The 230686-nt window shown below is 61.2% G+C and carries 202 protein-coding genes, 2 tRNA genes, 6 pseudogenes and 2 riboswitches (2 of these 212 only partly in view); of the genes and pseudogenes, 104 read left to right on the forward strand and 106 right to left on the reverse strand.

The features are described from left to right. The 4 genes from mdoH to CS390_RS02030 all read left to right on the forward strand — a co-directional run. Positions 1 to 1523 carry the 3' portion of a glucans biosynthesis glucosyltransferase MdoH gene (gene mdoH, locus CS390_RS02015; RefSeq protein ID WP_099773362.1) on the forward strand. 1051 nt of this gene lie to the left of the window's left edge, so only the last 1523 of its 2574 coding nucleotides appear in the window; the start codon falls outside the window, past its left edge; the stop codon is at positions 1521 to 1523. Between the two features lie 229 nt (positions 1524 to 1752). Next, positions 1753 to 2550: a transporter substrate-binding domain-containing protein gene (locus CS390_RS02020; protein WP_176717448.1), complete on the forward strand. Its 798-nt coding sequence runs from the start codon at positions 1753 to 1755 to the stop codon at positions 2548 to 2550. A gap of 74 nt (positions 2551 to 2624) precedes the next feature. Further along, positions 2625 to 3587, forward strand: coding sequence for an amino acid ABC transporter permease (locus tag CS390_RS02025; protein ID WP_065760651.1), 963 nt, complete (start codon positions 2625 to 2627; stop codon positions 3585 to 3587). Then, a complete protein-coding gene (locus tag CS390_RS02030; RefSeq protein ID WP_065760652.1) occupies positions 3580 to 4314 on the forward strand; it encodes an amino acid ABC transporter ATP-binding protein in 735 nt (244 codons plus the stop codon). The genes CS390_RS02025 and CS390_RS02030 overlap by 8 nt, the downstream gene beginning before the upstream one ends. Positions 4315 to 4497: 183 nt before the next feature. Here CS390_RS02030 and CS390_RS25565 read toward each other — a convergent pair. From CS390_RS25565 to ubiE, 13 genes and pseudogenes are all read right to left on the reverse strand, one after another. Next, positions 4498 to 5248 (reverse strand): annotated as a pseudogene (locus CS390_RS25565) (methyl-accepting chemotaxis protein); the annotation flags it as partial. After that, a pseudogene (locus CS390_RS25570) lies at positions 5231 to 6331 on the reverse strand (methyl-accepting chemotaxis protein); the annotation flags it as partial. The pseudogenes CS390_RS25570 and CS390_RS25565, both read right to left, overlap by 18 nt. Positions 6332 to 6567: 236 nt before the next feature. After that, positions 6568 to 7440, reverse strand: a complete 873-nt coding sequence (locus tag CS390_RS25575) for a methyl-accepting chemotaxis protein (protein ID WP_371917220.1) — start codon at positions 7438 to 7440, stop codon at positions 6568 to 6570. Next, positions 7423 to 8484, reverse strand: a pseudogene (locus CS390_RS25580) (methyl-accepting chemotaxis protein); the annotation flags it as partial. The pseudogene CS390_RS25580 and the gene CS390_RS25575, both read right to left, overlap by 18 nt. Positions 8485 to 8562: 78 nt before the next feature. Then, positions 8563 to 9270, reverse strand: a complete 708-nt coding sequence (locus CS390_RS02045) for a 16S rRNA (uracil(1498)-N(3))-methyltransferase (protein ID WP_065761272.1) — start codon at positions 9268 to 9270, stop codon at positions 8563 to 8565. Continuing rightward, positions 9267 to 10058 carry a twin-arginine translocase subunit TatC gene (gene tatC / locus CS390_RS02050; protein WP_065761271.1) on the reverse strand — a complete coding sequence of 264 codons (792 nt, stop codon included), beginning with the start codon at positions 10056 to 10058 and terminating at the stop codon, positions 9267 to 9269. Before tatC ends, CS390_RS02045 begins: the two co-directional genes overlap by 4 nt. Then, positions 10055 to 10441: a Sec-independent protein translocase protein TatB gene (tatB, locus tag CS390_RS02055; RefSeq protein WP_099773364.1), complete on the reverse strand. Its 387-nt coding sequence runs from the start codon at positions 10439 to 10441 to the stop codon at positions 10055 to 10057. The genes tatC and tatB overlap by 4 nt, the downstream gene beginning before the upstream one ends. A 3-nt stretch (positions 10442 to 10444) precedes the next feature. Further along, positions 10445 to 10702, reverse strand: coding sequence for a twin-arginine translocase TatA/TatE family subunit (locus tag CS390_RS02060; protein WP_065761269.1), 258 nt, complete (start codon positions 10700 to 10702; stop codon positions 10445 to 10447). A gap of 17 nt (positions 10703 to 10719) precedes the next feature. Continuing rightward, positions 10720 to 11061, reverse strand: coding sequence for a phosphoribosyl-ATP diphosphatase (locus CS390_RS02065; RefSeq protein ID WP_065761268.1), 342 nt, complete (start codon positions 11059 to 11061; stop codon positions 10720 to 10722). 1 nt (position 11062) lies between these two features. Next, on the reverse strand, positions 11063 to 11455 hold the full coding sequence (hisI, locus tag CS390_RS02070; RefSeq protein ID WP_065761267.1) for a phosphoribosyl-AMP cyclohydrolase: 393 nt from the start codon (positions 11453 to 11455) through the stop codon (positions 11063 to 11065). 72 nt (positions 11456 to 11527) lie between these two features. After that, positions 11528 to 13135: a ubiquinone biosynthesis regulatory protein kinase UbiB gene (gene ubiB / locus CS390_RS02075; protein ID WP_099773365.1), complete on the reverse strand. Its 1608-nt coding sequence runs from the start codon at positions 13133 to 13135 to the stop codon at positions 11528 to 11530. Beyond that, positions 13132 to 13755, reverse strand: a complete 624-nt coding sequence (locus CS390_RS02080; protein ID WP_065761265.1) for an SCP2 domain-containing protein — start codon at positions 13753 to 13755, stop codon at positions 13132 to 13134. Before CS390_RS02080 ends, ubiB begins: the two co-directional genes overlap by 4 nt. Continuing rightward, positions 13755 to 14525, reverse strand: a complete 771-nt coding sequence (gene ubiE / locus CS390_RS02085) for a bifunctional demethylmenaquinone methyltransferase/2-methoxy-6-polyprenyl-1,4-benzoquinol methylase UbiE (protein WP_065761274.1) — start codon at positions 14523 to 14525, stop codon at positions 13755 to 13757. The genes CS390_RS02080 and ubiE overlap by 1 nt, the downstream gene beginning before the upstream one ends. 130 nt (positions 14526 to 14655) lie before the next feature. Here ubiE and CS390_RS02090 point away from each other — a divergent pair, with 130 nt between their 5' ends. The 3 genes from CS390_RS02090 (at position 14656) to CS390_RS02100 (ending at position 16307) form a co-directional block, all read left to right on the forward strand. Then, positions 14656 to 14931 (forward strand): polyhydroxyalkanoic acid system family protein, encoded by a 276-nt coding sequence (locus CS390_RS02090; RefSeq protein WP_065761264.1) that lies wholly within the window; start codon positions 14656 to 14658, stop codon positions 14929 to 14931. A 187-nt stretch (positions 14932 to 15118) separates the two neighbouring features. Further along, positions 15119 to 15541 (forward strand): phasin family protein, encoded by a 423-nt coding sequence (locus tag CS390_RS02095; protein ID WP_065761263.1) that lies wholly within the window; start codon positions 15119 to 15121, stop codon positions 15539 to 15541. Between the two features lie 10 nt (positions 15542 to 15551). Continuing rightward, a complete protein-coding gene (locus CS390_RS02100) occupies positions 15552 to 16307 on the forward strand; it encodes a phasin family protein (protein ID WP_099773366.1) in 756 nt (251 codons plus the stop codon). Positions 16308 to 16374: 67 nt separating this feature from the next. Here the strand turns inward: CS390_RS02100 and CS390_RS02105 are convergent, their stop codons facing one another. The 16 genes and pseudogenes from CS390_RS02105 to gshB form a co-directional block, all read right to left on the reverse strand. Then, the gene (locus tag CS390_RS02105) at positions 16375 to 16989 is read right to left on the reverse strand and encodes a TetR/AcrR family transcriptional regulator (RefSeq protein ID WP_065761261.1); all 615 of its coding nucleotides are present in this window, start codon (positions 16987 to 16989) and stop codon (positions 16375 to 16377) included. 13 nt (positions 16990 to 17002) lie between these two features. Further along, complete coding sequence (gene phaC, locus CS390_RS02110) at positions 17003 to 18685, reverse strand: class II poly(R)-hydroxyalkanoic acid synthase (protein ID WP_099773367.1); 1683 nt, start codon at positions 18683 to 18685, stop codon at positions 17003 to 17005. Positions 18686 to 18807: 122 nt separating this feature from the next. Continuing rightward, a complete protein-coding gene (phaZ, locus tag CS390_RS02115; RefSeq protein ID WP_065761259.1) occupies positions 18808 to 19659 on the reverse strand; it encodes a poly(3-hydroxyalkanoate) depolymerase in 852 nt (283 codons plus the stop codon). Between the two features lie 61 nt (positions 19660 to 19720). Continuing rightward, positions 19721 to 21070, reverse strand: a pseudogene (phaC, locus tag CS390_RS02120) (class II poly(R)-hydroxyalkanoic acid synthase); the annotation flags it as partial. A gap of 150 nt (positions 21071 to 21220) precedes the next feature. After that, positions 21221 to 22650 (reverse strand): annotated as a pseudogene (locus tag CS390_RS02125) (IS1182 family transposase). Positions 22651 to 22718: 68 nt separating this feature from the next. Beyond that, positions 22719 to 23060: pseudogene (locus CS390_RS02130) on the reverse strand (class II poly(R)-hydroxyalkanoic acid synthase); the annotation flags it as partial. Positions 23061 to 23409: 349 nt separating this feature from the next. After that, the gene (locus tag CS390_RS02135; protein WP_065761257.1) at positions 23410 to 23787 is read right to left on the reverse strand and encodes a gamma-butyrobetaine hydroxylase-like domain-containing protein; all 378 of its coding nucleotides are present in this window, start codon (positions 23785 to 23787) and stop codon (positions 23410 to 23412) included. Positions 23788 to 23832: 45 nt separating this feature from the next. After that, positions 23833 to 25170, reverse strand: coding sequence for an ATP-dependent protease ATPase subunit HslU (hslU, locus tag CS390_RS02140; RefSeq protein WP_099773368.1), 1338 nt, complete (start codon positions 25168 to 25170; stop codon positions 23833 to 23835). 77 nt (positions 25171 to 25247) lie between these two features. Beyond that, positions 25248 to 25778 carry an ATP-dependent protease subunit HslV gene (gene hslV, locus CS390_RS02145; protein ID WP_065761255.1) on the reverse strand — a complete coding sequence of 177 codons (531 nt, stop codon included), beginning with the start codon at positions 25776 to 25778 and terminating at the stop codon, positions 25248 to 25250. 237 nt (positions 25779 to 26015) lie between these two features. Further along, positions 26016 to 27287, reverse strand: a complete 1272-nt coding sequence (locus tag CS390_RS02150) for a dihydroorotase (RefSeq protein WP_065761895.1) — start codon at positions 27285 to 27287, stop codon at positions 26016 to 26018. After that, positions 27284 to 28288: an aspartate carbamoyltransferase catalytic subunit gene (locus CS390_RS02155; protein ID WP_065761896.1), complete on the reverse strand. Its 1005-nt coding sequence runs from the start codon at positions 28286 to 28288 to the stop codon at positions 27284 to 27286. Before CS390_RS02155 ends, CS390_RS02150 begins: the two co-directional genes overlap by 4 nt. Before the next feature lie 12 nt (positions 28289 to 28300). After that, a complete protein-coding gene (pyrR, locus tag CS390_RS02160) occupies positions 28301 to 28822 on the reverse strand; it encodes a bifunctional pyr operon transcriptional regulator/uracil phosphoribosyltransferase PyrR (RefSeq protein ID WP_065761897.1) in 522 nt (173 codons plus the stop codon). A 51-nt stretch (positions 28823 to 28873) separates the two neighbouring features. Continuing rightward, complete coding sequence (gene ruvX / locus CS390_RS02165; protein ID WP_065761898.1) at positions 28874 to 29314, reverse strand: Holliday junction resolvase RuvX; 441 nt, start codon at positions 29312 to 29314, stop codon at positions 28874 to 28876. Then, the gene (locus tag CS390_RS02170) at positions 29314 to 29883 is read right to left on the reverse strand and encodes a YqgE/AlgH family protein (protein WP_065761899.1); all 570 of its coding nucleotides are present in this window, start codon (positions 29881 to 29883) and stop codon (positions 29314 to 29316) included. Before CS390_RS02170 ends, ruvX begins: the two co-directional genes overlap by 1 nt. 52 nt (positions 29884 to 29935) lie before the next feature. Continuing rightward, positions 29936 to 30841 (reverse strand): energy transducer TonB, encoded by a 906-nt coding sequence (locus tag CS390_RS02175; RefSeq protein WP_099773369.1) that lies wholly within the window; start codon positions 30839 to 30841, stop codon positions 29936 to 29938. A 101-nt stretch (positions 30842 to 30942) separates the two neighbouring features. Beyond that, the gene (gene gshB, locus CS390_RS02180) at positions 30943 to 31896 is read right to left on the reverse strand and encodes a glutathione synthase (protein ID WP_065761333.1); all 954 of its coding nucleotides are present in this window, start codon (positions 31894 to 31896) and stop codon (positions 30943 to 30945) included. Positions 31897 to 32097: 201 nt separating this feature from the next. Here gshB and pilG point away from each other — a divergent pair, with 201 nt between their 5' ends. From pilG to CS390_RS02220, 7 genes are read left to right on the forward strand one after another with little or no spacing between them, the layout of a single operon-like run. Next, positions 32098 to 32508 (forward strand): twitching motility response regulator PilG, encoded by a 411-nt coding sequence (gene pilG, locus CS390_RS02190; RefSeq protein WP_065761331.1) that lies wholly within the window; start codon positions 32098 to 32100, stop codon positions 32506 to 32508. Between the two features lie 45 nt (positions 32509 to 32553). Then, positions 32554 to 32919 carry a twitching motility response regulator PilH gene (pilH, locus tag CS390_RS02195; protein ID WP_065761330.1) on the forward strand — a complete coding sequence of 122 codons (366 nt, stop codon included), beginning with the start codon at positions 32554 to 32556 and terminating at the stop codon, positions 32917 to 32919. After that, positions 32916 to 33470 carry a chemotaxis protein CheW gene (locus CS390_RS02200; protein WP_099773370.1) on the forward strand — a complete coding sequence of 185 codons (555 nt, stop codon included), beginning with the start codon at positions 32916 to 32918 and terminating at the stop codon, positions 33468 to 33470. Before pilH ends, CS390_RS02200 begins: the two co-directional genes overlap by 4 nt. A gap of 15 nt (positions 33471 to 33485) precedes the next feature. After that, positions 33486 to 35519, forward strand: a complete 2034-nt coding sequence (locus CS390_RS02205; RefSeq protein ID WP_065761328.1) for a methyl-accepting chemotaxis protein — start codon at positions 33486 to 33488, stop codon at positions 35517 to 35519. Between the two features lie 20 nt (positions 35520 to 35539). Continuing rightward, a complete protein-coding gene (locus tag CS390_RS02210; protein ID WP_099773371.1) occupies positions 35540 to 40852 on the forward strand; it encodes an Hpt domain-containing protein in 5313 nt (1770 codons plus the stop codon). Continuing rightward, positions 40845 to 41312 carry a chemotaxis protein CheW gene (locus CS390_RS02215; protein ID WP_065761326.1) on the forward strand — a complete coding sequence of 156 codons (468 nt, stop codon included), beginning with the start codon at positions 40845 to 40847 and terminating at the stop codon, positions 41310 to 41312. Before CS390_RS02210 ends, CS390_RS02215 begins: the two co-directional genes overlap by 8 nt. 54 nt (positions 41313 to 41366) lie before the next feature. Continuing rightward, complete coding sequence (locus CS390_RS02220; protein WP_065761334.1) at positions 41367 to 41984, forward strand: hemolysin III family protein; 618 nt, start codon at positions 41367 to 41369, stop codon at positions 41982 to 41984. Here the strand turns inward: CS390_RS02220 and CS390_RS02225 are convergent. Continuing rightward, a complete protein-coding gene (locus CS390_RS02225) occupies positions 41981 to 42700 on the reverse strand; it encodes a 16S rRNA (uracil(1498)-N(3))-methyltransferase (RefSeq protein ID WP_099773372.1) in 720 nt (239 codons plus the stop codon). The genes CS390_RS02220 and CS390_RS02225 overlap by 4 nt on opposite strands. A 79-nt stretch (positions 42701 to 42779) precedes the next feature. Then, positions 42780 to 44186: an adenosylmethionine--8-amino-7-oxononanoate transaminase gene (locus tag CS390_RS02230; RefSeq protein WP_099773373.1), complete on the reverse strand. Its 1407-nt coding sequence runs from the start codon at positions 44184 to 44186 to the stop codon at positions 42780 to 42782. 190 nt (positions 44187 to 44376) lie between these two features. Between CS390_RS02230 and CS390_RS02235 the strand changes: the two genes are divergently transcribed. The 3 genes from CS390_RS02235 (at position 44377) to CS390_RS02245 (ending at position 47554) form a co-directional block, all read left to right on the forward strand. Continuing rightward, on the forward strand, positions 44377 to 46143 hold the full coding sequence (locus CS390_RS02235) for a flavin monoamine oxidase family protein (RefSeq protein ID WP_065761323.1): 1767 nt from the start codon (positions 44377 to 44379) through the stop codon (positions 46141 to 46143). A gap of 246 nt (positions 46144 to 46389) precedes the next feature. Next, positions 46390 to 46941: a cytochrome b gene (locus tag CS390_RS02240; RefSeq protein ID WP_099773374.1), complete on the forward strand. Its 552-nt coding sequence runs from the start codon at positions 46390 to 46392 to the stop codon at positions 46939 to 46941. Between the two features lie 34 nt (positions 46942 to 46975). Further along, the gene (locus CS390_RS02245) at positions 46976 to 47554 is read left to right on the forward strand and encodes a YceI family protein (RefSeq protein WP_099773375.1); all 579 of its coding nucleotides are present in this window, start codon (positions 46976 to 46978) and stop codon (positions 47552 to 47554) included. 61 nt (positions 47555 to 47615) lie between these two features. On the opposite strand, the gene CS390_RS02250 is transcribed toward CS390_RS02245, so the two are convergent. The 5 genes from CS390_RS02250 to ahcY form a co-directional block, all read right to left on the reverse strand. After that, complete coding sequence (locus tag CS390_RS02250; protein ID WP_099773376.1) at positions 47616 to 49511, reverse strand: DEAD/DEAH box helicase; 1896 nt, start codon at positions 49509 to 49511, stop codon at positions 47616 to 47618. 222 nt (positions 49512 to 49733) lie between these two features. Continuing rightward, on the reverse strand, positions 49734 to 50519 hold the full coding sequence (locus CS390_RS02255) for an ABC transporter substrate-binding protein (RefSeq protein WP_099773377.1): 786 nt from the start codon (positions 50517 to 50519) through the stop codon (positions 49734 to 49736). A gap of 54 nt (positions 50520 to 50573) precedes the next feature. Further along, positions 50574 to 51650, reverse strand: a complete 1077-nt coding sequence (locus tag CS390_RS02260) for a hypothetical protein (RefSeq protein WP_099773378.1) — start codon at positions 51648 to 51650, stop codon at positions 50574 to 50576. 130 nt (positions 51651 to 51780) lie between these two features. Further along, complete coding sequence (metF, locus tag CS390_RS02265) at positions 51781 to 52626, reverse strand: methylenetetrahydrofolate reductase [NAD(P)H] (RefSeq protein WP_099773379.1); 846 nt, start codon at positions 52624 to 52626, stop codon at positions 51781 to 51783. Positions 52627 to 52721: 95 nt separating this feature from the next. Further along, complete coding sequence (ahcY, locus tag CS390_RS02270; RefSeq protein ID WP_065761754.1) at positions 52722 to 54131, reverse strand: adenosylhomocysteinase; 1410 nt, start codon at positions 54129 to 54131, stop codon at positions 52722 to 52724. Positions 54132 to 54152: 21 nt separating this feature from the next. Further along, a riboswitch (S-adenosyl-L-homocysteine riboswitch) is annotated at positions 54153 to 54258 on the reverse strand. Between the two features lie 183 nt (positions 54259 to 54441). On the opposite strand from ahcY, the gene CS390_RS02275 reads away from it, so the two are divergent. Continuing rightward, positions 54442 to 54840 (forward strand): acyl-CoA thioesterase, encoded by a 399-nt coding sequence (locus tag CS390_RS02275; protein ID WP_065761755.1) that lies wholly within the window; start codon positions 54442 to 54444, stop codon positions 54838 to 54840. A gap of 31 nt (positions 54841 to 54871) precedes the next feature. On the opposite strand, the gene CS390_RS02280 is transcribed toward CS390_RS02275, so the two are convergent. After that, complete coding sequence (locus tag CS390_RS02280) at positions 54872 to 55180, reverse strand: DUF3077 domain-containing protein (protein ID WP_099773380.1); 309 nt, start codon at positions 55178 to 55180, stop codon at positions 54872 to 54874. A gap of 889 nt (positions 55181 to 56069) precedes the next feature. On the opposite strand from CS390_RS02280, the gene CS390_RS02285 reads away from it, so the two are divergent. Together CS390_RS02285 and CS390_RS02290 are read left to right on the forward strand one after the other, a co-directional pair. Then, positions 56070 to 56903 carry an EamA family transporter gene (locus CS390_RS02285; protein ID WP_099773381.1) on the forward strand — a complete coding sequence of 278 codons (834 nt, stop codon included), beginning with the start codon at positions 56070 to 56072 and terminating at the stop codon, positions 56901 to 56903. A 28-nt stretch (positions 56904 to 56931) separates the two neighbouring features. Beyond that, positions 56932 to 57318: an MAPEG family protein gene (locus tag CS390_RS02290; protein WP_065760274.1), complete on the forward strand. Its 387-nt coding sequence runs from the start codon at positions 56932 to 56934 to the stop codon at positions 57316 to 57318. Between the two features lie 7 nt (positions 57319 to 57325). Here CS390_RS02290 and CS390_RS02295 read toward each other — a convergent pair whose 3' ends face one another. Continuing rightward, on the reverse strand, positions 57326 to 58474 hold the full coding sequence (locus CS390_RS02295) for a murein transglycosylase A (protein WP_065760275.1): 1149 nt from the start codon (positions 58472 to 58474) through the stop codon (positions 57326 to 57328). A 125-nt stretch (positions 58475 to 58599) separates the two neighbouring features. Here CS390_RS02295 and CS390_RS02300 point away from each other — a divergent pair, with 125 nt between their 5' ends. Continuing rightward, entirely contained in the window at positions 58600 to 59049 is a 450-nt protein-coding gene (locus CS390_RS02300) for a cytochrome c (RefSeq protein ID WP_065760276.1), read from the forward strand. A gap of 67 nt (positions 59050 to 59116) precedes the next feature. On the opposite strand, the gene CS390_RS02305 is transcribed toward CS390_RS02300, so the two are convergent. The 4 genes from CS390_RS02305 to CS390_RS02320 all read right to left on the reverse strand — a co-directional run bounded on the left by CS390_RS02305 (position 59117) and on the right by CS390_RS02320 (position 63604). Next, entirely contained in the window at positions 59117 to 59512 is a 396-nt protein-coding gene (locus CS390_RS02305; RefSeq protein WP_099773382.1) for a DUF1090 domain-containing protein, read from the reverse strand. Positions 59513 to 59570: 58 nt separating this feature from the next. Next, positions 59571 to 61256, reverse strand: coding sequence for an NAD-dependent DNA ligase LigB (ligB, locus tag CS390_RS02310; protein ID WP_371918231.1), 1686 nt, complete (start codon positions 61254 to 61256; stop codon positions 59571 to 59573). Positions 61257 to 61397: 141 nt separating this feature from the next. Beyond that, positions 61398 to 62588: a methionine adenosyltransferase gene (gene metK, locus CS390_RS02315; protein ID WP_065760279.1), complete on the reverse strand. Its 1191-nt coding sequence runs from the start codon at positions 62586 to 62588 to the stop codon at positions 61398 to 61400. A 20-nt stretch (positions 62589 to 62608) separates the two neighbouring features. Beyond that, positions 62609 to 63604: a metalloregulator ArsR/SmtB family transcription factor gene (locus CS390_RS02320; protein WP_065760280.1), complete on the reverse strand. Its 996-nt coding sequence runs from the start codon at positions 63602 to 63604 to the stop codon at positions 62609 to 62611. A 259-nt stretch (positions 63605 to 63863) separates the two neighbouring features. Between CS390_RS02320 and tkt the strand changes: the two genes are divergently transcribed. The 9 genes from tkt to CS390_RS02365 all read left to right on the forward strand — a co-directional run bounded on the left by tkt (position 63864) and on the right by CS390_RS02365 (position 73240). Then, on the forward strand, positions 63864 to 65861 hold the full coding sequence (gene tkt, locus CS390_RS02325; RefSeq protein ID WP_099773384.1) for a transketolase: 1998 nt from the start codon (positions 63864 to 63866) through the stop codon (positions 65859 to 65861). Between the two features lie 154 nt (positions 65862 to 66015). Continuing rightward, on the forward strand, positions 66016 to 67083 hold the full coding sequence (gene epd / locus CS390_RS02330; RefSeq protein ID WP_065760282.1) for an erythrose-4-phosphate dehydrogenase: 1068 nt from the start codon (positions 66016 to 66018) through the stop codon (positions 67081 to 67083). A 12-nt stretch (positions 67084 to 67095) separates the two neighbouring features. Further along, the gene (locus CS390_RS02335; protein WP_099773385.1) at positions 67096 to 68259 is read left to right on the forward strand and encodes a phosphoglycerate kinase; all 1164 of its coding nucleotides are present in this window, start codon (positions 67096 to 67098) and stop codon (positions 68257 to 68259) included. Positions 68260 to 68291: 32 nt separating this feature from the next. Next, positions 68292 to 68510: a hypothetical protein gene (locus CS390_RS02340; protein WP_065760284.1), complete on the forward strand. Its 219-nt coding sequence runs from the start codon at positions 68292 to 68294 to the stop codon at positions 68508 to 68510. Positions 68511 to 68567: 57 nt separating this feature from the next. Next, complete coding sequence (locus tag CS390_RS02345; protein ID WP_099773386.1) at positions 68568 to 68888, forward strand: MliC family protein; 321 nt, start codon at positions 68568 to 68570, stop codon at positions 68886 to 68888. Between the two features lie 100 nt (positions 68889 to 68988). Then, positions 68989 to 70053, forward strand: coding sequence for a class II fructose-bisphosphate aldolase (gene fba / locus CS390_RS02350; protein ID WP_065760286.1), 1065 nt, complete (start codon positions 68989 to 68991; stop codon positions 70051 to 70053). 214 nt (positions 70054 to 70267) lie between these two features. Continuing rightward, positions 70268 to 72388, forward strand: a complete 2121-nt coding sequence (locus CS390_RS02355; protein ID WP_099773387.1) for a bifunctional diguanylate cyclase/phosphodiesterase — start codon at positions 70268 to 70270, stop codon at positions 72386 to 72388. A 37-nt stretch (positions 72389 to 72425) separates the two neighbouring features. Continuing rightward, on the forward strand, positions 72426 to 72926 hold the full coding sequence (locus tag CS390_RS02360; RefSeq protein WP_099773388.1) for a YgjP-like metallopeptidase domain-containing protein: 501 nt from the start codon (positions 72426 to 72428) through the stop codon (positions 72924 to 72926). 17 nt (positions 72927 to 72943) lie between these two features. Then, the gene (locus CS390_RS02365; RefSeq protein ID WP_099773389.1) at positions 72944 to 73240 is read left to right on the forward strand and encodes a helix-turn-helix domain-containing protein; all 297 of its coding nucleotides are present in this window, start codon (positions 72944 to 72946) and stop codon (positions 73238 to 73240) included. Positions 73241 to 73285: 45 nt separating this feature from the next. On the opposite strand, the gene CS390_RS02370 is transcribed toward CS390_RS02365, so the two are convergent. Then, complete coding sequence (locus CS390_RS02370) at positions 73286 to 73735, reverse strand: GNAT family N-acetyltransferase (protein WP_099773390.1); 450 nt, start codon at positions 73733 to 73735, stop codon at positions 73286 to 73288. 247 nt (positions 73736 to 73982) lie between these two features. Between CS390_RS02370 and CS390_RS02375 the strand changes: the two genes are divergently transcribed. After that, positions 73983 to 74723 carry an ABC transporter substrate-binding protein gene (locus tag CS390_RS02375; protein ID WP_099773391.1) on the forward strand — a complete coding sequence of 247 codons (741 nt, stop codon included), beginning with the start codon at positions 73983 to 73985 and terminating at the stop codon, positions 74721 to 74723. Here the strand turns inward: CS390_RS02375 and yccS are convergent, their stop codons facing one another. The 6 genes from yccS to CS390_RS02405 all read right to left on the reverse strand — a co-directional run bounded on the left by yccS (position 74724) and on the right by CS390_RS02405 (position 83992). Then, positions 74724 to 76904: a YccS family putative transporter gene (yccS, locus tag CS390_RS02380; RefSeq protein WP_099773392.1), complete on the reverse strand. Its 2181-nt coding sequence runs from the start codon at positions 76902 to 76904 to the stop codon at positions 74724 to 74726. A gap of 118 nt (positions 76905 to 77022) precedes the next feature. Then, a complete protein-coding gene (locus CS390_RS02385; RefSeq protein ID WP_065760293.1) occupies positions 77023 to 78201 on the reverse strand; it encodes an NAD(P)/FAD-dependent oxidoreductase in 1179 nt (392 codons plus the stop codon). Positions 78202 to 78297: 96 nt separating this feature from the next. Further along, positions 78298 to 79635: an ATP-dependent RNA helicase DbpA gene (gene dbpA, locus CS390_RS02390; RefSeq protein WP_256587614.1), complete on the reverse strand. Its 1338-nt coding sequence runs from the start codon at positions 79633 to 79635 to the stop codon at positions 78298 to 78300. A 105-nt stretch (positions 79636 to 79740) separates the two neighbouring features. Beyond that, positions 79741 to 81168, reverse strand: a complete 1428-nt coding sequence (mdtD, locus tag CS390_RS02395) for a multidrug transporter subunit MdtD (RefSeq protein WP_099773393.1) — start codon at positions 81166 to 81168, stop codon at positions 79741 to 79743. 56 nt (positions 81169 to 81224) lie between these two features. After that, positions 81225 to 82550, reverse strand: a complete 1326-nt coding sequence (locus CS390_RS02400) for a TldD/PmbA family protein (protein WP_371918233.1) — start codon at positions 82548 to 82550, stop codon at positions 81225 to 81227. Continuing rightward, positions 82550 to 83992, reverse strand: a complete 1443-nt coding sequence (locus CS390_RS02405) for a TldD/PmbA family protein (protein WP_099773394.1) — start codon at positions 83990 to 83992, stop codon at positions 82550 to 82552. The genes CS390_RS02400 and CS390_RS02405 overlap by 1 nt, the downstream gene beginning before the upstream one ends. Before the next feature lie 312 nt (positions 83993 to 84304). Here CS390_RS02405 and CS390_RS02410 point away from each other — a divergent pair, with 312 nt between their 5' ends. Beyond that, complete coding sequence (locus CS390_RS02410; protein WP_065760297.1) at positions 84305 to 84748, forward strand: hypothetical protein; 444 nt, start codon at positions 84305 to 84307, stop codon at positions 84746 to 84748. A gap of 149 nt (positions 84749 to 84897) precedes the next feature. Here the strand turns inward: CS390_RS02410 and putA are convergent, their stop codons facing one another. Further along, positions 84898 to 88851: a trifunctional transcriptional regulator/proline dehydrogenase/L-glutamate gamma-semialdehyde dehydrogenase gene (putA, locus tag CS390_RS02415; RefSeq protein ID WP_099773395.1), complete on the reverse strand. Its 3954-nt coding sequence runs from the start codon at positions 88849 to 88851 to the stop codon at positions 84898 to 84900. Between the two features lie 479 nt (positions 88852 to 89330). Between putA and putP the strand changes: the two genes are divergently transcribed. The 8 genes from putP (at position 89331) to CS390_RS02455 (ending at position 99496) form a co-directional block, all read left to right on the forward strand. After that, positions 89331 to 90815: a sodium/proline symporter PutP gene (gene putP, locus CS390_RS02420; protein WP_099773396.1), complete on the forward strand. Its 1485-nt coding sequence runs from the start codon at positions 89331 to 89333 to the stop codon at positions 90813 to 90815. A 115-nt stretch (positions 90816 to 90930) separates the two neighbouring features. Next, a complete protein-coding gene (locus CS390_RS02425; RefSeq protein WP_065758711.1) occupies positions 90931 to 91767 on the forward strand; it encodes a 23S rRNA (adenine(2030)-N(6))-methyltransferase RlmJ in 837 nt (278 codons plus the stop codon). 111 nt (positions 91768 to 91878) lie between these two features. Continuing rightward, the gene (locus CS390_RS02430) at positions 91879 to 93636 is read left to right on the forward strand and encodes a carbamoyltransferase (protein WP_065758712.1); all 1758 of its coding nucleotides are present in this window, start codon (positions 91879 to 91881) and stop codon (positions 93634 to 93636) included. Further along, positions 93620 to 94750 carry a glycosyltransferase gene (locus tag CS390_RS02435; RefSeq protein WP_065758713.1) on the forward strand — a complete coding sequence of 377 codons (1131 nt, stop codon included), beginning with the start codon at positions 93620 to 93622 and terminating at the stop codon, positions 94748 to 94750. The genes CS390_RS02430 and CS390_RS02435 overlap by 17 nt, the downstream gene beginning before the upstream one ends. Next, positions 94750 to 95646 carry an antimicrobial resistance protein Mig-14 gene (locus CS390_RS02440; RefSeq protein WP_099773397.1) on the forward strand — a complete coding sequence of 299 codons (897 nt, stop codon included), beginning with the start codon at positions 94750 to 94752 and terminating at the stop codon, positions 95644 to 95646. Before CS390_RS02435 ends, CS390_RS02440 begins: the two co-directional genes overlap by 1 nt. Further along, positions 95643 to 97052, forward strand: coding sequence for a PIG-L deacetylase family protein (locus CS390_RS02445; protein ID WP_099773398.1), 1410 nt, complete (start codon positions 95643 to 95645; stop codon positions 97050 to 97052). The genes CS390_RS02440 and CS390_RS02445 overlap by 4 nt, the downstream gene beginning before the upstream one ends. Before the next feature lie 48 nt (positions 97053 to 97100). Then, positions 97101 to 98057: a glycosyltransferase gene (locus tag CS390_RS02450; RefSeq protein WP_099773399.1), complete on the forward strand. Its 957-nt coding sequence runs from the start codon at positions 97101 to 97103 to the stop codon at positions 98055 to 98057. Positions 98058 to 98380: 323 nt separating this feature from the next. After that, on the forward strand, positions 98381 to 99496 hold the full coding sequence (locus CS390_RS02455) for a glycosyltransferase (RefSeq protein ID WP_099773400.1): 1116 nt from the start codon (positions 98381 to 98383) through the stop codon (positions 99494 to 99496). Here the strand turns inward: CS390_RS02455 and CS390_RS02460 are convergent. Beyond that, positions 99482 to 100087: a lipopolysaccharide kinase InaA family protein gene (locus tag CS390_RS02460; protein WP_065758718.1), complete on the reverse strand. Its 606-nt coding sequence runs from the start codon at positions 100085 to 100087 to the stop codon at positions 99482 to 99484. The genes CS390_RS02455 and CS390_RS02460 overlap by 15 nt on opposite strands. Here CS390_RS02460 and CS390_RS02465 point away from each other — a divergent pair. The 3 genes from CS390_RS02465 (at position 100086) to hldE (ending at position 103664) form a co-directional block, all read left to right on the forward strand. After that, positions 100086 to 100292, forward strand: a complete 207-nt coding sequence (locus CS390_RS02465) for a hypothetical protein (protein WP_065758719.1) — start codon at positions 100086 to 100088, stop codon at positions 100290 to 100292. The two genes, CS390_RS02460 and CS390_RS02465, sit on opposite strands and share 2 nt — an antisense overlap. A gap of 8 nt (positions 100293 to 100300) precedes the next feature. After that, positions 100301 to 102109: a lipid A export permease/ATP-binding protein MsbA gene (msbA, locus tag CS390_RS02470; protein ID WP_065758720.1), complete on the forward strand. Its 1809-nt coding sequence runs from the start codon at positions 100301 to 100303 to the stop codon at positions 102107 to 102109. Between the two features lie 133 nt (positions 102110 to 102242). After that, entirely contained in the window at positions 102243 to 103664 is a 1422-nt protein-coding gene (hldE, locus tag CS390_RS02475) for a bifunctional D-glycero-beta-D-manno-heptose-7-phosphate kinase/D-glycero-beta-D-manno-heptose 1-phosphate adenylyltransferase HldE (protein WP_065758721.1), read from the forward strand. 15 nt (positions 103665 to 103679) lie between these two features. Here hldE and CS390_RS02480 read toward each other — a convergent pair whose 3' ends face one another. The 4 genes from CS390_RS02480 to CS390_RS02495 form a co-directional block, all read right to left on the reverse strand. Further along, complete coding sequence (locus tag CS390_RS02480; RefSeq protein ID WP_065758722.1) at positions 103680 to 104642, reverse strand: metal ABC transporter ATPase; 963 nt, start codon at positions 104640 to 104642, stop codon at positions 103680 to 103682. Positions 104643 to 104682: 40 nt separating this feature from the next. Further along, a complete protein-coding gene (locus tag CS390_RS02485) occupies positions 104683 to 105495 on the reverse strand; it encodes an aldo/keto reductase (RefSeq protein ID WP_065758723.1) in 813 nt (270 codons plus the stop codon). Continuing rightward, positions 105492 to 106667: an FAD-binding oxidoreductase gene (locus CS390_RS02490; protein ID WP_065758724.1), complete on the reverse strand. Its 1176-nt coding sequence runs from the start codon at positions 106665 to 106667 to the stop codon at positions 105492 to 105494. The genes CS390_RS02485 and CS390_RS02490 overlap by 4 nt, the downstream gene beginning before the upstream one ends. A gap of 68 nt (positions 106668 to 106735) precedes the next feature. Further along, positions 106736 to 107068, reverse strand: coding sequence for a multidrug efflux SMR transporter (locus CS390_RS02495; protein WP_065758725.1), 333 nt, complete (start codon positions 107066 to 107068; stop codon positions 106736 to 106738). A gap of 88 nt (positions 107069 to 107156) precedes the next feature. On the opposite strand from CS390_RS02495, the gene CS390_RS02500 reads away from it, so the two are divergent. Together CS390_RS02500 and waaA are read left to right on the forward strand one after the other, a co-directional pair. Then, positions 107157 to 108047 carry a LysR family transcriptional regulator gene (locus CS390_RS02500; protein ID WP_065758726.1) on the forward strand — a complete coding sequence of 297 codons (891 nt, stop codon included), beginning with the start codon at positions 107157 to 107159 and terminating at the stop codon, positions 108045 to 108047. 14 nt (positions 108048 to 108061) lie between these two features. Further along, positions 108062 to 109330, forward strand: coding sequence for a lipid IV(A) 3-deoxy-D-manno-octulosonic acid transferase (gene waaA, locus CS390_RS02505; RefSeq protein ID WP_065758727.1), 1269 nt, complete (start codon positions 108062 to 108064; stop codon positions 109328 to 109330). A gap of 62 nt (positions 109331 to 109392) precedes the next feature. Here the strand turns inward: waaA and CS390_RS02510 are convergent, their stop codons facing one another. Further along, positions 109393 to 110823, reverse strand: coding sequence for a TolC family outer membrane protein (locus CS390_RS02510; RefSeq protein WP_099773401.1), 1431 nt, complete (start codon positions 110821 to 110823; stop codon positions 109393 to 109395). 153 nt (positions 110824 to 110976) lie between these two features. After that, a riboswitch (TPP riboswitch) is annotated at positions 110977 to 111082 on the forward strand. 154 nt (positions 111083 to 111236) lie between these two features. Here CS390_RS02510 and thiC point away from each other — a divergent pair. After that, positions 111237 to 113123, forward strand: coding sequence for a phosphomethylpyrimidine synthase ThiC (gene thiC, locus CS390_RS02515; protein WP_099773402.1), 1887 nt, complete (start codon positions 111237 to 111239; stop codon positions 113121 to 113123). 100 nt (positions 113124 to 113223) lie between these two features. After that, on the forward strand, positions 113224 to 114561 hold the full coding sequence (gene cytX / locus CS390_RS02520; RefSeq protein WP_371918253.1) for a putative hydroxymethylpyrimidine transporter CytX: 1338 nt from the start codon (positions 113224 to 113226) through the stop codon (positions 114559 to 114561). Here cytX and CS390_RS02525 read toward each other — a convergent pair. Continuing rightward, positions 114530 to 115276: an RsiV family protein gene (locus CS390_RS02525; protein ID WP_065758730.1), complete on the reverse strand. Its 747-nt coding sequence runs from the start codon at positions 115274 to 115276 to the stop codon at positions 114530 to 114532. The genes cytX and CS390_RS02525 overlap by 32 nt on opposite strands. A gap of 187 nt (positions 115277 to 115463) precedes the next feature. On the opposite strand from CS390_RS02525, the gene CS390_RS02530 reads away from it, so the two are divergent. From CS390_RS02530 to CS390_RS02570, 9 genes are all read left to right on the forward strand, one after another. Then, positions 115464 to 116081 (forward strand): NUDIX domain-containing protein, encoded by a 618-nt coding sequence (locus tag CS390_RS02530; RefSeq protein WP_065758731.1) that lies wholly within the window; start codon positions 115464 to 115466, stop codon positions 116079 to 116081. Next, on the forward strand, positions 116072 to 116524 hold the full coding sequence (locus CS390_RS02535; protein WP_065758732.1) for a DUF1249 domain-containing protein: 453 nt from the start codon (positions 116072 to 116074) through the stop codon (positions 116522 to 116524). Before CS390_RS02530 ends, CS390_RS02535 begins: the two co-directional genes overlap by 10 nt. A gap of 84 nt (positions 116525 to 116608) precedes the next feature. Then, positions 116609 to 117424, forward strand: coding sequence for a 3',5'-cyclic-AMP phosphodiesterase (gene cpdA / locus CS390_RS02540; RefSeq protein WP_099773403.1), 816 nt, complete (start codon positions 116609 to 116611; stop codon positions 117422 to 117424). 107 nt (positions 117425 to 117531) lie between these two features. Further along, positions 117532 to 118140: a YqiA/YcfP family alpha/beta fold hydrolase gene (locus CS390_RS02545; protein WP_065758734.1), complete on the forward strand. Its 609-nt coding sequence runs from the start codon at positions 117532 to 117534 to the stop codon at positions 118138 to 118140. 36 nt (positions 118141 to 118176) lie between these two features. After that, a complete protein-coding gene (gene parE / locus CS390_RS02550; protein WP_065758735.1) occupies positions 118177 to 120081 on the forward strand; it encodes a DNA topoisomerase IV subunit B in 1905 nt (634 codons plus the stop codon). After that, positions 120078 to 121064 (forward strand): esterase-like activity of phytase family protein, encoded by a 987-nt coding sequence (locus tag CS390_RS02555; RefSeq protein WP_177442389.1) that lies wholly within the window; start codon positions 120078 to 120080, stop codon positions 121062 to 121064. Before parE ends, CS390_RS02555 begins: the two co-directional genes overlap by 4 nt. After that, positions 121061 to 121579, forward strand: coding sequence for a TIGR02281 family clan AA aspartic protease (locus tag CS390_RS02560; protein ID WP_065758737.1), 519 nt, complete (start codon positions 121061 to 121063; stop codon positions 121577 to 121579). Before CS390_RS02555 ends, CS390_RS02560 begins: the two co-directional genes overlap by 4 nt. 10 nt (positions 121580 to 121589) lie before the next feature. Then, positions 121590 to 123848, forward strand: coding sequence for a DNA topoisomerase IV subunit A (gene parC / locus CS390_RS02565; protein ID WP_099773404.1), 2259 nt, complete (start codon positions 121590 to 121592; stop codon positions 123846 to 123848). Positions 123849 to 124022: 174 nt separating this feature from the next. Further along, positions 124023 to 124733 (forward strand): membrane integrity-associated transporter subunit PqiC, encoded by a 711-nt coding sequence (locus CS390_RS02570; protein ID WP_065758739.1) that lies wholly within the window; start codon positions 124023 to 124025, stop codon positions 124731 to 124733. Between the two features lie 213 nt (positions 124734 to 124946). Here CS390_RS02570 and CS390_RS02575 read toward each other — a convergent pair whose 3' ends face one another. After that, positions 124947 to 126443: a HAMP domain-containing protein gene (locus CS390_RS02575; protein WP_099773405.1), complete on the reverse strand. Its 1497-nt coding sequence runs from the start codon at positions 126441 to 126443 to the stop codon at positions 124947 to 124949. A gap of 135 nt (positions 126444 to 126578) precedes the next feature. Between CS390_RS02575 and serB the strand changes: the two genes are divergently transcribed. Next, a complete protein-coding gene (serB, locus tag CS390_RS02580; protein WP_065758741.1) occupies positions 126579 to 127793 on the forward strand; it encodes a phosphoserine phosphatase SerB in 1215 nt (404 codons plus the stop codon). Between the two features lie 66 nt (positions 127794 to 127859). On the opposite strand, the gene asd is transcribed toward serB, so the two are convergent. Genes asd through CS390_RS02595 form a run of 3 tightly spaced genes read right to left on the reverse strand, consistent with a single transcriptional unit; the run spans position 127860 to position 131130 of the window. After that, entirely contained in the window at positions 127860 to 128723 is an 864-nt protein-coding gene (asd, locus tag CS390_RS25135; RefSeq protein WP_065758742.1) for an archaetidylserine decarboxylase, read from the reverse strand. 9 nt (positions 128724 to 128732) lie between these two features. Further along, positions 128733 to 129548: a rhodanese-like domain-containing protein gene (locus tag CS390_RS25140; RefSeq protein WP_065758743.1), complete on the reverse strand. Its 816-nt coding sequence runs from the start codon at positions 129546 to 129548 to the stop codon at positions 128733 to 128735. 46 nt (positions 129549 to 129594) lie between these two features. Then, positions 129595 to 131130, reverse strand: coding sequence for an HDOD domain-containing protein (locus tag CS390_RS02595; RefSeq protein ID WP_099773406.1), 1536 nt, complete (start codon positions 131128 to 131130; stop codon positions 129595 to 129597). A 131-nt stretch (positions 131131 to 131261) separates the two neighbouring features. Here CS390_RS02595 and motA point away from each other — a divergent pair, with 131 nt between their 5' ends. Together motA and motB are read left to right on the forward strand one after the other, a co-directional pair. Continuing rightward, positions 131262 to 132113 carry a flagellar motor stator protein MotA gene (motA, locus tag CS390_RS02600; RefSeq protein WP_065758745.1) on the forward strand — a complete coding sequence of 284 codons (852 nt, stop codon included), beginning with the start codon at positions 131262 to 131264 and terminating at the stop codon, positions 132111 to 132113. Positions 132114 to 132116: 3 nt separating this feature from the next. Beyond that, on the forward strand, positions 132117 to 133136 hold the full coding sequence (gene motB / locus CS390_RS02605) for a flagellar motor protein MotB (RefSeq protein WP_099773407.1): 1020 nt from the start codon (positions 132117 to 132119) through the stop codon (positions 133134 to 133136). Positions 133137 to 133211: 75 nt separating this feature from the next. Here the strand turns inward: motB and rsgA are convergent, their stop codons facing one another. Beyond that, on the reverse strand, positions 133212 to 134243 hold the full coding sequence (gene rsgA, locus CS390_RS02610; RefSeq protein ID WP_065758747.1) for a small ribosomal subunit biogenesis GTPase RsgA: 1032 nt from the start codon (positions 134241 to 134243) through the stop codon (positions 133212 to 133214). A gap of 93 nt (positions 134244 to 134336) precedes the next feature. Between rsgA and orn the strand changes: the two genes are divergently transcribed. Further along, a complete protein-coding gene (gene orn, locus CS390_RS02615; protein ID WP_065758748.1) occupies positions 134337 to 134879 on the forward strand; it encodes an oligoribonuclease in 543 nt (180 codons plus the stop codon). A 101-nt stretch (positions 134880 to 134980) separates the two neighbouring features. After that, positions 134981 to 135592 (forward strand): trimeric intracellular cation channel family protein, encoded by a 612-nt coding sequence (locus CS390_RS02620; RefSeq protein ID WP_065758749.1) that lies wholly within the window; start codon positions 134981 to 134983, stop codon positions 135590 to 135592. Here the strand turns inward: CS390_RS02620 and queG are convergent, their stop codons facing one another. Then, a complete protein-coding gene (gene queG / locus CS390_RS02625; RefSeq protein WP_065758750.1) occupies positions 135593 to 136675 on the reverse strand; it encodes a tRNA epoxyqueuosine(34) reductase QueG in 1083 nt (360 codons plus the stop codon). It abuts the gene before it with no gap. A gap of 63 nt (positions 136676 to 136738) precedes the next feature. On the opposite strand from queG, the gene CS390_RS02630 reads away from it, so the two are divergent. The 12 genes from CS390_RS02630 (at position 136739) to CS390_RS02685 (ending at position 151055) form a co-directional block, all read left to right on the forward strand. After that, positions 136739 to 137599, forward strand: coding sequence for an NAD(P)H-hydrate dehydratase (locus tag CS390_RS02630; RefSeq protein ID WP_099773408.1), 861 nt, complete (start codon positions 136739 to 136741; stop codon positions 137597 to 137599). Then, the gene (tsaE, locus tag CS390_RS02635) at positions 137587 to 138057 is read left to right on the forward strand and encodes a tRNA (adenosine(37)-N6)-threonylcarbamoyltransferase complex ATPase subunit type 1 TsaE (protein ID WP_099773409.1); all 471 of its coding nucleotides are present in this window, start codon (positions 137587 to 137589) and stop codon (positions 138055 to 138057) included. Before CS390_RS02630 ends, tsaE begins: the two co-directional genes overlap by 13 nt. 3 nt (positions 138058 to 138060) lie before the next feature. After that, positions 138061 to 139491, forward strand: a complete 1431-nt coding sequence (locus CS390_RS02640; protein WP_176717405.1) for an N-acetylmuramoyl-L-alanine amidase — start codon at positions 138061 to 138063, stop codon at positions 139489 to 139491. After that, a complete protein-coding gene (mutL, locus tag CS390_RS02645; RefSeq protein WP_099773410.1) occupies positions 139488 to 141383 on the forward strand; it encodes a DNA mismatch repair endonuclease MutL in 1896 nt (631 codons plus the stop codon). The genes CS390_RS02640 and mutL overlap by 4 nt, the downstream gene beginning before the upstream one ends. 1 nt (position 141384) lies before the next feature. Next, entirely contained in the window at positions 141385 to 142359 is a 975-nt protein-coding gene (gene miaA / locus CS390_RS02650) for a tRNA (adenosine(37)-N6)-dimethylallyltransferase MiaA (protein ID WP_099773411.1), read from the forward strand. A 95-nt stretch (positions 142360 to 142454) separates the two neighbouring features. Beyond that, complete coding sequence (gene hfq, locus CS390_RS02655) at positions 142455 to 142715, forward strand: RNA chaperone Hfq (protein ID WP_065758756.1); 261 nt, start codon at positions 142455 to 142457, stop codon at positions 142713 to 142715. Positions 142716 to 142727: 12 nt separating this feature from the next. Then, positions 142728 to 144029 (forward strand): ribosome rescue GTPase HflX, encoded by a 1302-nt coding sequence (gene hflX, locus CS390_RS02660; RefSeq protein ID WP_065758757.1) that lies wholly within the window; start codon positions 142728 to 142730, stop codon positions 144027 to 144029. Between the two features lie 96 nt (positions 144030 to 144125). Beyond that, positions 144126 to 145286: an FtsH protease activity modulator HflK gene (hflK, locus tag CS390_RS02665; RefSeq protein ID WP_099773412.1), complete on the forward strand. Its 1161-nt coding sequence runs from the start codon at positions 144126 to 144128 to the stop codon at positions 145284 to 145286. Continuing rightward, the gene (gene hflC, locus CS390_RS02670) at positions 145286 to 146155 is read left to right on the forward strand and encodes a protease modulator HflC (RefSeq protein WP_065758759.1); all 870 of its coding nucleotides are present in this window, start codon (positions 145286 to 145288) and stop codon (positions 146153 to 146155) included. Before hflK ends, hflC begins: the two co-directional genes overlap by 1 nt. 242 nt (positions 146156 to 146397) lie before the next feature. After that, a complete protein-coding gene (locus CS390_RS02675) occupies positions 146398 to 147585 on the forward strand; it encodes an ATP phosphoribosyltransferase regulatory subunit (protein ID WP_099773413.1) in 1188 nt (395 codons plus the stop codon). A gap of 54 nt (positions 147586 to 147639) precedes the next feature. Further along, positions 147640 to 148932, forward strand: coding sequence for an adenylosuccinate synthase (locus CS390_RS02680; RefSeq protein WP_065758761.1), 1293 nt, complete (start codon positions 147640 to 147642; stop codon positions 148930 to 148932). 188 nt (positions 148933 to 149120) lie between these two features. Beyond that, a complete protein-coding gene (locus tag CS390_RS02685; RefSeq protein ID WP_099773414.1) occupies positions 149121 to 151055 on the forward strand; it encodes a methyl-accepting chemotaxis protein in 1935 nt (644 codons plus the stop codon). 45 nt (positions 151056 to 151100) lie between these two features. Here the strand turns inward: CS390_RS02685 and CS390_RS02690 are convergent, their stop codons facing one another. The 4 genes from CS390_RS02690 to CS390_RS02705 form a co-directional block, all read right to left on the reverse strand. Beyond that, the gene (locus CS390_RS02690) at positions 151101 to 152666 is read right to left on the reverse strand and encodes an iron ABC transporter permease (protein WP_065758763.1); all 1566 of its coding nucleotides are present in this window, start codon (positions 152664 to 152666) and stop codon (positions 151101 to 151103) included. Further along, a complete protein-coding gene (locus tag CS390_RS02695; RefSeq protein ID WP_065758764.1) occupies positions 152666 to 153679 on the reverse strand; it encodes an extracellular solute-binding protein in 1014 nt (337 codons plus the stop codon). Before CS390_RS02695 ends, CS390_RS02690 begins: the two co-directional genes overlap by 1 nt. 205 nt (positions 153680 to 153884) lie before the next feature. Beyond that, positions 153885 to 153971: transfer RNA gene (locus CS390_RS02700), tRNA-Leu, on the reverse strand. 81 nt (positions 153972 to 154052) lie between these two features. Beyond that, positions 154053 to 154139 (reverse strand) — tRNA-Leu (locus CS390_RS02705). 266 nt (positions 154140 to 154405) lie between these two features. On the opposite strand from CS390_RS02705, the gene rnr reads away from it, so the two are divergent. The 10 genes from rnr to CS390_RS02755 all read left to right on the forward strand — a co-directional run bounded on the left by rnr (position 154406) and on the right by CS390_RS02755 (position 167471). Continuing rightward, positions 154406 to 156976: a ribonuclease R gene (gene rnr / locus CS390_RS02710; RefSeq protein ID WP_099773415.1), complete on the forward strand. Its 2571-nt coding sequence runs from the start codon at positions 154406 to 154408 to the stop codon at positions 156974 to 156976. Continuing rightward, positions 156973 to 157713, forward strand: a complete 741-nt coding sequence (gene rlmB, locus CS390_RS02715; RefSeq protein ID WP_065758766.1) for a 23S rRNA (guanosine(2251)-2'-O)-methyltransferase RlmB — start codon at positions 156973 to 156975, stop codon at positions 157711 to 157713. The genes rnr and rlmB overlap by 4 nt, the downstream gene beginning before the upstream one ends. Before the next feature lie 262 nt (positions 157714 to 157975). Then, positions 157976 to 158401 (forward strand): 30S ribosomal protein S6, encoded by a 426-nt coding sequence (rpsF, locus tag CS390_RS02720; RefSeq protein ID WP_065757891.1) that lies wholly within the window; start codon positions 157976 to 157978, stop codon positions 158399 to 158401. Positions 158402 to 158429: 28 nt separating this feature from the next. Then, positions 158430 to 158660 (forward strand): 30S ribosomal protein S18, encoded by a 231-nt coding sequence (gene rpsR, locus CS390_RS02725; RefSeq protein ID WP_065757892.1) that lies wholly within the window; start codon positions 158430 to 158432, stop codon positions 158658 to 158660. 36 nt (positions 158661 to 158696) lie between these two features. Further along, a complete protein-coding gene (locus CS390_RS02730; RefSeq protein WP_065757893.1) occupies positions 158697 to 159596 on the forward strand; it encodes a hypothetical protein in 900 nt (299 codons plus the stop codon). Positions 159597 to 159617: 21 nt separating this feature from the next. After that, entirely contained in the window at positions 159618 to 160064 is a 447-nt protein-coding gene (gene rplI / locus CS390_RS02735) for a 50S ribosomal protein L9 (protein ID WP_065757894.1), read from the forward strand. Between the two features lie 110 nt (positions 160065 to 160174). Continuing rightward, positions 160175 to 161572 (forward strand): replicative DNA helicase, encoded by a 1398-nt coding sequence (dnaB, locus tag CS390_RS02740; protein ID WP_065757973.1) that lies wholly within the window; start codon positions 160175 to 160177, stop codon positions 161570 to 161572. Between the two features lie 101 nt (positions 161573 to 161673). After that, entirely contained in the window at positions 161674 to 163971 is a 2298-nt protein-coding gene (locus tag CS390_RS02745; RefSeq protein ID WP_065757895.1) for a YgiQ family radical SAM protein, read from the forward strand. Between the two features lie 156 nt (positions 163972 to 164127). Further along, positions 164128 to 166581, forward strand: a complete 2454-nt coding sequence (locus tag CS390_RS02750; RefSeq protein ID WP_099773416.1) for a circularly permuted type 2 ATP-grasp protein — start codon at positions 164128 to 164130, stop codon at positions 166579 to 166581. Beyond that, complete coding sequence (locus CS390_RS02755) at positions 166581 to 167471, forward strand: transglutaminase family protein (protein ID WP_065757897.1); 891 nt, start codon at positions 166581 to 166583, stop codon at positions 167469 to 167471. Before CS390_RS02750 ends, CS390_RS02755 begins: the two co-directional genes overlap by 1 nt. A gap of 2 nt (positions 167472 to 167473) precedes the next feature. On the opposite strand, the gene CS390_RS02760 is transcribed toward CS390_RS02755, so the two are convergent. Next, positions 167474 to 168061 (reverse strand): TIGR00730 family Rossman fold protein, encoded by a 588-nt coding sequence (locus CS390_RS02760; RefSeq protein ID WP_065757974.1) that lies wholly within the window; start codon positions 168059 to 168061, stop codon positions 167474 to 167476. 349 nt (positions 168062 to 168410) lie between these two features. Here CS390_RS02760 and azu point away from each other — a divergent pair, with 349 nt between their 5' ends. Then, a complete protein-coding gene (azu, locus tag CS390_RS02765; RefSeq protein ID WP_099773417.1) occupies positions 168411 to 168857 on the forward strand; it encodes an azurin in 447 nt (148 codons plus the stop codon). Positions 168858 to 168944: 87 nt separating this feature from the next. Here the strand turns inward: azu and nadE are convergent, their stop codons facing one another. Both nadE and pncB read right to left on the reverse strand, forming a co-directional pair. After that, positions 168945 to 169772, reverse strand: coding sequence for an ammonia-dependent NAD(+) synthetase (gene nadE, locus CS390_RS02770; RefSeq protein WP_065757899.1), 828 nt, complete (start codon positions 169770 to 169772; stop codon positions 168945 to 168947). Between the two features lie 3 nt (positions 169773 to 169775). Further along, a complete protein-coding gene (gene pncB, locus CS390_RS02775) occupies positions 169776 to 170981 on the reverse strand; it encodes a nicotinate phosphoribosyltransferase (RefSeq protein ID WP_099773418.1) in 1206 nt (401 codons plus the stop codon). Positions 170982 to 171412: 431 nt separating this feature from the next. Here pncB and CS390_RS02780 point away from each other — a divergent pair, with 431 nt between their 5' ends. The 6 genes from CS390_RS02780 (at position 171413) to CS390_RS02805 (ending at position 177962) form a co-directional block, all read left to right on the forward strand. Beyond that, complete coding sequence (locus CS390_RS02780; protein WP_065757901.1) at positions 171413 to 172549, forward strand: branched-chain amino acid ABC transporter substrate-binding protein; 1137 nt, start codon at positions 171413 to 171415, stop codon at positions 172547 to 172549. Positions 172550 to 172715: 166 nt separating this feature from the next. Next, positions 172716 to 173630 (forward strand): branched-chain amino acid ABC transporter permease LivH, encoded by a 915-nt coding sequence (locus tag CS390_RS02785; protein WP_065757902.1) that lies wholly within the window; start codon positions 172716 to 172718, stop codon positions 173628 to 173630. 2 nt (positions 173631 to 173632) lie between these two features. Beyond that, entirely contained in the window at positions 173633 to 174916 is a 1284-nt protein-coding gene (livM, locus tag CS390_RS02790; protein ID WP_065757903.1) for a high-affinity branched-chain amino acid ABC transporter permease LivM, read from the forward strand. Continuing rightward, positions 174913 to 175788 (forward strand): ATP-binding cassette domain-containing protein, encoded by an 876-nt coding sequence (locus CS390_RS02795; protein ID WP_065757904.1) that lies wholly within the window; start codon positions 174913 to 174915, stop codon positions 175786 to 175788. The genes livM and CS390_RS02795 overlap by 4 nt, the downstream gene beginning before the upstream one ends. Further along, complete coding sequence (locus tag CS390_RS02800) at positions 175785 to 176501, forward strand: ABC transporter ATP-binding protein (RefSeq protein ID WP_065757905.1); 717 nt, start codon at positions 175785 to 175787, stop codon at positions 176499 to 176501. Before CS390_RS02795 ends, CS390_RS02800 begins: the two co-directional genes overlap by 4 nt. 693 nt (positions 176502 to 177194) lie before the next feature. Then, entirely contained in the window at positions 177195 to 177962 is a 768-nt protein-coding gene (locus CS390_RS02805; RefSeq protein WP_065757906.1) for an SDR family oxidoreductase, read from the forward strand. A 70-nt stretch (positions 177963 to 178032) separates the two neighbouring features. Here CS390_RS02805 and CS390_RS02810 read toward each other — a convergent pair whose 3' ends face one another. The 3 genes from CS390_RS02810 to CS390_RS02820 all read right to left on the reverse strand — a co-directional run bounded on the left by CS390_RS02810 (position 178033) and on the right by CS390_RS02820 (position 180338). Continuing rightward, on the reverse strand, positions 178033 to 179142 hold the full coding sequence (locus CS390_RS02810) for an AGE family epimerase/isomerase (RefSeq protein ID WP_083199730.1): 1110 nt from the start codon (positions 179140 to 179142) through the stop codon (positions 178033 to 178035). Positions 179143 to 179213: 71 nt separating this feature from the next. Beyond that, on the reverse strand, positions 179214 to 179846 hold the full coding sequence (locus CS390_RS02815) for a TetR family transcriptional regulator (RefSeq protein ID WP_099773419.1): 633 nt from the start codon (positions 179844 to 179846) through the stop codon (positions 179214 to 179216). A gap of 135 nt (positions 179847 to 179981) precedes the next feature. Further along, a complete protein-coding gene (locus tag CS390_RS02820) occupies positions 179982 to 180338 on the reverse strand; it encodes a hypothetical protein (protein WP_099773420.1) in 357 nt (118 codons plus the stop codon). A gap of 339 nt (positions 180339 to 180677) precedes the next feature. On the opposite strand from CS390_RS02820, the gene CS390_RS02825 reads away from it, so the two are divergent. The 4 genes from CS390_RS02825 (at position 180678) to CS390_RS02840 (ending at position 185232) form a co-directional block, all read left to right on the forward strand. Further along, positions 180678 to 182738, forward strand: a complete 2061-nt coding sequence (locus CS390_RS02825; protein ID WP_099773421.1) for an AsmA family protein — start codon at positions 180678 to 180680, stop codon at positions 182736 to 182738. Between the two features lie 72 nt (positions 182739 to 182810). Beyond that, complete coding sequence (locus tag CS390_RS02830) at positions 182811 to 183701, forward strand: triacylglycerol lipase (RefSeq protein ID WP_065757910.1); 891 nt, start codon at positions 182811 to 182813, stop codon at positions 183699 to 183701. A gap of 92 nt (positions 183702 to 183793) precedes the next feature. Beyond that, positions 183794 to 184084: a PsiF family protein gene (locus tag CS390_RS02835; RefSeq protein WP_099773422.1), complete on the forward strand. Its 291-nt coding sequence runs from the start codon at positions 183794 to 183796 to the stop codon at positions 184082 to 184084. Positions 184085 to 184224: 140 nt separating this feature from the next. Beyond that, positions 184225 to 185232 (forward strand): AI-2E family transporter, encoded by a 1008-nt coding sequence (locus CS390_RS02840; protein WP_065757912.1) that lies wholly within the window; start codon positions 184225 to 184227, stop codon positions 185230 to 185232. A gap of 30 nt (positions 185233 to 185262) precedes the next feature. Here CS390_RS02840 and CS390_RS02845 read toward each other — a convergent pair whose 3' ends face one another. Both CS390_RS02845 and CS390_RS02850 read right to left on the reverse strand, forming a co-directional pair. Then, on the reverse strand, positions 185263 to 186204 hold the full coding sequence (locus tag CS390_RS02845) for a hypothetical protein (RefSeq protein ID WP_065757913.1): 942 nt from the start codon (positions 186202 to 186204) through the stop codon (positions 185263 to 185265). A 54-nt stretch (positions 186205 to 186258) separates the two neighbouring features. After that, positions 186259 to 187524 carry an Hsp70 family protein gene (locus tag CS390_RS02850; protein WP_065757914.1) on the reverse strand — a complete coding sequence of 422 codons (1266 nt, stop codon included), beginning with the start codon at positions 187522 to 187524 and terminating at the stop codon, positions 186259 to 186261. A gap of 167 nt (positions 187525 to 187691) precedes the next feature. On the opposite strand from CS390_RS02850, the gene cbpA reads away from it, so the two are divergent. Further along, positions 187692 to 188657: a curved DNA-binding protein gene (gene cbpA / locus CS390_RS02855; protein ID WP_065757915.1), complete on the forward strand. Its 966-nt coding sequence runs from the start codon at positions 187692 to 187694 to the stop codon at positions 188655 to 188657. Next, entirely contained in the window at positions 188657 to 188962 is a 306-nt protein-coding gene (locus CS390_RS02860) for a chaperone modulator CbpM (protein WP_065757916.1), read from the forward strand. Before cbpA ends, CS390_RS02860 begins: the two co-directional genes overlap by 1 nt. 58 nt (positions 188963 to 189020) lie before the next feature. Here CS390_RS02860 and CS390_RS02865 read toward each other — a convergent pair whose 3' ends face one another. The 15 genes from CS390_RS02865 to CS390_RS02935 all read right to left on the reverse strand — a co-directional run bounded on the left by CS390_RS02865 (position 189021) and on the right by CS390_RS02935 (position 203839). Further along, positions 189021 to 189542, reverse strand: a complete 522-nt coding sequence (locus tag CS390_RS02865; protein ID WP_065757917.1) for an N-acetyltransferase — start codon at positions 189540 to 189542, stop codon at positions 189021 to 189023. Positions 189543 to 189548: 6 nt separating this feature from the next. Beyond that, complete coding sequence (locus CS390_RS02870; protein ID WP_099773423.1) at positions 189549 to 190070, reverse strand: GNAT family N-acetyltransferase; 522 nt, start codon at positions 190068 to 190070, stop codon at positions 189549 to 189551. A 34-nt stretch (positions 190071 to 190104) separates the two neighbouring features. After that, positions 190105 to 190803 carry an urea ABC transporter ATP-binding subunit UrtE gene (urtE, locus tag CS390_RS02875; protein ID WP_065757919.1) on the reverse strand — a complete coding sequence of 233 codons (699 nt, stop codon included), beginning with the start codon at positions 190801 to 190803 and terminating at the stop codon, positions 190105 to 190107. A 9-nt stretch (positions 190804 to 190812) separates the two neighbouring features. After that, positions 190813 to 191673, reverse strand: coding sequence for an urea ABC transporter ATP-binding protein UrtD (gene urtD / locus CS390_RS02880; protein WP_065757920.1), 861 nt, complete (start codon positions 191671 to 191673; stop codon positions 190813 to 190815). Continuing rightward, the gene (urtC, locus tag CS390_RS02885) at positions 191670 to 192749 is read right to left on the reverse strand and encodes an urea ABC transporter permease subunit UrtC (protein ID WP_065757921.1); all 1080 of its coding nucleotides are present in this window, start codon (positions 192747 to 192749) and stop codon (positions 191670 to 191672) included. Before urtC ends, urtD begins: the two co-directional genes overlap by 4 nt. Continuing rightward, on the reverse strand, positions 192749 to 194248 hold the full coding sequence (urtB, locus tag CS390_RS02890) for an urea ABC transporter permease subunit UrtB (protein WP_099773424.1): 1500 nt from the start codon (positions 194246 to 194248) through the stop codon (positions 192749 to 192751). Before urtB ends, urtC begins: the two co-directional genes overlap by 1 nt. Before the next feature lie 64 nt (positions 194249 to 194312). Next, positions 194313 to 195578: an urea ABC transporter substrate-binding protein gene (gene urtA / locus CS390_RS02895; RefSeq protein ID WP_065757923.1), complete on the reverse strand. Its 1266-nt coding sequence runs from the start codon at positions 195576 to 195578 to the stop codon at positions 194313 to 194315. A 233-nt stretch (positions 195579 to 195811) separates the two neighbouring features. After that, positions 195812 to 197176: a PepSY domain-containing protein gene (locus tag CS390_RS02900; RefSeq protein ID WP_099773425.1), complete on the reverse strand. Its 1365-nt coding sequence runs from the start codon at positions 197174 to 197176 to the stop codon at positions 195812 to 195814. A 49-nt stretch (positions 197177 to 197225) separates the two neighbouring features. After that, the gene (locus CS390_RS02905) at positions 197226 to 199301 is read right to left on the reverse strand and encodes a TonB-dependent copper receptor (RefSeq protein WP_065757925.1); all 2076 of its coding nucleotides are present in this window, start codon (positions 199299 to 199301) and stop codon (positions 197226 to 197228) included. An 80-nt stretch (positions 199302 to 199381) separates the two neighbouring features. Continuing rightward, complete coding sequence (locus CS390_RS02910; protein ID WP_065757926.1) at positions 199382 to 199786, reverse strand: DUF2946 domain-containing protein; 405 nt, start codon at positions 199784 to 199786, stop codon at positions 199382 to 199384. 19 nt (positions 199787 to 199805) lie between these two features. After that, positions 199806 to 200276, reverse strand: coding sequence for a copper chaperone PCu(A)C (locus tag CS390_RS02915; RefSeq protein WP_065757927.1), 471 nt, complete (start codon positions 200274 to 200276; stop codon positions 199806 to 199808). Positions 200277 to 200322: 46 nt separating this feature from the next. After that, the gene (locus CS390_RS02920) at positions 200323 to 200709 is read right to left on the reverse strand and encodes a DUF2946 domain-containing protein (RefSeq protein WP_099773426.1); all 387 of its coding nucleotides are present in this window, start codon (positions 200707 to 200709) and stop codon (positions 200323 to 200325) included. A gap of 118 nt (positions 200710 to 200827) precedes the next feature. Then, complete coding sequence (locus CS390_RS02925; RefSeq protein WP_099773427.1) at positions 200828 to 201544, reverse strand: cobalt-precorrin-6A reductase; 717 nt, start codon at positions 201542 to 201544, stop codon at positions 200828 to 200830. Continuing rightward, positions 201541 to 202635 (reverse strand): cobalt-precorrin-5B (C(1))-methyltransferase, encoded by a 1095-nt coding sequence (locus CS390_RS02930; protein WP_065757930.1) that lies wholly within the window; start codon positions 202633 to 202635, stop codon positions 201541 to 201543. The genes CS390_RS02925 and CS390_RS02930 overlap by 4 nt, the downstream gene beginning before the upstream one ends. Next, on the reverse strand, positions 202628 to 203839 hold the full coding sequence (locus CS390_RS02935; RefSeq protein WP_065757931.1) for a bifunctional cobalt-precorrin-7 (C(5))-methyltransferase/cobalt-precorrin-6B (C(15))-methyltransferase: 1212 nt from the start codon (positions 203837 to 203839) through the stop codon (positions 202628 to 202630). The genes CS390_RS02930 and CS390_RS02935 overlap by 8 nt, the downstream gene beginning before the upstream one ends. 116 nt (positions 203840 to 203955) lie before the next feature. On the opposite strand from CS390_RS02935, the gene cobG reads away from it, so the two are divergent. The 7 genes from cobG to CS390_RS02970 all read left to right on the forward strand — a co-directional run bounded on the left by cobG (position 203956) and on the right by CS390_RS02970 (position 210565). After that, the gene (cobG, locus tag CS390_RS02940; RefSeq protein WP_099773428.1) at positions 203956 to 205284 is read left to right on the forward strand and encodes a precorrin-3B synthase; all 1329 of its coding nucleotides are present in this window, start codon (positions 203956 to 203958) and stop codon (positions 205282 to 205284) included. Beyond that, positions 205277 to 205903, forward strand: a complete 627-nt coding sequence (locus CS390_RS02945) for a precorrin-8X methylmutase (protein WP_065757933.1) — start codon at positions 205277 to 205279, stop codon at positions 205901 to 205903. Before cobG ends, CS390_RS02945 begins: the two co-directional genes overlap by 8 nt. After that, entirely contained in the window at positions 205903 to 206634 is a 732-nt protein-coding gene (locus CS390_RS02950) for a precorrin-2 C(20)-methyltransferase (protein ID WP_065757934.1), read from the forward strand. The genes CS390_RS02945 and CS390_RS02950 overlap by 1 nt, the downstream gene beginning before the upstream one ends. Beyond that, positions 206634 to 208340: a precorrin-3B C(17)-methyltransferase gene (gene cobJ / locus CS390_RS02955; RefSeq protein WP_099773429.1), complete on the forward strand. Its 1707-nt coding sequence runs from the start codon at positions 206634 to 206636 to the stop codon at positions 208338 to 208340. Before CS390_RS02950 ends, cobJ begins: the two co-directional genes overlap by 1 nt. Positions 208341 to 208452: 112 nt before the next feature. Then, positions 208453 to 209154: a hypothetical protein gene (locus CS390_RS02960; RefSeq protein WP_099773430.1), complete on the forward strand. Its 702-nt coding sequence runs from the start codon at positions 208453 to 208455 to the stop codon at positions 209152 to 209154. A 59-nt stretch (positions 209155 to 209213) separates the two neighbouring features. Beyond that, complete coding sequence (locus CS390_RS02965; RefSeq protein ID WP_099773431.1) at positions 209214 to 209864, forward strand: hypothetical protein; 651 nt, start codon at positions 209214 to 209216, stop codon at positions 209862 to 209864. A gap of 23 nt (positions 209865 to 209887) precedes the next feature. After that, complete coding sequence (locus CS390_RS02970) at positions 209888 to 210565, forward strand: hypothetical protein (RefSeq protein ID WP_099773432.1); 678 nt, start codon at positions 209888 to 209890, stop codon at positions 210563 to 210565. Here CS390_RS02970 and CS390_RS02975 read toward each other — a convergent pair. The 13 genes from CS390_RS02975 to CS390_RS03040 form a co-directional block, all read right to left on the reverse strand. Continuing rightward, positions 210547 to 211146 carry a MarC family protein gene (locus CS390_RS02975; protein WP_099773433.1) on the reverse strand — a complete coding sequence of 200 codons (600 nt, stop codon included), beginning with the start codon at positions 211144 to 211146 and terminating at the stop codon, positions 210547 to 210549. The two genes, CS390_RS02970 and CS390_RS02975, sit on opposite strands and share 19 nt — an antisense overlap. 24 nt (positions 211147 to 211170) lie before the next feature. Beyond that, positions 211171 to 213954 (reverse strand): hybrid sensor histidine kinase/response regulator, encoded by a 2784-nt coding sequence (locus tag CS390_RS02980; RefSeq protein ID WP_099773434.1) that lies wholly within the window; start codon positions 213952 to 213954, stop codon positions 211171 to 211173. Between the two features lie 124 nt (positions 213955 to 214078). Beyond that, complete coding sequence (purD, locus tag CS390_RS02985; protein WP_065757940.1) at positions 214079 to 215374, reverse strand: phosphoribosylamine--glycine ligase; 1296 nt, start codon at positions 215372 to 215374, stop codon at positions 214079 to 214081. 121 nt (positions 215375 to 215495) lie between these two features. After that, entirely contained in the window at positions 215496 to 217097 is a 1602-nt protein-coding gene (purH, locus tag CS390_RS02990; protein WP_065757941.1) for a bifunctional phosphoribosylaminoimidazolecarboxamide formyltransferase/IMP cyclohydrolase, read from the reverse strand. A gap of 82 nt (positions 217098 to 217179) precedes the next feature. Next, positions 217180 to 217500 (reverse strand): DNA-binding transcriptional regulator Fis, encoded by a 321-nt coding sequence (gene fis, locus CS390_RS02995; protein WP_003186237.1) that lies wholly within the window; start codon positions 217498 to 217500, stop codon positions 217180 to 217182. Then, on the reverse strand, positions 217497 to 218510 hold the full coding sequence (gene dusB, locus CS390_RS03000; RefSeq protein ID WP_065757942.1) for a tRNA dihydrouridine synthase DusB: 1014 nt from the start codon (positions 218508 to 218510) through the stop codon (positions 217497 to 217499). The genes fis and dusB overlap by 4 nt, the downstream gene beginning before the upstream one ends. Positions 218511 to 218684: 174 nt before the next feature. Beyond that, complete coding sequence (locus CS390_RS03010) at positions 218685 to 219944, reverse strand: DUF3426 domain-containing protein (protein ID WP_099773436.1); 1260 nt, start codon at positions 219942 to 219944, stop codon at positions 218685 to 218687. 40 nt (positions 219945 to 219984) lie between these two features. Beyond that, on the reverse strand, positions 219985 to 220863 hold the full coding sequence (prmA, locus tag CS390_RS03015) for a 50S ribosomal protein L11 methyltransferase (RefSeq protein ID WP_099773437.1): 879 nt from the start codon (positions 220861 to 220863) through the stop codon (positions 219985 to 219987). Between the two features lie 151 nt (positions 220864 to 221014). Next, entirely contained in the window at positions 221015 to 222079 is a 1065-nt protein-coding gene (locus CS390_RS03020) for a 2,3-butanediol dehydrogenase (RefSeq protein WP_245704297.1), read from the reverse strand. A 31-nt stretch (positions 222080 to 222110) separates the two neighbouring features. After that, positions 222111 to 223232, reverse strand: a complete 1122-nt coding sequence (locus CS390_RS03025) for an acetoin dehydrogenase dihydrolipoyllysine-residue acetyltransferase subunit (protein ID WP_099773438.1) — start codon at positions 223230 to 223232, stop codon at positions 222111 to 222113. Continuing rightward, entirely contained in the window at positions 223229 to 224248 is a 1020-nt protein-coding gene (locus CS390_RS03030) for an alpha-ketoacid dehydrogenase subunit beta (RefSeq protein ID WP_065757947.1), read from the reverse strand. Before CS390_RS03030 ends, CS390_RS03025 begins: the two co-directional genes overlap by 4 nt. A 35-nt stretch (positions 224249 to 224283) precedes the next feature. Then, on the reverse strand, positions 224284 to 225261 hold the full coding sequence (locus CS390_RS03035) for a thiamine pyrophosphate-dependent dehydrogenase E1 component subunit alpha (RefSeq protein ID WP_065757977.1): 978 nt from the start codon (positions 225259 to 225261) through the stop codon (positions 224284 to 224286). Between the two features lie 22 nt (positions 225262 to 225283). Beyond that, complete coding sequence (locus CS390_RS03040) at positions 225284 to 226342, reverse strand: ATP-NAD kinase family protein (protein WP_099773439.1); 1059 nt, start codon at positions 226340 to 226342, stop codon at positions 225284 to 225286. A 280-nt stretch (positions 226343 to 226622) separates the two neighbouring features. On the opposite strand from CS390_RS03040, the gene CS390_RS03045 reads away from it, so the two are divergent. Beyond that, a complete protein-coding gene (locus tag CS390_RS03045) occupies positions 226623 to 228503 on the forward strand; it encodes a sigma-54-dependent Fis family transcriptional regulator (RefSeq protein WP_099773440.1) in 1881 nt (626 codons plus the stop codon). Positions 228504 to 228566: 63 nt separating this feature from the next. Here the strand turns inward: CS390_RS03045 and accC are convergent, their stop codons facing one another. The 3 genes from accC to aroQ all read right to left on the reverse strand — a co-directional run. Continuing rightward, positions 228567 to 229928 (reverse strand): acetyl-CoA carboxylase biotin carboxylase subunit, encoded by a 1362-nt coding sequence (gene accC / locus CS390_RS03050; protein WP_065757950.1) that lies wholly within the window; start codon positions 229926 to 229928, stop codon positions 228567 to 228569. A gap of 17 nt (positions 229929 to 229945) precedes the next feature. After that, the gene (gene accB, locus CS390_RS03055) at positions 229946 to 230404 is read right to left on the reverse strand and encodes an acetyl-CoA carboxylase biotin carboxyl carrier protein (RefSeq protein ID WP_065757951.1); all 459 of its coding nucleotides are present in this window, start codon (positions 230402 to 230404) and stop codon (positions 229946 to 229948) included. A 90-nt stretch (positions 230405 to 230494) separates the two neighbouring features. Further along, positions 230495 to 230686, reverse strand: partial view of a type II 3-dehydroquinate dehydratase gene (gene aroQ / locus CS390_RS03060; protein ID WP_065757952.1) — the final stretch only. Its footprint extends 261 nt past the window's final position; 192 of the gene's 453 nt are visible here — the last part of the coding sequence; its start codon lies off the right edge, out of view; it ends in the stop codon at positions 230495 to 230497.

Genomic DNA, 230686 nt, shown 5'->3' on the forward strand with positions numbered 1-230686 from the left:
GCGTAATGAGTGGCGAATGCTTGACCAGCCTGGTGCGGTTGATGGAAGCCAATCCGGACGCCGGTATCATCCAGACCGCGCCAAAAGCCTCGGGCATGGACACGCTGTATGCACGCATGCAGCAGTTCGCCACCCGCGTCTACGGCCCGCTGTTCACTGCCGGCCTGCACTTCTGGCAGCTCGGCGAGTCGCACTACTGGGGGCACAACGCAATTATCCGGATGAAGCCATTCATCGAGCACTGCGCCTTGGCGCCGTTGCCGGGTAAGGGTGCCTTCGCCGGTGCGATCCTCTCCCACGACTTCGTCGAGGCCGCACTGATGCGGCGTGCGGGGTGGGGCGTGTGGATTGCCTACGATCTTCCGGGCAGCTACGAAGAACTGCCGCCGAACCTGCTCGACGAGCTCAAGCGTGACCGGCGCTGGTGCCACGGCAACCTGATGAACTTCCGTCTGTTCCTGGTCAAGGGCATGCACCCGGTACACCGTGCGGTGTTCCTCACAGGTGTGATGTCCTACCTGTCGGCGCCGCTGTGGTTCTTCTTCCTGGTGCTGTCGACGGCGCTGCTGGCAACCAACACCTTGATGGAGCCGCAGTACTTCCTCGAGCCACGTCAGCTCTACCCGCTCTGGCCTCAATGGCACCCGGAAAAAGCCATTGCGCTGTTTTCGACGACCATTGTGCTGTTGTTCCTGCCCAAGTTGCTCAGCATCATTCTGATCTGGGCCAAGGGCGCCAAGGAATTTGGCGGTCGCTTCAAGGTGACGCTGTCGATGCTGCTGGAGATGCTGTTCTCCATGCTGCTGGCACCTGTGCGGATGATTTTCCACACCCGTTTCGTGCTGGCCGCGTTCCTGGGCTGGGCGGCAACCTGGAACTCGCCACAGCGTGACGACGACTCCACGCCATGGAGCGAGGCAGTTCGCCGGCATGGCCCGCAAACCCTGCTGGGCGTTGCCTGGGCACTGTTGGTGGCATGGCTGAACCCGAGCTTCCTCTGGTGGCTGGTACCGATTGTAGGTTCGCTGATGCTGTCGATTCCGGTTTCGGTGATCTCCAGCCGGGTCAACCTGGGCCTGCGCGCCAAGGATGAACGCCTGTTCCTGATCCCTGAGGAATACGCGACACCGCATGAGTTGCTGGCGACTGATCAGTACACCCATGAAAACCGTTGGCATGCACTGAATGACGGTTTTGTCCGGGCAGTGGTCGATCCACAGCAGAATGCCCTGGCCTGTGCCCTGGCGACGGCGCGTCATGGTGTTGCCGCACCGATCGAGGCCCTGCGTGCCGAGCGTATCGCCAAGGCGTTGGAGGTTGGCCCTGGCGCACTCGACGGCAGTACCCGATTGGCACTGCTCAGTGACCCGGTAGCGTTGTCACGCTTGCATGAGCGTGTCTGGGCCGAGCAGAGTGCCGCCTGGCTGGACGTCTGGCGGCAATCGATTGCCAGCAACCCGCATTCGCCGTTGTTGCCGTTACACCCGCAGTCGCAGGAGTTGCCATCGCTGGCTAATGCCTGATCGTTGAACTGCGCTGCAACCATCGCCGACAAACCGGAGTGCCCTACATGGGGCTTGGGCTTGCCGGCGATGTCGTTTCTGCCGACAACACATAACAAAGTGCCTATCGCCTATATGTGCCTTGCGGCGCATGGGGTAGCATCGCGCACTTCGATACAGTGCGTCGTCCATCAGGGCGATCTGCGATCACAATAAAATTCGAGCTTTCCTGTTGGGGGATCTGGTGATGATGAAAAAGTACCTGTCGATGCTGCTGGCCGGCGTCGCGGCACTGGCTACAGTGGCAACGGCCCAGGCCGGGGCAATTGACGACGCAGTCAAGCGCGGCACCCTGCGCGTGGGTATGGACCCTACCTACATGCCGTTCGAGATGACCAACAAGCGTGGCGAAATCATCGGCTTCGAAGTCGACCTGCTCAAGGCCATGACCAAGGCCATGGGCGTCAAGCTGGAGCTGGTGTCCACCAGCTATGACGGTATCATCCCGGCGCTTCTGACCGACAAGTTCGACATGATCGGCAGCGGCATGACCCTGACCCAGGAACGCAACCTGCGTCTGAACTTCAGCGAACCCTTCATCGTGGTCGGCCAGACCCTGCTGATCCGCAAGGAGCTCGCAGACAAGGTCAAGTCGTACAAAGACCTGAACACCGACGAGTACCGTATCACCTCCAAGGTGGGGACTACCGGTGAACTGGTCGCCAAGAAGCTGATCGGCAAAGCCAAGTATCACGGCTACGACAACGAGCAGGAAGCCGTGATGGACGTGGTCAACGGCAAAGCCGATGCGTTCATTTACGATGCCCCCTACAACGTGGTTGCGGTGAACAAGGCCGGTGCTGGCAAGCTGCTGTTCCTGGACGAGCCGTTCACCTATGAGCCGCTGGCCTTCGGCCTGAAGAAAGGCGACTACGACAGCATCAACTGGATCAACAACTACCTGCACCAGATCCACAACGACGGCACTTACAAACGTATCCATGACAAGTGGTTCAAAGACACCGCTTGGCTCAAGGACATGGAATAAGGCCGTCGTTCGACTGGCTTGAAACCTGACGCGCAGGCTAGCCCTGCGCGTTCGCTTTTACGGAACTACCTTTCGTGATTAAACACAAGAAAGCTCAGTGGCCTTGGCACGGGCTGACCGCATTGGTGTTGGTCGGCCTGGCCGTCAGCCTGTATTACGCGACCTCGGTGATTTCCTACGAGTGGCGCTGGAGTCGGGTGCCACAGTATTTCGCTTACCAGGCTGAAGAAGCGCAGCGCGCGGCCGGCTACGGCAAGGTCGAAGCCATTGTGCAGCAGGGCAGCATGGCCAAGGTCACCCTGCGCGACGAAGACGGCGGCGAACAGGTGCTGGACGTCGAGCAGAACAGCCTGCAGCTGTCCAAGGGCGACGATGTTGCTGAAGGCGATCTGGTGGGTGTCACTCGGCACTGGACCGCAGGGCCGCTGGCCTGGGGCCTGTGGACCACCGTATGGATTTCGCTGGCCTCCGGTGTGCTGGGCCTGCTGGTCGGCCTGGTGGCCGGTTTGTGTCGGCTCTCGAACAACCCGACCCTGCGCGACCTGTCGACGGTGTACGTCGAGTTGGTGCGTGGTACGCCGTTGCTGGTGCAGATCTTCATTTTCTATTTCTTCATCGGCACGGTGCTCAACCTGTCTCGAGAGTTCGCCGGGGTAGCAGCCTTGGCGCTGTTTACCGGTGCCTACGTGGCCGAGATCGTGCGTGCGGGGGTTCAGTCGATTGCCCGTGGCCAGAGTGAAGCCGCCCGCTCGCTGGGGCTGAGTGCGAGCCAGTCGATGCGCCATGTGGTGCTGCCACAGGCATTCAAACGTGTCCTGCCGCCGCTGGCAGGGCAATTCATCAGCCTGGTCAAAGACACGTCGCTGGTCTCGGTCATTGCAATCACCGAATTGACCAAAAGTGGCCGTGAGGCAATTACTACCTCGTTCTCGACCTTCGAGATCTGGTTCTGCGTTGCCGGCCTGTACCTGCTGATCAACCTGCCGCTGTCGCATTTCGCCAGCCGGCTTGAGCGGAGGCTCGCGCAAAGTGATTGAAGTTCGCGATCTGGTAAAAGTCTTCGATACCCGTGGTCAGGTGGTACGAGCTGTCGACCACGTCAGCACCGACGTAGCCAAGGGCGAAGTATTGGTAGTGCTCGGTCCTTCGGGGTCGGGCAAGTCGACCTTCCTGCGCTGCCTCAATGGCCTGGAAAGTTTTGATGAGGGCTCGGTGGCCATTGACGGCTTGCAGTTGAACGACCCGAAGACCGACATCAACGCCTATCGCCGTGAAGTCGGCATGGTGTTCCAGCACTTCAACCTGTTCCCGCACATGACCGTGCTGGAGAACCTGTGCCTGGCACAGAAGGTGGTGCGCAAGCGCAGCAAGCAGGAGCGCGAGGCCAAGGCGCGGGCATTGCTGGAGAAGGTCGGTATCGGTCAGAAGGCCAACGAGTACCCCTCCAGGCTCTCGGGTGGCCAACAGCAGCGCGTGGCGATTGCCCGGGCACTGTCGATGGACCCGAAGGTGATGTTGTTTGACGAGCCGACCTCGGCACTCGACCCGGAAATGGTCGGTGAAGTGCTGGACGTCATGAAGACCCTGGCTGTGGAAGGCATGACCATGGTCTGCGTCACCCACGAGATGGGCTTTGCCCGCGAAGTCGCGGACCGGGTGCTGTTCTTCGATCACGGCAAGCTGCTGGAGGACTCGCCACCCGAGGCGTTCTTTACCTCGCCAAAGGACCTGCGTGCCCAGGCGTTCCTGCGCCAGGTGCTGTAGCGCTTGTGTCATGGGTGCTGGTTCGCCAGCCCCCATGCTCGGGTCATTCCTTGCGCAAGGCTCAGATGCCGAATCGGCCGACCATCGTCGTCAATTGATTGCCCAGTTTCTGTAGCTCCACACTCGATCGGGTGATCTGTGTGCTGGCCGATGCGGTTTCCTCGGCAACATCGCGCACATTGATCACGTTGCGGTTGATCTCCTCGGCGACTGCGCTTTGCTCTTCGCTGGCTGTCGCGATCTGCTGGTTCATGCCTTGGATGTTCGAGACGCTGTGAGCGATCTGGGCCAGGGCCGCGCCAGCTTTTCTGCTGAGGGCAACGCTGTCCTGGGTCAGGTTCCTGCTGCTGTCGAGCAGTTCAACGACCTGAGCGGTACCGTTGTGAAGGTTGGCGATCAGTTCCTCGATTTCCTCGGTGGACTGCTGGGTGCGTTGTGCCAACCCTCGTACCTCATCGGCAACTACGGCGAAGCCTCGTCCAGCCTCACCTGCCCGGGCAGCCTCAATGGCGGCATTGAGTGCCAGCAGGTTGGTCTGCTCCGAGACCGACTTGATCACATCCAGAATGCTGCCAATGCGCTCGCTTTCCTGCGCCAACTTGCCCATTGCCTGGATTGAACGGTTGACTTGATCCGCCAGCTGTTCGATTTGTGCGACGGCTTCCGCGACGACCTGATCGCCCAGTTGGGCCTGATGGTCGGCATCACAGGCTGCAGCCGAAGCCTGTTCGGCATTGCGAGCCACCTCCTGTACCGTTGCGGCCATCTGGTTCATGGCGGTCGCCACCTGATCGGTTTCTTCCTTCTGGCTGCTGACACCGCCGTGCGTCTGAGCGGCTACGGCCGAAAGCGTCTGTACGGCGTCCGACAGCTGGGAAGTGCTATGACCAATACCGCCGATCAACTCGCGCAGGCTTAAGGTCATGCGGTGCATGCTGCGTTGCAACTGGCCCATTTCATCCCGGCGCGTCACCTCGCTATCGCCGCTCAGGTCGCCCTGAGCAATCCGTGCGGCCAGCTCAAGGGTGTGTCGCAGGGGCGTGGTGATCTGCAGGGTGATAATCCACGCAGCCAGAATGCCGACCAGCAGTGCCAGCGCGGAGACGCTGCTGAGGGCGGCTTGCGCGGTGTTTGCCTCTTGCTCTTGAACACTGAGTTGATGGTCTGTCAGGCGTTGGCCGACTTCACGCATCTGCTTGCCAAGGGTTTCCAGATCATTCTGTACATTTTCGACTGCAATGGCAGCATTACGGTACTGATCCAGCGCCTGGCCATAGCGGCTCAGCGCTGAGCCGCTCGCCTGCAGTGCCGAGGTGTCCGTCAGCTGGAGTTGAGCCAGTGCCGTACCCAACTGACCGAGTGCCGACTCGGCAGCGGTCATTGCCTGCTTGCCGACATTGGCAAAGGCGCTGGTAGGGTTGGACATGTAGGCTGGCACCTGACGTTGCTGGCTGACATTGTCGATCTGCCGGCCCAGGTTCTCCAGCAACCTCAGCGCCTTGGAGCGAGCCGTCTGGTTATGCTCCATATCCTGCAGGAGCAGGAGCTGCTTCTCGATGGCATCAATCGTGTCGAGAACTTGCTGCTCCTGAACCTCCAGCGCTTGAAAGTGCGTCATGCGCAACGTGACGGCTTTTTGCAGGGTGTCGAAGTCGCGCTGGTAGGTGTGCACGAGCTGTTGCTCGTCGTTCAGCAATTTCAGTTCTACGGGGTCGTCGAACTGCGGCAGCATGAGTTCCAGCATGTGCTGCATGTCGTTCAAGGCCTTGAGTACCTGGCCCTTGCTCTCATCGTCAGCCAACACCCGGAAGGTGATGCGCTCGGCGCGCAGATCCTTGTTGAGCTCACTGAGTCGGGCAATGCTGGACAGTCGCTTTGAGCTCTCAATGGCATCACCCAGCGCGGTCCAACCGAACAGGGTTATGGCCAGTGTCAGCGACAGAACCATGGCAAAACCGGCGGCGAGTTTGAGCTTGACGCTCAGGTTGCTAAGCAGGCGGGACAAGGGTCCGAACATGGCGGTTCTCCTGAATGATGAAGGGCTTCGCACCTGAAGGGGGAGGCGCGGCCATTGTGCTCATCGGCCGGAGAACGAGGACCTGAACCTGTGAGTGATGTAGGAAATTTCGCCTAAGTTTGCGTGAAATTGGAGTTTTTTACGTTATTTGTAGGGCTTTTCTTTCATTCATACATGCGCGCGCCGCCCGAGGCCAGAAAGCCAGGGGCGGCGCGCGTTTACAGGGTGTTTAATGACTACAGGCGAAACTTGCCGACAAGCGTCTGCAGGTGAGTGCCCAGGCGCGCCAGCTCGACGCTGGAGGCTGCGGTCTCCTCACTGGCAGCGGAGGTCTGGTCAGAGACGTCACGCACATTCATCACGCTGCGGTTGATCTCTTCTGCCACGGCGCTCTGTTGTTCTGCCGCGGCTGCGATCTGCTGGTTCATCGATTGGATGGACGACACGGTACGGGTGATCGTCTCCAGCGAGGTGCCGGCACGACGGGTCAGTTCGACGCTGCTTTCGGTCAGGCCGCGGCTGCTGTCCATCACGCTGGCCGCTTGCTGGGTGCCGTGTTGCAGGCTGGCGATCAACGCTTCGATCTCCTCGGTCGAGTGCTGTGTGCGTTGTGCCAGGCTGCGCACTTCGTCGGCCACTACGGCAAAACCACGCCCGGCTTCACCTGCTCTGGCAGCCTCGATGGCTGCGTTGAGGGCTAGCAGGTTGGTTTGCTGGGCCACGGCCTTGATCACGTCGAGGACACTACCGATCTTGTCGCTTTCGGTCTTGAGCTGGCTCATGGCTTCGCTGGAGTGTTCCACTTCGGTCGCCAGGCGCTCAATCTGGGCGATGGCCTCGCCCACCACCCGATCTCCTTCGCGGGCCTGCTGGTCGGCCATTACCGCCGCTTCGGAGGCTTCCTCGGCGTTGCGTGCCACTTCCTGCACGGTTGCGGCCATCTCGTTCATGGCCGTTGCGACCTGATCGGTTTCAACCTTCTGGTTGTTGACCCCAGCGCTGGTCTGCTCAGTGACAGCCGACAGCTGTTCGGCTGCGCTGGCAATCTGCGTAACCCCATCGCCGATACCACCGATCAGTTCGCGCAGGTTGTGGGTCATGCGTTGCATGCTGCGTTGCAACTGGCCCAGTTCGTCGCTGCGCTCGACGTTGAGGTGTTGGCTCAGGTCGCCGTCGGCAACACGGTCGACCACGGCCAGCGTATGGCGCAAGGGTACGATGATTTGTCGCGTGATGACCCAGGCGGCGATAACACCCAGCAGCAGTGCCAGGCCTGTGGCGAGTGTGAGCATCAGCTTGGCGTGCTGCGACTCGTCATCGCGCTGCTGGGTTTGCGACAGCGTCAGCTCGCGACTCAGGTCGAGCAACACCTGGCCCTGCTGTGCCATGCGCTGCAGGGCGTGTTCGCTGGCCAATTGGGCGTCACGGTAGAGGCCAACGGCTGCTCGGTAGCCGGCTAGCGCCTGGCCGGCGTTGGTCAGTGACTCAGTGTGCTCGGTCGGCAATTTGTCGATCAGGGCGTTGAGCTGGGCTGCGGCCTGATCGATGGCGGCGGTGGCGGTTTGTTCAAACTCTGGCTTGCCGCTGTAGGTGTAGCCGCGCACTTGAAAGCGCGCATTCTGCAGCAACTTGTCAACGGTCATTGCGCTGTTGAACTGGCTCAAGCTTTCACTTTTGAGCAATTGCTGCTCAATCTGCTCGAGCAGGCCGGCAGCGCGGTCAGCGCTCGTACCCAGTTGCCCACGGCTATGCTCGCGATCTTGTGCCGCCTGTTTGAGGTCGGTAAAGGCTCGCTGGTACTCGGCTACGGCATCGATCTGGCGACCGAGGCGGTCTTTGTCCTGGCTGTCGTTGATGCGCTTGCGCACCTGCTGCAGGTTGTCATCCAGGGCCGCCAAGGCTTTTTCTACATTGGCTGCTGCCTCTGCCGTGCGCTCTTTTTCATAGTTCAGGCGCTGATTGCGTAGCTCCTGGGTCTGCTGGCTCACGCGGGAGATTGCTGCAAGCTTGTCGCCGCGGTCGATAACCCCCTGCAAGCCCTGCCAGCCGGTGAAGGTGATGATCAGGGTTAACAGCAGCACCACGCCAAAGCCAATCCCGAGTTTCAGGTTAACGCTGAGATTGCCGAGTTGATGGGAGAACCAACGGTACATGGTGCGACTCCTTGCCAGCGGTCGAGGCGATTCATTGTTCTAATGCCAATGCATCGGCCTCGATCATTGAACCTGAAGTCAGAAAAGTCTGGCGAGCAATGCGGTTACTGCCGTTTCCACGCGTAGGATTCGGTCACCGAGCTGTACCGGCGTCAGGCCGGCCTTGTTCAGTAGATCGATTTCATAGGGGATCCAGCCACCCTCCGGGCCAATGGCCAGGGTTACCGGCTCGTTCAGGCCGCGTGGGCAGTGGGGGTGATTACCGGGATGACCGACCAGCCCGAGGGTGCCGGCACTGATGGCTGGTAGGCGATCTTCGACAAACGGCTTGAAGCGCTTCTCGATGATCACTTCGGGCAGCATGGTGTCGCGTGCCTGTTCAAGGCCGAGAATCAACTGCTCGCGAATGGCGTTGGGCTCAAGGAACGGCGTTTGCCAGAAACTCTTCTCGACCCGGTAGCTGTTGACCAGTATCAGTTTCGGTACGCCCATGGTTGCAATGGTCTGGAACACCCGGCGTAGCATCTTGGGACGAGGCAGTGCCAGCACCAGGGTGAGCGGCAGCTTGGCCGGTGGCGGCTGGTCGAAGGTGACCTGCAACTCTGCCTCATGCCCTTCCAGTCGCAATACCTGAGCCTGGCCCATTTGCCCGCCAAGGCGGCCAACCCGCAGGTTGTCACCGACCGCTACCCGGTGAATTTCCTGCATGTGGGTAAAGCGGCGGTCGCCCAGCACCACCCGGTCAGCCGCAACGAAGTCGGCTTCCTCAAGTAACAGCAGGTTCACGCTTGGGTCGCTGGCGGCTGGTCGTTGTGGTCTTGCTCCGGTGCCTCAGGGTGTTCGCTGCGCTTGCGGATCAGGCCGCCGAACAGTACGCCAATCTCGAACAGCAGCCACATGGGCACTGCCAGCAGCGTCTGCGAGAAGATGTCTGGCGGGGTCAGGATCATGCCGACGACGAAGCAGCCGATGATCACGTAAGGGCGTATCTTCTTCAGGTACTTGACGTCGACCACGCCGATCCAGACTAGCAGCACCACCGCCACCGGAATTTCAAAGGCAACGCCGAAGGCGAAGAACAGGGTCATGACGAAGTCCAGATAACTGGCGATGTCCGTCATCATCGAGACGCCTTCCGGTGTCGCACTGGCAAAGAAGCCGAAAATCAGTGGGAACACCAAAAAGTAGGCGAAGGCCATGCCGGCATAGAACAGCAGGATGCTCGATACCAGCAGGGGTACGGCGATACGCTTTTCGTGGCGATACAGGCCGGGCGCGATAAACCCCCAGATCTGATGCAGGATCAGCGGGATCGCCAGAAACAGCGAGACGATCATGGTCAGCTTGAACGGCGTCAGGAACGGCGAGGCCACATCGGTGGCGATCATCGTTGCGTTGGCCGGAAGGTGTGCGCGTAACGGCGCCGACACCAAGGTGTAGATCTGCTGCGCGAAGGAGAACAGCCCGGCGAAGATCAGGAAGATGGCCGCAACACAACGCAACAGGCGTGTGCGCAGTTCAGTGAGGTGTGAAACCAGCGGCATTGGCTGGTCGTTTTCCGGGATATCGCTCATGGGGCTCGCGGCGGTTGTGGCGAATCGTTGAGAGGCGCAGGCGCAGCCGGTGCGTCCGTGGCAGCTGGCGTCAGGCTCGGCGCTGGCTGTGCGGGGCTGCTTTCAGCCGGTGGCTGGAAAGGCTGGGGCGCTACGCTCTGCGGATTGAGGATCTTGCGTGCTTCTTGCTCCATCGAGAGGATGTGCTCGTTGTGCAACTGGCGACGAATTTCGTCGGCGCCGATCTCACGCTCCACTTCCTGCTTGATTGAATTGAAGCTGCGCTTGAGCCGCCCGATCCATAGGCCCGCAGTGCGCGCCGCGCCGGGCAGGCGTTCTGGGCCAAGTACCAGCAAGGCAACCAGGCCGACGAGCAGCAGCTCGGAGAAGCTGATCCCGAACATGGGTTAGTCCTTCCGGACCGGTTCTTGCCGGACGGGTTCTTCGACCTTGTGTGCCTGGCCGTCGATGGTTTGCGATGAGTGTGCCTGGGTAGGTTGGGCAGGCGCTGCGTCGGCGGGCTTGTCTTCCTCGTTCATGGCCTTGCGAAAGCCCTTGATCGATTCGCCCAGGTCGCTGCCGAAGTTCTTCAGCTTCTTGGTGCCGAACACCAGCACCACGACGACCAACAGTACGATCCAGTGTTTCCAGTCAAAAATACCCATGGTGCACTCCTTCGAATTTATTCAGTCAGATCTGGCTTGCGCGCAGCTTTTTCGGCATGCCCGGACAGGCCAAAGCGACGGTCCAGTTCGTCCAGTACCGCTTGGGGGTGCTGTCCCAACGAGGCCAGCATTACCAGGCTATGGAACCACAGGTCTGCGGTTTCGTAGATGACATCGCTGTAGTCGCCACTGGCAGCAGCATCCTTGGCAGCAATGATAGTCTCGATCGATTCTTCGCCGACCTTTTCCAGGATTTTGTTCAGGCCCTTGTGGTACAGGCTGGCGACGTAGGAGCTGTCGGGTGCTGCGCCTTTGCGCGCCTCCAGCACTTCGGCCAGACGGGTCAGGGTGTCGCTCATGTCAGTGTCCTGCGCTGTAGATGGCTTGTGGATCCTTCAGAACCGGGTCGACGGTTTTCCATTCGCCGTTCTCGAAGACACGATAGAAGCAGCTTTCACGGCCGGTATGGCAGGCGATATGGCCCAACTGCTCGACCATCAGGATGATCACGTCGGCGTCGCAGTCCAGGCGCATTTCGTGCAGTTTTTGCACGTGCCCCGACTCCTCACCCTTACGCCACAGTTTGCCACGCGAACGCGACCAGTAGATGGCACGCTGCTCAGCGGCAGTCAGGGTCAGTGCTTCGCGGTTCATCCAGGCCATCATCAGTACGCGCCCGGTCTTGTGGTCCTGGGCGATCGCCGGTACCAAACCGTCGCTGTTCCAGTTGATCTCGTCCAGCCAGTCTTTCATGAAAAACTCCAAAACCACACTCGATCTTATGTCGAATGTTTTCGCTAGTTTGCCAGCCAGGTGCCTGGCTGGCTATCGACGCACGATCAGGTAGAGCCCGGCGGCGAGCATCAGCCAGGCCGGCCAGGCCGCGGGAGCACTGAGGCTGATGGCACCCGCGGCGAGGGTTGCGCCACCGGCGAGCAGGCCGGCGCCCAACAGGCGCAGCGCCCAGCTGTCGGTGTTCTGGCGCCGGGCCGGTGATTGCTCGCTGGCATGCGGTTGCGACAGGCGTTCGAGCAGGTCGCGGGCCATACCGGCCAGATGGGGTACCTGTTCAACCTGGTTGTGCAGGTTCTGCAGCAACGATTTCGGGCTGACGCGATCACGCATCCAGCGCTCCAGGAACGGCTGTGCGGTGCTCCACAGGTCTAGCTCGGGGTAGAGCTGACGGCCCAGGCCCTCGATGTTCAGCAGGGTTTTCTGCAGCAGTACCAGCTGAGGCTGGACTTCCATGTTGAAACGCCGGGCCGTCTGGAACAAGCGCATCAGTACCTGGCCGAAGGAGATGTCCTTCAGCGGTTTCTCGAAGATCGGTTCGCACACGGTGCGGATCGCCGCCTCGAACTCGTTCAGTTTGGTGTGCGCAGGCACCCAGCCCGAATCGATATGCAATTGCGCGACGCGGCGGTAGTCACGCTTGAAGAACGCGAACAGGTTGCGCGCCAGGTAGTCCTGGTCCTCGGGGGTCAGGCTGCCGACGATGCCGCAGTCGATGGCGATGTACTTCGGGCTCCACGGCTTCACGGTACTGACGAAGATGTTGCCGGGGTGCATGTCGGCATGGAAGAAACTGTCGCGAAATACCTGGGTAAAGAAGATCTCGACGCCGCGCTCGGCGAGCATCTTCATGTCGGTGCGCTGATCGGCCAGGGTCGCCAGGTCTGTAACCTGAATGCCGTAGATGCGCTCCATGACCAGCACTTTCGGCCGGCACCAGTCCCAGTACACCTGCGGAACGTACATCATTTCCGAACCTTCGAAATTGCGCTTGAGCTGGCTGGCGTTGGCTGCCTCGCGCAACAGGTCGAGTTCGTCGTAGATGGTCTTTTCGTAGTCGCTGACCACTTCCACGGGGTGCAGCAGGCGAGCGTCGGATGAGAGCCGCTCGGCGGCACGGGCAATCAGGAACAGCCAGGCCAGGTCTTGGGCAATGATGGGTTTGAGGCCCGGGCGTACGACCTTGACCACCACTTCTTCGCCACTTTTCAGCTGCGCCGCATGTACCTGGGCCACAGAGGCCGAAGCCAAGGGCTCGACGTCGAAGCGCCTGAACACTTCGCTGATTTTCGCCCCGAGTTGTTCCTCGATCATGGCGATGGCTTTTTGCGGATCGAACGGCGGTACGCGGTCCTGCAGCAACATCAGCTCATCGGCAATGTCTTCGGGCAGCAGGTCGCGGCGGGTCGACAATAACTGACCGAACTTGATGAAGATCGGCCCCAGATCCTGCAACGCCAGGCGCAGGCGTGCGCCACGGCTCAACGCCACGGGCTTGCGTGGCAGCCAGCGCCACGGCATGACGAAACGCAGCGCCATCAGCCACCAGGGCAACGGCAGGGCGAACAGCAGGTCATCGAGACGGTAGCGGATTACGACGCGCTGGATGCGCAACAGACGGCGGACGGCAAGCAGCTTCATGCGTTATCGCTGGATTCAAGGGATCGGGCAAGGCGCTCAATACGCGCCTCGAGACGTTCTATATCGACTTTGAGTGTGTCGAGCTCGCTGAAGCGCACCTCTGCTTCGCGCTGCCCAACCAGTGTCCGGGCCTCTTCGGCCAGGTACTCGGCGATGTTCTGGTTGAGGCTGGAGAGGCCTTGGCGGGTCCACTGGGCGCGGCTGCGCAGGTGACCGCTGATCAGTTGCGTGGCCACCGGCCCGAGCCAGCGGGAGACTTCATACTCCCAGTCCAGTTCAAGGTCTTGTAGCACTGCGACTAGGTCCAGCAGTGCTCCACTGTCACCGTCGAGTTCGACCTCCGGGCTGTGCAGCACGGCGGTCTTGTCCTTGCTCATGGCCAGGCGCATCAGGCTTGAAGCCGGTGCACGCAGGGTGCAGTCGGCGTCGTTTGCCCAATGCGCGGCGAACAGCAGGCCTTCATCGCTGGGCAGGATGAACAACTGCAGCGCTGGCTGGCGGCAGTCGATGGCAATTACCTTGCCCTCGAGCCGTGCCAGGCGTGGTAGTGCCGTGCTGTCCAGGCGCAAAACACGGTTGACCCCGTGTTCGACACTGGCGAGAAGGCCGCTCAGCAACATCAGGGTTTGATGCCGCGGTGCAGGGCAACGATGCCGCTGGTCATGTTGTGATAGGTCACGCGGTCAAAACCGGCTTCAACCATCATCGCCTTGAGGGTTTCCTGATCCGGGTGCATGCGGATCGATTCGGCCAGGTAGCGGTAGCTCTCGGCGTCGTTGGTGATCAGCTTGCCCATCAGCGGCATGAAGGCGAACGAATAGGCATCGTAAACCTTGGACATCACCTTGTTGGTCGGCTTGGAGAACTCCAGCACCAGCAGACGGCCACCGGGCTTGAGCACTCGCAGCATGGAGCGCAGGGCGTCTTCCTTGTGGGTGACGTTGCGCAGGCCGAAGGCGATGGTGACGCAGTCGAAATGGTTGTCCGGGAAGGGCAGCTTTTCGGCATCGGCCTGGACGAACTCGACGTTGCCAGCCACACCCAGGTCGAGCAGCCGATCACGCCCGACCTTGAGCATCGAGGCGTTGATGTCGGCCAGTACGACCTGACCGGTCGGGCCGACCAGGTGGGAGAACTTGCGGGTCAAATCGCCGGTACCGCCGGCGATGTCGAGGACGCGGTTACCGCTGCGAACGCCCGACAGTTCAATGGTGAAGCGCTTCCACAGGCGGTGCATGCCGCCGGAAAGCACATCGTTCATCAAGTCATACTTACCCGCCACCGAGTGGAAAACCTCAGCGACCTTTTCCGCCTTCTGGCTTTCCGGCACGCTCTGGTAGCCGAAGTGAGTGGTGGTTTCGGCGTTTTCGCCTTTGCGCTGATCGTTCATATCGCTGTCACCGGAAAAAATTACCGCCATTCTAGGGCGTGCGGCGTGATTTGTCTTGGCGGGCTGTGTCGCAGGAGGGGGGCGGGCTAATATAGGCCGCCAGTATGCCTTCTTAGCCAGGATTGATTGAATGACCCAGATCAGCGTTGAACGTAGACACAGCCTAGGCCGCGAGGCGGCCCGGCAGAAGGCCGAAGCCCTGGTGGAGCGCCTGGCCCGGGAGTATGACCTCAAGGCACAGTGGGAAGGCGACACTGTCCAGGTCAAGCGCAGTGGCGCCAATGGCAGCATTCAGATCGGTGACGACAGCATTCGTGTCGAATTGAAACTGGGGATGATGCTGTCGATGATGGGCGGGACCATCAAGGCTGAAATCGAACGGGCGCTGGACAAGGCCCTGGCCTGACATCTCGGTGCTCTTCGCCTGCAACGCCGGTACCTGTCATTGTCACAGGCGCTGGCTTTGCCGCGAAAGGCGTAGTGCGGTTATCTCGCCTTAGGGTGAGCATTCTAATTTTTCCCCCTACCTTGTGCACAAGCCCCGACCTCGTGGGCAGTTTCTCCATTTCCGCGATCAACGTGAGGTGCAGAGCATGGCCAAGGTTTCCCTGAAGCAAAAAGAGCATGCCCAGAGCGGCACGCTGGGTGAGGTGCGCGGCTACGCGCGCAAGATCTGGCTGGCAGGCCTGGGAGCCTATGCCCGGGTCGGGCAGGAAGGTGCCGACTATTTGAAAGAGTTGGTCAAGGCGGGCGAAGGTATCGAAAAACGCGGCAAAAAGCGTATCGACCATGAGCTCGATGCGGCCAACAGCCAGATCGATTCGGTCAAGGATGAGATCAGTGGCGTCAAAGGCAAGGTCGAAGTGCAGCTCGATAAAATCGAGAAGGCATTCGACACGCGCGTCGCCAGCGCCTTGAATCGTATCGGCATTCCGTCTAAACATGACGTGGAGACACTTTCTGCCAAGCTCGATGAGCTGACAGCATTGCTCGAACACGTTGCACGTAAACACTAAGGAGAGCGGGATGGCTGGCAAGAAGAAAGTAGAAAAAGAAGGCAGCTCCTGGGTCGGCGAGGTCGAAAAGTACTCCCGTCAGATCTGGCTGGCAGGCTTGGGCGCTTACTCAAAGATCAGCAACGATGGCAGTAAGTTGTTCGAAACCCTGGTCAAGGATGGCGAGAAAGCCGAGAAGCAGGCCAAGACCCGGGTCGACGAGCAGGTAGATGCTGCAAAGAGTTCGGCAAAGTCCGCGAAATCACGGGTTGGCGATGTGAAGGAGCGGGCGCTGGGCAAGTGGAGCGAGCTCGAAGAAGCCTTCGACAAGCGCCTGAATAGTGCGATTTCGCGTCTGGGGGTGCCTAGCCGCAATGAGGTCAAGGCACTGCATCAGCAGGTCGATACCCTGACCAAGCAGATCGAGAAGCTCACCGGCGCCTCGGTCAAGTCGGTTTCGGCCAAACCTGCTGCGGCCAAACCTGCCACTGCCGCCAAGCCACTGGCCAAGGCCGCGCCGAAAGCCGCTGCCAAATCTACAGCCAAACCCGTAGCCAAGGCTGCAGCGGCTAAACCGGCTGCCAAGCCTGCAGCTGCAAAAGCCGCGGCCAAGCCTGCTGCTGCCAAGCCGCCCGTGGCAAGAAAACCGGCCGTGAAAAAGGCACCGGCGACCAAGCCTGCTGAAACCGTGAACGCCGCACTGGCCGCCACGCCAGCAGCAAGCGCGGCGCCAGCCCCGGTCAGCGGTACGCCGTCGGCGACCCCGGCATCTACCAGCCAGGCCTGATCGAGGCGGCTGTCGACAAGCGCCCGGCCTGTGTGCCGGGCGTTTTCAGTTCTGGCCGGTGAGGCTGTCAATCGTCCAGATAACGCAGCGCGAGCTGTTCGGCCGCATGCCGTGGCGCAGGCTCAAGGTGCGGTGCGACCAGCATCATCACCTGATAGACGACGATGCCGACCTGGCTGTCGCGAGCCAGGATGCGCTGGTAATCCATCGAGAACAGCAGGGTCAGGGTGATCTGCTCGACCAATTGGCCGAGGGTGCGCGTGTCGCCCTTGATCTGGCCTTGCGCCTTGAGGCTGGACAGCAGGGCGGCGAGGGTGCGCTTGAGCGCGTTGAGCAGGTTGCGGATGCCGCGTGCCAGGCGTGGCAGGCGTCCGGCCAGGTTCGACAGGTCCTGGAACAGGAAGCGGTACTGGGCCATGCGTTCGACGATCAGGTGCAGAAACAGCCAGTAGTCCTCGGCATCCAGGCGCAGGTCGACCGGTGGATCGAGCAGCGGCGTCAGTTCTTCCTCGAAACGCTCGAACAGCCCGAGTACCAGGGGCTCCTTGCCATGGAAGTGGTAATACAGGTTGCCCGGGCTGATGCCCATTTCATTGGCGATCTCCAGAGTCGAGACGTTGGGTTCACCCTGTTGGTTGAACAGTTGCAGGGCACACTCAAGGATACGGTCGCGGGTTTTCATCCGTTCTTCTTGTTCAGCGCACCTGCACGTAGGTGCCGGGTGCGGGGTCCATGGGGGGAAAGTTTGGGTTGCCGAGTACATTCAGGGTTTCGCGTTGCGTCCCGGAGCGTTTCTGTATCCATTCCAGCCACGTCGGCCACCAGCTGCCATCGACCTGCTTGGCGTCATAGAACCAGGCGCGTGGGTCACTGCTCAGTTTCGGGTTTTCCATGAACCAGGCCTTGGGATTGCCCGGCGGGTTGATGATGCTCTGGATATGCCCGCTGTTGGCCAGCAGGAAGCGCCGTTCACCGCCGAGCAGCAGGGTCGAGCGATAGACCGCATCCCATGGGGTGATGTGGTCGTTGTCGCCGGCCACGGTGAAGCTGTCGAGCGTAACCTTCTGCAAGTCGATGGGGGTGCCGCACACTTCCAGGCCAGCGGCGTGGGCTAGCGGGTTGTGCTTGTAGAAGTCCAACAGGTCGCCGTGCAGCGCGGCGGGCAGGCGGGTGCTGTCGTTGTTCCAGTAGAGGATATCGAACGCCGGTGGCGACTTGCCCAGCAGGTAATTGTTGATCCAGTAATTCCAGACCAGATCGTTGGGGCGCATCCAGGCGAACACGCGGGCCATTTCGCGCCCGTCGAGCACACCGTGCTGGTAGGAGCGTCGTTTGGCGGCTTCCAGGGTCTGTTCGTCGATGAAGAGGCTGGCCGGGCTGTCGAATTGGCTGTCGAGCAGGCTCACCAGGTAGGTGGCGCTGTGTACCCGACGCAACTGGCGCTTGGCTTGCAAATGGCCCTGTAGCGCGGCCATGGTCAAACCACCTGCGCAGGCCCCCATGAGGTTCACGTCTCGGCTGCCGCTGATGGCTCGGCAGGCGTTGGTGGCTTCTTCCAGGGCCTGCACATAGCTGGACAGGCCCCACTCACGGTGGCGCGGGTCAGGGTTGCGCCAGCTGATCATGAACACCTGCAGGCCATTCTTGAGCATGTACTGGACGAAGCTGTTGTGCGGGCTGAGGTCGAAGATATAGAACTTGTTGACCTGAGGGGGCACCACCAGCAAGGGCCGGGCGTACTGTTTCTCGCTTATCGGCTTGTACTGGATCAGCTCCAGCAGTTCGTTGCGAAACACCACGGCGCCGGGTGTGGTGGCCAGTGTCTTGCCGACCTCAAAGGCCTCCCGGTTGACCTGCCGGGGCATCCCGTCATTGTGCCGCAGGTCATCAAGCAGATGGTTCAGGCCACGCAGCAGGCTCAGGCCGCCGGTGTTAAACAGCTCCTTCACCGCAAGCGGGTTGAGCAGTGAGTTGCTCGGGGCCAGGGCATCGTTGATCAGTGAAAACAGGAAGTGCGCACGGGCGCGGTCGTCATGGCTCAGTTGGCTGCCGTCGATCCACTGGCTTGTCTGCTTCTGCCAGCTCAGGTAGGCCTGCAGGCCACGCCGATAAAAAGGGTTTTGGCGCCAGGTCGGATCGTTGAAGCGCTCGTCGCGAGGGCCGGGTTGATGAGGCGTATCGCCCAGCAGCACCCGACCCAACTGTCCGCCCAGAGCCAGCATGTGTTTGGCTGTGTACAGCGGGTGGCGCAAACCATGGCGACTGACACTGCGCAAGGTCGAGATCAAGTCGCGGCCGCGCAATCCGGTGATCGCGTTCTGCGCGTTGATATAGGTGGCGGGGGCCGGTGGTACGCCCTTCGCGGGTCTGTCTTTCATCAGGCAACACTCCGTCGTCAAGCCATCAACACACTCATCCATGCAAGTGCGGCACCAATTGCGCTTCGCGGTTCTGGCGGAGCCTTTCTGCCACGCACGCAAGCGACAGGCCAGGGCACCGCTCAACCGCCAGGTGCAGGCCGAGGATGCATCACGGCCCGCTGGCGCTCCTGCTGGAGGAAATTCATGATGATCGGTGCGACGGCCTCGGCCCGGGTGACAAGGAACAGATGGCCGTCGTCGATTATGTGTAGCTGGGCATTGGGAATTCGCCAGGCCAGCAGGCGCATATTGATCAGCGGGATCAAGGGGTCGTCGTCACCGGCCAGCACCAGGGTTGGCTGCTGGATCTTGTGCAGCCAGTGGATGCTGGTCCAACCAAGGCCGGCGAACAGTTGCCAGTAATAGCCCAGCTTGCCCGAAGAGCGCACCTTGGCCGCGTGTGACAAGGCCAGGTCCGGGTCGCGGCGAAATGCGCCGCCATAAATGTCCGGGGCAATGCGGATGACATGGGAGGGCTGTATGTAGCGCCTCGGGCTGGCCATCAACCACAGCACCTTGGGCTTGCCAGGGACCATGACCGCACCGGCAGCGGTCGCCGCCAGTACCAGTTTCTTGCAGCGTTCCGGGTAGTCATGGGCGAACTGTTGCGCCAGGGCGCCACCCCAGGAAACCCCGATGACATTGACCTGGCCATAGTCCAGGTAGTCGAGCATGCGTGCGGTGAGTTTGGCCAGGCCAGGAAAGCGGTACGGGCGGCGCGGGGTGGAGGAGCCGCCGACACCGGGCACGTCAAAGGCGATCACTTCCAGGTCCGGGTCCAGCGCCTGGATGAATGGAAACACCAGTTCCAGGTTGGCCCCAATGCCGTTGAAGATCAGCAAGGGCGTCAAGTGCGATTTGCCGGGGCGAACTGCCGTTCGGATGGATTGGCCATCCAGATCGACAGTTCTGAAAACGTACGGTTGCGGCATGCGCGAGCCCCTGTGATGGATAAAGCGCCGTGCCCCTCGGCAGGCCACGGCGGCGGGTGTATCAACGCTCGTGAACGTAGGTGCCCGGTGCGGCTTCGCCTGCGCTATAGGCCTTGCTGCCAAGGCGGGTCGGTGCTTTTTTCAGCTCTCCCGAGCGCTCTGTCAGCCAGTTTTGCCAGTGCAGCCACCAGGAGTCTGGGTGCTTGATGGCGTTTTCCTGCCATTCGCTGGCCTGTGGCAACAGCTCACCTCCCGTCAGGTAGCGTGCCTTGGGGTTGCCTGGCGGGTTGAGGATGCTCTGGATATGGCCGCTATTGGACAGCACGAACTCCACGTTGCCGCCGAACAGCTGTGCGGATCTGTAGCAGGACTGCCATGGTGTGATGTGGTCGGCAGTACCGGCTACGTTGTAGATGTCGCTGGTGACCTTCTTCAGGTCGATAGGGGTTCCGCACACTTCCAGTGCATCGGCGCGGGTCAATGGGTTGTTCTTGAACATTTCGATCAGGTCGCCGTGAAAGGCAGCCGGCAGGCGCGTGGTGTCGTTGTTCCAGAACAGAATGTCGAACACGGGAGGTTCATTGCCCAGCAGGTAGTTGTTGACCCAGTAGTTCCAGATCAGGTCGTTGGGCCGCATCCAGGCGAATACCTTGGCCATGTCGCGGCCTTCCAGTACGCCGGCCTGGTAGGAATGTCGCTTGGCGGCTTCCAGGGTCTGCTCGTCGACGAACAGTGCGACCTGATTGTCGAGGGTGGTGTCGAGTACGCTGACCAGCAGGGTCAGGGCATTGACCTTGTTCTCGCCCAGCGCCGCATAATGGCCGAGCAGCGCGGTGCACGTGATCCCACCGGAGCAGGCGCCGAGCATGTTCAGGTCTTTGCAGCCGGTAATCGCCAGCACGGCGTCGACGGCTTCTTTCAGTGCATCAATGTAGGTCGACAGGCCCCATTCGCGCTGAGCCTTGGTCGGGTTTCGCCAACTGACGATAAAGGTCTGCACGTTGGAGCGCAGGCAGAAGCGTGCCAGGCTTTTCTCCGGGCTCAGGTCAAAGACGTAGAACTTGTTGATCTGCGGCGGTACCACCAGCAGCGGGCGTTCAAGCACTTGCTCGGTCGTTGGCTGGTACTGGATCAGTTCCAGTACTTCGTTGCGGAACACCACGGCGCCTTCAGTGGTGCCCAGGTTCTTGCCAACCTCGAAGGCGTCCATGTTGACCTGGCTGGGCATGCCGCCGTTGTTCACCAGATCCTTGGCCAGGTGGGACAAACCATCCAGCAGGCTCTTGCCGCCCGTTTCGAAAAAGCGCTTCACCGCAGCCGGGTTGGCAGCCGTATTGGTCGGGGCCATGGCTTCGGTCATCAGGTTGATGACGAAGTGGCCACGGCTGATGTCTTGTTCCGACACAGAGTGTGTAAAAACACTTTCGCATCTTGGGTGCCTCAGCCCAGTGTTCCTGGGCGAGGCGGTTTCCCAAGCAAATAGCCGCGATCAGCGCCAATAGCGCGTCAGAGCGTTTATGAAGCGCTTTGGCACCTCTTGGAGCAGCAAAAGCTGGGGCTTTTACGCCGTCATCGCCTTCAACAGGCCTTCGGTGCCGATGATTTTCATCACCCGTTTCAAGTTGTAGGCGAGCACATTCAAGCTCATCTCCGCACTCACCCCGTTCAGCTTTCGGGTCAGGAAGTGCGTTGCGCCCATCCATTGCTTGAGCGTACCGAAGGGATGCTCAACAGTCCGTTTTCGAACCCGCATCATCTCTGGTGCTTGGTTCAACCGGCGCTGCATTTCCTCCAGCACTGCTTCATGCTCCCAGCGCCTTACTCGACGATTTGTGCTTGGTGTGCACTGGGTTTTCAGCGCACAACTCTGGCACTTAGAACTCCAGTAACAGTGCATATTCATGCCTTTCTCAACGCTGGAGAATCGCCAGATCAGTGCCTCTCCCGCCGGGCAGGTGTATTCGTTTTTCGTCGGGTCATACACGAAGGCATCTTTATTGAATCGGCCATCAGCCTTGGCGCTTGAAGTCATTGGCTTAGGCACGTAGGCCGTGATGTTTGCGTCGTGACAGGCAAGGATCTCTTCACCCTTGAAGTAGCCTCGGTCAGCCACCACGGACAGCGTTTCTGCGCCGATGGCTTCACGAGCCTGCTTCGCCATTGAACTGAGTTGGTCGCGGTCTGAACCGCTGTTGGTGACCTCGTGAGCAACGATCAGGTGGTGCTGCGTATCGACAGCCGTCTGCACGTTGTAGCCGACGATACCGCTGCCGCGCGTCATCATCGAACGGGCATCCGGGTCGGTCAGCGAAACCTGTTTATCAGGGGAATCGTTGAGCTGAGTTTCGATCCCTTGAAGCTCTTTCATATGCGCTTTAGCTTGGCAATCTTATCTTCCAGGCTGGCAGTGTCTGGCGCGGAGGCGCTAGGAATCTGTCGATCAGCCGCATCGAGCACAGCCAAATAACGGCTGATGCTCGCCTCGATTTCTTCCATACGCCGCTTCAGTTTGGCGCTGGTGAAATTGCGGTCACGGTTGTTCACTGCCTTGAATTTGCTGCCGTCGATGGCAACCAAGTTTTCGCCAAACAACCCCAACTGCTGGCAGAGCAAAACGAACTGGCGGCAGACGCCGCGAATGGCCTTGCTGTTATCTTTTCGGAAGTTGGCGATGGTCTTGAAATCGGGCATCAATCGCCCGGTTAACCACATGAGTTCGACGTTGCGCTGAGCTTCTCGCTCAAGACGCCGGCTCGATTGAATGCGGTTTAGATAGCCGTAGATATAGATCTTCAGCAGGATCGAAGGGTGGTAAGCCGGTCTTCCGGTTTCGGCTGGAATGACGCCATCAAAACCTAGCGTGGCTAGGTCGAGTTCATCGACGAAAACGTCAACCACCCGAACCGGATTGGTATCGCTGACGTAGTCGTCGAGGCTTTCGGGAAGTAAGGTGCTTTGACCTCGGTGTTCACCCTGGATAAACCGTTTCATGGGCGTCCCATACGCTGAGATTCTCGGAAATCATAGCAAGGGTTTACCGGTGCGTTTTTACACACTCTGGACAGATTGCTGTCGCCGATCCAGTCGTGCAATTCCTTGCGCCAGGCCAGGTAGGTCTGCAGGTAGCGGCGATACAGCGGGTTCTGGCTCCAGGCCGGGTCGTTGAAGCGACGATCATCGCTCTCCGGTTGCAAGCTGGACTTCCCGAAGAGGACATCCTTGAGTTCCATGCCGAAGTGCGCGACATGCTTGGCACTGTGCAGCGGCTGGCGGATGGCCTGGCGCAGCACCATACGGGCAGAAGTCAGCAAATCCTTACGGCGCAAGCCCACTACAGGGTTTAAGCCCAGGGTGTTTTCCGAGGCTTGGCGCTGCAGGTCATCGTTGTTCTTGTTGCTCATCTACGACGCTCCGTTGTCCTGAGACGAGTACCGGTTTTGGCTGTGGCGGTGGCACAGGAGAGGCCGGTACTACTGCTCGGGTGACCAGTGATAACGAACTGCGTACAGCGTGTCTGGATGAAAACGAAGGCGCGTCGTGCGGGTGGTCTTTGCGTGAGAAGACAGCCTGCGCTCGCTCGCGACTTCGGCATCTCGACTAGAGCCTGCAAAAAAACCGATGCAGGGAACTTGCCAGATCCATTGGTAACCCGACGTTAAGGTGTTGCGCACGCCAGCCATCCATTGGCTGTGCAGAGGCATTCAAGCAGATCAAATTAGAAAATGCGCTCTAAAACGCAAGAGTGCCTGATTAGAGCATCAGTTTGATGACAGACTCGGAAGGGTCGCGGGATTTGCCGGCTTTGGCCAGTTCCTCCAGGTACTCGGCCCAGAGCTGTTCCTGGCGCAGGCACAGTTGCTCCAGGTATTCCCAGGTGAACAGACCGCTGTCGTGGCCGTCATCGAAGGTCAGTTTCAGTGCGTACTGGCCGGCCGGTTCGATCGCGCTCAGGCCGACCCCGAGCTTGCCGAATTGCAGGATGGGGGTGCCGTGGCCCTGGACCTCGGCGGAGGGGGAGTGCACGCGCAGGAACTCGGCGGGCAGGTGGTAGACCTCGTTGGGCCCATAGCTGAGGCTCAGGGTCTTGGAGGCTTTGTGCAGATTGATTGCGGTGGGGAGTCGAGTCATAAGCGATCAGGGCCGCGAACGGCCCTGCCTGTAAGAGGGTGAGGCTTACAGAATATAACGAGACAGGTCTTCGTTCTGCGCCAATTCGCCCAGATGGCTGTTGACGTAGTCGGCGTCGATCTGGATCGGTGTTTCGCTGTGGGCACTGGCCAGGTCGCCAGCGCTGAACGACACCTCTTCCAGCAGACGCTCCAGCAGCGTGTGCAGGCGACGGGCACCGATGTTCTCGGTCTTCTCGTTGACCTGCCAGGCAATCTCGGCAAGGCGCTTGATGCCTTCCGGGGTGAACTCGATGTTCAGGCCTTCGGTCTTCAGCAGTTCGCGGTACTGTTCGGTCAGCGACGCATGTGGCTCACTGAGAATGCGCTCGAAGTCTTGCGGGCTCAGGGCCTTGAGTTCGACACGAATCGGCAGGCGGCCTTGCAGTTCGGGAACCAGGTCGCTTGGCTTGCTCAGGTGGAACGCACCCGAGGCGATGAACAGGATGTGGTCGGTCTTGACCATGCCCAGTTTGGTGTTCACCGTGCAGCCTTCAATCAGCGGCAGCAGGTCGCGTTGCACGCCCTCACGGGATACATCGGCACCGCCGACGTTGCCACGCTTGGCGACTTTGTCGATTTCGTCGATGAACACGATGCCGTGCTGCTCGACGGCTTCCAGGGCCTTGGCCTTGAGTTCTTCTTCGTTGACCAGGCGCCCGGCTTCTTCGTCGCGCACCAGCTTCAGGGCTTCCTTGACCTTGAGCTTGCGGCTCTTGCGCTTGCCCTTGCCCATGTTGGCGAACAGGTTCTGCAACTGGTTGGTCATCTCTTCCATGCCCGGCGGCGCAGAAATGTCGACGCCCATCGCCTCGGCGACTTCGATCTCGATTTCCTTGTCGTCCAGTTGGCCTTCACGCAGGCGCTTACGGAACAGCTGACGGGTGTTGGAGTCCTGGCTCGGGGCGGCGTCTTCGTTGAAACCTGTGCGGGCCGGTGGCAGCAGGGCGTCGAGGATACGCTCTTCGGCGGCGTCCTCTGCGCGATGGCGTACGCGCACCATTTCCTGTTCGCGCAGCAGCTTGATGGCGGCATCGGCCAGGTCGCGGATGATCGACTCGACGTCTCGGCCCACATAGCCGACTTCAGTGAACTTGGTCGCTTCGACCTTGATGAACGGTGCGTTGGCCAGCTTGGCCAGGCGCCGGGCGATTTCGGTTTTACCGACGCCGGTCGGGCCGATCATCAGGATGTTCTTCGGGGTCACTTCGACGCGCAGCTCAGCAGGCAGCTGCATCCGGCGCCAGCGGTTGCGCAAGGCAATGGCGACGGCGCGCTTGGCATCGTCCTGGCCGATGATATGGCGGTTAAGTTCGTGGACGATTTCGCGGGGGGTCATGGACATGGTGATAGGTGGTCCTTTAACGATGAGTTCAGCGTGGAAAAGCCCAGCGATGAAATGCTGGGCGCCAGAACAGCTGGTTACTCCGCCAGGTCCTCTTCCTCGATGGTCAGGTTGTGGTTGGTGAACACGCAGATATCGCCGGCGATACCCAGGGCCGTCTCGGTGATTTCGCGGGCCGACAGGTCGGTCTTCATCAGCAGCGCGCGTGCGGCGGCCTGGGCAAAGTTGCCGCCGGAGCCCATGGCAATCAGGCCATCTTCCGGCTCAACCACGTCACCGTTGCCGGTGATGATCAGCGAGGCATCTTTGTTAGCGACCGCGAGCATGGCTTCCAGGCGGCTCAGGGAGCGGTCGGTACGCCACTCCTTGGCCAGTTCGACGGCCGCGCGGATCAAGTGGCCCTGGTGCTTTTCCAGCTGGCCTTCAAAACGCTCGAACAGGGTGAACGCATCGGCGGTGGCGCCAGCGAAGCCAGCGAGCACCTGGCCGTGGTACAGGCGACGAACTTTCTTCGCGTTGCCTTTCATCACGGTGTTGCCGAGAGAAACCTGGCCGTCGCCGCCCATGACGACTTTGCCGTGGCGACGTACTGAAACGATGGTGGTCAAGGGGAGAGTCTCCACGCAGCGGGGCGAAAATGCCGATGCAGACTCATATGGGGGTGATGACGGGTATTTCAACTGCTACGGATGAGCGGTTGTTTTGCTGGCGGGTCTTGCCGGCTTCCCATGTGCCGTCTCAGGCGAGTCGGTCAGGGGGCGCTACGGTCTTACGCTGTCGTTGGCTTAAAAAAGAACCCCCGCTAAAAAGCGGGGGTTCTTCAGCAGCCTGAGGTGTCAGCAGGCTCAGGCTTCGTGGCTGATATGCCCGTCGACCAGGGTGTAACGTACGGCGCCTGGCAGGCAGTGGCCGATGAACGGGCAGTTTTCACCCTTGGAGCGCCATTGTTCGCCCGCGACAGTCGAGGCCTTCGGATCGAACAGCACCAGGTCGGCTGCTGCCCCCACCTTCAGTTCACCAACCGGCAGGCGCAAGGCGTGCGCCGGGCCGCTGGACAGGCGCTGGAGCAGGGTTGGCAGGTCCAGCAGGCCGTCTTCGACCAGCGTCAGGGCCAGCGGCAGCAGCAGTTCGACACTGCTGATACCTGGCTCGGTGGCGCCGAACGGTGCCAGCTTGGCGTCACGTTCGTGAGGCTGGTGATGGCTGGAAATGGCCTGGATTACACCGGCTTTCACGGCCTCGCGCAGGCCTTCGCGGTCGGCCCGGGTGCGCAGCGGTGGCTGGACGTGGTAAAGGCTGGAGAAGTCCACCAGCGCTTCATCGGTGAGGATCAACTGGTACAGGGCGACATCGGCGGTCACGGGCAGGCCCCGGGCCTGGGCCTGGGCAATCAGCTCGACGCCGCGGGCACTGGTCAGTTGGCTGAAGTGTGCGCGCACGCCGGTTTGTTCAACCAGCAGCAGGTCACGCGCCAGCGCCACGGTCTCGGCGGTTTCGGGAATACCCGGCAGGCCGAGGAAGCTGGCCATTGCGCCTTCATGGGCGAGGCCGCCCTGGGCCAGGTCGCGGTCCTGGGAGTGGAAGATCACCGTCAGGTCGAAGGTGGCGGCGTATTCCAGCGCGCGGCACAGGGTGCGAGTGTTGGCAAAGCCGCTCAGGCCATTGCCGAAGGCCACGCAGCCCGCATCTCGCAGGGCTATCAGTTCAGCCAGTTGCTCGCCTTCCAGGCCTTTGCTCAAGGCGCCGATCGGGAACACTTTGGCATGTCCGGCTTCACGGGCGCGGTCGAGAATCAGCTCGGCGACTGCCGAGGTATCCAGTATTGGCTTGGTCCGTGGCGGGCAGCACAGGCTGGTGACGCCACCGGCTGCAGCAGCACGGGTTTCACTGGCAATGGTGCCTTTGCGGCTGTAACCCGGCTCACGCAGGGCGACGCTGAGGTCGACGAGGCCCGGCGCAGCCACCAGGCCTTGGGCATCCAGGCTGCGCGCAGCGTTGAAGCCGGCCGGGGCGGCGCCGATTGCAACGATCTTGCCCGCGTCGATGTGCAGGTCGTTGACCTGGTCCAGGCCGCTGACCGGGTCGATGATCCGGGCGCCGAGAATGCTGAGGGTCACTGGGCGTTCTCCTGCTCGAATTGACGTTGTGCGGTCTGGCCGCTCATGGCCATGGACAGTACGGCCATGCGCACGGCAATGCCGTAGGTGACCTGATTGAGGATGACCGAGTGGGCACCATCGGCCACGGCCGATTCGATCTCGACCCCACGGTTGATCGGCCCCGGGTGCATGACGATGGCGTCCGGTTTGGCGCCGGCCAGGCGTGCGGTGGTCAGGCCGAACAGGCGGTAGAACTCGCCCTCGCTCGGCAGCAGGCCACCCTGCATGCGCTCACGTTGCAGGCGCAGCATGATCACCACGTCGACGTCTTTCAGGCCTTGCTCCAGGTCGGTGTAGACCTTCACGCCGTACTGCTCGATGCCCACTGGCAGGAGGGTTTTCGGGCCGATCACGCGGATGTCCGGGCAGCCCAGGGTTTTCAGCGCGAGCATGTTCGAGCGGGCGACCCGCGAGTGCAGGATGTCGCCAACGATAGCCACCGAGAGGTTCTCGAAGCTGCCCTTGTGCCGACGGATGGTCAGCATGTCGAGCATGCCCTGGGTCGGGTGTGCGTGGCGGCCGTCGCCACCGTTGATGATCGCCACGTCCGGGCACACGTGCTCGGCAATGAAGTGTGCAGCACCGGAGTCGGCATGACGGACCACGAACATGTCGGCCGCCATGGCCTCGAGGTTGCGCAGCGTGTCGAACAGCGTCTCGCCCTTGCTGGTCGAGGAGGTCGACACGTTCAGGGTGATCACGTCCGCCGAGAGTCGCTGGGCAGCCAGCTCGAAGGTGGTACGGGTACGGGTGGAGTTCTCGAAGAACACGTTGCACACGGTTTTACCGCGCAGCAATGGGACCTTTTTCACGGCCCGGGCACCGACTTCCAGGAAGGAGTCGGCGGTATCGAGGATTTCGGTCAGCAGTTCGCGGGGCAAACCGTCGAGCGAGAGAAAGTGGCGCAGCTGGCCCTGATCATTGAGCTGCAGCGGGCGCTTGGCGTCGATTGGCGTCATCGCGGGGGACTCTTAAAGTGCGGAAACGGTGGCGAGGTCCTGGCGCTCTAGGGCGAGCGGGGCGGGGCCGAGCAATTTTACCCGTTCATGGGCAGCCAGGGACAGGGTTGCACCGACCACATTCGGACGGATCGGCAGTTCGCCAGCGTCCAGGTCGAGCAGGCAGACCAGGGTGACACTGGCTGGACGGCCGTAATCGAACAGTTCGTTGAGGGCGGCGCGGATGGTACGACCGCTCATCAACACGTCATCCACCAACACCAGGTGCTGGCCTTCGATCTCGAAGGGCAGCTCTGACGGACGCACTTGCGGGTGCAGGCCGTTCTGGCTGAAGTCGTCGCGGTAGAACGATACGTCCAGTGTGCCGAGCGCGGCGTCCTGTTGGCCAAGGGCTTCAAGCAGGGCCTGGGCAACCCATACACCGCCCGTGCGGATGCCAATGTAGCGCGGCTCGGTGATGTTACGGCGGGCCAGATGCGCCTGCAGGTCGCTGGCCATCTGCCGGATCAGTTCGGCGGGATTGGGTAGGCTCATGCTTGCTCCTCAAGAGGCCGGGCGCTAGTACGGTCCGGCTTGAATCCGTGATCAGGGTTGCATCAGCCCGGCATTGGCTTCCAGCCACCCTTGCAGCAGCAGGGCGGCGGCAATGGCGTCGACCGGGTTGTCGCGGTAGCTGCCGCGCTGACCGCCACGGGCCATGCGCTCGCCCTTGGCTTCAAAGGTGGTCAGGCGTTCATCGTGGGTGTGCACAGGCAGGTTGAAGCGGCCATTCAGGCGGCGGGCGAATTTCTCGGCGCGGGCGCTCATTTCGCTGGGCGTGCCGTCCATGTTCAACGGCAGGCCGACGACAATTGCGTCGGGCTGCCATTCCTTGATCAGTTTTTCCACCTGGGTCCAGTCCGGCACGCCGTTCTGCGCTTTCAGCGTGCACAGTTCGCGGGCTTGCCCGGTGATCATCTGGCCAACGGCCACGCCAATCTGTTTGCTGCCATAGTCAAAACCCAGCAGTAGTCTTGGTGCACTCATCAGGCGTGCCCCGCCTGGCTGGTCAGCAGGCTGAGGTTGATCCCCAGGCTGGCTGCGGCCGCTTCAAGGCGCAGGTCGCTGGTCAGGCCGAAGATGATCTCGGGATCGAATGGGCAATTGAGCCAGGCATTGTCCGCGAGCTCTGCCTCCAGCTGCCCGGCTTCCCAGCCGGCATAACCCAGGGTGATAAGGCTGTTTTCCGGGCCTGTACCGTCGGCAATGGCGAACAGGACGTCCTGCGAGGTGGACAGCGACAAGCCTTCGAGCTCGATGGTTGCCTGGTAGGTCGGGCCGCGGCTGTGGAGCACGAAACCGCGGTCGGTCTGTACCGGGCCACCCATGTAGATGGGTATCTGCAGGCAGCGCGTCGGCGTTTCGGTGTCCGGTCGCAGTTGCTCGAGGATATCGGCCAGGTTCAACTCCTGTGGCCGGTTGACCACCAGGCCCATGGCGCCGCTCTCGTTGTGTTCAACGATGTAGGTCAGGGTCTGGGCAAAGTTCGGATCGGCCATGTGCGGCATGGCAATCAGAAACTGGTGCTTGAGGTAGGTCGGGGCGATGTTCTTCATGACCCTTAGTGTGGCGTTGAGGCGCCCTACTGACAAGCCTGAGGCACGCCCTTTAATTGCTCGAAAGGCGGTCGCCGCGGGCGAAGCGCCAGGTACGGATGATCTCCAGCCGGTCGATGTCGGCAAGATCCCCGGTGAAGGGCGCAAATGGCGCCGCCAGGCGCACGATACGCTGTGCTGCCTGATCGAGCAGCGGTTGCCCGGACGACTCCAGTACCAGTACCTCATAGAGCGAGCCGTCGCGGTTGATCGAGACCATCAGGCGCAGGCTGCCGTAGATCTGCTGGCGGCGTGCTTCGTCGGGGTAATTGAGGTTGCCGATGCGCTCGACCTTCTTGCGCCATTCCTCTTTGTACCAAGCGCCTTTGTCGCGCATGGTCGAGGCGGCATTGAGCCGATGGATGCGTGGGCGCTTGGCGTAGGCTTGCTGTTCATGGGCCAGTTCGGCCTCCAGGCTGGCGATCTGGCTGGACAGTTCCGAGCTGTCGAATTCCGGTACCGCCACCTTGGGTTTTGGTTGCGGTTTGACTTCCTTGGGCCGGGTTTCGACTTTCTGCGGTTTGGCGGCCTGGGTGGTGACCACAGCCTTGGGTGGTGTCGGCTGCGGCAGCACTTCCTGCCGTGCGGCAGGCGGTGGCGTTACCTTGTTGATCGTGCTGTCCTGGAAGGGCGCCAGTTCAGTGGTCTTGGGCACCGCTTTCTTGTCCAGGGTGCCGCTGCCTTTCTGGTTGTCCTGAGCCAGGAAGTCCGCTTTCTTTGGTGGCGCTTCACTCTTGAACGTGGCCAGGGTGATTTCCAGGGTCCGCCGAATTTCTTCGGGTTTGGCAAAGGTAAAGCTCAGGCCCAGGATCAGCGCCAAGTGCAGCAGCGCCGCCAGAAAAAGGGTAAAGCCGAGCCGGTCCGCCGGGCGAACGCGGGGCGGGGCAAAATCGGCGGGGATGTCGGCGGGGAGCGTCATGGGTTATCCAGCAGCCGGGGTGAAACCGGCAAAGCGGGCGGCCAGGTCGAAAAAAGGACCGGCATCATAACCCACTCTGCGCAGTTTCCCTGCCTCGACTGTCAGCGTGCCTTGAGCTTGCGATCAATGGCGTCCATCAACTGCACGCCAATCCGGGTACCGAAGGCGTTATCGATTTCGCGGATGCAGGTCGGGCTGGTGACGTTGATTTCGGTCAGGTGCTCGCCAATCACGTCCAGGCCGACAAACAGCAGGCCTTTCTCGCGCAGGGTTGGGCCGACCTGTGCGGCGATCCAGCGGTCGCGCTCGGTCAACTCGCGGGCTTCGCCACGTCCGCCGGCAGCCAGATTGCCGCGTGTTTCACCGCTGGCCGGAATCCGTGCCAGGCAGTAGGGCACTGGCTCGCCGTCGATCATCAGGATGCGCTTGTCGCCATCCTTGATGGCCGGCAGGTAGGCTTGCGCCATGATCTGCTGGGTGCCATGGGCCGTCAGTGTTTCAAGGATCACCGACAGGTTGGGGTCACCCACGCGGTGGCGGAAAATCGACGCACCGCCCATGCCGTCCAGCGGCTTGAGGATGACGTCACCGTGCTCGGTGGCAAAGTCGCGCAGGATATCCGGGCGGCGGCTGACCACGGTCGCCGGCGTGCAGTGCGGGAACAGGGTGGCGAACAGCTTTTCGTTGCAGTCACGCAGGCTCTGTGGGCGGTTGACCACCAGCACGCCCGCGGCCTCGGCCTGCTCCAGCAGGTAGGTGCTGTAGACGAACTCCATGTCGAAGGGCGGATCCTTGCGCATCAGGATGACGTCCAGGTCGCTCAGGGCGCCGTCGGTTTCCGCTTCCAGGTCGAACCAATGCTCGGGGTCGGCAAACACGCGCAGTGGGCGCATCCGTGCCCGGGCCTGGCCCTCGCGTTGGTAAAGATCCTGCTGCTCCATGTAGAACAGCGACCAGCCGCGTTCCTGGGCGGCCAGCAGCATGGCCAGCGAGCTGTCCTTCTTGTAGGAGATGCGCGCAATGGGGTCCATGACAATCCCGAGGCGAACGCTCATGGGGTATATCCTCTCGGCGGCAGCAGGCCGCAGTGGCTCAAATGAAAAGTGGCGTCAGGGTGGCGCCGGCGACGCTGGCGGTCAAGCGGAAAACGCATCGTGGGCGACCCCGGCGCAGGCCGATGGAATGCACCTTGAGAGTGTGCTAAAAAGGCCTGGCATGTGGCCTGCACGGCCCTTCCAGGCGATGGTAGAGCAATTATGGGACAGCCCGAAGCGGCATTGAAGGTGATGGTCATCGACGACTCGAAGACGATTCGTCGTACCGCGCAGATGTTGCTCGGCGAAGCCGGTTGCACCGTCATTACCGCCACTGACGGTTTTGACGCCCTGGCCAAGATTGTCGACCACCATCCCGATATCATTTTCGTCGATGTGTTGATGCCGCGCCTGGACGGTTACCAGACCTGCGCAGTGATCAAACACAACAGTATGTTCAAGGATACGCCGGTGGTCATGCTGTCATCCCGTGATGGGCTGTTCGACAAGGCCCGCGGCCGGGTTGTCGGCTCTGATCAGTTTTTGACCAAGCCTTTCAGCAAGGAAGAACTGCTGGACGCGATCAAGGCGCATGTGCCGGGTTTCGCCGCAGAAGCACAACACGCACCCTGATGCTGCGCACCTGGCGCGGCATCCTTTCCTTCGATGGGGAATAGCATGGCCCGAGTTCTGATCGTCGATGATTCGCCGACTGAAATGTACAAACTGACCGGAATGCTCGAAAAACACGGGCATCAGGTGCTCAAGGCTGAAAATGGCGCCGACGGTGTGGCGCTGGCGCGCCAGGAAAAACCCGACGCGGTACTGATGGACATCGTCATGCCAGGCATGAACGGCTTCCAGGCGACCCGCCAACTGAGCAAGGACCCTGAGACCAGTGGTATCCCGGTGATTATCGTGACCACCAAGGACCAGGAAACCGACAAGGTCTGGGGCACGCGTCAGGGCGCCCGCGACTACCTGACCAAACCGGTGGATGAGCAGACCCTGATCAAGACCCTCGACGGCGTACTCAAGGGTTGACCACCCGGCCCAAGGGCGAGTCGCTGACGGCATTTGAACTGCTGTTGGACATCGACCGCCGCTGCCGCCTGTTGGCGGCCGACCTGCCGTTACAGGAGACCCGCCTGCAGAGTTGGAGCGGGATCGGCTTTCGTATTGCTGAACAGTGGTTTGTCGCGCCGATGCAGGAAGTTGCCGAAGTGCTGCAGGAGCCTCGCCTCAGCCGTATCCCCGGGGTCAAGCCCTGGGTGCTTGGCGTCGCTAACCTGCGTGGGCGGTTGTTGCCGGTGATGGACCTGTGTGGGTATTTCGGCCTGGCCCAGAGCGGTTTGCGCAAGCAGCGCCGCGTACTGGTGCTGGATCATCAGGAGGTGTTTGCCGGGCTGCTGGTCGACGAAGTTGCCGGTCTGCAGCACTTTCCGCTGCGCAGCCTGGACCTCTCCGTGCCGTCGCCGCTGTTGGCCGGGGCAGGGCCCTTTGTCCAGGGCCACTTTCAACGTGAGCGTAGCTGGGGAATCTTCAGTCCATTTGCCCTGTCGCAGGCAACGGGCTTTCTCGATGTGGCGCTGTAAAGGAATGTCGAACCCGTGACCAAGACCTTTCCCTCGGTACAAGGCTCTCGCAGCAGCGCGCAGATTGCCGTGCTGTTTATCGTGCTGATCCTGTCGATCATCCTGTTGTTCGCCAATTTCGCCTACCTCAATACCCAGGCCAATTACGACAAGCAGTACATCGGGCATGCCGGCGAGTTGCGCGTGTTGTCCCAGCGTATTGCCAAGAACGCCACTGAAGCGGCTGCGGGCAAGGCGCGGGCCTTCAAGTTGTTGAGTGATGCACGCAATGACTTTGAGCAGCGTTGGGGCTATTTGAAGAAGGGCGATCACGCCACCGGCCTGCCCTCCGCTCCGCCTGCCGTGCGTAGCGAAATGGAGGCCGTGCTGAGTGACTGGGAAAACCTGCGCAAATACACCGATACGATCCTGGCCAGTGAGCAGACCGTATTGTCGCTGCACCAGGTGGCGGCAACCCTGTCCGAGACGGTTCCGCAGTTGCAGGTCGAATACGAGAAGGTCGTGGAGATCCTCCTCAAGAACGGCGCCCCGGCCAGCCAGGTTGCGGTAGCCCAGCGCCAGGCGCTGTTGGCCGAACGCATTCTCGGCTCGGTCAATACAGTGCTGGCCGGCGATGACACCTCCGTTCAGGCCGCGGATGCCTTTGGGCGCGATGCGACGCGCTTTGGTCAGGTCCTTGAGGGCATGCTGGCGGGCAACCCGTCGATTCAACTGACCCGTGTTCAAGACCCCGATGCCCGTGCTCGCCTGACTGAAATCGCTGAACTGTTCCAGTTCGTCGCGGGCTCCGTGGACGAAATTCTCGAGACGTCCCCCGAGTTGTTCCGGGTGCGTGAAGCGGCCAGCAACATTTTCAACCTGTCGCAGACCTTGCTCGATGAGGCCTCGCGTCTGGCCAATGGCTTCGAGAACCTGGCCGCAGGGCGCACGCTGGACACCGTTGGCGGCTACGCGCTGGGTTTGCTGGCACTGGCCTCGATCATTCTGATCGGCCTGGTGATGGTGCGTGAAACCCATCGCCAACTGCATGAGACGGCAGAAAAAAATGAGCGCAACCAGCAGGCAATCATGCGCCTGTTGGATGAAATCGAAGACCTGGCCGACGGCGACCTGACCGTCACTGCCTCGGTCACCGAGGACTTTACCGGAGCTATTGCCGACTCGATCAATTACTCGATCGACCAGCTTCGCGACCTGGTGGCGACGATCAACCAAAGTGCCGAGGAAGTTGCCAGCGCGGTGCAGGATACTCAGACCACAGCCCGTCAGTTGGCTAAGGCGTCCGAGCACCAGGCTCAGCAGATCAGTGATGCGTCGATGGCCGTCGGTGACATGGCTGAGTCGATCGATCGGGTTTCGACCCACGCCTATGAGTCGGCCAAAGTGGCTGAGCGAGCGGTGGCGATTGCCAACAAGGGCAACGAGGTGGTTCACAACACCATCCACGGCATGGACAACATCCGTGAGCAGATTCAGGACACCGCCAAGCGCATCAAGCGCCTTGGCGAGTCTTCTCAGGAAATCGGCGATATCGTCAGCCTGATCGATGACATTGCCGATCAGACCAACATTCTTGCGCTCAACGCTGCGATTCAGGCGTCCATGGCCGGTGAGGCTGGACGTGGTTTCGCCGTGGTCGCTGATGAAGTGCAGCGCTTGGCTGAGCGTTCGTCTTCGGCGACACGGCAAATCGAGGCGCTGGTGCGAGCGATTCAGGCCGATACCAACGAAGCGGTGATTTCCATGGAACAGACCACCGCCGAGGTGGTCCGTGGTGCGCGCCTGGCCCAGGATGCCGGGGTGGCCCTGGCAGAAATCGAAGGGGTGTCGCAGACCTTGGCCGAGCTGATTCTGAGCATCTCCGATGCCGCCCAGTTGCAAACGTCTTCGGCTGGGCAGATCTCCCATACCATGGCGGTGATTCAGCAGATCACCTCGCAAACCTCGTCCGGCTCGACCGCGACGGCCGAGAGCATTGGCAATCTGGCCCGTATGGCCAGTGAAATGCGGCGTTCGGTGTCGGGTTTTACCTTACCGCCGGCTCGCTGACCCTGACTACTGGAGGGCTTATGGTTGATCGTCACGCTACTGTTGCCCTGGTCTGGGTCAATGCCGCCATTGCCGAGTGCCTGGGTGCTGCGCGCAAGGCGCTGGAGCATTTTGCCGCTGAACCGGGGGATATCGAGGTACTGGCCGACGTTGTCGAGCCGATACATCAGGTTGTGGGTTGTTTGCAGATGCTCGAATTGCAGGGGGCTGTGCTGCTGGCCGAGGAGGTGGAGCAACTAAGCTTGGCCTTGCAGCAACGGCGCGTGGCTGCCCGTGGTGAAGCGCTGGGCGCCTTGTTCCGGGGGCTGGATCAGTTACCCCTGTACCTGGAGCGTCTGCGTGCTGCCGGGCGTGACCTTCCGTTGGTGCTCCTGCCGCTGCTCAACCCATTGCGTACGGCTCGCGGTGCCGAGCCACTGCTGCAACCCCCGTTGAATGATGTGCCGCCGAGCGAGCCTGACGTTGCCCAGGGGCAAGGCAACCTGGAGTTGTCCCTGAGTGGGCTGCGCGACCGCTTGCAGATCGGCTCGGACCGTGATGCCTTGCGCTCGGTGGTCGCCGCTGTCTGTGAAGACTTGCGATGGGCCAAGGAGCGCCTGGACCTCTTTGTGCGCGGCGACCGTCAGCAGGTCGATGAGCTGGAGGCGCTGCTGGCGCCCTTGCGACAGACGGCCGATACCCTCGCGGTGCTTGGTTTTGGCCAGCCGCGCCGGGTCATCATCGATCAGGTTTCGGTCTTGCAGGGGCTGGCACGCGGGCAGCGCGCCCCGGACGATGCCGTATTGATGGATGTGGCGGGTGCGTTGCTGTATGTCGAGGCGACGCTGGCCGGCATGGTCGGTTCGATTGATTCGCCTGGGCAGGCCCAGCCGCCGGGTGCCGATCTGGCTGAAGTACGCCAAGTGGTCTTTGATGAATCTCATGGGGTGCTGCAGCAAGCCAAGGAACTGATCGCCGATGCCTTGGAGGGCGGTTGGGAGCGCCAGCGCCTGGAGCCATTGCCAGGGCTCTTCACGCAAGTTCGTGGTGCCCTGGCGATGCTCATGCTGCCGCGTGCGTCGCGCTTGTTGCGCTACTGTGGCGACTATGTCGAAAGCCGCTTGCTCGGCAGTGAGCAACTGCCGGATGCCAGTACCCTGGAGCCTTTCGCCGACGCCATCTGCAACCTTGAATGTTACCTGCAGTACCTGAGCGCTGATCCTCAGGCGCAGGTCGAGCGCTTCCTTGAGCAGGCTGAGCGTAGTTTCACGGTGCTGGGGTATGTGCTCGAGTCACCGCGTGTCGAGATGTCGGCACCGGTCGAGGCAGACGTCGCGACAATCGATGACGAGCTTCGCGAGGTGTTTCTCGAAGAGGCCGAGGATGTTCTTCAGCACTTGAATGAGCAGTGGGTCCAGTGGCGCAGTGATACGCGCCTGCGACCGGTGTTGGTCGAGCTGCGTCGAGGCTTTCATACCCTCAAGGGTAGCGGGCGGATGGTGCATGCAATGGTCGTGGCTGAACTGGCGTGGTCGGCAGAACATCTGCTTAACCGCATGCTCGAAGGCCGTGTGGCGCCGGGGGAGCCGGTACTGGCAAGCCTGGAACAGGCGTTGGCGCTGTTTCCAGCGTTACTGGCCGAGTACGCCGAAGGCCGGCCACTGATGAACGAGACGGTGGAGCAGTTATCACTGCACTTGCATGCCTTGGCCATGAACGATGTACCGCAGACCGACAACGCCGAGGCCATTGACCCGCAGTTGCTGGAGATCTTCCGCAATGAAGCGCAGGCCCATTTGGCCAGCCTTGATGCGTTCCTGCAGAGTGCCGATGAGCAACTGCCGCTGCCGGTCAGTGACGACCTGCAACGGGCCCTGCATACCCTCAAAGGCAGCGCGGCAATGGCGGGGGTGGTGCCGATTGCTGAGCTGGCGGCTGCCCTTGACCTGCTCGTACTTGAGTACAAGGCTCATCAATTGGGTGTTGATCTGGACGAGATCTACCTGCTGCAAACCGCTGATGCCTTGTTGCACCGGGGCCTGGAGCAGCTCGACAGCACACCGTTGGCACCGATCATGGGTGCCGAGCTGCTGATCGAACAGGTAGATCAGGCGGTGAAGACCCGTTTGCGGGCCTTGCTGGAGGCGCCTAGTGCAGGCCTGCGGGTCAAGCGTGACCCACAGTTGATTGCCAGCTTCCTGGCGCAGGGCATGGACATTCTGCTTGATGCCGAGTCGTTGCTGCTGCGTTGGCAGGAACACCCCGAGCAGCGTCAGGAGCTGAGCGCCCTGCTCGACGAATTGACCACGCTGGGGCAGAGCGCACACCTGGCGGACCTCTGGCAGGTGGATGAGCTCTGCGAGGCCTTGCTCGATCTCTACGGCGCTGTTGAGGAAAGCAGTGTTGTGGTCAGCCCGCGTTTCTTCGAGGAGGCGCAGCATGCCCATGAGGCGCTGATCGGCATGCTCGACCAGATCGCTGCGGGCCAGGAAGTTCAGGCCAGCCCTGAGCACCTGCACGCCTTGCGTGAACTGTTGGAGGAGGGGCTGGACCCTGCCGCCATGGGCCTGGTTCGTAGCGCCGGCGGGCAGTCGCAGGTGCATGAGTTGGGCGAGGCGACGGCGGCCCTGGCCGAGCAGTTACCCGACGAAACGCTGGTGCAACTGTTCCTCGAAGAGGCCGTGGATATTCTCGAGGGGGCTGATCAAACCCTGGCACGCTGGCGTGTCGAGCCTGAAAACAGCGCCGCGCTGTCATCGCTGCAACGCGATTGGCATACCCTCAACGGTGGCGCCCAGATGGCTGGCGTCAGTGCCGTAGCCGAACTGGCCCAGGCACTGGAAAGCTTCTATGAGGGCCTGGTGGATCGGCGTTTCAATGCATCGCCAGCGCTGTTTGAACTGCTGCTCGACAGTCACGCATTGTTGGCCCGGATGCTCGACCAGTTACAACAGGGCCAGATGCCGTTATCGGCGCTTGACGCGCTCACGGCATTGCGTGAGTTCCGCCAGGAGGACGCGGGGCCTGCGCCGGTTCAGCCGGTGACACAGAAGCCGGCAGAAGAGGGCGACAAGGAGCTGCTGGAGATTTTCCTGGAGGAAGGTTTCGATATCGTCGAAAGCTCTGGGGCAGCCTTGTTGCGCTGGCAGGCTGAGCCACGCAATACGCTGGAAGTGGAGAACCTGTTACGCGATCTGCACACCCTGAAAGGGGGCGCGCGGATGGTCGAGATCGCACCGATTGGCGACCTCGCCCATGAACTGGAGTTTCTGTTTGAGCAGTTGGCCGCCGGTCATCTTCAGCCCAGTGCGGCGCTGTTCAGCCTGCTGCAGAATTGCCATGACCGCCTGGCACACATGCTCGATGCCGTGCGCCTGCAGCAACCGCTGCCTGCCCCCACCGCACTGATCGACTACATCCGTAATTTCACCAGTGCTGCGGTCAGCGAAAGCCAACCACAAAGCGACAGCGTGGTAGCCGAGGCGCCTGCCCCGACGCCTGAACGACCGGCGGCCGACCAGGTGAAAGTGGCTGCTGAGCTGCTCGACGACCTGGGCAACCTCGCCGGTGAGAATTCAATCATTCGCGGGCGTATCGAGCAGCAGGTGAATGATGCGCAAACGGCCCTGGGTGAAATGGAAACCACGCTGGAGCGGATGCGTGACCTGTTGCGTCGGCTCGACAGCGAAACCCAGGGCCGCGCGCTCGGTGCGCAGCCGAGCGAAGGTGAGCCGCTGGGTTATGAAGAGTTCGACCCGCTGGAAATGGACCGTCACTCGCAATTGCAGCAGTTGTCCCGTGCGTTGTTTGAGTCGGCTTCGGACCTGCTCGACCTGAAAGAGACCTTGAGTATCCGCGCCCAAGAGGCGCAGACCCTGTTGCAGCAGCAGGCACGGGTGAATACCGACCTGCAGGAAGGTCTGATGAGCACCCGCATGGTGCCGTTCGAGCGCATGGTACCGCGCCTGCAGCGGGTGGTTCGCCAGGTCGCCAGCGAGTTGGGCAAACAGGTCGAGCTAGTGGTCGGCAATGCCGAAGGCGAGTTGGATCGCAGTGTGCTTGAGCGCATGGTCGCACCGTTGGAACACATGCTGCGCAACGCAGTCGACCATGGCCTGGAGCCCCGGGAGGTGCGCCTTGCCGCGGGCAAGCCGGAGCAAGGGCTGATTGCCTTGAACCTGCTGCATGAAGGTGCCGATATCGTCATCGAGATGTCGGACGACGGTGCCGGTGTGTCGTTGGAGGCCGTGCGCCGCAAGGCCATCAAGCGCGGGCTGCTGGACCCGGCCGCCGAGATCAGTGATCACGAGGTCATGCAGTTCATTTTGCAGCCAGGGTTCTCCACCGCTGAAAAAATCACCCAGATCTCCGGGCGAGGGCTGGGGATGGATGTGGTGCATGAGGAGGTCAAGCAACTGGGCGGGTCGATGATCATCGACTCGATCCCGGGTAAAGGTGCGCGCTTTCTGATTCGCTTGCCGTTTACCGTGTCGGTCAACCGGGCGTTGATGGTGCACAGTAGCGATGAGCAGTATGCGATCCCGCTGAACACCATCGAGGGTATCGTCCGGGTGCCTCCGGCCGAGCTCGAAGCCTGTTACCAGCTGGATCCTCCGCGTTATGAGTACGCTGGGCACCGTTATGAACTGCACTACCTGGGGGGGCTTCTGGAGGATCTGCCGCCACCTCGCTTGCTCGGCCAGACCCTGCCCCTGCCCGTGCTGTTGGTGCATTCTCAAGAACAGCAGTTTGCGGTTCAGGTCGATGCCCTGTCCGCCAGTCGCGAGATCGTGGTCAAGAGCCTGGGGCCGCAGTTCGCTTCGGTTCAAGGGCTGTCCGGGGCGACCATCCTGGGGGATGGGCGAGTGGTGCTGATTCTCGACTTGCTCGCCCAATTGCGCGCGCAGCAGTTGCGACCCGCCCAACTGCCAAGTGCCGAGCGTGGCTCACTGCATACGTTGGCCGAGCGTACCGTCATGCGCCCACCGCTGGTGTTGGTCGTGGATGACTCGGTGACTGTGCGCAAGGTCACTGGGCGCCTGCTTGAGCGCCACGGCATGAACGTCCTGACCGCCAAGGACGGCGTCGATGCCATGGCGTTGTTGCAGGAGCACCGCCCGGACGTGGTCTTGCTCGACATCGAAATGCCGCGCATGGATGGCTTCGAGGTCGCGACCCGGGTTCGTCAGGACCCGCGGCTCAAGGACCTGCCGATCATCATGATCACGTCGCGTACCGGGCAAAAGCACCGTGACCGGGCGATGGCCATTGGCGTGAATGAATACATGGGCAAGCCGTATCAAGAGTCGGTGCTGCTGCAGAGTATTGCCCAGTGGAGTGCGCACAATGCTTGAACAACCCGTCCGCAACGGGGGGCGTAGCAGCCTGACCGGTCTGCTATTGCCGCTGAGTGATCGCAGCCTGGTGTTGCCGAACGTCGCGGTGGCCGAGCTGATTGGCTATCGTCCTGGCATGCAGGTGTTGGAGGGTTTCGACTGGCACCTGGGGTGGATCGACTGGCGCAATCAGCGCTTGCCTCTGATCAGTTTCGAGGCCGCGTGTGGCGGCTCTACACAGGTGGGCGAGCGGGCACGGATCGTCGTGCTCAACTCGCTGGGCGACAGCCGCCTGCGTTTCATGGCGTTACTGGTGCAGGGCATCCCGCGCTCCTGCAAGTTGGACAGCCAGCTCAACTACGTTGATGTGCCGTTGGCCCCGCTGGAGTTGGCGGCCGTGCAGGTCGGTGAGTTGGTGGCGCGAGTGCCGGATCTGGTCGCCTTGGAGCGTCTACTACTAGAGGCGGGGGTGGTTTGAGGCGAATGCCTGTGTAGCATGAGCCTGCAAGAGGACCTTGGAGGGCAGCGCCACATGTACCATGGTGAACGCTTCAATGCATGGACCCACCTCGTCGGCGCGCTACTGGCCGCTGTCGGCGCGACATGGCTGATAGGGATTGCGGTACTGCAAGGCGACCCCTGGAAAATTGTCAGCCTGACGATCTACGGCTTCACCTTGCTGTTGCTGTACAGCATCTCCACGCTTTATCACAGCGTACGCGGCAAGGCCAAAACGGTCATGCGCAAGCTTGATCATCTGTCGATCTACCTGCTCATTGCGGGCAGTTACACGCCATTCTGCCTGGTCAGTTTGCGTGGCCCCTGGGGCTGGAGCCTGTTTGGCACCGTCTGGGGGCTGGCAGTGATCGGTATGCTGCAGGAAATCAAACCGCGCTCCGAGGCGCGGGTGATGTCGATCGTCATCTACGCGGTGATGGGATGGATCGTGCTGGTCGCGGTCAAGCCGCTACTGGCCAGCCTGGGCACTGCGGGGTTTGCCTGGCTGGCCGGTGGTGGGGCGTTCTACACCATCGGGATCATCTTCTTTGCCTATGACAGCCGCTTTCGCCATTGGCACGGCATTTGGCATCTGTTCGTGATCGCCGGCAGCCTGATGCATTTTGTCGCGGTGTTTTTCTACGTGCTTTAGAAATCACCCCACAGTTGTTGGGCAACGGCCAGTGCTACCACGGGTGCGGTTTCCGTGCGCAGTACCCGTGGGCCCAGGCGGGCGGCGTGAAATCCGGTGCTCTTGGCCTGTTCGACTTCCGCCTCCGAGAGGCCGCCTTCGGGGCCAATCAAAAAGGCCAGGTGCTCGGGTCTGGCGTGGCTGATCATTGGCTCGGCGACTGGGTGCAGGACCAGCTTCAGCGCTTCGTCGCGTTGCTTGAGCCAGTCGGCCAGCAGCATAGGGGCATGAATGACCGGCAGGCGTGAGCGACCGCACTGTTCACAGGCGCTGATCGCTACCTGGCGCCAGTGGGCCAGGCGCTTGTCGGCGCGCTCGTCCTTGAGGCGGACTTCACAGCGCTCGCTGACAATCGGGGTGATTTCGTTGGCACCCAACTCGGTGGCCTTCTGGATTGCCCAGTCCATCCGCTCGCCGCGTGACAGGCCTTGGCCCAGATGGACGTGCAGCATCGACTCGGCTTGGCCCGGCAGGGTTTCGCTGAGCACCACGCGTACGTTTTTCTTGCCGACTTCCAGCAGCTCGCCGAGGTATTCCTGGCCGCTGCCGTCAAACAGCTGTACAGCGTCGCCAGTGGCCATGCGCAGTACGCGGCCGATGTAATGGGCCTGGGCTTCAGGCAGGTCATGCTCGCCAAGGCTCAGCGGGGCATCAATGAAAAAACGGGACAGTCTCATGTCGGTCTCTGAATCAAAACGGGCGATTGGCGCATTGCTCACCCCCGAAGGCCGGTAGGGCCGGCCCCCAGGGTGTGCACTAGCCCGGATCGCGGAAGTCTGGGTGGAAGTTACTGGGCACGGCAACGCTCAGGCTGTCACGCGTGGCGATGTCGATGCCTTCACTGGCGACCTCGGCAAGGAAATCGATTTGTTCCGGGGTGATGACATACGGCGGCAGGAAGTACACCACGCTGCCCAGTGGGCGCAGCAGTGCGCCGCGGCTCAGCGCGTGCTCGAAGACTTTCAGGCCGCGCCGCTCCTGCCACGGGTAAGGCGTCTTGCTGGCCTTGTCCTGAACCATCTCGATGGCCAGGGTCATGCCCGTCTGGCGCACTTCGGCCACATGCGGATGATCGGCCAGGTGTGCCGTGGCGCTGGCCATGCGCTGGGCCAGGGCCTTGTTGTTCTCGATGACGTTGTCTTGCTCGAAGATATCCAGGGTCGCCAGGGCCGCCGCGCAGGCCAGCGGGTTGCCGGTATAGCTGTGCGAATGAAGGAACGCGCGCAGGGTCGGGTAATCGTCGTAGAACGCGTTGTACACCTGGTCGGTGGTCAGGCAGGCGGCCAGCGGCAGATAGCCGCCGGTCAGGGCCTTGGACAAGCAGAGGAAATCTGGCCGGATGCCGGCCTGCTCGCACGCGAACATCGTTCCGGTACGGCCGAAGCCTACGGCGATCTCGTCGTGGATCAGGTGAACCCCGTAGCGGTCACAGGCTTCGCGCAACAGCTTGAGGTACACCGGATGGTACATGCGCATGCCACCGGCACCCTGAATCAAGGGCTCGACAATGACTGCCGCGATGGTCGCATGGTGTTCGGCCAGGGTCTGCTCCATGGCCGCGAACATCGTGCGAGAATGCGCCTCCCAACTGACCCCTTCTGGGCGCAAATAGCAGTCTGGGCTTGGTACTTTGATCGTATCGAGCAACAGCGCCTTGTAGGTTTCGGTGAACAGCGGGACGTCACCGACCGACATGGCCGCGATGGTTTCGCCGTGGTAGCTGTTGCTCAGGGTGACGAAGCGCTTTTTCTCCGGCTGGCCTTGGTTCAGCCAGTAGTGAAAGCTCATTTTCAGTGCGACTTCGATGCAGGAAGACCCATTATCGGCGTAAAAACACCGATTGAGTCCGTCAGGCGTGAGCTTGACCAGGCGCTCTGAAAGTTCGATGACCGGTTGATGACTGAAACCGGCCAGAATCACGTGCTCAAGTTGATCGACCTGATCCTTGATGCGCTGGTTGATGCGTGGGTTGGCATGGCCAAACACATTCACCCACCAGGAACTGACCGCATCCAGGTAGCGTTTGCCTTCAAAATCTTCGAGCCAGACGCCTTCGCCGCGCTTGATCGGGATCAGCGGCAGTTGCTCGTGGTCTTTCATCTGGGTGCAGGGGTGCCACAGGACCTTGAGGTCACGTTGCATCCACTGTTGATTCAGGCCCATCGGCTCTCTCCTGGCGATGCGTATTCGGGTATGCGCGCAAGCCTATGCAAAGCGTTGGAGGAGAACAACCCATAGTGCGTGATCCTGCCCTGGCTCGCTGGCGAGGCCGACCATGCTGGCGTATCCTTCACGCAGCTTTCTTGGGGTGCTCACCCCCACTTTTATCTGCCTTTGATCCGGAGTTCGCCAAATGTCTGCTGGTTGGCTGCGCGCGTGCGCGTTAGTAATGATTGGGCTGTTCAGTACGGGGGCATTGGCGGCCGCCAAGCAGCCGACGGCGATTGTCGTCGGCGGTGGCCTGGCGGGCCTGACCGCTGCCTATGAATTGCAAAGCAAGGGCTGGCAGGTGACCTTGCTGGAAGCCAAACCCAGCATGGGTGGGCGTTCAGGCCTGGCCACCAGCGAGTGGATTGGCAACAGCAAGGCACAGCCGATCCTCAACAAGTACCTGGACACCTTCAAGCTCAGCACCCTGCCGGCGCCTGAGTTCGTTCGTACGCCGGGCTACCTGATCGATGGCGAATACTTCAGCGCCGCTGACCTGGCAACCAAGCAGCCGGCCACCGCCGAGGCCATCAAGCGTTATGAGAAAACCCTCGACGACCTGGCCCGTTCGATCAACGATCCGGAAAACCCGGCGGGCAATAGCACCCTGTTCGCCCTGGATCAGATGAACGTCGCCACCTGGCTGGACAAACTGCAACTGCCGACTACCGCGCGGCAGTTGATCAACCAGCAGATCCGTACCCGCTATGACGAACCATCGCGCCTGTCGCTGTTGTATTTCGCCCAGCAGAATCGAGTCTACCGTGGCGTCAACGACCGTGACCTGCGTGCCGCCCGCCTGCCTGGCGGCAGCCCGGTATTGGCCCAGGCGTTCGTCAAACAGCTGAAAACCATCAAGACCAGTTCGCCGGTCACGGCGATCAGCCAAGACAAAGACGGTGTTACCGTCAAGGTTGGCAGCGTCGGTTACCAGGCGGATTACGTGGTCCTGGCCGTGCCATTGCGGGCGTTGGCCAAGATCCAAATGACGCCGGGCCTGGACAACCTGCACCTGGCGGCGATCAAGGGCACCAACTACGGCTGGCGCGATCAGCTGATGCTGAAGTTCAAGACGCCAGTCTGGGAAAGCCGTGCGCGGATGTCCGGTGAAATCTACAGCAACACCGGCCTTGGCATGCTCTGGATCGAACCTGCGCTGAAGGGCGGTGCCAACGTAGTGATCAACCTGTCGGGTGACAACGCTCGCCTGCTTCAGGCGTTCGGCGACAAACAGATGGTCGATCAGGTGTTGATCCGCCTGCACGCGTTTTATCCACAGGCGCGAGGAGCGTTTACCGGCTATGAGGTGCGTCGTTACAGCACCGACGCGGGTACTGGCGGCTCCTACCTGGCGTTTGGTCCGGGGCAGATCAGCAAGTACTGGCGCCTGTGGGAGCGCCCTATGCAGCGCATCGCCTTCGCGGGTGAGCACACCGATGCGCTGTACCCCGGCACGCTCGAAGGTGCTCTGCGCAGCGGTCAGCGCGCGGCCAACCAGGTACAGGACCTGGCGGCGGGTAAAACCGTCGACCCGCTTAAAGCCGCAGCCGTTGGCGCTGCAGCTGCAACGGCAGGCGCCGTCGCGGCCAAGGAGAGCAAGCCAGGCTTCTTCTCGCGCCTGTTCGGTGGCGCTGACAAACCGGCAGCACCACCTGCGGTGAAGGCTGTGCAGGCTGCTCCAGCGCCGGCTCCAGTGGCTGCACCTGCCCCAGTGGCGCCGCCTGTGGCTCCTGTAGCAAAAGAGGAACCGGCCAAGGTTGCGCCCGCCAAGGCTGCCCCTGCCAAGGCTACGCCGTCGAAGAAGCCGGTAGCCAAGAAGACAGCAGCCAAGCCGGCACCGGTGAAAAAAACCGCTGCCAAGGCTGAGCCCGTGAAGAAAAAGACCACCAACACTCAGGCCAGCGCTCAGTAGCCTGATACCGGTGTAGCGGCCGGCTCGTTCAAGAGCCGGCCTTGCTGGCAATCCCCATGCCGGCCTCGTTCTGATGCCTCTCCACACCCGTTGCCATTAGCGCTAGTGCCTAGCGTTAATCTTTCCTTAATGCCAGCGTTCCACGCTAACAATCGTTTTTCTCGATATTTCAAAGCGAAATTTTCCGCTTTAATTCGATAGATAACTCGTTAGTCTTGGCAACAGTTCTTACAGGGAAATTCGGCAATGCAGTTGCGAAACTCATCTTCTCGCTATGGCTTGGTCAGTGTTGTCATGCACTGGGGCGTGGCATTGGCAGTGTTCGGCCTGTTCGGCCTGGGCCTATGGATGGTCGGCCTTGATTACTACAGCGCCTGGCGTCACATCGCGCCCGATCTGCACAAGAGTATCGGCTTGACTGTGTTGGCGATCATGTTGCTAAGGGTCATTTGGCGCTTTGTCAGCCCACCACCGCCGACGTTGGCCAGTTACAGCACATTTACCCGGGTTTCTGCCAAGGCTGGCCACAGTCTCCTCTATCTGGGCCTGTTCGCTGTTCTGATCAGTGGCTACCTGATCTCCACCGCGGATGGCGTGGGCATTCCGGTATTCGGCCTGTTTGAGGTGCCGGCATTGCTCAGCAATCTGCCTGATCAGGCGGACCTTGCCGGCGAAATCCACTTCTACGTGGCATGGGGCGTGGTGATCTTTGCCGGTTTGCATGCCCTGGCGGCGTTTAAACACCACTTTATAGACCGTGACGCGACCCTTGTCCGCATGCTGGGCCGCAAAGCTTGATGTTCAACCTAACCTGCAAAAAGGATACAGACGCATGTTGAAAAAGACTTTTGCCGCACTGGCGCTTGGTACTGCACTGCTGTCGGCTGGTCAGGCCATGGCTGCTGATTACAAAATCGACAAAGAAGGCCAGCACGCTTTCGTCGACTGGAAAATCAGCCACCTTGGCTACAGTTTCATCCATGGCACCTTCAAGGATTTTGACGGTACCTTCAGCTGGGACAGCGCCAAGCCAGAAGCCAGCAAAATTGCCGTTGACCTGAAAACCGCCAGCCTCGACAGCAACCATGCCGAGCGTGACAAGCACATCCGCAGCAAGGACTTCCTCGACGTCAGCAAATTCCCTGATGCCAAGTTCGTCTCTACCAGCGTCAAGTCGACCGGTGAAAAAACTGCTGATGTCGCGGGTGACCTGACCCTGCACGGCGTGACCAAGCCGGTAGTGTTCAAGGCAACCTTCAACGGCGAAGGCAAAGACCCATGGGGCGGCGAGCGTGCTGGCTTCAATGCCACCACTACGCTGAACCTGAACGATTTCGGCATCAAGGGCCCGGGCCCAGCTTCGCAGACCCTGGACCTGGACATCTCGCTGGAAGGCGTGAAGCAGAAGTAATCGGGTTACTGCACCAACAAAAACGCCGCCCCATGGGGCGGCGTTTTTGTTGGCGTCTGAATCAGCGGTTACGCGTCAGCAGCGCCGGTTTTTCGCCACGTGGACGGCTTGGCAGTTGTTCCAGCTGCTCGGCGGTCGGGAAGCGATCCACTTTGGATTCCTTGTGGATGATCTTCGGTTGCGGCTGACCTTCACGAGGGTTGCGTACGGCCGGTTCCTGGCGCGAAGACTCTTCGCGGGCAGGGCGACGGTTGCGGTTGGCACCGTCACGGCGTGGCTGGCCGTCACGGCCACCCGAGCCCGCACCGTTACGTGCACCGCCACGCTTCTCGCCGTTGGCGCCTGCATTGGCTGCACCACCGCTACGAGGGTTGTTGCTTCGGCCCTGGCCACCGCGTGGCTGGGCAGCCCCGCCGTTGCTGCTGGCCGGAGCGCCTGGGCGACGGTTACGGCCCTGGCCACCCTTGTTCTGGTAAGGGCTGACGTAGTCGGCACGGTTGCCAAAATTATCGACTTCGTCGTCCAGGAATTCTTCCGGATCGCGGTTGGCGGGCACTGGAGGAATAGCCGATTGGCCAGCGGCTTGAGCCGGGCGCGGTTTCTTGTCGCGTGGCTTGCGTTCCTGGCGTCCACCAGCGGCCTTTTCAGCGGACTTCTCGCCGGCCTTGTCCTTTTCCTTGCCTTTATCCTTACCCTTGTCCTTGCGGCCACCGCTGCCGGTGTTGGTGCCATCGGCACGCTGGCCACGGCCAGTGCGAGGGGTGTTTTGTGGACGCTCGCGGGTTTCGGGTTTCTCGGCCTCAATGGCCGAAGCATCAAAGCCCATCAGGTCGCCGTCGGCGATTTTCTGGCGGGTAACGCGCTCGATGCTCTTGAGCAGTTTCTCTTCGTCGGGTGCGACCAGCGAGATGGCCTCGCCCGAGCGACCGGCACGACCGGTACGGCCGATGCGGTGTACGTAGTCCTCTTCAACGTTCGGCAACTCGAAGTTGACTACGTGAGGCAGTTGATCGATGTCCAGGCCGCGCGCGGCGATGTCGGTGGCAACCATGACCCGTACAGTGCCGGCCTTGAAGTCGGCCAAGGCTTTGGTGCGGGCATTCTGGCTCTTGTTGCCATGGATGGCGGCGGCGGTCAGGCCGTGCTTCTCCAGGTACTCGGCCAGGCGGTTGGCGCCATGCTTGGTGCGGGTGAAGACCAGTACCTGTTCCCAGGCGCCGACGGTGATCAAGTGGGCCAGCAGCGCACGCTTGTGGCCGGCCGGCAGGCGATAGACCCGCTGCTCGATCCGCTCGACGGTAGTGTTCGGCGGGGTGACCTCGATACGCTCCGGGTTGTGCAGGAGCTTGTCGGCGAGGTCGGTGATGTCTTTGGAGAAGGTGGCCGAGAACAGCAGGTTCTGGCGCTTGGCCGGCAAGCGGGCCAGGACCTTCTTCACATCGTGGATGAAGCCCATGTCGAGCATGCGGTCGGCTTCGTCCAGCACCAAGGTTTCGACGTGCGACAGGTCGACGCTGCCTTGACCGGCGAGGTCCAGCAGGCGGCCAGGGCAGGCCACCAGTACATCGACACCGCGGGCCATGGCTTGCACCTGCGGGTTCATGCCAACACCACCGAAGATGCACGCGCTGATGAAATTCAGGTCACGGGCATAGGTTTTGAAGCTGTCGTGTACCTGTGCGGCCAGTTCACGGGTTGGCGTCAGCACCAGAACACGTGGTTGGCGCGGGCCGTGACGCTGGGATTTGTCGGGGTGGCCGCCGGGAAACAGGCGTTCAAGGATTGGCAGCGCGAAACCGCCGGTTTTGCCAGTACCTGTCTGCGCCGCCACCATCAGGTCGCGACCTTGCAACACGGCGGGAATCGCCCGCTGTTGCACCGGAGTGGGCTGGGTATAGCCCGCAGCCTCGATAGCGCGGACTAGAGCCTCGGAGAGACCGAGGGAAGCAAAGGACATGAGAAATCCTGTTCTAGTGGGGGCTGAGCCCATTGGGATGATCTTGCCTGGCGCGACGGGCATCTGCAGATGCTATCGCGTCCGGTCCTGCTTGGCCTTCAATGTGCATCCGGGAGCGGCGAACGGGTGTCTAAACGCGCCGTTCTACCGGTCAGGATGGCTGTTTCAAGGTCGAGCGTCCGGGCGTAAGCCTGGCGGGAATGCCCGAGTATAACAGAGCATTCAGTGAGTGCTGCGTTCCTGCTGCTCAACGGCGGGCTGATTTTTTATTGCGGCACTGTCATAACGAGCTGACAGCGCGGCATAGGCAGGCTCCTTCTTGAAGCGCCGTAGCTCAGCCGCGAAGCGTTGCGCCAGCAGGTCCATGCCGACATTTCGACGTACGGCGAGGTACTGATGCTGTTGGCTGACGACCAAGGGCAGCTCACCGACCTCCTGCTCCAGGCCCAGGGTGGCAATCAGGTAGCGGCCGACCCGACGATCAGTGATCAGCAGGTCAATACGGCCAAGTTGCAGTTTGCCGAAGTTGGCCTCGTGGCTGGGGGCGGGCTCGCGGTTGAACGCGGTTGACTCCGTGAAGGTCGGGTCGTAGGTGTAGCCGGGCGAAGTGCCGACAGTAAGCCCCTTGAGGTCGTCCAGGCTGTTCACCACGTGCGGGCGGGCCTTGGCATAGAACAGCGCGAACTCGACGGTCGACAGCGGTTCGCTGGGGTAAAACAGCAGGCTGTCACGCTGACGGGTCTGGAAAATATCCAGCACGCCGTCTGCCTGCCCCTGTTCCAGCATGTTCAGGCAGCGCTTCCAGGGCAGGAACTGCCACTCCACCTCGACACCCAGGCGCCTGAAGACTTCGGCCGTCACCTCGTAGTCGATCCCCTTGATCTGCTCTCCTTCCTGGTAGGCATAGGGTGGCCAAGGGTCGGTAACAATACGCAGCTTTTCGCCCAGGGCGAAAGTGCTCAGGCAAGCTAGAAACAGCGCTGTCAGTAGACGGGCGAAATCGAACATGTCGGCAGAGTACGACGACCGGTTCAGGATGACCAGTGGTGACTGCGTCTGGATTCAGTCCTGCAGCTTCAGCAGCAGGTGCTGTTGAACGCTTGGGTGCTGTTTGCCCAGTGCCAGACGCAGCGCCGGTTGCTGCAGCCAGCTCATCAACTGTTCGCGGGTCAATGTTCGGCCAAGGCGCGCCTGGACGTTCTCCAGGGCCTTGTCCCACCAGGCTGAACCGCAGGCGCGGTCGAACTCGTTGGGGTAGGCATAGCAGCCATACAGCAGTTCACGGAGGAACTGGCGTTGTTGTTCGGGCAGTGCGAGGCTCACGGTCTTGTACAGCATGCGTTGCAGTGCGGGCGGCCGTGGCAGCTTTGCGTTGACATGTGGTATGTCGGCCATGGCTTCAGGGCTGAGTGGTGCGTCGCCGTGTTTGCGCAGCCATGCCTGGATCTTGGCCCTGAACAGTTGCTTGCGGCTCCAATAGTGATGGATCAGGTCAGGGCATTCGTTGACCTTCATTGAGCGGTAAGCCGCCACTGCCAGGCAGAACTCTTCCAGCGTATAGGCGCCTTTGGCCTGCAGGTAGAACTCATCCATGTAGGCGATCGAGCGATCAAGCAGTGCTGCGTCGCTACAGTGCAAGCCCATCACCCCTGAGTTCAGCAGCGGCATCTGGTCGTCTGCCAGATCGCGGCTGCGCAGTACCGTGGCGAGTGCCTCATACAGTGGCGCTTTGGGGTCATCGCCGTAGTGGCCGCCTATGGCATTACACAGCAAGGTACCCGGTGCTATGCGTCGAAACAGTTCAATCGGAGAGCGATGGAAGAACGTATCGGTGTCGATCAGCAGCGCCAGTTCATGCTGCTCCAGCACCTGACGCAGCACGACATGTTTGCTGCGGAAATGATAACCATGGGGCTGGTTCCACTGCGTGCGGGTTTCTGCATCCAGTGTGTGGACCGTAACGGGCAGGTGACGGTATGGCTCAGGGTCATCACTGAAAACCTGTATATCAATAGCTTCGCCAGGTGTCTTGCGCAGATTGGTCAAGGCGCTGGCAATACTGAACTGGGCTTCCTGGTGGTATGTGGGGGCACCGAACACCAGGTAAACCAGTTGCGGTCGTTGAGAAGCTAGAGACATAGGCAGGGTGACAGTCCAATAGTCCAATAGAGAAAAGCACAAAGGTGCCCTAGCCTAGGCTAGAGCACCTTCAAGTTCAAATAATCGCGAGCGTGCAGTGCACTGGAAAGCGGCGCGAACGCCGCTTCGGTCAGCGTGGCAGCTTGAGGTTGTTCCAGATTGCCAGGCTTGGTTCGGCCTGGTTCAGGGTGTAGAAGTGCAGGCCCGGTGCGCCGCCTTGCAGCAGTTGCTCGCACATGCGGGTAATCACTTCTTCGCCGAAGGCCTGGATGCTCTTCGCGTCGTCGCCATAGGCTTCCAGCTGCTTGCGGATCCAGCGTGGAATCTCGGCGCCGCAGGCGTCGGAGAAGCGTGCCAGCTTGCTGTAGTTGGTGATGGGCATGATGCCCGGCACTACAGGGATATCGACGCCCAGTTGCTGCACGCGCTCGACGAAGTAGAAGTAGCTGTCGGCGTTGAAGAAGTACTGGGTGATGGCGCTGTCCGCACCCGCCTGGACCTTGCGTGCAAAGTTGGCGAGGTCGTCCTCGAAGTTGCGCGCTTGCGGGTGCATTTCAGGGTAAGCAGCGACTTCGATGTGGAAGTGATCGCCACTTTCCTTGCGAATGAACTCAACCAGGTCATTGGCGTGACGCAACTCGCCGCTGGCCATGCCCATGCCGGACGGCAGGTCGCCGCGCAGGGCAACGATGCGCTTGATGCCCGCAGCCTTGTACTGGGCGAGCAGGGTGCGCAGGTCGTTTGTGCTGTCGCCAACGCACGACAAGTGCGGGGCGGCAGGGACTTTTACTTCGCTCTCCAGCTGCAGCACGGTGTTGAGCGTGCGGTCGCGGGTCGAGCCACCGGCACCGTAGGTGCAGGAGAAAAAGTCGGGGTTGTAGGTAGCCAGCTGACGGGCAGTGGCGAGCAGTTTTTCATGTCCAGCATCGGTCTTGGTCGGGAAGAACTCGAAGCTGTAGCGACGTTCCTGAGACATGGCGAAATCCTGGTAAACCGATCAAGCAAGCCGCCCAAACGGTGCGGCTCAAGAAAAAGCCGGTGACGCTTGAGAGCGGCACCGGCTTTGGCCCATCAGTAGCGATAGGCGTGTGGCTTGAACGGACCTTCGACGGACACGCCGATGTACTCGGCCTGCTGCTGGGTCAGTTGAGTGACCACACCGCCGAAGCCGCGGACCATTTCCAGGGCTACTTCTTCGTCGAGTTTCTTCGGCAGCACTTCAACGGTCAGGCGCTCGGCTTTCTCGGCTGGCGACAGGTTGGCGAACTGCTGTTCGAACAGGAAGATCTGGGCCAGGACCTGGTTGGCGAACGAACCGTCCATGATGCGGCTTGGGTGACCGGTGGCGTTGCCCAGGTTTACCAGGCGGCCTTCGGCCAGCAGGATCAGGTAGTCGTCGTTCTGTGGGTCGAAGTCGCCGTGGCCGGTGCGGTGTACCTTGTGCACCTGCGGCTTGACCTCTTCCCATGCCCAGTTCTTGCGCATGAACGCGGTATCGATTTCGTTATCGAAGTGGCCGATGTTGCACACCACGGCGCGCTTCTTCAGGGCCTTGAGCATGTTGGCGTCGCAGACGTTGACGTTACCGGTGGTGGTAACGATCAGGTCGATCTTGCCCAGCAGGTCGCTGTCGATGCAGGCTTCGGTGCCGGTGTTGATGCCGCCCTTGAATGGCGAAACCAGTTCGAAACCGTCCATGCAGGCTTGCATGGCGCAGATCGGGTCGACTTCGGTGACCTTGACGATCATGCCTTCCTGACGCAGGGACTGAGCCGAACCCTTGCCCACGTCACCGTAGCCGATGACCAGGGCTTGCTTGCCCGACAGCAGGTGGTCGGTGCCGCGCTTGATCGCATCGTTCAGGCTGTGACGGCAGCCGTACTTGTTGTCGTTCTTGCTCTTGGTGACCGAGTCGTTGACGTTGATGGCCGGGACTTTCAGTTCGCCCTTGGCCAGCATGTCGAGCAGGCGGTGTACGCCGGTGGTGGTTTCTTCGGTCACACCGTGGATTTTTTCCAGCATGGCCGGGTATTTCTTGTGCAGGATTTCGGTCAGGTCACCACCGTCGTCCAGCACCATGTTGGCGTCCCATGGCTGACCGTCCTTGAGGATGGTCTGCTCGATGCACCACTCGTACTCTTCTTCAGTCTCGCCTTTCCAGGCGAATACAGGGATGCCGGCAGCAGCGATGGCAGCGGCAGCCTGGTCCTGAGTGGAGAAAATGTTGCAGGACGACCAGCGTACCTCGGCACCCAGGGCAACCAGGGTTTCGATCAGCACGGCAGTCTGAATGGTCATGTGGATGCAGCCGAGAATCTTGGCACCTTTGAGCGGTTGCTCTTCCAGGTACTTGCGGCGCAGGCCCATCAGTGCAGGCATTTCCGATTCGGCGATGATTACCTCGCGGCGGCCCCAGGCGGCCAGGGAGATGTCAGCAACTTTAAAATCGGTAAAACCTGCAGGCGTGTTTACAGCGCTCATTGAGAGCCTCCATTCGTAAGGTGCGAATGGGCGCCGTTGTGCGTTTTAGTGTCTGCAGGCAAGCCTTGCAGGACAACGCCCCATCCGAGCCTGACAGGATGAACCTGCTGCAGCGCCCCTCGGATGGGTGGCGGGAACGGTATCAAGTGCAGATGACCGTTATGAAACGATGGCGATTATAGCCATGCCGAGGCTCCTACCCAAGGCTTTCTGTCGATTAATCGAGACCATAGTCGAGGTTAAATGGAGCCGGTGCGCTGGCTCTGCCATGATTAGCGGCATCGATTGGTAAGCAAGGTCAGGAGTACAGATGAATTTCCACACTCGCAAATGGGTAAAGCCTGAAGATCTCAACCCTAACGGCACCCTGTTCGGCGGCAGCCTGCTGCGCTGGATCGACGAGGAAGCGGCGATCTACGCTATCGTCCAGTTGGGCAACCAGCGTGTGGTGACCAAGTACATGTCGGAGATCAACTTCGTCAGTGCTTCGCGCCAGGGCGACATCATCGAGCTGGGTATCACCGCGACCGAGTTTGGCCGCACCTCCATTACCCTCAAGTGTGAAGTGCGCAACAAGATTACCCGCAAGAGCATCCTCACCGTCGACAAGATGGTCTTCGTCAACCTTGGTGAGGACGGCTTGCCGGCACCGCACGGGCGCACCGAAATCAAGTACATGAAGGATCAGTTCGACACCGAGGTCAAATAAGCATTCATGCTGGCGGCTCGACCGTAAGGCCTCAGGAGGGCTGCGTGTAGCGGCTTTCCAGGCTGTCGAGCAGCGAATCGATGATGCCTTTGGCCATTTCCACTGAATGCAGGGTCGATTGGGCAAAACCACGGCCCGGCTCCTTGCAATACTCAACCATGAGCGGGCCGGTCTGGCTGGCGCACTTCAGGTACAGCGAGGCATGCACCAGTGCGTCCTCGACACTGATGCCCGGCCGCACCGCAAAGAGCTGAGGGTGCCCGGCATCGCACAGGCCGAATGGTTTCTCGGTGGTTTTGAGTTCGTGGAATTCGGGTGGATCGGGAACGATTTTTTTCATTACGTAGCTCCGTGATGAATGAAGCCGCCACGTAATGGTCGCCAAACGCATAGGGTGGCAGCTGTACGCAGGTTGGCGAACCGGAACACGGAGCAACCCGGCAGGGCCTGAGCCCTCCCGCGCACAGCTGCCATAAAGATGAGGCAGAGTTGCTCCACGATGCCGGGTCGCCAAACCCGATCGCTGATGTGTCAGCGACCTACCGAGCCTAGTGGCGAGTTTCCCGGGGAGCAATCATCCCTGAAACGACAGAATTCGTAGGATATGTCCTAGGACCACCCGGCAGCCAGAGTGCCCTGTCATGGCGGCGCATTTTCGGCGCTTTCCTACAACAAAATGAACTGCAACCCTGTAGGCGCTGGCTTGCCTGCGATACAAACGCCGCGAAATCACTGGTACCGCGCCGACGCCATCGCGGGCAAGCCTGCCACACGGTTTGACCGGGGCCCGGTGGGAGCTGGCTTGCCTGCGATACAAACGCCGCGAACTCACTGGCACCGCGCCGACGTCATCGCGGGCAAGCCCGGCTCCTACACGATGAGTGGCAGCCCTGTTGGAGCTGGCTTGCCTGCGATACAAACGCCGCGAATTTGCTGGCACCGCGCCGACGCCATCGCGGGCAAGCCCGGCTCCCACACGATGAGCTACAGCCCTGTTGGAGCTGGCTTGCCTGCGATACAAACACCGCGAACTTGCTGGTACCGCGCCGACGCTATCGCGGGCAAGCCCGGCTCCTACATGATGAGCGGCAGCCCTGTTGGAGTTGGCTTGCCTGCGAAGTTATTGGAACGTGTCGTGGCTTGCACATCAGTGCCTCACCAAGAAGCGGTTAGTATGGTGGGCAGATGGCCAGTGATGGCTTTTCCAAGACCTGCCAAGGAACTGATACGTGCTGGCAACGACTCTGGTACTGCTTGCGGCGGTGCTCCATGCAACCTGGAATACCCTGATCAAGTTCAGTGGCGAGCGCCTGTTGGTGATCGCCAGTATGGATGCGGTGGCATTGCTGTTTGCGCTGGTCATGGTGGCCTTCGTGCAGGTGCCGCCGGCTGAGGTCTGGCCCTGGATGTTGGCGTCGGCACTGTTCGAGTTGCTTTACCGTTTTCTGTTGATTCAAGCCTACCGGGTGGGCGACCTCGGCCTGGTCTATCCACTGATGCGTGGTTTGTCGCCCTTGGTGGTGCTGGCGCTCACCCTGACCTTTGCAGGCGAGTCGCTGAGCACCCAGCAGATCATTGGCATTCTGCTGATCCCGTGCGGCATGGCCTGCCTGCTCTGGCAGGGTGGCGGCGGTGACCGTCTGCCGTGGTCGATGCTGCCGGTGGTTGCCTTGATCGGTCTGTGTATCGGTTGCTACACCTGGCTGGACGGTACGGCGATCAAGTTGTGGTCGCAGCCGCTGGACTATCTGGTCTGGCTGACCCTGATCAGTGCCTGGCCTTTCCCGGTGTTGGCCGCCGTGGCCCGTCGTGCGCCCTACGTCTTGTTCTGGCGAGAGCAATGGCGGCTCGGCCTGGCGGTGGGGTTCTGTGTGTTGTTCAGCTATGCCCTGGTGCTTTGGGCCATGCAATTGGGTTCGGTGGCAGAGGCGGCGGCTTTGCGAGAGGTCAGTGTGATTCTGGTGGTGCTGTTTGGCATGCGCTACCTGAAAGAACCTTTTGGCGGGCCTAGGCTCTTAGCTTGTGCGCTGGTGTTGATCGGCATGCTGATCATGAAGCTCTGACCCGAGAAACCAAAAAAAGGACCCTGCCATGACCGTAGCTTTCTGGTGTGTACTGATCGCGCTGTTCCTGCCTTATCTGTGTACCGGTGTGGCGAAGTTCGGCGGTGGTCGTTTCGGCTTGCGCGAGAATCACGACCCGCGCGCGTTTCTCGATACGCTCGAAGGGTTCGCCCGGCGCGCCCATGCCGCGCAGTTGAACAGCTTTGAGGTGACACCGGCGTTCGCCGCGGCAGTGATCATTGCCGATGTCGTCGGTAACGCAGAGCAGGTGACGCAGGACGTGCTGGCGGTGATGTTCATCACCAGCCGTCTGCTCTACATCATCTGCTACCTGGCGGACTGGGCGCTGTTGCGCTCGTTGGTCTGGGCGCTAGGCATGGGTGTGATTGCCGCGTTTTTCGTCGTATCGGCCTGATCGACCCTCAGGCCTGAGGCACGTCTGGCAATGCCGCACCCTTTGGCCAGAGCAACCAGATCTGGCCTTGTTGCTTCATGTCACCGGCCAGTTTGCCAGCTTCGCTGCCGGTACCCCAGAACAGGTCTGCACGGACCTCACCGGTGATCGCGCCGCCGGTATCCTGCGCCGCGACCGGGCGCACTACCGGCGCGCCGTCCGGGCGCGTGGTCGACAGCCACAACAGGCTGCCCAGCGGGATTACCTTGCGGTCGATGGCCACGCTATAGCCGGCAGTCAGGGGTACGTTGAGTGAGCCGCGCGGGCCTTCGTTGCTGTCCGGGCGGGCGCTGAAGAACACATAGCTTGGGTTGCTTGCGAGCAGTTCCGGTACCCGCGTCGGGTTAGCCTCGGCCCAGCTATGAATAGTGCCCATGGTCACCTCTTCTTTTTTCAACTGGCCCTGTTCGACCAGCCAGCGACCCACAGGGCGATAGGGGTGGCCGTTCTGGTCGGCGTAGCCGATGCGCAACTGGCGACCATCGTCCAGCTGAATACGGCCTGAACCCTGAATTTGGAGGAATTGCAGATCCATCGGATCGGTCAGCCATGCCAACACGGGGGCGTTCACGCCTTGGCGACGGATGGTGTCGGCGGTGTCGTAGGGTTTCAGGGTGCGACCTTCCAGGCGCCCGCGCAGGCGTTTGCCCTTGAGTTCCGGGTAGACGCTGTCGAGCGCGACGACCACCAGGTCATCGGGTACGCCGTAGACCGGTACGCCGGCGTTGTCGGTGCGTGTCAGGCTGCCGGGGTAGACCGGCTCGTAATAGCCGGTGATCAGGCCGTTGGCGCTGTTTTCGGCCGAGCGCAGGCTGAACACGTCCAGACGGGTCTGGAGAAAGGTACGAACCGCATCGGGTTCTGCCGCGATGTTTGCGGCAGCGTTGCAGGTGCCAGCCCAGGTGGCATCGCTCTTGAGCCGTTCGCAGGCGCTGCGCCAGGCGTTGAAGCCCGCCAGCAGGTCGCTGTCGCTTACCTGGGGCAGGTCTTTCCAGGTGGCACTGGTGTAGGTGGCTATTGCGTGCGTTTTGGGTTTTTCCGGGTTGCCGCCATTACAACCGGCCAGCAGGGCCAGTACGGGTAGCAGCCAGTTCAGGCGGCTGAAAGTCATCTTCATGGGTGTCGATTTCCTGAGGTTGCCGCGTGCTGGGCAGCACGTGCAGCCCCTAGTGTTGATAAGGGTATTGGTCTTTGGGGGCCGTGCGAGGATACTGGCAGCCTTTTTTGTGAGCCGAAGCGATCATGATGTTCAAACGACTCTGTGTAGTACTGCTGGCCTGCATGACCCTGACCGCCTGTGGCGGTGTCGATCCGAATTCGCCGCTGGGCCAGCGCAAGGCGATCTTCAAGCAGATGCTCAAGACCAGCGAAGACCTGGGCGGCATGTTGCGTGGGCGGCTGGCGTTCGACAGCCAGAAATTTGCCGACGGCGCGCTGAAGCTTGATGGCCTGACGCACGAACCGTGGAAGCATTTTCCACAGGTGCGCGAGGAAAAGGACTCCAGTGCACGTGAAGACGTCTGGCAGAAGCAGGCGCGCTTCCAGGAACTTGCCCGGCAGATGGAGGCCGCCACCGGTGAACTGGTCGCGGTTACCCGTCCTCAGCCGCTGACGCCTGCAGAGCTGGCGGCGCCGATGCAAAAGGTTGAGCAGGCCTGCAAGGCATGCCATACCGAGTTTCGCAATCACTGATCAGTTGAGCGCAAGCACTGCATCGCTGACCGGTCGGCGATGCAGGTGACGCCAGCATGCACGGCGGTCACTTTTCCAGTTCATCCAGCGCGTGCTGCAACTCCTTGCGCGACTCTGCCAGTTTGTCCTTGCGCTTGTTGATGCGCTCCGCGTCGCCTTTTTTCATGGCTTTTTCAAGGTCATTCTGGCGCTGGGCGACCTCGTGTCGAGCCTCCAGAACCTTTTTCTCCCGTTCCTTGCGCAGGCTGGTATCGGTGCAGTTGGCTGTCACTTCGCTCAGGGCCTTTTCCAGACCGGCCTGTTGTTCGCTGTTGCCGTGGGCGCGAGCCTGCTCGATCTGTTCGCTGATCGCCTGGCGTTTGGCTGCGCAGCCTGTCAGGCCGGGTTGCTCTTCAGCGGCCAGCAGCGGTGCAGCCATGAGGCTACAGGCCGCGAACAGGGCAAGAGGTGAAAGCAGTTTCATAGGGGCTCCATAGGGGGCGGGACAGCAGAAGCGTTGATGCTGCCCTGAACCGAGAAATTTAGAAACCCTCGATTGCATGCTGGCGCAGTTGTTCGGCCAGCATTTGCAGTTCAGGTGCTCGGAAGAATGCGCTCAGTTGGGCTGCCCGTCTCGGGCCGATACCCGCTTCCTGTTGCCAGCGCGCAGTGTCGCGTTGTGCCAGCTCCAGCCAGTTGTCACCCAGGTCGAGGTGGCTGGGCGCGGGTATGCCCAGGGCGCGGATCCAGCGGGAAAAAGGCTGTTGGCGAGCCTGTGCGAAGTTTTGTTGCAAGTGTTTGCTGCTGCGTTCGCCCAGCCCCGGTATGTGTTGCAGTTGGCTATCGGGCAGGGCCAGCCAATCAACCAGGTGGGTGACATGGCCGCTGTCGGTCAGCCGCTCCCAGGTGCCTTGGCCAACGCCGGTCAGGTTCAGCCCTTGCTTGCCGCTTAGCCAGTTCAGTCGGGACAGGAACTGCGCCCGGCAGCCCGGTGTCGGTTGCCAGCAACTGAGCGGATGGTAGGCCGCAGGGTCGGGTACTTGAAGTGGCTGGCGTTGTGGGTTGCGGTGCACCACCGCATCAAGCCTCGGTATGGTCAGGCCGGCCAGGCTGATGGCAGCCTGGTCACCGGGCCGGATGTCCAGTTGCTGCCAGCGCTGCAGGGAGCCAACGCTCACCTGACGTATCGTTCGGTCGTCCAGTTGCACCGGAGCGACCTGAATGATCGGGTTGATGCGCCCGGTACGACCGATGCCGAACTGCACGTCGCGCACCTCCGCCAGCGCCTGTGCAAGCGGGTACTTCCATGCGGCTGTCCAGTGGGGAGGGTGAGCTTGCCAGCGTTCGGGCGGCGGGTGGTTGCCTTGGCGCAGCACCACGCCATCGCTGGCGAAGGGCAGCGGGGTGCGATACCAGTGCTCGCGCCAGTGCGCGGCTTGGCTGGCGCTGCTGATTGGCTGGCTGTACTCGCCGATCAGGGGGAAACCCAGTTCGGTCAGGCGCGCCAGGCGTTTGGCTGGATCCTGTGGGCCTGCTGGCCAGCCCCAGGCGAACAGACCGATGCGCGCACCGTCCGCATTACTGAGTTGCTTGCGGGCCAGGCGCCCGGCGACATCGGCTCGGGCATTCAGGCTGCCGCTATGGGCTTGCACATGGTTGTCCAGTTGCCAGTAAAGCTCGCCCTGGAGCAGCAGGTCGACGGGCTCCGGCAGTGTTTGGTTCACAGCGCTGAGTACGGGGATGTGCCGGCTCCAGTCGTGCCCGTGGGTGCCGTCGCCGCGACTGATGAGGTGTACCAGTCGGCCTTGGCGGTAGATAAGTGTGGCTGCAACGCCATCGACTTTGGGCTGCACCCATACATCGTCCTTTGCCATAAGCCAGGTGCGCACGGCGGATTCATCGGGCAACTTGTGCAGGCCTGTGTGTGGGACCGGATGCGCGATGGGGCCGCTTGCACTGCTCAGCGGGTTGGCGGCCGGTGTGTCGAGGGCAAAGCAGCGCTGCCACTGCTGCAGTCGTGCACGGCTCTGGTCATACAGTTCGTCAGCGACCTCTGACCGGCCTTGGCCATGGTACTGCTCGTCCCAGGTGGTGAGGCGGCGTTGCAGGTGTTCTATTGCTTGGTGAGCATCGGGTTGCGACCACTCGGGGCAGGTGCTGGCCTCAAGGGTGCCGGTACTGAGCAGCATCAGCAGAAAGGAAAACAGTAGCGCAGGCATGGCGAGCATCCTTGCTCGGCGGGAGGAATACAAAGCCTAGGAAAGTTGCAGCGGCCAATGCGCTTGAAGTTGTCAGTACATATGTATCTGTGGTGCACAAAAAAGCCCCTGCCAGTTACCCGGCAGGGGCTTTGGGGTGACGCAGGGTACTTACAGACCGGCAGCGGCGCGCAGGGCGTCGGCGCGGTCAGTGCGCTCCCAGGTGAAGGTGGTGAAGGTGTCGTCACCGACTGTCTTCAGCTGCGGAGTACGGCCGAAGTGACCGTAGGCTGCAGTTTCCTGGTACATCGGGTGCAGCAGGTCGAGCATGGTGGTGATTGCGTAAGGACGCAGGTCGAAATGCTCGCGAACCAGTTGGATGATCTTGTCATCGCTGATTTTGCCGGTGCCGAAGGTGTTCAGCGAGATCGACGTCGGCTGAGCGACGCCAATCGCGTAGGAAACCTGAATTTCGCAGCGATCGGCCAGGCCTGCGGCGACGATGTTCTTGGCCACGTAGCGGCCGGCGTAGGCGGCGGAACGGTCAACCTTGGATGGGTCTTTGCCGGAGAATGCGCCACCACCGTGACGGGCCATGCCGCCGTAGGTGTCGACGATGATCTTGCGACCGGTCAGGCCGCAGTCGCCTACCGGGCCGCCGATGATGAAGCTACCGGTCGGGTTGATGTGGTACTGGGTGCCTTTGTGCAGCAGTTCGGCAGGCAGGGAGTGCTTGACGATCAGTTCCATCACAGCTTCCTGCAGGTCCTTGTGGGAGACTTCAGGGTTGTGCTGGGTGGACAGGACGACGGCGTCGATACCGACGACCTTGCCGTCTTCGTAACGGCAGGTGACCTGCGACTTGGCATCCGGACGCAGCCATGGCAGCAGGCCGGATTTGCGGGCTTCGGCCTGGCGCTGGACCAGACGGTGAGAGAAGCAGATCGGTGCTGGCATCAGCACGTCGGTTTCGTTGCTGGCGTAGCCGAACATCAGGCCCTGGTCGCCCGCGCCCTGGTCTTCCGGCTTGCTGCGGTCAACGCCCTGGGCGATGTCCACGGACTGTTTGCCGATGATGTTCATCACAGCGCAGGTGGCGCCGTCGAAGCCGACGTCGGAGCTGTTGTAGCCGATGTCGATGATGACTTTACGAACGATTTCTTCGAGGTCGACCCAGGCCGATGTGGTGACTTCGCCAGCAATGATCGCTACGCCGGTTTTCACCATGGTTTCGCAAGCGACACGGGCGTATTTGTCCTGGGCGATGATTGCGTCCAGTACGGCGTCCGAAATCTGGTCGGCGATTTTGTCCGGATGCCCTTCAGACACAGACTCGGACGTGAAAAGGGAGTATTCGCTCATCTCGACGGGTTCCTAAATATTTACCGATGGTGAGTGTCGCCAGTCGGTCGCTGAAAATGGCGGACCTGAATCTGGAAACCATTACGTAAGCCCACATAGAGGCTGTCCCCGGGAGCCAGTCCCGCAGCATTGGCCCAGCGGGCCAGGTCGTCCTGCTCAAAGCCTAGCCAGAGATCACCGCAGGCCTCTCTGGCCCAACTCTGGTCGTGGCTGCACAACTCTGTAACCAACAGGCTGCCGCCTGGTTTGACACGGGTGGCCAGTTGCCGCAGGGCATCGGCCGGAGCACTGAAGTGGTGCAAGACCATGTTCAGCACCACGCAGTCGGCGTCGACATCCGTTGCACTGAGTGCATCGGCCAACTGCAGGTTTACGTTAGCCAGACGCTCGCGCTGGCACACCTGACGCGCCAGTTCGAGCATGGTCGGGCTGTTGTCCAGGGCGGTTACCTGCTCGAAACGCTTGGCCAGTTCGGGTAGGAACTCGCCATCGCCCGGGCCGACTTCAAGCGCGCTGGCGCCGGGGGCGAAGCTTAGCTTGTCGAGCAGGCTCAGCAGGCTCTCGCGGTACTGTGCGAGGCCAGCGATCAGGTCCTGCTGGGCACGAAACTTTTCTTCTACACGCTGGAAAAAATCCTGGCTGGTGGCCGCGCGGCGTTGTTGCACGAGGGCCATCCGTGCCTGCACCTCGGCCGGCAACGACAGGCTGTCCACTTCTTCCAGCAGCGCTGCGTGCAGCTTGCCACCCAGGCGAAGGCTGTCGGGCAGGGCGCGGCGGTAGAAGATGGCATTGCCTTCACGGCGCGTGGCGACCAGTGTGGCTTGAGCCAGTACCTTCAAGTGGTGGCTCATGCCGGACTGGCCGATCGCGAAGATCTGCGCCAGTTCCAGTACCCCAAACGAATCGTTGGCCAGTGCACGCAACACATTCAGGCGCAGCGGATCGCCGCCGGCCTTGCACAGGGCCGCCAGCTCGTCGCTTTGCTCATGGCGGACTGACGGCACGCGTAGGTTCATGGGGCGGCAGTCTAGTCAGCGACCTCCGCTGTCGCAAGCGCAATATCAAAAAGTTTTGATATTGCGCGATGAGTGGGCTGTGCAAAGGCATGTCCGGCGACAAATTCGGCTGTTTGACCGGGCGATTCGCCAAAACCAACCTCAATCACAGGAAAATCACCCGACAGCGACCATCCGTCATTGCCCCCGAGCCTGTGACTGGGCGAAAATGGCCGCCTTTTTCTGTCCCGTTACTTATTCAAGCCCCAGGAGATAAGCGATGCCCAGCCGTCGTGAGCGTGCCAACGCCATTCGTGCCCTCAGCATGGATGCCGTGCAAAAGGCCAACAGCGGCCACCCAGGTGCCCCTATGGGCATGGCGGATATCGCCGAAGTTCTTTGGCGTGACTACCTGAAGCACAACCCGAGCAATCCGGCTTTTGCCGACCGCGACCGCTTCGTGCTGTCGAACGGCCACGGTTCGATGCTGATTTATTCGCTGCTGCACCTGACCGGCTACGACCTGTCGATCGACGATCTGAAGAACTTCCGTCAGTTGCACAGCCGTACCCCGGGCCACCCGGAGTATGGATACACCCCAGGTGTCGAGACCACCACCGGCCCGCTCGGTCAGGGCCTGGCCAACGCCGTGGGCTTCGCCATTGCCGAGAAGGTGCTGGGCGCCCAGTTCAACCGTGAAGGCCACAACGTCGTCGACCACCACACCTACGTTTTCCTGGGTGATGGCTGCATGATGGAAGGTATTTCCCATGAAGTCGCTTCCCTGGCCGGCACCCTGGGCCTGGGCAAGCTGATTGCCTTCTACGATGACAACGGCATCTCCATCGATGGTGAAGTCGAAGGCTGGTTCACGGATGACACGCCGAAGCGTTTCGAAGCCTACAACTGGCAGGTGATCCGCAACGTCAACGGTCACGATGCTGACGAGATCAAGACCGCCATCGAGACCGCTCGCAAGAGCGATAAGCCAACCCTGATCTGCTGCAAGACCATCATTGGTTTCGGTTCGCCGAACAAGCAGGGCAAGGAAGACTGCCACGGTGCTCCACTGGGTAACGACGAAATCGCCCTGGCGCGCAAAGAGCTGAACTGGAACCACGGTCCGTTCGAAATCCCGGCCGACATCTACGCCGAATGGGACGCCAAGGAAGCCGGCAAGGCTGTTGAGGCCGAGTGGAATGCTCGTTTTGACGCCTATGCCGCAGCCTTCCCTGAACTGGCCAGCGAACTGAAACGTCGCCTGAGCGGTGAACTGCCGGCCGATTTCTCGGAAAAAGCCGCTGCCTACATCGCCGACGTTGCGGCCAAGGGCGAAACCATCGCCAGCCGCAAGGCCAGCCAGAACGCACTGAATGCCTTCGGCCCGTTGCTGCCTGAATTCCTTGGCGGTTCGGCTGACCTGGCCGGCTCCAACCTGACCCTGTGGAAAGGCTGCAAGGGTGTCAGCGCCGAAGACGCCAGCGGCAACTACATGTTCTACGGCGTACGTGAGTTCGGCATGAGCGCCATCATGAACGGCGTGGCCCTGCACGGTGGTTTCGTGCCGTACGGCGCGACCTTCCTGATCTTCATGGAATACGCCCGCAACGCTGTGCGCATGTCGGCGCTGATGAAGAAGCGTGTGCTGTATGTGTTCACCCACGACTCCATCGGCCTGGGCGAAGACGGCCCGACCCACCAGCCAATCGAGCAACTGGCCAGCCTGCGCTGCACGCCGAACCTGGACACCTGGCGCCCGGCCGATGCGGTCGAGTCGGCGGTGGCCTGGAAGTTCGCCGTTGAGCGTAACGACGGCCCTTCGGCACTGATCTTCTCGCGTCAGAACCTGCCACACCAGCCACGCGATGCGGCTCAAGTGGCGGATATCGCGCGTGGCGGTTATGTGCTCAAGGACAGCGTTGGCGAGCCAGAGCTGATCCTGATCGCCACCGGTTCGGAAGTGGGCCTGGCCGTTCAGGCCTACGACAAACTGACCGAGCAGGGCCGTAAGGTCCGTGTGGTATCGATGCCTTGCACCACCGTGTTCGACGCCCAGGACGCTGGCTACAAGCAAGCCGTTCTGCCAGTCGAAGTTGGCGCACGTATCGCCATTGAAGCTGCTCACGCGGACTTCTGGTACAAGTACGTGGGCCTGGAAGGTCGCATCATCGGTATGACCACCTTCGGCGAGTCGGCCCCTGCGCCAGCCCTGTTCGAAGAATTCGGCTTCACCCTGGAGAACATCCTGGGCACCGCCGAAGAGCTGCTGGAAGACTGATCGCGTTGCCCTGTGGGGGCTGGTGTCGGCGTTTCGCCGGCAAACCAGCGCCCACAGGGGCATCGAGATTCCTGTGGGCGCTGGCGTGCCAGCGATTGAACGCACCGCGTTTTCCACAGGCTGCAGAATAACGCTTCTGTTCCGTGAGCATTCTATGTCCCAACCGCGCCCTTATAGAGTTGCACTCAACGGCTATGGCCGTATTGGTCGTTGTGTCTTGCGTGCTTTGTTCGAGCGCGGGTCGAAGGCCGGTTTCGAGATCGTCGCCTTGAACGATCTGGCTGATCAGGCCAGCCTCGAGTACCTCACGCGCTTTGACTCCACCCATGGACGTTTCCCCGGTGAGGTGAAGGTCGACGGCGATTGCCTGCACATCAACGGCGACTGCGTGAAAGTACTGCGCAGTGCAACCCCGGAAGGTATCGACTGGGCTGCACTGGATATCGATCTGGTGCTGGAGTGCTCCGGTGCCTATAACACCCGCGCCGATGGCCAACGGTTTCTGGATGCCGGTGCGCCACGTGTGCTGTTTTCCCAGCCGATGGCGAGCGAGGCAGATGTCGACGCCACCATCGTCTATGGCATCAACCAGGGCTGCCTGATCGGGCATGAGCGTCTGGTCTCGAACGCATCCTGTACCACCAACTGCGGTGTGCCGCTGTTACGGGTGCTGGATGAGGCCTTTGGCCTTGAGTATGTGTCGATCACGACCATTCACTCGGCGATGAACGATCAGCCCGTCATTGATGCCTATCATCACGAAGACCTGCGCCGCACGCGTTCGGCCTTCCAGTCCGTGATTCCGGTTTCCACGGGCCTGGCGCGAGGTATCGAGCGCCTGTTGCCGGAACTTGCCGGTCGAATCCAGGCCAAAGCGGTACGGGTGCCGACGGTGAACGTTTCGTGCCTGGATATCACCCTGCAGACCTCGCGCGACACTGATGCCGCGCAGGTCAATCAGGTACTCCGTGAAGCAGCCTTGAGTGGCCCGCTGCACGGCCTGCTGGCCTACACTGAATTGCCGCATGCCAGCTGCGACTTTAACCATGACCCGCATTCGGCCATTGTCGATGCCAGCCAGACCCGTGTTTCCGGCCCCCGGCTGGTGAACCTGTTGGCCTGGTTCGACAACGAATGGGGTTTCGCCAACCGTATGCTCGACGTCGCCGGTCATTACCTGCGTGTCGCCGACCCCACTTGCACCACTCGCAAACAGCCCTGAAGGACTGCATTCATGACCGTTTTGAAGATGACCGACCTCGATCTGCACGGTAAGCGCGTACTGATCCGCGAAGACCTCAACGTTCCTGTCAAGGACGGTGTGGTTGCCAGCGATGCGCGTATCCTTGCTTCGCTGCCGACCATCAAGCTGGCCTTGGAAAAGGGTGCGGCCGTGATGGTTTGCTCTCACCTGGGGCGTCCGAGCGAAGGCGAGTTTTCCGCCGAAAACAGCCTTAAGCCGGTTGCCGACTACCTCAGCAAGGCGCTGGGTCGTGATGTACCGCTGATCGCCGATTACCTCGATGGCGTTGAGGTCAAGGCTGGTGACGTTGTGCTGTTCGAGAACGTGCGCTTCAACAAAGGTGAGAAGAAGAACGCCGATGAACTGGCCCAGAAGTACGCCGCCCTGTGCGACGTCTTCGTCATGGATGCGTTCGGTACTGCTCACCGCGCCGAGGGTTCGACCCACGGCGTTGCCAAGTTCGCCAAGGTCGCGGCGGCGGGCCCTCTGCTGGCCGCTGAGCTGGAGGCGCTGGGCAAGGCGCTGGGCGCCCCGGCCAAGCCAATGGCGGCCATCGTTGCCGGCTCCAAGGTTTCCACCAAGCTGGACGTACTGAACAGCCTGAGCCAGATCTGCGATCAACTGATCGTCGGTGGTGGCATCGCCAACACCTTCCTGGCGGCAGCGGGCTACAAGGTCGGCAAGTCGCTGTACGAACCTGATCTGGTTGAAACCGCCAAAGCCATTGCGGCCAAGGTCAGCGTGCCGCTGCCGGTGGATGTGGTGGTTGCCAAGGAATTTGCCGAAAGCGCTGCTGCCACCGTCAAGGCCGTTGCTGACGTTGCCGATGACGACATGATCCTCGATATCGGGCCGAAAACCGCCGAGCACTTTGCCGAGCTGCTGAAGTCCTCCAAGACCATTCTCTGGAACGGTCCGGTTGGCGTCTTCGAGTTCGACCAGTTCGGTAATGGCACCAAGGTACTGGCGCACGCCATCGCCCAGAGCGAAGCGTTCTCCATTGCCGGTGGTGGCGACACCCTGGCCGCTATCGACAAGTATGGTGTCGGTGCTGATATCTCCTACATTTCTACTGGCGGTGGTGCCTTCCTCGAATTCGTCGAGGGCAAGGTCTTGCCGGCGGTCGACATGCTGGAACAACGGGCCAAGGCCTGAATCGTTCAGTGCCTGGCAAAGGGAGCAGCCTGATGGTCAAACTATTGCCTGTGGTGATCCTGGCGGCAGTGCTGAGTGGCTGCTCCAGCACCGCCGCGCCTGAGGCGAACCAGGCGGGTGTGTCGAAGGGCGGCTGCTACCAGTCTGAATGGCAGGCCGAAACCGCGCCGGTCATCAGTAAAAGGCTTGGCCCGGATGGCCTGGAAAAGTATGACGACGAGCATCAGCGTCAGGCGCATGGTTGCCCTTGAGTGATTCAGTGATTCAATGCAACCCGCTGACCGTGTTGTGGTCTTAGAGGACATGTGATGAAACGCGTTCTGGCCCTGATGGGCTTGGCGACATTGGCAGGCTGCGTGAGCAATCCTCAGCCGGTTGCGGGTAACTGGACACGCTGGGTGTGCGACAGTCAGGCAGAAGTGTTCTGGCGCCTTGCCGATAGCCACCAGCAGTCCATGGATGTTCGACTGGGCGGCGGCGACCGGGTCTATCGGCTCAAGCCTGAGCCGGGGGCTTCCGGAGCGCTGTACAGCGATGGTGTATTGGCCTTCCACACCCAAGGTAACGAAGGCCTGGTGTACTGGGTAGCAACCAACGATTTGATAGGACGGGGCTGCAAGGCACCGTGACTGGCCGGGCCAGCGTGCGCTGGTCCACACTACTTGAATAGCAGCCGCCGCTACGGCAGGCTTGCACGATTAACGACCCTCGTCGGGAGAGACACATAACATGGCACTCATTAGCATGCGCCAGATGCTGGACCACGCCGCTGAATTTGGCTACGGCGTTCCAGCTTTCAACGTCAACAACCTTGAGCAAATGCGCGCCATCATGGAAGCGGCCGACAAGACCGACTCCCCGGTGATCGTCCAGGCCTCGGCCGGTGCCCGTAAATACGCTGGCGCCCCATTCCTGCGTCACCTGATTCTGGCCGCAATCGAAGAATTCCCGCATATCCCGGTGTGCATGCACCAGGACCACGGCACCAGCCCGGATGTCTGCCAGCGTTCGATTCAGCTGGGTTTCAGCTCGGTCATGATGGACGGCTCGCTGGGTGAAGACGGCAAGACGCCAACCGACTACGAGTACAACGTTCGCGTTACTCAGCAGACCGTGGCCTTGGCTCACGCCTGTGGCGTTTCCGTAGAAGGTGAGCTGGGCTGCCTGGGCTCGCTGGAAACCGGTATGGCCGGCGAAGAAGACGGCATCGGTGCAGAAGGCGTGCTGGATCACAGCCAGATGCTGACCGACCCGGAAGAAGCGGCAGACTTCGTCAAGAAGACTCAGGTCGATGCCCTGGCCATTGCCATCGGCACCAGCCACGGCGCGTACAAGTTCACCAAGCCGCCAACCGGTGACATCCTGGCAATCGAGCGTATCAAGGAAATCCACAAGCGCATTCCTAACACCCACCTGGTGATGCACGGTTCTTCTTCGGTTCCGCAAGAGTGGCTGGCGATCATCAACCAGTACGGCGGTGAGATCAAAGAGACCTACGGCGTACCGGTTGAAGAAATCGTCGAAGGCATCAAGTACGGCGTGCGCAAGGTCAACATCGACACTGACTTGCGTCTGGCCTCTACCGGTGCGATGCGCCGTCACATGGCGATGAACCCAAGCGAGTTCGACCCACGCAAGTTCTTCGCCGAAACCGTCAAGGCCATGCGTGACGTCTGCATCGCCCGCTACGAAGCCTTCGGTACTGCCGGTAATGCCTCGAAGATCAAGCCGATCTCCCTGGAAGGCATGTTCCAGCGTTATGCCAAAGGTGAGCTGGCTGCCAAGGTCAACTAAGCCCGGTAACCCGGAAAACCCGCAGCGATGCGGGTTTTTTGTTTTTGCGAGCCAAGCACAGGACCGTGTTGGCTCGTTCGGACAGACCGTTAGTCGGTGAGCGCCCGTTTCATTACGTGATCACGGGATGCTGGCTTCAGATTTATGGCTGCCACGACTAGAGTTAGGTTCAGATTTCAGCCGAAGTAGAGATCGGTCTCATAAGAGAAGCAGCATGGATTGCGCGCATACTCAGCATCAAAACGGCAACTCGGTGTTGCTGGTCGTTGATGATTACCCTGAAAACCTGATCAGCATGCGGGCGCTGTTGGCCCGGCGAGACTGGCAGGTACTGACGGCAAGCTCCGGGAGAGAAGCGCTGAGCGCGCTGCTCGAGCATGAAGTGGACCTCGTACTGCTTGATGTGCAAATGCCGGAGATGGATGGATTCGAAGTGGCCCGCCTGATGCGTGGCAGCCAGCGTACACGCATGACCCCGATTATTTTCCTGACAGCCAATGAGCAGTCCCAGGCGGCTGTGCTCAAGGGCTATGCCAGCGGGGCTGTTGATTACCTGTTCAAGCCTTTTGACCCGCAAATACTCAAACCCAAGGTGCAGGCACTGCTTGAGCAGCAGCGCAATCGCCGTGAGCTGCAACGCCTGAGTCGCGATCTGGAGACGGCGCGCGCTTTCAATGCGTCGGTGCTTGAAAATGCCGCTGAAGGCATTCTGGTCGTGGCCGAGAATGGCCTCATCGAGTTTGCAAATCCGGCGATTTCACGCTTGCTTGAAATGCCCGTCGAGCGTTTGCAAGGTGTGGGTCTGCTGACCTTCCTGCAGACGCCAGAGGCTACCCTGTGGCGCGATTCAGCGTTCTACCAGGCTTACCAGAGCCGTGAAATCTACCGCCTGCATGATGCTGTGCTGCGTACCGGAACCGGCCAGTTGCTGCCGGTGGCATTGTCCTGCGCGCCACTGCCTGGCGAGCAGCAGGCGATGGTTGTGACGGTGCTGGACATGTCAGTGGTGCGCAGCCTGCATCAGCAGCTTGAACATCAGGCGGTCACTGATCCGTTGACCGGCCTGCTCAATCGCCGGGGGTTCTGTCAGGCGGCAGAGAGCGTGTTGCTGCGCAGTGAGCATTCCCAAAAGGCGCAGGCCTTGATGTACCTGGACCTGGATGGCTTCAAGCGCGTCAACGATACGCTGGGTCATGAAGCCGGCGACCGGGTGTTGCATTGGGTGGCCGAGCAGCTGAAGGATTGCCTGGGGGCGCATGCGATCCTCGGGCGCATGGGCGGTGATGAGTTTACCGCCCTGCTCGATGCGCTGGACTACCCGGAGCAGGCGGCTCGTTTCGCAGAAAGGCTGATCGAACGGATGTCGATCTGCCAATTGATCGATGGCATGGAAGTCACCTTGGGTGTCAGCATCGGCATTGCCACGTGTCCTGATTGCGACACAGGCCTTGCCGGGCTGCTGCGTGCTGCCGATGCTGCCATGTACGCGGCGAAACAGGCGGGTCGTCAGCAGTACCGCTATTACGATCAGGAGCTCAATGGGCGTGCACGTTCGCGCTTGATGCTCGAAGACAGCGTGCGTGATGCTATCGAGAACCACGATTTCAACCTGGTCTATCAGCCGCAGGTTGCATTTGCCGATGGCCGCTTGCGAGGCTTCGAGGCGCTGTTGCGCTGGCAGCACCCAAGTGTTGGCGATGTGCCGCCAGGGTTGTTCATTCCGTTGCTGGAGGAGGCGCGGCTGATTACCCGGCTGGCCAGTTGGATCTATCAGCAGGGCGCCGCGCAGCGCAAGGCCTGGGGGAATGTGCTGGGGGCTGAGGTTGTGTTGAGTATCAGCCTGAGTCGGGCCCAGTTCTCGATGCCGAACCTGGCCGAAGAGCTCGGGCGGGTCATTCAGGGCCATGGCCTGATACCAGCGCAGTTGGAGGTCGAGGTTGCTGAAACCTCGTTGAATTTCAGTAACGATATCGCGCTCAAGCAATTGCAGCGCCTGCGGCAATTGGGGGTGCGGGTGGCGCTGGACGACTTTGGCGCTGGCGACTGTTCATTGCGCATGCTGCGCGATTTGCCGATAGACACCCTTAAACTCGATCGCCATCTGGTTGGCAGGTTGCCCGAGTCGACAATGGATGCAGTACTGGTTCGCGCCGTCATTGAGTTGTGCAGGCAGTACGGCATCAGCGTGATTGCCGAGGGGGTCGAGTCACGTGCTCAGGCCGACTGGCTTCAGGCCAATGGCTGTGAGTACGTCCAGGGCTTTTTGGTGGCGCACCCATTGACGACCGAGGATGCGGGGGCTTTTCCGGCGTTTTTTGACTGGCAGTACCGGTAGTTGGTTACACTGCGCCTTTATCTATTCAGCTGTAGCCATGACCGTCCTCAAGTACCTGCAAGCCTACCCCGCCAACCTGCAAGATCAGGTGCGCCAGATGATCGCCAGCAACCGCCTGGGTGATTATCTGGCGCAGCGCTATAGCGAGCGGCATCAGGTACAGAGCGACAAGGCGTTGTACGCCTATGCCCAGGCCATCAGGCAGGAGTACCTGCGCAATGCGCCGAACCTGGACAAGGTCCTGTTCGACAACCGGCTCGACCTGACCCACCGGGCACTGGGCTTGCACACGGCGGTGTCGCGGGTGCAGGGTGGCAAACTCAAGGCGAAGAAAGAGATACGTATTGCCTCGTTGTTCAAGGAGGCGGCCCCGCAGTTTCTGCGCATGATCGTGGTGCATGAGCTGGCGCACTTCAAGGAGGCCGAGCACAACAAGGCCTTCTATCAGCTCTGTGAGTACATGCAGCCGGGCTACCATCAGCTGGAGTTTGACCTGCGTGTTTACCTGACCTGGCGGGATTTGCCTGCCCAGGCCTGACTGACAAGGATTTGCCGATGGATGTGAGCAAGACCAAGACCAGCTTCTACCGCCGCCTGTACGTTGCCTGGTTGATCGACAGCCAGACCGCCAGCAGCGTTCCCGCCCTGATGGAGGCCACCGGCATGCCACGGCGTACCGCTCAGGACACGATTGCCGCGTTGAGTGACCTGGACATCCTCTGCGAGTTCGAACAGCAGGTTGGGGCGCGCAATCATGCCGGGCATTACCGTATTCGTGACTGGGGAGCGATTGATCCTCAGTGGGTCCTCCAGCACCTGGGGCAGATCCGCGAGGTGCTGGGTTATCCCTGATACCGCTGCGCAGACGACTGCGCCATGCGCCGTGGAGGTCAGTGGCTAGCGGCGCATGCCGACATGCGCAATACCGTCCTCCAGGTAGGCCTCACCTGCGATCTTGAAACCATGACGGGCGTAGTAGTCCTGCAGATGTGCTTGTGCTGACAGGTACACCGGCACGTCGGGCCAGAGCTGCTCGGCATGCTTCAAACCTTGCTCCATCAGTTCATGCCCCAAGCCTTTTCCGCGTGCGTGCGGTGCGATCACCACCCGACCGATCACCACGTCACCGCCCTGCGATGTGGGGTCGAGCAGACGCAGATAAGCCACCAACGTGTCGTCCTGCCATGCCATCAAGTGGCAGGTGTCACTGGCCAGGTCCTCCCCGTCGATGTCCAGATAGGGGCATTTCTGTTCAACGACGAATACTTCCGAGCGTAGTTTGAGGATGGCGTAGAGCTGTTCCTTGCCAAGGTCCGAGTGGTGTTTGCAGAGCCATTCGATGGGCATGATAGGCCTCGTCCTGATGTCAATGACTCATCATGGCAGAGCACTGTGCCCACGACGAGACTGAAGTTGCGGCGGATTGTGTCTGTTGTGCGCCCGATCAACCGTGCAGGCAAATAGCTATTATTTTCGCTGCCCGAGCCCTTCATCTTTGTGTAATCTGAATGGGCCTTCTAGAGTTCTTGCACCAGGTGCATTTTCAGGCAGTTGGACATTGGCGCTGGCAGGGTGCTCGCTAAGGGATTTGAGCATGTCTGTATTGCTTCGAGTCTTGGTTTTGCTTGGATTGCTTTGCTCAACGTCCCCCCTGATCGCAGCGGACAAGCTCAAGCTTGTGGCGGATGCCTGGCCTCCGTTCACCGATGCCAGCCTGGAAGGGGGCGGGCTGGCTACGGCGATTGTTACCACAGCGCTCAAGCGTGCCGGCTATGACAGCGAATTTGAGCAGGCCCCTTGGGCGCGGGCATTGATGGGCGTAGGCGAAGGCCGTTACGACATCCTGGTCAATGCCTGGTACAACGACTCACGTACACGGATCGGGGAATTTTCGGCCGGGTACCTGACCAACCGCATACGCTTGCTCAAGCGCAAGGATGAAGCGATTACCTTCCAGGGCCTGGCGGATTTGTATCCCTATCCGATCGCGGTCGTTCGTGACTATGCATACTCCCTCGGCTTCGATGCCGATAGCCGCTTGCAGAAGATTCCGGTGCGCAGCTTTTCGGTGGCGGTGCGAATGCTGGCAGCAAGCCGGGTAAGCTTGACCCTTGAGGACGAGTACGTCGCTCGCCATTTTCTCAAGCAGGAACCTGCGCCTGTTCGCGACAGCGTTGAGTTTTTCGGCAAGCCGCTCAGTGAAAACAGCCTGCACATTCTGGTCAGCCTGAAAAACCCTCGTCATCAGCAAATCGTTGCCGCGTTCGATCAGGCTATCGTGGCGATGCGGGCCGATGGCAGCTATGCCCGCCTGCTCAAACAGTACGGTTTGTGATCAGGCCGCAGACTCTTTGATCAGATGCGCCGCCAAGGTGCGCAGCGGGCCCAGTTGGCGGCAGATCAAGGCCAGCTGGGTTTGGACCAGTCGTTGGGTCTCGTCGATTTCTTCGGGTACTTGTTCCAGTCTGCTGGCGAGGGCTTCCTCGTCATCGCTGTGAATCGCAACGGGTAGTTTGGTCGACAGGCCGACGGCGATTTCATCGAGGCTGTCTGCCAGGCGTGCCCCGGCCCCTTCGACCAGCTCGGTACGTGCCTCGGCCGCGAGGACGCTATCGCGATGGGCGCCGAGGCCTGAAAGGTAGCTGAGCAGGGTGTGCGACAACACCAGGAATCGAAAGCCGACATCCGCCTCCTTTCGGAAATGCCCGGGCTCCATCAGCATGTTGGCCAAGGTGGTCGACAGCGCCGCATCGGCGTTGTGGGCGTTGCGGCGCGCCAGGCGGTAGGCCAGGTCGTCGCGCTTGCCGTTGGCATACTGTTGGAGGATTTGGCGCAGGTAAATGCTGTTGCAACTCAGGGTATTGGCCAGCACCTTGTTCAACCGCCGCCCCTGCCAGTCTGGCAGGAACAGGAAGACTGCGAGGATGGCGATCAGGCTGCCAATCAACGTATCGAACAGGCGTGGCAAGAACAGCCCGTAGCCGTCACCGATCTGGTTGAAACAGAACAGCACCATCAGAGTGATCGCTGCCGTGGCCAGGGTGTAGCGGGTGGTTCGGTAGACGAAAAACACCACGCCGGCGACAACTGCGAACATCGACTGGATCAGCGGGTTGGGGAACAGGTCGAACAATGCCCAGCCAACGGTAAGGCCAATCCCCGTTCCAATGATCCGCTGCACCAGCTTGCGTCGCGTGGCGCCATAGTTGGGCTGGCAGACGAACAACGTGGTGAGGATGATCCAGTAGCCTTGGGTGGGGTGGATCAGGTGCACCATGCCATAACCGATCGACAGTGCCAGCGGCAGGCGCAACGCGTGACGAAACAGCAATGACGTCGGCGTCAGCTGTTGGCGTAGCCGATTCCAGACATCCGCCAGGCTGTGGGGCGAGCGGTCGAGCAGGCTGGAGTCACTATTGTCAGCCAGTTTGTCGGGGTTGCTCGCGTCGCTGAGCAGGCGGTCCAGTGTGGCCAGGTTGGCCGCCAGGGCGCGAAGCGAACGGAGCAGGCCGCGCCAGGCTGGGTTGTTTTGACTGCGCAGGTGCTCGAGTGAGGCGTGCAGGTCTTCCTGGGCCTGGGCAAAGCCTGTGTCGTAGGTGAATGGCTGACGCAGCTGGATCGATTCTGAAAGCTGTTGGCAGGCCACGCCCTGTTGGCGCAACAGGCGTTGGCAGCGAAACAGTACATCGCTGTGGAAGAACGCCTCTGCCAGTGCGTTGTACGGGTAGTGCGACGAGCTGGCGCGCTCGTGGATGTCCTGGGCGAGGAAGTACAGTTTCAGGTAGCGACTGACTTTCGAGCCGGGGCGACCATTGCCGACCCGGTGCAGAATGACTTCCTTGGCGGCATTGAGCGCGGCCACCACCCGACCGTTCTGTTGTGCCAGTTCAAGGCGTCGTGCTTCGACATCCAACTGACGAATCGGCTCGAACAACGTGGACTTGAGCTTGAGGTAGCGGCTCAGCTCGCGAAACAGCCGGGCCAGGCTTTGCTGCACGGGCTGGTTGGAGAACAGGGCCTGCCAGAGAACCGAGAGCAGGCCGTACCAGGCAGCGCCGGCCACCAGCAGCAAGGGTTCGTGCCAGAAGTCGGTGACTTCGCCGCCGCGCTGGTCGACACCGATCATGGTGTACACCGAGAGAATCAGCGTCGCCGAGGCGATCGCGCCGTAGCGTTCGCCCAGTGCGCCGAGCATGGTCAGGCCGAAGGCCGCCAATGCCATGGCGCAGACAAACACAATGGGGTAAGGGAACAGCATCTCTACCGACAGCGCGGCGACGGTAAAGCAGACCAGGGTAACGGCCAGGGCGTTGAGTCGGCCTTGCCAGCTGTCATCGGTTTCTGCCAGGGCGCTGGCAATAATACCGAGGAACAGCGGGATCAGCAGGCCCATTTCGTCCCGGTACCAACACAGCGCCATGCTTCCGGTCAGGGCGATCGATACCCGGATGCTGTAGCTGAATTTATCCAGAGCCCAGAGGCGACGCAGTGAATGGCGCAACGATGTGGATGACATGGCGGGAGTCAGGCCTGCAGGGCAGTGATCGAAATTGAGCGGGTCGCGACGGCAAGCTGCCGTCGCGGTAATGTCCCAGCAAAATTTGTTCCGTGATGCGCCGATTCTACCGCGAAGGTTAGACGAATTGTGCGGCGGCGTAGGCCGAAGCCCACGCCCACTGGAAGTTGAAGCCACCGAGGTGGCCGCTGACATCCAGCACTTCGCCAATGAAATACAGGCCAGGGCTCTTGAGTGACTCCATGGTTTTGGAGGACACCTCGCGGGTGTCGACGCCGCCCAGGGTCACTTCGGCAGTGCGGTAGCCTTCAGTACCGGCGGGAACCAGTTGCCAGGCGCCGAGTTTCTCCGCGACCTGAGCCAGTTCAGCCGGGGTGTACTGTTTCATTGGCTTGGACACGAACCACTGCTCGGCCAGCAGGTTGGCCATTTTCTTGGTGAAGAGTTCACCGAGCAGGGTTTTCAGCTCGCTGTTGGGGCGTTCGGCTTGCTGCTGTTGCAGCCAGGTCAACGCGTCGTGGTCCGGCAGCAGGTTGATTTCCAGCGTATCACCGGCTTCCCAGAATGAGGAAATCTGCAGGATCGCCGGGCCGCTGAGGCCGCGGTGAGTGAACAGCAGGTTTTCGCGGAAGCTGACGCCGTTGCAGCTGGCGATACAGTCGACCGAGGTGCCGGACAGCTCGGTGCAGAGCGCCTTGAGCTGGTCGGTGATGGTGAAGGGCACCAGGCCTGCGCGGGTCGGCAGTACGCTGTGACCGAACTGACGCGCCACCTGATAACCAAAGCCGGTCGCTCCCAACGTCGGGATCGACAAACCGCCGGTGGCGATCACCAGCGACTGGCACTGCAGCTTGCCTGCACTGGTTTCCAGCAAATAGCCGCTTTCGAGTTTTTCGATCTGATCGATGCGGGTGTTCATGTTCAATTCGGCGCCTGCGGCGTCGCACTCGGCCAGGAGCATGTCGAGGATGTCGCTGGATTTATGGTCGCAGAACAGTTGGCCGAGTTTCTTCTCGTGGTACGGCACGCCATGCTTGCTGACCATCTCGATAAAATCCCACTGGGTGTAACGTGCCAGCGCGGATTTGCAGAAATGCGGGTTCTGCGAGAGAAAATTGCTCGGTTCGGTGTACATGTTGGTGAAATTGCAGCGCCCGCCACCTGACATCAGGATTTTCTTGCCCGGTTTGTTGGCGTGGTCGAGCAATACAACCTGGCGGCCACGCTTGGCGGCGGTCAGGGCGCACATCAGGCCGGCAGCGCCTGCGCCGATGATGATGACTTCGGTGGAACGCACTGCAAAATCCTCGGGTTGAAAGCTGAAACCGTGTCGTCCTGTCGCCAGCCAAGCCCGCTCCTGCAGGGGCGGGAGCCGGCTTTTCGGGTAATGGGATCAGACGATCCGCACGCGCAACGAGCGCCCTTTGATCTTGCCGCTGTTCAGGCGCTGCAAGGCCTGCTTGGCCACCGCACGTTCCACTGCGACAAAGGCCTGGAAGTCGAAAATCGCGATCTTGCCAACCTGAGTGCCTGGCAAGCCGGCATCACCGGTCAGGGCACCCAGAATGTCGCCCGGACGCAGTTTGTCCTTGCGGCCGGCAGCGATGCACAGGGTGCTCATGACCGGCAGCAGCGGGGCGCCGCTCTGGGGCTTGAGGCTGTCGAGCTGTTCCCAGCGCAGCGGCGCCTTTTGCAGGGCTTCGATTGCTTGGGCGCGATGACCTTCGGCAGGCGCCACCAGGCTTACGGCCAGGCCTTTCTCGCCTGCGCGTCCGGTACGGCCGACACGGTGTACGTGAATCTCGGCATCACGGGCCAGTTCGACGTTGATGACCATGTCCAGGGCGTCGATGTCCAGGCCGCGGGCGGCGACGTCGGTGGCGACCAGGACCGAGCTGCTGCGGTTGGCGAACAGGGTCAGGACCTGATCGCGGTCGCGCTGTTCCAGGTCGCCGTGCAGTGCCGCGGCGACGATGCCTTTGGCCTGCAGGTGCTCCACCACTTCCTGGCACTGCTGTTTGGTAAAGCAGAACGCCACGCAGGACTGTGGGCGGAAATGCCCGAGTACGCGGGTTACGGCTTCCAGGCGCTGTTCCGGATCAATTTCGTAGAAGCGTTGTTCGATCTGGTTGTCGGCGTGCAGGGCTTCAACCTTGACCTGCTGCGGGTCACGCATGAAGGCTGCCGACAGTTGCTTGATGCCGGCCGGGTAGGTTGCCGAGAACAGCAAGGTCTGACGGCGTTTCGGCGTTTGCCCGATGATGTCGGCGATGGCGTCGTAGAACCCCATGTCGAGCATCCGGTCTGCTTCATCGAGTACCAGGGTGTTGAGCCCGTCGAGCACCAGGGTGCCTTTGCTCAGGTGCTGCTGAATTCGCCCCGGAGTACCGACGATGATGTGCGCGCCGTGTTCCAGCGAGGCGATCTGCGGGCCGAGCGAAACCCCGCCGCAGAGGGTCAGGATCTTGATGTTGTCTTCGGCACGGGCCAGCCGCCGCAGTTCCTTGGCGACCTGGTCGGCCAGCTCACGGGTTGGGCACAGCACCAGGGCCTGGCAGCCGAAGTAGCGTGGATTGATCGGGTTGAGCAGGCCGATGCCGAAAGCGGCGGTCTTGCCGCTGCCGGTCTTGGCCTGGGCGATCAGGTCCATGCCCTTGAGAATCACCGGCAGGCTCTGGGCCTGAATCGGGGTCATCTGGGCGTAGCCGAGAGCGTTCAGGTTGGCCAGCATGGCGCTGGACAGCGGCAGGGTATCGAAGGCGGTGGCAATGGTGGTCACGAGGCGGGCCTGCAAAACAAAATGTCGCGCAGTGTACCAGTCTCGTGGCCATTCGCCCTAAGGCTCGATTTCAGGTTCCAGACGACGGGCACGCCTTCCGTCCGTCTTTGAAAGCTGCATGAAGATCGCTGCGGCCAACATGGCCATCAGGCCGATGGTCAGGAAGGTCAGTTGGAACGCACCCAGTGTGCTTTCCACCCCTTCGGCACTGCCCGCTGCGGTGAACCCGCCCAGCAGCGCACCGGCACAGGCGACACCCAGGCTCAGCGACAGTTGTGCCACCACGGAAAGCAGGCTGTTGCCGCTGCTGGCGCTGGCATCGTCGAGGTCGATCAGGGTCACGGTATTCATGGCGGTGAATTGCAGCGAGTTGACGGCCCCAAGCAGTGCCAATTGGACCAGCAGTACGGCGTAGGGTGTCTGTTCATCGACCAGTCCCATGCTGGCCAGCAGCACACCCAGCAGCAGGGTGTTGCCGGTGAGGATCGTACGGTAGCCGAGGCGCTCGATCAGGGGTTGGGCCACCGACTTGGCCAGCATCGCTGCGGCCGCCAGCGGGATCATGCTCATGCCGGCTTCTGCGGGCGAATAGCCCAGCGCGACCTGCAGCAGCAGTGGCACCAGAAAAGGCAGGGCACCACTGCCCAGGCGGGCGAACAGGTTGCCAAGAATACCCACCGAAAAGGTCCGGGTGCGAAACAATCGGGGCGAGAACAGCGGGTCATCCGTACTGCCGGCGCGCAGCCAATAGGCTGCCAGGCAGGCCATGCCGGCGAACAGCAGCAACATCACCCGCAGATGCGGCAGGTGCAGCTCGCCCAAGCCCTCCATGGCAATGGTGATCAGCACCATTGCCGCGCCGAACAGCAGGAAACCCATGCCGTCGAAACGCGTGCGCTCGGATCCGCGCAAGTCGGGGATGAATTTCCACACGGCATAGCAACCCACCGCCCCGACGGGCAGGTTGAGCAGGAAGATCCAGTGCCAGCTGAGTATTTCCACGAGCCAGCCGCCCAAGGTCGGTCCCAGCAGCGGGCCGAGCAGGCCGGGAATGGTGATGAAACTCATGATCCGCACCAGCTCGGAGCGTGGATAGGCGCGCAACACCACCAGGCGCCCGACGGGCAGCATCAGTGCGCCGCCCAGGCCCTGGATCACCCGTGCGGCGACCAGCATCCCGAGGCTGTCGGCCAAGGCGCAGAGCAGCGAGCCGATACTGAACAGCAAAATCGCGCCGAAGAAGATCCGTTTGGTGCCGAAGCGGTCGGCGATCCAGCCCGACGCGGGAATCAGCAAGGCCACAGTGAGCATGTAGGCGATGATGACGGACTGCATGCGCAGGGGGTCTTCGGCCAAGTCGCGGGCCATGGCGGGCAGGGCAGTGTTGAGGATGGTGCCGTCGAGTGACTGCATGAAGAAGGCGATGGCCACCACCCAGGGGATCCAGCGGGCGGTGGTGCTGTCTAGGGGCGCGCGATCAGGCATAGGACCTCTCTCCGATCTGGGGCCTTATCGCCGGTATTGCCGGCGATAAGCGGCTATCACAGGGTCAGCGTCAGGCATTTGACCAGCGCGCCCGGCAGGTGCGTAGAGCGGGTCTGGCGTTGGTCATAGGTGCTGGTCGACAGGATCAGCTCGCGGTCGCAGGTCAGTGCTTCCAACTGCGTACCGAGCAGGCTGTAGACGCTGTCGTCAAAGCGCATGGTGCTGACCGGTGCCTGGATTTTCCCGTCCTCAACCCAGAAGGTCGCGAAGCGGGTCAGGCCGGTCATGCGCGCTGCTGGCAGGTCTGAGTAGTTCAGGTACCAGAGGTTGCTGATGTACAGGCCCGTGCCCAGTTGGGCGAGGATTGCATCCGCCGCCAGTTCGCCGGGGGCCATGCTCAGTGCGCAGGGTGACTCATCGCTGTCGGCGCCATTGGCCAGCAACTCGAACTCGGCTGCACTGCGGGCACCGACCAGTCGTTGGTGGGCCTTGCCCTGTGCGATCAGCGAGAGGTCGCTGCGCGGGTAGCCTTCCTCGGAGAACGCCGGGCTGAGCGAGCCGCTGACCTGTTCGGCGATGCCGATCAGCGGGCTCAACTGTGCATCGCTGGCGTAAAGACGTTGTAGCGGGCTGTCCTTGTTGGCGATGGCCTGGGCGGAAAAACCACCCCAGCAGAGCATGCCGATGATTTCGTCCAGCGCTGCGGGCGCCAGGTAGGCACGGTACTGGCCGGGTGCGAGGACCTTGAGTGGGCGGTCCAGGTAGTCCAGTTGCTCGCGGGCCTGATGCAGGCGCAAGGCCAATGTCGCGGCGTCCCAGCATTGGCCGGCATAGTTGGCTTTGACGGCCTGCCCGTTGGCATGGAACAGGCTCCAGTCGAAGTTGAAGCTGTTGGCCTGATGCCAGCCAAAGGCGCCAAATGAGCTGGCGAAGCCTCGGCAGATCGGGCCTGCGGCGTAGATCCCGACCAGGTCCAGCCCCGTGGCACCTGCGGCGATCTGGGCGAGTACCTCGGCGGTGTCTGGCAGAGGCGTGTTCTGCACGTTGTGGCTATGCCAGACGGCCTCGTTGAGTTTCAGGTAGGGGTCGACCGGGATCAGCGGCAAGGTCTGGCGCAGTTGTGCCAGGGCCTGCTGCAGGCGTTGGAGGTCAACGTCGCTGTCCCCGCTGAGGGTGAGTTGAAAGTCGGCCTGACGTCCGCTGTCGATCAGTTTGAGGCTGGCACTGGCTTGCGCGACGTTGCCGGCCTGGCGGACCTGGGCATGGTTGAAACGAATGAAATGCGACTGCTCGGCGCTGTAGCTCAGGGTGAAGTGTTCGGGGGCGTGCACGGCATCGCGCAGGCTGTTCACCAGGCGTTGGAAATGTTCCAGGTAGGCCATCAGGCATCTCCTCCGAATACGTCGATCTGGCTGAACACGCAGGCCGGTGAGGCATGCCCGACCCGAATCACCTGGTTGGGTTCGCCCTTGCCGCAGTTAGGTGTGCCGAGTACCTGGAAGGTGCTGGCATCGCCCACGGCGCTGAGGTTGCGCCAGAACTGTGCTGAAACGCCCCGATAATTTGGATTCTTGACCACGCCCTTGAGCTCGCCGTTTTCGATCAACTGGCCCCACTCGCAGCCGAACTGGAACTTGTTGCGCGCATCGTCGATGGACCACGAACGGTTGGTTTTCATCAGAATGCCGTGTTCGATGCCGCTGATCAGTTGCGCCAGGCTCTGTTCGCCCGGCTCGATATTGAGGTTGGCCATGCGGTCGATCGGTGCACGGTTCCAGCCACAGGCGCGGCTGTTGGCAACGCCATCGAGGCCGGAGCGGAACTGCGACAACGCACTGCCCAGGGGGCGTAGCAGCAGGCCGTCACGGATCAGGAAGGTCTTGTGTGCCGGCGTACCATCATCGTCATGGGCATAGCTGGCCAGTTGTTCCGGGATATCGGGATCGAAGGTGACATTCAGCAACGTGGAGCCGTACTGTAAATGGCCGAAGTCGCTGGCGTTGACGAAGCTGGTGCCTGCGTAGTTGCGCTCGTCACCGAGGATGCGGTCCATTTCAAGTGGATGGCCGATGGACTCGTGGATCTGCAGCATCATCTGGTCGGGCATCAACAGCAGGTCGCGCACGCCGCTGGGCGTATTGGGTGCCAGCAGCAGTTGCAGTGCCTGGTCGGCGACCAAGGCGCCGGCACCTATCAGCCCGCAACGCTCGATCACATCGAACCCGCCCTGCTGGCCGAAATTTTCCCGGCCCAGGCTGCGGCTTTGGCTGTCCTGACCGTCAAAGGCGGTGACCCCGAACCCTGGATAAACGAAGCGCTGGGCCTGGCGCAGCTGCGCGCCAGCGTTGTTCAGGTAAATCTGTTCGACCGTGGTGATGCCCAGGCTGGCCTGCCAATTCACCAGGCGCGAGTCCGCCGGTACGCTGGCTGATTCGCTGGCCAGTAGCGCATAGCAGTCGCTAAGGCTGGGAAACGGCTGCGCAAGGTTGGGGGAGCAGTAGTCGGCCTGAGCGCTGGTCACCGGCTGCAGGCTCAGGTTGAGCAGGGCGTGGCCGTTGATGCTTCGGGCCAGTGTTTCGGCCTGCTCCAGCGCGCGTTGCAGGCCCGCCTGGGACAGGTCGGCGGTTGCTGCATAGGCTTCCACGCCGTTGAGGCGTACTGTCAGCATCGCCCCTTCATCGCAACCCAGGCTGGGTGGCTCGGCGACGTTCTTGCGTACCGACAGGTGTTGTCGGGACTCCTGCACATAGCGCAGCGAGAAGAATTCGGCGGTGCTGCGCAAGGCTGCGAAGCGCTGGCGCAGCAATGCGGTGACATCGAACATGGGTGAACCTCCGTGCGCGCGGTGGCTCCCCCTCAGAACCACTCGTGATGCGCGCTCATTATGGCAGCCCGTTACTTTCCGGGTGAGGAAAAAGCGCGCTGTGCATTGAGTGCCTTTTTTGGGGTTTGGGATGCGTCCTACTTGCCGCTGGGATGCGGACTACATCAAAGGGATTGTTCGATCTGGCTTGATGGCAAACCAACACGTCTCTAGGTCGCAGCCGTGCAAATCGAAATACGCGAACTTCAACTTACGTCAGCGTGTCACGTTCGGCCGAAGCGCCAATGTGGGCAGAAGAAAGGTTTGTACTGAATGAGCGCAAAAGACAGTGGCTGCAAGTCGACGGTGTGGTTTGCATGGGGATGGTTTGATGTTCTCTACATCGCGTTGTACGTGACGACAAATCTACGGCACGACAAAGTGCCGTACCTGGCCGCGTGGGAAATGACATTGGCTTATTGGGGTGACCTGGGGCCTGCCCAAGCGCTGAAGCTCGTGCTGAATTGGGTGCTGCAGGTGTCGTTATTTGTTAGCTGTTTTTTATTCTTGGCCCAGCGAGATGCCGCGAGGTGGGTTGGCTACTTGCAGATGCCCTTGAGGATTTTTTTCATTGCGCCCTCAGTGTCGGTTTTAGTGCTGGGTGCTCAATTTTTTCCGGACCGTAGCACGGTGTTAATGGTGGTGTTGGCTATTGCGTCTGAACTAATGAAATTCTGGAGTCTTCGCACGTTTGGTGGGCGCGCTGCAGCTTGCTGATAAAGCCAACTTCCACAGTGGTTAGCGCCAGCACGCTGTGGCGGTTACTGTCTTTGGCTTGAAAAACAAACCCCCGCTAAAGAGCGGGGGTTTGTCAGCTGTCTGAGGTGCGCGAACGCGCCTCTTTTGCTTGTTTGGGTGCGAATCGCTTAGCCGATGGTCATCAGGCTCGCGTTACCACCCGCTGCAGCGGTGTTGACGCTCAGTGCACGTTCGATCACCAGGCGCTCCAGAGCAATCGTGGTTTCGCCCGAGGACAGGCCCTGGACGCCGACGATGGCACCGGCACGCTTGGCCACCTGCTCGCAAACGCTGCGCAGTTGGTCGGAGTCGCCGTGGTGCAGAACAGCGTCGAATACGACGTCGTCCTTGTTCCACTCGGCCACCAGCTTGATGCGGGCTTGTACGTCTTTTGGCAGGCGAGTGCGCAGGGTTTTGCCCAGTGCATTGTCTGGCCATACCGCCGAACTACCGACCGCCAGTACCGCCGCCAGTTGCGTCAGCAGGTCAGCTTCGCCTTCGGCCAGGCACAGTACATGCTCGCGTGGCAGGATGGTGTAGCTGTTGCGCTCGCCGGTCGGGCCGGTGAGGACGCGTGTGATCCCGCTTTGCGACTGCTCGGCAAACTGCTCGCAGAGTGCGCCCAGCTCGACCATCTGGTTGCTGCCAGCCCAGGCTTTCAGGGCCTGCAGTGGCTTGGTCAGGCTGTCGTGCATCTGGGTGTCTGGCGTGTTTTCGCCGTCGGTACGCTTGAACGATTGTTCGATGGCGTTGGCCGGACGGGTCGACAGCAGGCGGTACAGGTACAGCGGGCCACCTGCTTTCGGGCCGGTGCCCGACAGGCCTTCACCGCCGAACGGTTGTACACCGACCACGGCGCCGACGATGTTGCGGTTGACGTAGACGTTGCCGGCGTTGACGCTGCCGACGACCTTGGCAATGGTCTCGTCGATACGGGTGTGCACGCCCAGGGTCAGGCCGTAACCGGAGCCGTTGATCTGGTCGATCAGTTGGTCCATCTCCTTGCGCTTGTAGCGCACGACGTGCAGTACCGGGCCGAAGATCTCGCGTTGCAGCTCATCGAAGCTTTCCAGCTCGATCAGTGTCGGCATGACGAAGGTGCCGCGTTTGCATTCTTCGGTATCGGCGATAGCCACTTGATAGACCGAGCGGCCTTTCTCGCGCATGCCCTGGATGTGCTTCTCGATGCCGGCCTTGGCTTCGGCGTCGATCACCGGGCCAATGTCCACGGACAGACGTTCCGGGTTGCCCATGCGGTATTCCGCCATGGCGCCCTTGAGCATTTCGATCACGCGGTCAGCCGAGTCTTCCTGCAGGCACAGCACGCGCAGTGCCGAGCAACGTTGACCGGCGCTGTCGAAGGCCGACGTCACCACGTCCATGACCACTTGTTCGGTCAGTGCCGAGGAGTCGACGATCATGGCGTTCTGGCCACCGGTTTCGGCGATCAGCGGAATCGGACGGCCCTGGTTGTCGAGACGACCGGCGATGTTGCGTTGCAGCAGACGCGCGACTTCGGTGGAACCGGTGAACATGACACCTTTGACGCGCTCGTCACCAACCAGGCGGGCACCGACGCTTTCGCCGCGGCCTGGCAGCAGTTGCAGCACGCCTTCTGGAATGCCGGCTTCGAGCAGCAGGCGTACCGCTTGCGCTGCGACCAGCGGGGTTTGTTCGGCAGGCTTGGCCAGTACCGGGTTGCCTGCGGCGAGCGCAGCTGCCACCTGACCGCTGAAGATTGCCAGCGGGAAGTTCCACGGGCTGATGCAGACCACTGGGCCCAGTGGGCGGTGGGCGTCGTTGCTGAAGTCGTTGCGTGCCTGCACTGCGTAGTAGCGCAGGAAGTCTACGGCTTCACGCACTTCGGCGATGGCGTTGGCAAAGGTCTTGCCAGCTTCGCGAGCCAGCAGGCCCATCAGCGGCTGGATATCGGCTTCCATCAGGTCGGCGGCGCGCTCCAGAATGGCGGCGCGTTCTGCCGGAGGCGTGGCCTGCCAGATCGGTGCGGCATTCAATGCACACTGAATGGCGTTGTCGACGTCTTCGATGTTGGCTTCCTGAACGTGACCGACCTGATCGCGATGATCGGCGGGGTTCAGTACCGGCTGCTGAGTGCCTGCGCTGGCAGCGCAACCGAGCATCGGTGCCGCCAACCAGTTGTTGTGGGCGCTGCTGAGCAGAGCACAGGACAGCGAAGCCAGGCGGTGTTCGTTGGCCATGTCGATGCCGGCGGAGTTCGCCCGCTCGCTGCCATACAGTTCGCGCGGCAATGGAATGCGTGGGTGCGGCAAGCCAGCGCTGCCTTCCTGGGTGGCCATGCGCTCGATGGTTGCAACCGGGTCGGCCACCAGCTCTTGAATGGAGATGGAGTGGTCGGCAATACGGTTGACGAACGAGGTGTTCGCGCCGTTTTCCAACAGGCGGCGAACCAGGTAGGCCAGCAGCGTTTCGTGGGTACCGACAGGTGCATACACGCGGCATGGACGGTTCAGCTTGCCATCGGCAACCTTGCCCACGACTTGCTCGTACAGTGGTTCACCCATGCCGTGCAGGCACTGGAACTCGTACTGACCCGGGTAGTAGTTCTGCCCGGCGATCTGATAGATGGCCGACAGGGTGTGGGCGTTGTGGGTGGCGAACTGCGGGTAGATGGCTTCCGGTACCGACAGCAGCTTGCGGGCGCAGGCGATATAGGAAACGTCGGTGTACACCTTGCGGGTGTAGACCGGGTAGCCTTCCAGGCCTTCGACCTGGGCGCGCTTGATCTCGCTGTCCCAGTACGCGCCTTTCACCAGGCGGATCATCAGGCGGTGACGGCTGCGGCGTGCCAGGTCGATCACGTAGTCGATGACGTGCGGGCAGCGCTTCTGATAAGCCTGGATAACGAAACCGATACCGTTCCAGCCCGCCAGTTGTGGTTCGAAGCACAGGCGCTCGAGCAGGTCCAGCGACAGCTCCAGGCGGTCGGCTTCCTCGGCGTCGATGTTCAGGCCGATGTCGTACTGCTTGGCCAGCAGGGTCAGCGACAGCAGGCGCGGGTACAGCTCGTTCATCACGCGCTCGTACTGGGCACGGCTGTAACGAGGGTGCAGGGCCGAGAGCTTGATCGAGATGCCCGGGCCTTCATAGATGCCACGGCCGTGAGAAGCCTTGCCGATCGAGTGAATCGCCTGCTCGTAAGAGGCCAGGTATTTCTGTGCGTCATGCTCGGTCAGTGCGGCTTCGCCAAGCATGTCGTAGGAGTAGCGGAAGCCTTTGGCTTCAAAGCGAGTGGCGTTGGCCAGCGCTTCGGCAATGGTTTCGCCGGTGACGAACTGCTCGCCCATCAGGCGCATGGCCATGTCGACGCCCTTGCGGATCATCGGCTCGCCGCTCTTGCCGATGATGCGGCTGAGCGAAGCGGTGAGGCCGGATTCGTTGTGGGTCGAGACCAGTTTGCCGGTCAGCAGCAAGCCCCACGTGGCCGCGTTGACGAACAGCGACGGGCTGTTGCCCAGGTGCGGCTGCCAGTTGCCGGTGCTGATCTTGTCGCGGATCAGGGCGTCACGGGTGCCTTTGTCCGGGATGCGCAGCAGCGCTTCGGCCAGGCACATCAGTGCTACGCCTTCCTGGGACGACAGGGAGAACTCCTGCAGCAGGCCCTGAACGACACCGGCGCGACCGCTGGCGCTCTTCTGGTTACGCAGCTTCTCGGCGATACCGGCGGCCAGTTTGTTGGCGGCATCGGCCATGGCTGCCGGCAGGCGAGCCTGCTCCAGCAGCATCGGCACGACTTCCTGCTCGGGGCGGCGATAGGCCGATGTAATGGCCGAGCGCAGAACGGACTGCGGCAGGATGCTTTCGGCGAACTCGAGGAAGCACTGGTGAGCGTGATCAGGTTGCACTTCGCCGGCTTCGTCAGCGTGGTTGTGGGCCTGTCCGGCGAGTTCGGTCAGGGTGGCGCCACCCTCGAGCCTTTCCAGGTAATTGAAAATCGCCTGTTTGATCAACCAGTGCGGCGTGCGGTCAATGGACTGCGCAGCTGCTTTGAGTCGCTCACGGGTCGGGTCGTCGAGTTTGACCCCTAGGGTGGTCGTCGCCATTTCTTATCCTCATTATCGCCACGTGATGTGGCACTAGCTGGCGCAAAGATTAGCTGTGGCGGGGTCAGGGTGCAACCTGGTGCAACCCAATTTTCGTACAAAAAAAGTGCAGCTCGTCCGACAGTTTGAGGGGCTCAGCCGTTTTGGCTGTTTAGGGTGCATTTACTTCTGTAGATCGTGCTTTTTGCTCCATAAGGGAGCAAAAAGTGGTCGTCATCGGAAATATCCGACGAGGTGCAACTGGATTGCAGAAATTGGTTGCACCTTCTTTGCGTTGTTGCATAGCATTCGCGGCCTCGGTGCAACCTCGCTTGAGGTCAGGTGTACCCGTGCGGGGCTTTATCTGGAAGTCTTCGCATCACTCCATGCGCGGTTGGGCTTCAGTGCTACCCGTGACGAGCGTTCAGGGAATGAACGGCTTTGCCGGCGGCATCAGCCAACTGCGGCTACCATAAAAACAAATTCCAGGGCGCAACATCATGAGTGCAAGCAACCCAACCCTGATCACCTTCGTGATCTACATCTTGGCGATGGTGCTGATCGGCTTCATGGCCTATCGCTCCACCAACAACCTTTCCGACTACATTCTGGGCGGCCGCAGCCTGGGTAGCGTGGTAACCGCGCTCTCGGCGGGTGCCTCGGACATGAGCGGCTGGCTGCTGATGGGCCTGCCAGGCGCGATCTACATGTCGGGTCTGTCGGAGGCCTGGATCGCTATCGGCCTGATCATCGGTGCCTACCTGAACTGGCTGTTCGTTGCCGGGCGCCTGCGTGTTCAAACCGAATACAACGGTGACGCGCTGACCCTGCCGGACTACTTCACCAGCCGTTTTGAAGACAAGAGCGGCCTGCTGCGGATCATCTCCGCGGTGGTGATTCTGGTGTTCTTCACGATCTACTGTGCTTCCGGCATCGTTGCAGGTGCCCGTCTGTTCGAAAGCACCTTCGGCATGTCCTATGAAACTGCCCTGTGGGCAGGTGCAGCCGCCACGATCGCCTACACCTTTGTTGGTGGTTTCCTGGCTGTGAGCTGGACCGATACCGTCCAGGCGACCCTGATGATCTTCGCGCTGATTCTGACGCCGATCATTGTTCTGCTCGCCACCGGTGGCGTCGATACGACCTTCCTGGCCATCGAAGCGCAAGACCCGGCGAACTTCGACATGCTCAAAGGCACTACCTTTGTCGGCATCATTTCGCTGATGGGTTGGGGTCTGGGTTACTTTGGTCAGCCGCACATCCTGGCGCGCTTCATGGCGGCAGATTCGGTCAAGTCGATCGCCAAGGCTCGCCGTATCTCCATGACCTGGATGATCCTGTGCCTGGTCGGTACCTGTGCCGTCGGTTTCTTCGGTATTGCCTACTTCTCGGCGCACCCTGATCTGGCCGGCCCTGTGACCGAGAACCATGAGCGTGTGTTCATCGAGCTGGCCAAGATCCTGTTCAACCCATGGATCGCAGGCGTGCTGCTGTCGGCTATTCTGGCTGCCGTAATGAGTACCCTGAGCTGCCAACTGCTGGTGTGCTCCAGTGCGTTGACCGAAGACTTCTACAAGGCTTTCCTGCGCAAGAGTGCTTCTCAGCTTGAGCTGGTCTGGGTCGGTCGTCTAATGGTGCTGGCCGTAGCGCTGATTGCGATTGGCATCGCCGCCAACCCTGAGAACAAGGTACTGGGCCTGGTGAGCTATGCCTGGGCGGGCTTCGGCGCTGCTTTCGGTCCTGTGGTACTGATCTCCGTGTTGTGGAAAGGCATGACCCGTAATGGTGCGCTGGCCGGTATCCTGGTCGGTGCGATTACCGTGGTTGTCTGGAAGCATTTCGCCCTGCTGGGGCTGTACGAAATCATCCCGGGCTTCATCCTGGGCGCCCTGGCAATCGTGCTGGTCAGCACCCTGGGTCGTCCGTCGCAAGGTATGGTTGCCCGTTTTGAGAAGGCCGACGAGGCGTTCAAGAAGGGTCATTGATCGGTTAATGCTGGTCTGTGCCTGACAACGGCCCGATCTCTTCCAGAGGTCGGGCCGTTGTCGTTTTGCCTGGCCCCTGCGACAGGGTAAACTTGTCGGCCTTGCAGGAGTTGCCATGAACTATCGTCACGCCTTCCACGCCGGCAACCATGCCGACGTCTTCAAACACCTTGTGTTGACCCGCCTCATTGCGCTGATGTCGCGCAAGGAGCAGCCGTTCGCCTACATCGATACCCACGCCGGCCTTGGCTTGTATGACTTGCAGGGCGATCAGGCGACACGCACCGGCGAGTACCTTGAGGGTATCGGGCGCCTGTGGGGGCGTGACGACCTGCCCGAGTTGGCTGCCGATTACCTGCGCATCCTCAAGCGCATGAACCGGGATGGCGAATTGCGCTATTACCCGGGTTCGCCTGAGCTGGCGCGGCGTCTGGTGCGTGATCAGGATCGCGTGCTGCTCAACGAAAAACACCCGGAAGACGGTCGTCTGCTCAAAGAGAACATGAAAGGTGATCGACGCGTTGCAGTGCACCTTGGCGAAGGCTGGCACGTGCCGCGTGCCTTGCTGCCCGTTCAGGAGAAGCGTGCGGTGATGCTGATCGACCCGCCTTTTGAGCAACTCGATGAGCTCAAGCGATGCAGTCAGGCCATGAAAGAGGCCATCGGCCGTATGCGACAGACCGTCGCGGCGATCTGGTACCCGATCAAGGAAGAGCGTCAACTGACGCGCTTTTATCAGGACCTGACCAGTACAGGGGCGCCGAAACTGCTGCGGGTTGAATTGCTGGTGCATCCCTTGGATACCCCGCAAAGCCTGAACGGTTCCGGCCTGGCCATTGCCAATCCGCCATGGGGGCTGGAAGAGGAGTTGCGCGAGCTGCTGCCATGGCTTGCGCAAGTACTCGGTCAGACACAAGGCAGCTGGCGTATGGACTGGTTGATCGCTGAATGAGTCGGCGCGCAGTGCTGGGTTGCGCGCTGCTTTACGTTATAATCCCGCTCTTTGGCTGCCGCTTGCCACACGCGCAGGGGCACATTTTAAAAGTTTGAAGAGGCTAGACCCTTGGCATTGACGATTCTTGGCCTGTCCGGCGCCCTTAGCCATGATCCTTCCGCGGCCCTGTATATCGACGGCAAACTGATTGCTGCCGCTGAAGAAGAGCGCTTCGTGCGCGATAAACATGCAAAGAACCGCATGCCCTACGAATCGGCGAAGTTCTGCCTGGAGCAGGCCGGGATCAAACCGTCCGACGTCGATGTCGTCGCGATTCCGTTTGCCCCGATCAGCCTGTTCGGCAAGGCTCGCTGGCACTACGCCAAGCGTTACTGGTATGCCCCTGATCGTGCCCTTGACGCGATTCTGATGGGCAACCGCCGCTACAAGCGTTACCGCAAGAAAATCGTCTGGTGCCTGGAGCAACTGGGCTTTGATCCGAAGAAGATCAAGATCGAGCCGGTCGAGCACCACCTGGCTCACGCTTCCAGCGCTTACCACTGCTCTGGCTTCAAGGAGAAGACTGCGATCCTCGGGATCGACGGTAAGGGCGAGTACGCCACCACGTTCTTCGGCTATGGCGAAAACGGCAAGATTCACAAGATCAAGGAGTTCTTCGATCCGGACTCCCTCGGTGGCCTTTACGGTGCGATCACCGAGTTCCTCGGTTTCGAAATGCTCGATGGCGAGTTCAAGGTCATGGGCATGGCGCCGTATGGCGATGCCAGCAAGTATGACTTCTCGCGCCTGGCCAGCTTTGAGAATGGCGAGCTGGAAATCAACACCGAATACGCCAACGTCATCGGCCTGCGCCGCCATAAAGAGAAGGGCAAGGGCTTCTACTTCTCGCCAAAACTGATCGAGTGGCTGGGGCCGAAGCGTGAAGGCGATATCGCCGACGAGCCGTACATCCACTATGCGGCCAGCATGCAGGCGCTGTTCGAAAAACTGGCGTTGCAGATGATCGACCATTACCTGGGCGACATCCTCAAGGAAACCGGCAAGCTGGCGTTTGCCGGTGGTTGTGCGCTGAACGTCAAGCTGAACCAGAAGATCATTGCCCGTCCGGACCTGAAGGAACTGTTCGTTCAACCGGCTTCCGGTGACGCCGGTACCGCTGTCGGTGCGGCGGCCTATGTGTCGCACGCCCGTGGCGTTCCGGTCGAGAAGATGGAGCACGTCTACCTCGGCCCTGCGTACTCCAACGAGGACGTGATCGCCGCCTGTGCCCGTCATCCGAGCCAGCCAAAATGGCGCAAGATCGACGACATGCCGCAGCGCATCGCCAAGATCATGGTCGACGGCAATCCGGTGGCCTGGTTCCAGGGCCGCATGGAGTTTGGGCCACGTGCCCTGGGTGGTCGTTCGATCATCGGCTGCCCGAGCGTGCCGGGCGTGGCTAACCGGATTAACGAGCAGATCAAGTTCCGCGAGCGCTGGAGGCCATTCTGCCCGTCGATGCTCGACACGGTCGGCCCGCAGATGATCAAGGTCGATCACCCGGCGCCATTCATGACCTTCACCTTTGAAGTGGCGGAAGAGTGGAAAACCCGCGTGCCGGAAGTTGTCCATGAAGACGGCACTTCGCGGGCACAAGTACTCAAGCGTGAGTACAACCCGCGTTACTACGACATGATGAAAGCGCTGGAAGACCTGACGGGTAACGGTGTGTCGCTGAACACCTCGCTCAACCGTCGTGGCGAACCGATGATCTGCTCGCCGACCGACGCCTTGAACATGTTCTTCGGCTCCGACCTGCAATACCTGATCATGGAAGACATTCTGGTGGTCAAGGACGGTGCGGACAGTTATGACACCATCGGCTGAGCGGCATGTCCTGCAGTTCTGTCATGGTTATGACGGGCCGTTCCTGGACTGTGCCCGTCAGTATGCCAGCCTGTTTGCGGGCACGGGTTACCGGGTTACCACGGTTTTCCTGACCGGTGCTGCCGATCCACAGGTGGCTGCTGGCTGTGCGTCTGACGAAGTGCTGTTCATGGAATTCAGCTCGAAGGCCATTCGCGGCCTGAAGCTGGGGGCGATTCGCGCATTGCGCCGGATCGCTTCCAGCCGCCGTTTCAGCTTCTGCATTGCCCACCGTTTCAAGCCGATCTATGTGGCCTTGCTGGCGACGAATGTGCCGGTGATCGGAGTGCATCACGCATTCAGCGATTACAAGCGTGGCAGCCGGCAGTTATTTGCCAACCTGTTCCGTCGACGCCTGAGCCTGCTCGGCGTCTCTGATGCAGTGCGCGACGACATGCGCCACTGTTTGCCCAAGTGGCCGGAGCAGCGTATCCAGACCCTTTACAACCGTGTCGACATCGAGGCGCTGCAGGCGAGCTTGTTGCCTGCTGCCGAAGCGCGTCAGGCCCTGGGGTTGGACCCGCAGGCCTGGATCGTCGCCAACGTCGGTCGCCTGCACCCGGACAAGGACCAGGCCACGCTGCTGCGCGGCTTTGCCAAGGCGCTGCCGGGGCTGCCGGCCGGTGCTCGTCTGGCGATCATGGGCAAGGGGCGCCTGGACGAGAGCCTCAAGGCGCTGGCTGCCGAACTGGGAATCGCCGGACAGGTCGATTTCCTGGGCCAGGTAGCAGACGGTCGTCGCTATTTCCGCGCATTCGATGCTTTTGCCCTGAGCTCCGATCACGAGCCGTTCGGGATGGTTCTGCTGGAGGCCATGGTTGCTGGCTTGCCGCTGTTGGCGACAGCTTGTGGTGGGGCAAAGGAGGTCGTCGAGGGGGTCGGTATTCTGTTCCCGCTGGGTGATGCCGAGCGCCTTGCTCAAGGGCTGCAGCACCTGGCCGGCCTGGATGAGTCGCAACGCCAGGCCTGCGCCGAGCGCATGCTGCAGCGTCTGCGTGAACGTTTTTCCGATGTTGCCGTACGTGAGTCCTTCTGGCAGCTGCCAGCCGTCAGCGCATTGGCTGCGGAGGCTTGATGCTCAATCGAATCAAAGGCTGGCGCGAACGTGGCTGGCACGAAGTAGATGCTGCTGCCTATGAACAGGCCTGGCAGCGTTTTGGTGGCAGCGTTGCCACTCACCCGTTGGTGGTCGCGCAATTGGCCGACCTTGCCGAGATCCCGGTGCGCTACCTGGCCTGGGAAGCACAGGGTGAGCTGAAGGCGGTGATTCCAACCTGGGGGCGCTACCTGGCGCTGTCCAAGGACGTGCTCAAGCGTGCGGGCAAGAAAGGCTTGTTCGACTTGGGTAATGCCGAGTTGATTCTGCCTGCTGCGGCCGATGCTCAGGTGCCGCTGCGGCATGCCGGGCGTTACCTCTCCGAGTTGAATCAGGGCCGTTTCGCCAACCTCAAACCGCAAGTGGAGTCCTTGGCCATGGCCAGGACCCCGGAAGACCTGTCGAAGAAATTCCGTTACAACCAGCGCCGCGAGTTGCGTCTGCTGGAAGAGGCGGGTGGGCAGGTTCGTCCTGTGACCGACTTCAGCAGTGCGGAGCTAGCGGCCATGTACTGCGACCTGTTCCAGCGCCGCTGGACGTTCCCGGCCACGGGTGCCGAGCGTATGGCCGAAGTGCTTGAGCGCTTGCGTGAGCTGTTGATCGGTTCGGTGTTGTTTCTTGACGGTGCCCCCATCGCCATTCAATTGGTGTATCGGGTTGAAGCGCCGGAATGGATCAGCGTTGAGTACGTCAATGGCGGTGTCGATCCCGAAACCAAGGCGTTCAGCCCTGGCAGCGTATTGAGCTTCCTCAACACACAGAGCGCCTGGGAAGACGCCCGTGCGCGGAACAAGCCGTTGCGGTTTTCTTTCGGTCGTTCCGATCGCGAGTACAAGGACCGATGGTGCAACCCCGTTCCGGTGTTTCAGGTGTGAGCCGCAAGCAACAGTTGCTCAAGCGCCATCGGCGCAACAAGCGCCTGGGCTTGCTGCTCGGCCTGCTCGTGCTGCTCGGCGTGGGTGTCGGCGTTCACTGGTGGTTGCCACTGGTGCTGTTGCCGCTGCTGTGGGTGGCCCACGAAGCGTGGTTCGCCGACCACTTGTTCTATTCGCCAGCCGAGGATTACCAGTACACCTTCCCTGAAGGCTGTGAGCCGGTTGCGGTGTCACTGGCCGGCCAGGGCCTGCGCGTGACTCAGCCATTGCCAGTAACGGGTGACGAAACATTGATTCTTCAGGTCCGCCTGAAATGTACCTGGCTAGGGCGTTTCTTCGACCCTGCCGTCGAGGTGCTGGGCGGTGACGTCCCGGACCTGCAGACGTTCGAGCGCGGTGTGCGAGGCGTACGCTACCTCAACCTGACGGGCCAGGCGACGGCTGTAATGGCAGGTAATCTGCGCCTGCGTGGCCGGCATTGTCGGGTGCTGGAAGCATCGCAACTGTGGGTTGTGCGCAGCGGTGACCTGTACCCGCGGCGGGTCATGGTCATTGCGCCCCATGCCGATGATGCCGAGCTGGCCGCCTATGGCCTTTACAGCAAGGCCGCAGAATCCTGGATCGTGACACTGACGGCGGGTGAGATCGAGGCAGAGCATTACCAGCAGATGGGCCTTGAGCGTGCCGAAGCTGCACGCCTCAAGGGGCGTCTGCGTGCCTGGGACAGTATTGCGGTGCCACGCTGGGCGGGTGTACCGCAGGCGCAGTGCGTCCAGCTGGGGTACTTCTGCCTGCAGTTGCCTGCTATGCAAGCTGCACCGGATCAGCCGATGGCTTCTCGGGAAGCAGAGATGGCCGACACGCGGCTGTTCCGGCAGTTCAATAGTCTTGCCTTGCCAGGCGATCACGATGGTGCTCCGACCTGGAACAACCTGCTGGCTGACTTGCGAGCGCTGATTGTGCTGGCGCGTCCACAGGTGCTGGTGATGCCGCACCCGACACTCGACCCTCACCCCGATCACGTGTGCGCTCAGGCGGCGGTGCTTGAAGCCTTGCAAGGCCTTGAATGGCAGCCTGAAACCCTGTTGTGCTACGCCAACCACCTGCATGACAACGATCGTTGGCCGATGGGCGACAGCGGTGCAGGCGTGGCGTTGCCACCGCAAATGGAGGCTGGCCAAGGCTGGACTCCGCATAGCCTGGTGCTTGATCTGAATGCACAGCGTGACAAGGCCATGGCGCTGGGCATGATGCATGACCTGCAGCCTGCTCCCCCGTTCAAGCGGCGCCTGCGACGCCTGTTGCAGCGCTGGCTGGCAGGCCGCAAAGCGTCGCCCTACGGTGAGAATGAGTTTTTCCGTAAAGCAGTGCGTCGACATGAATTGTTCTGGCGCCGGGATCTGTAGGTCCAGGGCGTGATTGATAGCGGTAGCGCATGCGCCGTAAGGAAGACAATGAAAGTTCTATTTCTGGTGCAGAAGGAACAGCGGGCCATTCTGGATCGCTTGTACGAAGGGGTTGCTGAGCATTGCGAGTGCGACCTGCGTTGGTTGACCAGCGCCGATCAGCGCAATCTACGTGCGTACTTTCGCCGTGAAATCGACGTCAGCCAGTATGACCGGATCATTTTCTTCCTGCGCTTCAAGCAGGAGATCCGCCAGGTCGGTTTCATTCGTACGGTTCCCAACCTGGTCATCCTCGAGCACGATGCTTACCAGAATTACATTCCCTGCAAGTACACCGGTGCTTTCAGCAAGCATTATCGCAAGCTGCCTTGGGCGCGCGTGATCAGCTCCGGCTACATGGTCAGCGAGCGTCTGCGGCAGGAAGGGTTTGATGCGGTGTTCGTGCCCAAGGGGTATGACCAGCAGTTGCTGGCTGATCAGGGGCGTGAGCGGGACATCGAGTTGGCATTCGTTGGCAGCACCAACAGCGTTGCCTACAGCGGTCGCAAAGCCTTGCTCGATGAACTGGCTCAGGTCGAAAATCTGGTCGTTACCCGAACAAAATCGGGTGAAGAGTACTGCGATACGCTTAACCGGATTCGTTTTTTTGTAAGCGCTGATGTTGGCATGGGCGAGTACATGATCAAGAACTTCGAAGCCATGGCGTGTGGCTGCGTACTGCTCGCTTACGATCAGGGCGATGCCGAAAACCGTGCGCTGGGTTTGCAGGATATGCACAACGTCGTGCTGTATGGCAGCATTCCCCAGTTGCAGGAAAAGTTGAACATCCTGCGTGCAGATCCTGCGCTGGCGCAGCGTATTGCTGCCAACGGCCGTGATCTTGCGGTTTCGCGCTTCAGTTTTGCTCAGGTCGGACGCAGCATTGTCGAGCAGTTGCAACCGCCTCTTCGGCCTCGCCCGGCGTTGACCGGTTGGCAGCGCCTACGGCTAAGCCTGGGTTTCTGAGTGGCCCAGGCAATGTGCCGGTATGCCCTGGTTTCAGCAGGCATGCCGGCGTAACGTCTTCGATTACTTCAACCTGAGCCTTTTGCGCTTGTGGGGTTAGCCAGGTGCAGGCGGCGAAGGGCAGAACTGCTCCGCATCAGGCGCTCGGTTTGTGGCAATATCCTGCCTTTTTGGCGTCATGTATTCGTCGTGTTCATGCGCGCTGTTCGGATTGTGCAGTAAAGTGTGGAATGGATTTTATCAATGGAGATGACATTGGCTTTTTCAGTGGATGCGTTCGCCTGTGTCATTTTCGTATGGCGTGAAGCAGAGTGTGCTGCCTCATGAACGTGATCAACATCATGTGGGCTGGTGGCTCGCCTTTTGTTTCAGTGCACAAGGTCCATCAGCAGATTCTTTCGCTGGCGGCGCCCGGAACTTCAGTCATCAACTGGTTGCTGCAAGGCCGTGCCTTGTCCGACAGTGCTGGATCGCCAAGCCTGGAATGGAACCTGTCCTCGCGCTTGATCAAGGGGCGGCACGTCTGGAAACTGCTTGGCCCTTGGTTGCGCGCGCGTTTTCGCAAGGCCTTGCTGGAGGCTGATGCCGGTGCGGTGCTGCTCGACGGTGTGGGTGTAGCGCGCTTGTTGCTCCCGGTCCTGCGCAGCTTGCCCAGTGTCCGGGTTGCCGTCCTTTTTCATGGCGAGACACGTCTGAGTACGGCTGATGTCTCGTTGCTCAAGTCCCTCCCTACCTCTCAGCTGACGTTGGTTGCCGTTTCTCGCACGCTTGCCGATGCACTGCAAGGCACTACAGGCTTGCCGGTGACCGTGTTGCGCAGCGCGCTTGAGCCCTCGTGCTTTGAAGCCGCACTGTTCGCACGTGAACAGGCTCGGCAGACACTGGGGGTGAGTACGGACGGGGTCAGGGTAATGGGCGCTGTCGGGCGCCTGGTCGCTAGCAAGGGTTTCGATTATCTGATCGATGCCTTTGCCCAGGCATCCAGGGCGCACCCCGATCTGCGTTTGTTTATTCTTGGTGAGGGTGCTGAGCGCGTGAATCTTGAAGCGCGTGTCGAGCGACTCGGGCTGCTCGGGAAGGTCATTCTGCCGGGGCACTTTTCTGGCTGTGATCAGCTCTATCGCGCTTTCGACTGGGTGTTGATTCCCTCCTATTCGGAAGGGCTGGGCCTGGTGCTGCAGGAGGCTGTTCTGGCCGGTGTGCCGGTGCTATGCAGCGATCTGGCCGTTTTCCGCGAGCAACTGGGCGAGGATGGATGCTACGCGCCCGTGGGTGATACCCAGGCATGGGCGCAGGCCATCGAGCGCTGTGCTGCGCTACCTGCCGTCGAGGTAGCGAGTGCCCAGTACCGAGCCTTGGCACCCGTGCAGGCCTGGCAAACGTTCAGCCAGACCTCCCGCGATCTGCTGGCTCCGGTGTCTGCTTCAGCGGGCCAGTAACGCATGTTCCAGCTCAACGAGTGGAAACGCTTCGCTGAGCTGCTCGCGAGACAGGTAACGGGCAAAATGCTGCACGTTGCGTTTGATCATGCGTTCAGGCAAGGGGGCCCGGAGAAATTTCATGTCCGCTACGTCGATGAGCCCCAGGTGACTGTCGGGTGTCACGACGATATTGCCCAGGTGCAGTGAACGAAAATAGATCCCGCAGTGGTGCAGCTTGCGAATCAGCGACACCATTTCCGGCAGCGTTTTCTGCCAGCTGAAGCCGGGCTGTTGGCTGATTTGGCGCAAGGTCTTGCCGGGCAGCGGGCGGTACAGCACTGCAGTCTTGCCGGGTTCGTCGAGTCGGTAATGGGCTAGTACATGCAGTGTGGGGATGCCAAATGCTTCCAGGCGTAGGGCATTGTCGATGAAGCGACGGGAGTAGGGTCGCAGCAGCGCCGAAGAGAAAAAACGCTTGCGCCTGAAGAGTTTAAGAATATTACCGTTCTCGAGCAGGTAGACTTTCGCGCCAAAGCTATCGGCCTCCAGGATCTGGGCGCCGAGTATCAGCTGTTCGAGGTCGGCCTGAGTGAGTCGGGAGCATTGCATGGTTGAGGCCTTGTTGAAAATGGCACGCCAAATGACAGGCCATAATGCCGAAAACTTCAGGAATGCACCATGGCAGGATGCTTTGATTCATTGGCAGTGCGGGCATCATGAGCCTGTGATTGCTCTTTACGGTGAGCCGAGTTCCTGTGATGGCATGCCCATCACGTCGGCTGTGATAAAATTTTCCGTTCTACCAGAACAGTGAGCTCGAAGATGGCTGAAACACCGCGAGAGGCGGAGCAGGGCTCCAGTCTGAAAATTTACTTTCGGCTGCTGAGCTATGTGAAGCCTTACATAGGCATTTTCCTGCTGAGCATTGTTGGCTTTGTGATCTTTGCCTCGACCCAGCCGATGCTGGCGGGCATTCTCAAATACTTCGTCGACGGCTTGAGCAACCCCGAAGCGGTGTTGTTCCCCAATGTGCCGTACCTGCGCGACATGCAGTTGCTCCAGGCGGTGCCCTTGCTGATCGTGGCCATTGCCGCGTGGCAGGGGCTCGGCTCCTTCCTGGGTAACTACTTTCTGGCCAAGGTTTCCCTTGGCCTGGTGCATGACCTGCGGGTTGAGCTGTTCAACAATCTGCTGGTTCTGCCCAATCGCTACTTCGACAGCCACAACTCCGGCCATCTGATCTCGCGGATTACCTTCAACGTGACCATGGTCACGGGGGCGGCGACCGATGCGATCAAGGTGGTGATTCGCGAAGGCCTGACCGTTGTTTTCCTGTTCATCTACCTGTTGTGGATGAACTGGAAGCTGACGCTGGTCATGCTGGCGATCCTGCCGCTTATTGCAGTCATGGTCGGTACCGCCAGCAAGAAATTCCGCAAGCAGAGCAAGAAAATCCAGGTGGCCATGGGGGATGTGACCCATGTCGCTTCGGAAACCATTCAAGGCTATCGCGTGGTGCGCAGTTTTGGGGGTGAACGCTATGAGCAGGAGCGGTTTGCCAACGCCAGTCAGAGCAACACCAACAAACAGCTGCGGATGACCAAGACTGGTGCGATCTATACACCAATGCTGCAATTGGTGATCTATTCGGCCATGGCCGTGCTGATGTTCCTGGTGCTGTTCTTGCGCGGAGATGCTTCTGCCGGTGATCTGGTGGCTTACATTACTGCCGCGGGCTTGTTGCCCAAGCCGATTCGCCAGTTGTCGGAAGTCAGCTCGACCATCCAGAAGGGTGTGGCCGGGGCCGAGAGTATTTTCGAGCAGTTGGATGTTGAGCCCGAGTGTGACACTGGGACGGTGGAGCGTGAGCGCGTCAGTGGTCGCCTTGAAGTGCGCAACCTGAGCTTTACCTACCCGGGCACCGAGCGTCAGGTGCTCAATGACATCAGTTTCAGTGCCGAGCCCGGTCAGATGATCGCACTGGTGGGGCGTTCCGGCAGCGGCAAGTCGACCCTCGCCAGCCTGCTTCCGCGGTTCTACAACCACGAGCAGGGCCAGATCCTGCTGGACGGCGTGGAAATCGAGGAGTATCGCCTGCGTAACCTGCGTCGGCACATTGCCCAGGTCACCCAGCACGTCACCTTGTTCAACGATACTGTGGCCAACAACATCGCCTATGGCGACCTGGCCGGAGCACCGCGTGAGCAGATCGAAGCAGCGGCTGCCGACGCCTATGCCAAGGACTTCATCGAGCAGTTGCCGCATGGTTTCGACACCGAGGTTGGTGAGAACGGCGTGCTGTTGTCCGGTGGCCAGCGTCAGCGCCTGGCAATTGCTCGGGCATTGCTCAAGAATGCCCCGCTGTTGATTCTTGACGAGGCAACCTCGGCGCTGGATACCGAGTCGGAGCGGCACATTCAGGCTGCGCTGGATCAGGTCATGAAAGGCCGAACGACCCTGGTGATCGCCCACCGACTGTCGACCATCGAAAAGGCCAACCTGATTCTCGTGATGGATCAGGGACGTATCGTCGAGCGCGGTACACACAGCCAGTTGATCGCGGAGAACGGCTATTACGCCCGCCTGCATGCGATGGGGCTGGACGAGCCAAGCAAGGCCGACATCACTTGATGCATGAATGCCGGGGCCTGCTGTGCCCCGGCTGCCAATCGGCGTGTGAGCGCCCGCGTGTACAGCGGCAATCAAGCCTCTGTTTCGCCTGTGCTAATATTCCGCCCCTGTTCATTTTGTATATGGGTTACCCATGAAGTTGTCCATGCCGCGTTTCGATCAAGCCCCGGTATTGGTGGTCGGCGATGTCATGCTCGACCGCTACTGGCATGGCGGCACCTCACGTATTTCGCCTGAGGCCCCGGTGCCGGTGGTCAAGGTCGAACAGATCGAGGACCGCCCGGGCGGTGCAGCGAACGTTGCCTTGAACATTGCTGCGCTGGGTGCGCCGGCGTTGCTGATCGGCGTTACCGGCCAGGACGAAGCGGCCGACAGCTTGACCAATAGCCTGAAGGCGGCCGGTGTCCGTTCGATCTTCCAGCGTATTGCCCATCAGCCGACCATCGTCAAATTGCGGGTGATGAGTCGTCACCAGCAGTTGCTGCGTATCGACTTTGAAGAACCTTTTGCCACCGACCCGTTGTCGCTCGGTGCCGAAGTCGATGCCTTGCTGGACGGCGTCAAGGTGCTGGTGTTGTCGGACTACGGCAAGGGTGCCTTGAAGAACCATCAAAGCCTGATCCAGGCCGCCCGTGCCAAAGGTATTCCGGTGTTGGCTGATCCCAAGGGCAAGGATTTCTCCATCTACCGTGGTGCCAGCCTGATCACGCCTAACCTGAGCGAGTTCGAGGCCATCGTTGGACGTTGCGCTGACGAGACCGAGTTGGTCGCCAAGGGCAGTCAGTTGATGCGCGAACTTGAATTGGGTGCGTTGCTGGTGACTCGTGGCGAGCATGGCATGACCCTGCTGCGTCCAGAGCAACCGGCCTTGCACTTGCCTGCGCGTGCGCGTGAAGTCTTCGACGTCACCGGTGCTGGCGATACGGTCATTTCCACCCTGGCGGCGGCCATCGCGGCCGGAGAAGCACTTCCGCAGGCAGTGGGCCTGGCTAACCTGGCCGCCAGTATCGTGGTGGGCAAGCTCGGTACTGCAGCCATCAGTGCACCGGAGCTGCGCCGCGCCATTCAGCGCGAGGAAGGTTCCGAACGCGGCGTGTTGGGCTTGGAGCAGTTGCTGCTGGCCATCGATGATGCCCGGGCGCACAACGAGAAAATCGTGTTCACCAACGGCTGTTTCGACATTCTGCACGCGGGCCACGTGACCTACCTGGAGCAGGCGCGTGCCCAGGGTGATCGACTGATCGTGGCGGTAAACGATGATGCATCGGTCAGCCGCCTGAAAGGGCCAGGTCGCCCGATCAACAGCGTGGACCGGCGGATGGCGGTGCTGGCAGGCCTGGGTGCTGTCGACTGGGTCATCAGCTTCCCTGAAGCGACCCCGGAGAACCTGCTCAGCCAGCTCAAGCCGGACGTGCTGGTCAAAGGTGGCGACTATGGTATTGACCAGGTGGTCGGCGCCGAGATCGTCAGAGCCTATGGCGGAACCGTGAAGGTGTTGGGGCTGGTGGAAAACAGCTCGACCACAGCGATCGTCGAGAAGATCCGCAAAAACTGACCCGAACAGCCTGCGCTACTTGTGCAGGCTGCCACGGGCCATCTGCAGCAGTTGCCTGGCCTTGCCCGTCAGGCGACTCAGCCCGGACTCGCTGCGGGCCGGGCTCAGGCCTTCCTGCCTGAGCCAGTCCTTCCAGCGAATACGCTCTTCCTTGACGACCCAGCCGTCCTGCCGGGCAAAACTCTCAGCCAGATACACGCCGCGGGTGCTGGCCGGATTCAGACGATCCTTCTTCAGCGTGTAGAGCTCAGCCAGCGGTCGCCCGTCTTCGAGTGGCATCAGGTAAAGGTCGGGCCGGCTGCGATTCAGCCGAGCGACCAGTTGGTCACCTTCCAGGCGTTCGTCGACGTGGAACAGGCTCAGCGACCTCGCTTCCTTGGGTACCTGAAGGCGCAGGTCATAGACCAGTTGTAGCGACGCCGTGGGTAGATGCACATAGGCCCGTGGCCGTTCCAACAGTTGCAGGTTGGCGCAGTGTACGGGCTGTGCGGCACCTGAAAGTGGCGTCACGACAAAGGGCAGGGTGTCACGGTAGTGCAGGGCTTCAGCATAGGGCGCCGGTAACCAGGTTTCGTTGAAGCGTCCACTCAGCCACCCCTCGGGCGTCTCCAGCAGGCATTCCTCGGCCACTTCCTGTATCGCAGTGTGCAGCGGCAGGTTCAGTTCCTGAGCGGGGACATAACCGGAGATCAGCTTGAGCACGACATCGCCCCGGTCCTGGCGGCGCTGGCGCACCAGTACCCAATAGTCGCGGTTCTGCCATTGCAGCGTCAGTCGCACCGACACCCCGAGGTTGGCCAGCTCGGCCACGAAGTGTTGGTGATCGCCCAACTGGATGGGTTTGCGCCGCTGCAGGGTCTGGGCAAAATTCAGCGGTTTGCCGATGCTCTGGTAGCTCAGCCCTTCCGGGCTGGCTTCGACATGGAGCGGCAGTGTCTTGAAGTTGCTGGGGTTCTTGCGGATCAGCGTTCGCGGCATGTCGGCTCCTTCTTGCGTTGGGGTCGGCCGCGACGGCGGCTCAGCGCTTGCTTAATACCTGGGCAACGGTGGCCACGTTATGGGCCAGGTGTACGGGGTTGATGGTACCGACAATAGCACTGCTAACGCCGGGATGGGCAAACAGTAGCTCAAAGCTGGCACGCACGGGATCTTCGTCCGCGTGCAGGCAGACATGGCCGCTGGCCAGTGCCTTCTTCACCAGAATGGCTTTACCGTGCGCGGCGGCATAGTCCAGTACCGGTCGTTCGCCCTGCTCGTTGAGATTGTAGGTGACCATGGCGCAATCGCCTTGTTCCAGAGCCTTCAAACCACCGGCGACGGTTTTTCCGGAGAGGCCAAAGCCGCGAATCTTGCCTTCCTGCTTGAGCTGCGCGAGGGCTTCGTAAACGCCTTCCTGCTCAAGGATACGCAGATCGTTGCCGTCAGAGTGCACCAGTACCAGGTCGATACAGTCGGTTTCCAGGCGCGTCAGGCTGCGCTCGACCGAGAGGCGGGTATGGGCCGCGCTGAAGTTGAAGCTCGAAAGGCCGTTGTCGAACTCTTCGCCCACTTTGCTGACGATCACCCATTCATGCCGCTGGCCACGCAGCAACGGGCCAAGGCGTTCTTCGCTGCGGCCATAGGCGGGCGCGGTGTCGATCAGGTTGATGCCCAGGTCGCGGGCCTGGTCGAGCAGCTGACGGGCTTCACGGTCATCCGGGATCGTGAAGCCGTTGGGGTATTTCACGCCTTGGTCGCGGCCCAGTTTGACGGTGCCCAGGCCCAGTGGCGAGACCATCAGGCCCAGGCTGCCCAGCGGGCGGTGCAGGTCATGCAGGGTGGCTTGGTTCATGGCAGCAACTGTTCCCAGACAGGTGGAGCAATTGGCGGCTTTGGCAGTTCCGGCAGTGTGCTACAGGCCCCTGGCGTAATGCCGTCGCGCGTCAGGCTGGCCATTACGCGATCGGCGAAGTCGGGGGCCAGTGCCAGTTTGGTTGGCCAGCCGACCAGCAAGCGCTGCTGCTCGGCGAGGAAGGCGTTGTCTGGGCGTACCAGGCCTGACTGTGCCGGCTCTGCCCGATCAACCCGCAGGGTTGCCCAGCGCACCTGACTGAGATCGACCCAGGGTAGCAGGCTGGCCACTTCCTTCTTCGCTGCCGCGACCTGTGCATCCGGTTCGCGTGCAACGCCGTCTGCTTCTGCAAGGTCGCCGCCCAGGTACCACACCCACTGGCCATCGGCCGCCGGGTGGGTGGTGACGGTGACGCGTGGTTTGGGGCCGCCACCGAGGCAATGGGCATAGAGGGGTTTCAGGCTTGGCCCTTTGGCCAGCACCATGTGCAGGGGGCGTGTTTGCATGGCCGGCTGGCTAAGGCCAAGTGCCGTGAGCAGTTCGGCGTTGCCGGCGCCCGCGCTCAGCACCACGCGCTGCGCACGGATCTCGCGGCCATCGACCCGCAGGCCGACCAGTTCATCGCCTTCACGCAGCGGCTCGATCCGCTCACCGGCGAGCAGGCTGTCACCGGCCAGGGTCGCCAGGCGATCGAGCAGGCTGGGGACATCAATGACCAGTTCGGCCAGGCGATAGACTTTGCCTTTGAAGGCGCGATCCTGCAGGGCAGGTGGCAGCTGCTCGCCCTTGACCTGATCGACCCGGCCGCGCACGGCCTTGCTGGCAAAGAAACTGGTGAGATTGCCCGCCAGGGTACCCGGGGACCACAGGTAGTGCGCTTCTGACAGCAGGCGCACGCCGGACAGGTCCAGTTCGCCGCTACCGGCCAGGGCTTCGCGCCAGCGCCGAGGCATGTCGGCAATGGCTTCCGAGGCACCGGTCAGGGCGCCGTGCAGGGCGTACTTGGCGCCGCCATGGATGATCCCCTGGGATTTCAGGGTTTGCCCGCCACCGAGGCTGTCGCGCTCTACCAGAACCGTCGAATAGCCCTGACGACGCAGGCGCGCATTGAGCCAGAGGCCTGCGACCCCTGCGCCGACAATCAGGACGTCGGTAGAAATAACCGATGGCATGTACAAACCTCACAAGCTGGGACAGGAACGCAGTATACAGCCTGCGGCGGTTTGCACCCTGCCTGGCATCAATGCCCGGCGGTTTTTGAGAACACCTGAATCACCACCACGCCGCCGACAATCATCGCCATGCCCAGGATGGCGGGGGTATCGAGCTTTTGGCCATAGAGGAGCAATGCGGCGATGCTGATCAGGACGATACCCAGCCCTGACCAGATCGCATACGCGATGCCCACCGGAATGCTGCGCACGACCAGGGTCAGCATCCAGAACGCCACGGCATACCCACAGACCATCAGCAGTAGGGGCAGTGGTGTGCTCAGGCCTTTGACAGCTTTCATGGAGGCGGTGGCAATGACTTCCGCGAAGATGGCAATAGCGAGGTAGGTGTAGGCGTTCATGGTGGGTGTCCTCTGTAGTTGGTGGGCATTCTAGAGCATGGCCGAATGCGGTAAAGTCATTAGCTATCTGGATTGGAGATAGGTTGCGATGAGCGAGCAGTGGAGTCTGGAGCAGGTGCGGCTGTTCGTGCGGGTGGCGGAGTTGCGCTCGTTTTCCGCTGTTGCCCGTGAGCAGCGCAAGGCGCAGTCGGCGATCAGCAGTGGCATTGCCTTGTTGGAAGAGGACCTGGGGGTCGTCCTGTTCGAGCGCAGTAGCGGCCGCCAACCGCGCCTGACCGAAGCAGGCGCGGCGTTGCTGGAGGACGCCCGCGAACTGTTGCGCCAATGCGAGCGCCTGGATGGCCGGGCCCTGGCGCTGATGCGCGGGCAGGAGGCGCAATTGCGTGTGGCCCAGGATGAGGCCATGCCTTATCAGCCGGTGATTGACAGCCTGGATGAACTGGCCCAGCGTTTTCCGCTGCTTGAAGTGCAGTTGGCCAGCGGGGCACAGGGGGATGTGGCGCGCAAGTTGGTTGAGCGTCGGGCAGACCTCGGGTTGCTGTTCCATCATGACCATATGCCTGCCGCGCTGGAACGTCGGGCGTTGGGCAGCGTCGAGATGGTCACGGTGTGTGCGATCCATCACCCGTTGGCGCAACTGCCGTGGGTCAGTCGGCAGCAATTGGCGCAGCACCGTCAGTTGTTGATTACCCCTCAGGAGAGCGGCTACCCCGGTGGTGAGCCGATCAGCCCGCAGATCTGGCGTGCAGACAGTTTCTACGCCATCGCCGAGCTGCTGATGCGAGGTCTGGGATGGGCCTGGTTGCCCCGGCATGTGGTGCAGTACCCGACTTACCAGACGCAGATGGTCGAGTTGGCCAGCGAATGGACGCCGCCAGCATTGGTGGTGGAACTGGCATGGCGGCGGGATGAGCCCCTGGGGCCGGCCGCACAGTGGTTGGCTGAACGCTTCGCACTGCACTTGCGCGCCATTGGCTAGTACACTGCGGCGCCATGAACAGAACCCTTTATACCCTGTTGTTTCACCTGGGCCTGCCGCTGGTCGCGCTGCGCCTGTACCTGCGCTCGCGCAAGGCGCCAGCCTATGCGAAACGTATCGGCGAGCGCTTTGCCAAGGGCCTTGCACCGATGCAGACCGGCGGCATCTGGGTGCATGCCGTGTCGGTGGGCGAAAGTATTGCTGCAGCGCCGATGGTGCGGGCCTTGCTCAAACGTTATCCACAGCTGCCCATCACCATCACGTGCATGACCCCGACCGGCTCCGAGCGGGTCAGGGCTATGTTTGCCGATGAGCCGCGCGTTCAGCACTGCTACCTGCCGTACGATCTGCCCTGGGCGGCGGCACGTTTTCTGGATCACGTACAGCCGCGCCTGGCGGTGATCATGGAAACCGAGCTCTGGCCCAACCACATCAACCAGTGCGCCAAACGAGGTATACCGGTGGCTTTGGCCAATGCCCGGTTGTCTGAGCGCTCTGCGCGTGGCTACGGGCGATTTGCCAGGCTGACCCAGCCGATGTTGGCGCAGATGAGCCTGATTGCAGTTCAGACCGAGGCCGAGGCCGAGCGTTTCCGTCAGTTGGGCGCCCGTCCCGAATGTGTTGAGGTTACCGGGTCGATCAAGTTCGACCTGAGCATCGATCCTCAGCTGTTGGTCCGTGCCGGTCAGTTACGTGCCCAGTGGCAAGCGGATCGGCGCCCAGTATGGATCGCGGCGAGTACCCATGAGGGCGAAGACGCGATCATTCTGCAGGCGCACCGGCAACTGCTGGAACACCACGCCGACGCCTTGCTGATTCTCGTGCCGCGTCACCCTGAGCGATTCAACGCTGTGTTCGAACTCTGTCAGCAGCAGTGTGTGACACAGCGCCGCTCCAGTGGCGAAGCGGTCACTGAGCAAACCCAGGTACTGCTCGGTGACACCATGGGCGAGTTGCTGTTCCTGTATGCGTTGGCAGACATTGCCTTCGTCGGCGGTAGCCTGGTCGCCAATGGCGGGCATAACGTCCTGGAACCGGCGGCCTTGTCCAAGCCGGTGCTCAGTGGGCCGCACCTGTTCAACTTTCTGGAAATCGCAGCGATGTTGCGTGAAGCGGGGGCTTTGCAGGAAGTGGACGACGCGCAAGGCCTGGCTGCACAGGTGCGCCGCTTGATTGAATTGCCAATCGACGCTCGGCGCATGGGTGATGCCGGGTTGTCAGTGATGCGCGCCAACCAGGGGGCATTGCAGCGCTTGCTGGACGGGTTGGCGCGGTTGTTCTGAGGATGTCACCGGCACGCCAGCACGGTCCATTGCGGTCCCGTGTGCGGCTGCCGGTGATGCGGTCAGGGGCGGCGGTCGAAGTTCGCTTGTGCGGCCTTGGCCAGGTCGGGCGGCAGGAAGTCCTTGTCCGGGTTGTAGTCGGCTTTCAGGTAGCGCGTCAGGTCTTGCAGGTCCTGCGGGCTCAGTGTGCCAGCGGCTTGCTTGAGGCGCAGGTTGTCGAGGATGTAGTCGTAGCGGGTGTTGTTGTAGTCCCGCACCGAGGTGTACAGCTGACGTTGGGCATCGAGTACGTCGACGATGTTGCGTGTCCCGACCTGGTAGCCGATCTCGGTCGCTTCCAGTGCGCTCTGGTTGGAGATGATCGACTGCTTGCGCGCTTGCACCTGCTCCACATCGGTGTTCACTGCACGGTGCAGGTTGCGGGTGTTTTCCACCACTTGGCGGCGCAGGCTCTCGCGTTGCTGTTCAGTCTGGTTCAGGCGCTGGTAGGCCTCACGCACCTGCGAGCTGGTCAGCCCGCCACTGTAGATCGGAATGTTCAACTGCAGGCCAATGCTGCGTTGTTCGACATCGCCTCCGTATCGAACACCCGGCGTTGGGTTGCTGAACCCCAGGTTGTCGTTGTCGCCTTTCTGATAGTTGGCCACTGCATCGAGCGTCGGGGCATGCCCGGCCTTGCGTTGACGCAGGGTTTCCTCCGCGGCGCTGACCGCATAGTTGGTCGCCTGCAAGGTCAGGTTCTGCCGTGCGGCGGTGTCGACCCAGGCAGTGGCGTCGTTCGGAACCGGCACCTGCACGGGCAGGGTATGGACGATGCCCTGGATCGCGTTGTACTCACGGTTGGTCAGGGTGATCAGTGCCTGGAAGGCGTCTTCGACCTGACGTTGGGCAAGGATCCGGTTGGCCCGCGCCGTGTCATAGCTGGCCTGGGACTGCAGTACGTCGGTCTTGTCCGACAGACCCACGTCAAAGCGTTCGTTAGATTGGTCCAGCTGGCGCTTGAACGCGGCTTCCTCGGCCTTGGTCGCCGCCAGATTGTCCTGGGCACGCAGCACGCTGAAATAGCTGTCTGCACTCTGCAGAATCAGATTCTGTTCGGTAGCCGAAAGCTCCAGTGCCGCTTGTTCATTGACGGCCTGTGCCGCTTGTAACTGGAACCAGCGATCGGCACGGAAAATCGGCTGCGACAGGGTCGCTTGCCACGAGTTGCCACTGCGGTTGGCGGTGGTCGAGGGTTCATCGAACTGGGTGCGGGTGCTCTGCATCTCGGCCCCGGCCGAGAGGTTTGGCAGTAGCCCGGCACGCGCCTGGGGTACGACCTCGCGGCGAGCACCGTAGTTGGCCTGGGCCGCTGCCAGATCGGCGTTATTGTTGACTGCTTCTTGATAGACGCTGACCAGGTCGGTCTTTGCGGACAAGGGCGCTTCTGCTGCCCAGGCCATTCCGTTGGTAGCACAAGACACGGCAAGGGCCAGTGAAAGTTTGCGCAGCATAGGGCAATCCTTGAACGAGTTAGATAGTCGCTTAGTTCAGAGCGTAGTGCAGTGTAGTTGCGCTGGCATGTTGCAACAATCTGCCATATCCGCCATTGATCGTACGCAGTTTTACAGTGGTGGCTTTACGCGTCACTCCAGTCTAGACTGACCCGGTTCTTGTCGGGGTGCCTTGTGTTGAGGCTGAGATCGGATAATTCCGGATCCCGTTGAACCTGATCAGGTTAGCGCCTGCGTAGGGAACAAGATTGCTCGCCTTCCCGCGAGCCCTCTTGTGCCAGGGTCCGGGAATGTCGAGTCAGCTTCAGGCTGCCAGGCATCGCCGACTATGGCACAGCACCAGTCCAGGTGCGTCCGTGCCTTTCAGGTTCACTCCGACATTCCACCGCTGGATGCCGTCTGGAGAGCCTGTGATGAGTAAACAAGAAAAATACGCCAACCTGAGTGAATCGGCTCAGGTCGATCAGCAGTCCGTGCAACCTTTTACCCGTTCGCGAAAAATTTATGTCGAAGGCTCGCGCCCTGACATTCGTGTGCCGATGCGTGAAATCAGCCTGGACGACACGCCGACCGACTTCGGTGGCGAGCCTAACGCTCCGGTGCTGGTCTACGATACTTCGGGCCCTTACACCGACCCGAACGTGGTGATCGATGTGCGTAAAGGCCTGGGCGACGTGCGCTCGGCCTGGATCGAAGCCCGTGGCGACACCGAGCGCCTCGACGGCCTCAGCTCGCATTTCGGCCAGCAACGCCTGAGTGACCCGGAGCTGACCGCACTGCGTTTTGCCCACGTCAAAAAACCGCGTCGGGCCAAGGCCGGTGCCAACGTCAGCCAGATGCACTATGCGCGCAAGGGCATCATCACGGCCGAGATGGAGTACGTTGCCCTTCGCGAAAACATGAAGCTGCAAGAAGCCCGTGCCGCAGGCCTGCTCAACCAGCAGCACGCCGGTCACAGCTTCGGTGCCAGTATTCCGAAAGAGATCACCCCGGAGTTCGTCCGCGAGGAAATTGCCCGTGGCCGTGCGATCATTCCGGCCAACATCAACCACGTTGAACTGGAACCGATGATCATCGGGCGTAACTTCCTGGTGAAGATCAACGGCAACATTGGCAACAGTGCCCTGGGCTCGTCCATTGAAGAAGAAGTGGCCAAGCTGACCTGGGGTATTCGCTGGGGTTCGGACACTGTCATGGACCTGTCCACCGGCAAGCACATTCATGAAACCCGCGAGTGGATCATCCGCAACTCGCCGGTTCCGATCGGTACCGTGCCGATCTACCAGGCATTGGAGAAGGTCAATGGTGTCGCCGAGGACCTGACCTGGGAACTGTTCCGTGACACCTTGATCGAGCAGGCCGAGCAGGGTGTGGACTATTTCACCATCCACGCCGGTGTGCTGCTGCGTTACGTGCCACTGACCGCCAAGCGTGTGACCGGTATCGTCAGTCGTGGTGGTTCGATCATGGCCAAGTGGTGCCTGGCGCACCACAAGGAAAACTTCCTCTACACCCATTTCGACGAAATTTGCGAAATCATGAAGGCCTACGACGTTAGCTTCTCGCTGGGTGACGGCCTGCGTCCGGGTTCGATTGCCGACGCCAACGACGAAGCGCAGTTCGGTGAGCTGGAAACCCTTGGTGAACTGACCAAGATCGCCTGGAAACACGACGTTCAGTGCATGATCGAAGGCCCTGGCCACGTGCCGATGCAGTTGATCAAAGAGAACATGGACAAGCAGCTGGAGTGCTGCGACGAGGCGCCGTTCTATACCCTCGGCCCACTGACCACGGACATCGCTCCTGGCTATGACCACATCACCTCCGGTATCGGTGCGGCGATGATCGGCTGGTTTGGCTGCGCCATGCTCTGCTATGTGACGCCCAAAGAACACTTGGGCCTGCCGAACAAGGATGACGTCAAGACCGGCATCATTACCTACAAGATCGCCGCGCATGCTGCCGACCTTGCCAAGGGCCATCCGGGGGCGCAAATCCGTGACAATGCCTTGTCCAAGGCGCGCTTCGAGTTTCGTTGGGAAGACCAGTTCAACCTTGGCCTGGACCCGGACACTGCACGCAGCTTCCATGACGAAACCCTGCCGAAGGATTCGGCCAAGGTCGCGCACTTCTGCTCCATGTGCGGGCCGAAGTTCTGCTCGATGAAGATCACTCAGGAAGTGCGCGAGTACGCCGCCAACCAACGCATCGAAGCGCTGGATGTATCGGTCGAGGAAGGCATGCGTGAGCAAGCCGAGCGGTTCCGCCAGGAAGGCAGCCAGTTGTACAAAAAGGTCTAAGGACATCCTGGGGCGGCGCGCCATGCGCACCGCCTCGCAACCAGGCCAACCCCTACAGACACTGCACATGCCGGTGCTTGTGGGGGGTGGCTTGGCCGCAATGGGATTCAAACGACTACCTGACTCTCTCCCTGTCGAGACCATCGCCGTGAGCACATCCAGCCACTACTCCCCCGACCATCCTGTTCCCAGTCATCAGCGTACCTTCGGTGCACGTGACCTGTTTTCCCTGTGGTTTTCCCTTGGCATTGGCCTGATGGTGCTGCAGACCGGCGCCTTGCTTGGTCCGGGGCTGGGGCTTGCGGGTGCGTTACTGGCGATTGTCCTCGGTACGGCCGTGGGCGTGTTGTTGCTGGCGGCGGTCGGCGTCATCGGCAGTGATACCGGCCTCTCGGCCATGGCCGCTTTGCGGTTGAGCCTGGGGCGGCAGGGGGCGGCCTTGCCGGCACTGTTGAACCTGCTGCAACTGATCGGTTGGGGCGCGTTCGAGATCATTGTCATGCGCGATGCCGCCAGCTTGTTAGGGGCGCGGGCGTTCGGTGACGGGAGCCTCTGGGCCGGTCCGTTGCTTTGGACGCTGTTCTTTGGTGGCCTGGCGACCTTGCTGGCCGTCAGTGGCCCGTTGACCTTCGTACGGCGGATCCTGCGCAAGTGGGGCATCTGGTTGCTGCTGGGTGCCTGCCTGTGGCTGACCTGGAACCTGTTCGCCAAGGCAGATCTGGCCAGCCTCTGGCAACGTACGGGAGATGGTTCGCTGTCATTTGCACTGGGCTTTGATATCGCGATTGCGATGCCGTTGTCCTGGCTGCCGTTGATTGCCGACTACTCGCGTTTCGGTCAGCGTGCTTCGCGGGTGTTCGGTGGCACGGCGCTCGGCTTTTTTATCGGTAACTTCTGGCTGATGAGCCTGGGCGTAGCGTACACCCTGGCATTTGCCCCAAGCGGTGAAACCAATGCACTGCTGTTGGCCCTGGCCGGTGCTGGCCTGGGCATTCCCTTGTTATTGATTTTGCTCGACGAGTCGGAAAACGCGTTTGCCGACATTCACTCGGCCGCTGTTTCGACAGGCCTGCTGCTGCCCTTGAAAGTCGAGCATCTGGCTTTGGTCATCGGCCTGGTGTGCACACTGATCGCGTGTTTGGCGCCACTGGCGCAGTACCAGAACTTCTTGTTGCTGATTGGCTCGGTGTTTGCCCCGCTGTTTGGCGTCGTGCTGGTGGATCACTTCATCTGGCGCCGCCGCCGTGCGGACGTCAGCATACGGGCACTGCACTGGGGGGCATTGCTGGCCTGGTGCGGCGGTGTGCTGATCTACCACCTGCTGGCGAATTACTACCCTGAAGTCGGCGCAACCCTGCCCGCATTGCTTTCGGCAGGGTTGTTGTACGGGCTCTCAGCGGGCGTATTCAGCCGCGGCCAGGAAAAAGCTCCGGCTTGAGGATGCCGTTCAGGCGCGGGTAAGGGATCTTCAGCTCAGTGTGGCCCATGGAGTAGGGCGCGATGGTGTAGACCTCATATTTGAGCACCAGCGCGCCGTACGTCAGGGCAATGTGTGGGGTCTTGCGGAAGGGCCAGGTTTGCACGAACTCCGGGTCCTGATCCATCTTGACGCTCGCCAGCCAGCTCTTGTGAGCCAGTTGCGCTTGCTGCCAGAAGGCTTCCTCCTGACCAGGCAGGAGCATGTCCTGCAACGTCAGTACCTTGTCCTGTTGGCGCGAGTAGTTGATGAAGCCGCGCCCGGGCATACCGTGGGCACCGCCGGTGTCCAGGTAGCTGGACAGTTCAATGATCACCAGTCCGTCATGCTGTTCACGTACCTTGGCTTGCAGGTAGCTGCTGTTGCGGCTTTCTGCGTCACGCAAAAACTGTTCTTCGTAGGCTTTGAGCGAGGCAGGCAGTGCTGTGCGGTTGTTGTCCTGGGTCATTTGCAACAGGCGCCGCTCGACGAGTGCATCCAGCTTTGGCTGTGCCGGGAAGTGAATCGTGTCGATGTTTACCAGCGGGCAGTCGGTGTTGTTGCAGCCTGGCTTGATGTGTTCCCAGGCCTCGCGTTTGACCTCCAGTGGCGTACGCATGTTGGGCTGGAACACGCTTTGGCAAGCGCCCAGCGCCAGTGCCAGTACGGCCACGGAAGTCAGTTTCGCAAGCGTCATGATGGTCCCTGTAAGGCTAAGGTAATCGGGCTTTGACCGTCGGCGGCGCCTTCGGTTCGCCACTAAGCTGAATAGACCAGCGGGCTGCCTATCCTCGCAGCCTCGCCGGTATCTTTAAAGAGGTGAAAGCTGGCCGAGTGCGCGTTAGGATGGCGCCAAGCGGTACACCGAAGCAATGAGGATTTCCATGACAGACAAGGCTAGTGCTGTGCCCAGCGCCGTTGAGATCGTTCAACGGGACAACTGCTACAAGGGCTTTTACCGGCTCGATAAGGTGCGCCTGCGTCATGAGCTGTTCGCAGGCGGCATGGGGCGGGAGATAAGCCGTGAGCTGTTTGTGCGTCACGATGCCGTGTGTGTGCTGCCGTACGACCCGCAGCGTGATGAAGTAGTGCTGATCGAGCAGTTTCGCGTCGGTGCCATAGGCAAGGTTGAGAACCCTTGGCTGATAGAACTGGTTGCTGGTCTGATCGATAAGGACGAACAACCGGAAGAAGTTGCACACCGCGAAGCCGAGGAGGAAGCTGGCCTGAAGTTCACTGCCCTGTGGCCCATGACGCGGTATTTTCCATCGCCGGGCGGCAGTGATGAGTACGTTCATTTGTACCTTGGCCGTTGCAGCAGCGTGGGGGCGGGTGGCTTGCACGGTTTGGAGGCTGAGGGCGAAGATATTCGCGTGAAGGTCTGGGCATTCGAGGATGCCCTTCAGGCCGTGCGCGATGGGCAAATCATCAACGCGGCAAGCATCATTGCCTTGCAATGGTTGGCGTTGAACCGCGATGAAGTCAGGGGGCTATGGTCGTGAATCTGTTGCGTGAGCGCTATCGGGTCGATCTGGTGGGCTTGCAGGCTGCCTGCGAGGCCAACTATGCGCGCCTGATGCGGCTGTTGCCGGACATGCGCAACACCCAAAGCTCGCGCCGTATCGGTATGACCCAGGGCGACCAGATGCTTGGCGTTCTGGTGCTCGATGTTGTCCTTGCCTGTCCTTACACCACCACGCTCCGCGTACGTCAGGAACACAGCCTGCCCTGGTTGCCGGTGCCGCAGTTGGAGGTGCAGGTCTATCATGATGCGCGCATGGCCGAAGTGGTCAGCGCTGAGCATGCCCGACGCTTTCGCAGCATCTACCCTTATCCGAACACGCAGATGCATCAGCCGGATGAAAAGGCTCAGCTCAACCTGTTCCTCGGCGAGTGGCTGAGCCACTGCCTGGCCTGTGGGCACGAGTTGGCGGCGGTGCGTTAAAAATGTGAAGCCGGTCGTGTAACGGGTTTGCTCCGACGTTTCCTCGCCACCATAATCGTGCCGAATCCGCCCCAGGAGCGAGCCTTGCAACCTCAATCGACTTCCACCAGTGATGCCTCAGTGCTACTGGTCCAGCTTTCCGACAGCCATCTGTTTGCCGATGAAGGCAGCACGCTGCTTGGCATGAACACCGGTGACAGCCTGCAGCGGGTCATCGGGCAGGTGCTGAACGAGCAGCCACGTATCGATCTGGTGTTGGCAACGGGCGATCTGTCCCAGGACGGTACGCAGGCGTCCTACGAGCGGTTTCGCCAGATGAGCGAGCAAATTTCTGCACCGGTACGCTGGTTGGCGGGCAATCATGACGAGCCCTTGCCCATGGCGCAGGCCGCGCAAGGCTCGGATGTGCTTGAACCGGTCATGGATATCGGCGCCTGGCGGGTCATTCTGCTCAATTCGGCGGTGTCGGGTGCCGTGCCAGGCCTGCTGGCCGAGGATCAACTGCAATTGCTTGAGCAGGCGCTGGCCACGGCGCCCGAGCGCCATCATCTGGTCTGCCTGCATCATCATCCGGTCTCGATTGACTGCGCCTGGTTGGCGCCGATCGGCCTGCGTAATGGCGATGCCCTGTTCGCCGTACTTGAGCGTTATCCACAGGTCAGGGCGGTACTCTGGGGGCATGTCCATCAGGAGTGGGATGAACAGCGTGGTGACATTCGTCTGCTCGCCTCACCGTCCACCTGTATTCAGTTCGAGCCAGGCAGCGAAGACTTCACCGTAGGCGCACAGGCGCCGGGGTACCGCTGGTTGCGACTCCACGGCAACGGTCAGATCGATACCGGCGTGTCCCGTGTCAGCGATTTTGCCTTCACGGTGGACTACGGTAGCACGGGTTACTGAGTACAAAGTGTTGCGAAGTCTCCAAAGCTGATCCAACGCCCGCCGGACACGCTAAACTGCATGCTTTTGCGCCCGCAGTGCGGGCCATGTCGATGCGCGGGGGTGGTATGTCGGGTTCGATTCTTTATATCCACGGGTTCAATAGCGCGCCGTCATCGAAAAAGGCCACTCAGTTGGTGGCGGTCATGCAGCAGCTGGGCTTGGAGGAACAGCTTCGGGTTCCGGCGCTGCACCACCATCCCCGTGAGGCAATCGCGCAACTGGAAGCAGCCATCGCCGAACTCGGTGCGCCATTACTGGTCGGCAGCTCACTCGGCGGCTACTATGCGACCAGCCTGGCCGAGCGCCACGGTCTGAAGGCCCTGTTGATCAACCCGGCAGTCAATCCGCACCAGTTGTTCGACGGCTACCTGGGTAGCCAGCAGAACCTCTACACCGGTGAAACATGGGAACTGACGGTCGATCATGTGCATGCATTGGCCGAACTGGAAGTGGCCCCGCCACGCGATGCCGAGCGCTTCCAGGTCTGGTTGCAGACCGCTGATGAAACCCTTGATTATCGCCGTGCCGAAGCCTTCTACCGGGCATGCGCCTTGCGGATCCAGGCAGGGGGCGACCATAGCTTCCAGGGCTTCGCCGAACGTTTGCCGGCCTTGCTGAACTTTGCAGGAATTGCGCCGAAACAGTATCAAGCGCTCGATTTTTCTGTATTTTGATTGCTTATTTTTACCTACGAATGACGACGAGAACCCATGGCCAATCCCAGCGCTAGCGCCTATAACGCAGACGCCATCGAAGTCCTCTCCGGCCTTGACCCTGTGCGCAAGCGCCCGGGCATGTACACCGATACCAGCCGGCCGAACCACCTTGCTCAGGAAGTCATCGACAACAGTGTCGACGAGGCCTTGGCCGGGCACGCCAAGTCGGTTCAGGTAATCCTGCACGCCGACCATTCTCTGGAAGTCTCGGATGACGGTCGTGGCATGCCGGTGGACATCCACCCTGAAGAAGGGGTCAGCGGGGTCGAGCTGATCCTGACCAAACTGCACGCGGGCGGTAAGTTTTCCAATAAGAACTACCAGTTCTCCGGCGGTTTGCATGGGGTCGGTATTTCGGTGGTCAACGCCTTGTCCAGTCAGGTTCGGGTCAAGGTCAAGCGTGATGGCAACGAGTACCAGATGACCTTCGCCGACGGCTACAAGGCCAGCGAGCTGGAAGTGGTCGGTACGGTCGGCAAGCGCAACACGGGTACCAGCGTCTACTTCGCGCCCGATCCAAAGTACTTCGACTCGCCGAAGTTCTCCATCAGCCGCCTCAAGCATGTGCTCAAGGCCAAGGCGGTGTTGTGCCCGGGGTTGCTGGTCAGCTTCGAGGACAAGGCCAGTGGTGAGAAAGTCGAGTGGCACTACGAAGACGGCCTGCGTTCCTACCTGGTCGACTCGGTCAGCGACTACCTGCGTCTGCCGGACGAACCGTTCTGCGGCAGCCTGGCCGGTAACAAGGAAGCCGTGGACTGGGCCTTGCTGTGGCTGCCCGAAGGCGGCGACAGCGTTCAGGAAAGCTACGTCAACCTGATCCCGACCGCCCAGGGCGGTACCCACGTCAACGGCCTGCGTCAGGGGCTGCTCGACGCCATGCGGGAGTTCTGCGAGTTCCGCAACCTGCTGCCGCGTGGGGTCAAGCTGGCGCCTGAAGATGTCTGGGAGCGCATTACCTTTGTGCTCTCGATGAAAATGCAGGAACCGCAGTTCTCCGGGCAGACCAAGGAACGCCTGTCCTCACGCGAGGCGGCTGCGTTTGTCTCCGGCGTGGTCAAGGATGCCTTCAGCCTGTGGCTCAACGCCCACCCAGAGCTGGGCATGCAACTGGCCGAACTGGCGATCAGTAACGCCGGGCGTCGCCTCAAGGCGAGCAAGAAGGTTGAGCGCAAGCGTGTCACTCAAGGGCCGGCCCTGCCCGGCAAGCTTGCTGACTGCGCCGGGCAGGACCCGATGCGCGCTGAACTGTTCCTGGTCGAGGGTGATTCGGCAGGCGGCTCGGCCAAGCAGGCACGGGACAAGGAGTTCCAGGCGATCCTGCCGTTGCGCGGGAAGATCCTCAATACCTGGGAGGTCGATGGTGGTGAAGTCCTGGCCAGCCAGGAAGTGCACAACATTGCAGTCGCCATCGGTGTCGATCCAGGTGCCAGTGACATGAGCCAACTGCGTTACGGCAAGATCTGCATCCTGGCCGACGCCGACTCCGACGGCCTGCATATCGCCACTTTGCTGTGCGCGTTGTTCGTTCAGCACTTCCGCCCGCTGGTCGAGGCGGGCCATGTCTACGTCGCCATGCCGCCGTTGTACCGGATCGACCTGGGCAAGGAGATCTACTACGCCCTCGACGAGGCGGAGCGCGATGGCATTCTCGATCGCCTGGTCGCCGAGAAGAAGCGTGGCAAGCCTCAGGTGACGCGCTTCAAAGGTCTGGGTGAGATGAACCCGCCACAACTGCGCGAAACCACGATGGACCCAAACACCCGGCGCCTGGTTCAACTGACCCTGGATGATTTCGCGCAAACCAGCGAGATCATGGACATGCTGCTGGCCAAGAAGCGTGCGGGCGACCGCAAAAACTGGCTGGAAACCAAAGGGAATCTGGCCGAGGTCATGGCTTGATTCGTTCGCTGTTGGCGAGCGTGCTGCTGCTTTTCGCCTTGCCGACGCTGGCTGCGCCCTGGCCGGAACTGACACTCCAGGCCGAGCATCCTGTCGACGGCATGCGTGGCGGCAACCTCTCGGGCCTGGCCTTGTGTGGCAAGGACCTGTGGGCGATTTCGGATCGTGATGATGACCTGCTGTACCGCCTGGACACCTCGGCGCCCGTCTGGCAGTCCATCGCTAGCACGATGGTGTTGCCCCCTGCGCCGAACAGTGCATTGCCTTGGGGAGTGCGCATGCGTAATTGGGCTGCGTCCTGGGTACGGGGTGGCTCGATTGATTTCGAAGCCGTGAGCTGTGACGCCACTGGCAACAAGTACCTGGTCAGCGAGGCCCATGCGGCCGTACTTCAGGTGCCGGTTGATGGTGCGCCAAACTGGTTGAAAATTGACCCCGGCGTTATTCGTCAGGCCCGTGGCAGTGGCATGCTGCTGCACTTCAATGCCTTGTTTGAGGGGCTTGCCGTCAACCCGTCCGGTGACCGTATCTGGCTGGCTGCCGAGCGCGAAAGGCGCGGTCTGCTGTTGATTAAACGACAGCAGACGACCTGGGACTGCAATGGCGGTTGTGTATTGCTCAGTGAAGGCGGGGCCGAACTTCAGCCGGCGCAGATGCCCAACGCGAAAGCCTGGGAGCGTGATTTTGCCGACCTGGCGTTGTTCAATGACAAGCTGTTCACCCTGGAACGCAATGCGTTTCGAATCTGCCGCCGAGACCCGGCCACGGCTGTGGTCGAGCGCTGCTGGTCGTTTGCAGCTGAAGCCTTGACGGAGCCGCGTCGCTATTCTCAACCCTTCGGCCTGGCTGAAGCGTTGGTGATCGACGCTGAAGGTGCCTGGGTGGGGCTGGATAACAATGGTGGCAGCCGTGCCGATGGCGAAAGCCGCCCGATCGTCTGGCGCTTTGCTGCGCCCAAGGACGGTTGGAGCGCCAAGCCATGAGCCAGGCCCCGGGCAAGCGTGCCGGTCGGGTGTTCCTGATTCTGGCGTGGGCCGCCGGTCTGTTTCTGGCGACACGCTTTTTCGGGCAGTGGGAGCAGCGTCAGGAAAACCCGAACAAGGTCGTCAGTTCGGTGCGGGGCGAGGATTACATCGAGGTGCAACTGGTCGGTAATGGCCAGGGTCACTTCGTCGCCGATGGCCAGATCAATGGTCAGGCGGTGCATTTTATGCTGGATACCGGGGCGACCGATGTGGCCATCCCCGAGCGTCTGGCAACCCGGCTCGGTCTTGAGCGCGGCGCTCCGGTCACCCTGAGCACTGCCAATGGCCGTACAGAGGGTTACCGCACGCGGCTGGACGAACTGCAGTTGGGCGATATTCGCTTGCTCGATGTGCGTGCCCTGGTGGTGCCGGGGCTAGGCGGCGAGCAGGTGCTGTTGGGCATGAGTGCCCTGAAACGACTTGAATTTACCCAGCGCAGCGGCACCTTGCTGCTGCGCCAGACCTTGAAATGATGAGGCCCGCATGAGCGACTCCCTTGATCTCAGCCTCGATGGCGTAGAGCGCCGGTCACTGGCTGACTTCACCGAACAGGCCTACCTCAACTACTCCATGTACGTAATCATGGACCGTGCGCTGCCACATATCGGCGATGGCCTGAAACCGGTGCAGCGACGTATCGTCTATGCCATGAGCGAGCTGGGGCTGGACGCTGACGCCAAGCACAAGAAATCGGCACGTACCGTTGGTGATGTACTCGGCAAATTCCACCCCCATGGCGATTCGGCCTGTTATGAAGCCATGGTGTTGATGGCCCAGCCGTTCAGCTACCGCTACACACTGGTCGATGGCCAGGGTAACTGGGGGGCACCGGATGATCCGAAGTCCTTTGCCGCCATGCGTTACACCGAGGCACGCCTGTCGCGTTACTCCGAAGTACTGCTCAGTGAGCTGGGCCAGGGTACCGCCGACTGGGTGCCCAACTTTGACGGCACCCTCGACGAACCTGCCGTGCTGCCAGCACGTTTGCCGAACATTCTGCTCAACGGTACCACCGGTATCGCAGTGGGCATGGCGACTGACGTGCCGCCCCACAACCTGCGCGAAGTGGCCAGTGCCTGTGTGCGGCTGCTCGATGAGCCGAAAGCGACCGTCGAACAGCTGTGTGAGCATATCCAGGGCCCAGACTATCCGACCGAAGCGGAAATCATCACGCCACGGGCCGACCTGCTGAAAATCTACGAAACCGGTCGTGGTTCGGTGCGCATGCGCGCGGTCTACCGCATCGAGGATGGCGATGTCGTCGTTACCTCGTTGCCGCATCAGGTCTCCGGCGCCAAGGTGCTGGAGCAGATCGCTGCGCAGATGCAAGCCAAGAAGCTGCCGATGGTGGCCGATCTGCGGGACGAGTCTGACCATGAAAACCCGTGCCGGATCGTGATCATCGCCCGCTCCAACCGGGTCGACCTCGACGAGTTGATGCAGCACCTGTTTGCGACCACGGATCTGGAGTCCAGCTACCGGGTCAACATGAACATCATCGGCCTTGACGGTCGCCCTCAGCTCAAGAACCTGCGGGCGCTGCTCAGCGAGTGGCTGGAGTTCCGGGTTGGTACTGTGCGTCGTCGTCTGCAGTTCCGCCTGGACAAGGTCGAGCGGCGCCTGCACCTGTTGGAAGGTTTGCTGGTGGCGTTCCTCAACCTGGATGAAGTGATTCATATCATCCGCACCGAGGATCAGCCGAAGGCTGCGCTGATCGCCCGTTTCGGCCTGACCGAAACCCAGGCGGAGTACATTCTCGAAACCCGCCTGCGCCAACTGGCGCGGCTGGAAGAAATGAAAATTCGCAATGAGCAGGACGAGTTGGCCAAAGAGCAGGCTCGCCTGATCGCCTTGCTGGGTAGCGAATCCAAGCTGCGCAAGCTGGTGCGCACGGAACTGATCAAGGATGCCGAGACCTACGGCGATGATCGCCGCTCGCCGATCATCGAGCGTGCCGAGGCCAAGGCCCTCTCGGAAAACGAGTTGATGCCGACCGAGCCGGTTACCGTGGTGCTTTCGGAGAAGGGCTGGGTGCGTTGCGCCAAAGGTCACGACATCGATGCAACGGGGCTTTCCTACAAGGCCGGCGATGGTTTCAAGACTGCCGCTGCGGGGCGTTCCAACCAATTCGCGGTATTCATCGACTCGACGGGCCGCAGCTATTCGGTGGCGGCTCATACCCTGCCGTCGGCGCGGGGGCAGGGAGAGCCGCTGACCGGCCGACTGACACCGCCGCCAGGGGCTACTTTTGAGTGCGTGCTGCTGCCTGACGATGACGCGCTGTATGTGATCGCTTCCGATGCCGGCTATGGCTTTGTGGCCAAGGGCGAAGACCTGCAGGCCAAAAACAAGGCGGGCAAGGCGCTGCTCAGCTTGCCCAATGGTGCCAAGGTCATTGCGCCGCGCGCCTTGTCCGATCGTGAGCAGGATTGGCTGGCAGCCGTCACGACCGAAGGTCGGTTGCTGGTGTTCAAGGTCAGCGACTTGCCGCAGTTAGGCAAAGGAAAGGGCAATAAAATCATTGGTATTCCAGGTGAGCGGGTTGCTAGCCGCGAAGAGTACGTCACTGATTTGGCGGTCGTTCCTGAGGGTTCAACCCTTGTATTGCAGGCCGGCAAGCGTACTCTGTCTCTCAAGGCTGATGACCTGGAGCACTACAAGGGTGAGCGAGGGCGGCGCGGTAGCAAGCTGCCACGTGGTTTCCAGCGGGTTGACGCGTTGCTGGTCGAGAGCCTTGGCTAGTGTGCTCGTGGGCCGCATACCCGGCTTTTTTGGTCGGGTATACGGCACAAATGCTGGAGTCGCGCCGCATATTCGCGGATGATAGGCGCCTTGTGGTGCCCAGGTAGCTGGGTGCCCGAGTGAATTTATGTGTATCACTGCGGTGAGCCGAGTGGCGACCGCCTGGATGGGATGATGACTTTTCTGCGCCTTCCATTTGTTCTACTGCTGGCAGGGGTATTGGGCCTGGCTGGCTGTAGCATGCATCAACCGGTTGCGCTGTATCAGCTCGACGATGGTCAGCCTGAGCAGCCTAAACAGGCGGGCGGCATGGCCGTTGTGCTGGGGCCGGTGTCGGTTGCTGATTACTTGCAACGTGAAACCTTCCTGCAGCGTCAGGCGGATGGCAGCCTGACTGCTGCTACCGATGGTCGTTGGGCAGGCAGCCTGTCGGCTGACATCGATCAACTGCTGGTACGTCAGTTGGCCTGGCGTCTGGACAGCCATCGCGTCGTGCTGGCGCCGGCCACCTCGGGTTTCAGTCCTGACGTGCAAGTGCTGCTGTCGATCACACGTCTGGATTCGGGCGTGCATCAGCCTGCCATTCTGGATGCCCAGTGGCGTTTGATTGACCGTCGTGGCAAGGTTCGTGACAACCGTATCATCCACCTTGAGGAACGGCATCTGGGCAGTTCTGCTGATCAGGTCAAGGCTCAGGGTGTGTTGCTGCAGCGATTGTCTGAACAGTTGAGCGCTGCGCTCAAACCGCTGGCCAATCAGCCGCCTGTGGTCGAAGAAACACCACGCAAGGCTGCTCCTGTGCAGGTGCGCAAGGAGGGGCCTGAAAAGTCGAAGATCCCGCTGGCTTCGCCAATCCGCACCGAAATGGAAGTGTTCCGCTTCTGAAGAACGAGCCCGCAGCGATGCGGGTTCAGGCCGTCGACGCTGCGCACTTACGGGTACCCGTGCTGACGCCATCGCAGGCAAGCCTGCTCCTACAGGAAATTCGGTGTACTGTGCGGATCCCTGTGGGAGTTGGCTTGCCAACGATGCAGGCGCCTCGCACTCACTGACACCCGTGCTGACGTCATCGCAGGCAAGCCTGCCTCGGTGGGTGGGCTAGTTCTTGACGCGGCTTTCGTGCATGCGTGCCAGTTGGCGTTCCAGCATCGATGGATAAGGTTCCATCAGTCGTTCGACGCAGCAGGCCCCTTCAGGGCTGGCGATCGGGCGAATGCGGGCGCGCTGGCGAATCAGGGCGTCGTCGCTGATCTTGCGTTCGACCAGCAACAAATTGCGGCTGTGCTGGGACAAGGCCAGGGCATCCTGGGCCTTTTCGGTCAGCAGCAGGTCGATCTGGCTCAGGCCATGCAGGCCTTCACCCAACACCAGACCCAGCTGCAGTTGCAGGGTGATGCCGCTGTCCGCGACCTCGATCTGCAGTGCATGGCCGAGTGCGCGCAGCAGTTCGCCGCAGCAAATGGCGTTGGTCAGGTAGTCGTCACCGCTGTCCTGGCGGTGGAACAGCATCAGGGTGCTGCCGTCATTGAGCGTCTGCACTTCGCCTTCATACAGCGAGGCGGCCTGGTCGAGGCAGTCGCGGTAGCGTTCCAGCAGTTCAGTCAGGCGCGCGCGTGGTAGGCGACGCAGTTGTTCCTGCGAGCCCAGTTGTATGGCCAGAACTGCACTGGCCTGCGGTGGGCGTGCAACTGCTTGCGGGGCCGGGCGGGCGACGTCGGTGTCATCATGCAGGTCGGCGAACGCCTCGTCGTCCTCGTCCACGACAGCTCGGACGGTAGGGCGTGCAATGGCTGGGGTTTCGTCAAAGCTTGGGTCGCGCAGATTACGCACTTCAAATGTCGGTTCGTCCGCCTCGCTTTCCAGCAAGTCGTCATCCTCTGCTTCTGGCTCTACCTCACGCGGCGGCGGCGCGAAGCGGGCATGCAGTTGGCGCGCCAGGTCGCCAATCTCGTCCTGGCGCTCAGTGGCCGGGGTGAATTCATTCAGGTCACGCAGCCATACGCGCAGTTGCAGCAGCGGCGTGGAGATGAAACGCCCCAGACGAAGGCTTAAGGCCAGTGCCAGTGCCAGCAGGATACCGGCCAGAATGCCCATGCTTTGCAGGCTGATGGTCAGCGGTTGCTGGAACTGGCTCATGTCCAGGCTGATGCGCAGTTGCCCTGCCGTCACGTCCTGGAAGGTGATTTTGGTCTGGTAGAGGCCTTCCGCTTCGCCCAGCAGGCCGTTTTTCGGGCGCTGGCCAGCCTCGGCCAGAATCCGGTTATCGACGCTGTAGATGGCCGCGTGGGCCACCAGCGGGTTCTTCACCAGGTTGCCCAGCAGCACGTTGAGACTGAGGATGTCGTTGGACACCAGCAGTTCGGTAGCCGAGGTGGCCGTCTGGGTCGTCAGGCTCTGGCCCAGGGCATCAGCCTGTTCATGCATGGCTTCCTTGAACTGCAGGCCCATCACAACGGCATAGATCACCAGTGCCAAGGCGACCAGGAAGACGTTATGGCAGGCGATCCGCAGCGCCAACGGTACTCGGCGCTGGCGCAGGGCACGAAAGATCAGCAGGAAGAAGTTGTCGGTTTTTACAGGCGTAGGCCGGTTCACAGAGCGCGGCTCTTTATGTCGGTTAAGTTGCTGCGCAGTATAGCGAGCAGCTACAGGGCGGCAAAGTATCGGCGGTGCCCGATAGTCAGTGAAAGTCGGTAGAATGCGCTTTTTTTCAACGAGTCGGAGCCCGTCTTGCGCGAAATCGTCCTGATCAACATCACTGGTGAGGACCGTCCGGGTCTCACCGCCGCCATCACCGGTGTCCTGGCGAGGAGCGGTGTGAACATCCTCGATATCGGTCAGGCGGTGATTCATGACACCCTGTCCTTTGGCATTCTGGTCGAAATTCCAGAAAGCGAGCATGCCTCTTCGGTCCTCAAGGACATCCTGTTCGCTGGCTACGAGCTGGATCAGCAGGTGCGTTTTACGCCGGTTTCCGAAGCCGATTACCAGGCCTGGGTAGAGGGTCAGGGCAAGCCACGGCATATCGTTACGTTGCTGACCCGCAAGGTAACCGCTGAGCAAGTGCAGCGAGTGAGCGCGATTACCGCGCAATACGGCCTGAATATCGACCACATCGACCGTCTGTCCGGCCGCGTTGCGTTGGATACGCCGGTGGAAAAGAGCAAGGGTTGCATCGAGTTCTCGGTACGTGGCGAACCCGCCGACCCCCAAGCCCTGCGCGCCGAATTTCTCAGCGTGGCTCAGGAACTGAACGTCGACATCGCTTTCCAGCAGGACTCGCTGTTCCGCCGTAACCGTCGTCTGGCGGTATTCGACATGGACTCCACCCTGATCGAAGCCGAAGTCATTGATGAGTTGGCCAAGGCTGCGGGTGTGGGTGAGCAGGTCTCGGAGATCACCGAGCGCGCGATGCGCGGCGAGCTGGATTTTCGGGCCAGCTTCAAGGAGCGCCTGGCGTTGCTCAAAGGGCTGGATGTCAGCGTGCTGGATGAAATCGGTGCGTCGCTGCGTTTGACCGAGGGTGCCGAGACCCTGTTTGCCGAGCTCAAGCGCCTGGGCTACAAGACCGCCATCCTGTCCGGCGGCTTCACCTACTTCGCCAAGCAGTTGCAGGCCCGTCTGGGTATTGACTATGTCTATGCCAACGAGCTGGAAGTCGTCGATGGCAAGGTCACCGGTGTGGCGGTAGAGCCGATTGTCGATGCACAGCGCAAGGCTGATCTGCTGACCGAGCTGGCACGCAAGGAAGGCTTGCAGATGGAGCAAACCATTGCCGTGGGCGATGGTGCCAATGACCTGCCAATGCTGGCCATTGCAGGGCTGGGTGTTGCGTTCCGGGCCAAACCGTTGGTCAAGCAGTCGGCCAAACAGGCGATTTCGACATTGGGCCTGGATGGTGTGTTGTACCTGCTGGGCATGCGTGACCGCCACGGTCGTGGCTGATCACGCTGCTGGTTAGCCCCGCATGACATGCGCCCCCGGCCTGGGGGCGCATGTCTGTCTGTAGCGTCAGGCTTGTGCAGGCAGTGCCAGGCCTTGGCCCATCCGTACAGCAGAACCTGCTGTCAGCTCTTCAGCCCATTTCACTTGATCCTGACCGAACAGCACGATAGCGGTCGAACCCAGTTTGAAACGTCCCAGCTCCGCACCCTTCTCCAGGTGGATCGGCGCACGGGCGGCGTCGTCGTAGCGGAAGGTTTTCAGCTCGCGCTTCGGCGGTGTCACCAGGCCCGCCCAAACGGTTTCGATCGATGCCACGATCATTGCACCCACCAGCACCACGGCCATCGGGCCACGTTCGGTGTCGAACAGGCAGACCACGCGTTCGTTACGGGCAAACAGCTCCGGTACGTTTTCGGCGGTAGTCTGGTTGACTGAGAACAGGCGACCCGGTACGTAGACCATCTCGCGCAGTGTGCCGGCCAGTGGCATGTGCACGCGGTGGTAGTCCTTCGGCGACAGGTAGATTGTGGCGAACTGGCCCCCCATGAACGGCGCAGCAAGTGCTGGATCGCCGCCCAGTAGTTCCAGGGCGCTGAAGCTGTGGCCTTTGGCCTGGAAAATGCGTCCGTGCTCGATAGGGCCGAGCTGGCTTACAGCGCCGTCGGCTGGGCAGAGAATCGCCCCTGGAGTTGTGTCCAGCGAGCGTGCATCCGGTTTCAGCGCGCGGGTGAAGAAGGCGTTGAAGTGCTCGTAGGCGGTCACGTCTTCGACCAGTGCTTCACTCATGTTGACCTGGTAGCGTTTGGCGAACCATTGGGTGAACGCATTCTTGAACCAGCGCACGCGGCACTCGGCAATACAGCCTGCCAGGCGCGAAAGCAGGTGATGCGGCAGCAGGTACTGGCTGATGATGAACAAGCGGGATTTCATTGGGTTTCCTTAAACTTCTACAGGCGTGTCCGGATGGTTGCCCCATTCGCCCCATGAGCCGGCATACGCCTTGACCCGTGGGTAGCCGAGGGCCTTGGCCACCAGGTAGGTAAAGCCGGAGCGGTGATGTGTCTGGCAGTGGGTAACCACTTCCTTGTCTTTGCTGATGCCCAGTTGCTCGAGGATCTGCGGCATGTCTTTGCGGATACGCAGGGCGTTGTCGGTGTCCATGCCCTTGGTCCACTCGAAATTGACCGCGCCGGGGATATGTCCGCCCTTGGCGGCGAGGACCTTTTCACCGCTGTATTCCAGTTGGCTACGCGCATCCCAGATTGCCAGGTCGGCTGCGCCGAGGCGGCTTTGCAGGTATTCGCGGGTGGCTGTCGGTGCGTCGTTCAGGCGCAGGCTGACCGGGCCGCCTGCGCTGGCCGGCACATCGGTGGACAGGGCCAGGCCTGCCCCATGCCAGGCATGCAGGCCACCATCCAGGTAGTGGTAACGCGTGTGGCCGATTACGTCCAGCAGCCAGATGAAGCGCCCGGCCCAACCGCCACCTTCGTCGTCATACACGACATAGACGGCATTGGGGTTATGCCCGAGCTCGCCGAACAGTTTTTCCAGGTCAGCTTTGGCCGGCAGCAAGCCTGGCGCAGGAGGCTGACCCAATTGCGTGCGCTTGGGATCAACGAAGCGCGCCCCCGGGATATGTCCACTGCCGTAGCGGTTGACGCTGGTCAGGTCGACCAGAATCAGCTCCGGGGCCTCAAGGCGAGCCTGCAGGTCAGCGGGCTCGATCACCAGGGGCAAGCCAGAAAAGTCAGTCATCCAGGGTCTCCACGTCGAAAGAGAGGGGGCGATTGTAGCGCATGGGTCAAGCACTGCGATTGCTGAAGTTGTTCAGGGCGCGTTCGATGCATTGCGCGGTCTTGCCGAAGGCTTGCACGCTGATTTCCGAGAAGGGCGCGCCGCCTTGGTCGGCCACCAGCAGCATGACGACCCGGCCATGGCTCGACAGCGAGCGCAACAGCAGGTGACTGCCCTTGAACAGGCTGCGCAGGCTGGCCGGCAACAGTGCAGAAAACTGCGCGTTGTTTTCCGGGGTCAGGCGCAGTTGGGCTGACTGAGCCAGCAGGCGTTGCAGCACTTTGCTCTGATCGATCTGCAGGTTCAGGCTGGCAGCCTCTTTGGCCAGGCCGGCAATTTGATGAACGCGCAGGTGGGTCAGGTTCTTGTCGGTCATCAGTAGCATCACCCGCTGCATGCCGCAGGCGAGCAGCGCGTCCCGGGCGTGAGTCGTCAGGTGCATGGCGTTGGTGAAGGGGCTGGGTTCGGCCAGCAGTTCGGCGCAGTACTTGCGCCAGGCACCCAGTGCCTCGGTTGACGGCGGCGCCGCTGGCAACAGGCCGCGCGGGATACGGCGTGCCTCCCACGGCCAGATTAATGCTTCCGCCGGGTGGAACAGGTCGGCGTCTGCGTGGCTGCGGGCACTGCTGGCGGCGTGTTGGTGAATCTGCTGCTGTACCGCGTCGATAGGTTCTTGCAAGTACAGGCTGATCAGGTACTCCCAGCGAACGTTGTGCGGGCTGGTCCAGGCCACCTGGGCCGACAGCGCCAAACCATTGGCCAGTAGCACCGTGTTGGCCGGCTGGTTGAACCAGCGTCGCAAACCGGGATCATCGTCCAGTTGCTGTTGTTGATGCAGCGGGTCGTCATCACGCGCAATGTGGGTGACCTTGGCCAGCAGTTCGCGCTCCTCCTGCAGCAAGTGATAGCCCTGAGTGACCCAGTTTGGCAGGCGCCAATGATTGGCCAGGGCCTGGAAGATGGCGAGCAGGCGCACACCGAACAACTCGTGCTCAACGGCTGTTGATGACTCGCTTTTGTGGACAACCCGCACTTCCCATTCTTCAAGCAACTTGGGGTAAGTGATTGCCAGAGGCCAGAGCGGTGACAGAAACAGCAGGCTGCCCCAGTGGATTTCCTGCCACAGTCGCGCCAGTCGATTGGCGAACAGGCCATTGGCTTGCGTGCAGGCATGCTGGCTGACCATCTGCAACTGCCGCAGGGGTTGCGGGATCTGCGCCTGATCCAGGGTGGGCAAGCGCTCAAGCAGTTCTTCGGTGCGCTTGAGGCCCAATCTGTTCAGGGCGATTTCCAGGCTCTCGGCCGGTTCACTCATGCTCGAATGAGTGTGTTGATTAGCCTCGCGAATCACGCTCAGCACCAGCGCTGGGCTGCCCTGCATCAGCTCGGCAATGTCACGTAACGAGCTTCGGTTGTCGCTGATTGCCGCACGAACCCGTGCATGGCTGTCGCGGGGTACCGGAAGGCGAGCGCTGTCTAGAAGCCTGACCCAGGCATCGAGTGTTTTTGGGGTTTTATTTGGCACGATAGTTTCATTAGGCATGCTGTAGGGCGCCTGAACTGGCTTTTCGCCTTGACTGGCTATAGTCTGGCGCAGAAGTGCCGATAAGTAGAAGAAGAGTTTTCGAGCTTCCGCCCCCCCGACCCTGACCACGACAGTAAGTGCTTTAAACTATGGCTAAAATTATCGGCATCATCGTCGTATTCGCGAGTGTGCTTGGCGGATATGTGCTTTCTCACGGCAAAATCGCTGCGTTGATTCAGCCTTTCGAAGTGCTGATCATCGGGGGTGCTGCATTCGGTGCGTTTTTGCAGGCCAACCCTGGCCATATGACCATGCACGTGGTCAAAAAATCGTTGCAGATGTTCAGCACGCGCTTCACGCACACCTTTTATATCGAGGTGTTGGGCCTGGTCTACGAGATCCTCAACAAGAGCCGTCGTGAAGGCATGATGGCGATTGAGGCCGATATCGAAGACGCGGCGGCCAGTCCGATTTTTGCCAAGTACCCGGCTGTGCTCAAGGATGAACGCATGACCGCGTACATCTGCGACTACCTGCGCATCATGTCTACCGGCAACATGGCTCCCCACGAGCTGGAAGGCCTGTTCGACATGGAATTGCTGAGCCTTAAGGAAGAGCTTGAGCATCCGTCGCACGCGGTGACGGGTATTGCCGACGGTATGCCGGGTTTCGGTATCGTGGCTGCCGTACTGGGTATCGTGGTGACCATGGCCTCGCTGGGTGATGGCGATCAGAAATCCATCGGTCTGCACGTGGGCGCGGCGCTGGTCGGTACCTTCTTCGGTATTCTCGCGGCCTATGGTTTCTTCGGTCCACTGGCCAATACGCTGCGTCATGACGCCCGTGAAGAACTCAATGTCTACGAGGCCATCAAGGCTTCGCTGGTCGCCTCGGCGTCGGGCATGCCGCCATCGCTGGCTGTAGAGTTCGGTCGCAAGGTGCTGTTCCCGTCGCATCGTCCGAGCTTCGCTGAGCTGGAACAAGCGGTTCGCGGTCGCTAAGCCATGGAGAACAATCAGCCCATTATCGTCAAGCGCGTCAAACGCTTTGACGCTGGCCATCACGGTGGCGCCTGGAAGATTGCGTTCGCCGACTTCGCGACGGCGATGATGGCGTTCTTTCTGGTGCTCTGGCTGCTGTCGACGGCCACGCCGGAACAGAAGCTTGCCATCGCTGGCTACTTCAAGGACCCGATAGGGTTCTCTGAAAGTGGTACGCCGTACATTATCGACCTAGGCGGTTCGCCTCAGTTGGCCCCTGAAAAGACTATCAACCCTGAGGTGAAGTCCGAGCCGACGCCTGACACCAGCATTCAGCTGGATAAGGACAAGGTCGAAACCATGGCCGAACAGGTTGAGCGTGAGCGTCTGGAGTTGTTGCTGCAGGAGCTGCAAAACAAGGTCGAAGAAAACCCGCAGCTACAGAAGTTCAAGGATCAGATCCTCTTCGAGATTACCCAGGACGGCCTGCGTATCCAGATCATGGATGCGGAAAACCGGCCGATGTTCGATTTGGGCAGTGCGCGCTTGCAGCCCTATTTCGAAGATATCCTGCTGGCCATGGCCGATACCATCAAGGCTGTGCCGAACAAGATCAGCATCAGCGGTCACACGGATGCCAAGCCGTTCGCCGGTATGGGTGATTTCGGTAACTGGGAGCTCTCTGCCAACCGCGCCAACGCCGCTCGGCGTGCGCTGGTGGCGGGTGGTTACCCGGACACCCAGGTCGCTCGGGTAGTGGGCTATGCGTCGTCGTCGCTGTTTGATCGCGCTAACCCGTTCAATCCGGTTAACCGTCGTATCGACATCATCGTGCTGACCAAGAAGGCCCAGCGTGCGATGGAGGGTGAGCAGGCGCCTGCCGCGCCGGATGGCACTCAGCCAGGTGGCGCACCGGCTTCGCCGGGCGGTTCCAGCGGTGCAACTGCGCCAGAGCCCGAGCCCATGCAGCCACGCGAACTGCGCCAGAAGCTGAATATCTTCGAGGATGGTGTGCTGAAGATGGACGAGCCGGGCAAGCGTTAAGTGCAAGGCACCAAAACGCCCGCGCAGAGCGATCTGCGCGGGCGTTTTGCTGTGTGCTGACGGGCTCGTTATTGCTCAGTAGCTGTCTTGCGGCAAGCTGGCAATGATCGAGCGGTAGCTGTTCATGCGCTGCTGCTGGATGCGCCCGTCTTCCAGTGCCTTGAGCAGGGCGCAGCCGGGTTCGCGATCATGCTTGCAGTCGCGGAAGCGGCAGGTGCCGAGCAGGTCATTGAACTCGATAAAGCCCGACTCGACATCAGCGCGGCTGACATGGCCCAGGCCGAACTCACGGATACCCGGTGAGTCGATCAGTTCGCCACCCCCGGGGAAGTGGAAGAGGCGGGCGGTCGTCGTGGTATGGGTGCCTTGGCCTGACCATTCGGACAGCGCGCCAACACGGGCTTGCACCTCGGGTAGCAGGCTGTTGACCAGCGATGACTTACCCACCCCCGACTGGCCGACGAACACACTGATATGGCCGTCGAGTTGGGACTGCAACTGTTGCATGCCGTCGCCATGGTGGGCCGAAACCTCCAGCAGCGGGTAACCCAGTTGCCGGTACACCGCCAGCAGTGCATTGAGTGCTGGGGCGTTCTGTTCGTCGATCAGGTCGGCCTTGTTCAGCAGGAGCAAGGGGCGAATGCCGGCGTGTTCGGCGGCTACCAGGTAGCGGTCGATCAGGTTGGCATGCGGTTCGGGCATTGGTGCGAAGACGATCACGATCAGGTCGACGTTGGCCGCCACCGGTTTCAGCTGGCCGCGCGAGTCTGGGCGGCACAGTTCGGTGCTGCGCGGCATTTGCGCCACGATCACGCCAATGCCCTGGTTGCCTGCGCGCCAGACGACGCGGTCGCCGGTTACCAGTGCTGGCAGGTTCGCGCGAAGGTGGCAACGAAAGACCTGGCCGACCTGTTCGCCGTCCTGGGCTTCGACTTCAACTTGTACGCCAAAGTGGGCGATTACCAGGCCCAGTTGCTCGGGCCCCAAGTCGCCACCTTCGAGTACCTCCATGGCTTGTTGTTCGCGTTTGGCGGCGCGTGCAGCGCGTTCGCCCTGGATTTTTTCGATACGCCAGTTTTGGCGACGATTGAGCTGGCGTTTGGCCATGAAGGTTCCGTGCGGGAGGCAATATTAAATCGGTCTGGAGTTTAGCATGCTCCACTAGGCTAAACTGCGCAGCTACGTTGAGGAGCACACTGTATGCAGAACCCCCAGAACCTGATCTGGATCGATCTGGAAATGACCGGTCTGGACCCTGATCATGATGTCATCATCGAGATGGCCACGATTGTCACCGACAGTGACCTGAATACCCTGGCTGAAGGGCCGGTCATCGCGATCCATCACAGCGATGAGGTGCTGGCGCGCATGGACGAGTGGAACACCCGTACCCACGGCGCTTCGGGCCTGACCCAGCGTGTACGGGAGAGCAAGATCGACATGGCCGCCGCCGAAGCACAGACCCTGGCCTTCCTCGAGCAGTGGGTGCCGAAGGGCAAGTCGCCGATCTGTGGCAACAGCATCTGTCAGGACCGCCGCTTCCTCTACCGCCACATGCGTGAGCTGGAAAACTATTTCCACTACCGTAATCTCGACGTCTCAACGCTCAAGGAGCTGGCCGCACGCTGGGCGCCTGAGGTCCGCGACAGTTTCAAGAAAGGTGGAACCCATCTGGCGCTGGACGACATCCGCGAATCCATTGCCGAGCTGCGTCACTACCGCGAGCACTTCATCAAGTTCTGATGCGGTGTGCACCCCGGGTGTGCGGATTATCCTCCGTGCGCCCCCTTTTGGTGCCGCGGGCAACTGGGTAGACTGCGCGCCCCTTTGCTCGGATCTGCACCATGTTGTTGATGCTCTACTTGATTGCAATCACCGCTGAAGCCATGACGGGTGCGTTGTCGGCCGGTCGTCGCGGCATGGATTGGTTCGGCGTGGTGCTGATCGCCTGCATTACCGCACTGGGCGGTGGCTCGGTGCGGGATGTACTGCTGGGGCATTACCCGCTGACCTGGGTCAAGCACCCCGAGTACCTGGTGCTGACCAGTGTTGCGGCGCTGGTCACTATCTTCATTGCCCCCTTGATGCGCCACCTGCGTTCGCTGTTCCTGGTGCTTGATGCGCTGGGGTTGGTGGCCTTCACCCTGATTGGCTGCATGACTGCCCTGGAAATGGGCCAGAGCTTTTTGGTTGCCTCGATCAGTGGGGTCATTACCGGGGTCTTCGGCGGCATCCTGCGCGACATCTTCTGCAACGACATCCCACTGATATTCCGTCGTGAGCTCTATGCCAGCGTCTCTTTCGCTGCGGCCTGGTGCTACCTGGCCTGCGTTGCGCTGGAGCTGCCAGGCGAGCAGGCCATTCTGCTCACCTTGTTCGGCGGCTTCCTGTTGCGCCTATTGGCCATTCGCTTTCACTGGGAAATGCCCAAGTTCCATTACAACGACGAGCAATGATCAAACCGACAGGGGTGACAACCGCTCGGCATGTTGCCTTAGCGCCCACTCGACGTGCTCGCGTACCAGATCGGAAGGGTAGTCGCGACGCGCCTTGAGGGCTTCCAGCACGGGAATGCTCGAGGGCGCGTTGCCCAGGCCCACGGCAAGGTTGCGCAGCCAGCGCTCATAGCCGGCCCGGCGCAACGGCGAGCCCTCGGTGCTGGCCAGGAATTTTTCTTCATCCCAGAGAAACAGCTCGGCCAACTCGGCGTTGTCCAGGTTGTGTCGAGGCTTGAAGTCGCGCTCTTCGGTTGGGCGAGCAAAGCGGTTCCAGGGGCAGACAATCTGGCAGTCGTCGCAACCGAAGACCCGGTTGCCAATGAGGGCGCGCAGGTCTTCGGGGATGGCGTTTTTCAGCTCGATGGTCAGGTAGGAAATGCAGCGTCGGGCATCCAGTACATAGGGGCCGACGAAGGCTTTGGTCGGGCAGATATCCAGGCAGGCACTGCAGCGACCACAATGCTCGCTGGTCTGTGCCGGGTCGACGGGCAGTGGAATGTCGACGAACAGTTCGGCAAGGAAGAAGTAGCTGCCGGCCTTGCGGTTCAACAGCAGGGTGTTTTTGCCGATCCAGCCGAGCCCGGCCTGCTCGGCGATGGCTTTTTCCAGCACCGGGGCACTGTCGACAAAGGCGCGAAAGCCAAAGGGGCCAATAGCCTGCTGGACACGCTCGGCCAGTTGTTGAACACGCTTGCGGACCAGCTTGTGATAGTCGCGGCCCAGGGCGTAGCGGGAAATGTACGCTTTTTCGGGTTGCGCCAGGCGCTGTGCCATCTGGGTGTCGCCTGGTAGGTAGTCCATGCGCAGCGAAACCACCCGTAGCGTACCGGGCACCAGTTCTTCAGGGTGCGAGCGCTTGCTGCCGTGGGCGCCCATGTAGTCCATCTCGCCGTGGTAACCGGCTTCAAGCCAGCGCTCCAGGTGTTTTTCATGCTCGCCAAGTGCCACCCCGGCAATGCCGACATGGGCAAAGCCAAGCTCGCGGCCCCATTCCTTGATGGATTGGGCCAGGGCGGGAAGATCAGTGACAGGAACAGGCATGCTAAACAAGGCAATCAGGACTCAGGTGCGTATAATTCTGCCAGACATCGGAGCCCAGTACGCATGCCGCATACCAAACACATCGCAAAAGACGTGCTGACGCTTGAGGGCGACAGCCTGCCGTTGCTGGCAGCACGACCCGTTGATGCACATAAGGGCCAGTTTGGTCATGTGCTGGTAATCGGTGGGGATCGCGGCACCGGCGGTGCCGGGCTTCTGGCGGCAGAGGCTGCCCTGCGCTGTGGTGCCGGGCTGGTTTCACTGGCGACCCGTGGCGAACACCTGGCTGCAGCGCAGGCGCGGTTGCCGGAAGTGATGAGCCTGGGTGTGCAGTCGGCCAACCAGTTGATGGCGCCGTTGTCACGTGCCTCGGTGTTGGTGGTGGGGCCAGGTCTGGGGCAGGCGGCTTGGGGTCGTAGCTTGTTGTCAGCCCTTGTTGATGTGGGGTTGCCGCAGGTGTGGGATGCCGATGCGTTGAACCTGTTGGCGCGCTCGCCCTTGTCGGTGCCCGCCCATAGCATTCTGACCCCGCATCCGGGTGAGGCCGCACGTTTGCTGGGTATCGCCACCGAAGCGGTGCAGGTGGACCGGGCCGGGGCGGCACGCAAGCTGGCGCGCAAATATGCGGCGGTGTGCATTCTCAAGGGCGCCGGCAGCCTGGTTGCCGCTCCGGATGGTCATCTGGCCATGTGTCAGCATGGGCATCCGGCCATGGCGACAGCAGGCTTGGGTGATGTGCTCAGTGGTGTGCTGGGGGCACTGCTGGCGCAGGGAATGGCACCATGGCAGGCCGCCTGTCTTGGTGTTTGGTTGCATGCCCGTGCCGGAGAGCGGCAGGGTGAAAAAGGGCGTGGCCTGGCGGCCAGTGACCTGATTCCAGAGATTCGTCAGTTGTTGGAGGAGCATTCAGCGTGTCAGGTGTAACCCTGTTTATGGCCGATGAGCAGGCCATGGTCGATTTCGGCGCACGTATTGCCGAGGTGACTGAAGGTCGTGGCGTGATCTTTCTCGAGGGCGACCTCGGGGCGGGCAAGACTACCCTGTCGCGCGGCATTATCCGTGGGCTCGGGCATCGTGGCGCGGTGAAAAGCCCGACGTTTACCCTGGTGGAACCCTATGAGATAGGTGACAAGCGTGCCTTCCACTTTGACCTGTATCGTCTGGTCGATCCCGAGGAGCTCGAGTACATGGGCATTCGTGACTATTTTGATGATGACGCCCTGTGTCTGTTGGAGTGGCCCCAAAAGGGGGCGGGCATTTTGCCAAAGCCTGACCTGACCATTACCATAAGCCCACAAGCGGGCGGTCGTTCGCTGAGCCTGTTGCCGCAGGGCTCGCGCGGCGAAGCCTGGTGTGTCGCTCTGGCCTTGGAATTCAAATAGAAAATGGGGATAGGTATGCGCATTCGCGCACTGGTTGCCGTCGTAGGACTATTGCTTACGGTCGTGACCGTTGACGCTTTGGCCGTCACTCAAGTCAAAAGCGTGCGTTTGTGGCGGGCGCCGGACAACACGCGGCTGGTATTCGACCTGTCGGGGCCTGTGCAGCACAGCGTATTCACGCTGAGTGCGCCGGATCGCCTGGTGATCGACATCAACGGCGCTACCATGGCCGCGCCGCTGTCGCTTCCCACTGCCAATACCCCGATTACCAGTGTGCGCTCGGCGCAACGTACCCCGACTGACCTGCGTGTGGTGATTGACCTTAGCAAGGCAGTCAACCCCAAGAGTTTCATTCTGGCTCCGAATCAGCAGTACGGTAACCGCCTGGTGGTGGACCTGTTCGATCAGGACGCCGATACCTCGCCGTCGACGCCAGCACCGCCGCCGACCACTGCAACCGCGCCTGCCGTTCCGGTCACGCCTGCGCAGCCTGCGATCAAATTGCCGCCGGTACCGAACGGCAAGCGCGATATTGTCATCGCCATCGATGCCGGTCACGGCGGTGAAGACCCGGGCGCCTCGGGCTCGCGTGGCCAGCATGAGAAAGACATTGTCCTGGCGATCGCCAAGGAACTGCAGCGCCAGATCAATACCGAGAAGGGCTTTCGCGCCGAACTGACCCGTACCGGCGACTACTTCATCCCGCTGCGTAAACGTACCGAGATTGCCCGCAAGAAAGGCGCCGACCTGTTCATTTCGATCCACGCCGACGCGGCGCCCTCCACGGCAGCTTTCGGTGCCTCGGTGTTTGCCTTGTCCGACCGTGGTGCGACGTCGGAAACCGCGCGCTGGCTGGCGGACAGCGAGAACCGTTCCGACCTGATCGGTGGTGCCGGTAACGTCAGCCTGGACGACAAGGACCGTATGCTGGCCGGCGTACTGCTCGACCTGTCGATGACCGCCTCGCTGAGTTCCAGCCTGAACGTTGGGCAAAAGGTGCTGGGTAACATTGGCCGTATCACCCCGTTGCACAAGCGTCGGGTTGAACAGGCAGGCTTCATGGTGCTGAAGTCGCCGGATATCCCGTCGATCCTCGTGGAAACCGGGTTTATCTCTAACGCCAACGAGGCGTCCAAGCTGGCCACGCCTAGCCATCAGCAGTCGCTGGCGCGTTCTATCCACAGTGGCGTGCGGCAGTTCTTCCAGCAAAACCCGCCGCCGGGCACCTATGTGGCCTGGCTGCGTGACAGCGGCAAGATCGCCCAGGGGCCACGTGAACATGTGGTGCGTCCTGGCGAAACGCTGGCGATGATTGCCGTGCGTTATCAGGTCAGCGTGGCGACGCTGCGCAGTGCCAACAGCCTCAAGACCGATGAACTGAAGGTTGGTCAGAACCTGGACATTCCCAGTGCCACCCTGGCGGCCCAGCAATGAATACCAGCGCTCGAATCGAGCTGCTTAGCCCTAGGCTCGCCAACCAGATTGCCGCCGGTGAAGTTGTTGAGCGTCCGGCTTCGGTGATCAAGGAACTGTTGGAGAACAGTCTTGATTCCGGCGCCCGGCGTATCGATGTGGACGTGGAGCAGGGGGGGGGCAAACTGCTGCGCGTGCGTGATGACGGTAGCGGTATCTCTGCCGATGATCTGCCACTGGCGCTGGCACGCCACGCTACCAGCAAGATTCGCGACCTCGAAGACCTGGAACGGGTAATGAGCCTGGGTTTTCGCGGTGAGGCGCTGGCGTCGATCAGCTCGGTTGCACGCCTGACCCTGACCTCGCGCACCCGTGACGCCGACCAGGCCTGGCAGGTCGAAACCGAGGGGCGCGACATGGCGCCAAGGGTGCAGCCTGCGGCGCATCCGGTAGGAACGTCGGTGGAAGTCCGGGACCTGTTCTTCAATACGCCGGCCCGGCGCAAGTTCCTCAAGACTGAAAAGACCGAATTCGATCACCTTCAGGAAGTCATCAAGCGCCTTGCGCTGGCACGTTTCGATGTGGCGTTCCACTTGCGCCATAACGGCAAGACCATCCTGAGCCTGCATGAGGCCAATGACGATGTGGCTCGGGCGCGGCGCGTTGCCGCGGTTTGCGGCCCCGCGTTCCTTGAGCAGGCGTTGCCGATCGAGATCGAGCGTAACGGCTTGCACCTGTGGGGCTGGGTCGGCTTGCCGACCTTCTCCCGCAGCCAGGCAGACCAGCAGTATTTCTTCGTCAACGGTCGGGCCGTGCGCGACAAGCTGGTGGCTCATGCGGTACGCCAGGCCTACCGCGACGTGCTGTTCAACGGCCGGCATCCGACCTTTGTGCTGTTCTTCGAAGTTGACCCTACGGGTGTCGACGTCAACGTGCATCCAACCAAGCACGAAGTACGCTTCCGTGACGGCCGTATGGTGCATGACTTCCTCTACGGCACGTTGCACCGGGCGCTGGCTGATGTTCGTCCGGAAGATCAGGTGGCGGCGCCTGCGGCAGTGCCTGAAGCGATTCGGCCGAGTGGGCTGGCGGCGGGCGAGTTTGGTCCTCAGGGCGAGATGCGCCTGGCGGCCAACCTGCTCGAGCAGCCTGTGGCCGAGCCTGTGTCTCGTCCGGCCGGCAGTGGTTCGGGTGCCGGTTACGGGTATCAGTACACCCCGCGCCCTGCTTCGCCGATGCCAACGGCGGAAACCCAGAGTGTCTACCGCGAGTTCTTTGCCCCGCTGCCCGAAACTGCAGCGGTCGCCTTGCCGGAAGGCCAGGGCGACATTCCGCCGTTGGGCTATGCCCTGGCCCAGCTCAAGGGTATCTATATCCTGGCCGAAAACGCTCAGGGGCTGGTGCTGGTGGACATGCATGCGGCCCATGAGCGGATCATGTATGAGCGCCTGAAAATCGCCATGGCCAGTGAGGGGCTTAGTGGGCAGCCACTGTTGGTGCCGGAGTCGCTGGCATTGAGTCAGCGTGAGGCTGACTGTGCTGAAGAGCATGCCCAGTGGTTCCAGCGCCTGGGCTTCGAGTTGCAGCGCCTTGGCCCGGAAACCCTGGCAATCCGGCAGATTCCGGCCTTGCTCAAGCAGGCTGAAGCCAATCGCCTGGTTCAGGATGTCTTGGCCGACCTGATGGAGTACGGCACCAGTGACCGTATTCAGGCACACTTGAACGAGTTGTTGGGCACCATGGCCTGTCATGGCGCGGTGCGTGCCAATCGCCGCCTGGCGGTGGCAGAAATGAATGGCTTGCTGCGCGATATGGAAAACACCGAGCGCAGCGGTCAATGTAACCATGGTCGTCCGACCTGGACCCAATTGGGCCTGGATGACCTGGACAAACTGTTCTTGCGTGGTCGTTGATATGCCTGCTTCCAGGCCACCGGCAATTTTTCTGATGGGCCCGACTGCCGCGGGCAAGACCGATCTGGCCATCGAACTTACAAAAGTATTGCCCTGCGAACTGATCAGCGTTGACTCTGCGCTGGTCTATCGCGGTATGGATATCGGCACAGCCAAGCCGTCCAAGGATATTCTGGCGGCTCACCCGCATCGCCTGATCGACATTCTGGACCCCGCCGAGAGCTATTCGGCCGCGGACTTCCGGCGCGATGCCCTGGAAGCCATGGCTGAAATCACTGCGCGGGGCAATATCCCGCTGTTGGTGGGCGGTACCATGTTGTACTACAAGGCGCTGCTCGAAGGGTTGGCTGATATGCCGCCCGCCGATCCGCAGGTGCGGGCGGAAATCGAAGGCGAAGCCCAGCGCCTTGGATGGCAAGCCCTGCACGATCAACTGGCGGCCATCGATCCGGTATCGGCGGCGCGTATTCATCCCAATGATCCGCAGCGGCTGATGCGTGCGCTGGAGGTCTATCGGGTCAGCGGCTTGAGCATGACGGCCCATCGAGAGCGTCAATCTGCGCAAAGTAGCGTACTAGGCGCGTCGGGACAGGGGCAATTGCCCTATACTGTCGCCAGTTTGGCGATCGCACCGAAGGACCGGCAGGTTCTGCATGAGCGAATTGCACTGCGCTTTGGTCAAATGTTGGAACAGGGCTTCGTTGATGAGGTCCGATTGCTGCGTGCCAGAAGTGACTTGCATGCCGGATTGCCGTCTATACGAGCAGTCGGTTATCGCCAGGTATGGGATCATCTCGATGGCAAGTTGACTTCAGTTGAAATGCAGGAGCGCGGCATTATTGCCACTCGCCAGTTGGCGAAGCGGCAGTTTACCTGGTTGCGTAGTTGGGCTGATCTGCACTGGCTGGATAGCCTGGCTTGCGACAATCTGTCTCGCACCTTGAAATACTTGGGATCGGCCTCCATATTGAGCTGAGTCCTTGCAATTGCCGTCTATCCTTGGGGTGGGGCGGCCTGAGCCATCAGTTTTTTTGAATTTTCTTACTATTGATCCTTACAGGAGTGCGGCACATGTCAAAAGGGCATTCGCTACAAGACCCTTACTTGAATACTTTGCGAAAAGAAAAGGTCGGGGTCTCGATCTATCTGGTCAACGGCATCAAACTGCAAGGCACGATCGAATCGTTTGACCAATTCGTGATTCTGCTGAAGAACACCGTCAGCCAAATGGTTTACAAGCACGCTATCTCGACAGTGGTTCCAGTGCGTCCAATCCGTCTGCCAAGCGCAGCTGATGCCGAACACGGTGACGCTGAGCCAGGTAACGCCTGATAGGAGTCTGCTTTGTTCTTTGAGCGCCACGGTGGTGGTGAACGGGCGATCCTCGTTCACTTGGAAGGTCAGGACCCTGAGGCGCGCGAAGACCCGCAGGAGTTTCAGGAGCTGGCAGTGTCGGCAGGTGCCGATATCGTTGCGTTCGTCACGGTGACGCGACACCAGCCTTCCGCCAAATTCCTGATTGGCACTGGCAAGGTCGAGGAGTTGCGCGACCTGGTCAAAGCCGAAGAAGCGGACCTGGTGATTTTCAATCACACCCTGACGCCCAGTCAGGAACGTAACCTCGAACGCGTTTTCGAGTGTCGCGTGCTTGACCGTACCGGTTTGATTCTCGATATCTTCGCCCAGCGCGCACGTACCCACGAAGGCAAACTGCAGGTTGAGCTGGCTCAGCTAGAGCACATGAGCACGCGCCTGGTACGCGGCTGGACCCACCTCGAGCGACAGAAGGGCGGTATTGGTCTGCGAGGCCCGGGTGAAACCCAGCTGGAAACCGACCGTCGCCTGTTGCGAGTCCGTCTGCGGCAAATCAAGGCACGCCTGGAAAAGGTGCGCAGCCAGCGTGAGCAGGCGCGTCGTGGACGCAAGCGTGCAGACATCCCGTCAGTCTCGCTGGTGGGGTATACCAACGCCGGCAAGTCGACCCTCTTCAATGCCCTGACCGCCTCCGAGGTGTATGCAGCCGACCAGCTGTTCGCCACCCTCGACCCGACCTTGCGCCGCCTTGAACTCGACGATGTCGGGCCGATCGTGCTGGCCGATACCGTGGGCTTCATTCGTCATCTGCCGCACAAGCTGGTTGAAGCTTTTCGAGCTACGCTCGAAGAGTCGAGCAACTCTGATTTGCTGTTGCACGTGATCGATGCCCATGAGCCGGAGCGCATGGCACAGATAGAGCAAGTCATGGCCGTACTCAGTGAGATCGGTGCTGAAGGCTTGCCGATACTTGAGGTGTATAACAAACTCGACCTGCTTGAAGGTGTAGAGCCTCAGATTCAGCGTAACCAAGAAGGTAAACCGCAACGTGTCTGGGTGTCGGCACGTGACGGACGCGGTCTGGAGCTGGTCGGGCAGGCGATTGCCGAATTGCTGGGGGATGACCTGTTCATCGGTACCTTGCGCCTTGAGCAGCGCTATGCGCGATTGCGTGCGCAGTTCTTTGCGCTCGGTGCGGTGCAGAGCGAAGAACACGATGAAGAAGGTAACAGCCTGCTGGCGGTGCGGTTGTCGCGAATAGAGTTCAATCGACTGGTCAGTCGTGAAGGGATGAAACCGTTGGATTTCATCGAGCAACACACTTTGCAATAAATGCCAGGCCTAGCGGTCAGGCAGCCGTGACAGGCATTCTGTAGCATTGGACGGCGCGCCGTGAGCGCGTCTTTGCTTTATCAGATGGAGAGCGCTATGGCTTGGAATGAGCCGGGTGGCAACTCGAACAATCAGGACCCTTGGGGTGGCCGCCGTGGTGGCGACAAGAAAGGGCCGCCGGATCTCGACGAAGCCTTCCGCAAGCTGCAGGACAGCCTGAACGGTATGTTCGGCAGTGGCAAGAAACGTGGCGGCGACAGCGGCACCAACAAGGGCGGTGGTTTTGGCCTGCTGGGTGTCGGTCTCGCCGTGTTGGCGGCTATCTGGCTTTACAGCGCCGTCTATGTGGTTGACGAGCAGGAGCAGGCAGTCGTTCTGCGCTTCGGCAAATACTACGAAACGGTTGGCGCGGGCCTGAACATCTACTTCCCGCCGATCGATCGCAAGTACATGGAAAACGTCACCCGCGAGCGTGCCTACACCAAGCAGGGGCAAATGCTGACTGAAGACGAGAATATCGTCGAAGTGCCGTTGACCGTGCAGTACAAGATCACCAACCTGCAGGATTTCGTGCTGAACGTCGATCAGCCTGAAGTCAGCCTGCAGCACGCGACCGACAGCGCATTGCGCCACGTGGTGGGCTCCACCGCGATGGATCAGGTGCTGACCGAAGGCCGTGAACAGATGGCGGTCGAGATCAAGGAGCGCCTGCAGCGTTTCCTCGACACCTACCGTACCGGTATCACCGTCACTCAGGTGAACGTGCAGAGCGCGGCAGCCCCGCGTGAAGTGCAGGAAGCTTTCGATGACGTGATTCGCGCCCGTGAAGACGAGCAGCGTGCCCGCAACCAGGCTGAAACCTACGCCAATGGCGTGGTGCCGGAAGCCCGTGGTCAGGCGCAGCGTATCATCGAGGACGCCAACGGTTATCGCGACGAAGTGGTTTCTCGTGCCAAGGGTGAGGCGGATCGCTTTACCAAGCTGGTGGCCGAGTACCGCAAGGCGCCTGAGGTGACCCGTCAGCGTCTGTATCTGGACACCATGCAGGAAGTCTACAGCAACACCAGCAAGGTGCTGGTCTCTGGCAAAGACGGCCAGAGCAACCTGCTCTACCTGCCGCTGGACAAGATGATCGAAAACACGCGCAGTAGTGGTCCTGTGAGCAGCGTGCCGGTCTCGGTCAATGATGCAGCCAACCGTGCTGCCACTGACCTGCAACAGCAGCAACGTGAGTCGCGTTCTAGGGAGAGCCGCTGATGAGCAATAAATCGCTGATCGCCCTGATCGTTGGCGTAGTGCTGGCGATCGTGGCCTGGAACAGCTTCTACATCGTTGCCCAGACCGAACGCGCCGTGTTGCTGCAATTCGGTCGTGTGGTGAAAACTGACGTTCAGCCTGGCCTGCACGTGAAGGTGCCGTACGTTAACCAGGTGCGCAGGTTCGATGCCCGCCTGATGACCCTCGATGCTCCGACCCAGCGTTTCCTGACGCTGGAGAAGAAAGCCGTGATGGTCGATGCCTACGCCAAATGGCGGGTCAAGGACGCCGAGCGCTTCTACACCGCTACCTCGGGCCTGAAGCAGATCGCCGACGAGCGTCTGTCGCGTCGTCTGGAAAGCGGCCTGCGTGACCAGTTCGGTAAGCGTACCCTGCACGAAGTGGTGTCCGGTGAGCGTGACGCCTTGATGGCGGACATCACCGCTTCGCTGAACCGCATGGCCAGCAAGGAGCTGGGCATCGAAGTCGTCGATGTTCGGGTCAAGGCCATCGACTTGCCGAAGGAAGTGAACCGCAGCGTGTTCGAGCGCATGAGCACCGAGCGTGAGCGTGAAGCCCGTGAGCACCGTGCCAAGGGTAACGAGCTGGCTGAAGGTATCCGTGCCGATGCTGACCGTCAGCGCCGTGTGCTGCTGGCTGAAGCCTATCGCGAGTCGGAAGAGGTGCGTGGTGATGGCGATGCCCAGGCAGCGGCCATCTATGCCAAGGCCTACGGCCAGGACCAGGAGTTCTACGCGTTCTACCGTAGTCTCAAGGCCTACCGTGAGAGCTTCGCGAACAAGAGCGACGTGCTGGTACTCGACCCAAGCAGCGATTTCTTCCGCTTCATGGGCAAGACCAAGCCTTGATGATGTACCCCGCCGGGCGGCTAATACCTCTGGCGGGGTGATCCTGCGCGAAAACGGGTGTATGATGCGGCAGCCGGGAAATTCCCGGCTTTTTTGCGTCTGCATGTTTGATCGGCAGCGCAGCAAGGTTTTCGAGGGTATCGCCCCGGCTTGAAGCGCCTGTACAGGCGGCGTCAGGCGATACCTGCTTCACTCAAGGCGGGCCTGCGGACAGGCCGTCGGGACCCAAGAGGAATGGCGTAATGGCAACGGTAGACCGCTGGCTGCTGCCAGATGGCATCGAAGAAGTACTGCCACCGGAAGCGGCGCGCATCGAAATCGCGCGTCGTCAGGTGTTGGATCTGTTCCAGAGCTGGGGCTACGAGTTTGTCGTAACCCCTCATATCGAGTACCTGGAATCGCTGCTTACCGGTGCCGGCCAGGACCTGGACCTGCGTACCTTCAAGGTCGTCGACCCACAATCCGGTCGGCAGATGGGCTTCCGTGCCGACATCACGCCGCAGGTGGCGCGTATCGACGCGCACACCCTGCGTCGTGAGGGCCCAAACCGACTGTGCTATGCCGGCAGCGTGCTGCATGCGTTGCCTCGGGCGCTTTCGACCTCGCGCAGCCCGATTCAGCTGGGCGCCGAGCTGTATGGCGATGCCAGCCCGGTCAGCGACGTCGAGGTGATCAGCCTCATGCTCGCAACGCTGCAACTGGCTGACGTGGCGGACGTGCACATGGACCTCGGGCATGTCGGTATCTACCGCGGCCTGGCGCGTGCCGCCGGGTTGTCCGGTGCGGTTGAGCAGCAGTTGTTCGACGCACTGCAGCGCAAGGCCGTCGACGAAGTTGAAGCGCTCACGGCAAACCTTCCGGCAGAGCTGGGCGGCATGCTGCGCGCCCTGACCGAATTGTGCGGCGGGCGAGAAGTGCTGGAAGCGGCGCGTGTGCGCCTGGGGCGTGCACCTGCAGCGGTACTGGCTGCGCTGGATGATCTGCTGGCGATTGCCGAGCGCTTGTCCGCGCGTTATCCAGACCTGCCGCTGTATTTCGACCTGGGCGAGTTGCGTGGTTATCACTACCACACCGGCGTTGTGTTCGCCGTGTTCGTTCCGGGTGTCGGTCAGTCGATCGCCCAGGGCGGCCGCTACGATGATATCGGCGCGGATTTCGGTCGGGCGCGTCCGGCCACCGGTTTCTCTACGGATTTGAAGACCCTGGTCACACTGGGGCGAGCCGAAGTCGTGTTGCCGTCTGGCGGGATCTGGATGCCCGACAGCAGCGATGCCGCGCTTTGGCAACAGGTCTGCCAGTTGCGTAGCGAAGGTCAGCGTGTGGTTCAGGCATTGCCTGGGCAACCGTTGTCCGCCGCCCGCGAGGCAGATTGTGATCGGCAATTGATTCAGCAAAACGGGCTTTGGCAGGTTCTGCCACTGGCCATTTGAGTTTTCCCGCCGGCGATGCCCGGCGCCAAGTTTGCGCGAATGAGGACAAGTGTTATGGGTAAGAATGTCGTAGTCCTGGGCACCCAGTGGGGTGATGAGGGCAAAGGCAAGATCGTCGATCTGCTGACCGAACATGCTGCCGCCGTAGTGCGCTACCAAGGCGGTCACAACGCCGGTCACACCTTGGTGATCGACGGCGAGAAGACCGTGCTGCACCTGATTCCATCGGGCGTACTGCGCGAAGGCGTGCAGTGCCTGATCGGCAACGGCGTGGTGGTTGCACCAGACGCCCTGCTGCGTGAAATCACCAAGCTGGAAGAAAAAGGTGTACCGGTGCGTGAGCGCCTGCGCATCAGCCCATCCTGCCCGCTGATCCTGTCCTACCATGTAGCGCTGGACCAGGCCCGTGAAAAGGCCCGTGGCGAGCTGAAGATCGGCACCACCGGTCGTGGCATCGGCCCGGCCTACGAAGACAAGGTTGCCCGTCGCGGCCTGCGTATCGGTGACCTGTTCCACCGTGAGCGTTTCGCTGCCAAGCTCGGCGAGCTGCTGGACTACCACAACTTCGTGCTGGTCAATTACTACAAAGAGCCTGCGATCGACTTCCAGAAGACCCTGGACGAGTGCATGGCCTTTGCAGAAGAGCTGAAGCCGATGATGCTCGACGTCACTGCCGAGCTGCATGCTCTGCGTCGCGACGGCAAGGACATCATGTTCGAAGGTGCCCAGGGTTCGCTGCTGGACATCGACCACGGCACCTACCCGTATGTCACCAGCTCGAACACTACTGCTGGCGGTATCGCCACCGGTTCCGGTTTTGGCCCGATGTACCTGGACTACATCCTGGGTATCACCAAGGCCTACACCACTCGCGTTGGCTCCGGTCCATTCCCGACCGAACTGTTCGACGACGTTGGTGCTTTCCTGGCCAAGCGTGGCCATGAGTTCGGTGCTACCACCGGCCGTGCCCGCCGTTGTGGCTGGTTCGACGCCGTGATCCTGCGTCGCGCCATCGAGATCAACAGCATCTCCGGCCTGTGCCTGACCAAGCTGGACGTCCTCGACGGCCTGGAAACCATCCGTATCTGCGTTGGCTACAAGAACGAGAACGGTGCGGTTATCGATGCACCGACCGATGCCGACAGCTACATCGGCCTGGAGCCGGTCTACGAAGAAATGCCGGGCTGGAGCGAGTCGACCCTGGGTGCCAAGACCCTGGAAGAACTGCCGGCCAACGCCCGTGCCTACATCAAGCGTGTGGAAGAGCTGGTCGGCGCGCCGATCGACATCATCTCCACCGGCCCTGACCGCAACGAGACCATCGTGCTGCGTCATCCGTTTGCCTGATATACGTTTGCGTTAAACACAAACCCCCGCTTTTTAGCGGGGGTTTTTTTTAAGCCAAAGACTGGTGCTGATCCCACAGGAAGCGCAGTGCTCAGGCATTTTATCGGGAGTGCGGCATGGGGATTGCTAAGAGAACCGTTACAGGTGAGCCATCATTTTAATGGCGCCAGAAAGTAGAGGGTTCTTTCGTGTCAGCCGTTCTCTCACTGTTACGAAGCCGCCTGTTGCGGCCTGTCTTTGTTGCCCTTGGTATCGCTCTTTTGGTGCAAGTGCTGGTAGCGGTAGCGCTTACCCGGAGCACGGTGACCACGCTTGAAGCGGATTTGGGTAATCGTTTGGGGGTCGACAGTCAGAAATTGTCGGCTGAATTGGAGCGTGCGGAGCAGGAGGTCAGCTCCGGTCTGGACAGCCTTTCGGCCAGTACACGTCAGCGCCTGACGGGCGGGCTCTCGGCTCGCCTGGAAAGCGAGCAGGCGCAGTTACGAGCCACCCTGGAAAAGAACCTCAAGGACTCGGCCAATGATATGGCTGAGTTGCTGGCCTCTGTGGCGCCAAGAGCGATGTGGGACAACGATGTGCCTACCCTATCGGAGTTCTCGCGACGGGCCCAGCGCAATCCCAATGTGCTCTTTGTGGTCTACGACGATGCTCAGGGTCAGCACCTGACCCGTTACCTGAACCGGCAAAACCCGATCAACCAGGCCTTGCTGGAAAAGGGTGAGGGAGAGCGGGCGCTGGACAAGGTGGTCAATGCTGCGCGCAACGATCCGTCGGTGTACTTCGTCGAGGCGCCGATCAACCCTAATGGTGTCGAGATCGGCAAAGTGCTCATGGGGGTATCCACGTCGTCAGTCGAACACGAACTGCAGGCCTTGGATCAGCGCTTCGCGGCGTTGATCGCCAGCGGTGATCAATTGGTGGGTGAGAGCCTGATGGGGGCTGCGGCAGACAGCACCAAGGCCTTGCGTGCGCGTTTGGAGGCGGCGCAGGCCAGTGCTGCGGGCATGCAGGCGAATACCTCGCAGAGCGTTCAGGAAGCCGCTGCTACGTTGCGCTGGAACATTGGTCTGGGGCTGGCGTTGGTCGGTCTTGGCGTGCTTCTGGTTGTGGCGGTGGTGCTGGGCCATCGGGTCGTCAGCAAGTTGTGTTTGCTCATTGCCGCGCTTAACGACTTGGCCGCTGGCGAGGGTGATCTGACCAAACGTGTGCCGATTGATAGCCGTGACGAAATTGGTGACATGGCGACGGCGGTCAACCGCTTTGTCGACAAGTTACAGCCGATTGTTCGCGAAGCCGGTGAAGTGGCACAGCGTACGGGCATCGAAATCGGTGTCATGGCCCAGCACAATGCCGGCGCCGATGCGGCGGCCGAGTTGCAGCGTGATGAAGTGGCCGAAAGCCTGCGTGCCTTGTCGGCCATGGCTGATGAGGCGCAGAACGAAAGTCAGGTAATGCAGTCTGCCCTGCAACAGGTTGTGGACATTCGCCAGGCCACGGATGAAGGCAGCCGTACCTCGGCTCAGGTGGCCGGCCTGATCGAAGCCTTGGCCGGGCAGGTGCAGACCGGCTCGAAAGTGATCGAGCGACTGGCTGAGCAGAGCGAGCAGATTGAAGTGGTGTTGACGGTGATTCACGGTATTGCCGAGCAGACCAACCTGCTTGCGCTTAATGCGGCCATCGAGGCGGCTCGTGCGGGTGAAACAGGCCGGGGCTTTGCCGTGGTCGCGGATGAGGTGCGCGCGCTGGCCAGCAAGACTCAGAGCTCAACGGGTGATATTCAAGCGCACATCGGGGCCTTGCAGCAGGGGGCGCGGGAGGCCGTTGCGGCGATCAGCCAGGCTGGGCGTCAAGCCAGCGAGGGGTTGCTGGTGCTGCGTGACAATGCGCGGGTACAGCAGGCCGTGCAGGCCTCGGTCGAGCAGGTGCATGCGGCCATCGGTATGGCAACCCGTGCGGCTGAGGAGCAGGCCAGGGGGGCGCAGGCAGTACGTGGTCGAGTGGAAACCATTCATGAGCAAGCTGAGCGCGCTGCCAGGGTGGTTCAGCAAACGACGGCCAGCAGTAAAGTGCTGGACGATCTGGCGGCTCAGCTCAAGGCCAGCCTAGGGCAGTTCCGTGCCTGAACAACTGATCGACAGCCGCTGATCGATCAGCGGCTGTCGGCAGTGTCAGGCCCGGTTCAGGTACATGCGTGTGGTCAGCAGATACACCGGCAGGCCCGAGACAAGGATCAACAGGGCTGCATAGGGCGCTGCTGCCGCAAACTCGACGTTGGCGGTGTGTGCCCATACCTCGGTAGCCAACGTGGTCATGCCTGTCGGGCTGAGCAGCAGGGTTGCCGTGAGCTCTTTCATGGCATCCAGAAAGACCAGCGCAAAAGCTGCTGCCAGTGCCGGGAAGATGATCGGCAGGGTCACCCGGCAGAAGGCGCCAAACGACGTTGCGCCAAGGGTACGTGCTGCCTCTTCCAGTTGCGGGGAGGCCTTGTTCAGTGCTGTGCGCACCGGCGCCTGAGCCAGTGGCAGAAACAGCAGTGCATAGGCCAGCAGCAACAGCCCGGTGGTCTGGTACAGGGCGGGCACGTAGTGCAAGGCGAAGTACACCAGCGTCAGGGCAATCACCAGCCCCGGCAGGGCATGTAACAAATACGGCAGGCGCTCAGCCCAGACTGCCAGGCGTCCCTTGTAGCGCACCACCAGGAAGCTCACTGGCAGCGCCAGCAGCAGGCTTACCCCGGCACCGCCCAGCGATAGCGACAATGAGGAGACCAGTGCCCGGCTGATATCGGCGACCGGGAAGGCTGCCGAAGAGCCGACGCTGAGCCAGTATGCGAGCATGCCCAGCGGAATGCCGCTGCCCAATAACATCAGTATCAGGCAGAACAGTTGTGCGATGGGCGTCCATACACGCAGGCGCACGGGAGCCGCACGACGTGCCACGCCTTGGCCGATACGTACATGGCGTGCCTTGCCGCGCACCCTCAACTCCAGCCATAGCATCAGCAGGCACATGAACAGCAGCACGGCTGACAGCATGGCTGCATTGGCATTGCTGAACTCCAGCTCGAATTGCTGGTAAATCGCCGTGGTGAAGGTTTGTAGCCCGAGGATCGACAGGGCGCCGAACTCCACCAGCATGTGCAGGGCGATCAGCAGGCTGCCGCCGAGAATCGACGGCCAGAGCAGTGGCAGGGTGATTCTGAAGAACACTCCCCAGCGATTCTGGCCCAGGGTGCGTGCCGACTCTTCCAGGGAGGTGTCGAGGTTGCGCAGTGTTGCGGCCACCGGCAGGAACACCAAGGGGTACTTGGACAGCGCCATCACCAGAATCGCCCCGCCCAGCCCCTCGAAACGCGGGCTCAGGGATACCCAGGTAAAGCCGCTGACAAACGCGGGCACGGCAAATGGCAGGCACAGGACGACGCCCCACAGGCGCCTTCCCGGCAAGTCGCTGCGTTCCAGCAGCCAAGCCAGCGCCAGGCCGAGTATCGCGCACGCAAGCGTAACGCCGACCATCAGCAGCAGCGTGTTGCGCATCAGGCCCCATACAAAGGGTCGCCAGAGCAGGCGCAAGGCTTCGTGCAGCCCTGCCTGCCAGGCCTTGAGCCCAACATACAGCAACGGCAGCAGGCTGAGCCCGACCAGCAGCAGAACCGGCAGCATCACCCAGATCGAGGGGCGCTTTCGTCGCGGTACATAGGCGGCGGAGGCCGCCAAGGGCAGGGCGGCGCTCATCAGAGCAGGCCAACTTCGCGTTCGAGTTCCAGGGCCTCCTCGGCGTTACCCAGATCGGCCGGGGTGATTTTCGGTGGACGCAGGTCTTCGAATGGCTTCAGGCCCTGATCAGAGACCATGCCTTTGTGCAGCGGGTATTCGGCGGTGGTTTGCGTGATCACCCGTTGGCCTTCTTCACTGGCCATCCAGGCCAGCAGCGCCTGGGCTTCCTGTGGGTGCTTGCTGGCCTTGACCGCTGCCGCGCTGGAAATGGTCACCAGGCCGCCGGCATCGCCATCGGCAAGGTAGTAGAGCTTCGAATCGAGCTGGCCGCGCTCTTTTTTCAGGGCATACCAGTAGTAGTTGTTGACCAGTACCGCAGCGACTTCACCATTTTCCACGGCTTTGAGCGCGACCATGTTGTTGGTGTAAGTCTTGCCGAAGGCTTTCAGGCCGGTCAGCCATTCCTCGGCGGCTTCGCGGCCGTGGAGTTTGAGGATTGCAACGGCCTGTTCCTGGAAGGCGCCGCTGGTAGGGACGAAACCGATCTTGCCGTCCCATTCCGGGTTGGCGAAATCCATGACCGAAGGCGGCAGCGACTTTTCGTCGATCACTTTGGGGTTGAAGGCGACGACGCGCGTACGTGCGGTTACACCCATCCAGGTGCCATTGTTGGCAACGTATTCCTTGGGCAGAACCTGCAAGGTTGCATCGTCGATCTTGGCCAGCAGGCCGAGTTCACCCAGGTTGTTCAGGGGGGGCGACTCTTCGGTGTAGATGACGTCGGCGGGTGAGCGATCGCCTTCTTCGATGATCTGGCTGGCCAGCTGGTTGCTGCTGCCCTTGCGGATATTGATGTGAATGCCGGTCTTGGCCTCGTAGGCTTTGGCGATGGCTTCACCGATTTCCTTGTGTTGGCCGTTGTACAGGGTCAGCGACACGGGGTCGGCGGCCATGGCCGGAGGGGTACCCAGTGCCAGTGTGAACAGGGAAGCGGCCAGGCCGCGCAAAATCGGTTTGATGCGAATCGTCATGCGGGTACTTCCTCGCTTACGGGTACAAATCTGGAAACAATAATAAACGATATTGTTTCTCAAGTACGCCTGTGAGGAAAAATTCATGAGCAGGCTATCGTTGCCATTCGCCTTTACTGAGAGGGAGGGTTTTAGCTGAAGGCGGGGGATAAGTGCTTTTCGCGAGGCATAAAAAAACCCGCTTTCGCGGGTTTCTTTAGAAATATGGTGCCCAGAAGAAGACTCGAACTTCCACGACCGTAAGGTCACCAGCACCTGAAGCTGGCGTGTCTACCAATTTCACCATCTGGGCAAAAGTAAAGCGTTGAAGCATGAAACGGTGTAGCGTGTTGCATAAATTCCAGATGCGTTACGCTAATCTGAAATTTGAAATTGGTGCCCAGAAGAAGACTCGAACTTCCACGACCGTAAGGTCACCAGCACCTGAAGCTGGCGTGTCTACCAATTTCACCATCTGGGCATTTCGTTAAGGTCACATGATGCTTCACATCACGTTGCTTCTCAACTATAACGACGGTGTCCGTCGCTGTGGTGCGCATAATACGGATGCTCAAAACGGCTGTAAAGCCCTGTTTGGAAAAAATCTTAAAAAATTCAAGTTGTTGTCCAATGACAGCACTTATAGCCCCTCACAGGGCTCTGGCGGGGCTGTCCAAGGCCGAAATTTCCGGTTTCAATACGCCTATGCCAAACTAACCCTTATATAGACAAGGTGAACCCCTCCTAATGGCCGATTGGCAGACCCTCGATCCCGAGGCCGCTCGTGAAGCGGAAAAATACGAAAACCCCATCCCCAGCCGTGAGCTGATCCTGCAGCACCTCGCTGAACGAGGTTCGCCAGCTGCCCGTGAGCAGTTGGTGGAGGAGTTTGGCCTGACGACCGAGGACCAGATCGAAGCCCTGCGCCGCCGGTTGCGTGCCATGGAGCGTGATGGTCAGTTGATCTATACCCGGCGCGGCACTTATGCCCCGGTGGACAAGCTGGACCTTATCCTCGGCCGCATCTCCGGCCATCGCGACGGTTTCGGCTTCCTGATCCCGGATGACGGCACTGAAGACCTGTTCCTCAGCCCGGCGCAGATGCGTCTGGTGTTTGACGGTGACCGAGCCCTGGCTCGCGTTTCCGGCGTTGACCGCCGTGGTCGCCGCGAGGGTGTGCTGGTCGAAGTCATCTCCCGTGCCCATGAAAGCATCGTTGGCCGTTACTTCGAGGAAGGCGGCATTGGCTTCGTAACGCCGGATAACCCGAAAATCCAGCAGGAAGTGCTGGTGACCCCGGGGCGCAGTGGCAACGCCAAGATCGGCCAGTTCGTCGAGGTGAAAATCACCCACTGGCCGACACCCCGCTTCCAGCCTCAAGGCGACATCGTCGAAGTCATCGGCAACTACATGGCGCCGGGCATGGAGATCGACGTCGCGCTGCGTAGCTACGACATCCCGCATGTCTGGCCGGAAGCCGTCATCAAGGAAGCCCGCAAGCTCAAGCCGGACGTCGAAGAGAAGGACAAGGAAAAGCGCATTGACCTGCGCCACCTGCCGTTCGTCACCATCGACGGTGAAGACGCCCGCGACTTCGACGATGCGGTCTACTGCGAGAGCCTGGGCAAGCTGCGCCTGTTCTCCGGAGGCTGGCGCCTCTATGTCGCTATCGCCGACGTGTCCAGCTATGTTCGCCTCGGTTCGGCACTGGACGCCGAGGCGCAGGTGCGCGGCAACTCGGTGTACTTCCCCGAGCGCGTCGTGCCAATGCTGCCCGAAGAGCTGTCCAACGGGCTGTGCTCGCTGAACCCGCATGTCGACCGCTTGGCGATGGTCTGTGAAATGACCATCAACAAGTCTGGCCAGATGGTCGACTACCAGTTCTATGAAGCGGTGATCCACTCCCATGCGCGTCTGACCTACAACAAGGTCAGCAGCATGCTTGAGCATTCGCGTACGCGTGAGGGCAAAGCCCTGCGTGACGAGTACAGCAGCGTGGTGCCGCACCTCAAGCAGCTCTATGCGCTGTACAAGGTGCTGTTGACCGCTCGTCACAGCCGTGGCGCGATTGATTTCGAGACTCAGGAAACCCGGATCATCTTCGGTTCCGAGCGCAAGATCGCGGAAATTCGACCGACTGTGCGTAACGATGCTCACAAGCTGATCGAAGAGTGCATGCTGGCGGCCAACGTTGCCACTGCCGAGTTCCTCAAGAAGCATGAAATTCCGGCCTTGTACCGGGTCCATGACGGTCCGCCACCGGAGCGCCTGGAAAAGCTGCGTGCCTTCCTCGGTGAGCTGGGGCTGTCGCTGCACAAGGGCAAGGATGGTCCGTCGCCGAAGGATTACCAGGCGCTGTTGGCACAAATCGCCGACCGTCCGGACTTCCACCTGATCCAGACCGTCATGCTGCGCTCGCTGAGCCAGGCGGTGTACAGCGCCGATAACCATGGTCACTTCGGCCTGAATTACGAGGCGTATACCCACTTCACCTCGCCGATTCGCCGTTATCCCGACCTGCTGACCCATCGGGCCATCCGCAGCGTGATCCGTTCGCGTCAGGACACCCCGCACGTCAAGCGCGCCGGGGCCATGAGCATTCCGAAGGCACGGATCTACCCGTACGACGAGAACACCCTGGAGCAGCTGGGTGAACAGTGCTCGATGAGCGAGCGGCGCGCCGACGAGGCGACCCGCGACGTGGTCAACTGGCTCAAGTGCGAGTACATGAAGGACCGCGTGGGCGAGAGCTTCCCGGGCGTGATCACGGCCGTGACCGGTTTCGGCCTGTTCATCGAACTGACCGACATCTACGTGGAAGGCTTGGTGCATGTCAGTGCCTTGCCGGGCGATTACTACCACTTCGATCCGGTTCACCATCGGTTGTCTGGTGAGCGTACCGGTCGCACGTTCCGCCTGGGCGATACCGTTGAAGTGCGGGTCATGCGTGTCGATCTCGACGAGCGCAAGATCGACTTCGAGATGGCCGAGAAAACCCTCAGCGCGCCGATCGGTCGCAAGCAACGCTCGGGCTCCGAGCCTGCTGCCGAGAAGGCCGCGGCGCCAGCGCCAAGCGCCGAACCGTCGCGTCGCAGCAAGAAAAGCGAGACTGCCGAGGCTTACTTCCCGTCCCATGCGGCGGCGAAGAATGCCGAGGTGCGCAAGAGCCGCGAAATGAAAAAGGCCTTGATGGCCGACGCCAAGGGCAGTCACGCCGCTGGCAAGTCGTCGTCCGGCAAGCCTGCGGCCAAGCCAAGCAAACACCGCAAGGGGCCGCCGAAGTCTGGCGCTGCTCCGCGTAAGAAGGGCAAGTCATGAGTCAGTTGGAAAAAATCTACGGCGTGCATGCCGTAGAGGCCCTGTTGCGCCACCATCCCAAGCGGGTCAAGCAGATCTGGTTGTCTGAAGGGCGCAGCGAACCACGCATCCAGGCGTTGCTGGAGTTGGCCGGGCAGAACCGCGTAGCGGTCGGTCAGGCGGAGCGGCGTGAACTGGATGCCTGGGTCGAGGGCGTTCACCAGGGCGTGGTGGCCGAGGTCAGCCCGAGCCAGGTCTGGGGCGAGAACATGCTCGAGGAACTGCTTGAGCGTACCGAGGGCTCGCCGTTGATCCTGGTGCTCGATGGCGTAACCGACCCGCACAACCTGGGTGCCTGCCTGCGTACCGCCGATGCGGCCGGTGCAACCGCGGTGATCGTGCCCAAGGACAAGTCGGCGACCCTGACGCCTGTCGTGCGCAAGGTGGCCTGCGGTGCCGCCGAGGTTATCCCGCTGATCGCGGTGACCAACCTGGCGCGGACACTGGAAAAACTCCAGCAGCGTGGCTTGTGGGTCGTCGGCACGGCCGGCGAGGCCGAGCAGGAGTTGTATCAGCAGGACATGACCGGCCCGATCGTGCTGGTCATGGGTGCCGAAGGCAAAGGCATGCGTCGCCTGACCCGCGAGCACTGTGACTTCCTGGTGAAATTGCCCATGGCCGGCAGTGTCAGCAGCCTGAACGTCTCGGTGGCTACAGGCGTCTGCCTGTTTGAAGCGGTGCGCCAGCGCCGCGCATGACGGCCTGCCAAGGCCCGCGTCTACAGCGATGCTGCAGGCGCGGGCCTTGTCGCTAAGGGCTGTAGAGCGTCGCGCTTCTCTTGCGCAACGTTGTTCAAATAATCACCAATTACCTTGCTTGTCTGCGGGCGCTTCTCTACAATTGCGGCCCTTGTCGTGTTGGCAGGCGCGCATGTGCCTCTTTCCAAGGCAGGACATACAAGTGTCATTCACTCCTTGTCTGACCACTCTGGTGGCAGACTACAACCCGTAAGGAGCATTCATGCGTCATTACGAAATCATCTTTCTGGTCCACCCTGACCAGAGCGAGCAAGTCGGCGGCATGGTTGAGCGTTACACCAAGCTGATCGAAGAAGACGGCGGCAAAATCCACCGTCTGGAAGACTGGGGCCGTCGTCAACTGGCCTACGCAATCAACAATGTTCACAAGGCTCACTACGTGATGCTGAACGTTGAGTGCACCGGCAAGGCCCTGGCCGAGCTGGAAGACAACTTCCGTTACAACGATGCCGTGATCCGTAACCTGGTCATCCGTCGCGACGAAGCCGTTACCGGCCAGTCCGAGATGCTCAAGGCTGAAGAGAACCGCAGTGAGCGCCGTGAGCGTCGCGACCGTCCTGAGCATGCTGACAGCGCCGAAGGCGATGACAGCGACAACAGCGACAACAGCGATAACGCTGACGAGTAATCCACGGACCTTTTGAGGAGCCAATTACATGGCACGTTTCTTCCGTCGTCGTAAATTCTGCCGCTTCACTGCTGAAGAAGTGAAAGAGATCGATTACAAAGATCTCAACACCCTGAAAGCTTATGTATCCGAAACCGGCAAGATCGTTCCAAGCCGTATCACCGGTACCAAAGCTCGTTATCAGCGTCAGCTGGCTACCGCTATCAAGCGCGCCCGCTTCCTGGCCCTGCTGCCCTACACCGACAGCCACGGCCGCTGAGACCGGGTCGTCGACAAGTAGCAAGGGATAGAACGCATGCGCGCCTTGGCTGATTTCATCATGCGCGGTCGCGTGCAGGCCACTTTAGTGGTGGTTGGTTGTGCGGCAATGCCGCTGCTGTTCTGGTTGAGTGCCGCCGCCGGGAGCCTGGTGTTCCTGCGGCGCGGTTTCAGTGACGCCTCCGGTGTCCTCGCCTGGGCTTTGTTGCCCGCGTTGGCCTGGTGGTTCTTCGGTGACCCACGCATCTTGATGGTGCTGTTGGGAACGCTTGGCCTGGCTGCGTTTTTACGCGCTGGGCAGTCCTGGAACAGGGTGCTGTTGATCAGCACTGCCTTGGGGTTGGTGTACGGTGTGGTTCTTGGGTCGGTTTTCCGCGAACCGGTCGAAGCTTTGTCACAAGCGCTTGAGAAAGCCTTGCCGCAAATGCTCGACGGGCTCTACCAGCAGTTGACGGTAGAAGAGCGAGCGCACCTGGGTAGCCTTATCGCGCCAGTTCTCTACGGCCTGATCGCCGCGTTGTTGCAAGCCGTCAGTCTGTTGGCCCTGATGTTGGGTCGCTACTGGCAGGCAGTGTTGTATAACCCGGGTGGCTTCGGTCGCGAGTTTCGCGCCGTCAGACTACCGCTGGTGCCGGCGCTGGTGCTGCTGGCGTGCATGCTGATCGGGCCCAATTTCGGGGCCGGGTTGGCGATGTTGACGCCGATTTGCAGTGTACCGCTGATGTTTGCAGGGGCTGCCCTGTTGCATGGGCTGGTGGCGCAGGGCCGGCTGGCAAGGTTCTGGCTGGTTGGGTTGTACGTGACACTGCTGCTGTTCATGCAGCTGATTTATCCGTTGCTCGTGGTGTTGGCCATTGTCGACAGCCTGATTGATTTTCGCGGCCGCGGGGCACCAAAAAATGGTGCCGACAACGGTTCCGCGAACGGTGAAGGTTAAAAGTTAAGAGGTTATTACCAAATGGAACTGATCCTGCTGGAAAAAATCGCCAACCTGGGCAACCTGGGCGATAAGGTAAATGTTAAGGCTGGTTACGGCCGTAACTACCTGCTGCCGCAAGGCAAGGCCACCGTTGCCAACGCTGCCAACCTGGCTGCGTTCGAGGAGCGTCGCGCCGAGCTGGAAAAACTGGCTGCAGACAAGAAGTCTTCTGCTGAAACCCGCGCTGCCCAACTGGCCGAGCTGGAAGTGACCATCACTGCCACCGCTGGCGACGAAGGCAAGCTGTTCGGTTCGATCGGCACCCACGACATCGCTGATGCCCTGACCGCCTCCGGCGTTGAAGTGGCTAAAGCTGAAGTTCGTCTGCCGAACGGCACCATCCGTAATGTTGGCGAATACGACGTTGCCGTGCACCTGCACAGCGATGTTGAAGCCACCGTTCGCGTGGTTGTTGTCGCAGCCTAAGCTGCACCAATCGGCTGGCACCTCGCGTGTCAGCCGGTTAACATCGGGCACGATCCTGCTAGGCAGGTCGTGCCCTTTGTCTTTTTCGTCTCCCTGATTTCCGTGTGGCCATGAACGAGATATCCGCTCCCGAACAATACGATCTGCAAACCGCTGCCCTGAAGGTGCCGCCGCATTCCATCGAGGCCGAACAGGCTGTGCTCGGTGGCCTGATGCTGGACAACAACGCCTGGGAGCGCGTGCTGGATCAAGTCTCGGATGGCGACTTCTACCGGCATGACCACCGCCTGATCTTCCGTGCGATCTACAAGCTGGCCGATCAGAACACCCCGTTCGATGTGGTAACCCTGCATGAGCAGCTGGATCGGGAAGGTCTGAGCTCCCAGGTGGGTGGGCTGGGTTACCTCGGTGAGCTGGCCAAGAACACGCCATCGGTCGCCAACATCAAGGCCTATGCGCAGATCATTCGTGAGCGGGCAACCCTGCGTCAGCTGATCAGTATCAGCAGCGAGATTGCCGACAGTGCCTTCAACCCGCAGGGTCGCAACGCGGCAGAGATTCTCGACGAAGCCGAACGGCAGATCTTCCAGATCGCCGAAGCGCGTCCGAAGACCGGTGGCCCGGTTGGGGTCAACGAACTGCTGACCAAGGCCATTGACCGTATTGATACCCTGTTCAACTCCGACAGCGATATCACCGGTATTTCCACGGGTTATACCGACCTGGACGAGAAGACCAGCGGTCTGCAGCCCGCTGACCTGATCATCGTCGCCGGCCGTCCGTCGATGGGTAAGACCACCTTCGCCATGAACCTGGTGGAGAATGCGGTGCTGCGCAGTGACAAGGCGGTACTGGTGTACTCCCTCGAGATGCCAGGCGAATCGCTGATCATGCGTATGCTCTCGTCGCTCGGGCGTATCGACCAGACCAAGATCCGTTCCGGCCAGCTCGATGACGATGACTGGCCGCGCCTGACATCGGCAGTCAACCTGCTCAATGATCGCAAGCTGTTCATCGACGATACGGCCGGTATCAGCCCGTCGGAAATGCGTGCCCGTACCCGTCGTCTGGTGCGCGAGCATGGCGAGATCGGCATGATCATGATCGACTACCTGCAGTTGATGCAGATCCCGGGCTCCAGCGGTGACAACCGTACCAACGAGATCTCCGAGATCTCCCGCTCGCTCAAGGCGCTGGCCAAAGAGTTCAACTGCCCGGTCATCGCACTGTCGCAGCTTAACCGTTCCCTTGAGCAGCGGCCGAACAAGCGCCCGGTGAACTCCGACTTGCGGGAATCCGGAGCGATCGAGCAGGATGCTGACGTGATCATGTTCGTCTACCGCGATGAGGTCTACCATCCGGAAACCGAACACAAAGGCATTGCCGAAATCATTATCGGCAAGCAGCGGAACGGCCCGATCGGCTTTGTCCGGCTGGCGTTCATCGGTAAATACACGCGCTTCGAGAACCTGGCGCCGGGTAGCTACAACTTCGACGACGACGAGTAATTTTCGCAGCGCCAATTCCGAGCTGCAGCGTCGGAATTGGTCAAAATTTGTGCTATAGTCCGCGCCCGCGATTTTCCTGTACTTCAGAACCGGTCACTGACATGCAAGCAGCCAAACCACTTTTCGACTATCCCAAGTACTGGGCCGAATGCTTCGGACCAGCACCGTTCCTGCCGATGAGCAGGGAGGAGATGGATCAGCTCGGCTGGGATTCCTGCGACATCATCATTGTGACCGGTGACGCCTACGTCGATCACCCGTCGTTCGGTATGGCCATCATCGGCCGTCTGCTGGAAGCCCAAGGGTTCCGGGTGGGGATCATTGCTCAGCCGAACTGGCAGTCGAAAGACGACTTCATGAAGCTGGGTGAGCCGAACCTGTTTTTCGGTGTCGCTGCGGGCAACATGGACTCCATGATCAACCGCTACACCGCCGACAAGAAGATCCGTTCCGACGACGCCTATACGCCGGGTGGCCTGGCTGGCAAGCGTCCGGATCGCGCCAGCCTGGTCTACAGCCAGCGCTGCAAGGAAGCCTACAAGCATGTACCGATCGTGCTGGGTGGCATCGAGGCTTCGCTGCGCCGGATCGCGCATTACGACTACTGGCAGGACAAGGTGCGTCATTCGATCCTGATCGACGCCTGTGCCGACATCCTGCTTTACGGCAATGCCGAGCGGGCCATTGTCGAAGTGGCCCAGCGCCTGTCGTACGGCGAGAAAATCGAAACCATTACCGACATTCGTGGCACGGCATTTGTTCGTCGGGACACCCCTGAAGGCTGGTACGAGGTCGACTCCACACGTATCGACCGTCCGGGCAAGATCGACAAGATCATCAACCCGTACGTGAATACCCAGGACACTCAGGCCTGCGCCATCGAGCAAGAAAAAGGCCCGGTTGAAGACCCGAATGAACCGAAGGTCGTCCAGTTGCTGGCGAGCCCGCGGATGACCCGCGACAAGACCGTGATTCGCCTGCCGTCCTTCGAGAAGGTCCGTGGCGACGCGGTGCTCTACGCTCACGCCAACCGAGTCCTGCACCTGGAGACCAACCCAGGCAACGCCCGGGCGCTGGTGCAGAGACACGGTGACGTGGACGTCTGGTTCAACCCTCCGCCCATTCCGATGACCACTGAGGAAATGGACTATGTGTTCGGCATGCCCTATGCGCGCGTGCCGCACCCGGCGTATGGCAAGGAGAAAATCCCGGCCTACGACATGATCCGTTTTTCGGTCAACATCATGCGCGGCTGCTTTGGTGGCTGCACCTTCTGTTCGATCACCGAGCACGAAGGCCGGATTATCCAGAACCGCTCCGAAGAGTCGATCATTCGCGAGATCGAAGAGATTCGCGACAAGGTGCCAGGGTTTACCGGGGTCATCTCCGACCTTGGCGGCCCTACCGCGAACATGTACCGAATCGCCTGCAAGAGCCCGGAAATCGAGTCCGCGTGCCGCAAGCCGTCGTGCGTGTTCCCCGGCATTTGCCCGAACCTGAACACCGACCACTCGTCGTTGATTCAGTTGTACCGCAGTGCGCGTGCCTTGCCGGGTGTGAAGAAGATCCTGATCGCCTCGGGCCTGCGTTATGACCTGGCGGTAGAGTCGCCGGAGTACGTCAAGGAACTGGTGACCCACCACGTTGGCGGTTACCTGAAGATTGCGCCGGAGCACACCGAAGAAGGCCCGCTGAATCAGATGATGAAGCCGGGTATCGGTACCTATGACCGCTTCAAGCGTATGTTCGAGAAATTCTCGAAAGAGGCGGGCAAGGAACAGTACCTGATCCCGTACTTCATTGCGGCGCACCCGGGCACTACCGATGAAGACATGATGAACTTGGCCCTTTGGCTCAAGGGCAATGGTTTCCGTGCCGACCAGGTACAGGCGTTCTATCCGTCGCCAATGGCGTCGGCTACCGCCATGTACCACTCGGGCAAGAACCCGCTGCGCAAGGTCACCTACAAGAGTGACCCGGTCACGATCGTCAAGAGCGAAGCGCAGCGTCGCCTGCACAAGGCATTCCTGCGCTATCACGATCCGAAGGGTTGGCCGATGCTGCGTGAGGCGCTGGAGCGTATGGGCCGTAGCGACCTGATCGGCCCGGGCAAACACCAACTGATCCCGTTGCACCAGCCTGCAACCGACAGCTACCAGAGTGCGCGACGCAAGAACTCGACGCCTGCAGGCAGCCACAAGGTCGCCAAGGATCAAAAGATCCTGACCCAGCACACTGGCCTGCCGCCGCGTGGCAGCGATGGTGGCAAGCCGTGGGACAAGCGCGAAGAGGCCAAGGCGGCAGCGTTCGCCCGTAACCAGGATGCGGCCAAGGCGCGCAAAGACGCCGCCAAGGGCAAAGGCAAGAAGAAGCCGCGTCAGCCGGTACTGCCGCGCTAACCTGGCCTTGGCCCGCGCGCCGGGGTGGTGCGTTGCCCGTGCGGCAAGGCACGATTCTGGTGCGCCGATAGGCTAAGCCGTGCGCAGGCGCGGCGTAGCCGCTCATGGCACAACTCTTGCGCGGTTCAGGGCTGACCTTGGCCCTTGAGCGCTGCCATGCCTGACCAGCCTGACTCCTACCATGAACTGTTGCAGGGCGACGGAGCGGTACGCCCGCACTGGCAGGCGCTGTTCGCGCAGTTGCAGCGCAGCAGCCCCGAGCAGTTGGCGCAGCGTCAGGCGCTGTTGACCCGCCAGCTTCAGGAAAATGGTGTCACCTATAACATCTACGCCGACCCCAAGGGCGCTGATCGCCCGTGGGAGCTGGACCTGTTGCCGCACGTGTTGTCTGCCGAGGAATGGCAGCCACTGGCCGCCGGTATCGCTCAGCGCGCGCGTCTGCTCAATGCGGTACTGGCCGATACCTACGGACCGCAACAGCTGCTGGCCGACGGGCTTTTACCTCCCGAACTGATCTACGGACACAACAATTTTCTCTGGCCCTGCCAAGGTATCGAAGTGCCTGGCGGAACCTACCTGCATGTCTACGCCGCTGACCTTGCACGCGCGCCGGATGGGCGCTGGTGGATCACTGCAGACCGTACCCAGGCGCCTTCCGGTGCTGGCTATGCCCTTGAGAACCGCACAATTCTTTCGCGGGCCTGGCCGGAGCTCTACCGCAGCCTCCATGTACAGCACCTGGCGGGTTTCTTTCGAACCTTGCAGCAGACTCTCGCCGAGACGGCACCGAGTGAAGGGGAGGCGCCGCTGGTGGTGCTGCTGACCCCCGGGCGATTCAACGAGAGTTACTTCGAACACCTGTATTTGGCGCGGCAACTGGGTTACCCCTTGGTCGAGGGTAGCGACCTGACGGTGCGCGATGCCACCGTGTACCTCAAGACACTGGATGGTTTGCGTCGTGTTCACGGCATTTGGCGGCGTCTTGACGATGACTTCTGCGACCCGCTGGAGTTGCGCACGGATTCGGCATTGGGCGTTCCCGGTTTGCTCGATGCCGTGCGTCAAGGGCGCGTGCTGGTGGCCAATGCCTTGGGCTGCGGTGTGCTGGAGTCACCCGGCCTGCTTGGTTTTTTGCCCGCTATCAATGAGCACCTGTTCGGCGAGGCCTTGAGCCTGCCCTCCGTTGCCAGTTGGTGGTGCGGCGAGCCTCCGGCATTGGCACAGGCGCTGGAGAAACTGCCAGACCTGGTGTTCAAGCCAGCGTTCCCTTCGCAGCGGTTCACGCCTGTGTTGGGAGGCGCACTTGATGCTGAACAACAGCGGGCACTGGCAGCGCGTATCGGTGCGCGACCGGCTGTCTATGTTGCCCAAGAGCGGGTGCAGTTGTCCCAGGCGCCGGTCTGGCAGGTCGATCAACGTACGCTGCAATCCCGCTCGGTGGGTATGCGCGTGTACGCCGTGGCTTGTGCCGACGGCTATCGGGTGTTGCCTGGCGGGCTGGTGCGGGTGTCGGCACAGGCTGATGCCGACGTGATCTCGATGCAGCGCGGTGGTGCCAGCAAGGATGCCTGGGTGTTGGGTGAGCAGGCCTGCGCCGGTGAGCAGTGGCGGACGCGGCACAGTATTGGCGTGGCAGACCTGATTCGTCGCGACCCGTACTTGCCCTCGCGGGTGGTGGAAAACCTGTTCTGGTTCGGCCGTTACTGTGAGCGCTGTGATGTGGGGGCGCGCTTGTTGCGCATTCTGTTGACCCGTTACCTGGACGATGACAGTCCACTGGCGCTGGAGGGGGCTGTGGCGTTGGCGGACGGCTTGTCATTACTGCCAGAGGGCGCAAGCCTGCCCGAACGTTTGCGTGCTGCATTGCTGGATGCCGAATGGGGCTTCGGTTTGCGCGCCAACCTGCAGCGCTTGCAGGGCGCAGCCTCTCAGGTGCGCGGCAAGCTCTCACGGGAAAACTGGCAGGCGCTGCAGGAGTTGCAGCGGCAAGCGCGAGTGCTGGAGAACGCGGAGGCGGGCTTCGGTGAGCTGCTGGAAACCCTCGACCGTCTGGTCATGTCGTTGGCGGCGCTGTCGGGCTTCGCCCTGGACGACATGACCCGTGATGAGGGTTGGCGCTTTCTGATGATCGGGCGCCGACTGGAGCGGCTGCAAGCCTTGAGCGACAACCTGGCACTGTTCTTGAGTGGCCCGGCAGTGTTTGATCAGGCCGGGCTGGAGGCCTTGCTGGAGCTGGGCAACAGCAGCATCACTTACCGCTCGCGTTACCTGGAGGTCGCTCAGTTACTGCCGGTGCTCGACCTGCTCGTGCTTGATGAGCAGAACCCGCATGCCCTGTTGTTTCAGCTCAAGCTCACGACGGCCTCGCTCAACCGCCTGCACCGTGACCTCGGTACACCGCTCGAGCCCGAACTGGTTAGCCTGGCTGAACGGTTGCGCCGCTATGACCTGGCGACGGTGCAAGTTGCATCGACGGTCAATGTCGCGCTTGCTGAACTGGTTGGTTTGCTGGAAGGCATTTCTTCGGCATGTGCTCACGTGGCTGAGCGTTTGGCGTTGCGTCACTTTGTGCATGTCGACGATCTTAGCCAGCAGACGGTGTCGATCTGATGAGTGTCCGTTACCAGGTGGTTCATGAAACCCTCTATCGCTACACCAGCCCGGTGTCGTTGGCCCAGCAACTGGTTCATTTGTGGCCGCGCGACTGTGCCTGGCAGCACTGCACTGAGCGGGACATGCAGATCAGCCCGGCGCCGACCCGGCGCAGTGATGCGCTGGACGTCTTTGGCAACCCGTTGACCCGCCTGGCGTTTGATTGCCAGCACGACGAACTGCGCATCGAGACCCGACTGACGCTTTGTGTGTACGCCAGGGCGTTACCGGATCTGGCTCGCTCGCAACCCTGGGAGGCGGTGCGAGAGGCGCTGAGTTACAGCAGTCGACCGTTTTCCGCCGAGCGCCTGGAGGCCTGTCGCTATCGCTTCGAGTCGCCACAGGTGCGGCTCAAGCAACGGTTTGTGGCCTATGCAGATAGTTGCTTCGTGCCGGGGCGTCCATTGCTGTTGGCGGTGCAGGCGTTGATGGAAAAGATCTTCAACGAGTTCACCTTCGATGCAACGGCAACACAGGTTGCCACGCCGCTACTGGAGGTGCTGGAGCGACGTCGTGGTGTATGCCAGGACTTTGCCCACCTGATGCTCGCCTGTCTGCGCTCGCGGGGCCTGGCGGCGCGCTATGTCAGTGGTTACCTATTGACGCGACCGCCACCCGGCCAGCCGCGACTGATCGGTGCCGATGCGTCGCATGCCTGGGTTTCGGTGTTCTGTCCGGAGCAGGGCTGGGTGGATTTTGACCCGACCAACAACCTGCGGCCTGCGTTGGAGCACATCACCTTGGGCTGGGGACGCGACTTTTCCGATGTCTCGCCGCTGCGTGGGGTGATTCTTGGCGGTGGCAGCCATGACCCGGAAGTACGGGTCACGGTCACCCCCTTGGCTTGAAATCAGGCGGGCTGCTGGTCGGCCCACTTGGGTGGCACTACCGGCTTCCAGTGCTCAAGGGCATCGAGCAGGGCGTCAGGCGAGGTGTTTTTCTGTAGCAGCGTGCGGTGTTGTTCACGGACGAAGCCTTCGCTGACCATGTGGTCGAGAAAGCCGGTCAGCTTGTCGTAGAAGCCGTTTACGTCCAGCAAACCGAGTGGTTTGCCGTGGTAACCCAGTTGGCCCCAGGTCCAGACCTCGAACAGTTCTTCGAGTGTACCCAGGCCTCCGGGCAGTGCGATGAAGGCATCACTGAGTTCGGCCATGCGCGCTTTGCGTGCGTGCATACCGTCGACCACTTCCAGGCGGCTCAAGTTGGGGTGGCCGATTTCAGCACTTTTCAGGCGCTCGGGAATGATCCCGACGACCTCGCCACCGGCCGCCAGGGCCGCATCGGCGACGATCCCCATCAGGCCCACGGCACCGCCACCATAAACCAGTGTCAGGCCGCGTTGGGCAATCGCCTGGCCCAGCGCTTCGGCGGCTGCCCGGTAAGCGGGGCTGGCGCCGGTACTGGCACCACAAAACACACAAACGGAACGTAACGACATGGCGCTCTCCTGATCGTTGAGCGCGACAGGGTAAAGCGCCATTGGGTGCCTTCCAAGTGTTGTGTCATTCCGGGCGGGAGAACTCACAGGCGGCGCCGCTGGCGCCACAGGCGTAGGCGGCCAGCAGGCTGCGCATCAGACTATTGAGGGACATTACAATTACTCCTAAGTGAGCGGTTGTTTCATCGTCCAACAAAGGGGCATGATGGGCACGTTGATTGTCTTGATGAGCACCATAGAACAAATTCACTGCCCGGCTAACGATGCAGCGCTTGACCCATATCACGGGGCTTGCCATGCGTATCGGGCAGTCTGAAGACGATAAAAAACCCTGCCATGGAGATTCACGATGTTTGCCAAACTTGTTGCCGTATCCCTGCTGAGCATTGCCAGCGCCCAGGTCATGGCCGCTGAATGCAAGGTCACGGTCGACTCCACCGATCAGATGTCCTTCAATACCAAGGAAATCGCCATCGACAAGAGCTGCAAGCAGTTCACGGTTGAACTGACCCACTCCGGCAAATTGCCGAAGAACGTCATGGGCCACAACCTGGTGGTGAGCAAGGAGGCCGACATGGGGGGCATCGCTACCGACGGCATCGGCGCCGGTCTTGACAATAACTACCTGAAAGCAGGTGATACCCGGGTTATCGCGCACACCAAAGTCATCGGCGCTGGCGAGAAAGACTCGCTGACGATTGACGTTTCCAAACTGGCGGCCGGTGAGAAGTACGGTTTCTTCTGCTCGTTCCCAGGCCACATTGCGATGATGAAAGGCACTGTCGTTCTGAAGTAACGCCACTGTCCCTGCATCGAGGGCAAGTCCCGCTCCCACAGTTTTGGAGCAGGCTTGCCTGCGATGCTGTCAGCGTCTACGTACGTTTTAGGGTGCGAACGGCACCACGCGCTTGTGGTGGGTTTTCTCGAAGGTTGTCCGGATGATCTCGAAGGCTTCCTGGCTTACCGGCTCGCCATGCAGGAAGGCATCGATCTCCTGGTAGGTCACCCCGTGGGATGCTTCGTCCGGCTTGCCCGGTGCGAGGTCTTCCAGATCGGCCGTTGGTACTTTCTCGACCAGTGATTCCGGTGCACCGAAGCTGCGTGCGATTGCCCGTACCTGATTTTTCACCAGGCCGCTGAGCGGTGCCAGGTCGCAGGCGCCGTCGCCGAATTTGGTGAAGAAGCCCATCACTGCTTCAGCGGCATGGTCGGTACCGATCACCAGGCCTTGGCGTGCGCCAGCGATGGTGTACTGGGCGACCATGCGCATGCGCGCCTTGGTGTTGCCGAGGACGAAGTCGACCATGCTTGGCTTGCCCCCTTCCAGCGCCTTGACCTCGGCTGCCAGCGCCTTGACGGCCGGGCCGATGTTCACCGTATGGCACTCGTCAGGCTGAATGAAGTCAATGCAGGCCTGGGCGTCATGTTCATCGTGCTGCACCTGGTAAGGCAGACGCACCGCGATGAACCGGTACTGCTCGTCACCGGTCTTGCTGCGCAGTTCGTTGATTGCACGTTGCGCCAGCAGGGCAGCCGTCAGCGAGTCGACCCCGCCACTGATGCCCAGTACCAGGGTTTTGAGCCCGGCAGCTTGCAGACACTGCTGGATAAAGGCGATGCGTCGGGCCACTTCGGCCTTGAGCGCGGCATCGTCGGCGAACGGCGGCTGCACCTTGAGCTGCTGCGCAATCTCTAGCTGGACGGCTTGCATGGGTTACTCCTTGCTGGGAACTTTGAATACGTGGCGCAGGTAGGCGACGAAGTTCTCGTCGCGGCATTGGATTTTTGCCGCCTCGTCGGAAATCTTGGCGACAGGCTGGCCGTTGCAATCGGTCATTTTAAGCACGATGTTCATCGGCGCCACCCCGGGAATGTCACAGGTCAGGTTTGTGCCGATACCGAAGCTGACATTGATCCGTCCGCGCAGTGCGCGAAAGATCTGCAGCGACTTGGTCAGGTTCAGGCCGTCTGAAAACACCAGTGTCTTGCTCATCGGGTCGATGCCCAGTGTTCGGTAATGGGCGATGGCTTTCTCGGCCCAGAGGATGGGATCGCCCGAATCGTGGCGCAGGCCATCGAACAGCTTAGCGAAGTACAGGTCGAAATCGTTGAGAAAGGCATCCATGGTGATGCAGTCTGTCAGCGCGATCCCCAGTAGCCCGCGGTACTCGCGGACCCAGCAGTCGAGTGCGGCGATCTGGCTGTCGATCAGCCGAGGCCCTAACTGCTGGTGTGCCATGATCCATTCGTGGGCCATGGTTCCCAAGGGTTTGATATCCAGTTTCCGTGCCAGATGCACATTACTGGTGCCGACGAAACGGGCCGGAAAGTCCTCCTTCAATACGCGCACCACTTCTTCCTGAACGCGGTAGGAGAAGCGCCTGCGGGTGCCGAAATCGGCCACCTGCAACTCGGCCAGCTCGTCTGCGCTGGCATTGGCCTTGAGCCAGTCGAATTTGCGGTACAGCTGTTCGCGTGCCTGCTCCAGTTTGACCTGCGGATACCGGTGGCGATTGCGTACTTCGCTGATGATCGCCAGCAACGGGACCTCGAAAAGAATCACGTGCAGCCAGGGGCCGCGCAGGCGCAGGTAGAGCTGGTCGTTCTCTATACCCAATTGCAGGTAGCGCAGGTCGAAACGAAACAGCCCGAGAAAGCGCAGGAAGTCGGGTTTGAGAAAGCTGATCTGCTCAAGGAAGCCCAACTGCCCGTTGCCCAGGCTCAGTTCCGGCAAGCGCTCGATCTGCTCGCGGATCTCTGCCAGGTAGGGGCGTAAGTCTTCACCGTTGCGGCAGCGAAACTCCCATTCGACATCGACGTTCGGGTAGTTATGCAGGGCGGCCTGCATCATGGTCAGTTTGTAGAAGTCGGTGTCGAGCAGGTTTTGCACGATGCGATCAGCGAAGGCGCTTTCGCTCATAAAAGGCTCCAGATGGGGCGCAGGATGGGTTCATTGTGCCAGCCTTTTTTCTCTAAAGGCTGGGAAAACCGGTAGCAGGCTATGGGTAACGGTCTGTTGCGGAGCATTGAGCCTCCCTGCGATGGTGCCCGTTGTAGCAGTCGCGCACCAAGAATGTGCAGTTCGGTTACGCATGCTGTAACAGGTTGGTTGCACGTAACCCAAAACGGCGGTTGCAATGATGGCACTTGCAGGTTGCCCTTTTTCTGGGTTTCAGGTGGCGCCAAAGCGGATGTAGACGGTTGCACGGCCTGTAAAAAAAGGCCGCAAATCCGCAGCCTTTGCTTTGCACGTGAGTTTTTTCGGAATGTAAAACCGATGGCACGGCCCTTGCTCATAGCTAGTGCTGAAAGTTGTAGTGCCAACCAAAAAAACTCTAGGAGCACCACCTCATGTCGCAGACGTTTTACAAGAAAGGCTTCTTGGCCCTTGCCGTTGCTACGGCGCTGGGTGTTTCTTCGTATGTTCAGGCCGACATCAAGATCGGCGTAGCGGGCCCGATGACCGGTGCCAACGCGGCGTTTGGTGAGCAGTACATGAAAGGTGCCCAGGCGGCAGCGGACGAGATCAACGCCAAGGGTGGGGTCAACGGCGAAAAAATCGTGCTGGTGAAGGGCGATGACGCGTGTGAACCGAAACAGGCCGTGGCTGTCGCCAACCGCCTGGTCGATCAGGACAAGGTGGCGGGCGTAGTTGGGCACTTCTGCTCGTCTTCGACCATTCCTGCGTCCGAGGTGTATGACGAAGCAGGTGTGATTGCAATCACACCAGGCTCCACCAACCCGGCCGTCACCGAACGCGGCCTCGGTGCGATGTTCCGCATGTGCGGCCGTGATGACCAGCAGGGCATTGTCGCGGGTGATTACATCGTTGACGTGCTCAAGGGCAAGAAGGTTGTCGTGCTGCACGACAAGGACACCTACGGTCAGGGCCTGGCTGACGCAACCAAGGCCCAACTGGCCAAGCGTGGTGTCACCCCAGTGCTGTATGAAGGCCTGACCCGTGGCGAGAAAGACTTCAGCGCCGTGGTCACCAAGATCCGTGCTGCGGGAGCCGACGTGGTTTACTTCGGTGGCCTGCACCCAGAGGCTGGCCCACTGGTTCGGCAGATGCGTGAACAAGGTCTGAAAGACGTGAAGTTCATGTCCGATGACGGCATCGTGACCGACGAACTGGTGACCACCGCTGGCGGCCCACAGTACGTCGATGGCGTGTACATGACCTTCGGTGCCGACCCGCGCCTGCTGCCAGACAGCAAGACGGTAGTCGATGCCTTCCGCAAGGCCGGCACCGAACCTGAAGGCTACACCCTGTACGCCTATGCCTCGGTCCAGGCCCTGGCCGCCGGTTTCAACGGCGCCAAGTCGAACAAGGGTGAAGACGCCGCCAAGTGGCTGAAGGCCAACCCGGTAAAAACCGTCATGGGCGAGAAAACCTGGGACGCCAAAGGCGACCTGAAGGTCTCCGACTATGTGGTCTACCAGTGGGACAAGGACGGCAAGTACCACCAGCTGGAAAAACAAAAATAACACCGGCTTCCGGCCTGGGCCGCAGTGGCTGCCCGGGCCGTTACCCGCTTGTTTGCCGTACCTGTCTTTTCTCGTAGATCTGCACAATCCTGCGCTGCGAGGGTCGCTTCATCCAGGGCCCACCGTAGTCGGCGCTTGTGCAATCTCAAATACGTGAGATTGCGTTATGGATGGTATTTTTCTGCAGCAACTGATCAATGGACTGACCCTCGGGTCTGTCTATGGTCTGATCGCCATCGGCTACACAATGGTCTATGGCATTATCGGCATGATCAACTTCGCGCACGGCGAGGTGTATATGATCTCCGCTTACCTGGCGGCGATCAGTCTGGCATTGCTGGCGTACTTCGGTATCGAATCCTTCCCGCTGCTGATGCTCGGGACGCTGATCTTCACGGTTGTGGTCACCGGTGTTTACGGTTGGACCATCGAGCGCATTGCCTACAAACCCCTGCGTAACTCCACCCGTCTGGCGCCCTTGATCAGTGCCATCGGGATCTCGCTGATCCTGCAGAACTATGCACAGATCAGTCAGGGTGCGCGTCAGCAAGGTGTGCCAACGCTGCTCGAAGGTGCCTGGCGCCTGGAAGTGGGCAGTGGTTTCGTGCAGTTGACCTACACCAAGATCTTCATTCTGGTGGCCGCCTTCGTGGGTATGGCGCTGCTCACCTATATCATCAAGTTCACCAAGTTGGGGCGCATGTGCCGTGCGACTCAGCAGGATCGCAAGATGGCCTCGATCCTGGGGATCAACACTGACCGGGTGATCTCCTACGTGTTCATCATCGGCGCCGTCATGGCTGCACTGGCTGGCGTGCTGATTACCATGAACTACGGCACCTTCGACTTCTATGCCGGCTTCATCATTGGCATCAAGGCATTCACCGCAGCGGTACTTGGCGGCATCGGCTCGCTGCCTGGGGCCATGCTCGGCGGAATCATTCTGGGTATCTCCGAGTCGCTGTTCTCTGGCTTGATCAACTCTGACTACAAGGATGTGTTCAGTTTCTCGCTGCTGGTGATGATCCTGATCTTCCGTCCCCAAGGCCTGCTGGGTCGCCCACTCGTGGCGAAGGTGTAAGTATGTCTGCTGCCAATAACTCTGCTATCGATATCAAGCGCAGCCTGATCGACGCGATTCTCGCCGGGCTGATTTCCCTGATCGTCTTCGGGCCCATCGTCGGTGTGGTACTGGACGGTTACAGCTTCAACCTTGAGCCCACCCGTGTCGCCTGGCTGGTGGCCGGTGTCATGGCCGGGCGTTTCCTGCTCAGCCTGTTCCTGCAGACCGAGAAGGGCCTGAGCATCCTGCAAGGCTTCGAGGGCGGGGGTTCCGGTGTACATGTGCTGGCGCCGGACTACAAATCGCGGTTGCGCTGGATCATTCCAATGCTGATCGTGATTGCCATCGTCTTCCCGTTCTTTGCCAACAAGTACCTGCTGACCGTGGTCATCCTCGGCCTGATCTACGTGTTGCTCGGGCTGGGCCTGAACATCGTGGTCGGCCTGGCCGGGCTGCTCGACCTGGGTTACGTGGCGTTCTATGCCATCGGCGCCTACGGCCTTGCGCTGGGCTATCAGTACCTGGGCCTGGGCTTCTGGACAGTGCTGCCGCTGGCAGCGATTGCTGCTGCGATGGCCGGTTGCATACTGGGCTTCCCGGTGTTGCGAATGCATGGCGACTACCTGGCCATCGTGACCCTGGGTTTCGGTGAAATCATCCGTCTGGTGCTGAACAACTGGTTGTCGTTCACCGGCGGCCCGAACGGCATGCCCGTGCCATCGCCGACCTTCATGGGCCTGGAGTTCGGCCGTCGGGCCAAGGACGGTGGGGTGCCATTCCACGAATTCTTCGGCATCGATTACAACCCCAACGTGAAGTTCCTGTTTATCTACATCGTGCTGTTCATCGTTGTGATGGCCGTGCTGTACATCAAGCACCGTCTGACCCGCATGCCGGTCGGCCGTGCCTGGGAAGCGCTGCGTGAAGACGAGATCGCCTGCCGCTCGATGGGCCTCAACCATGTGCTGGTCAAGCTCTCGGCATTTACCCTGGGGGCCTCGACTGCAGGCCTTGCCGGTGTGTTCTTCGCCAGCTATCAGGGCTTCGTCAACCCTTCGTCGTTCACCTTCTTCGAGTCGGCGTTGATCCTCGCCATTGTTGTACTGGGCGGTATGGGTTCGACGGTTGGTGTGGTCATTGCAGCCTTTGTCCTGACCGTGGCACCTGAACTGTTGCGCAGCTTCTCCGAGTACCGGGTGCTGCTGTTCGGCGTGCTGATGGTGTTGATGATGATCTGGCGACCGCGTGGGCTGATCCGCATCAGCCGTACCGGTGTGACCCCGCGTAAAGGAGTGGCGCCATGAGCGACGACGTTATTCTCTCGGTCGATAACCTGATGATGCAGTTTGGCGGTATCAAGGCGCTCAGTGATGTCAGCCTGAAGGTCAAACGCAATGACATTTTCGCCCTGATCGGCCCTAACGGTGCAGGCAAGACCACGGTGTTCAACTGCCTCACCGGCTTCTACAAGGCCAGCGGCGGCAAGATTGAGCTGAACCTGCGTGGCAGCCGTACCAATGTGATCCAGCTGTTGGGTGAGCGCTTTCAGGTGGCGGACTTCTTCTCGCCCAAGCGCTTTGCCAACCGGCTGTTCTACAAGATGTTTGGCGGTACCCACCTGGTGAACCGTGCCGGCCTGGCGCGTACATTCCAGAACATTCGCCTGTTCAAGGAAATGTCGGTGGTGGAGAACCTGCTGGTTGCCCAGCATATGTGGGTAAACCGTAACCTGCTGTCTGGGGTGCTCAACACCAAGGCCTACCGCAAAGCCGAGAGTGATGCGCTGGATCATGCGTTCTACTGGTTGGAAGTGGTCGATCTGGTGGATTGCGCCAACCGTCTGGCCGGCGAATTGTCCTATGGCCAGCAACGGCGCCTCGAAATTGCCCGCGCCATGTGTACCCGACCACAGATCATTTGCCTGGATGAGCCTGCCGCGGGCCTCAACCCGCAGGAAACCGAGGCACTGAGCAAGATGATTCGGGTACTGCGCGATGAGCATGACCTGACCGTCGTGCTGATTGAGCATGACATGGGCATGGTCATGAGCATCTCCGACCATATCGTGGTGCTCGACCACGGCAACGTCATCGCTGAGGGCGCGCCTCAGGATATTCGCCACAACCCGACGGTAATTGCCGCCTACCTGGGTGCTGATGAAGAGGAGCTGGTATGAGCGCACCCATTCTCGAACTGAAAGAACTCGATGTGTTCTACGGGCCGATCCAGGCGCTGAAGAAAGTCTCGATGCACATCAATGAGGGGGAGACCGTCAGCCTGATCGGCTCTAACGGGGCCGGTAAATCGACCCTGCTGATGTCGATCTTTGGCCAGCCACGGGCGGCCAGCGGGCAGATCATCTACCGCGGTACCGACATCACCCACAAGTCGTCCCACTACATTGCGTCCAACGGCATTGCGCAGTCGCCGGAAGGGCGTCGGGTGTTCCCCGACATGTCGGTGGAAGAGAACCTGATGATGGGTACCATCCCCATTGGCGACAAGTACGCCAGTGAAGACATGGAGCGCATGTTCGAGCTGTTTCCCCGGCTGAAAGAACGGCGTAACCAGCGTGCCATGACCATGTCCGGTGGTGAGCAGCAGATGCTTGCTATTGCCCGTGCCTTGATGAGCCGACCGAAGCTGCTGTTGCTTGATGAGCCGTCGTTGGGGCTGGCGCCGATTGTGGTCAAGCAGATCTTTGCCACCCTGCGTGAGCTGGCCAACACCGGCATGACCATCTTCCTGGTCGAGCAGAACGCTAACCATGCGTTGAAGCTCTCGGACCGGGCTTATGTGATGGTGAACGGGCAGATTCGCATGACCGGTACGGGTCAGGAGCTGCTGGTCAACGAGGATGTGCGAAACGCCTATCTCGGCGGGCATTGATTGCCGCTTGGCAAAACGCCCCGGTATCCCCGGGGCGTTTTGCTGTCTGCTGATAATGTGGACAAGTCATTGGCGGTTGTGCACAGCACGTGACATCGGGTCGCTGCAGTTGGCCGCAGTTCAAGATGGATGAGTTGTCCACGTTTCGTGTGGAAGCGGCTGTGGGTAACTTGGTAGCAGGTGTCTACACCCCACGTATTACAAGGCGTTTAGAGCTTTGGTCGTTTTTTGATCAGCCTTTTTAAAGTGTTACTCAATAGCATTTGTCAAGGATTTTGTCCTACTGAAATTGCGCCTGAAAAGAGCTGGAAAGCCTGTGGATAACTCTGTGAGTAAGCACTGGAAAGACTGACGCGACCGGCAGAACTACAGGCTTGGCGCCATCGCCGTGCTTTTCGCGGATTGTCTCGCGGGTCAACTCGCAGGCGGGGCGTCAAGGAAAATACTTTCTGTTGAGCCTTTGCACGTTGTTCACAGCTGTTCAGCGATGCTGAAAGTTGCCCCCAGAGTGTGTGGAAGGGGCTGTGGATAAGGTGCGTAAAACACGCGCCAGGCCCTCTGGGACGGTACTTTTGCGTGATTGCTCGTTTTTTGTACAGGCGTAGAATCGACTTGCTGCCCTGAGGCTGGGCGGGCATGCTGCAAACCCTGCCGCCCGCCTGCCTGTGGGCAAGTCAACTCAAGGAGAATCGCATGACTTCCACCGTTTTCATCACTGGCGCTACGTCGGGGTTTGGCGAAGCCTGTGCGCGCCGCTTTGCCGAAGCGGGTTGGTCGCTGGTGCTGACCGGTCGCCGCCAGGAGCGTCTCGATGCCCTGTGCGCTGAGCTGTCGAAACAGACCGAGGTGTTGGGCCTGGTGCTGGACGTTCGTGATCGTAAGGCCATGGAACAGGCCATTGCCAACCTGCCGCCGTCGTTCGCCACGCTGCGTGGGCTGATCAACAATGCGGGCCTGGCGCTGGGCGCCGACCCGGCGCCGACGTGCGATCTGGATGACTGGGACACCATGGTCGACACCAACATCAAGGGGCTGATGTACAGCACCCGTTTGTTGCTGCCGCGACTGATCGCCCATGGTCGTGGTGCGACCATCCTCAACGTCGGTTCCGTGGCGGGTAACTACCCTTATCCCGGTAGCCACGTGTATGGCGGCACCAAGGCGTTTGTTGGGCAGTTCTCCCTGAGCCTGCGCTGTGACCTGCAAGGCACAGGCGTGCGGGTTACCAACATCGAGCCGGGGTTGTGTGAGAGTGAGTTCTCGCTGGTGCGTTTCGGTGGCGATCAGGCGCGTTATGACGCCACTTATGCAGGGGCGGAGCCGATCCAGCCTCAGGACATCGCCGAGACCATTTTCTGGATCATGAATCAACCGGCCCACATCAACATCAACAGCCTGGAGCTGATGCCGGTGAGCCAGGCATGGGCAGGGTTCTCGATCGATCGTTCCGGCAAGGCCTGAAGGGCCTGATCGCGGGCAAGCCCACTCCCACAGGTGTCAGTAGAGCATGCCTGTGGGTGCCGCGATCGCGTCAGATCTGACGCTGGAGTCCTTCCAGGCAGGTCGCCAGATGATAAGGCGTGGTCGAAGGCATATCGTTGCGGCTGACCTCGCCGCTGGCATCTCGGCACTCGTACCAGCCGCCCGCATGCAGGAAGTGCGCTTGCAGCGCTTTCAGCTGCGCCAGCACCTTGGCCTCGGCCCCTGGCCGCAAGGCAAGCGCCCGCAGGTATTCCGCCTGGGCCCAGATACGCTGGGTAGCGTCGCGCACCTCGCCTTGGGGGCTGAGCATCGCCAGCACCGCCCCGGCCGTCACGCCATACTGCTCGGCATAGTCGAACGCCCGCTCCAGTGAGTGGTGCAGCGCGCTGCCACGCAGCAAAGGCGATGACGCCAGCAGGTAGTACCACTCGAACTGATGGCCTGGCTCGAACCAGTTATCCACAGCTGCGCGCGGTTTTTCCAGCATGACCCCGTGTTCAGGGTCGATGAAGTGGGCCTGCATTGCCTCGGCCAAGGCTTCCAGCGCCTGCTGTACGGCTGTGTCCTTGCGGATGCTCAGGGTCGCCAGAAACGCCTCGGCCAGATGCATCAGCGGGTTTTGCAGTGGGCCGCTGTCCAGGCTCGACCAGTCTTCGGCCAGGCTGGCTTCGTACAGGCCGTCATCGCGGCTGAAGTGTTCACTGACCACGCTCAGGGCCGCGTTGAGGGTCGACTCCACCAGCGGTTCGCGGACTTTGCCCCAGTAGTGGGCGCAGGCGAAGATGATGAAGGCGTGGGTATACAGGTCCTTGCGACGGTCGAGCGGCGCGCCCTGGGCGTCGATGCTGTAGAACCAGCCACCATGCTCGGCATCGTGGAAATGCCGTTGCAACGAGCGAAACAGCGCGGCGGCGTGTTCACGGGCGCCTGGCTGCTCGATACGGCTGGCGAACAGGTACAGCTGCCGGGCGCAGGCCATGGCGCGGTAGCGTTGCACGGGCAGTGGTTGGTGCTCTGGGCTCAAGGCCTCGAAGGGCAAGGCCATCTGTGCGTTCCAGCCCGGACCTTGCCAGAGTGGCACGATGCGCTGGGCGAAGTGCTGCTGGAGGTCAGTCAGCAGGGCGGGCAGTTCGGGCTGGGCATTGCGCAGGTCGGGCATGGGTCTAAATCGTCGCGGCAGGTGCGTTTGCGCGCATGGTAGCAGGAAACCGTGGCCGGCTTCTGCTGTGCTCACTCTGGCGTGCCAAGCCCTTGCCAATGCTTGGCGCCAATGAAGATGAAGCGCAGTTGCTGGATGATCTTGGCCTCGGGGGTCAGGTGGTGTTCCAGCGGTTCGGCGGGAGGGTCGATCAGTTCCGGCAGGGTGGCGAACACGGTCTTGACCACCAGGTCGGCAAGGACAGCCAGTGCGGCGGCATCCAGATGGTGCCAGCGCGGCATCAGCGCCAGGTCGGCCGCGAGGTCCGAACTGATGCCTTCGCGCAAGGTGGCAATGGCCTGGCGAACCGTTTTCGAGCCGCCGTACTGCTCACGGGCAAGGAAGAGAAATTGCGCACGATTGGCGGCCACGATATCCAGGAAAATGCGCACCGACGCATCGGTGATGCCACCGAGTTCGAATTCATTCTGTCGGACCAGACGAATGCTCTGGCGGAAGGTTTCATCCACCTCGCAGACCAATGCCAGGCCCAGTTCATCCATATCGCTGAAGTGCCGGTAGAAACCGGTCGGGACAATGCCGGCGCTTTTGGCGACTTCACGCAGGCTGAGGCTGCCAAAGCCGCGTCCGCTCTCCATCAGTTGGCGAGCCGCATCAAGGAGGGCATGGCGAGTCAGTTGCTTTTGTTCGGCGCGCGGCAGCATGGGACGTGTCGATCCGCAAATTAAACGGCCCTGCACTGTATTGCCTTGGCCCGGAAAAACAAAGCCCGGTTCAAATGACCGGGCCAGGAGGGGAGGTGTTCGCGCGTTTGGTGATCTTGTTGTTCGGCATAGGCATCAGCTCACGCGCTGGTTTCTTTCGATGAGGCGATCAGCACCCCCCTCGGCGACGCGCTCACGCTGCTGCAGGCGGTCGGCGCCGCCTTCGGCAACACGGTTGCGTTCGATCAGGCGGTCGGCGCCGCCCTCGGCAACACGGTTGCGTTCGATCAGGCGGTCGGCGCCGCCCTCGGCAACGCGGTTACGTTCGAGCAGACGGTCCGCGCCACCTTCGGCAAGGGTATCCAGAGGTTGGCTGATCACGGCGCTGCTGGAGCGTGCTTCGGCGGACGGGGCTTGTTCAACTGCCGGCAGTGCAAACGCGTTGGCAGCCAGAAGGGATAAAGACAGGCTAAGCAGCAATGGGTGTTTCATGGGATGGCGCTCCTTGAAAGGATTGGAAAGTGAGTACGGCGCCAATGCTACTCCCGGAAATCAGATGGAAAAGTGCATAAAGCTAATGGTAACAATCAACAGGATTGATAGTTCTCCGCGCCCCCTCTAGCCCGTGCGTTTCCAGCCATGCTGCAACGGCAGAGTGGCCTGCTGCGTCGCGTTGCAAACGGACGTACGGCGTGAAGTTGGCAGCCGGGTCAGAAAAAAACGCCGTTATCATGCACGCCGGATTAAACCCCTGCGTATTTCGTCGGTCCCAATCCAAGAGTGCTATCAAAGCGCCCGCTTTTTGCCATGCAGTGACTGGAGAATTGTGCAATGACGCGCCCTGCCAAACTATTTACCTGGGTCTTCGCCAGCCTGTTTCTGGTGTTGACCGCGTTGGCCGTGTTCATCGCCACGTTCGACTGGAACCGAATCAAACCGATGCTCAGTGCCAGGGTTTCCGAAGCCCTGAATCGACCGTTTGCAATCAATGGCAATCTGGCCGTTCGCTGGCAGCGTGATGTCGATCAGGAGGGCTGGCATGCCTGGGTGCCCACCCCTCATGTCCTTGCCGAAGACCTGAGCCTGGGCAATCCGGACTGGTTGGCGGGCACTCAAATGGTCGGCCTCAAGCGTGTCGAATTTCGCCTGTCGTTGTTGCCACTGCTGGTTCGCCAGGTGGTCATCCCGCGTATTGACCTGAAGCAGCCGACCGCCAGCCTCAAGCGCTTGGCCAACGGGCGCGCGAACTGGACCTTTGAGCGGGCCAACACGGTCGAGCAGGACGAGCCTTCTGCGTGGACGCTGGAGATCGGGACCATTGGCTTCGACAAGGGGCAGGTACGCCTGGACGATCAGACCCTCAAGACTCAACTGAACCTGGTGATCGACCCACTGGGTAAGCCTATCCCTTTCAGTGACATCGTCGGTCAGGCGTCAGCGCAGAAGACCGCCACGCAGGACTATGCATTCGGGTTCAAGGTCGAGGGCCTTTATCACGGCCAGCCATTGACCGGGCATGGCAAAGTCGGGGGGCTGCTGGCTCTTCAAGACGTGCGCCAGCCGTTTCCGCTGCAGGCGGATCTGCGTAGCGGCGACACCCATGTCACCCTTGCTGGCACATTGACGGATCCGCGTAACCTTGGCGCGCTTGACGTGCGTTTGCGTCTTGCCGGGGCGAGTCTGGCCAACCTGTACCCGTTGACCGGGGTGACCTTGCCCGATTCCCCCGGCTATTCAACCGACGGCCATTTGACCGCCAAGTTGCGTGAGCCGGGTGGTGCAGTGTTCCGTTATGAGGGCTTCAACGGCACGATCGGTGAGAGCGACATTCACGGTGATCTGACCTTTGTTGCCCGTCAGCCACGGCCCAAGCTCAGTGGTGCGCTGGTGTCCAATCAGGTGCTGTTCAAGGACCTGGCACCGCTGATCGGTGCCGATTCCAATAGCGCGCAGAAGGCCCGCGGCGGCGCCAGTGCGCAACCCGCCGGTAAGGTACTGCCAGTGGAGGCATTCCGTACCGAGCGCTGGCGGGCAATGGATGCCGACGTGAGCTTTAGCGGCAAGCGCATTGAACACGGTGCGAGGCTCCCTTTCAGCGACCTGTCGACCCACGTCCTGCTCGACGATGGCGTGTTGAGCCTTGAACCGCTGCGCTTTGGCGTGGCCGGTGGCTCCCTGCGGCTCAAGGTGCATCTCGATGGCCGCACGGAGCCCATGCAAGGCAGCGCTCAGCTCAGTGCCCGCAACCTCCAGCTGAAAGCGTTGTTCCCGGGCTTCGAACCCCTGCAGACCAGTTTTGGTGAACTGAACGGGGATGCTGACCTGAGCGGGCGCGGCAACTCGGTGGCGGCCCTGCTGGGCACTGCCAATGGTGAACTGAAGATGCTCATCAACGATGGTGCGATCAGCCGTGACTTGATGGAAATCGCCGGCCTCAACGTTGGCAACTATGTGATCGGCAAGTTGTTTGGCGACAAGGAAGTGAAGATCAACTGCGCTGCCGCCGATGTCGGGATCAAGGAGGGGCTGGCCACAAGCCGGTTGTTTGTCTTCGACACCGAGACTGCGATCATCAATATCGAGGGGACGGCCAACCTGGCCGAGGAGCAATTGGACCTGGACATCGACCCTCAGTCCAAGGGCGTGAGGTTGTTGTCGTTGCGCTCGCCGCTGTATGTGCGCGGGCCGTTCGCCAAGCCGAGTGCCGGGGTGCAGGCCGTGCCGTTGATGCTGCGCGGTGCCGGTCTGGTCGCGCTGGGGGTGGCGGTTGCCCCGGCAGCGGGCTTGCTGGCGTTGGTCGCTCCCAGTGGTGATCAGCCCAACCAATGCACGCCTCTGCTGGCGCAGATGCAAGCGGGCAAGACTGACGAGATCACGTTTTCGGCCCCTTAGGGGACTCGATTGCGGTTGTCGTTGCCGGGGTTGTAATGTGGAGGCCTGTGCACAGATCAGGAGCCTGATGCGATGTCGCAACCGCTTGCCACACGTTATCCACTGGTGCTGGTGCCGGGCATGTTTGGTTTTGTGCGCCTGCTGCTCTACCCCTACTGGTTTGGCATTGTTCCAGCGCTGCGCCAGGGGGGCGCCACCGTATTTGCAGTGCCCGTCTCGCCCCTGCACGCCAGTGAGGTCCAGGGTGAGCAACTGTTACAGCACATCGACGCGATTCGGCGCCAGACGGGCGCGGAAAAGGTCAACTTGCTGGGCCATAGCCAGGGTGCGCTGAGTGCGCGTTATGTGGCGGCCAAACGCCCGGAATGGGTGGCCTCGGTGACATCGATTGCCGGGCCCAATCACGGCTCGGAACTGGCCGATCACCTGCACGCGCGCTATCCCGTCGGCTCCGTCAGGGCGCGGCTGCTCAAGGTTACCCTGCACGTCTGCGGGGTGTTGATCGTATGGCTGGAAACCGGTTGGCGCGGTCCTCGGCTACCGATTGATGTACACGCCGCGCACCATTCACTGACCACGGCTGGCGTTGCACTGTTCAATCAGCAGTATCCCCAAGGGTTGCCGGACACCTGGGGCGGGCACGGGCCGTCCTCGGTAAATGGCGTGCGCTACTACTCCTGGTCCGGCACGCTGCAGCCAGGGTTCACCGATCAAGGCTTGAACCGCTTCGATGGCAGTAACCGTTTCTGCCGTCTGTTCGCCCGAGCCTTTGTGCGCGAGGCGGGGCAGTGTGACGGTATGGTCGGGCGCTACAGCTCGCACCTGGGCGAAGTCATTCGTGACGATTACCCGTTCGACCACCTGGACATCGTCAATCAGTCGCTCGGCGCAGTCGGCAAGGGTGCTGAACCCGTGCGGTTGTTCAGTGAGCATGCGGCGCGCCTGAAAGCAGCAGGGATGTAACTTCGGCCCTTGGCTGGACGCAAGCGTGTAAAAACCTTGTCTACACTCTCGGCGAGGCCGTGCGCAGGGTGCGGCGACAAGGAGACGACTCCATGAAAATGCTGCACGTGCCGTTGCTGGTGGTGGGTTTGCTGCTGTGTTCGCAAGGCTTTGCGGCCACGCCGCAACAGGAAAAAATGACGACTTGCAACGCCGAGGCGACTGCCAAGAGCCTCAAGGGCGATGAGCGCAAGGCGTTCATGAGCACCTGCCTCAAGGCGGCACCTGCTGCGCCCATGAGCCAGCAGGACAAAATGACGATGTGCAACAAAGTTGCCGGTGAAAAAGCGTTGAAAGGGGACGAGCGCAAGGCCTTCATGAGCGATTGCCTGAAGAAGAAATAACACTGGCTTCATCGGTTGATCCGCTACGCGCAGCCCCTTGAGGGCAAGGGTTTCAGGTGAGGTCCTGTGACAGGTCACTATGCCTGCCCGTCGAAGGCTGGCAGACTGCCGTCTTTGTGACCGTACCCGGACGAGGTTGTATGACGTTCACCCAGCGCCAAGTCACCCTGGCCAGTTGGATCATCGTGTTTTCCGGCCTGTTGCTGGTGTTGCCGCTCAAGCTGCTTCCCAGTCTTCTGGCCGGCTTGCTGGTGTTTGAGCTGGTCAACATGCTGACTCCGAAACTGCAGCACCTGATCGCGGGACAGCGAGCACGTTGGCTCGCTGTCGCCTTGTTGGGAACCCTGGTGGTCAGCACCCTGACCCTGTTGTTTGCCGGGGCAATCAGTTTCCTCCTGCATGAGGCCGAGAACCCTGGCGCCTCGCTGGACAAGTTCATGCTGCTGGTGGACCAGGCGCGTGGGCAGCTACCGCCCTTTATCGATGCCTACCTGCCGGCCAGCGCCGCCGAATTCAAGGTGGCCATCGGCGAGTGGCTCAAAACCCACCTTGGCGAGCTGCAACTGGTGGGCAAGGGGGCGGCGCATATGTTCGTCACCCTGCTGATCGGGATGATCCTGGGGGCTATCGTGGCCTTGCAGAAAATTCCCGACATCTCCAAGCGCAAGCCGTTGGCCGCCGCGTTGTTCAACCGGCTGGCGCTGCTGGTGCAGGCGTTTCGCAACATCGTCTTCGCCCAGATCAAGATCTCCCTGCTCAATACCTTCTTCACCGGGATCTTCCTGGCCCTGGTGTTGCCGATGTTCGGTGTGCACCTGCCGCTGACCAAGACCTTGATCGTGCTGACCTTCCTGTTGGGGCTGTTGCCGGTCATTGGCAACTTGATATCCAACACCCTGATCACCATCGTGGGGCTGTCGCTGTCGATCTGGGTGGCGATGGCCGCGCTGGGTTACCTGATCGTCATTCACAAGGTCGAGTACTTCCTCAACGCCCGGATCGTCGGCGGGCAGATCAGTGCCAAGTCGTGGGAACTGCTGCTGGCTATGCTGGTGTTCGAGGCCGCGTTCGGCCTGCCCGGTGTGGTGGCTGGGCCGATTTACTACGCGTACCTGAAGAGTGAGCTGCGCCGGGCCGAACTGGTCTGATCGTCGTCATGGCAGGCATGTTGCCCGCGCCTACGGGGTGGTGACTCGCTCAAGCCGGTCGATCCCCTTACCGGCAAACAGCGAGAAGGGGCGACCGATGAAGGCGATGATGTTTTCGCAGTCTTCGCTCAGCCTGTACATCCGCCAATCTGGGCGCTGGTCCAGCCATAGCCGATGCCTGCCGAGCCTGGCGTACTCCAGTGACAAGGTGAAACCGGCCGCTGGGTTTGCGTCCAGTATGACGGTTTCCTGCCAGGGCCTGACTTCGCCGCGCTCGATCTTTTGCCGCAAGGAGGCGTCCTTGAACAGGAAATGTGCGGGAATTTCTGCAGGCGGGTAGCCCGTGTTCCGTGAGTAGCGCAGCAGTGCACGTTCCGGTGGGCTGCCGGGCAGTTGGGTGATCCCCAGCAATTTGAACGGCGCGGGGCCCGAGACATCCGCAGAGAAATGGCAGTCCATTTCGGTTTCCACTTCAGTGCCGTTCAGGCGGGCTTGTCGACGTTCCGCCGCTGAGGCGCTGGCGTACATTTTCAGTTGCGGATCGAGTTTCAGCGTCAGGCTGATCGGTTGCGTGAAGTGGTTCAGCCGTTGCCGCTCCTGCGTACTCAAGCCAGCAGCTTCCTTGGCATCCGGCTCCAGCACCATGTCGACCTCCCAGGAGGTGGCTGCGCGTGCCTTTGGAATTTCCTCGAACAACGCTTGCAGGGTCGCACGTTGTTCGGCGCCCAGCGAGTCGCTCACCTTCAGATGAATGACCCTGTTGTCGTTTTCGTCCAGCTCCAGTTCGACCTGTTCAGGATCAATGCCACGGGCATTGATCGCGGTATAGAGCGAATTGAGATAGGTGTCATTGACCGCTTTGTAGAGGTCGTGGCTGTGTACCGGCGTTTGAAAATGCAGGGTCAGGAGTGTGTCCTTGCAGCCGGTCAGAGCTAGCGTGAAGACAAGGGTCAGTACGCGCATGTTCATCATTTCCGTTCCTTGTGAAGATCCCGTCCTTGGGCATTGATGTGCGTGTGGCGGCTGTTAGCCGTAGCGCTTGCGTGCCTCGATCGCCAGGCCGCTGCCGATACTGCCGAAGATGTTGCCTTCGACATGGCGAGCATTGGGCAGCATCGCTGCCACGCTTTGGCGCAGCGCCGGGATGCCGCTGGAACCGCCGGTGAAGAACACCGTATCGACCTGTTCGACACTGACACCGGCCTTGCCCAGCAGCTCATCGACACTGCCACGCACGCGCTCCAGCAGGTTTTCGATAGAGGCTTCGAACAGGGCGCGAGTGAGGTTCACGTCCAGCCCCGACTCGATTCGGCCAAGGTCAACGCGGCGGTTGTCGGCGTGGGTCAGTTCAATCTTGGTTTCTTCCACTTCCATGGCCAGCCAGTGTCCGGCGCGCTGTTCGATCAGCTTGAACAGGCGGTCGATGCCACCGGTGTCTTCGATGTCGTAGCGCATGCTGCCCAGGGCCAATTGGGACTTTTGCGAGTACACCGAGTTGATCGTGTGCCAGGTGGCCAGGTTCAGGTGATAGCTGGTAGGCATCAGCGCCTGGCTCTTCATGCGGCTGCCATAACCGAACAGCGGCATGACGCCTTGCAGGCTCAGTTGCTTGTCAAAGTCGGTACCGCCAATATGGACACCGCCGGTGGCGAGAATGTCGCTGTGCCGGTCATCGAGCATGTGCCGCTCCGGTGCCAGGCGCACCAGGGAGAAGTCCGAGGTACCACCGCCGATGTCGACGATCAGCACCAGCTCTTCACCGCTGATGCTCGACTCGTAGTCGAATGCTGCCGCGATGGGCTCGTACTGGAATGAGACTTCCTTGAAGCCGATCTTGCGGGCCACTTCGGCCAGGGTGTCTTCGGCTTCCTGGTCGGCCACCGGGTCGTCATCGACGAAATGCACCGGGCGGCCCAGTACCACTTCGTCGAAGGCTCGGCCGGCGTTGGCCTCTGCACGCTTCTTCAGCTCGCCAATGAACATCCCCAGCAGGTCTTTGAACGGCAGGGCAGTGCCGAGTACGCTGGTGTCGTGCTTGATCAGCTTGGAGCCCAGCAGGCTCTTCAGCGAACGCATCAGGCGGCCTTCATAGCCTTCCAGGTACTCGTGCAGGGCCAGCCGACCATAGGCCGGGCGGCGTTCTTCAAGGTTGAAGAAAACGACCGACGGCAGGGTGATCTTGCCGTCCTCCAGGGCGATCAGCGACTCCACGCCAGGGCGATGCCAGCCGACGGTGGAGTTGGAGGTGCCGAAGTCGATGCCGCAGGCACGGGCCGGGGATGCGTGATTCATGGAATGCGGTTCCGGGGGAAAAACGGCCGCGCAGTTTATGCCAGCCACCGGCAGAATCAAGACCGAATATCTGTCCGGGAGCAAACCGCAGTGCGTCTTGAAAGGCTATGCTTGACCCCAATCTCTATAAGCAGTGATGCATTCGATAACTGATGGTGATTCCTTAGATGGACTTCAAAGACTATTACAAGATTTTGGGCGTAGAGCCGACAGCGGATGACAAGGCGATCAAGACCGCCTACCGCAAGCTTGCGCGCAAATATCACCCTGACGTCAGCAAGGAGCGTGACGCCGAGGAAAAATTCAAGGAGGCCAACGAGGCCTATGAGGCGCTCAGCAGCCCGGAAAAACGCGCCGAGTACGATGAGTTGCGCAAGTACGGTCAGCATGGTCGACCGTTCCAGGGGCCGCCGGGCTGGGAAAGTCGTGGTGGTGCCGGGGCCGGTGGCGGTTTTGCCGGTGGCGACTTCTCCGAGTTTTTCAGCTCTATCTTCGGTGCTGGCGGGCGTGGCAACGGCAGCCCGTTTGGCCGTGGTCAGCAGCAACGCAGCGCTGGTCGGCGAGGGCAAGACGTGGAAATGGAACTGGCGATTTTCCTTGAAGAGTCCCTGGCCAGCGAGTCGAAGCAGATCAGCTTCAAGGTGCCGCAGTACAACGGCCATGGTCAGCGCACCGGTGACACCACCAAGACGCTGAACGTGAAAATTCCCGCCGGTGTCACCGACGGTGAGCGCATCCGCCTCAAGGGCCAGGGGGCGCCGGGTATTGGTGGTGGCGCAAGTGGCGACCTGTACCTGACCATCCGCATGGCACCGCACCCGCTGTTCGATGTCGAAGGCCATGACCTGATCATTACCGTGCCGCTGGCACCGTGGGAGGCGGCGCTGGGTACCAAGGTGGCCGTACCGACCCTGACCGGCAAGATCAACCTGACCATTCGTCCGGACAGCCAGAGCGGTCAGCGCCTGCGGGTCAAGGGCATGGGCCTGGCCAACAAGCAGGGCGAGCGTGGCGACCTCTATGCGCAGTTGAAGGTGGTGATGCCAAGCCAGTCCGATGCCGCCACCCGCGAACTGTGGACCAAACTGTCGGAGAAGGCCGGGTTTAATCCGAGAGCACAATGGAGTAGCTGATTATGAGCACCCTGATCGTTCAACTGGACATGCAGACCTTTTGTCAGGAAGCCGATCTACCGGCGGCCTATGTGATCGAAATAGTCGAACACGGCATCGTTGAACCGTCAGGGCGAACGCCGGAGGAATGGCTGTTCGACGAACAGGCGTCGGTCCTGGCCAGGCGCGCAGCGAAATTGCAGCGCGACCTTGGCCTGGAGTGGGAGGGCGTAGCGCTGGCGCTGGAGCTGCTGGAGGAAGTGCAGCAGTTACGCAGCGAAAACAGCATGCTCAGGCAGCGCCTGGGACGCTTTTTAAAGGTCTGAGCTTGTGGCCCGGGCGTCGCGCCAGCTGTGTCGGCGCTTCGACGACGCAGGCTGCCGGTTACAGTAATTTGTAATACAACGCTGTCGGTCGGTAGGTGCCGTCCGGCCCACAGGCATAGTCCGGGATTTCACCGGCACGGATGTAGCCCTGGGACCGGTAAAACGCCTCTGCCTCCGAGCCCGCCTCGGTGTCCAGGTACAGCAGACCGCGCCGTTCCTTGCGCGCCGTGTGCTCCAGCGCCTGCATCAACTGCTGGCCCAGCCCGCGTCGGCGAGCATTGCCATGCACCAACAACTTCTGCACTTCGGCACGGTTAAGGCCATTGGGCTTCTGGCACAAACCGAGTTGAACACTGCCCAGCACATCCTTGTCCTTGCTCACGACCCACAGCAGCAACTCACCCGTGGTCAGGCGTGCCTTGACCTCGTCGAAGTAGTTGTTGGCCTGCTGGGCGTCGATATCCGCGAGAAAACCAACCGATGCGCCCTGACGAACCGCGTCAAGCAACAGCGCCACCAGGCCGTCGCGGTAATGCGCAAAACTTTCGTGGGTCACGCGGTGTAATTGGGCAGCGTTCATCAGCGGTCACTCCATGGGCTGTGCACCCGGGTTGAGGATCAATTGCATGAAGGTCAGGTCCAGCCAGCGGCCAAACTTCACGCCCACCTGAGGCATGTTTCCGTTCAGGGTGAAACCCAGGCGTTCATGCAGGTGAATCGACGCCTGGTTGCCGCTTTCGATAGCCGCCACCATCACATGTTTGCCGCAGGCCCGTGCACGTCCGATCAAGGCCTGCATCAAGGCCGGGCCGAGGCCTTTGCCACGTTGATCGGCGCGGATGTAGACCGAATGCTCGACCGTGTGGCGAAACCCTTCGAAAGGACGCCAGTCACCGAATGATGAGTAGCCTAGCACCTCACCGGCTGCGTCGACGGCCACCAGGATCGGGTACTGCTGCGTTTGGCGCGCCTCGTACCAGGCCCGGCGGTTGTCCAGGTCGACCGGTTGTTCGTTCCAGATCGCCGTGGTGTTCAGCACGGCGTCGTTGTAGATATCACGGATGCCCGGCAGGTCGGCGTGAACGGCATCGCGGATCAGGTAGGTCATGGCAGGTTCTCAAGGCGTAAGGCAGTTGTTCAGGTTAAATGGTTACCAGCCCGCGTACACCCTCGGCCTCCATGTTTTTGCCGCGACCCTGCTGGACGATCTCGCCCCGAGACATCACCAGGTACTGATCGGCGAGTTCGGCGGCGAAGTCATAGAACTGCTCCACCAGCAGGATCGCCATGTCGCCACGCGCTGCCAGGGTGCGGATCACCGCACCGATTTCCTTGATCACCGAGGGCTGGATACCTTCGGTGGGCTCATCGAGGATCAACAGGCGAGGGCGGCTGGCCAGCGCCCGGCCAATCGCCAATTGCTGTTGTTGGCCACCGGATAGGTCGCCGCCACGACGGTGTTTCATTTGTAGCAGTACCGGGAACAGCTCATAGATGAACGCCGGTACGCTTTTGGCCTCTTTGGCACTGAAGCGAGAGAGCCCCATCAACAGGTTTTCCTCCACGCTCAGGCGTGGGAAGATCTCGCGCCCCTGAGGCACGTAGGCAATGCCAGCCTCTACCCGTTGATGCGGCTTGAGTGCAGTGATGGGGTTATGCTCCCACTGCACCGTGCCTTCGCGAACCGGCAGCAGGCCCATCAGGCAGCGCAGCAGGGTGGTCTTGCCGACACCGTTGCGGCCCAGCAGGCAGGTCACCTCACCGACCTTGGCCTCGAATGACAGGCCGCGCAGGATGTGGCTACCGCCGTAGTATTGATGAAGCGAATCGACTTTCAGCATGGCAATCTCCTAGCGGCCCAGATACACCTCGATGACCCGGTCATCGGCCTGTACCTGTTCCAGTGAGCCTTCGGCCAGCACGCTGCCCTGGTGCAGTACCGTGACGTGGTCAGCAATGGCACCGACGAAGCCCATGTCGTGCTCGACCACCATCAGCGAGTGCTTGCCCGCCAGGCCCTTGAACAGCTCGGCGGTGAACTCGGTTTCCGCGTCGGTCATGCCCGCCACGGGCTCGTCGAGCAGCAGCAGTTGCGGGTCCTGCATCAGCAGCATGCCGATCTCCAGAAACTGTTTCTGGCCGTGGGAAAGCAGGCCCGCAGGGCGCAGGGCTGAGCCGTCGAGGCGGATGGTCTTGAGCACCTCGTCGATCCGGTCGCGCTGCTCAGCACGCAGGTGCGCGCCAAGGCAGGCCCACACCGATTTGTCGTTCTTCTGCGCCAGCTCAAGGTTCTCGAACACGCTCAACGCCTCGAACACCGTTGGTTTCTGGAACTTGCGCCCGATGCCGGCTTGAGCGATTTGCACCTCGCTCATGCGGGTCAGGTCCAGGGTATCGCCGAACCAGGCGTTGCCGGTGTTGGGGCGGGTCTTGCCGGTAATCACGTCCATCAAGGTGGTCTTGCCCGCCCCGTTGGGGCCAATGATGCAGCGCAACTCGCCGACACCGATGTACAGGTTGAGGCTGTTGAGGGCCTTGAAGCCATCGAAGCTGACGCTGATATCTTCCAGTGTCAGTACCGTGCCGTGGCGCACCTCCAGCCCTTCGCCGCGACGTTGGCCGAGGCCAATGGCATCGCGCCCGCTGCCGGCGTCCAGGATGGGCTCGAGCATGAATTCCGGATGAACCACCGGCAGTGGTGTCGTTCTCATTGTTCGCCTCTTTTCTTCAGCAGGCCGACCACGCCCTTGGGCAGGTACAGGGTGACCAGAATGAACAGTGCCCCGAGGAAGAACAGCCAGAACTCCGGAAACGCCACGGTGAACCAGCTCTTCATGCCGTTGACCAGACCGGCACCGAGCAGCGGCCCGATCAAGGTGCCGCGCCCGCCAAGGGCGACCCACACCGCCGCTTCGATGGAGTTGGTCGGTGACATTTCACTGGGATTGATGATGCCCACCTGTGGCACGTACAGGGCGCCGGCCAGGCCGCACAGCACGGCGCTGAGCACCCAGACGAAGAGTTTGAAACCACGGGGGTCGTAACCGCAGAACATCAAGCGGTTTTCAGCATCGCGCAGGGCGGTCAGAACCCGGCCGAACTTGCTGCGCGCCAGCCGCCAGCCGATGTAGAGGCTGGCCAGCAATAGCGCGACGGTCAGCAGAAACAGCACGGCGCGGGTGCCCTGGGCGGTGATGTCGAAGCCCAGAATGCTGCGGAAACTGGTGAAGCCGTTGTTGCCGCCAAAGCCGGTCTCGTTGCGGAAAAACAGCAGCATCCCGGCGAACGTCAGGGCTTGGGTCATGATCGAGAAGTACACGCCCTTGATGCGCGAACGAAAAGCGAAGAAGCCGAACACCAGCGCCAGCAGCCCGGGTGCCAATACCACCAGGCACAGCGCCCAGGCGAAGTGCTGGGTGCCGGCCCAGTACCAGGGCAGTTCGCTCCAGGACAGGAAGGTCATGAAGGCCGGCAGGCTGTCACCGGCCGCTTCGCGCATCAGGTACATGCCCATGGCGTAACCGCCCAGGGCAAAAAACAGCCCGTGACCGAGGGAGAGCAGGCCGGCATAGCCCCAGACCAGGTCCAGCGCCAGGGCAACGATGGCATAGCAGAGGATTTTGCCGACCAGGGTCAGGGTGTAGGCCGATACCTGCAGGCTGTGGCCGTCGGGCAGCAGTGACAGTAGCGGCAGTGCCAGCAGGGTTAGCAGTACCGCAGCGCCGACGGCCAGCGAGAGGCGCAGCCCGGCTTTCTGTGTGGCGCGGATCAAGAGTGGCTGGTTCATCAGTCGATTACCCGTCCCTTGAGTGCAAAGAGGCCTTGCGGGCGTTTCTGGATGAACAGAATGATCAGCGCAAGGATCAGGATCTTGCCGAGTACCGCACCGATCTGCGGCTCCAGCAGTTTGTTGGCCACGCCCAGGCCGAAGGCCGCCCAGAGGCTGCCGGCCAATTGCCCGACGCCGCCAAGCACCACCACCAGGAACGAGTCGATGATGTAGCTCTGGCCGAGGTCCGGGCCGACGTTGCCGATCTGGCTCAGGGCTACGCCGCCGAGGCCGGCGATGCCCGAACCAAGGCCGAAGGCGAGCATGTCCACACGCCCGGTGGGTACGCCGCAGCAGGCGGCCATGTTGCGGTTCTGTGTCACCGCCCGCACGTTCAGGCCAAGGCGTGTGCGGTTGAGCAGCAACCAGGTCAGCAGTACCACGAACAGGGCGAAGCCGATGATCACCAGGCGGCTGTACGGCAGCACCAGGTTAGGCAATACCTGCAGCCCGCCAGACAGCCAGGCCGGGTTGGCGACCTCGACGTTCTGCGCGCCGAACAGCAGGCGGACTGCCTGAATCAGCATCAGGCTGATGCCCCAGGTCGCGAGCAGGGTTTCCAGCGGGCGACCATACAAGTGACGAATCACCGTGCGCTCCAGCAGCATGCCGACCCCGGCACTGACGCAGAACGCCACCGGCAGTGCCAGCAACGGATAGAACGGTAGTGCCTCGGGCACCAGGCGCTGCACGAGTACCTGCACGACATAGGTCGAGTAGGCGCCAAGCATCAGCATCTCGCCGTGGGCCATGTTGATCACGCCCAACAGGCCGAAGGTAATCGCCAGGCCCAGCGCTGCCAGCAACAGGATCGAGCCGAGTGACAGGCCACTGAAGGCCTGGCCGAGCAGTTCACCGATCAACAGCTTGCGCTTGACTTGGGCCAGGCTGGTTTCAGCGGCGGTGCGCACGGCCTCATGGGTTTCTACCGCCGGGTCAAGCAGGCTCTCCAGGCGGGTGCGGGCCATTGGGTCGCCGGTCTCGCCGAGCAGGCGTACAGCGGCCAGACGCACCGCCGGGTCGCTGGCGGCCAGTTGCAGATTGGCCAAGGCCAGGCCGAGGGCCGCGTGCACGGCGCTGTCTGCTTCGCTGGCGAAACGGCGGTCGAGAAAGGCAACCTGGGCCGGCTGCGCACTTTTCTGCAACTGTTGCGCGGCACTGAGCCGTACGCGGGGATCCTCGACCAGCAGTTGATGGCTGGCCAGTGCGTTATCCAGCAGACCGCGCAGACGGTTGTTCAGGCGCAACTTGCGGCTGTCGTCCGGGCTGATGCGGCCTTGCTGCAACGACGTGAGCAGCGCCAGCCGGGCCGGGTCGGGTTGTGCCGCCCACGCCTGCAGCAGGCGGGCCTGTTCGGTAGTGTTGGCAGCGACGAAATAGTCGGCATCGCCAGCCTCTGCGGCCAGGGGCAGCAGCAAGGCGAGGCCGATGATCAAACGGTACACGGCAGTGAGCATAGTGATGTCTCTTGAGGAGGGCCTGCAGGCACCGGCTGTGCCAGTACCTGCAGGGAGGGACTACTCAGTTGCCCTTCACTGCATAGTCCGGGCGCTTGTCGTTGCCAGGGATAAAGGGGCTCCAGGGTTGCGCGCGCAGCGGTTGCTCGGTCTGCCAGACCACGTTGAACTGACCGTCGTCCTGGATCTCGCCGATCATGACCGGCTTGTGCAGGTGGTGGTTGCTCTTGTCCATGGTCAAGGTGAAGCCCGACGGTGCCTTGAAGCTCTGGCCGGCCAAGGCTTCGCGGACCTTGTCGACGTCGGTGGACTTGGCCTTTTCCACGGCCTGTGCCCACATGTGAATGCCAACATAGGTGGCTTCCATCGGGTCATTGGTCACGGCCTTGTCGGCACCTGGCAGGTTCTTCGCTTTGGCATAGGCCTTCCAGTCGGCGACGAACTGGCTGTTCACCGGGTTTTCCACTGACTCGAAGTAGTTCCAGGCGGCCAGGTGCCCGACCAGCGGTTTGGTGTCGATGCCGCGCAGTTCTTCTTCGCCCACCGAGAAAGCCACGACCGGTACGTCGGTCGCTTTCAGGCCCTGGTTGGCCAGTTCCTTGTAGAACGGCACGTTGGAGTCGCCATTGACGGTGGAGATCACTGCGGTCTTGCCGCCTGCGGAGAACTTCTTGATGTTGGCGACGATGGTCTGGTAATCGCTGTGCCCGAACGGCGTGTAGACCTCTTCGATGTCCTTGTCGGCCACGCCCTTGCTGTGCAGGAAGGCGCGCAGAATCTTGTTGGTGGTGCGTGGGTAGACGTAATCGGTGCCAAGCAGGAAGTAGCGCTTGGCCGCGCCGCCTTCTTCACTCATCAGGTACTCCACCGCCGGAATGGCCTGCTGGTTCGGCGCTGCACCGGTGTAGAAGACGTTCGGTGACATTTCCTCGCCTTCATATTGCACGGGGTAGAACAGCAGGCCGTTGAGCTCCTCGAACACCGGCAGCACGGATTTGCGCGATACCGATGTCCAGCAGCCGAATACCACGGCGACCTTGTCCTGGGTCAGCAGTTGGCGGCTCTTCTCGGCGAACAGCGGCCAATTCGAGGCCGGGTCGACCACGACAGGTTCCAGCAACTTGCCATTGACCCCACCCTTGGCGTTGATCTGTTCGATGGTCATCAGCGCCATGTCCTTGAGCGACGTCTCGGAAATCGCCATGGTTCCCGACAGCGAATGCAGGATGCCGACCTTGATGGTCTCGGCGGCCTGGATACTCCAGCTCAAGCCCATCGCGGCGATGGATGCGCTCAGGGTAAAGGCCTTGATCAGACTGCGACGCTTCATAGTGCTCTCTCCATTGAATTCGATTGTTCTGTTTGGCAGATGGCGACTTCAGGAGAGAGCGTTAGCAAGCGCTGTGCCGACTTGTGTACAGGCTGGTGGGCTGCGTGTTTACAGGTTCAGGGGCAAATGGAATGCACTGTGATGACGCCCCGGTACGCTCGTTACGGGGGCGATTGCACAGGAATGGCTCATGGCTGGTATTGAGGCCGGAACTAAGTTGGGCTGGCCCGAGGTCAGGTTGCGGGTGCCAGGACGCGACGGCCCAGCCCTCGGTCCAGCAGCCATACCACCAGCATCGAGGCACCCACCAGCGGGAAGGCAATGCCCAGGCCGAGCATGATCACGGTGGCTGATTTCCAGCGCGGCAGGTCATGCCGCAGGGGCGGTACGCCCAGCCCGCCCTGAGGTCGGCGTTTCCACCAGATCACCAGCCCGCTGACCGAGCCCAGCAGGATCATCAGGCAGATCAGCAATACGATGAGCTGGTTGACCAGGCCAAACAATTTGCCCTCGTGCAACATCACCCCCAGCTCAGTGGCTCGGGCAACGCTGTTGTAATCCTGCCAGCGCACATCCACCAGCACCTTGCCGGTGTATTGGTCGACATGCAGGGTGGCGTCGTTACGCGGGTCGTCGGCGAACACGGCAATGGTGAAAACACCTTCGGCCGTGCTCGGCAGGGTGATGCTGTAGCCCGGTTCAACCTGGCGCGCAGTGGCGATGTCTTCGACCTGTTGCAGGCTTACCTGTGGCAACGCGGGCGCCGAGTTGGCGGCCATGTGACCGGCATGTTCAGCGTGCGCGCCGGATTGTGGCATTGGCGTGTTCTCCACGGCCCAAGGCACGGTCTGCCGGTTGGCGTTGTTGAGGGTGCGGGCCTGCTGGTCGGACTGCGGTACGTCGTTCCACATGGCCGACGGAAAGCGGTTCCACAGGTCGGCGTATTGTTTGCCCCAGAAGCCGGTCCAGGTCATGCCACTGAGTAACATCAGCAACAGCAAGGCTGAGCCCCAGAAACCGCTGACGGCATGCAGGTCGCGCCAGAACAGACGCCCGCGTGCGCCCAGGCGCGGCCACAGCACGCCAGCCGAAGCTTTGCCGCGTGGCCACCACAGGTACAGCCCAGACACCACCAGGACGATGCCCCAGCCTGCGGCCAATTCAACCACGCGGTCACCGACCGTGCCGATCATCAACTCGCCGTGTAGCGCACGGGCCACCGCTTGCAGGTTGCGCTTGGCATCCTGCGCGCCGAGTATCGTGCCGGTGTAGGGGTCGATGAATACATTCAGTTCTCGCCCGCCCTCATGCACCACGAATTGCGCACTGCGATCGGTCGCCGGGGCTGGCAGGTACTGCCCGACATGTCCCTGTGGGTAGGCGTGTTGTACGTGTTGTTGCAGGGCGTCGGCGTTTTGCCGGTGATGGCCTGCTTCGACCACCATCAGGTCACGGTACATCAGCGGATCAAGCTGTGGCTTGAACAGGTAGATGATCCCGGTGATGGCCAGCAGGATCATAATCGGAGCCACGAACAACCCGGCGTAGAAGTGCCAGCGCCAGGCCAGGTTGTAGAAAGACGGTTGTATTATTTTCATTGCACGCTCCAGCGGTGTGGGCGCGGCTTTTCAGCCGCGCCCGGCTGCATCAGAAACTCAGGTCGACTTTGGTCCAGAACGTACGGCCCGGCTCGTTGATCGCTTGTGGGTCATTGGCCGGATAACCGAAGCCGGCGTTACCCGCCAGGTTCAGGTGTTCGGCGTAGGCTTTGTCGAACAGGTTGTCGACGCCCGTGCTGAGCTTGAGGTTCTTGTTCACGCGGTAAGCGCCGTTGAGCGAGAACACGCCGAAGCCCCCACTCTTTTCATAGTCCTTGCCGACCACGTTGCCTTTGTTTTCATCAATGCGGTTCTGCGCCGCTACCACGCGCCACAGCGCGCCGGCACTCCAGTCATCGCGACTGTAGGTCAGGCCCAGGCGGCTTTCCAACGGAGGCATTTGTGGCAGGGCCGCGCCATCGCTGCTGTTCTTGCCCCAGGCGTAGGCCAGGGTGGCATCGGCCTTCCAGTTGGAGGTCAGCTTGTAGGCGGCACCGAGCTCACCGCCCATGATCCGTGCATCGATGTTCTGGGCCTGGGAGCTGTTCTGGGTGTAGTCGAACAGGATGTAGTCGCGCACCTGGCCAACATAACCGGAGGCCCAGGCCTCGACCACGTCGGTCTGGTACTGGATACCGAAGTCGAGCTGGGTGGTTTTCTCTGGCTTGATCGCGTCGAAGGCATTCACCGAGCCGTCAGGGCCGGATTTGGGCGAGAACAATTCCCAGTAGTCCGGGAAGCGCTGGGCATGCCCGAGGCCGATGTAGGTGGTAGCCGGGATGGCCGCGAGGTCGTGCTCATAGCGTACAAAACCGCTGGGCAGGGTGTCGGCACGGGTGTCACCGTAGGTGGGGTTGGGCCGCGGCATCATGCCTGAGGTGGTCTTGCGATAGTCTTTGGCCGAGGCGCGGTCCAGGCGTGCGCCGGTGATCAGCCGATCCTGCTGGGTGGTTTCCCAGGTCAGTTCACCAAACACGCCGTAGTTGTGGAAGTCGGCATCTTTGGTCCACGGTTTGTCTTTGTGTGCATCGATGCCCATGCCGCCACGTTGGCGGTGTTCGTTGGTCTGCGCATCGATACCGCTGATCAGCTTCACGTCGGCCCAGCGCCAGGTCGCCTTGATCCGCGCACCCATCGTGCGGCGGTCGACGTTGCTGACCATCGGCCCGGCCATCATGCCGCTGGTGGGCGGTGTACGCAGGCTGTAGTTATCCATCACGTGATCGGCGTAGTTGTAGTAGACCTGCGCTTCGACCTTGTCGAGCACGTCGCCAAGGTTGGATTTCTCGAAGCGCAGGCCCAGGCTTTCGCGTTTGAACTGCGACCCGTCCATGCCTCGCCCGGCATACCGCGCTTCACCGTCGCCCTTTCCGGCGGTCAGCTCCAGCAGGGTATCGGCGTCTGGCGTCCAGCCGAGGGCGACGTCGCCGTTCCACTTGTCCCAGCGGGACGGCACCGTATCGCCGTTACCATCCTCGTAGTCATCCGAGTGCGATTGGTTGCCGATGACACGTACATAGCCCAACTGGCCGCCTGCCGCCGCGTCCAGCACCTTGTCGAAGCGGCCGTTGGAGCCAGCCAGCACGCTGGCGTTGACTCGGCTGCCAAGCTCGCCGAATTGCTCGGGCTCGCGCTCGAAAAGGATGGTTCCTGCTGATGCGCCCGGCCCCCAGAGGACGGTCTGCGGGCCTTTGATCACGGTCAGGCGATCGTAGGTTTCCGGTGCGATGTAGGACGTCGGCGCATCCATACGGTTTGGGCAGGCGCCGAGCATTACGCCGCCGTTGGTGAGGATGTTCAGGCGTGAGCCGAACATGCCGCGCAGCACCGGGTCGCCGTTGGTGCCGCCTGCGCGAATGGCGGAGAACCCGGGGATGGTCTTCAGGTAGTCGGCACCGTCGCTGGCGGGTACGGGCTGGCGAGGGTCCTTGGGGTTGGTGACCACGGTCAGCGGTGAACTGGGCGCCACAGCGGTGATGACCGTGGGGCTCAGTTCGGCTGGGTCTTGAGTGTGGTTCTCATGGCCTTGCTCGGCGGCCAGGATGAACGGGCTGAGCAGGGAGCCACAGGCCACGGCGATAGTGCCGCGCAGGGACAGACGAAACATAGCGGTGCAGCCAGACATAATCATTCCAACGTTTTTCAGTCAAAGGCAGACGTCGACCTTCGGGCAGACGCCCGGGCCGAGTTCGATAACAAGTGGGTTCAGACTGAAAACGAGGTAGGCGGAGCGCGGGTTCGAGCGCCGGGGAAGATCGCTTGGCGGGCATGGCCTTGGCGAGGCTGGACGATCAGCCCTGTGCTGGCCGGTGTGACGGTGCTGTCCAGCAGGCTGTGCGTCTGGGGCAGGGCCGGGCAGTGGAAGAACAGGCTGCAGTAGCCGCACTTCTCCCACAGGACGTGCAGTGACGGTGAGGCCTTGTGTGCGCTGGTCGCCTGAGCACCCTCGTGACAGGCCATCTCCATGCCCGCAGGCATGGAGGCACGATGATCCATCGGCATCGACTGAGAAATCAGTGGGCCGATGAAGATCATCAACATGGCGAACAGGCTCAGCCAGCTGCCGCGAGGTGATGCGGGCCGGATCTGGCGTTGGCGCAAGGTGCTCATCGCGGGGACGCGTCAGCGATCAATGGCTGTGGGCAGCCTCTTCGGGCGGCTGCTTCTGTACCGCGACCTCAACCGTGATATCGCCGGCTTTCTCAAAATGCAGTGTGAGTGGAAAGCGCTTGCCGTCGCGCAGCAGGCTGCGGTCCTTGGGTTGCATGAGCATGACGTGATAGGCGCCAGGGGCGAAGACCAGGTCGCTGCCGGCGGGAACGACGACGCTAGGCACCTGCTGCATCTTCATCAGGCCGTCCTTCATCAGGTGCTCGTGCAGCTCGGCATTGTCGCTGATGGGGGAGGCGACGCTGAGTAGGCGGTCGGCGTTGTTGCCCTTGTTGTGAACAACGAAATAGGCCGCCACATTGGGCGCGTTGGGCGGTAGTTCTTGCGACCATGGGTGCGCGATGTGCAGATCGCCCTTAGTGTATTCATGGGCGTTGGCAAACGTCACCGGCAGCAACAGGGCGGCCAGGGCAAAGGCTTTCAATAGCATGGTAGTTCTCCAGTCGATTCGGTTTCGCAACGGATAGCGTAGAGAATCAAACCAGAGGTGGGGCACGAGGATTGAGGGCGGGCCACAATTGCCGCGGTGTTGGCTGAAGCGTGCTGAACAGGGGTTGCGGTATGCCAAACGCCTGTTCGGGCAACAGCAGTCGCGGTGCTTGTGCCGGTAGCGCCAGCACGGGTGCCGATCCGGAGCAGCACCAGCAGTGCTGCATCACGGAATGATCGTCATTCGCCGGCCCGGGCTCGGTCTGGCCCAGCGAAATCGCTACCAACTGCGTACCGCTGCCAGAGCAGAACGCCCCCCAGAGCAGTTGCTCGGCTTGCCCCTTGGAGGCTGCCGCAGACAACGGCATCGCCAGCATGTTCACCAATACGGCGATGCAGGCGATCCAGGCATAGGCAAGCCGTTGTCGTGGCATGGAAAGATCCGGTCAGGAATCGTGAGTGTTGGCCATTTAGCCAGAAGTGCCAGTATAAGTACAAAAGCCCGGGTGCGATGAAGTGCCGCAGGCTGAGCCTGCCGGACTGACCGGGCGTTTAACGCAGCGCCTCCAGCAATGCCTGTGTCGACCAGAACAGGCGGTCTGCCTCCGGCAATGCCGGGCGCTTGAGAATCAACACCGGCACCCTGCGCTCGCGAGCCACGTCCAGTTTGGGCTCGGTGGCGCTGCTGCCACTGTTCTTGCTGATCAGCACGTCGATCTGCCGACGCTCAAACAAGGCACGTTCGTCGTCGATGCAGAACGGCCCGCGTGCACCGATGATTTCGCAGCGCTCGTTGCCAAGGCAGCTCTCCAGTGCGCGCAGGGTCCAGAATTGCTGGGACGGTATCTCGTCCAGGTGCTGCAACGGCTCGCGGCCCAGGGTGAACAGCGGGCGCTGGAAGGGGGCCAGCGCCTGCATCAGTTCGCCCCAGTCGGCCACTTCACGCCAGTCATCTCCAGGTTGTGCTTGCCAGGCCGTGCGACGCAGTGCCCAGCACGGAATGCCCACCTGCTTGGCCGCGAGAACCGCGTTGTGGCTGATTTGTGCGGCGTACGGGTGTGTGGCGTCGATCAGCAGGCGGATGCCTTCTGCCTGTAGGTACGCCGCCAGCCCTTGTGCGCCGCCGTACCCGCCAACGCGCACCTGGCAGGGCAGATCCTGTGGCACGCGCCCAACCCCCGCCAGGCTGTAGACGTGCTCGGGGCCCAGTTGACGCGCTATGGCCAAGGCTTCGGTGACGCCTCCGAGCAGCAGGATACGTGGGCTCATTGCACACCCGCCTGGCCGACAATGCCGCCTTGGCGGTCGATGGCGAAGACTTCCACCTGCACCTGGGGTGGGACGATGGTTTGCGCGAAGGCCCGGGCATGAGCGCAGACGGCATCGCCCAAGGCTACGCCCGCCGCGTGAGCCAGCGCTAGCGCCTGCTGGCTGGTGTTGGCCTGGATGATGGCCGCCTGTAGCTCGGCGTCGGCACCAATGGCAGCGGCCCACCCGGCCAACTGTGGCAGGTCGATACTGGAGTGGCGGCTGTGCAGGTCCATGTGCCCGGCGGCCAGCTTGCTGATCTTGCCGAACCCCCCGCAGATACTCAGCTTGTCCACAGGCACCTTGCGCAGGTGCTTGAGCACCGCACCGACGAAGTCGCCCATTTCGATCAGGGCGATTTCCGGCAAGTTGTAGTACTGGCGCATGGTGTCTTCACTGGCATTGCCGGTGCAGGCTGCGATGTGCAGGTAACCGTTGGTTCTGGCGACATCGATGCCTTGATGAATCGAGGCGATGTAGGCTGCGCAGGAAAACGGTCGGACGATGCCGCTGGTACCGAGAATCGACAGCCCGCCGAGAATCCCCAGGCGTGGGTTCATGGTTTTCAAGGCGAGGTTTTCGCCATCGCGGACATTCACAGTCACTTCAAACCCTCCGGCGTAGGCGGCTTCCTCTGCCAGCCGTTGCAGGTGTTCAGTCATCATCTTCCGAGGCACAGGATTGATGGCTGGCTCGCCCACCGCCAGCACCAGCCCGGGGCGGGTCACGGTGCCGACGCCGCTGCCCGCGACAAACCGTACGCCCGGCTGTGCTTGCAGGCGAACGCGGCTGTAGAGCAGCGCACCGTGGGTGACATCCGGGTCGTCACCGGCATCCTTGAGGGTTCCCGCTTCGGCGCCATCGTCGAGCAAACGGCAGAACTCCAGGCGCATCTGCACGACCTTGCCCTTGGGCAGGGTGATCTGCACCGCATCACTGGCTTGCCCCGTCAGCAACAGGCGAGCCGCCGCCAGGCTGGTGGCTGTGGCGCAGCTACCGGTGGTCAGGCCACTGCGCAGTGGCGCGGGTTGTTCGGCCGTTTCGTCACGCATCGAGGGGTTTGACCAGATCGAGCAGGGTAATGGGGAGCGCCTGGCGCCACGTGTCGAACTCACCCAGCGGCTGCGCCTGGGCGATGTGAATACGGGTCAGTTCGCCGCCGTGGCGCTCACGCCAGTCGGCCAGGGTGGCCTCACTTTGCAGGGTCACGGCGTTGGCGACCAGGCGGCCCCCGGGGCGCAACTGATTCCAGCAGTGCTGCAGCACACCCTCACGGGTGACACCGCCGCCGATGAAGATTGCATCGGGCTGCTCCAGGCCTGCCAGCGCGTGCGGTGCGCGCCCGCGGATCAGTTGCAGGCCGGGTACGCCGAGTGCATCGCGGTTGTGTTCAATCAGCTGTTGGCGGCCTTCGTCGGCCTCAATGGCCAGAGCCCGGCAACTGGGATGCGCGCGCATCCATTCGATGCCGATGGAGCCGCTGCCGGCGCCAACGTCCCAGAGCAGTTCGCCAGGTTGCGGGGCGAGCCGGGCGAGGGTGATGGCGCGTACATCGCGCTTGGTGATCTGGCCATCATGACGAAAGGCGGAATCCGGCAGGCCGGCCAAGGGCGACAGGCGCGGCGCGTCGGGGTCGGCCTGGCAGTCGATGGCAACGACATTCAGTGCTGCCACGTCCGGGTTGGACCAGGTATTGGCATGCCCTTCGTGTTGGCGCTCCAGCGGGCCACCCAAGTGCTCCAGCACCACCATGCGGCTGGCGCCAAAGCCTCGGGCACGCAGCAGTTCGGCCAGCGCTGCAGGGCTGCTGGCGTCGTTGCTCAGCACCAGCAGGCGCTGACCGGTATAGAGGTGAGCGGCCACCGCGGCGACCGGGCGAGCGACGACCGAGAGGGTGACAACGTCTTGCAGCGGCCAGCCGAGCCGGGCCGCCGCCAGCGAACAGGAAGACGGTGCCGGTAGCACGGTCATTTCACTGGCCGTGACCTGACGTGCCAGGCTAGCGCCCACGCCATACAGCATGGGGTCGCCACTGGCCAATACACACACCGCTTCACCGCGCAGCGCCAACAACGGCGTCAAGGAAAACGGGCTAGGCCAGGGCTCGCGTTCAGCGCCGATGCAGCGTGGCAGCAAGGCCAACTGCCGTGGGCTGCCAAACACCCGCGCAGCGCCGAGCAGCGCCCTGCGGGCTTGCTTGCCGAGGCCGTTGAAGCCGTCTTCGCCGATTCCTACCAGGGTGAGCCAGGGGGCCATGCCGCATCCTCTACACTGCCAATCCGACCAGCAGGCTTATCCTGCTGCCGGACAAAGCAGGCATAATACCGCGCCTTCCAACGACCAGCGCCTTTTGACGATTATCGGGTGATCTTTTGAACGAGCTACAGCCGTCCCCTGCGTTACGCCCCTCGGCCTGTCCGGGGTTGTGGCGCATCGTCCAGGCGCTGGATGGCGGTATTTCCCGGATCAAGCTCAATGGCGGCGAAATCAGTGCCGGCCAGGCTGATGCGGTGGCCGAGGCGGCCGAGCGTTTTGCCATCGGAGTGATCGAGCTGACCAACCGCAGCAACCTGCAGATTCGCGGCATCGGCACCGAGCGCGACGCGTTGATTGCCTGTTTGCTCGCGGCGGGCCTGGGGCCGACCCAGATGGCCGGTGATGATGTGCGCAACCTGATGCTCAGCCCAACGGCGGGCCTGGACCGCGCCATGCTGTTCGATACCCGGCCATTGGCCCGGCAGATTCTCGATTCGTTGCAAAGCAGCCCACGTTTTCAGCAACTCTCACCCAAGTTCGCCGTGCAGCTGGATGGCGGTGAAGCGATGGCCATGCTCCGTCACCCTCATGACCTGTGGCTATCGGCACTGAGCCTGGAAGGTCAGCCCTGGCTGGCATTCGGGCTGGCAGGGTGCCCGAGTGAGGACGGCGCATTGGGCGCGGTGCCGTTGGCACAAGGGCATGCGCTGGTGCTGGCGGTACTGAACACCTTTCTTGATCTGGCTTCGCCTGAGCAGGCGCGTATGCGCCAGTTGTTGGCGACAATGGACGTGGAGGCGTTCGTTGCCCGTTTGCCCCTGACGCTACGGCGCGATGTTGCCGTTCGCCAGTGGCGCAGGGGCGTGGGTGACCTTGCCCAGCCGCTGGGAGTCTACCCACAGCTTCAGCCTGATCATGCGGCCGTCTGTGCAGTGGCCCCATTGGGGCGGTTGAGTGTCGAGCAATTGCGTGGTGTTGCGCGGCTTGCGCGCGAGTGGGGTGACGGTAGCTTGCGCATGACGCCGTGGCAGGGTGTGCTGTTGCCGAACGTCGCCGTGGAGCAGGCCTCGGCGGCCTTGGCCGGTTTGAGCGCATTGGGGTTGCTGTGTGACGTGCGTGAACCCTTGGCCCGACTGGTCGCGTGCACCGGTTCGACGGGCTGCGCCAAGGCGCTGTCCGACACCAAGGGCGATGCCCAGCGGCTGGCCCCGCTGCTGTCCCGATCGGGAGCGCTTGGTGCTGTTCACCTCAGCGGCTGCCAGCGCTCCTGTGCCATGGCCCATGCCGCGCCAGCCACGCTGCTGGCCGTGGGCCCCGGTCATTACGACCTGTATTTTCACGACCCGGCGCAGCCGGGCCTGGGCGTCCTCAGCGGGCGCAATCTGACAATAGAAGAAGCGGGCGTTTATCTGGACACCCGCTTATGGAGCAACATCGATGATTGATTACATCCGCGACGGCCAGGAGATTTATCGCAACTCCTTCGCCATCATTCGCCAGGAAGCCCGTCTTGAGCGGATTCCGGCTGACCTGGAAAAGCTCGCGGTGCGGGTGATTCACGCGTGCGGCATGGTCGAGGTGGTTGATGCCCTGCGTTTCTCCCCGGGTGCGGGCAAGGCCGGGCGCGATGCGCTGGCGGCGGGTGCGCCGATTCTCTGTGATGCGCGGATGGTTGCCGAAGGCATTACCCGTGCGCGCCTGCCGGCTAACAACGAGGTGATCTGCACCCTCAAGGACGACAGCGTGCCGGACCTGGCCCGCGAGCTGGGCAACACCCGCTCGGCGGTGGCGCTGGAGCTGTGGCGCCCTTTCCTGGAAGGCAGTGTGGTGGTGATTGGCAATGCCCCCACCGCCTTGTTCTACCTGTTGGAAATGATTGATGCCGGGGCGCCCAAGCCCGCGCTGATCCTGGGGTTCCCGGTGGGCTTTGTCGGTGCTGCCGAGTCCAAGGCCATGCTCGCCGCTGATAGCCGTGGCGTGCCGTTTGTGATCGTCGAAGGCCGCCGTGGCGGCAGCGCCATGGCCGCAGCGGCGGTCAACGCCCTGGCCACGGAGGTGGAGTGATGCAGGCTCGTGGACGATTGCTTGGCCTGGGCGTCGGCCCGGGTGATCCGGAGCTGATCACCGTCAAGGCCTTGCGCCTGCTGCGCGAGGCGCCGGTGGTGGCGTACTTTGTTGCCAAGGGTAAGCGTGGCAACGCATTCGGCATTATCGAAGCGCATTTGCAGGATGCCCAGACCCTGTTGCCACTGGTCTATCCGGTGACCACCGAAGCACTGCCAGCGCCATTGTCCTATGAGCAGGTCATCAGCGATTTCTACGATCAGGCCAGCCTTGACGTGGCGGCGCACCTGGATGCCGGTCGCGATGTGGCGGTGATCTGCGAAGGCGATCCGTTCTTCTACGGCTCATACATGTACCTGCACGACCGCCTTGCCGAGCGTTACGACGCACAGGTGGTGCCGGGTGTCTGCTCGATGCTGGGCGGTGCTTCTGTGTTGGGCGCGCCGCTGGTGTATCGCAACCAGAGCCTGTCGGTTCTCTCGGGCGTGTTGCCACACGAAGAACTCAAGCGCCGCCTGGCCGATGCCGATGCGGCAGTGATCATGAAGCTGGGGCGCAACTTCCCCAAGGTCCGTCAGGTGCTGAGCGAACTGGGGCTGGCCGAGCGTGCGTTGTATGTCGAGCGGGCGACCATGGCCAATCAGAAGATCGTCGCGCTGGATGAGGTCGACCCGCAATCGTCACCTTATTTCTCGCTGATTATCGTGCCGGGTGAGAGGTGGCAAGGGTGATGGCGCGCAAGGCTCCGGCCATCGTGATTCTCGGCAAGGGCAGCCTGGCCACTGCCCGGAAAATCCAGCAGGTGTATCCCGACGCCCTTATCCATGGCCTCGCGGGCCGGGTCGAGGGTGCCGACCTGAGTTATCAGGCGTTCGGCCAGACCCTGCGCCAGCTGTATCAGCAGGACACGCCGATTATCGCCCTGTGCGCCGCTGGTATTGTCATCCGTACCTTGGCCGACCTGTTGCTGGAGAAGGGCGCTGAGCCTCCGGTGCTGGCCGTGGCCGAAGATGGTAGCGCCGTGGTGCCGTTGCTGGGGGGGCTGGGTGGCGTCAACGTAATGGCCCGTGAAATTGCCGCCGGCCTGGGCGTCGCGGCGGCGATCACCACCAGTGGAGAATTGCGCTTTGGCACCTGCCTGCTCAACCCGCCCAGTGGTTATGCCTTGGCTGATCTTGAGCTGGGTAAGCGCTTTGTCTCCGACCTGCTGGCTGGTGAGCCGGTGCGTATTGAAGGGGCTGCGCCTTGGTTGGCTCAAGCCCAACTGCCGCACGATGAACAGGCGCAGCGTTCGATCCATGTCGGCTGTGAAGCCCGTGAGCCTTCGCCCCATGAGCTGTTGATCCATCCGCGCTGCGTATTGGTGGCAATCAGCGCAACAGTGCCTGAACCGGCTCAGGCCGTGCGCGCTGCCTTGCAGGCGGCGAAGATTGCCGAGCCCGCGCTGGCCTGCCTGTTGGCGGCAGACAGCGAGATGAGCAGCCCGGCGCTGCGTGATGCCGCGGCTGAGTTGGGCGTTGCCTTGCGTTTCGCCCCGGCTGCTGACAGTGTTGTGGCACTGGCGGCACAGGCCCTGCCTCAACTGCTGCTGCCTCAGGCGATGGGTGACGGCATTGCGATTGCCGTGGCCAGTCAGCCTATCGACGTTCAGTCGATAGGCCGTGCCCGTGGTCGACTGGCGGTGATTGGCCTGGGGCCAGGTGCTGCGCAGTTCATGGTGCCGGCGGTCAAGGCCGAGTTGGCCCGCGCCAACGATGTGCTGGGGTACGAGACCTACGTGCGTATGGCCGGCCCGTTCCGTGACGATCAGGTGCTGCATTGCACCGATAACCGCGAAGAGATGCAGCGCGCGCGTCACGCGTTCGAGTTGGCGGTCCAGGGCCGTTCGGTGGTGGTGGTATCGTCGGGTGACCCCGGCGTGTTCGCCATGGCCTCAGCGGTACTGGAAGCCCTTCATGAGTCAGACGACCCGGCCTGGCATGCGGTTGACCTGGAGATCCTGCCGGGGGTTTCAGCCTCGCTGGCCACCGCCGCTCAAGCGGGTGCGCCATTGGGCCATGACTTCTGTGTGCTGTCGCTGTCGGACAACCTCAAGCCGTGGTCGATTATCGAGAAGCGCCTCGACCTCGCGGCTCAGGCAGACCTGGCGCTGGCTTTCTATAACCCGATTTCGCGTTCGCGGCCTTGGCAACTGGGGCGTGCCCTGGAAATCGTACGTCAGCACCGTACGGCGCAGACGCCTGTAGTCCTTGGCCGTGATATCGGTAGGCCGGGGCAAACATTGCGCGTCATCACCCTCGGGGAGCTGACCCCTGAGCAGGTGGACATGCGCACCATGGTGTTGGTCGGCTCGTCCACCACCTGCGTGTTCCCTCGTCCTGAGGGCGGCCAATGGGTGTACACGCCACGCTGGTATGGCGACAAGCCAGCTAGCTGAGCGGGATCAGCCGGGAAGTGTTTCTGTCCTGAATGACCTGGATCGTTGTCTTAGTGTGGGCGCAGAGTCATCACTGGCTCTGTTACCACTAACGATCAAGGACGAATCAATCATGAACAACCCAATCTTGGACACCTCCAGCGATGTTGCAGAAGTAGCAAGTGGAGAAGTACTTTCGTTTGTCAAAGGCATGTCGCTGAGCAACCGCGAAGCAGCCAAGTACTGCCATCTGTTTGCAAGCCAGGCAGCCACCGCCGCTCATCACCCGAATGAGGAAGGGCAGAAGTGGTTTGAGGTTTACATTCAAACCATGCAGGCCTGCGGCTGGGTTTCGATCAAGTACACCTACAGCAAGGAGAAGTCCAGCAACCGCGAGTTCACCATGGATGGTCTTATGGTTCACGCTCTGGCGGGTGCTGTGAGCCTTCTGGGCTCCGGCGGTACCAGTGCTTCTGTTTTGCCGGTTGTTGCAGGCAATGCCCTGAAGGCACTGGACAAGGCTGACGAGGCTATCAGTGTGATTTCCCGTAATGCGGTGAGCAAGCAAGGTACCAGCCTGAGTGTGGCGTCTTGCATGGAGCAGCCTAACGGTGAGGTGATCATGACCGTTGGTGCCGTGCAGGTAAACCAAACGCCAGACAAGAAAACCGGCTTGCTGTTTTTCAGCTGGAGCGGCAGTAATGCCGAGACGTATACCGGTTCTGCTGCTTTCACTTTCCACCGCTCGCTGTATGAGCGTAACAAAGACGTGGTCGAGGGTGAGGTAGCTGACAACGCCCGGAAAACCCTGTTGAGCCTCAAGCTCAAGCGTTGATATCCGCCAAAGGAGGGGGGGACGTATTGCCCCCCTCCTTGTTAGCAGGGAGCGCTGACATGCAAATAGAGTACGAAGAGTTTCTCTGTGGTAGTACGTTGTTGCTGCTGTCCCGCGCGTTGTCGAAGCAAGAACGCAGTGATGTGCTGGATACGCAGCTTTTTGCCCGGTTAAAGGCCGACAGCGAGTGCTCGATGTTTCTCGACTATGAAGGCTGGCTAGCGGTACATCGAGAGGCGCAATCAGCGTTAGGCTGGCTTGTATCAGCGCAGCGCTATCGCATCGAGAGGGATGTCTACTGCGGTGTATCCAAGCCTGTCGAGGACTTTACGGAGGCGCTGGTAGCGCTCGTTTCGACCTTATCAAGGTGCCGCGTCAGGGACGTGCTACAGCGCTTTATCGAGTTACCGACTCAACACCACGTCAAGCAGTCGCTAATCCGTTCAGGCAGTCAATCAACGAAGGGTTGCAGCCAGTTGGCGCTGGGCATTGTGGTTGTCGAACCTGGGCCTGTTCTGCTTGGAGGCAACTTGCTCCTGGAGAGTTCTCAAACCTTTCAAGACCTGTGTTTGGGGCTCTTGAAGGGCAGCATCCACACGTCGCTTTACACGGCTGAGCTTCACGAGAGCACCTTTGCAACGATCCGGGAAGACTTGGCCATGATGATGCGTTCGGAACGCGATAGCTCAATGACGTCGATAGACGTCTAACGGTACTTCACAAGGATGGGAGTATGAACATGCTGGACAAGCGAGAGGATAACGCCGTCGTGGTGGACGGAAGCGTAGCAACGTTTCTGCCAGGCGTTATGGGCGATGATCGGGAGGACGTCCTGCTGGCTAACTTGTATGCGCAGCGGGTGACTCGGGATCTTTTCAACAAAGGTCAGATCGAGGACTGGTTTGCCTATTACAAGAACACGCTCAAGTATCTCGGGTGGGACGCTACGCCCCCTGCAGATACCCCGCTGCCTGGCCCGGACCGTGAGCGAGTGGTGGACGCGGCGCTGGCCATGATCGGTCAGGATGGGCGCGAGCACTATGCACAGGCTTGCGATCTTGCAGTGAAGCGGCTTGCCAATGATGACAAGGCGCTTACCTTGTTCGAAAGCAGTGCCCGTTCCCGTGATGAGGTGCGCTTTCAACTGTTGCCCTGTATGCAGAGCAAAGCTGGGCAGGTCGACTTGGTGCTCTTTCATCAGGAAATCCGGGTGCCGCAAAAGCAGCAGGGGTTTCTCTTTCTGCAGCGTTCCAGCTTGGTCGAGGTTTTTCAACCGCGTGTCGAGTTGGTGCGGTTCAATACCCGCCTGTTCCGGCAGGAGCGACGCGCTGTTGTCGCTCGCAAAATGGCGGAAGCATCTCGGCAGTACATCATGCTTGTGCGCGGTCAGTCTCAGCCGGGTAACAGGTAGCCCTTTATCCCGGTAAAGATGATTTGCGCCGCCAGGGCGCAGACGAACAGCCCCATCAACCGGCTGACGATCTGCAGGCCCTGGTCGCCGAGCAGGCGTTCGATGCGGTTGGATAGGTAGAGCACCAGGCCGACCGTGAGGCTGGCTGCAGCGATACTGACGATTGCCAGCAGTTTGTCGTCCCAGTGCGGTTGACCAACCCCCATCACCAGCAGCGCACCGATGGTACCTGGGCCGACCGTCAGCGGTATGGTCAGTGGCACGATGGTGACGTCCTGCTGCACGCTGTCGGTCTGCACCGCAGACTTGCCCTGTGCCATGCCCAGTGCGGAAATGAACAGCACGCTGCCCGCACCAATGCGAAAGGCATCGGCGGTGATACCGAAGATGCCGAAGATTACCCGTCCGAACAGGTACAGCAGAACGCTGGAGACGAGCACGCCAATGGCGACTTTCCAGGCCAGGTGCTTGCGCTCCTTGCTGGAGTAGCCACGGGTCAGGCTGATGAAACAGGACAGAACAAAGAACGGGCTGTAGAGCACGAGCATTTTCAGGTAAACGCTGAACAACTCATGAAGCATGGCGTGGGCTCGCGGCAGATGGACTCAACGAAGTGTATCAGTGCCTGTCGCCTGGCTGGCCTCTTGTTCTCGGCGGGCCACCCATTGTTCGATCAGTTCACGCAGTTGTGACAGCTCAACGGGCTTGGCCATATGCCCGTCCATGCCCGACAGGCGTGCACGCTCCTTGTGCTCGGCAAGGATATGCGCGGTCAGGGCGACCACCGGCGTGCGTTTGCGTTGGGTGTTGGCTTCCCAGGCGCGCAACTGCTGGGTGGCGGAAAAACCGTCCAGCACGGGCATTTCGCAATCCATCAGGACCAGGTCGTAGCGCTGAGCTTTCATTGCCGCCAAAGCCTCTTCACCGTTGCTGGCCGTGTCGGGCTCCAGGTTGAGCTTGCCCAGCATGCCCCGAATGACCTTGGTCGAAATGCTGTTGTCTTCGGCAACCAGGATGCGAAAGTCGCTGGGCATCTTCAGTGGCTGATGGCTGAACGATGTGGCGTGTGGCAGGTGTGGCCCCTTGGCCCGCTGGCTGAGTTCCTCTGCCAGGGTCGTCTTGAGGGTATAGCCGGCCACAGGCTTGGCCAGGATCCGCTTGACCCCGGCGTTGCGCGCGATGATCTTGCTTGGCGCATTGCTGATGCCGGTGAGCATGATCAACAGGATGTCATGGTTCAGGCTTGGATCTTCCTTGATTTTGGCGGCAAGTTGCATCCCGGTCATGCCTGGCATGTTTTGGTCGAGCAGTACTGCATCGAAGTAGTCCCGCAGGTGGGCCTTGGTGCGCAGCAGGGCCAGCGCTTCCTTGCCTGATGGCACGGCACTGACGTTCATGCCCCAGGCACTGCACTGCTGTACCAGTACTTTTCGGCAGGTGTCGTTGTCATCCACCACCAGCACACGGGCGTCACGCAACGGGCCGTCCAGGTCGGCGGCGGGTTGCTCCAGGCGCTGCGGATCCAGCGGCAGGGTTATCCAGAGGGTGTTGCCCTGATTGGGGTTGGTCTTGATGCCGAACTCGCCGTGCATCAAGGTGATCAACTGCTTGGCGATGACCAGGCCCAGATGCCCGCCCAGCTTGCTTTCGGACAGGTAGTGCCGGCTGTTCAGCTCCGCTTGCAGCAAGGCATCGCGATCACTGTCGGCCATCGGCTGGCCGCTGTCCTGCACGGCGATGCGCAAGCGAGGGGTGTCAGTCCGTTGGTCCAGGGCGATCACCAGTAGAATTTCGCCCTGATCGACCGTCTTCAGTGCATTCTCCAGCAGGCCCAGCAGGGCCTGGCGCAGGCGTGTCGGGTCGCCACTGATAACCCGGGGAACTTGCGGCTGGGTGAAGCTGATCAACTCCACATTCTGCTGTTCGGCCTTGGCCCTGAAGATCCCCAGGCAATCTTCGATCAGGGCATTGAGGTCGAACTGCACGTCGTCGAGTTCGATCTGCCCGGACTCCAGCTTGGAGATGTCGAGGATTTCGTTGATCAGGGTAAGCAGTTCGTTGCCGGCGCTATGAATGGTTTGTACGTAGTCACGCTGCTTGACCGACAGCGGAGTGCCCAGCAGCAGTTCAGTCATGCCCAGCACACCGTTCATGGGCGTGCGGATTTCATGGCTGATCCTGGCGAGAAACTCGGCCTTGGCGTTGACCTCTGCATTGCTCGCGGCCAATGCGCGGCTGGCACTGAAGCGCGCTTCTCTGATGGTACGCAAGCGCTCACTGACGGCCATGTTCAGCAGCAAGCCACTGAGCGCGGTCAGCCCGAGCAGGATGAACAGTAACCATTGGGTCGGCGTACGTGTGAGCACCAGCAAGGCCGGGAGCACGACCAGGCAGCCGATGTTGAACACCAGCATGGCCAAGGTGAGCAGCCTGGCTGGCGCATACCCCTTGTAGCATTGATAGCTGGCCACCAACAGCATGCTCAGGCTGCCTAACGCCATCAGGGCGTAGGTCATCAGGTTCAGCGGCAGGGTATCGACAAACAGCAGCACCAGGCCGCAGAGGCTGATCAGGAGCAGGTCTGCCTGCAGCAGGCGAGTCAGGCGAGGCTGATCGAAGCCATTGAAAAAACGAGCGGTAAAGACCAGGCCGCACAGCGTTGCCAACAGCGCTGTCAGGTACGCCGCAGGGGTTTGGGCAGAATGCCAGAGGTTGATCCAGGGGCTGCCGAGGTTCAGCAGAATCAGTGCGCTGAACAGCATCAGGCCCTGATACGCGGCCAGTGCCAGGCTAGTGGTTGAGTGTGAATAGGCGAAACGGGCGAGGTTGTGCAGTATCAGCATGCCAATGCAACCGAACAGCAGGCCGAACATTACGGCTTCACGCTGGTCGGCGGCGGCTTCGGCAGCAGGTTGCAGGGTTATGTCGGGGCGCAACTGGTGTTCGGAAACCAGCCGTAGATAGACATCCAGTGGCTTTGCACTGTTGGGCAGTCGTAACAAGTGGTCACTGCTACGCAGCACGGGTTCGCTGGTGTCACCGACGCGGCCGTTGAGAGACTGCTTTAGCAGCACGTTGCCATCCAGCACATACAGATCAAGGCTGGACAAGTCCGGAGCGAAGACACGCAACAGTTGTTCGTTCTCGCCCGGGGGTAGCCGATAGTGCAACCACAGTGCGTGATTGGGGGCGGCAGCGTTGAGTCGGCTGATCTGGATAGGGCTGAACTGGTTTCGGTAGCGTTCGGAGCGTACATCGCTCAGTTGCAGGTTGGCTTGCTCGTCAAGCAAAACGGCCCAGCCACCGCTATGTTCGGCAGACGCCGGAAACAGGCAGAACAGGGTCAGCAGGCTGACGGTGAGGCCAATGGCAATCCTGAGCCAACGCACGACGAAATCCCTTCCTTAGCTGAATGCCGGGGTACCACTATGCGCGGCGGGCCGAGACGAAGGCAAGGCCCGCGCGGGGCCTTGTCGTCTGGTCGGGTACGCCAGGCGTACCCGTGGTCTCGTTTTACTGCTGATGTTCACCGCGCTCACGGGCAATGGCACGGTAGCCAATGTCGTTGCGGTAGAAGCTGCCTTCCCAGCTGATTTCACGGGCCAGGCGGTACGCTTGCTGCTGTGCGGCTTCAACGGTTTCGCCCAGTGCTGTGGCACAGAGTACACGACCGCCGGTGGCGACGATTGCGCCATCCTTGAGTGCGGTACCCGCGTGGAACACCTTGCCGGTCAGTTGGGCAGCAGCGTCCAGGCCGTGGATCGGTGCACCTTTGGTGTAGTCGCCCGGGTAGCCGCCAGCTGCCAAGACCACGCCCAGGCTTGGCTGCGGGTTCCACTGTGCTTCGACCTTGTCCAGCGCCTTGGCGAATGCGGCCTCGATCAGCAGCACCAGGCTCGACTCCAGGCGCAGCATGACGGGCTGGGTCTCCGGGTCGCCGAAACGGCAGTTGAACTCGATGACCTTCGGGTTGCCCGCTTTGTCGATCATCAGACCGGCATAGAGGAAGCCCGTGTAGACATTGCCTTCCTCGGCCATGCCGCGAACGGTCGGCCAGATCACCTGATCCATGACCCGCTGATGCACCTCGGCGGTTACGACCGGTGCTGGCGAGTAGGCACCCATGCCGCCGGTGTTCGGGCCGGTATCGCCGTCGCCGACGCGCTTGTGGTCCTGGCTGGTGGCCATCGGCAGCACATTATTGCCGTCGACCATGACGATGAAGCTGGCTTCTTCGCCATCGAGGAATTCCTCGATCACTACGCGCGAACCGGCTTCACCGAAGGCGTTGCCGGCGAGCATGTCGCGTACGGCGTCTTCGGCTTCTGCCAGGGTCATGGCAACGATCACGCCTTTGCCCGCGGCCAGGCCGTCGGCCTTGATCACGATCGGTGCGCCTTTTTCGCGCAGGTAGGCCAGTGCCGGTTCGATTTCAGTGAAGTTCTGGTAATCGGCGGTCGGAATCTTGTGGCGTGCCAGGAAGTCCTTGGTGAACGCCTTGGAGCCTTCCAGTTGGGCGGCACCCTTGGTTGGGCCGAAGCAGTCCAGACCACGGCTGCGGAACAGATCGACGACGCCAGCGACCAGCGGGCCTTCCGGGCCGACGATGGTCAGGGTGACGTTCTTCTCGGCGAAGTCAGCCAACTGCTCCAGCGCGGTGACGTCGATGGCGACGTTCTCGCACTTGGCTTCGGTAGCGGTACCGGCGTTGCCTGGGGCGACGAAGACTTTCTCGACGCGTGGGTCCTGGGCAACTTTCCAGGCCAGGGCGTGTTCACGACCGCCGCTGCCAATAATCAAAACCTTCATGTCAAAACCTCGATGACGCTAATTCTGGAAACTGCGGGAGCCAGCGTTGTGGCGATGGGCGCGTTGCAGTCCTGGGGACTGCACGCGGCCTGTATCGCTGACAACGCCGGCGCCTGAGCGCTTAGTGGCGGAAGTGGCGCATGCCGGTGAAGACCATTGCAATGCCGGCTTCGTCAGCGGCAGCAATGACTTCTGCATCGCGCATCGAGCCGCCTGGCTGGATCACGGCAGTGATACCCACTTTAGCTGCATTATCGATGCCGTCACGGAACGGGAAGAACGCGTCCGAGGCCATGACCGCGCCCTGCACCTGCAGGCCGGCGTGCTCAGCTTTGATCGCAGCAATGCGCGCGGAGTTGACGCGGCTCATCTGGCCTGCGCCAACACCGATGGTCTGACGGTTCTTGGCGTAGACGATCGCGTTGGACTTGACGAACTTGGCGACTTTCCAGGCGAAGATCAGGTCGTTGATTTCCTGTTCGGTCGGCGCGCGCTTGGTCACGACTTTCAGGTCGTTGGCCGAGATCATGCCATTGTCGCGGCTCTGCACCAGCAGGCCGCCGTTGACGCGCTTGTAGTCCCAGGCGGCAGCACGCTCGGCAGGCCATTCGCCGCAGGTCAGCAGGCGCACGTTGGCTTTGGCTGCAACCACAGCGCGGGCTTCGTCGCTGACGCTTGGGGCGATGATCACTTCGACGAACTGACGCTCGACGATGGCTTTGGCGGTTTCGCCGTCCAGTTCGCGGTTGAAGGCGATGATGCCGCCGAAGGCCGACTCGGTGTCGGTGGCGTAGGCCAGCTCGTAGGCCTGGCGAATGCCGCCCTCAGGGCTGACAGCCACGCCGCATGGGTTGGCGTGCTTGACGATGACGCAGGCCGGCTTGACGAAGCTCTTCACGCACTCCAGCGCGGCGTCGGTGTCGGCCACGTTGTTGTACGACAGCTCTTTGCCTTGCAGCTGTACGGCCGTCGAGATGCTGGCTTCGGCTGGCTTGGCTTCAACGTAGAACGCCGCGCTCTGGTGCGGATTCTCGCCGTAGCGCATTTCCTGGGCTTTGACGAACTGGCTGTTGAAGGTGCGCGGGAATTCGCTGCGGCCTTCGGTGGTCAGGGTTTGCGCCGACTGGTTGATGGTGCCCATGTAGTTGGCAATCATGCCGTCGTAGGCTGCGGTGTGCTCGAAGGCCTTGAGCATCAGGTCGAAACGCTGAGCGTAGGTCAGGCCGCCGGCCTTGAGGTTTTCCAGGACGCTGGCGTAATCGCTGGCGTTAACCACGATGGCGACGTCTTTGTGGTTCTTGGCCGCCGAACGCACCATGGTCGGGCCGCCGATGTCGATGTTCTCGATAGCGGTCGGCAGGTCGCAGCCTGGCTTGGTGATGGTGGCTTCGAAGGGGTAGAGGTTGACCGCGACCAGATCGATCGGCTTGATCCCGTGCTGTTCCATGATCGCATCGTCGGTACCGCGACGACCGAGGATACCGCCGTGGATTTTCGGGTGCAGGGTCTTGACCCGGCCGTCCATCATTTCAGCGAAGCCGGTGTAGTCGGCGACTTCGACTGCAGCAACGCCGTTGTCCCGGAGCAGCTTGAAGGTGCCGCCGGTGGACAGGATCTCGACACCGAGTTGTTCCAGTTCGCGGGCGAATTCAAGGATCCCGGTCTTGTCGGAAACGCTGATCAAGGCGCGGCGGATCGGCAGGCGGGTGGTCTGGTCGGTCATTTCAGATTCCATAACGCGGTGGTTTCAGCAAAAAAGGCGACCTCATCGAATGGGAGCCGCCTTTTCTGGTTTGGATTCATGCTTAGAGCAGGTCGTACTGCTTGAGTTTCTTGCGCAGCGTGCCACGGTTGAGCCCGAGCAGTTCACTGGCTTTGGTCTGGTTGCCCTTGACGTAGTTCATCACGCTTTCGAGCAACGGCGCTTCGACTTCCGAGAGCACTAGGTTGTACACGTCCGTGACGGCAGCACCCTCGAGGTGCGCGAAGTAGTTGTGCAGCGCCTTCTCCACGCTCCCGCGAAGGGTCTGGCCCTCTTCGCTCGGGGTGTTGAGGTGCTGTTTCAGGTTGACGTTGTCGCTCACGGGCGTTGTTCCACTCACTAAAGTCTCGGTCATCATCGTCATGCGGCCACCCCTTGTCCGTCCTCTGTCTCAAGGCTTTGTTCACGTTCACGGAAAAAGGCGTGAACGTGGGCGCACTGCGCTTGCGTATCGTCCAAACGATTGAACTGGGCGCGAAACTCCTTGGCGCCCGGCAGCGTTGCCAGATACCAGCCGACATGCTTGCGGGCAATGCGTACGCCCATCACATCGCCATAGAAGGCGTGCAGCGCGGCCAGGTGCTCCAGCAGAATTCGTTCCACTTCATCCAACTGCGGTGCCGGCAAGGTTTCACCGGTGCGCAGGTAATGCTCGATCTCGCGAAAGATCCATGGCCGCCCTTGGGCTGCCCGGCCGATCAACAGGCCGTCGGCTCCAGTGGCGTTCAGCACCACACGGGCCTTCTCTGGCGAGGTGATATCGCCGTTGGCAAAAACCGGTATCGACACCGCCTGCTTGATCGCCGCGATGGTGTCGTATTCGGCTTCGCCGGTATACAGGTCGGCGCGGGTGCGTCCATGGACCGCCAGCGCCTGGATGCCGGCCTGCTCGGCGATTTTCGCCACGGTCAGGCCGTTCTTGTTTGCACGGTCCCAGCCCGTGCGGATCTTCAGGGTGACAGGTACGTCCACCGCGGCAACTACCGCATGGAGGATTTCACTGACCAAGGCTTCATCTTTCAATAAAGCAGAGCCTGCGGCTTTGTTGCAGACTTTTTTTGCCGGGCAACCCATATTGATATCAATGATCTGGGCGCCAAATTCCACGTTGGCCCGGGCCGCCGCCGCCAGCATCTGCGCATCACCACCGGCGATCTGTACCGAGCGTGGCTCGGGATCACCTTCGTGGATCATGCGCAGACGCGACTTGCGGCTGTTCCACAGGCTCATGTCGCTGCTGACCATTTCCGAGACAACAAGCCCCGCGCCCATGCGTCGGCAAAGCTGACGAAAAGGCTGGTCCGTCACCCCGGCCATCGGCGCGAGGATCAAGGCATTCTGCAGTGTGTAGGGGCCGATGCGTACCGCCGACATAGGAGTTCCCTGTTGTGGGGCCGGATCATTGGAGTTCGAAAAAGGGATCGCATGATACCCGCTCTCGATGACTGGATAAAGGTCGATTTGGATAAAATCTGAACAGCTATGAGCTTATTCCGACCGGTTACGAGGGCTCGGCAGGCGCCACGAATATGGCGCCGGAGCCCGGAATTACTCGGGCGAGCGGAAACTCAGGCTGTAATTGACGGCCTTTGGCCCCGGATCGAGGATGTCCAGTGCGATGTGAATAGGCGTCTGGCTGGGCATTTCCCCCTTGCCCGCCAATTCGCCACTGAGGTATTCGGCCGGCTTGAAGCGGCGACTGGCAATCAACTGGCCATTGAGGTCGGCGAAGCGCAGTTCCAGCAGGGGAAACGGCTGGGAGAAGGGAGCACGGTTGTAGATGATCGCGTCGACGATCAGTGCGCCAGTGAAATCCGGGTGGCTGCGGACCACCAGGTTGCTGCTCTTTATTCGAGCGATATCGACTTTTGACGGCACGTTGCAGCCCAATTGCGGGCACAGTTGCTGGAACCACGGGCGGTACTGATCCTGGCGAGCCAGTTCATCGAAGTGGTACGCAATGTACTGGGCGGCGAGGCCTGAGGCGGCCAGCAGGATCAACAGGCTCCAGAGCAGGCGACGGCCCCACGAGCTGCGTGGCTTTTGCCAATCGAGCTGCAAAGGGTCGTCTACCAGGTCAAGCAATGGCTCCTTGCGCGCGGGTCGACCGGACACTGCCCCCAACGCGGGTTCCTGACGTTCCTGTTCGACCGCTGGTGCTTCATCATCAGCATGCAGGGTGTCGTGTGCCGACAGACGGTCACCCGGCAGGTCGGGCTCATCGTCGTCGGCGCCATGCGCGCGGCGTGGCTCGTCATCGAAGTCGTTTGAGTCGAGCGACAGGGAGGGTTCTGTGCGTTCCCCCTGAGCCGGTTCGTGGTCTACCGGCTCATTGTCTATCACGGGGGGATGAGACGCTTCCTCCGCGGCTACGGGTGGCTCGTCTGCCGGGTTGCCGAACAGGTCGTCGGCCAGTGGCGGTTCATCACCGTCGCGGCTGGCGCTGAGGCCGGTATCACGTCGTGCTGGCCCCTTGAGCTCGGTGATGGGCTGGATTTCGCGCTGTTCCAGGCGCGCCAGCTCTTCATCGAGGTCAAGGTGGTCGAGGTCCAGTTCGGCCGCGCGCCATTCCCGTTGGCTGATCGCCGGGGCTGGCGGATTTGCCGCCGGCGCGCTGAGCGGCGCAGGTGGCTGCTCGGTTTCGGCGGCCTTGTTCGCAGCCTGCTGCTCAAGCAGTTGGCGGGCAGCGTTGAACACTTGCAGACAGTTGCCGCAGCGCACCACACCGCGCGCCACACTCAGTTGAGTGTGGCTGACGCGGAAACTGGTCTGGCAATGGGGGCACTGGGTGACGAAACTGTCGGTCATGCGGCGATCCGAATTGTGCAAGCGTCCATTCTAGGTGCTCTTAGCGACGGCGACCACTGATACGCACCCAGCCATCGCGTTCGACGATTGGGTCCAGCTCGAAGTCATTGGCATAGGCGGCTGCGACTTCTGCGCCTTGCTCGGCGAGAATGCCGGACAGTGCCAGCAAACCACCAGGGCGAACCAGGCTGGAGAGTTGCGGCGCCAGCGAAACCAGTGGGCCGGCGAGGATATTGGCGACCAGTACCTCGGCCTGCATGGCGGGCATCTGCTCTGGTAGGTAGAGCGGGAAGCGTTCATCGGCGATGCCGTTGCGCCCGGCGTTGTCGCGGGAGGCCTCGAGGGCCTGCACGTCGATATCGGTACCGACGGCCTGGCGCGCACCGAGCAACAGTGCGGCGATGGCGAGGATGCCCGAGCCGCAGCCGAAGTCGAGGACTTCACGGCCTTGCAGGTCCTGGCCGTCCAGCCATTCCAGGCACAGCGCGGTGGTCGGGTGGGTACCGGTGCCGAAGGCCAGGCCCGGGTCGAGCAGCAGGTTGACCGCTTCGGGCTCTGGTGCGGCATGCCAGCTTGGCACGATCCACAGGCGCTTGCCGAAGCGCATTGGCTGGAAGTTGTCCATCCAGCTACGTTCCCAGTCCTGATCCTCGATCACCTCGGCGTGGTGCTCCGGCAGCTCGGCGCCGGTCAGCAGGCGCAGGTGGGCAAACACCGCGTCGGGCTCGGCATCGGCTTCGAACAGGGCCAGCAGGTGGGTGTGCGACCACAGTGGGGTGGTGTTGAGGTCCGGTTCGAAAATTGGCTGGTCTTCGGCATCCATGAAGGTGACGGAGACGGCGCCGACTTCGAGCAGGGCGTCTTCATAGGTTTCGGCTTGTTCCGGGCTGATAGCCAGACGTACTTGCAGCCAGGGCATGGCGTTTACCTTTGGGAAATCTACAGGGGCAGCCAACGGCTGCGTCAAGCGCGCCAGTTTACATTAGTGCGAAGGGTTTGGCGTAGAGGGGATGCATCACCGGCAAGGCCGGTGCCTGCAGACGCGCAGGCACCGACGTTGCTGGCGTGATTCAGCGTTTTGATGGCGAGACGATGATCTTCACGTTTTCCTCTTTATTGTTCACCAGCTCGTCAAAGCCGCGCCCGACGATCTGTTCCAGGTCGATGCGCCCTGTCACCAGCGGGGTAATGTCCAGCCGCCCGTCGGCGATGAACGCGATGACGTCAGCAAACTCACCGTTGTACGCCAGGGCGCCGAGGACCTGTTTCTCGGTCGAGACCAGCTCAAAGAAATTGAACTCGCTCGGTTCTTCGAAGATCCCCACCAGTACGCACTTGCCTGCCTTGCGGAGGGTGTCGATGGCCAGTTTGGCGGTGTGCTTGTTGCCGATGCACTCGAAGCTGACATCGGCACCCAAGCCGTTGGTCAGGGCACGGATCTCGGCCAGGGCATCGCATTCCTTCGGATCGAGCACCACGCTGGCGCCCACCTCCAGGGCCTTGGCCTTGCGTGCGGAGGACATTTCCAGGGCAATCACCTTGGCTGCGCCTGCCGCTTTGGCACACATGATGGTGCACAGGCCGATGGTGCCGGCGCCAACCACGACGACAGTCTGGCCAAGCAGGTTGCCGGCTTTCTTGACCGCATGCATGCCCACCGCCAGGGGCTCGATCAGTGCGCCGGCCTCCCGAGGGAAACCGGCCGGTAGTTTGTACAGCAGGTTGGCCGGTACGTTGACGCGCTCGGCGAATGCACCGTTGTTCATCAGCCCGGTAAAGGCCAGGCGCTCGCAGATGTTGTACAGGCCGTGGGTGCAGTAGTAGCAGGTGCCACAGTGCTGGCAGGCATCGGCGGCGACTGGGTCGCCGACGGCATAGCCTTCGACGCCGTCGCCGAGCTTGAGGATTTCGCCACAGAACTCGTGGCCCAGGATGCATTGGCCCTGGATGCCGGTCAGTGGGTGCGGGGCTTCGACCGGAATGAATACCGGGCCGGCCACGTATTCGTGCAGGTCGGAACCGCAGATGCCGCACCAGTCCACTTTGATCTGAACCCAGCCCGGCGGTGGGTCGGCGGGCAGTGGTACGTCTTCGACGCGGATATCGTGGCGGCCATGCCAGACGGCGGCACGCATGCTAGCGGTGTTGGAAAGGTCGTTCATGACGTTATCTCCCTGATTGCTCGACGGCCTGAAGGAATGCCAGCAGGCACTGGTTGACCTCTTCGGCGGCTTCCATCTGCAGCATATGCCCCTGGCCGGGGAGAATCTTGACCTGTGCCGGTAGACCGTCCACATGGGTGGCCGGGATGATTGCGTCTTCGGCGCCCCAGAGCAGCAGGCTCGGCTGCTGCTCGACCACCGCACGCAGGTCATGCCGTTGTTGGCCGTTCTCGCAGATCATTTGGGCCAGTTGTCGCAGCGCGCTGTCTACGCCTTCAAGGCGCTTGAACTTGAGCATGTCTTCGAGCATTTGCCGGGTGACCAGCCCGGGGTCGGAGAACAACTGCACCAGTTGCGGTTTGAGTGCGTTGCGGTTGCTGGCCTCGACAAAGCCTTGCAGGTAATCGGCATTGATTTCCCGGCCCAGGCCTGCGCTGGCCAGCAGGCTCAACGAGTGCACCCGGGATGGCGCCAGGCGTGCCAGGTTCAGTGCTACCGCGCCGCCCATGGAGTGCCCGGCCAGATGCACCCGTTCGATGTCCAGATGGTCGAGCAGGGCCAGTACGGTTTGGCTCAACTCATCCAGATCGCCCCGTTGCAAGGTCTTGCCGGACTCGCCATGACCGGGCAGGTCGAGGGCAATGACGCGGCGTTCGGCGGCCAGGCTCGGGTGATTGAACAGCCAGTTGTTCAGGTCGCCGCCAAAGCCATGCACCAGCACCAGGGGCGTGCCACCCTGGCCGAGTTCGAAATAGCGCAGGGTGCGCCCGTCCAGATCGATTTTCTGCGGTGCCGGGCCGCTGTCCTGTTCGCTATCGCCGCCGGGGACGAACGCCTCCTGGAAGCGCTGCACAACCTGATCGATGTCTGCGTCGCTGGCCTCGCCTTCGACCACCACCGCGAGCAGGGCACCGACCGGCAAGGTTTCGTCGGGCCGGGCGATCTGTCGGCGCAACACCCCGCTGAACGGGGCTTCGACGCTGCTGGAGATCTTGTCGGTCTCGACATCCAGCACTTCGTCGCCCTTGTTGATTTGCGCGCCTTCTTCCACCAGCCAGGCATCGACCCGGCCTTCGGTCATCGACAGGCCCCATTTGGGCATGGTCAGGGTGTGGATCTGGCTCATGCCGCCTTCCTCCCGGCCATGACCTTGTGCACCGCGGCTTCGATCTTCGCGGCTGTCGGGATATAGAGGTCCTCAAGGGCATCGGAGAATGGCACCGGTGTATGTGGTGCGGTGACCATTTCAATCGGTCCTTTCAATGCGGCGAAGGCTTTTTGCGCGACCAGCGCGCTGATGTCGGTGGCCATGGAACAGCGCGGGTTGGCTTCGTCGATCACCACCAGGCGACCGGTTTTTTCCACGCTTTCCAGAATGCTGTCTTCGTCCAGCGGGCTGGTGGTGCGCAGGTCGAGTACTTCGCAATCGATGCCCTGGCGGGCCAGGCTGGCGGCGGCGTCCATGGCCAGATGAACCATGCGCCCGTAGGTCACCAGGGTGATGTCGTCGCCGTCACGCAGGTAGTTGGCCTCACCGAACGGGATGGTGTAGAGCTCTTCCGGCACCTCGCCCTGCATGCTGTAGAGTAGTTTGTGTTCGCAGAAGATCACCGGATCGTTGTCGCGGATCGCCTGGATCAGCAGGCCCTTGGCGTCATAGGGCGACGATGGGCAGACCACTTTAAGGCCGGGGATATGTGTCCACAGCGAGGTGAGCATTTGCGAGTGCTGCGCGGCTGCGCGCAGGCCCGCACCCACCATGGTCCGCATGACCAGCGGGGTGACTGCCTTGCCACCGAACATGTAGCGGAACTTGGCCGCCTGGTTGAGGATCTGGTCGAGGCAGCAGCCGGCAAAGTCGACGAACATCAACTCGCACACCGGGCGCAGGCCTTGGGTGGCGGCCCCGACCGCGGCGCCGACATAGCCGATCTCCGACAGCGGGGCGTCCAGTACGCGCCCGGGAAATTGCGGGTACAGGCCTTTGGTTACGCCCAGTACGCCACCCCAGGCATCCTCGGCGCCGGGTGCGCCGGCACCGCCTGCGACGTCTTCGCCAATGATGAAAACGCTGGTGTCGCGACGCATTTCCTGGGCCAGGGCTTCATTGATGGCCTGCTGGTAAGTGATCTTTCTCGCCATGATGATTCTCCACGTATTCTTGTTGTTGGGGTGGCTCAGGGGTAGGACACGTACACGTCGCTGAGCAGGTCGGCGGCTTCGGGTTTGGGGTCGGACTTGGCGCGGCGTACCGAGTCTTCGATCAGGTCCTCGACCTGGCCGTCGATCTGGTCCAGTTGCTCGGTGCTGAGCAGGCCGGCGCGCACGGTGCGTTCACGGAATTGCATGAGGCAGTCACGGGTTTCTCGCAGGTTTTTCACCTCATCCGGGGCCCGGTAGGTCTGGGCGTCACCTTCGAAGTGGCCGTAGTAGCGGGTCAGCTTGACCTCTACCAGTGAGGGGCCTTGCCCGGCGCGGGCGCGGGCAATGGCGGCACCGGCAGCTTCATGTACGGCAAAGAAGTCGTAGCCATCGATGGTCACCCCCGGCATGCCGAAACCGGCAGCGCGGTCGGCGATGTGATCGCAGGCCACCGACCAGTTCGACGCGGTGGCTTCGGCATAGCCGTTGTTCTCGGCGACGAAGATGCAGGGCAGGTTCATGATCGACGCCAGGTTCATGGCCTCGAACACTGCGCCTTCGTTGGAGCCGCCATCGCCGAAGAACACCACGGCAACGTCATCGGTGCCCTTGAGTTTTGCCGCCAGTGCCGCGCCTGCTACCAGCGGCGCACCCGCACCGACGATACCGTTTGCTCCGAGCATGCCTTTCTCCAGGTCGGCGATGTGCATCGAGCCGCCCTTGCCGCCGCAGACGCCGGTTTTTTTGCCGTAGATCTCGGCCATCATTCCGTACACATCGACGCCCTTGGCAATGCAGTGGCCGTGACCACGGTGGTTGGAGGCAATGCAGTCGCTGTCGCGCAGGTGCGCCATCACCCCAGCGGCGGACGCTTCCTCGCCGGCATACAAGTGGACGAAGCCTGGAATCTCGCCGGTGGCGAACTCCACGTGCAGGCGTTCTTCAAAGGCGCGGATGGTGCGCATTACCTGATAGGCATGCAGCAGTTGTTCGGTGGACAGGTGAGTGGACATCTTGTTGTTCTCCAGGGTTGTCTCAGCACGGTTGATTCGCAGGGTGTTGCGGGTGTTCACGGCCAACGGCCAACAGGCGATGGCGGGCGGCGTAGGCGAGTACCGCTTCGACATCGATGCTCAACGGGCCATGGCCGTCGAGGGTGATGGTGGGGCGGTCCTGCTCGCTGAACTCGATTTCGCGTTCACCGTCCAAGGCCAGGGTGCCGCTGGCAAGGCTCAGTGAGTGGGCCACGCCAGGTGTCAGGGTGCCGGCGGCGGTGACTCCGCAGCCCAGCAGCAGGCCGGGTGCCAGCGGTGCCAGCAGGGCCTGGTCGGCGTGGGGGTGCAGGCGTACCCAGGCGCCCTCGGGGGCATTTCGAGGTACCGGACACCACAGCCCGCACAGTGCCGAGAGGCCGATGGCATGAGGTTCGGCGAAGGTCACGAAGACTTCCGCAAGGTCTTCCGTGCGGCTGATGGCGCGGGCACCGACAAAACGTTGTGGCGACACCGCGACGTCCACCAGCGCCCATTCACAGATACCTCGGTTGGGTTCGCGCACGAGCAGGCGTTTGTTGCGCCGCAGGCTGACCGGTGCCGGCACCCGGCCACTGGCATAGAGGCCACCGGCCAGGCCTGCGCTGGTGGCTTCGCGCAGTTCAGGAAAGGCATTGTTGGTGCCGGTGGAGAGCGTCAGCAGTGGGATGTCACCCACCTCGGCAGCCACTGCCTTGTGGGTACCGTCGCCACCCAGCACTGCAATGAGTGTGGCGCCCTGTTCGACCATCAGGCGGGCGGCCAGGCGGGTATCCTCGACGGTCTGGCGCAGCGGCATGTCGAGGATGCGCAGCTGTGGCCAACGCTGCTGGGCAGCCTGTGGCCCGAGGCCCGCCTTGAGTACGGCAGCGGCGATACCGGTCATGTCCGGCGGCAGCAGCACCTGGTTAACCCCGGTCGCGGCAAAGGCCGCCAACAGGCGTTGCACGGCCGAGGCCTTATCGGTGCTGGAATAGAGCCCAGCGTTGGCAGTCAGTCGGCGCAGATCGCGACCCGAAGCCGGGTTGGCGATGATGCCTACGGTGAGAACGGGATGGCTCATGGGCACACCTTTGGTTTTGTTTGTCAGGGCTAGAGCAAGCGCGGTGCCAAGGTGCCTTGAGCGATGCGCAAAGGGCCGTTCCAGAGCGGTTTTGTAGTGAGGTTGGGCGCGCGCGTGGCACGGTGCGGCAAGACGCTGGGTGTCAGTCGCAGGGGCTGTTTGCTGAGACGACGAGACGCTGCGTCTCACAGAGGCCATGGCGCAGGCAGTGCTTGTCGAGGGCCGGCAATGGGCGCTTAATGGGCCGCATAACGACAAGAACACGAGAACCGGAGGCCCCATGCTTGCCGCGAACTCCAAGGCCCACGTCGATTGCGTCAGCCGTGTGCTGAAGAACGCCGATCGTCTGCCTCAAGCGCCGGTCCCGGCGCCTATCCTCGACTCCTGGCGCCGCTCCATGGAGCAGCACCGTCTTGACCCGGCCTCGCTGCAAGGGCCACGTATCCTCTCGCAAAGCTCGCTGAATGAATGCCGCGAGCGCGCCGAGCTGTTCCTGCGCATCGCCAGTGATGCTGTGGCACGCCTGCACGGTCGGGTGCGTGATGCCGACTACTGTGTGCTGTTGACCGATGCCCAGGGGCGCACCATCGACTACCGCGTCGAGTCGACGATTCGCAACGACTGCCGCAAGGCGGGCCTGTACCTGGGTACCTGTTGGTCGGAAGGCGAGGAGGGCACCTGTGGCGTGGCTGGGGTACTGACCAGTCATGCACCGGTCACTGTGCACAAGCGCGATCACTTTCGAGCAGCCTTCATCGGCCTGACCTGCTCGGCTGCCCCGGTATTTGACCCTCAGGGCGCCCTGTTGGGCGTGCTCGATGTCTCGGCGCTGCAATCGCCGGACGACCGTCGCAGCCAGCACTTGATCCGGCAGATGGTCGTCCAGAGTGCGCGTGAGATCGAGAACGCCTTTTTCATGCACAACGCCGAACAGCATTGGGTGTTGCGCGCTCACAGTGCGCCTGGCTACGTCGACAGCCAGCCAGACTTTCTCCTGGCCTGGGATGCCGACGGGCGCTTGCAGGCGCTCAACAGTGTGGCCCGGCGGGTGGTGCTTGAGCAGTGCGGGCAGGTGCCGGAGCACATTGGCCAGTTGTTCGACCTGGAGACCCTGCGGGCCGCGACCGACGAGGCGGCCCAGCGTTTGAACTGGACTGCCGCCGGTGGCGAAGTACACGCCCGGGTCAGTTCGCCACGACGCCAGCCAGTGCGGCGGGCGACCCGAATTGGACAGCTTGCGGTCGATCCGCGAGTGACGGAAGCCTTGCGCCTGGCGACGCGGGTCAAGGACTGCAACCTGGCGGTGCTGGTCCAGGGTGAGACAGGCTCGGGCAAGGAGGTTTTTGCCCGCCAGTTGCATCAGCGCAGTGCGCGAGCGGAAGGGCCTTTTGTGGCGCTCAACTGTGCGGCAATCCCCGAGAGCCTGATCGAGAGTGAGTTGTTCGGCTACGTCGCCGGAGCCTTCACGGGGGCCTCGACCAAAGGGATGCGTGGGCTGCTGCAGCAGGCTGATGGCGGTACGCTGTTTCTCGACGAGATCGGTGACATGCCGCTAGGTCTGCAAACGCGTTTGCTGCGGGTGCTGGCTGAGGGTGAAGTGGCCCCTCTTGGGGCTTCACGGCGTGAGCGGGTGGATATTCAGGTGATCTGCGCCACGCACCGCGACCTGGTTGCAATGGTGGCTGCAGGCAGTTTTCGAGAGGACCTGTACTTTCGGCTGGCCAACGCCCGTTTTGAACTGCCGCCGTTGCGCGAGCGTAGTGACTTGTTGGTATTGATCAATCAGGTGCTGGAAGAGGAGGCGAAAGCCTGTGGTGTGCAGGTGGGGCTTGGGGCGGCGGCGCTGGAGTGCCTGTTGAGCTACCGCTGGCCGGGTAATCTGCGTCAACTGCGGCAGGTGTTGCGGTATGCCTGTGCCGTATGCAGTGCCGGCACCTTGCAGGTGGACGACCTGCCGCTGGACGTGCGCGGTGCACAGTGCCCGGCACCCGAGCAGCAGCGGGTCAGCCCGCAGCGGCAAGTGCTGCTTGACGCGCTGGTGCGTCATCGTTGGAAACCGGGTGATGCTGCGCGCGCGCTGGGAATCTCGCGGGCGACGTTGTACCGACGGGTGCATGAGCATGGCATTGAAATGCCAAGGATGCAGGCGCCGCGTACGTGAGTCCCCTATAAAACAAAAAGCCCCTGGCCTTTCGGTCAGGGGCTTTTGCGCATCACTTTCGGATCACTCCTGGTTAGCCAGTTTGTGTTCCAGATAGTGAATGTTTACGCCGCCTTTGCAGAAACCTTCATCACGCACCAGGTCGCGGTGCAGTGGAATGTTGGTTTTGATGCCATCAACGACGATCTCGTCCAGGGCATTGCGCATACGGGCCATGGCCTCGTCGCGGTCTTTGCCGTAGGTGATCAGCTTGCCGATCAGCGAGTCGTAGTTCGGCGGTACGCTGTAGCCGCTGTACAGGTGCGAATCGACACGGATGCCGTTGCCGCCTGGCGCGTGGAAGTGCTTGACCGTGCCTGGGCTCGGGATGAACTTCTTCGGGTCCTCGGCGTTGATCCGGCATTCCAGCGAGTGGCCGCGAATCACGACGTCTTCCTGGGTGAACGACAGCTTGTTGCCAGCGGCGATGCTCAGCATCTCCTTGACGATGTCGATGCCTGTGACCATCTCCGAAACCGGGTGCTCCACCTGAACACGGGTGTTCATTTCGATGAAGTAGAAGTTGCCGTTTTCGTAGAGGAACTCGAAGGTGCCAGCACCACGGTAGCCGATCTCGATGCACGCCTGGACGCAGCGGGCAAAGACTTCCTGACGGGCTTTCTCGTCGATGCCTGGTGCTGGTGCTTCTTCCAGCACTTTCTGGTGACGACGCTGCAGCGAGCAGTCACGGTCGCCCAGGTGGATGGCATTGCCTTGGCCGTCGGACAGTACCTGAACTTCCACGTGACGTGGGTTGGTCAGGAACTTCTCCAGGTAGACCATGGAGTTGCCGAACGCAGCACCGGCTTCGGTACGGGTCAGTTTGGCCGAGGCAATCAGGTCCTCTTCCTTGTGCACCACACGCATGCCGCGACCACCACCGCCACCGGCGGCCTTGATGATCACTGGATAGCCGACTTCACGGCCAATGGCCAGTGCAGTCTCTTCGTCTTCCGGCAGTGGGCCGTCGGAGCCTGGTACGGTCGGTACACCGGCGCGCTTCATGGCGTCCTTGGCCGAAACCTTGTCGCCCATCAGGCGAATGGTGTCGGCTTTTGGGCCAATGAAGGCAAACCCGGAGTTTTCTACCTGCTCGGCGAAGTCGGCGTTTTCCGCGAGGAAGCCGTAGCCTGGGTGAATGGCGGTAGCGCCGGTCACTTCAGCCGCGGCGATGATTGCCGGGATGTGCAGGTAGGACTGGCTGGCCGAAGCCGGGCCGATGCAAACCGATTCGTCGGCCAGGCCCAGGTGCATCAGCTCGCGGTCAGCCGTGGAGTGTACGGCGACGGTCTTGATGCCCATCTCTTTGCAGGCACGCAGGATCCGCAGGGCAATTTCACCGCGGTTGGCGATCAGAACTTTTTCCAACTTCGCAGGTTTCAACATCGTTGGCTCTCCGCGGTTCAAACGATGGTGAACAGCGGCTGGTCGAACTCAACCGGCTGGCCGTCTTCTACCAGAATGGATTCAATCACACCGCTGGTTTCAGCTTCGATGTGGTTCATCATTTTCATGGCTTCGACGATGCACAGGGTGTCGCCTTTCTTCACGGTCTGGCCAACTTCAGCGAAGTTTGGCGAGGTTGGCGAAGGCTTGCGGTAGAAGGTACCGACCATTGGCGAGCGAACCACGGTGCCGTTCAGTTTTGGCGCGGCGGCAGCTTCGGCAACCGGGGCTGCAGCAGCGGGTGCAGCGGCAGGTGCGACGGCAGCAGCCATAGGGGCTGGCGCGTAGTACTGCTGAGCTGGAGTCTTGCTGTGGCGGCTGATCCGTACGGATTCTTCGCCTTCCTTGATCTCCAGCTCGTCGATGCCGGACTCTTCCAGCAGTTCGATCAGTTTCTTGACTTTACGGATATCCATGAATCATCAACTCCCAAGGTTCGGTCAGGGGCGTATAAACGTGTAATCAAACGTTTCTATGAGCCCGGCCAATGGGCCAGGTACTCGTTATCAGGGCTTTGCGTTCGCTGCCAATTGCTCCAGTGCAGACTCCAGGGCCAGCCGGTAACCGCTAGCGCCCAGGCCGCAGATCACGCCTACGGCGACATCTGAAAAGTAGGAGTGATGGCGAAAAGGTTCACGCTTGTGCACGTTAGACAAATGCACTTCGATGAATGGGATGCTCACCGCCAGCAGCGCGTC

It is taken from the genome of Pseudomonas sp. HLS-6, assembly GCF_002753995.1.
Taxonomy (GTDB): Bacteria; Pseudomonadota; Gammaproteobacteria; order Pseudomonadales; family Pseudomonadaceae; genus Aquipseudomonas; species Aquipseudomonas defluvii.

Coding starts and splice junctions, on each gene's coding strand:
- CS390_RS02020 (WP_176717448.1), top strand. CDS start 1,753: ATGAAAAAGTACCTGTCGATGCTGCTGGCCGGCGTCGCGGCACTGGCT.
- CS390_RS25575 (WP_371917220.1), bottom strand. CDS start 7,440: ATGCAACGCATGACCCACAACCTGCGCGAACTGATCGGTGGTATCGGC.
- tatC (WP_065761271.1), bottom strand. CDS start 10,058: ATGAGCGATATCCCGGAAAACGACCAGCCAATGCCGCTGGTTTCACAC.
- tatB (WP_099773364.1), bottom strand. CDS start 10,441: ATGTTCGGGATCAGCTTCTCCGAGCTGCTGCTCGTCGGCCTGGTTGCC.
- CS390_RS02060 (WP_065761269.1), bottom strand. CDS start 10,702: ATGGGTATTTTTGACTGGAAACACTGGATCGTACTGTTGGTCGTCGTG.
- CS390_RS02065 (WP_065761268.1), bottom strand. CDS start 11,061: ATGAGCGACACCCTGACCCGTCTGGCCGAAGTGCTGGAGGCGCGCAAA.
- hisI (WP_065761267.1), bottom strand. CDS start 11,455: ATGAAAGACTGGCTGGACGAGATCAACTGGAACAGCGACGGTTTGGTA.
- ubiB (WP_099773365.1), bottom strand. CDS start 13,135: ATGAAGCTGCTTGCCGTCCGCCGTCTGTTGCGCATCCAGCGCGTCGTA.
- CS390_RS02080 (WP_065761265.1), bottom strand. CDS start 13,755: ATGTTGCTGAGCGGCCTTCTCGCCAGTGTCGAACACGGGGTCAACCGT.
- ubiE (WP_065761274.1), bottom strand. CDS start 14,525: ATGAACGATCAGCGCAAAGGCGAAAACGCCGAAACCACCACTCACTTC.
- CS390_RS02090 (WP_065761264.1), top strand. CDS start 14,656: ATGACCCAGATCAGCGTTGAACGTAGACACAGCCTAGGCCGCGAGGCG.
- CS390_RS02095 (WP_065761263.1), top strand. CDS start 15,119: ATGGCCAAGGTTTCCCTGAAGCAAAAAGAGCATGCCCAGAGCGGCACG.
- CS390_RS02100 (WP_099773366.1), top strand. CDS start 15,552: ATGGCTGGCAAGAAGAAAGTAGAAAAAGAAGGCAGCTCCTGGGTCGGC.
- CS390_RS02105 (WP_065761261.1), bottom strand. CDS start 16,989: ATGAAAACCCGCGACCGTATCCTTGAGTGTGCCCTGCAACTGTTCAAC.
- phaC (WP_099773367.1), bottom strand. CDS start 18,685: ATGAAAGACAGACCCGCGAAGGGCGTACCACCGGCCCCCGCCACCTAT.
- phaZ (WP_065761259.1), bottom strand. CDS start 19,659: ATGCCGCAACCGTACGTTTTCAGAACTGTCGATCTGGATGGCCAATCC.
- CS390_RS02135 (WP_065761257.1), bottom strand. CDS start 23,787: ATGACTCGACTCCCCACCGCAATCAATCTGCACAAAGCCTCCAAGACC.
- hslU (WP_099773368.1), bottom strand. CDS start 25,170: ATGTCCATGACCCCCCGCGAAATCGTCCACGAACTTAACCGCCATATC.
- CS390_RS02155 (WP_065761896.1), bottom strand. CDS start 28,288: ATGACGCCAATCGACGCCAAGCGCCCGCTGCAGCTCAATGATCAGGGC.
- pyrR (WP_065761897.1), bottom strand. CDS start 28,822: ATGAGCCTACCCAATCCCGCCGAACTGATCCGGCAGATGGCCAGCGAC.
- ruvX (WP_065761898.1), bottom strand. CDS start 29,314: ATGAGTGCACCAAGACTACTGCTGGGTTTTGACTATGGCAGCAAACAG.
- CS390_RS02170 (WP_065761899.1), bottom strand. CDS start 29,883: ATGAAGAACATCGCCCCGACCTACCTCAAGCACCAGTTTCTGATTGCC.
- CS390_RS02175 (WP_099773369.1), bottom strand. CDS start 30,841: ATGACGCTCCCCGCCGACATCCCCGCCGATTTTGCCCCGCCCCGCGTT.
- gshB (WP_065761333.1), bottom strand. CDS start 31,896: ATGAGCGTTCGCCTCGGGATTGTCATGGACCCCATTGCGCGCATCTCC.
- pilG (WP_065761331.1), top strand. CDS start 32,098: ATGGGACAGCCCGAAGCGGCATTGAAGGTGATGGTCATCGACGACTCG.
- pilH (WP_065761330.1), top strand. CDS start 32,554: ATGGCCCGAGTTCTGATCGTCGATGATTCGCCGACTGAAATGTACAAA.
- CS390_RS02210 (WP_099773371.1), top strand. CDS start 35,540: ATGGTTGATCGTCACGCTACTGTTGCCCTGGTCTGGGTCAATGCCGCC.
- CS390_RS02215 (WP_065761326.1), top strand. CDS start 40,845: ATGCTTGAACAACCCGTCCGCAACGGGGGGCGTAGCAGCCTGACCGGT.
- CS390_RS02220 (WP_065761334.1), top strand. CDS start 41,367: ATGTACCATGGTGAACGCTTCAATGCATGGACCCACCTCGTCGGCGCG.
- CS390_RS02225 (WP_099773372.1), bottom strand. CDS start 42,700: ATGAGACTGTCCCGTTTTTTCATTGATGCCCCGCTGAGCCTTGGCGAG.
- CS390_RS02230 (WP_099773373.1), bottom strand. CDS start 44,186: ATGGGCCTGAATCAACAGTGGATGCAACGTGACCTCAAGGTCCTGTGG.
- CS390_RS02235 (WP_065761323.1), top strand. CDS start 44,377: ATGTCTGCTGGTTGGCTGCGCGCGTGCGCGTTAGTAATGATTGGGCTG.
- CS390_RS02240 (WP_099773374.1), top strand. CDS start 46,390: ATGCAGTTGCGAAACTCATCTTCTCGCTATGGCTTGGTCAGTGTTGTC.
- CS390_RS02245 (WP_099773375.1), top strand. CDS start 46,976: ATGTTGAAAAAGACTTTTGCCGCACTGGCGCTTGGTACTGCACTGCTG.
- CS390_RS02250 (WP_099773376.1), bottom strand. CDS start 49,511: ATGTCCTTTGCTTCCCTCGGTCTCTCCGAGGCTCTAGTCCGCGCTATC.
- CS390_RS02255 (WP_099773377.1), bottom strand. CDS start 50,519: ATGTTCGATTTCGCCCGTCTACTGACAGCGCTGTTTCTAGCTTGCCTG.
- CS390_RS02260 (WP_099773378.1), bottom strand. CDS start 51,650: ATGTCTCTAGCTTCTCAACGACCGCAACTGGTTTACCTGGTGTTCGGT.
- metF (WP_099773379.1), bottom strand. CDS start 52,626: ATGTCTCAGGAACGTCGCTACAGCTTCGAGTTCTTCCCGACCAAGACC.
- ahcY (WP_065761754.1), bottom strand. CDS start 54,131: ATGAGCGCTGTAAACACGCCTGCAGGTTTTACCGATTTTAAAGTTGCT.
- CS390_RS02275 (WP_065761755.1), top strand. CDS start 54,442: ATGAATTTCCACACTCGCAAATGGGTAAAGCCTGAAGATCTCAACCCT.
- CS390_RS02280 (WP_099773380.1), bottom strand. CDS start 55,180: ATGAAAAAAATCGTTCCCGATCCACCCGAATTCCACGAACTCAAAACC.
- CS390_RS02290 (WP_065760274.1), top strand. CDS start 56,932: ATGACCGTAGCTTTCTGGTGTGTACTGATCGCGCTGTTCCTGCCTTAT.
- CS390_RS02295 (WP_065760275.1), bottom strand. CDS start 58,474: ATGAAGATGACTTTCAGCCGCCTGAACTGGCTGCTACCCGTACTGGCC.
- CS390_RS02300 (WP_065760276.1), top strand. CDS start 58,600: ATGATGTTCAAACGACTCTGTGTAGTACTGCTGGCCTGCATGACCCTG.
- CS390_RS02305 (WP_099773382.1), bottom strand. CDS start 59,512: ATGAAACTGCTTTCACCTCTTGCCCTGTTCGCGGCCTGTAGCCTCATG.
- ligB (WP_371918231.1), bottom strand. CDS start 61,256: ATGCTCGCCATGCCTGCGCTACTGTTTTCCTTTCTGCTGATGCTGCTC.
- metK (WP_065760279.1), bottom strand. CDS start 62,588: ATGAGCGAATACTCCCTTTTCACGTCCGAGTCTGTGTCTGAAGGGCAT.
- CS390_RS02320 (WP_065760280.1), bottom strand. CDS start 63,604: ATGAACCTACGCGTGCCGTCAGTCCGCCATGAGCAAAGCGACGAGCTG.
- tkt (WP_099773384.1), top strand. CDS start 63,864: ATGCCCAGCCGTCGTGAGCGTGCCAACGCCATTCGTGCCCTCAGCATG.
- epd (WP_065760282.1), top strand. CDS start 66,016: ATGTCCCAACCGCGCCCTTATAGAGTTGCACTCAACGGCTATGGCCGT.
- CS390_RS02335 (WP_099773385.1), top strand. CDS start 67,096: ATGACCGTTTTGAAGATGACCGACCTCGATCTGCACGGTAAGCGCGTA.
- CS390_RS02340 (WP_065760284.1), top strand. CDS start 68,292: ATGGTCAAACTATTGCCTGTGGTGATCCTGGCGGCAGTGCTGAGTGGC.
- CS390_RS02345 (WP_099773386.1), top strand. CDS start 68,568: ATGAAACGCGTTCTGGCCCTGATGGGCTTGGCGACATTGGCAGGCTGC.
- fba (WP_065760286.1), top strand. CDS start 68,989: ATGGCACTCATTAGCATGCGCCAGATGCTGGACCACGCCGCTGAATTT.
- CS390_RS02355 (WP_099773387.1), top strand. CDS start 70,268: ATGGATTGCGCGCATACTCAGCATCAAAACGGCAACTCGGTGTTGCTG.
- CS390_RS02360 (WP_099773388.1), top strand. CDS start 72,426: ATGACCGTCCTCAAGTACCTGCAAGCCTACCCCGCCAACCTGCAAGAT.
- CS390_RS02365 (WP_099773389.1), top strand. CDS start 72,944: ATGGATGTGAGCAAGACCAAGACCAGCTTCTACCGCCGCCTGTACGTT.
- CS390_RS02370 (WP_099773390.1), bottom strand. CDS start 73,735: ATGCCCATCGAATGGCTCTGCAAACACCACTCGGACCTTGGCAAGGAA.
- CS390_RS02375 (WP_099773391.1), top strand. CDS start 73,983: ATGTCTGTATTGCTTCGAGTCTTGGTTTTGCTTGGATTGCTTTGCTCA.
- yccS (WP_099773392.1), bottom strand. CDS start 76,904: ATGTCATCCACATCGTTGCGCCATTCACTGCGTCGCCTCTGGGCTCTG.
- dbpA (WP_256587614.1), bottom strand. CDS start 79,635: ATGCTGGCCAACCTGAACGCTCTCGGCTACGCCCAGATGACCCCGATT.
- mdtD (WP_099773393.1), bottom strand. CDS start 81,168: ATGCCTGATCGCGCGCCCCTAGACAGCACCACCGCCCGCTGGATCCCC.
- CS390_RS02400 (WP_371918233.1), bottom strand. CDS start 82,550: ATGGCCTACCTGGAACATTTCCAACGCCTGGTGAACAGCCTGCGCGAT.
- CS390_RS02405 (WP_099773394.1), bottom strand. CDS start 83,992: ATGTTCGATGTCACCGCATTGCTGCGCCAGCGCTTCGCAGCCTTGCGC.
- CS390_RS02410 (WP_065760297.1), top strand. CDS start 84,305: ATGAGCGCAAAAGACAGTGGCTGCAAGTCGACGGTGTGGTTTGCATGG.
- putA (WP_099773395.1), bottom strand. CDS start 88,851: ATGGCGACGACCACCCTAGGGGTCAAACTCGACGACCCGACCCGTGAG.
- putP (WP_099773396.1), top strand. CDS start 89,331: ATGAGTGCAAGCAACCCAACCCTGATCACCTTCGTGATCTACATCTTG.
- CS390_RS02425 (WP_065758711.1), top strand. CDS start 90,931: ATGAACTATCGTCACGCCTTCCACGCCGGCAACCATGCCGACGTCTTC.
- CS390_RS02435 (WP_065758713.1), top strand. CDS start 93,620: ATGACACCATCGGCTGAGCGGCATGTCCTGCAGTTCTGTCATGGTTAT.
- CS390_RS02440 (WP_099773397.1), top strand. CDS start 94,750: ATGCTCAATCGAATCAAAGGCTGGCGCGAACGTGGCTGGCACGAAGTA.
- CS390_RS02450 (WP_099773399.1), top strand. CDS start 97,101: ATGAAAGTTCTATTTCTGGTGCAGAAGGAACAGCGGGCCATTCTGGAT.
- CS390_RS02455 (WP_099773400.1), top strand. CDS start 98,381: ATGAACGTGATCAACATCATGTGGGCTGGTGGCTCGCCTTTTGTTTCA.
- CS390_RS02465 (WP_065758719.1), top strand. CDS start 100,086: ATGGTTGAGGCCTTGTTGAAAATGGCACGCCAAATGACAGGCCATAAT.
- CS390_RS02460 (WP_065758718.1), bottom strand. CDS start 100,087: ATGCAATGCTCCCGACTCACTCAGGCCGACCTCGAACAGCTGATACTC.
- msbA (WP_065758720.1), top strand. CDS start 100,301: ATGGCTGAAACACCGCGAGAGGCGGAGCAGGGCTCCAGTCTGAAAATT.
- hldE (WP_065758721.1), top strand. CDS start 102,243: ATGAAGTTGTCCATGCCGCGTTTCGATCAAGCCCCGGTATTGGTGGTC.
- CS390_RS02480 (WP_065758722.1), bottom strand. CDS start 104,642: ATGCCGCGAACGCTGATCCGCAAGAACCCCAGCAACTTCAAGACACTG.
- CS390_RS02485 (WP_065758723.1), bottom strand. CDS start 105,495: ATGAACCAAGCCACCCTGCATGACCTGCACCGCCCGCTGGGCAGCCTG.
- CS390_RS02490 (WP_065758724.1), bottom strand. CDS start 106,667: ATGCCATCGGTTATTTCTACCGACGTCCTGATTGTCGGCGCAGGGGTC.
- CS390_RS02495 (WP_065758725.1), bottom strand. CDS start 107,068: ATGAACGCCTACACCTACCTCGCTATTGCCATCTTCGCGGAAGTCATT.
- CS390_RS02500 (WP_065758726.1), top strand. CDS start 107,157: ATGAGCGAGCAGTGGAGTCTGGAGCAGGTGCGGCTGTTCGTGCGGGTG.
- waaA (WP_065758727.1), top strand. CDS start 108,062: ATGAACAGAACCCTTTATACCCTGTTGTTTCACCTGGGCCTGCCGCTG.
- CS390_RS02510 (WP_099773401.1), bottom strand. CDS start 110,823: ATGCTGCGCAAACTTTCACTGGCCCTTGCCGTGTCTTGTGCTACCAAC.
- thiC (WP_099773402.1), top strand. CDS start 111,237: ATGAGTAAACAAGAAAAATACGCCAACCTGAGTGAATCGGCTCAGGTC.
- cytX (WP_371918253.1), top strand. CDS start 113,224: ATGGGATTCAAACGACTACCTGACTCTCTCCCTGTCGAGACCATCGCC.
- CS390_RS02525 (WP_065758730.1), bottom strand. CDS start 115,276: ATGACGCTTGCGAAACTGACTTCCGTGGCCGTACTGGCACTGGCGCTG.
- CS390_RS02530 (WP_065758731.1), top strand. CDS start 115,464: ATGACAGACAAGGCTAGTGCTGTGCCCAGCGCCGTTGAGATCGTTCAA.
- CS390_RS02535 (WP_065758732.1), top strand. CDS start 116,072: ATGGTCGTGAATCTGTTGCGTGAGCGCTATCGGGTCGATCTGGTGGGC.
- CS390_RS02545 (WP_065758734.1), top strand. CDS start 117,532: ATGTCGGGTTCGATTCTTTATATCCACGGGTTCAATAGCGCGCCGTCA.
- parE (WP_065758735.1), top strand. CDS start 118,177: ATGGCCAATCCCAGCGCTAGCGCCTATAACGCAGACGCCATCGAAGTC.
- CS390_RS02560 (WP_065758737.1), top strand. CDS start 121,061: ATGAGCCAGGCCCCGGGCAAGCGTGCCGGTCGGGTGTTCCTGATTCTG.
- parC (WP_099773404.1), top strand. CDS start 121,590: ATGAGCGACTCCCTTGATCTCAGCCTCGATGGCGTAGAGCGCCGGTCA.
- CS390_RS02570 (WP_065758739.1), top strand. CDS start 124,023: ATGACTTTTCTGCGCCTTCCATTTGTTCTACTGCTGGCAGGGGTATTG.
- asd (WP_065758742.1), bottom strand. CDS start 128,723: ATGAAATCCCGCTTGTTCATCATCAGCCAGTACCTGCTGCCGCATCAC.
- CS390_RS25140 (WP_065758743.1), bottom strand. CDS start 129,548: ATGACTGACTTTTCTGGCTTGCCCCTGGTGATCGAGCCCGCTGACCTG.
- CS390_RS02595 (WP_099773406.1), bottom strand. CDS start 131,130: ATGCCTAATGAAACTATCGTGCCAAATAAAACCCCAAAAACACTCGAT.
- motA (WP_065758745.1), top strand. CDS start 131,262: ATGGCTAAAATTATCGGCATCATCGTCGTATTCGCGAGTGTGCTTGGC.
- motB (WP_099773407.1), top strand. CDS start 132,117: ATGGAGAACAATCAGCCCATTATCGTCAAGCGCGTCAAACGCTTTGAC.
- rsgA (WP_065758747.1), bottom strand. CDS start 134,243: ATGGCCAAACGCCAGCTCAATCGTCGCCAAAACTGGCGTATCGAAAAA.
- orn (WP_065758748.1), top strand. CDS start 134,337: ATGCAGAACCCCCAGAACCTGATCTGGATCGATCTGGAAATGACCGGT.
- CS390_RS02620 (WP_065758749.1), top strand. CDS start 134,981: ATGTTGTTGATGCTCTACTTGATTGCAATCACCGCTGAAGCCATGACG.
- queG (WP_065758750.1), bottom strand. CDS start 136,675: ATGCCTGTTCCTGTCACTGATCTTCCCGCCCTGGCCCAATCCATCAAG.
- CS390_RS02630 (WP_099773408.1), top strand. CDS start 136,739: ATGCCGCATACCAAACACATCGCAAAAGACGTGCTGACGCTTGAGGGC.
- CS390_RS02640 (WP_176717405.1), top strand. CDS start 138,061: ATGGGGATAGGTATGCGCATTCGCGCACTGGTTGCCGTCGTAGGACTA.
- mutL (WP_099773410.1), top strand. CDS start 139,488: ATGAATACCAGCGCTCGAATCGAGCTGCTTAGCCCTAGGCTCGCCAAC.
- miaA (WP_099773411.1), top strand. CDS start 141,385: ATGCCTGCTTCCAGGCCACCGGCAATTTTTCTGATGGGCCCGACTGCC.
- hfq (WP_065758756.1), top strand. CDS start 142,455: ATGTCAAAAGGGCATTCGCTACAAGACCCTTACTTGAATACTTTGCGA.
- hflK (WP_099773412.1), top strand. CDS start 144,126: ATGGCTTGGAATGAGCCGGGTGGCAACTCGAACAATCAGGACCCTTGG.
- hflC (WP_065758759.1), top strand. CDS start 145,286: ATGAGCAATAAATCGCTGATCGCCCTGATCGTTGGCGTAGTGCTGGCG.
- CS390_RS02675 (WP_099773413.1), top strand. CDS start 146,398: ATGGCAACGGTAGACCGCTGGCTGCTGCCAGATGGCATCGAAGAAGTA.
- CS390_RS02680 (WP_065758761.1), top strand. CDS start 147,640: ATGGGTAAGAATGTCGTAGTCCTGGGCACCCAGTGGGGTGATGAGGGC.
- CS390_RS02690 (WP_065758763.1), bottom strand. CDS start 152,666: ATGAGCGCCGCCCTGCCCTTGGCGGCCTCCGCCGCCTATGTACCGCGA.
- CS390_RS02695 (WP_065758764.1), bottom strand. CDS start 153,679: ATGACGATTCGCATCAAACCGATTTTGCGCGGCCTGGCCGCTTCCCTG.
- rnr (WP_099773415.1), top strand. CDS start 154,406: ATGGCCGATTGGCAGACCCTCGATCCCGAGGCCGCTCGTGAAGCGGAA.
- rlmB (WP_065758766.1), top strand. CDS start 156,973: ATGAGTCAGTTGGAAAAAATCTACGGCGTGCATGCCGTAGAGGCCCTG.
- rpsF (WP_065757891.1), top strand. CDS start 157,976: ATGCGTCATTACGAAATCATCTTTCTGGTCCACCCTGACCAGAGCGAG.
- rpsR (WP_065757892.1), top strand. CDS start 158,430: ATGGCACGTTTCTTCCGTCGTCGTAAATTCTGCCGCTTCACTGCTGAA.
- CS390_RS02730 (WP_065757893.1), top strand. CDS start 158,697: ATGCGCGCCTTGGCTGATTTCATCATGCGCGGTCGCGTGCAGGCCACT.
- rplI (WP_065757894.1), top strand. CDS start 159,618: ATGGAACTGATCCTGCTGGAAAAAATCGCCAACCTGGGCAACCTGGGC.
- dnaB (WP_065757973.1), top strand. CDS start 160,175: ATGAACGAGATATCCGCTCCCGAACAATACGATCTGCAAACCGCTGCC.
- CS390_RS02745 (WP_065757895.1), top strand. CDS start 161,674: ATGCAAGCAGCCAAACCACTTTTCGACTATCCCAAGTACTGGGCCGAA.
- CS390_RS02750 (WP_099773416.1), top strand. CDS start 164,128: ATGCCTGACCAGCCTGACTCCTACCATGAACTGTTGCAGGGCGACGGA.
- CS390_RS02755 (WP_065757897.1), top strand. CDS start 166,581: ATGAGTGTCCGTTACCAGGTGGTTCATGAAACCCTCTATCGCTACACC.
- CS390_RS02760 (WP_065757974.1), bottom strand. CDS start 168,061: ATGTCGTTACGTTCCGTTTGTGTGTTTTGTGGTGCCAGTACCGGCGCC.
- azu (WP_099773417.1), top strand. CDS start 168,411: ATGTTTGCCAAACTTGTTGCCGTATCCCTGCTGAGCATTGCCAGCGCC.
- nadE (WP_065757899.1), bottom strand. CDS start 169,772: ATGCAAGCCGTCCAGCTAGAGATTGCGCAGCAGCTCAAGGTGCAGCCG.
- pncB (WP_099773418.1), bottom strand. CDS start 170,981: ATGAGCGAAAGCGCCTTCGCTGATCGCATCGTGCAAAACCTGCTCGAC.
- CS390_RS02780 (WP_065757901.1), top strand. CDS start 171,413: ATGTCGCAGACGTTTTACAAGAAAGGCTTCTTGGCCCTTGCCGTTGCT.
- CS390_RS02785 (WP_065757902.1), top strand. CDS start 172,716: ATGGATGGTATTTTTCTGCAGCAACTGATCAATGGACTGACCCTCGGG.
- livM (WP_065757903.1), top strand. CDS start 173,633: ATGTCTGCTGCCAATAACTCTGCTATCGATATCAAGCGCAGCCTGATC.
- CS390_RS02795 (WP_065757904.1), top strand. CDS start 174,913: ATGAGCGACGACGTTATTCTCTCGGTCGATAACCTGATGATGCAGTTT.
- CS390_RS02800 (WP_065757905.1), top strand. CDS start 175,785: ATGAGCGCACCCATTCTCGAACTGAAAGAACTCGATGTGTTCTACGGG.
- CS390_RS02805 (WP_065757906.1), top strand. CDS start 177,195: ATGACTTCCACCGTTTTCATCACTGGCGCTACGTCGGGGTTTGGCGAA.
- CS390_RS02810 (WP_083199730.1), bottom strand. CDS start 179,142: ATGCCCGACCTGCGCAATGCCCAGCCCGAACTGCCCGCCCTGCTGACT.
- CS390_RS02815 (WP_099773419.1), bottom strand. CDS start 179,846: ATGCTGCCGCGCGCCGAACAAAAGCAACTGACTCGCCATGCCCTCCTT.
- CS390_RS02820 (WP_099773420.1), bottom strand. CDS start 180,338: ATGAAACACCCATTGCTGCTTAGCCTGTCTTTATCCCTTCTGGCTGCC.
- CS390_RS02825 (WP_099773421.1), top strand. CDS start 180,678: ATGACGCGCCCTGCCAAACTATTTACCTGGGTCTTCGCCAGCCTGTTT.
- CS390_RS02830 (WP_065757910.1), top strand. CDS start 182,811: ATGTCGCAACCGCTTGCCACACGTTATCCACTGGTGCTGGTGCCGGGC.
- CS390_RS02835 (WP_099773422.1), top strand. CDS start 183,794: ATGAAAATGCTGCACGTGCCGTTGCTGGTGGTGGGTTTGCTGCTGTGT.
- CS390_RS02840 (WP_065757912.1), top strand. CDS start 184,225: ATGACGTTCACCCAGCGCCAAGTCACCCTGGCCAGTTGGATCATCGTG.
- CS390_RS02845 (WP_065757913.1), bottom strand. CDS start 186,204: ATGATGAACATGCGCGTACTGACCCTTGTCTTCACGCTAGCTCTGACC.
- CS390_RS02850 (WP_065757914.1), bottom strand. CDS start 187,524: ATGAATCACGCATCCCCGGCCCGTGCCTGCGGCATCGACTTCGGCACC.
- cbpA (WP_065757915.1), top strand. CDS start 187,692: ATGGACTTCAAAGACTATTACAAGATTTTGGGCGTAGAGCCGACAGCG.
- CS390_RS02865 (WP_065757917.1), bottom strand. CDS start 189,542: ATGAACGCTGCCCAATTACACCGCGTGACCCACGAAAGTTTTGCGCAT.
- CS390_RS02870 (WP_099773423.1), bottom strand. CDS start 190,070: ATGACCTACCTGATCCGCGATGCCGTTCACGCCGACCTGCCGGGCATC.
- urtE (WP_065757919.1), bottom strand. CDS start 190,803: ATGCTGAAAGTCGATTCGCTTCATCAATACTACGGCGGTAGCCACATC.
- urtD (WP_065757920.1), bottom strand. CDS start 191,673: ATGAGAACGACACCACTGCCGGTGGTTCATCCGGAATTCATGCTCGAG.
- urtC (WP_065757921.1), bottom strand. CDS start 192,749: ATGAACCAGCCACTCTTGATCCGCGCCACACAGAAAGCCGGGCTGCGC.
- urtB (WP_099773424.1), bottom strand. CDS start 194,248: ATGCTCACTGCCGTGTACCGTTTGATCATCGGCCTCGCCTTGCTGCTG.
- urtA (WP_065757923.1), bottom strand. CDS start 195,578: ATGAAGCGTCGCAGTCTGATCAAGGCCTTTACCCTGAGCGCATCCATC.
- CS390_RS02900 (WP_099773425.1), bottom strand. CDS start 197,176: ATGAAAATAATACAACCGTCTTTCTACAACCTGGCCTGGCGCTGGCAC.
- CS390_RS02905 (WP_065757925.1), bottom strand. CDS start 199,301: ATGTCTGGCTGCACCGCTATGTTTCGTCTGTCCCTGCGCGGCACTATC.
- CS390_RS02910 (WP_065757926.1), bottom strand. CDS start 199,786: ATGAGCACCTTGCGCCAACGCCAGATCCGGCCCGCATCACCTCGCGGC.
- CS390_RS02915 (WP_065757927.1), bottom strand. CDS start 200,276: ATGCTATTGAAAGCCTTTGCCCTGGCCGCCCTGTTGCTGCCGGTGACG.
- CS390_RS02920 (WP_099773426.1), bottom strand. CDS start 200,709: ATGCCACGACAACGGCTTGCCTATGCCTGGATCGCCTGCATCGCCGTA.
- CS390_RS02925 (WP_099773427.1), bottom strand. CDS start 201,544: ATGAGCCCACGTATCCTGCTGCTCGGAGGCGTCACCGAAGCCTTGGCC.
- CS390_RS02930 (WP_065757930.1), bottom strand. CDS start 202,635: ATGCGTGACGAAACGGCCGAACAACCCGCGCCACTGCGCAGTGGCCTG.
- CS390_RS02935 (WP_065757931.1), bottom strand. CDS start 203,839: ATGGCCCCCTGGCTCACCCTGGTAGGAATCGGCGAAGACGGCTTCAAC.
- CS390_RS02945 (WP_065757933.1), top strand. CDS start 205,277: ATGATTGATTACATCCGCGACGGCCAGGAGATTTATCGCAACTCCTTC.
- CS390_RS02950 (WP_065757934.1), top strand. CDS start 205,903: ATGCAGGCTCGTGGACGATTGCTTGGCCTGGGCGTCGGCCCGGGTGAT.
- cobJ (WP_099773429.1), top strand. CDS start 206,634: ATGGCGCGCAAGGCTCCGGCCATCGTGATTCTCGGCAAGGGCAGCCTG.
- CS390_RS02960 (WP_099773430.1), top strand. CDS start 208,453: ATGAACAACCCAATCTTGGACACCTCCAGCGATGTTGCAGAAGTAGCA.
- CS390_RS02965 (WP_099773431.1), top strand. CDS start 209,214: ATGCAAATAGAGTACGAAGAGTTTCTCTGTGGTAGTACGTTGTTGCTG.
- CS390_RS02970 (WP_099773432.1), top strand. CDS start 209,888: ATGAACATGCTGGACAAGCGAGAGGATAACGCCGTCGTGGTGGACGGA.
- CS390_RS02975 (WP_099773433.1), bottom strand. CDS start 211,146: ATGCTTCATGAGTTGTTCAGCGTTTACCTGAAAATGCTCGTGCTCTAC.
- purD (WP_065757940.1), bottom strand. CDS start 215,374: ATGAAGGTTTTGATTATTGGCAGCGGCGGTCGTGAACACGCCCTGGCC.
- purH (WP_065757941.1), bottom strand. CDS start 217,097: ATGACCGACCAGACCACCCGCCTGCCGATCCGCCGCGCCTTGATCAGC.
- fis (WP_003186237.1), bottom strand. CDS start 217,500: ATGACGATGATGACCGAGACTTTAGTGAGTGGAACAACGCCCGTGAGC.
- dusB (WP_065757942.1), bottom strand. CDS start 218,510: ATGTCGGCGGTACGCATCGGCCCCTACACACTGCAGAATGCCTTGATC.
- CS390_RS03010 (WP_099773436.1), bottom strand. CDS start 219,944: ATGACCGACAGTTTCGTCACCCAGTGCCCCCATTGCCAGACCAGTTTC.
- prmA (WP_099773437.1), bottom strand. CDS start 220,863: ATGCCCTGGCTGCAAGTACGTCTGGCTATCAGCCCGGAACAAGCCGAA.
- CS390_RS03020 (WP_245704297.1), bottom strand. CDS start 222,079: ATGCGTGCCGCCGTCTGGCATGGCCGCCACGATATCCGCGTCGAAGAC.
- CS390_RS03025 (WP_099773438.1), bottom strand. CDS start 223,232: ATGAGCCAGATCCACACCCTGACCATGCCCAAATGGGGCCTGTCGATG.
- CS390_RS03030 (WP_065757947.1), bottom strand. CDS start 224,248: ATGGCGAGAAAGATCACTTACCAGCAGGCCATCAATGAAGCCCTGGCC.
- CS390_RS03035 (WP_065757977.1), bottom strand. CDS start 225,261: ATGTCCACTCACCTGTCCACCGAACAACTGCTGCATGCCTATCAGGTA.
- CS390_RS03040 (WP_099773439.1), bottom strand. CDS start 226,342: ATGAGCCATCCCGTTCTCACCGTAGGCATCATCGCCAACCCGGCTTCG.
- CS390_RS03045 (WP_099773440.1), top strand. CDS start 226,623: ATGCTTGCCGCGAACTCCAAGGCCCACGTCGATTGCGTCAGCCGTGTG.
- accC (WP_065757950.1), bottom strand. CDS start 229,928: ATGTTGAAACCTGCGAAGTTGGAAAAAGTTCTGATCGCCAACCGCGGT.
- accB (WP_065757951.1), bottom strand. CDS start 230,404: ATGGATATCCGTAAAGTCAAGAAACTGATCGAACTGCTGGAAGAGTCC.